The sequence below is a fragment of the Pseudomonas sp. Pseusp15 genome (assembly GCF_059492165.1).
Window position 1 is genome coordinate 4,346,605 of record NZ_CP168523.1, and the last position, 230,686, is coordinate 4,577,290.

Below are 230,686 nucleotides of genomic sequence, written 5' to 3' on the forward strand. Positions count from 1 at the left end.
CAGTGATGGGCGGGATTCTCTGCCTGTTGTTCGGTTCGATTGCCGCGGTGGGCATGAACACCATGATCCGCCACAAGATCGACCTGGGCGAAGCACGCAACCTGGTGATTGTCTCGGTGACGCTGGTGTTCGGAATTGGCGGCATGCTGGTCGGCACCGGTACCGGCCAGAACGATTTCGGCCTCAAAGGCATCGCGCTGTGCGCGGTGGTGGCGATTGCACTGAACCTGTTGCTGCCGGGCAATGACAGCTGGAAGCACAAGAAGGCGGATGAGCCGCTGTTGTAAGCAGGCGACTCAATCCCCTGTGGCGAGGGAGCTTGCTCCCGCTTGACCGGGCTGGCGCACCAGTGCGCAGCACTCACAAAATCTTCATTGACTACAAAGATTTTGGGGCCGCTTCGCGACCCAGCGGGCGCAAGCTCCCTCGCCACAACCAGCCCGCCTTCACTTCAATGTATGTTCCTACAAAGCCAATGGCGCCCTTTCGCACAAGGCGCTCAGCGCCCGCGCCCACTGTGGCTCATCGTTGAGGCAAGGCACCAGCACCAACTCCTCCCCTCCCGCCTCGCGGAATTGCTCCTTCCCGCGATCACCGATCTCTTCCAGCGTCTCGATGCAATCGGCAACGAACGCCGGGCACATCACCAGGACTTTCTTCACGCCGCTTTTGGCCAACTCGTCGAGGCGAGCTTCAGTGTAGGGTTCTATCCACTTGGCCCGGCCCAGACGCGACTGAAACGATACCGACCACTTGCCGTCCGGTATGCCCACACGTTTGGCAAACTCTGCGGCCGTGCGCAGGCACTGACCGCGGTAACAGGTCGCGACCACTTCCGGTGGCGCACCGGCGCAGCAATCGCCGCCACCCTCGAAGCTGTGCCCCGGATTAAGCTTTTTCAGGTGACGTTCCGGCAAACCGTGGAAGCTCAGCAGCAGATGATCGAAATCCTGTTGCAGATAAGGCCTGACACTGGCCACCAACGCATCGAGGTATTCCGGCTGATCGTAAAACGGCTGAAGAACCGAGAACTGCACGTCGAGTTTTTTATCGCGCACCACGCGCTTGGCTTCTTCGATCACCGTGGTCACAGTGCTGTCGGCGAATTGCGGATAGAGCGGTGCCAGGGTCACTTTCTTATGCCCCTGGGCAGCCAGCCGCACCAGCGCGGACTCAATGGACGGCTCGCCGTACCGCATCGCCAGCTCAACAGGCCCGTGAGTCCACTGCCGGGTCATGGCCTGTTGCAGGCGACGGCTGAGCACCACCAGCGGCGAGCCCTCCTCCCACCAGATCGACGCGTAAGCGTGAGCCGATTGTTCCGGGCGCTTGATCAGAATCAGCGACACCAGCAAACGCCGCACCGGCCAAGGCAGGTCGATCACATACGGGTCCATCAGAAATTGATTGAGGTAACTGCGCACATCCGCCACCGAGGTGGAGGCAGGTGAACCCAGGTTGACCAGAAGCAATGCGTGATCGGTCATGCAACGTCCTATTTCAGAGGCGGCCGGACAGATCGTCCAATGCCGCGCGCAAATCAGTGAACCGGAAAGTGAAACCCGCTTCCAGCAAGCGAGCCGGCATCGCCTTCTGCCCCCCCAGCAACAACAATGACAACTCGCCCAGTCCGACCTTCAAGACGAGAGTCGGCATCGGCATGAACGCGGGACGATGCAACACGTCACCCAACGTTTTGGCGAATTCGCGATTGCGCACCGGTTTGGGCGCGCAGGCATTATAGGGACCGCTGGCCCCATTGCGATGCAGAAGAAAATCAATCAGGGCGATTTGATCTTCGATATGAATCCACGACATCCACTGCCGACCGCTGCCGATCGGCCCGCCCAGCCCCAGTTTGAACGGCAACAACAGCCGCGACAAAAAGCCGCCCTCGGCGGACAACACCAACCCGGTGCGGATGAGAACCACGCGGATGCCCAAGGCGTCGGCACGTTGCGCGGTTTCTTCCCAGGCGATGCACAACTGGCTGGCGAAATCATCGATGACCGGTGGCGATTGCTCGGTCAACTCCCGCTCGCCGCCGTCGCCGTACCAACCAATCGCTGAGCCGGAGATCAGCACCTGCGGTTTCTGCTCACGACTTTCGAGCCAGGCCAACAGGGTTTCGGTCAGGGTGATCCGGCTGCTCCACAACAGCGCTTTGCGTTTGTGGGTCCAGAGCCGATCGGCGATCGGCGCCCCCGCAAGGTTGACAATTGCATCCACCGGTTCTGGCCCAAAATCCTCAAGCCGTGCGATTCCCCGTACCTGAGTGCCGCAGATTTTGGCGACTTTAGCGGGCGTGCGACTCCAGACCGTGAGGTGATGTCCCTGACTCAACCAGTGTCGGCAGAGCTGACGTCCTATCAAACCAGTACCGCCGGTCAGCAATATGTGCATGACATCTTCCTCGCGTGGCGTTTTACCCGGATCACTAGTCTATTTTTATAAGCAGGGATCTTTGGTATCGGGCAGGTTCTGTGTTTAACAATAGGCCAAGCTCTCAGAACGAGAACGCTAAAAGTTATACCAAAAAACAATATTGTACAGGTTTGAACCACGGCGTAGTCTGTACAGAAAGGCAAACGAGGCCCCTATGACTGTACCTATCGCAATCATCGGCACCGGCATCGCCGGACTCTCAGCCGCCCAGGCCCTTACGGAGGCCGGGCATGTCGTTCATCTGTTCGATAAAAGCCGCGGCAGTGGCGGACGCATGTCAAGCAAGCGCAGCGATGCGGGTGCTCTGGACATGGGCGCGCAATATTTCACTGCCCGCGACCGTCGCTTCGTTACCGAAGTCCAGCGCTGGCAAGCCAACGGTTGGGTCGCCGTGTGGACACCGCAGCTCTATACCTACCACGGCGGCCAACTCAGCCCCTCGCCGGACGAACAGACACGCTGGGTCGGCACGCCGCGCATGAGCGCCATCACCCGTGCCCTGCTCGGTGACCTGGAAGTGCAGTTCAGCTGCCGGATCACCGAGGTCTATCGCGGTGAAGAGCACTGGCATCTGCAAGACGCCGAAGGCTTCACCCACGGGCCGTTCAGTCATGTGGTGATTGCCACACCAGCCCCTCAGGCGACCGCGCTGCTGCCCTCCGCGCCGAAACTCGCCGGGGCCGCCGCCGGGGTAAAAATGGAGCCGACCTGGGCGGTCGCCCTGGCTTTCGACACACCATTGGATACCCCGATCGAAGGCTGCTTCGTGCAGGACAGCCCCCTCGACTGGCTGGCGCGCAACCGTAGCAAACCGGGACGCGACAACACCCTCGACACGTGGGTGCTGCACGCCACCAGCGCCTGGAGCCGGCAACATATCGATCTGTCCAAGGAAGCGGTGATCGAGCAATTGCATGGTGCCTTTGCCGAACTGCTGCACGACGCCATGCCTGCACCGACTTTCAGCCTCGCTCACCGCTGGCTTTACGCCCGTCCGGCCAGCAGCCATGAGTGGGGTGCCCTGGCTGATGCTGATCTGGGCTTGTATGTATGCGGTGACTGGTGCCTGTCCGGCCGTGTCGAAGGCGCCTGGCTCAGTGGCCAGGAAGCGGCCCGCCGTCTGCACGAACACCTGCAGTGAACCGCCTCGATTCGAGCACATTGCTGCTGTCGACACGGACAGCAGCCCTGAAAAAACCTATACAAAAAAATTGACTTGTACACCTTTGAATCTATGCTGAACGAATGTTGTACAGATTTAACAATCCGTACAGGTCTGGATTCGAGGTGCCCCGATGCCTGCACAATCAACGACCCCACCCAAAATCGCCATCAGCGCCTGCCTGATGGGGGCCGAGGTGCGCTACAACGGCGGGCACAAGACGTCACGGCTGTGCAGCCACATCCTTTCCGATTATTTCGATTTCGTCCCGGTGTGCCCGGAAGTTGCCATCGGCCTGGGTATCCCTCGCGAACCGATCCGCCTGGTCGGCAACCCTGAACATCCGCAGGCGGTCGGCACGGTCAACCCTGAAAACAACGTCACCCGGCCGCTGGCCGAATATGCTCGGAAAATGGCTTTGGAACTGGGCGACATCTGCGGCTATATCTTCATGCAGAAATCCCCTTCGTGCGGTCTGGAGCGGGTCAAGGTCTACCACGCCAACGGCGCGCCGGTGGACGGCGGTAGCCGTGGCATTTACGCCCGGACCTTCTGCGCGCTGCATCCCGATTTGCCGGTGGAGGAAGAAGGCCGGCTCAACGATCCGGTGCTGCGGGAAAACTTCCTTACCCGCGTATTCGCCTACAGCGCCTGGCAGCAGTTGCTGCAAACCGGCCTGACCCGGCGCGGCCTCACGGATTTTCACTCGCGCTACAAATACCTGTTAATGGCCCACAACCCGGTGCAATACAAAACCCTGGGAAACCTGCTCGGCAACATGGGCCGGACCGCCCCTGAAGTCATCGGCCCGCGCTATTTCAGCGAGCTGATGGCGGCCTTGAAAAAATGCGCCACGCGCCGCACCCACACCAACGTCCTGCAACACCTCAGCGGCTATCTCAAACAGGCCATCAGCACTGAAGACAAACAGGAAGTGCAGCATGTGATCAGCCAGTATCGTCACGGCATCGTGCCGCTGGTGGTACCGCTGACGTTGCTCAAACACTACTTTCGCCAGCACCCGGATCCATACATTGCGCAACAGGTTTACCTGCAACCGCACCCGGAAAACCTCAGCCTGCGAAACGCAATCTAATGAAAACCCCACCGGACACCAGCGCCAGCGAAGACCTCGGCACCGACTTCAAAAAGGCCCTGGACGCAGGCTGGCTGCCCATCCGTGAAGTGGCCCGGCAGACCGGGGTCAACGCCGTCACCTTGCGCGCCTGGGAACGGCGCTATGGGCTGATCGTGCCTCAGCGCACTCCCAAGGGGCATCGGCTGTTCTGTGCCGAACACGTTCAACGCATCCTGACGATCCTCACCTGGCTCAATCGCGGCGTGGCGGTCGGTCAGGTCAAGCAACTGCTCGACACGCCTCAGGTACTTGCCGAGCCCGTCGGAAACGATTGGCTGGTGTTGCGCCAGACACTGCTACAAGCCGTTACCCAACTGGCCGAACGCACCCTCGATGACACCGTGAACCAGGCGATGGCGCTGTATCCGCCACGCACCTTGTGTGAACACCTGTTGATGCCGTGGCTGGCGGAACTGGAACAACGCTGGCAAGGCCAGTTCGGCGCGCAGATGGAGCGGGTGTTTGTCTATTCCTGGTTGCGCAGCAAATTCGGCGCGAGGATTTACCACAACAACCGCCAGTTACGTACCGCTCCGCTGTTGCTGATCAATCAATCGGACCTGCCTCTGGAACCTCATCTATGGCTCACCGCCTGGCTGATCAGCAGCACCGATTGCCCGGTGGAAGTTTTCGACTGGCCACTCCCGGCCGGCGAACTGACGCTGGCGGTCGATCACCTGCAAGCCCGCGGCGTCCTGCTGTATTCCAGCAAAGCCATGAATCTTGCAAAATTGTCGAAACTTTTGAATGGCGTCAGTTGCCCAAAAATGATCGCCGGACCAACGGTGTGCATCCACCACGCCGATTTGTCCGCAAAAAACACCGCCATTGCTGATTTGATCCTGGCCGATAACCCGTTATCGGCCCATCTGGACCTGATACAGCGCGGGCTCATTTAATGGCGTTTTTTTGATGAATCGTACGGATACGACCATGCAATTGATCTGGCTGCGCAGCGACCTGCGTCTACACGACAACACCGCCCTCTCGGCCGCCGCAGCCCGTGGCCCGTGTGTGGCGGTGTATTTGCCGAGCCCGCAGCAGTGGCTTGCGCACGACGACGCGCCGTGCAAAGTGGACTTCTGGTTGCGCAACCTCGCCGAATTACGACGCGCGCTGGACGCCCTGAACATCCCGCTACTGATTCGCCAGGCGTCCCGCTGGGATGAAGCGCCCAAGGTTCTGCTCGAACTGTGCCAGCAGCTGAAGATCGACGCGGTGCACGTCAACGAGGAATACGGCATTCATGAGACCCGCCGTGATGCGGCGGTGGCCCAAGCGCTGAAAGCCCGGGGTATCGACTTTTACAGCCACCTCGATCAGCTGCTGTTCAAGCCAGGCACCGTGCTCACCAGAACCGGAACCTACTTCCAGGTCTTCAGCCAGTTTCGCAAGGTCTGCTACGAACGCCTGCACGCTTCATTGCCCGGATTGGTCGCTGCACCCGCCCTTCAGGCTCCATTGGATATCAGCAGCGACGAACCGCCCTCCCGTGTCGAGGGTTTCGATTCTCCCAACGACAGCTTGCGTGCCCTCTGGCCAGCCGGTGAAACCGAAGCCCGGCGCCGCCTCGACACCTTTGTCGACGCCCAGATCGACTATTACCACAGCGAACGCGACTTCCCGGCAAAGCCCGGCACCAGCCAGCTCTCGGCCTATCTCACCGCCGGGGTGATTTCCCCTCGTCAGTGCCTGCACGCCGCGTTGCGAAGCAATCAGGGCGAGTTCGAAAGCGGCAAGGTCGGCGCCATCACCTGGATCAACGAGCTGCTGTGGCGCGAGTTCTACAAACACATATTGGTGGGCTACCCCCGTGTATCCCGGCACCGCGCCTTCCGGCCGGAAACCGAAGCCCTGGTCTGGCGTGACGCCCCGCAAGAACTCAAGGCCTGGCAGCAAGGCCGCACTGGCCTGCCGATCATCGATGCCGCCATGCGCCAATTGCTGGAAACCGGCTGGATGCACAACCGTCTGCGCATGGTGGTGGCGATGTTCCTGACCAAGAACCTGTTGATCGACTGGCGTGAGGGCGAGCGCTTCTTCATGCGGCACCTGATTGATGGCGACCTGGCGGCGAACAATGGTGGCTGGCAGTGGAGTTCGTCCACCGGCACTGATTCGGCGCCCTACTTCCGGATTTTCAACCCGCTGAGCCAGTCGGAAAAGTTCGATGCACAAGGGGTGTTCATCAAGCACTGGTTGCCGGAGCTCAACGAAATGAACAATAAAGACCTGCACAATCTGGCCAATCTCGGCGGATTGTTCGGTGTGAGGGGCTACCCGTCGCCTATCGTCAATCTGAGTGCTTCCCGTGAACGGGCCCTGGCGGCGTTCAAGAACCTGCCATCACGACAGGGTTTATCGCCACCGTCATTAAATTGATACCGCGGCGTTGCGTCATGAACACGGAATTGAGCCAGGGAAATATTGGGTAAATAAGGGGATTGGGATGAGTCGTACACCTCCAAGGCGATACTGGTTGACCGGCGCCAGCAACGGTATTGGTGCTGTGCTGGCTGAAGAAATACTGAAAACCGGGGCTCATCTGGCGGCCAGCTCCCGCTCGGTGGCATCACTGATATCCCTGTCTGAGCGCTATCCCGGTCAAGTGCTGGTGGTCGCGGGCGATTTGACCAACAGCCAAAGGGTGCGTGAAATCGGTGAGCAGATTGCGCAGGAATGGGGCTCTCTGGACACCATGATCCTTAACGCAGGCACCTGCGAATACGTCGACGCCAATCAGCTCGATTCGTCAATCATCGAGCACATCATGCGTACCAACTTGCTTGCCAGCAGTTATTGCATCGCAGCCGCCCGGCCTTTGCTGCAGGCGGGCACTGCGCCGCATCTGGTGGGCATTGCCAGTTCGGTGACCTGGTTACCCCTGCCGTGGGCCGAATCCTATGGCGATTCAAAGGCCGGGTTGCGTCATCTATTCGAGTCATTGCGCATCGACATGACGCCGGAAAACATCGAAATGACCGTGGTCAGCCCAGGGCTTATCGATACGCCTCTGAACGACGGCGCCCCGATACATCTCGACTGGTCGGCAGGCCAAGCCGCGCGATACCTCCTCGACATGATCAAGAATCGTCCACTGGAATGCTCCTTGCCGGAGCTGCTCATGCCTGTTCTTTGGCCCCTGCCGCAACAACCCGACCGGGCGGGACTGGCAATCGACGAACAAGCGCGAAACAAGCCGCCGATCGAGGATCTGCCGTGAAGCCTGAGCGTCTGTCAGGCCTTTTACACAGCGTGGCCCCACTGCCTTACACTGCGCGCCATGAAAACCATTCCCCACACGCAAGTCGCCGAGCCTGCGGTCACCTGCTCGACCTGCGCAGCCTGCTGCTGCCAGCTTGAAGTGATGCTGATCACTGACACCGGCGTGCCCGAACGTTTTATCGATACCGATGATTGGGGTGGTGAAGTCATGCTGCGACTGGATGACGGCTGGTGCGCCGCACTGGATCGCAACAGCATGATGTGCACCATCTATGAAAAGCGTCCGCTGATCTGCCGGGAGTTCGAAATGGGCGCACCGGAATGCATCACCGAACGCCAGGGGATTGCGACGGCGTATCGGTGAGATCGAAGTCACCCGATGCCATGTGAGAGCCCCCGCCACAGGTAGCTCCCACATCTAAAACACTGCAGGCTTACAACGGCATCGTGTAATGCAATGCGTAGCTTTCTACACCGTCGTTCGGATTACTGATCCCGGCATTGGAGTAGTGGGTGGCGCGAATCCCGACTTCATGTCCGCCGGCAAAGCGCAGACCAAACCCGAAACGGTCTTCGAACTGAAAGGCACTGCCGAGCTTGTTATCTTCGTATTCGGTGTTGGCAAACACCGCGATACCGATACCCGCTTCGACGTAGGGCTTGATGGTCTGACCGGCAAACTCGTACACCAGTACCGGCGAGAACGACAAACTGTGATTGCTCGCCGTTTTGTCGCCTTCCCAGTAGGTGTAAGCGCCGCTCCAGTAGCCGGTCAAGCGGCCAACATCACTCTGCAACCAGCTCTTGTCCCAATCGAACTGCATGCCCAGTCGGTAGGTCATGGTCGAATCGCTGGTCTGGCCGACCCCGAACTCCACCCCTGCCGCCTGCGCGGTAAAACTGTGCCCCATCAATGCGGTCGCAATCGCGGCCAAACAGAATAGTCGCTTCATTAGAAACATCCTTTTCCGAACAATTTAGTATGATTTTTATGCTGCAAAACAAACAAAGCTATAGAAGTCACCGTTTAATCAGAAGCTCACCCCAATTATTCGTTTGCTACGCGTCTCTACTTTTCGAAGCTTCGCACAACCCCAGACATATTCCACAGGATCGGCAAGATATTTCTGAAATGTTCTGGGTCCGCACTCGACCAGAACTGTGCGGGGCGAGCAGGCCCCTCGGCCAGCAATTCACGCTCGGCCAGCAGACGCTGGAGCTGCCGCGCCACAGCGGCACCCGTATCGATCAAGCTGATGCTTTGCGGGAGCATCTGCCTTAGCAGTGGCTTTAAAAAGGGATAATGGGTACAGCCCAGAATGATCGTATCTGCACCTGCAGCCAGCAGCGGCTCGACATACCCTTGCAGCAACTGACGCAATGTCTCGCTGTGCAGATCGCCATTTTCAATCAGCTCCACCAGCCCGGGGCACGGCTGAGTAATCACCCGTACATCGGTGGCGAAACGATCGAGCAAGGCAGCAAACTTGGCACTCTGCAAAGTACCGGTGGTGGCGAGCACGCCGACCACACCGCTGCGCGTCGCCGCAGCGGCCGGTTTGACCGCAGGCTCCATGCCGACGATAGGCCACTCGGGGTAATCGCGCCGCAAGTCCGCAACGCCGGCCACCGTCGCGGTGTTGCAAGCCAGCACCAGCGCCTTGGCGCCTTGCTGCTGAAAGAACTGCGCCATGACACTGCAACGCTGGCGGATGAATGCCGGGGTTTTCTCGCCGTAGGGAATATTCCCGCAATCGCCGAAGTACAACAGAGACTCGTTGGGCAGCAGCTGCTGGATCTCGGCCAGCACGGAGAGTCCACCGACGCCGGAATCGAACACAGCAATCGGCGCTTCACGCATGGCGCGACCCGCAGACGCTGCAGCCCGGATCACGCTTGACCCGCAATTCACGGAAGCGTGAGCCCAAGGCATCGATCAATAACAGGCGCCCCACCAGCGGCTCGCCGAACCCCACCAGCAGTTTCAGCGCTTCCAGTGCCTGGAGGCTGCCGACCAACCCGACCAAAGGACCGACGACGCCCGCCTCGCTGCAGGTCAACTCGGCCTCGCTGCCGTGCCCGTATAAACAGTGGTAGCACGGGCTCTCTGGACGACGCGGGTCGAACACCGACAATTGCCCTTCCAGACGAATCGCCGCACCGCTGACCAGCGGCTTGCGCGCGGCCACACACGCAGCGTTGACCGCCTCGCGGGTGGAAAAATTGTCGGAACAGTCCAGCACCAGATCCACCGCAGCAACAGCGGCGGCCAGCGAATCCTCGTCCAATGCAGTGCGATGGGCGATCAGCTGAATCTCTGGATTGATCGCGGTCAGGCGACGGATCGCCGAATCGACCTTGCTCAGGCCGACGCTGTCGGTGTCATGAACGATCTGGCGTTGCAGATTGGTCAGGTCGACCGTGTCGAAGTCCGCCAGATGCAACTCACCGACACCGGCCGCGGCCAGGTACAGCGCAACCGGCGAACCTAGGCCACCGAGACCGATAATCAGCACACGGCTTTCCTTGAGCCGTAACTGGCCGTCGATGTCGACGTGTTGCAGCAGAATCTGCCGGCTGTATCGCAGCAATTCCTGATCATTCAGCACGGCAAGCGCCCCAGACTGATGCGTTGGTGACCGCCCAGATCGGTGCGGCTATGGACTTCTTCAAAGCCGCGGGTCAGCAGCAAATCGCACACTGCGCAGGCTTGATCGTAACCGTGTTCGAGCATCAACCAGCCACCCGCTTCAAGATAATCCGGTGCCTGGGCGACGATCAGACGCAAATCGTCGAGCCCATCGACACCCGCCACCAAGGCACTGGCCGGCTCAAAGCGTACGTCGCCCTCTACCAGATGCGGATCGGTCGAAGCTATGTAGGGCGGATTGCTGATGATCAGTTGAAAACGCTGGCCTTCCAGGGCACTGAACCAATGACTGCTCAACACCGTGGCATTGCTCAGGTTCAAGCGCTGACGATTGCGCTCGGCCAGGGCCACGGCTTCCAGCACGCGATCCACGGCGGTGACCTTCCAGGCCGGACGCTCGCTGGCCAGCGCCAAGGCGATGGCACCACTGCCGGTGCCCAGATCGAGCACCTTGGCTGGGGTGGCCGGCAACAGTTCCAACGCCGCTTCCACCAGCAATTCAGTGTCGGGACGCGGAATCAGCGTGTGGGGCGCGACTTCCAGGTCGAGCTTCCAGAAGCCTTGCTGACCCAGAATATAGGCCACTGGCTCACCGCTGCGGCGGCGCTGCAAATACTCGGCAAACTTCAGTGCCGCTTCGCTCGGGACGATACGCTCAGGCCAGGTGTGCAGAAAGCTGCGGGACTTGCCCAAGGCCGCCGCCAACAGCAATTCGGCATCCAGACGCGCGGTGGGCGAATCAGGCAAATCGGCGGCGCGCAGCAAGCTGGCAATGATCGTCATTTACTCACCTATCGCTGCCAATTGATCGGCCTGGTACTCGGCCAGCAACGGTTCGATCACCGCATCCACGCCGCCCGCAAGAATTTCGTCGAGCGAATACAGCGTCAGGTTGACCCGATGGTCGGTGACCCGGCCCTGGGCGAAGTTGTAGGTACGGATCCGCTCGGAGCGGTCACCGGAACCGACCAGCAATTTACGCTCGCTGGCGATGGCATTGGCCGCGGCACTGGTCTGCTGGTCGTTGAGCTTGGCCGACAGCCAGGACATCGCCCGGGCGCGGTTCTTGTGCTGGGAACGTTCTTCCTGGCACTCGACGACAATACCGGACGGCAAGTGCGTGATACGAATCGCCGAGTCGGTCTTGTTGACGTGCTGACCACCGGCACCGGAGGAGCGATAGGTGTCGACCCGCAGATCCGCCGGGTTGATCTCAATGGCTTCCTGCTCATCCGGCTCGGGCAATACCGCCACGGTGCAGGCCGAGGTGTGGATACGACCTTGGGATTCAGTGGCCGGAACCCGCTGCACACGGTGCGCACCGGATTCGAACTTCAGTTTGCCGTAGACGTTCTCGCCTTCGACACGGGCGATAACTTCTTTATAGCCACCGTGTTCGCCTTCGTTCTCCGAGAGAATCTCTACCCGCCAGCCACGCCGCTCGGCGTAACGCGAATACATGCGGAACAGGTCGCCGGAGAAAATCGCCGCTTCGTCACCGCCGGTGCCCGCGCGGATTTCCAGGAACACGTTACGACCGTCGTTCGGATCCTTGGGCAGCAGCATGCGTTGCAGGCTGGCTTCGAGCTCGATCAATCGTTCCTTGGCTTCGCGGACTTCTTCCACGGCCATTTCACGCATGTCCGGGTCGCTGTCCTTGAGCAGTGCCTGTGCGCCTTCGAGGTCGCCCTGCACTTTAAGCAGCTGTTTATAGGTGTCGACGATCGGCTCGACCTCCGCGTATTCCTTGGAATAGGTGCGGAATTTGTTCTGATCGGAAATGACTTCGCCATCGCCAAGCAGGGCGGTCAATTCCTCGAAACGGTCCTGGAGGATGTCCAGCTTATTGAGCAGTGACGCTTTCATTGCGGTTTCTTATCCGAAAAGCTATCCGATGAGCCCTCACCGAGGGCAAAGAGTTCCTGGGCCATGGCCAGCGCATCGAGGCGGCCTTCGGCAGAGAGCTTTTTCAATTGCACGCTCGGGGCATGCAAGAGTTTGTTGGTCAGGCCACGGGCCAGTTGCACCAGCACGTCCTCGGCACTGCTGCCGTTGGCGAGCATACGCTGGGCCTTCTGCAATTCTTCGTCGCGCAGGCGCTCGCTTTGTTGACGATAAGCCTTGAGCACATCCACCGCCGCCAGTTCGCGCAGGCGAACCATGAAATCTTCGGCACCGACCGACACCATCTCTTCGGCCGCCTGAGCGGCGCCCTGACGGCTCTTGAGGTTTTCGGCGACCACTTCGTGGAGATCGTCGACGCTATACAGATAAACGTCATCCAACTCGCCGACTTCCGGCTCGATATCCCGAGGGACTGCGATATCCACCATGAAAATCGGCTTGTGCTTACGCAATTTCAAGGCGCTTTCCACCGCGCCTTTACCGAGAATAGGCAACTGGCTGGCGGTGGAGCTGATGACGATGTCGCTGCGCACCAGTTCTGTCGGGATGTCCGAGAGCAACACCGCATGGGCGCCAAACTGCTCGGCCAGGGTGCTTGCGCGCTCCAGGGTGCGGTTGGCGACCACGATTCGCTTCACGCCCAGCTCATGCAGATGGCGGGCGACCAGGGTGATGGTCTCGCCGGCGCCGATCAACAAGGCCTGGCTGCGTTGCAAATCACTGAAAATCTGTTTCGCCAGGCTGACCGCGGCAAACGCCACGGACACCGGGTTTTCACCGATGGCGGTGTCGGTTCGCACCTGTTTGGCCGCATTGAACGTGGCCTGGAACAAACGCCCGAGTAGCGGACCAATGGTGCCCGCCTCGCGAGCCACGGCGTAGGCCGATTTCATCTGGCCGAGAATCTGTGGTTCACCCAACACCAGCGAATCGAGCCCGGAGGCGACCCGCATCATGTGGCGAACTGCCGCATCATCTTCATGCACATAAGCGCTCGCACGCAGCTCATCGAGGCTCAAATGATGATAATCGGCCAGCCAGCGCAGCACGATGTCAGCCGAAAGGTGATCCTGTTCTATATACAGTTCACTGCGATTGCAGGTGGAGAGGATCGCAGCTTCGCGGCTGTCGGTGAGTCGGCAGAGCTGCTGCAAGGCCTCAACCAGCTGCTCAGGGGTAAAGGCCACGCGCTCGCGGACGTCTACTGAAGCAGTCTTGTGGTTAATACCGAGTGCAAGGAAGGCCATTCAAGGTCGCTGATGGTGACGTGAAGCCGACAATTGTCCTACTTCGACAGAGCCAGAACAACCACTCGATATCTATCGTCCCGGTTGACGCTGCCGAAGCTGCGATCCGTTCTCGTTTACACCGGCACCGGGCCTGCCGGGATTGCGTATGCGGGTAAATTGGCCGGGCGGTTATGTTTGGCCGAAGGCTTGTGTCATGATGATCCGACCGCAGGTTAGTCGTCCTCTTCCTATATGAATAGATCTTCCGCGTTGCTCCTCGCTTTTGTCTTCCTCAGCGGCTGCCAGGCCTTGGCACCCGTTTCGTCGGACGGTACGCCGCCGGTCGAAGACAGCACTCCGGCGCCTGAAAAGCCCAAGGTTTACAGCTCGTTCAGCGAAGAAACTGTCTTCAGCCTGTTGAGCGCCGAACTGGCTGGCCAGCGCAATCGTTACGACATTGCCCTGGACAACTACGTGACCCAGGCTATCAATACCCAGGATCCGGGCATCTCCGAGCGGGCATTTCGCATTGCCGAATACCTGGGCGCCGATCAAGCGGCCCTCGACACTTCGCTGATCTGGGCAAAAAACGCCCCGAACGATCTCGAGGCGCAACGGGCGGCGGCCGTGCAACTCGCCCGTGCCGGGCGTTACGACGACTCCATGGCTTATATGGAAAAAGTCCTGCAAGGCAAAGGCGACACTCATTTCGACTTCCTCGCCCTGTCTGCGGCCGATACCGACCAGGAAACCCGCAACGGCCTGATGAAAGGTTTTGACCGTTTGTTGCAGCGCCACCCGCACAACAACCAGCTGATTTTCGGCAAGGCCTTGCTGTTGCAACAGGATGGCGACGCCAAAGGCGCGCTGACCCTGCTCGAAGACAACCCGCCGGAAGAAGGCGAAATAGCGCCGATTCTGCTGCGCGCGCGCCTGCTGCAAGGGCTCAACCGTGGCGGTGAAGCCTTGCCGTTACTGCAAAAAAGCATCAAGAAATACCCGGACGACAAACGCCTGCGCCTGACCTACGCGCGCACGCTGGTCGAACAGGACCGCATGGACGACGCCAAGGTCGAGTTCTCGAGCCTGGTGCAGCAATACCCGGAAGACGACGAACTGCGTTATTCGTTGGCTCTGGTCTGCCTGGAAGCCAAGGCCTGGAACGAGGCAAAAGGTTATCTGGAAGACTTGATCGCCAGGGAAAGCCACGTCGACTCGGCGCATCTGAACCTTGGGCGTATCGCGGAAGAGCGTAACGACCCCCAGGGCGCGCTGATCGAGTACGCCCAGGTCAGGCCGGGCAACGATTACCTGCCAGCGCAATTGCGTCAGGCCGATATTCTGATGAACAACGGCAGGACCGCCGAAGCCCAAAGCCGTCTGGCGGCCCAGCGCGACGAGCAACCCGATTATGCGATCCAGTTGTACCTGATCGAAGTCGAAGCCTTGTCGGCCAACAAACAGGGCGACAAGGCCTGGAACGTCTTGCAGCAAGCCCTGCAGAAATTCCCGGATGATTTGAATCTTCTGTATACCCGAGCCATGCAGGCGGAAAAACGTAATGACCTGGCGCAGATGGAAAAAGACCTGCGACTGATCATCAAACGTGACCCGGACAATGCGATGGCGTTGAATGCCCTCGGCTACACCCTGTCCGACCGCACCACGCGTTACGCCGAAGCCAAGGCCCTGATCGAACAGGCGCACCAGTTGAACCCGGAAGACCCGGCCGTTCTCGACAGCCTCGGCTGGGTGAATTTCCGCCTGGGCAACCTCGATGAGGCCGAGCGCTATTTGCGCCAGGCACTGGAGCGCTTCCCTGATCAGGAAGTTGCCGCTCATCTGGGCGAAGTCCTGTGGGCCAATGGCAAACAACGCGAAGCCAAACAAGTCTGGAGCAAGTTCCTCAAGGAGCAGCCCGACAGTCCTACCCTGCGCAGTACCATCAAGCGCCTGACCGGATCAGAGACTCTTTAAAATTATGTTTTTGCGCCACATTATCGTTTTCAGCTTCATCGCCCTGCTCGCCGGTTGCGCGGGCTTCAGCGCCCGTGAATCGGTCGGGGGACACGGTAACCTGGCCCAATGGCGCGAGCACAAACAACAACTGAGCAGCCTCGACGGCTGGCAGATCAACGGCAAGATCGGTATCCGCGCGCCAAAAGATTCGGGCAGCGGCACCCTGTTCTGGCTGCAACGCCAGGATTACTACGACATCCGCCTCTCCGGCCCGCTGGGTCGCGGCGCGGCCCGCTTGACCGGGCGCCCCGGCAAAGTCTCGCTGGAAGTGGCCAATCAGGGCCGTTATGACGCGTCGACTCCGGAAGCCCTGGTCGAAGAGCAACTGGGCTGGAAATTACCGGTGTCCCATCTGGCGTGGTGGGTTCGCGGTCTCCCGGCCCCGGACAGCAAAAGTCGTCTGACCCTGGACGTCGACAGCCGCCTGGCCAATCTCGAACAGGATGGCTGGCAGGTCGAGTACCTCAGTTATGCCGAGCAAAACGGCTATTGGCTGCCCGAGCGGATCAAACTGCACGGCACCGACCTTGATGTCACGCTGGTGATCAAGGACTGGCAACCGCGCAAACTGGGGCAGTGAAGATGACTGCCCCACGCCTGACTCTGCCCTCGCCCGCCAAACTCAACTTGATGCTGCATATCCTCGGCCGCCGTGAAGACGGTTACCACGAGTTGCAGACGATTTTTCAGTTTCTCGATTACGGCGATGAAATCACCTTCGCCGTTCGCGACGATGGCGTGATTCGGTTGCACACCGAATTCGCCGACGTCCCTCACGACAGTAACCTGATTGTCAAAGCCGCGAAAAAACTCCAGGAGCAATCCGGTTGTTCGCTGGGCATCGACATCTGGATCGAAAAAATCCTGCCCATGGGCGGTGGAATCGGTGGCGGCAGTTCGAATGCGGCGACCACGTTGCTGGGCCTCAATCATCTTTGGCAACTGGGCTGGGATGACGACAGGCTGGCCGCGCTGGGTCTGACACTTGGCGCCGACGTCCCGGTTTTCGTGCGTGGCCACGCGGCTTTCGCCGAGGGCGTGGGGGAGAAACTCACGCCTGTAGAACCCGAGGAACCGTGGTATCTGGTGCTTGTGCCGCAAGTATCTGTAAGTACAGCAGAAATTTTTTCAGATCCGCTGTTGACACGTAACACTCCTCCCATTAAAGTGCGCCCCGTTCCCAAGGGAAACAGTCGAAATGACTGCTTACCGGTGGTAGCAAGACGTTATCCAGAGGTACGTAACGCCTTGAATTTGCTAGGTAAATTTACCGAAGCAAAACTCACCGGAACTGGAAGTTGTGTGTTTGGGGGCTTCCCAAGCAAAGCTGAAGCTGATAAAGTCTCGGCCCTTCTTACAGAGACCCTTACAGGGTTTGTAGCAAAAGGAAGCAACGTTTCGATGTTGCATCGCAAGCTGCAAAGTCTGCTCTAAAAGGAATCGGGTACTGGGTACTCGTAGCAACAGATACAGGGGCGTCGCCAAGCGGTAAGGCAGCAGGTTTTGATCCTGCCATGCGTTGGTTCGAATCCAGCCGCCCCTGCCATTTTCCTATACTCATCCAGGTTACCCTCAGCCTTCAGGTACTGCGCGTGTCCAAGATGATGGTCTTTACGGGGAACGCTAACCCCGATCTGGCTCGGCGTGTCGTACGTCAGCTGCATATCCCTCTCGGTGACATCTCTGTCGGTAAGTTTTCCGACGGCGAAATTACAGCCGAGATCAATGAAAACGTCCGCGGTAAGGATGTCTTCATTATTCAGCCGACTTGCGCTCCGACCAACGATAACCTGATGGAACTGGTAGTGATGGCTGATGCCTTCCGCCGCTCCTCGGCTACTCGTATCACTGCTGTTATTCCTTACTTTGGTTATGCCCGTCAGGATCGCCGTCCGCGTTCCGCACGTGTGGCTATCAGCGCGAAAGTCGTTGCTGACATGCTTACCGTAGTCGGCATCGACCGTGTTCTCACGGTTGATCTGCATGCTGACCAAATCCAGGGTTTCTTCGATATTCCGGTAGATAACATCTACGGCTCCCCGGTACTGGTGGATGACATTGAAGATCAGCGCTTCGAAAACCTGATGATCGTGTCCCCGGACATTGGCGGCGTCGTGCGTGCACGGGCTGTTGCCAAATCCCTGGGCGTGGATCTCGGGATCATCGACAAACGCCGTGAGAAAGCCAATCACTCTGAAGTGATGCATATCATCGGTGATGTCGAAGGGCGTACCTGTATTCTGGTCGATGACATGGTCGATACCGCCGGCACTCTGTGTCACGCGGCCAAGGCCTTGAAAGAGCATGGCGCTGCCAAGGTTTTCGCCTACTGCACGCACCCTGTGCTGTCGGGTCGGGCGATCGAAAACATTGAAAATTCCGTGCTGGACGAGCTGGTGGTGACGAACACCATCCCGCTGTCCGCTGCAGCACAAGCCTGTGCGCGTATCCGCCAACTGGATATCGCACCGGTAGTTGCCGAGGCGGTCCGCCGCATCAGCAATGAAGAATCGATCAGCGCGATGTTCCGTTAAGGGCCCTGCCCTTTTCATTACATCCTGTTGACGAAAAGCGCCCCGCCCCGGCATTCATGTCGGGGCGGGGCTTTTTTGCCCATATCGCCTTTAGCGCTGGTCGCAAACGCTGGGGCGAATGTGGTTATTTTGGAGATACAACATGAACGATTTTACTCTGAATGCTGAAGTGCGTTCCGACCTGGGGAAAGGTGCGAGCCGCCGCCTGCGTCGTCTCGCAAGCCTGGTTCCAGCTGTAGTTTACGGTGGCGAAAAAGCCCCTGAATCCATCAGCATGCTGGCTAAAGAAGTTGCCAAACTGCTCGAAAACGAAGCGGCTTACAGCCACATCATCGAGCTGAACGTTGGCGGCACCAAGCAAAACGTAATCATCAAGGCTCTGCAGCGTCACCCGGCCAAAGGCCACGTGATGCACGCTGACTTCGTACGCGTAGTTGCTGGCCAAAAGCTGACCGCTATCGTTCCAGTGCACTTCATCAACGAAGCTGCTCCGGTGAAGAAAGGCGGCGAGATTTCGCACGTTGTTGCTGAAATCGAAGTGTCCTGCCTGCCGAAAGACCTGCCTGAATTCATCGAAGTTGACCTGGCTAACGCCGAAGTCGGCTCGATCATTCACCTGTCCGACATCAGCGCTCCTAAAGGCGTTGAATTTGTTGCTCTGGCTCACGGTAACGACCTGGCTGTTGCCAACGTTCACGCTCCACGTGTTGCTCCAGAAGCTGCAGAAGGCGCTGCAGAGTAATTTCACTCTGTACGCCGGAGTGACCGGAAACATCGCGGACTAGAGCGTAGCGAGAAAGCGGGCGAGAACGCGGAGTTTACATAATGGTAAATGAGCACTTGTCGTCCACTTTCGCCGCACTCCCTGATGGCGGCGATGTTATCCACCACTTCAAGGAAGGGCCCCTATCGTGACTGCCATCAAACTGATCGTTGGCCTGGGAAATCCAGGCGCTGAATACGAACAGACCCGGCATAACGCAGGGGCCCTTTTTGTTGAGCGCATCGCGCAGGCACAGGGTGTCAACCTTGTGGCCGATCGCAAATATTTCGGCCTGACCGGGCGCTATTCGCACCAGGGTCAGGATGTTCGTCTACTGATTCCCACCACCTACATGAACCGCAGCGGCCAGGCCGTAGCGGCACTTGCCGGCTTCTTTCGCATAAAGCCGGAAGAGATTCTGGTGGCGCATGACGAACTCGACCTGCCTCCGGGCGTTGCCAAGCTCAAACAGGGCGGCGGCCATGGCGGTCATAACGGGTTGCGCGACATCATTGCGCAACTGGGCAATCAGAATACCTTTCACCGCCTGCGGCTTGGCATTGGCCACCCGGGCGTTGCCAGTATGGTTTCAAACTTCGTCCTGGGTCGTGCGCCACGCGCCGAACAGGAAAAACTCGATGCCAGCATCGACTTTGCCCTCGGCGTGCTGCCGGATATCCTCGCCGGGGAATGGAACCGCGCGATGAAAAACCTGCACAGCCAGAAGGCCTGACTCTTACCCGAGGGGAAACACCATGGGATTCAATTGCGGCATCGTCGGCCTGCCTAACGTCGGCAAGTCCACCCTGTTCAACGCCCTGACCAAGTCCGGGATCGCGGCCGAGAACTTCCCCTTCTGCACCATCGAGCCCAACAGCGGTATCGTGCCGATGCCGGATCCGCGCCTGGAAGCCTTGGCGGCCATCGTCAAGCCCAAGCGTATCCTGCCGACCACCATGGAATTCGTCGACATCGCAGGCCTGGTGGCCGGCGCCTCGAAAGGTGAAGGCCTGGGCAACAAGTTCCTCGCCAACATCCGCGAGACCGATGCCATTGCCCACGTGGTCCGCTGCTTCGAAGACGAGAACGTGATTCACGTCTCCAACAGCGTCGACCCGAAACGCGACATCGAAATCATCGACCTGGAACTGATCTTCGCCGACCTCGACAGCTGCGAGAAGCAACTGCAGAAAGTCGCTCGTAACGCCAAGGGCGGTGACAAGGACGCAGTGGTCCAGAAAGGCCTGCTGGAGCAGCTGATCGCCCACTTCACCCTGGGCAAGCCTGCGCGCAGCCTGATGAAAAACATGAGCACCGATGAGAAGCAGGTGATTCGCGGTTTCCACCTGCTGACCACCAAGCCAGTCATGTACATCGCCAACGTCGCTGAAGACGGTTTCGAGAACAACCCGCTACTGGACGTGGTCAAGGCCATCGCCGAAGAAGAAGGCGCCGTGGTGGTTCCGGTCTGCAACAAGATCGAAGCCGAAATCGCCGAACTGGAAGACGGCGAAGAGAAAGACATGTTCCTCGAAGCCCTGGGCCTCGAAGAGCCTGGCCTGAACCGCGTAATCCGCGCCGGCTACGAAATGCTGCACCTGCAGACCTACTTCACCGCCGGTGTCGAAGAAGTCCGCGCCTGGACCGTCCGCGTCGGTGCTACCGCACCGCAAGCCGCCGGCGTGATCCACACCGACTTCGAAAAAGGCTTCATCCGCGCCGAAGTCATCGCCTACGACGACTTCATCCAGTACAAGGGCGAAGCCGGCACCAAAGAAGCCGGTAAATGGCGTCTGGAAGGCAAGGACTACATCGTTAAAGACGGCGACGTGATGCACTTCCGTTTCAACGTGTAGCGTTGTTGGCATCGAAGAAGCCGCGTTGATTCGCGGCTTTTTTTTGGGCGTTATATCGACCTGCTATGCGCGACTAGAACAGATAGCCCATGTAGATTGCGGCGCCTCCACCGGCCTGCACACCAGCGTTCATGCCGGCCATGACCACCGCCCCCTTGGCCGACTGCAGCAACTGCCGGTTGACCGTGGAGGAGGCAATGGGAACAAATGTCCCTGGCGCCGCCTGACACCCTGCTGAACTATTACGGAGTCCCGTTTCTTCCATGCAGGAGGTAGCCAGGTCGACGACTCAACCGTTCGTAATAGGCACTTACAGCAGGAAAGTCTGGATGATCGAGCGGTGTTTCAAACCATCGGTTAACCGACAGGCCTATCGGTATGTCTGCGAGAGAAAAACCGTCTTCACTGATGTAGGCTCCTGTTGATTCGAGTTGTCGATTCAGGATCTCCATGTGCCTTGACCACAGGCTGCAAGCGGCTGCCAAGGCTCTGCTGTCCTGATGGTCAGGCGAATGCCTGACCAACGACATGAAGGCATACGTCCACGATCTGTTGAGGTCCGACGCTTGCCAGTCTATCCATTGGTCCACCCGCGCTCTTGCTCTCGGTTGGACCGGGTAAAAATGACCTCCGTTATAGCGAGACGCCAAATACCGAATGATCGAGTTTGACTCCCAGAGCACGAAGTCGTCGTCCAGGATCACCGGCACCGTTGCGTTGGGGTTCAGCGAAATGAATTTGGGCGTGCGCGTCGACTTGAAACCAGCCCCCCAATCCTCTCGCTCAAAGGGGATTTCGATCTCGGCGCATGCCCAAAGCACCTTTCGTACATTGATCGACGATGCCTTACCCAATATGCGCAACATTTCATGTCCTTATCGTTCAGAGTGGTTGGTCAGGGGCTTTCGATAACCCGCTCGGATCTTTTTCTAGTGCGCCTGGCGCGATGCACAGGGGCCGCTCTCAAATCCGGGTGACGCAGGTTTACCGCGCCGCGCCAACCGCAAACAGCCCAGTTCAGCGCCGCCCTTCTACGGCCATGCGCACGGCCAGCTCGCGAGGACCGTCCCCGTCCCCATCAGCCAGCGTTGCACGATCTGCCACACGGGCCTGCTGGCGAGAAATGTCACGATGGCGCCAGCCATGACGGCAATCAGCGCGTTGACGCTCACGCTAATGACGATCTGCGTAAAACCAAGCACGATGGATTGCGCCAGCATGCTGCCGTGGTCGGCATGTTGGACTTGACCGCTTGCCAGGCAAGGTAGAGCAGATAGCGCGCGCAGCCGAGTCGTAGCGCGTCATACGCATAGGGAACCGCCAAGACCAAGGCTGCGATAGTAGGGTGGTCAAAGGGGGAACGTTAGATACAGATTGACTGACAAAACGTCATACAGCGGTCGCAGCACTGGGTATCCGCTCCCTTGGAATACGTTCGACTTCAACGTGAGCAATGGCTTGCCCCAATAGCGCATCCAAACACTCTGACGCAGTCAGCCGCGTGCATTATGGATGAGGGCTTTCGGTCAGGAACCGACTGTTGTGACAGGCCAAACAACACCCTGTCGCGGCAGCGGGGGGCTTGGGCCTTGTCGCGCTACAGTTCTGCTGCGAAGGTCTTGGCTTTCTTCGGCGTGACACCGTACCGTTGCTTGTAGACCTTGATGAAGTGGGAGGTATTTTCATATCCCACCTCCGCAGCCGCGTCGGTGACGGAATAATTTTTAGCCGTCAACAGCTGATGCGCGATGTCGACTTTTTTTTCGATGATCCAGCGGTTCGGGGTGGTGTTGTAGCTGCGCCTGAAGTCGCGGATAAAGGTCGAAACGCTGCGCCCCGTCAGCAGGGCATAGTCTTCGATCTTCAACTTGTGCGAATAGTACTGCTCCATAAAGTCGGTGATGAGACGACGCTTACGGTTGCCGCCGCAGGACAGCTCGCGCAGGAAACGCAAGGACTTGTCCTGAATGGCGATCAGGTGCAGCAGTTCGAGCAGTTTCAACTCCAGCAGCGCGTCGGAGCCCTCCGCGCCCTTGTAGACATAGTCCAGCGAATCGATATAGCGCTGAATCTGTTCGTTGGCGTGCAGGGTATAAGTGCCGTGCACGTTTTTCTGCAGGCCGTCCGTGTGCGACTGGCCTGTACCGGCCGCACGAGACAGGTATTTGGCGATCAGCTTGTCGTCGAGAAATAGCAACACCGCCTCGAAGATATCACTGCCAGTGACGTAGTCCGATACCGTGTAAACGCCCTTGGAGAGGAAAATCAAATGATTCTCGTCGACAACATGGGACATGGCGTCATAGTCGCGAATAATCTGCTTGCCCTGCTTGATGTAGACGATCAACGGCGTGGCGATATAGATCGCCTTGTTTTCCAGGTTCGTTTCAAGCGTTTTATGGAGGATGGACGAGCTACCGTCAGCAAGAATAGGCTTTACATTGCGCATTGAGTAAAGCGCTGCCGGTACTACTTCGAGTGTCATTGCTATGGCTTCTCAATAAATTAGCCGCCCCATTTGGACGTTACAGCATCACATTTCGCTGAAGTAACCGCTGACCGGCTTACTGCTCAGATGCTCGACGATGACGCTCCACTGACCGCTCGAGATCATCTGCTCGACGTGGGCACCGTGCATTTCACGCGAGTCCCAAGCCTCCACCAGCGTGAACGCGAGTGGATCTTCCACGTGGTTGAGAATCTTGACCGTTTGGCAACCGTCCACCTTCGGCAGATTGATCTTCACGTCGCTCATGATGTTCTTGAAGGATTGCAGCTTTTCTTCTTTCACATTGAAGCTGATGACCAGATTGACGGACATACTACTTCTCCATTTTGATTTAACGAAAGCAACGACTATAGAGAGAGTTGAAAAATCAAAATGATTGAAAATAGTTAAAAATGCGCGTTTCCAGTCACTCTTGCGTTTTTCTTGCCGCTCTAGCGCCTATCCGCATACGGCAAGATTGGCTCCACCGGCAGCGGCAGGTTGCCTAGCCAGGGGTCGAAGGTGTAGCGCAAGTACAGCAAGGCGCGGCTTGGGGCGTAGCCTTCGCTGTGTTGCCAGGTGATGCCGGTCCCCAGCACCAGGTTCTCGGAAAGACGCCGTTCTAACAGGCCCTGGATGCGGAAGTTGACGCCGTTGCTGCTACTCCCACTCTTGGTCAAGGATGGGCTGTCCACCATGGTCCGGTTCGACTGCGCCAGAATATCTTGCAGGTCGGCCTCACCATTGTCTTTGGGGTAAAGGTCCGTGCCGTCGATTTTTGCGAACGACCAGCCCACCGCGCTTTCGAGCAGGACCGACCAGTCAGCGTTGCGCCAGGCATAGTTCACCGGCACGCTGACCGAATAGTATTGCTGCGGACTGTAGTAACCGCCCTGGCCCAGGGTCGATTCGCTGAGGTCCTTGTCGTACCCCATGTACATCAGCGTCAGACCGGTGCGCAGGCGCTCGTCGGCGCGTTCCACCAGGCGATAATAGTAGCCGCCCATGGCCATGCGCCGCTGGTTGCTTTCAGTGTTCTCACCCAGCAGCCAATGGTTGCTCAGGCTCGCCCATACACCGTCATTGCCGCCTGTGTCATGGCTCAGGCCGAGGGTGAAACCGTTGGCCGTGACACCGCCCCAGTGGGTACCGGTGACCGGATCGACCGCACCGGCGTAGGACACCAGCGAATTGGTCAACGGTCGCCGCGATGCCGTCAGGCGATAACCCACGTCATTCCAGTCACCGCTGTAGGTTCCCCCGCCCACCCAGTTCGACACCGTGAACTCCTGCGGCGTATGACCAAGGTCAAAAGCCCAACGGTCATCATGCCAGCCCACGCCCAGCAGCGTGCCGCGCACGCTTTGTGAACCGCCGGCACATCCCCCCTGCACCACCGCGCACAAGCCGAACTGGTCGGTACTGGAGAAACGGCTGACATCCAGGTTGATCTCTTCGGCCTGGACGAAACCCTGCCCCTGCGCCACGGGTGCGTCGATGCGCAGGACGGTGGTCTGGGTGGTCAGGTCCGAGATGCCCGATGCGCTGTTGTCGGTGCGCCAGGCAATGTCGTGGTAGAGGTTCACCGTCGGGTTCTGCTGCTGGTACAGCTCGTCGACGTCGCTGCGGATGCTGCGCTGCAGCCAGTCATCGCTGTCCCTGGCACGACTCGCCCGGGTCATGGCGCGGTTGTCACGCGGTTCGACCTGTTGCGGTTCGATCATCCCGGCTGCGCCCATGCTGCGCGCGTAATGATCCAGCGCGAGCTGCGGTGCCTGCCAAGACAACAGGCGCGCCGCGTCCCGATGCACCAGCGGATCACTTTGCGGGGTCTTGAGCAACTCCTCGAACAGCGCGTTGGCACGTGCCTTGTCACCCAGCCTCGCCCAGGCATTGGCCAGGCGGCGCTGGAACGATGCCTGGGCCGGTACTGGCATGGTCACTGCCATCAGGCTGGCCTTGGCCGCGTTCGGACGACCGCGTTCGATCAGCACTTCGCCCAGGCCCAGTTGCGCTTCGGCATTTTTCGGCTCGCTGGCCAGCAGCTTGCGGTAGCGACTCTCGGCCCGTACCAGATCGCCACGCTGCCGGGCCCAGTCAGCCAGGGTCAGGTAGTCGTCAGGGGTCGGCGCTTCCATCAGCAGCAATTCTGCCTCGGCCTCACGTCCTTCATCATGCAGTGTCCGAGCCTTGGTGAGCAGTTGGCGACGCTGCAGGCTGGCCCACAGCGCGTTCATGTTGTCGTTCCAGACGGCGCGGGGGATCTGTCGCAGGCTGTCCATGGCTTCGCCGTCACGCCCACCATTGGCCAGGAACAGGCCGTGGGCATAGCGCGCCTCGGTGTCCTGGCCCTGGCGTTGCAGCAGCAGGTTGAAGTTTTGATGGGCCTCGGCCTCAATGCCCAGTTCCCGCTGGGCATTGGCCAGGCGGTACACCAGCCAGGGATTGTCCGGGTCCAGTACTCGGGCCTCGTTCAAGATCGTCGCCACCAGGGGCCAATCGCCGCGTCGAGCGGCGCCATCGGCCTGGGTATTGAGGCGCTCCAGCGTCAGGCCCCGGCGCACGCTCTGGAACCCCTCGCGTTCCTTGGGCGCCAGGCTGTCGAGGTAGCGCTCGGCCTTCTCCGGTGATTGCGATTGGAACAGGCGGACCATGGCACGCACCACACTCGCGTTGTTCGGATCAAGCTTGCGCGCTTGCACCAACAAGGCTTCGGCGGTGATGTCATCGGATTCGCCCCGGGCAACATAGGACAGGCCGATCAGCGGCGCAGGATCCTTCGGCTGGGTTTTGCGCGCCTGCTGATAGAATTTTTTCGCGACGGGGTAGTCCTTGCGCTCCAGCGATTCATCGGCCTTTTGCAACAACATCCACTGGTAGTTAATGGTCTTGAGGTCCTGCCACTTGGTCATCCAGTCGGTGTCCTGCTCGATGGCCGAGGCACGGACAAACGCGTTGTATGCCGCTTCGTGCCGGTTCTGGCGCATCAGCGAAATCCCCAGGGAACCAAGCAGGTTGGAGTCTTGCGGATAACGCTTGAGCGCCCGGCGCAACTGAGCTTCGGCACCGACGTTGTCGCCGGCCTCGATCAATGCCTTGCCTTTGACACCCGCTTGCCAGGCCGGATCAGCCAGGTATTGCTCCTGTTCTTGCAACTGCCGGGTCGCGTCGGCGCGAAAGCTGGTGTAGGGGTAGAACGCCAGGAACGTCCGCCAAGCCTGCGCGGTTTCGGGCCCTATCGGCTGTTTAAGCAAATAATTGTATTCGCGTTCAGCGGCGTTGTTGCTGGTGCCAGGATCGCGGGCCAATTGATGCAAGACGTCCAGCGCCTCAGCGTCGCGTTTCTCGGCAAACAGCAGGCCAGCCAGGGTCTGGCGCAACGAGGCATTGCCGGGGTACTGCTGATCCAACTCGCGCAGTTGCTCGATCACGCGCGGGCGCTGCCCCTTGATGCCGCTGCGCACGCTCAGGTATTCCAGGGTGATGGCAAAGTCCGGCATGTCATCGCCGAACAATTGCCGATAGGCCTGGGCGGCGTCTTCAGAACGGCCGGCGGTGACCAGCAAATGCGCTTCTTGCAAAGCCTTCTGGCCCTCGGCACTGTGCATTTTCAGCAAGCTCTCGGCTTGACGCAGCAGCGCCGTGCCAGGCACCTGCTGGCGCAGTTGGGCAACCAGGCGCTCGGCTTGCGAGCGATTCTGTTGCAGCAGCGCCTGGCGGACCTCGATGACTTTCACCTGTGGATCGTCCGGAGCGATCAGTTCCAGGCGTGCCAGCGAGTCACGCACCAGGTCTTCGCGATGCAGCGCCTCTCCCACGCGGATCTGCTCCAACAGCCATTGCTGCTGGTCGGGCGGACTGAAAGGCTGAGCCAGGGCGACGCCGTAAATGCTGCTCAACAACAGCCCAAAACCGTTTACTTTGCGCATGCAGCCGTCCAATCTGGCACGAGGCGTCCATCCTTATCGAAGCGATAACGTTGTTGGTCCCAGCCTTGGCCGAACAGCGCCAACGACTGGTTGTAGTAGTCATCTGCCAACGCTGGCTGTTGTTGCAAGCGTTGGCGCTGGGCCGCAAGGGCAGCCGCACTGTCCGGACTGGCGGCCAGCATGGGCAGCAATGCGGCGCTGAAGCCGACCGGGCCAGTGCCCTTGTCGAGGCCGGTGGCGCTGTCGACGACTTCCGGCACATAGCCCCGGCGCGCGGTCAGATTGACCATGGGCCTGAAATGTTCGATCAGTGCGAAGCGACCCGGTGCGTCCTTGGCCAGCATGCCCGTCCAGAGGTAGACGCGGATGGCGTCATAGCTGCCGACACTGCCCTTCTGGCTGTCGACGACCCACCCCTGCCCGGCTTCCCAGCGTTGCCAGTCGGACGCCAGGCCCTTGGGCGAGCTTTCGATCAACAGGCGCCGGGCGTTGCTGGCCAACTCCTGCCAGACCGATGCCTCCTGGCCGAAGCGCGCCAGCAATTGCGGCGGCAGATAGCTGGCATTCAGGCGCCATTGCCCGGCGCTGTCGAACCCGACATCGCCGGGCAACAACATCACGCCCAGGCCTGGCAGCTTGCGCAAGCTTTGCGCGGCGCTGCGCCAGAGCAGGTTGCGGCCCAAGACCTGGTAAGCCGGTCGATGCCACAGGCGCCCGGCTTCGAGCAGGCTATAGGCGATGAACAAGTCGGCATCGGTGGCGTTGTTGCCATCGAGGACCTGCCAGCGCCCTTCTTTGTCGCGCCCCCACAACCATGCCGGAAGTTGCCGGTCAAAGTTCCCGCCCGCCAGGTTGTCCTGGGTCCAGCGCAGTATCTTGGCGAAGCTTTCAGGGTCGTTGCCCACCAGGGCAAAAAACAGCCCGTAGCTCTGTCCTTCAGACGTGGAGATCAACGCCTCCGAGGAGCGGTCGATGACCCGTCCGTCCGGGCTGAGCATGGCCTGACGATAATTCTCCCAGGCCGGCCAGGCGCATTGGGCAGCCCCGGCAAAGCCGGGCATGGCAAAGATTGCGGTCAGCACCCGCGCGACGACAGCTTTCACCCGGTCACTCCTGGCCAGCCAGACGACGACGGGCAGCCCAACGCAGGGCGCGCCACAGCAGGAAGGCCGTCAGCAGAACGCTGGTGAAGGCCAGGCCCGCCAACAGGACCGGGTGCTCGGACAACTGGTACCAAAGCAGCAGCCACCACGGAAGGCGACCGACGAAGTACTGCTGGCCCACCCAACTGCTGCCAACGCCGCTGCTGCGGATCAGCGTCACGGAGCCGGCCACGGCGTCCATTTTGCCGCTGTCGCCCAAGGTGTCGCGCAGCAGTTGGTAATCGGCCTCATCGCTGGCCAGTAGGGCCACAATGCTGCGCTGTTCATGATGGGGCGATTGCAGGCCGACGATGGCAGCGATCGGTGCCTGGGCGCTGACTTCGACGCGGTTGGTCCCCTGGTCGCGCTCATCGCTGAGCTGGCCGGCCCGGGGTGACTTGCCATTGTGCTCACTGGCAGGTTTCAACAGCCAGTCACGAGTCTGGTCCAGCACCAGATTGGCATCGGCCCCATTGCCCACTCCCGGCGCCATGGCGCCGAATACGAGCAGGTCGACATCCGCCTTCGCGTCGTCCCAATTGTCCGAGAGGCGCAGGCCGAACGCCGGCAGCCCAGTGCGCGCGGAGATGGCGGCGATGGTCTCGAACAAGGTGCTCAGTTGTACAGGAAGGCTGCGAGCCGGGACCATCACCAGGGTTTCCGACAGGTCGGCCATGCGGCTGTACGGAAAACCGCTGCGGGCAAAGACGCGCAGGTCGGGCATGGCGATGTAGTGATGGTAGCCGGTCAGGTCGATCGTCGATTCTTCATCGATCACCGCTTGGTTGTTCACCGGCAGCGACGTCTGGCAACGATCGCGCTGGGCGCTGCCGAAGGTGCTGGCGAAGTTGAAGTCGAAACGCAAGGTGTTGCGATCGCCAATCTTCAACCCAGGCACCAGCAGCTTTTCGTTGAGGTCAGCCGATTCGCTGGACAACACCGCCAGGCGCAACTCCTCCAGACGGCTGCCGGCCTTGCCTTGCAGTGCCAGGCTGGTGATGAACTGGTTGTTCAGGCTGACGGCCAGGCGCGATTCGTCGTTGACCGACGGTGGCGTGTAACGGAACCGGGTTTGCAGTGCAATTCCCTGGCTGCGCCAGACGAACAGGTCGGGCGGCAGATTCACGTCCACGGTGATCGGCCGTGGCTGCAGGCCATTCGCCTGAAGCTGCTCGGGGTATTTGATCAGCTCGGCGAAGCGCACCGCACGGTCCGTACGCACCCAATTCGGCGCGTCATAAGGCACCCGGGGCTTGAGCTGCCGGACCTGGTTGACGGTTACACGCGAACCACGGAACAGGTCCCCGCCCAAGGCCAGGGCACGGGCGGCCACAGCCAGGTCATCGTCGTTGCGGCCCAATACCAGCAACACCTTGCTGTAAGGGTCCTGGGGGTTGTCGATCATTTGCACCACAGGCGCATCCACGGCCGGGTACGTGTCCATGTCGGCCAGGAAGGACGGGCGGTGATCGTTGGTCGCGAAGACAATGGCCGACGGGGCGCGATTCTGCCCGTCGGCGGGCGGCAACTGGTCGAACAGCACAGGGAACTGTGCACCACGCCAACCGGCCTGGCTGCCGAAGTAGGATGCCAGGATACCGGCAGCACGTTGCTCGCCCAGCGTCGGCGCGTCGGCGAAGACCAGGTTGACAACCGGCTTGCCCTGGCCCCGGATGTCGAAGAAAGGCATCGGGAAATAGGCCAGGTCGTTCTTGAGCGTCAGAGGCTGCTCCTGCACCTGGATCTGACTGCTACGCCCAACGTTCAACCATAACGTGCTGTTGGCCGGATCTTCGCAGGTATCGGTGTAATGGCCGACGAACTCCAGGCGCACGCGGTTGAAATCGGAAACCAGGCGCGGATCCAACGCCACCGACTGGGTGACCTTCCTGCCCAACTGGTCTTTCTCGATCGGTACAACGCTCATCAGCACGTCGTTGAGATACACACGCAAGTGCGAGGTCTGGGGCAACAGCGAAGGCGACGGTGTGTATTCCAGCTGCAATTTTGCATCGCTGGCGATGCGGTCGCGGCGCAGGCTGAATTCGATCTGGTCACTGTTACGGATACCCAGCAACAGGTTGTCGGCAGGACGCCCCAGCTGTTCAAAGCTATAGGCGGTGCTCCAGCCCGGTAGGCTGCTGACCGCAGCTGGCATGTCAGGTGTTGGCTCGGTGACTGCCTGGGCGCAATCCATGGTCAGGAGCGCCAGACTGGCAACAAGGTGTTTGCTGAAGAAGCCGCTCATAGTGCGCTCACTGATCGGGAATCGGAAAAAGGGGAAGCCGCTGGCATACGCGGCAGGAAACTGAACACCCCGCGCAACAGGTGCAGCGGCGGGCGGGCGATGCGACGGACCCAGGCAGGCAGGTATTCGTAAAGGCGGTAATAGCCGATGCCGCCAAGCTTGAGGATGTCGACGAAGCTGTGCAGCGGACGATCCGGGGCAAAGTTCTCGCCCCAGTTGAGCCAGGCGTCGGCACGGGCGAAGGTGCACTGCACAAAATCGATCTTCTGCTGCGTACTGAGGGCGGTGAAACTGATACCGACGAAATTCTTGTGGCTGCGGCTGATGTGGCCCGGGAACAGGAACTCGCGATCGCCGCGCTGCATCATCAGCGAGATACGCCCGCCCAACGGCAGCGACAACGAAGCGTCGAGCTGGATGCCCACGCCACCGTCCGAATAGTCCTGCAATGTGCCGGGGTAAGAATGACCACTCTCCAGGCGCACCGCAGCGGGCAACTTGGCGTGCACTCGGTGGGTCTGGCGAACCTGGCGCACTTCAGCGGCCACCGCCACGGCGGCTCCGATGATCAGCAGGTTGTAGATGACCCAGAGAATGCTCACCCACACGGTGGCGATCTCGTTGTCGGGTCCGCAGACCAGACGCCAGGCGGCAAAGCCCAGGCCCGCAACGTTCAACAACGCCAGCAGCAAGTACGGCTGGGCGATTTTCCAGTCGAACTGGTTGCGTTCCATCAGGCCGCCCTTGGCGGTCACGTTGAACTTGCCCTTGCTGGGGTTCAACAGTGCCACCGTGGTGGGGCGTGCGATGTACCAGGCCAGCACGGTCTCGTACACCTCGCCCCAGAACGTCTGGCGATAGGCGCCCTGCATTCGCGAGTTGGTCAGGCTGGCGTGGATCATGTGCGGCAGCACGTACAGCAGGATCATCAGCGCCGGCGCGTAGATGATGTAGGCATGCAGGAACAGAAAAGCCAGCGGCGCCGTGAGGAACACCAAGCGCGGCAGACCGGCCAGGAAATGCATCATCGCGTTGGCGTAGCAGATGCGCTGGAAGAAGGTCAGGCCCTTTCCGAGCAAGGGGTTATCGGTGCGGAAGATCTGCGCCATGCCTCGGGCCCAGCGAATGCGCTGGCCGACATGCGCCGACAGGCTCTCGGTGGCCAGGCCCGCCGCCTGAGGGATCTTGATATAGGCCGAGTTCCAGCCGTTGCGGTGCAAGCGCAGCGCTGTGTGGGCGTCCTCGGTCACGGTCTCGACGGCAAAGCCGCCGATCTCGATCACCGCCGCGCGGCGCAGCACCGCGCACGAGCCACAAAAGAACGCGGCGTTCCACATGTCATTGCCGTCCTGGACCATCCCGTAGAACAGATCGCCTTCGTTGGGGCGCTCGCGGAACACATTGAGGTTGCGCTCGAAGGGGTCTGGCGACAGGAAGTGATGCGGGGTCTGCACCAGCGCCAGTTTCGGATCACGCAAGAAACCGCCAGTGGTCATTTGCAGGAATGAGCGCACGGGCACATGGTCGCAGTCGAAAATGGCGATCAGCTCGCTGTCGAGCAACGTCAGCGCGTGGTTGAGGTTACCGGCCTTGGCGTGACGATTGTCGTTGCGGGTGATGTAGCCGACACCGACTTGCGCGACGAACTGGCGGAAACTCTCGCGCTTGCCGTCGTCGAGAATGTAGATGTTCAGTTTGTCGGCCGGCCAGTCGATTCCCATGGCCGCATACACCGTGCCCCGCACGATGGACAGATCTTCGTTGTAGGTCGGGATCAACAAGTCGACGCTGGGCCACAGCCGCGTGTCGCGTGGCAGCGGCGCCGGCTTGCGGCCCAAAGGCCAGCAGGTCTGGATGTAACCGAGGATCAACACCACCCACGAATAGGTTTCGGCCACCAGCAGGATCAATCCGCACGCTAGGTCCAGCGGCTGGTTCCAATTCAGGGTGGAGGTGTAGCGCCACCACAGGTAACGGCACGAGACGATGACCGACAAGACCACCATCAGCAATGTCGTAAAACGCCCCGGCACCCGTCGCACAAGCATGGCCAGGCCCCACAACAACAGGACTAAGACCAATTGGGCGAGGTAGCCGAAAGGCTCGGTGATGCACAACAACATCAACATGAAGGCGACGGCCCCAAGGGCCACGTTGATCAGCCGCTGGTTGCGACGGTCCAGCCCCTTCCACCAATGGCTGCCCTGGCGAATCTGCTGGTTGGTCCAGGCGCGCCGGGGTGCGCTTTCCAGCGCCTCCCCCATCCACGCCCCCAGGCGCAGATATCGCCTCCCGAGGGCCTTGAGCCAATCGGGGGACGCCAGTCTCCTGGCCCGCCGCGGTACCGGGCGAACCAGCAGCAGCCAGAGACTTTGCACGGCATAACGCAGCGGGTCGCCCAGCCTCGGTGACCGATGGGCCAGTTGCGGATACCAGCGCTTTGGCTGATCGAGCACATAGCGCCAGCTCGGCGACTCCAGACGAAAGAACATCCACGCCAAGGCGTTCAATGTCGCCAGCAGCAGCGCAACCGGCAAGCCACTGTCATAGCGCCGATACAAGCGGGCAAACGGGAAAATTCGGGCAATCATACGGCCTCCAGGCGTCGAGCCAGGCACCAGGTGGCCAGGCTCAACACGTCCTGGGCCGCCAGGCTGGCCTGGGCATAAGCCCCCACCGGCTTCTTGAAGGCCAGGGCTTCGTGCATGGCTTCATCCCGATGCACGTTGAGTGGCAACAGCCGGTCGCCATATTGTTTGCGCCAGATCAGTTGCAGGTCGCGCTGCAATTGACTGACCGGGTCGAAGCGGTTGATCAGCAGATACTCGCTAGGGTCTTCTTCCTGCTGCAACAGCACATGGCAGGCGGCATCCGCCTCGACAACCTGCAGGCGCAACGCACAAGGCCCGACACGGGAATGACCGGGCAGGCGCAGCGGTACATCGAACAGAATCCAGTCAAAGCGCTCGGCGAGACTGGCCTGTCGGTGAAGCCACAGCTCCGGCGTCTTGCGCAGGTTTTGCTCGACCTGCTCCTGCTCGGCCAGTTTCAGGCGGCCATAAGGCAGCACGTCCAATCCCGGCTGCACGGTCCAGGCCTGGGTGTACCAATCCTCCCCGTCGATCATGGCGCGCGCCCAGCCGCTGCGCTCGCTGACCCGGACATTGAAATGCAGGCGAAGCAGGTTCTGCGGACACATGTCGACCAGCAGTACGCGCTCGCCAAGACGATGCAATGCATGGGCAATGGCCGCCACCAACGCGCTGGTGCCAACGCCCCCGCGCAGACCTCGCAGGCTCAGAGCTGTCACGACAGCGCCTCCTGCTCAGACTTTCGTGTCGGTACCAGGACCGCCGTTCGCAGGCGCTCCACCTCTCCCAGCAGTGGCCAGCGATGCAGGGCCTTCTGCAATTCGATCTGCGCCGAAATGTCCACGTAGTCCAGTTCGGGCAGCTCGATCTCCAGTTTCAAACGGGCGATGTCGTCGGCACGATCCGCACGCGACTGCGCCCTGGCTTTCACTTGAAGCGCTGTGGGTAGGGCAGCCATCCACCTTTCTCCTTGATTCGTACGTAAGGTTTTCCGGCGTAGTCGACGACCACGGTGCCAGCGTTCTCGGAAACTGCCGCCGTCTGCGGCAGGTTGCTCAGCAGGGCCGGCCAGTCGGGACCCTGGCCATCGCCCTGGGGCTGGGCGGTGTAGAGACGGCTGATAATTTCCGACAGGGCCAGGAAACTGCTCGGCTCGGCGATGTGCAGTGGAGCGGAATTGGCGTTGCGCCCCATGCCCACCAACTTGATACCGACCGGCACGTGGGTGATGGACCGGCTTGGGATCTCGCGCATGCCGGAGATCTGCATGCGATCGCCATGCAGCGCCGCACCATGCTCCGGTACGATCACCACGACCACCCGCCGGCCAGTCGACTCCAGTTGCTTGATGAAGCCACTGAGGTCATCGATCAGCCCCTGGGCACGCGGTTTGTAATCGGCGCTCTTGGTGCCGCCATCGGGGGTCAGCGCACGGTTGCCGTCATGCAGCGTGGTGGTGTTGTAGAACAGTGCCACGCGCTCGTTCGTCCCGGCTTCACGGTGCTTCCACCAAGTGTCCAGGACCTGCGAATCGCGCAGGATCGGCGAACCGTCGAAGCCCACCAATGCACGGGGCAGTTTGCTGGTATTCACAGCAGGCCCCGGCAACGAGCCCTGGGCACGGACTTCGTCAAGAAAACCTTCGAACTGGCCGGTGTGGTTGAGCATCACTTCGCTGGCAAAGCCCAGCTTGCTCAGGTCGGCCATCAACATGCACTGCGGTGGCGCAGTGCCGTAGAGCTGCATGTGGGGGACCTGCCCGCAGCTAGCGCGCAACAAACGGATGGCAGCCGGGCCACTGTAGGCGGTGGCCGAGTTGAAGCTGTCGAAAATCACGTCCATTTGCTGAAAGAGTGCGTTATCGCGCAGGCCCACGGCTTCCAGATCATCCCAGGCCATGGAGCAGATATTGATCAGCAACAGGTCGAACGGCTGCGCGGCAGAGGTCGACGGCATGAACTCCACCTGACGCCCGGCTTCGGTGCTGTAGAACTTCTGCAGGTACGCCTCAAGCGTCGCGCTGTCCGGCTCGGCGGAGCTCGCTGCCGCCACGGGGGCGTCGCTGGTCGACGTTGCGGCCGGTTCGCTGCGCGCATGCAGGGCCAGCACATTGGCGCTGGCCAGCCAGGCCAGCCCTAGCACACTCAGGGTAGTCAGGCGCAGCCAGTGACGGGCAAAGGCATAGATCACCACCAGTACGGCCAGCAGTGCACACAGGTTCCAGTCGATGAAACGGCCAGCCAACTCGACCACGTAGGCACCGCTGAAATTCAGCACCCCTGGCTGATCGAGCAGGCGGCTGAAGGGGGGCAGCCAGGTGTCCTGGTAAAACAGCGCAACGCCCACCGGGATTGCAATGAACGTGCGCAGGTAACGCAGATAACGGTACGGCAACGGCAGCAGCAAGGCAGCCGCGAACACCAGGTTGGGCCATACCTGCAGGTTCAGGTAGCCCGCCCACAGCAGTGCAAACTTGAGGATGAAGTACAGGTTCCACGCCCCCAGGCCCGGCCAGACGGGCACTGGCGTTGGATAAGCGACTTCAGACCGATTCATGGGGCTCACTCCGGGTTGGGGCGCGGCGCCGCACCCCACCGGATTTCAGGTAACGCGGGGGCAAGAAGCCCTGCACAACATCGAGAAGATGGCGCCCCACCCTGGCCAGCACCAGGATCAGCGCCAGGGTCAACAGGCTGCTAAGGCCGATTACCTGAAGCAGTTCGGAATAACTCATGGACAATGCCCCGCAATGGCAAGCGTGATGCGTTCAGGAGAATAAGCGCCACACTCGGCGACGTCGGCAGCGCCAGCGGCCCCGCGTTCTTCTACCGGAGGGAGCCTGGAAGGCAGCGACGCCTGCGCAAGGAAAGCCTCGCGCGGCAAGGCGTCGACGCCGGAGAGAATCTGGATGTCGCTGAACAGATCGCGCCAGGCCAGCCGGCAGATATTCTCCAATGCCGGCTCCAGCCCATCCGCGCGACAGGCAAACAGGAACAGATAAAAAGCCCCATCGACCACGCAGGCGACATCACCGAAACGACGCAGGTCGATCTGATTGAGGTACTGCTCGATCTCCAGGCCACCGCGCGGTGTCAGCCTGAGCATCTGGTGGCTGATTTCACCGGAGGCACCGCCATAGACGCGTTCCACCGTGCTGATGAATTCGCGCGGCAACAACAGACCGCGCTCGGCAGGTGGACGCAGGCGTTTGAACAGCGACTGGAGGTCGGTGGTACGACTGTGACGCCAGGTCTGGCCCTGGGCGCTGTCGATAATGCTGAAGAAGTACGCCAGCGTAGTGCCATAAGGCACCGTCATGTTGGCCCCACAGGACACCAGCAGACGCTCGTCCCGGTAACGCAGGCAGGGCTCCATTTCACGTACGATGATTTTCAGCGCGCTACCGCAGCGCTTGCGCAAGGCATGGATCTGACGGGCCAATTCCTCGACCTGCAAGTTGCTGTCGATGGCGACGATGATGCTGGCGGCGCGGGCGCGGCTCGCTTGTTGGAGCAAGTCCTCGCGGTTCTCGAACAGCCTCCACTGATCCGACAACGGCGGTGCGCCTTCGAGCACGGCACGCTGGGTCAGGTAGATGCGCTGATCGTCGGTGTGGGTGAGTTGCGCGCCGCTCTGCTCATTGGCCGACAGCGCAAAACCGTCCACGCGCAACTCCAGCTCGAACGCCTGCCCACTGCACACGCCCAGCTCGCTGTGCCAATAGTGCAGTTGGTAATGAATACCGCCGTCACGGCGATAGAGCTGGGCAAGCCCTGAAATGGTCTCGTTGAGCCGCAACAGACGCTCATGCAATTGAGGCGCCTGGCCGTGACCGATCATCAGCAAAGTGCATTGGCGTCGCCCCAACCATTGCCCCAGGGCCTGGCAACAGTGCCGCAGCCCTGGCGCGACTTCGCTCTGCCAGGCGCTGGTGGGCAGCATCAGCACAATGGCACTGCCGGCCACCGGCGCTGCACGGGTCAGCTCGCCGACCAGCGACTTGAGGGCCCGGCCGACGTCGGCTTCGTTGATGTCGAACAGCTTCAGCTCGCCGGGGCCGGCATAGGCCGCCATCTTCTGGGCGACGTCCCGACTTGAATGCCCGCAACACACCAGCATCGCTCGCGCATCGGCCGGCATCGCTGCCAGGCACTGGGCTGCCAGCGTCGCCGCATCGCGCGCCTGATCCACAGCCACCCAATAAAAACCGCCCTCGCGCAACAATATCTGCTCATCACGCAGATCGCGGATGGCTAAGGTGACCTGACTCAAATGCAACTCCCTTTCCCTTTGAACCGGATACAACACGAGCGTGATCGGCCCCTCGACGCCTGCTCGCGAGGGACTTTTTCTAATGACGTACACAAGCGCCCCGAGCCAGGCTCAGGGGGAGACTGTTAAGTCAGCGAAATTGGCTGGGCCGAACCCTGAAACTCGGGGCTGGAAGCTTTAAATGCGGGATAGTGCCGTTGGAAGAAAATGAGAAATCACTTTTCCGCCGTTCATCACCGATCATTCACCGATCACCCTTCCGGACGCTCCTGCGCCCGGAAATGGCGCGCAATTATCATGACGCCGGGCGAGAAGTGTCAATAACCCGTTAACGGTAGGCAAAAACCATTTCAGATGAACGGTAATCGCCATTTTATTGGCACCCCGCACTTGAGGAACGAGGCCGGACCCGCAGCCTCGTTGCCCGACGGGGCTTTGTGGCTAGGCCCTCTTGACCTTGAAACGCCCCAACACCCGCTGCATCAGCGATACCCGCTCCGAAAGGTCGCGGGCCGCCAGCGCACATTCCTGCGAGCTGGAATGGTTCTTCTGGGTGACTTCATCGATCTGCTCAAGCCCGACGCTGGCCTGTTGCAAACCTGACGCCTGCTCGCTGGAAGCCTGGTAGATCAGCGACACCAGGCTGGACACCGCGCTGGTGCCATTGACAATGTTCTTGAGCGACTCGGCTGTCCGGCCTGCGATGATCATGCCGCGCTGGGTCTTGTTCGAGGAGTCGGCGATCAGGGCGGCAGCAAGCTGCTGGCGTGATCCACACCGACTTAGAGAAAGGCTTCATCCGCGCCGAAGTCATCGCCTACAACGACTTCATCCAGTTCAAGGGTGAAGCCGGTGCCAAAGAAGCTGCTAAATGGCGTCTGGAAGGCAAGGAATACATCGTCAAGGATGGCGACGTGATGCACTTCCGCTTCAACGTGTAAAGAGGAACCGTGGTTTTCCACGGACCTCGATAGACACAAAATCCCCGTAATCACTCGCTGATACGGGGATTTTGCATATTGGGACACCCCCCCTCCTCCATCCGTAGCCTGTCCGGTAACGCGGGAACGCTGCCCAGTTATGCAAGAATAGTTTTATTGGCAATCACTACAGGGATGAAGAGCATGCCATTTCCTTTCGAGTGTCTCCTGGTTTTGCTTGATGGCATTGCCATCAGGTCCCAGATCATCGCCGGAGAACACCTGGAAAAACATACCTCAGGCTTGCCGCTTCAGGTCGCCAGCGTTTTCGTGCAGTGGGCACACAGGAATTTCAACAAGTGAGCCTGGTTACAACCAAAGACGCCTCTTTCGCCTATCAGGCGGTGTACCGCTATCTGGTCGAGCTGATCGAAACCGCCAATTCGGAACGTGAACAGAAATTGCCGTCCTTGCGGCAACTGGCCCGGCGCCTGAATGTGTCGGTGTCGACGACCAAGTACGCCTATTCGCTTCTCGAAGACGAGGGACGGATCTATGCCAAACCCAAGTTCGGTTATTTCACCAAGGCGATGCCGGCCCCCTTATTGAACGAGGGCTCGCCCAATCTGCTGGACAGCGTATTCTCCAACGCGCGCCAGCCGGGGATGCTGGCCCTTAGCAGCGACGCGCCGGCGATGTTGTTGTCGCTGGAAAACCCGTTGTTGATGATGGAGCGCGAACTGGCCCGGCAATACCCGCGCTCCCATGCGCCACTCTATCAGCCGTTCGGCGAGCCCGAGTTACGCGGCGCCCTGGCCGACCGCTACACCCGTTCCACTCACAGCTACTGGCAGGCCGAGCACGTGTTTATCGGCTCGGACCTGCGCAGTGTGCTGGAATTGTCCCTCAGCGCCTTGAATCTGGGGGGCACTGTGGCGCTGGTGGAGTCGCCTTGCTCATGGGCGATCCTGCGTCAGTTGCAGGCAGCAAAGATTCGCGTGATCGAAGTCCCGCTCGGCGAGGATGGACGCTTCGATCTGTCCACGCTCAGTGAGTTGCTCAGGCGTGAGCCGATTCGGCTGGCGGTGCTGTCGTCGACCGTGAATATTCCCCAAGGCAAGCTGATGCCGGCGCAGGATAAACAGCAAATCTGTCGCTGGCTGGCGGAGCGGGATGTCTGGCTGTTCGAAAACGACAGCTATGGCGAGTTCTATTTCTCTCCCAAACCCGCGCGCTATCGCGATTTTGCCGATCCGGAAAAGCTGCTGGTGTTCTCAACCTTCGACAAGATCATCGGCTCGGAAGCGCCCTATGGTTATGTACTGTGTCGCCGACACGGGCCTCAGTTGCATCGGCAATTTCTGGAACGGGCATTTCGTCTGTCGCCGATCCGTCAGAAAGCGATCGCCAAACTCTTCAGCTCCAAACGCATCGACCAGCATCTAATGGTGCTGCGGGCCATGCTGCTGGACCGGATGAAACGGATGGAGGCCTTGCTGGAGGCGCACGGCGATGGCCAGTTACGGGTTGTCGCCCCGCAAGGCGGAGCGACCTTCTGGCTCGAGGCCAGACACTCGGTGGACATGCGGCGGGTGTTCGAGCGCTTGCTGGCCCAGCGCATCGTTATCGCCCCCGGGGAAATATTCAGCCAGCAGGGGGCCTGGCGGCATCACGTGCGCCTGAGCTACACCCTCGACTGGAGCAAGGATATTCCCCTGGCCCTGAAGAAACTGGCCCAGGCTATCAGCGAAGAACCATAGCTATGCCTAGAGCCCATAGCAATGCCGCGATTCAGGGAAGCGGCCATCGCGCACCTCTTCGGCAAAACGCTCACAAGCGCCGCGAATCACCGCGCCGACATCAGCGTACTGCTTGACGAAGCGCGGCACCTGTTCACCGCCCAGACCCAGCACGTCCTCGGTCACCAGCACCTGGCCGTCACAGGCCGGTGAGGCGCCAATGCCGATGGTGGGCATTTTCGAATCCAGGGTAATTTGCCGGGCCACGCCTTCGGCCACCCCCTCGAGCAGCAGACTGAAGGCACCGGCTTCGAGGTTGGCCCGAGCGTCCTCGGCAATCATCGCACCGGCTTCGGCGGTCAGGCCCTGGGCCTTGAACCCTCCCATGACATTGACGAACTGCGGCATCAGCCCGACGTGGGCCATGACCGGAATACCGCGTGCCACCAGAAACTCGACGGTACCCGCCAAGGCCTTGTTGGCTTCCAGCTTGACGGCATCGCAACCGGTGCGCGCCAGGACCTGCGCGCAATTGCGAAAGGCCTGTTCGTTAGATTCCTGATAGCTGCCGAAAGGCATGTCGGCGATGACGCAAGACAGGCGCGTGCTGTCGACCACGGCCCGGGTGTGTCCGATGATTTCTTCGAGCTGCATACTCAGCGTCGAGGCCCGACCATAGCCGACCATAGCAGTAGAGTCACCGACCAGAATGAAATCGACGATTGGGTCTATCAACCTGGCAATAGAGCTGGAGTACGCCGTAAGGGATACGATTTTCTGTTGGCCCTTCATCGCGACCAGTTGCGGAACCGTCAATCGTTTAGTACGGGTATGAGCGCTCATAAGTGTCTTCCTGTGATGATTGAAAACCCCGGGGATGGGGCGTCTGTCACTACAACCAGTCTTTCTCCCATTCACGCCAGGTTTCATGGTCCTGGCGGATTCTGTCGGCGCTCGGGTGCACCAGGAATACGGCACCCGGCGAGCTGTTGAGGTCGATGGTCGGCGTTTTTGGGCGACCTTCGGTAAAACGAAAGCGCGCGTTGTAAAAGCTCGGCAGAGCCTCCAGGCGCTTGCGTACATCGAGTTGGGCGAAGACGCCGCTATGGCGGGCGATCAGGTTTAGTCCGCGGGCGTGCTGCTGCAAGCGATAGCGCTTGGGAAACGATGCCAGTCGGGCCGGCTCCAGATAGCTGGTGCAGGTCAGCGCGACCTGGTCGTTGCCAGTCGCCGCTTGCAGCGCCGGTGGGTTGGCCAGCCCGGAAAGACGGGCACCGGTTTCCAGCAGGCGCGGGCCGCGAGTCGTGAGGATCACTTCGGTATGGGCCGGACCGTGGGTGATGGCCAAGGCATCGAGCACGCCTTCGACGTAATCGATCAGCCCATCAAGCTCCGGCGCATCGGCGGGCAGCAGGTCTTCACGGTCATAGATCTTGCGACCGTCGGCGCTCAACGTCTTGGTGCATTTCCAGACATCAGTGATCCAGTGCTCGCCCTGATGACTGACACTGTTGATAACGTACTCGTCGCCTTCCAGGTATTCCTGCAACAACAGCGCCTGGTTGCTGCGCATCATCAGGTTAGTAGCGCCGAGAATGCAGTCGATGGCCGCATGCAGTTGAGCGGCATCGTGACAGATGAACACATTATCGGAGCCCGCACTGTCCAGTGGCTTGACCACCACCGTCGATTCGCCACGAGCCTGGAACCAGGCCAGAGCCTCTGCGCTGGAGGCGGTACGCAGTTGCGCAGCCACCGGCAATCCGGCAGCAGCGACCTGTTCGGCCATCAGTGATTTGTCACGACGGGCGGCAGAGTATTCGGGATCATTACCGGGCAGGCCGAGACGGGCGGCCAGCAAATCCGCCAATTCGACACCGAATTCGCTGCCGGTCAACACCGCCGCTGGCGCTTGGGCCGCGAGCTTTTCCAGCAACGGTTCAAGGCCTTCCTCATGCACGCCGTAGTGCACGCGGAACAGTGTCTGCGGGCAACTCGCGGCAAAGGCCGGTGGCATGTCGTTGCGTGAACGCACATGCAGCAGTGGGCGATGCTCCGCCAAAGCCTGGGCCAGCAGAGCGCCGGTGGAATAGGCGTCGACCAGAATCAGCGGCGCCAAAGTGGAGTCAGTGCAAGGGTTGGTCATAACGGTTCACCGTGTAATGCAACATCTGGAACAATTCGGACGAGGTAATACCCGGTCCGATCGAAGAAAGACCGCAGCTCTGGGGCAGCGGCAGGCCACCGACATTGCCCCAACGCAAGGCACCGTGGTCGTCAATGCGGGTCGTGGCGCGGCCAGGGTTGTCGGGGTGCAGGCAGTAGGGAATGTCGAGCCGCCCACGGGCGAAAGCCTGGAGTAACGCGACGCCAATATCGGTGTGCAGGTCCAGCGTGCTTTCCACCAGTTGCCGTGCCTCGAACAACACTTCCTGGCGATAGCCTTCACTGACCGGGTCGATCTCCAGTGCGTCGCCCGCGGCGGCTTCGGCCGCCATTGCCAGGGCTTCGAGGTTGTCCGCGACCGATGGAATCTGCCGGGATTCGGCAACGGTCTTGACGATCAATCGCTCGCAGCCGGCAGCCTGGGTCAGGCGCGCACTGTCATAGATCAGGCGGCGAGCACCATGACCGGTGGAGGGAAAGACCCCCATGTAGGAATACACCACGACATGCCAATGGACGCCGTCCAGATAGTCGGCAGCCAGTTCGCGCAGGGCCTGCAAAGCTCCGAAATCCTGGGCCATGGACGTGCCTTGGGCGTAGCTTAACGAGACGCTGCGAATGCCCTGCTGGCGAAAGAACAAAGCCTCGAGCAAGGTCATCGCGATCAGCATTGACGGCGGGCACAGCTGACCCAGCAAACAACCGCCGAAGCTCTCGATATGACCATGGGCAGTGGCATCGGTCAGCAACTGACAACTTTGCGCCCAAGCCTCGACTGCCCGCGCCAGTGGCAAACGGCTGTAAGGCATGCAGTAGGACACCGGGCCGCCTTCGGTGGCGTCGAGTCCGAGGGCCGCCAACCGCTTGAAAACATGCTGCGGTTGGGCGGTGCCATGGCGGACCTGGATCGGGAACGACGGGCCGTAGAGCCCATCGAGCATGCCACGCACCGCTTCCAGCGGATGGCTGATGATCGGGAAACCGTTCAGTGGGCTGTCGCTGTTCAGGCACTGCAGCGCGCTCTGGTAATCACCGACCCGGGTGTAGCTGTCCAGGGTGATGGTTCCGATGGTGGCGCAGGGCAACCCGGCCACTGCGGCCAACCCGGCGCGCATCGGCGCCAGTCCGCCGAAGCCCATGCGTGGTTGCACCACCAGTTCGCGCCGTTCCCGGGCCTGCTCGATGAAGCGCTGGAAATGACCTCCTGTCATGTCCATCACTTAGCGCCCCGACACCAGTTCAACCACGTTTTCACCCGTGGCCGGGTCGAAACGGGTTATCCGGCCCTTATGCGGATCACCGGCGCGAACCCGGGCAATCAGGCTGCTGTCGCTATCGAAATCGATCTGTTGATGGGCGTACAGACTACGTAGCGCCGGCAACGGCAAGCCGCTGACCTGGTTCAGCCACAGGCTCAGAGCGCTGTCCTGGCGACTACCGGCCAGGACGCCGTGAAGGTCCTCCAGATCTGCCAGGCGCTCAGGGTGACAGGTCGTGATGAAGCTCGACAGCTCGCGGCCACGCTCGACGAAGGGCGCGAACTGCAGACAAGTCAGTTGTATCTCGTCGAGCCCGAACGCCTCGCTGGCGAAACGGTTCGCCAGCGCCCGACGAGCGTCCTTGCCTTCGGCCCCGGCGTAGGCCGACAGTGCCAGGTCGATCAGGCGCTGGGGCATTTCCTTTTTGCGCATCAAGCCCTGGGCCAGCTCCAGGTATTCGCTGATACCGTCATGGTAGTGACGACCCTGTACGTACTGCGCCTTGAGCCCGCGAAAGTGCGCCATCAGCATGGGGTTCGCGCAGTCTGATTCGGTGAAACTGAACGCCAGTTCTTCGAAGCGGAAATCGAGAAACTCGGTAATCAACTCCCAGTGGTCTTCCACCCGGTAGCTCACCAGGTCGTAGATGCTGATGAAGTCCGGGTCGGCGCTTTCGCTGCCGCTGGCCACCCTACGTTCAGCCCGCTGTTCGTCGAAGCCCTCACCGAACAGTTCGACGAAATACACCTGGGCCACACCATCAAGGGCCTGGAGCAGGCCGCGAAATCCCTGGCGCCGACACTCGTCGACGTTCAGCCCCAAACGTTGGGCCAGGCGCATGATCCAAGTGAAGTAATGCTTCTGTTCCTTGCGCGAATCACCCGTGACCACCGCGTCGACACCGCCTTGCCACCAGGCCGCACGCCCGTAGAAGTCGGCGACCGCCAGGTTGCAACTGTTACAGAACGTCGGGCGGCCGTCGCCAGCGGTACGATGGCCGTTCATCAGCACATCGAAGCGGTTCATCGCGCGCACCTGCCCAGGGAATGGCAAGTGACGTTCGAACGGGCGAATCTGCTGGTGATCGACCACCAGCATCTCGACCCGAGGATCGTCATACAGGTGCAGGGCCCGATAGACCCGGTCGATGTTCGCCATGACCGCATCCGGGACCCCGGCGTGACGCATATTGGCAATGCGCAAGAAGAAGGTGCGGCCATGCAGTACGTTCAGGTGCAGTTGCACGGCGCGGATCAGCGATACGGTGTAGGAACTGTCCTTGCCGCCTCCATAGGCCACCATCAGCTTGTAGTCCGCGAGCCCGTCAACACCGCCAGCGGCATCGACCAACCGTTCCCCCAGGGTGGCGACGGCACGTCGGTCCACCGCACTGAGGTAGCGATTCAACTCGCCGAGCAAGGGGGCGTCGGCCATTTCAGAGGTAATGGCAATGTTCATATCGGTTCGGCCTGGAAGTGAAAGTTCTTGATCGCGTGCTGGATGTCGCTCTCGATATCCATTTCGCTCGCGTCGGTGAAAATGAAGCGACCGCTGTGCAGGGCGTCGTAGCTGCCGCCGGCTTCAAGGATCTGTCCGGGCCGGGGCAGCAGTTCTCGCCAGAGCGAGTTCAGGTGCGGGCGCAGCGTTTGCGCCTCGATTACCCGGCATGGCAGTTGTGCCGGTTTGGGGACGACCAGCCAGCCACCGCTGGGATCCGCCTGGATCGTCGGCAAGGGCACGCGCTCACCGGCCAGGCCTTTGAGCCAATGCTCATAGAGGTTCACACCGAAGACTTTGTTGATCAGATGTGGCACTTCGGCGCCGCCCACCCGGGCTCCCACTTCAAGGAACACTAGCGAGCCATCCGCCTCGACGAATATCTCCAGGTGAAAGGCGCTGTTGCGCAGGTCCAATGCCCGCAGGCAGGACTCGCTGAAGACTTCGATCCGGGTGCGCAACTCCGAAGACTGGAGGATCACTGAACCCAGCGGTTTGGCGTTGGCGAAATCCAGGCAGCTGTTGATATAGCGCGACACCACCTGGAAAGGCACCCCGGCGCTGTCATCGGTGAAACCGTCGATGTGATAAGTCTGGCCCTGGATGAAGGCCTCGACTTCATAGCGCCCCAGGTCCACTTCGCTGAGTATCACGCGCAGGGCCTGAGCGTCCTCGACCTTGGCGACGCCGATGCTGGCGGCGCCATCCACCGGTTTGACGATCACTGGATAGCCGACAGCATCGGCGAACTCCAGCGCCTGTTTCACGTCATTGCAGCGAATGAACGGTGGCACCGCCAGGCCGTGTTCCTGGAGGACTTCTTTCATTCGTGCCTTGTCGCGGTAAACCGCCACCTGCTCCAGGCCGTGACCAGGAATGTTCAGGGTCTGTCGTACCCACGCCGCGATCTCCAGAGTGAACTCCGACAGCGCGATCAATTGGTCCACGGGACCGACGCGATCGATGATTTCCTGAACGCCTGCCAACAACTGAGGGTACTGATTGACGTCATCGACCTGTACCAGATGGGCGATGTGCTCCCGGGGGGCCAGTACGCCCTCGGCGCCAAGGCCGTCGACCACATAGCTGATCCGATGTCGCTGATGATCGAAGAACTCTTCGTAGCGGGTCAGTTCATTGTCCCAGCGACTTGGGTCCTGGAAACGCGGCCAGCGATTGACGATAACGATATGCATCGATTCGATCCTGTGAAAAAAAGAGGGCTGGACTCAGGTCCAGCACGGTGCCGTGCCGGTACCCAGGACGAGCGCAGGTTTCGAGCGCTCAAGGGTGTTCAGGTAGTTTTCGAAGTTCTCGATGGCGTCGGGGCCGATGAACACCTCGTTGAAACCGGCGGCCAGCAGCTCCTGGCGAACCGCCCGCGTGTGGTCTTCCGAGGTGGTCAACTTGCCACCGATGACACAATTCAGATCCGGGTGCTGTTGACGCACCTGACGAATCAGCTCCAGCCCCTGGAAATGTCCATGGCCGTTGACGCTGCTGACCACCAACAATTGCGTGCGCCGCAGCTCAAGGGTGGCGAGAACCACCTCCACCGGGGTGCAACTGCCGAGGTTCTTGACGTTGAAACCGTGCTCCGCCAACCACAGCTGCAGATAAACCAGATTCCACATGTGCGAATCCGATTCGACGGTTGCAATCAGGCAGTCTTGCGATCCTTTCATTGCGTTGCCTCCATGGCTGAGGGGGGAAAGTCCAGGGCGGTGCGAAAGCGCCGGGTAGTCAGGTTGAACAGCAAGGCGCCGGGGATGGCGAGCAGCAGCGCGAGGGCCAGGATCAATGTCTGGACTCCGTACTCATGGCCGATACTGGCGGTCAGCAGGCCGCCCAATGGGTAGGACAGCAGGTTGACCAGGTAGAACGGGCCCATCACCTTGCCCAAGTGGTCGGCGGCAATCGCCTTGATACGCTGAGTCCGATTGAACACGTTGAACAAGGCACAGCCGGCCATCGCCAGGAGAAAACTGATGGCATAGAGCGCTACACCGCTGGCCGCGCCCATACAGATCAGGCCCAGGCAGAGCAAGGCAAAACCCCATGTACCGAGGCGGTAGATCGACATCCGCGCCAACAGCCGCGGCACCAGAATGAAATTGAGCAAGCCCAGTGCACCGGCCCCGGCGTTCATCAGGCCGAACACCCCGTCGGCGGCACCGAACACGCCACTGATGACAAAGGCATTGGCACTCAGAACGCAGGCAAAGGCCAGGTTGATGGTGAAATTGAGCAGCGCCAGGGATAAGACCGGCGGATTGTTCAATAACAGACTCCAGCCCAGGACCAGGTCCTTGCGGATGCTCTTCGGCGGGCTGGCCGACTGGGTATTGGGCAGGCCTTTCCAACACACACCCGCCGCGGCGAATGCCAGCGCCGCCAGCCCCAGAAGCAGGCGCTTGTCGGCGTACATCGCCAGCAGTGCCGCCAGCGCCGGGCCCAGCGCCATGGCCAGCAGCTCCATGTTCTGCACCAGGGACTGGCAGTGGGCCAGGCGTTCGGGGCCAGCGATCAGCGGTACGCTCTTTTCCACCGCCATACGCACCGGCGCCATCAGCAGCGAGAGCACGATGCCGTTGCCGATCAAGGCCCAGACCGTAAGCATTGGCGCATACCAGCAGACCCCGGCAGTCAACCCCAGGCTCACCGCTCGCGCGATATTGGTGTGGCGAAACAGCAGACGCCCACCGAAGCGGTCCGCCAGCAGTCCGGCAAACGGATAGGCCAGCAGTGCCGGTAGCCACTCCAGAGCGAACGCCACTCCGGAGTAACGGACATTGCCGGTGAGCTGGAAGATCATCAACGGTACTGCGAACAGCACCGTTTGTTCCGCCAACAGCGCGAACAGCAGGCCGGCACCGAAACGCCGCAACCGGGCTGTGTCATGCATGCTGGCTTTCCAGTTCGGCCTCGAGCTTGCGCAGGCGTGGCAACACATGGCGACAGAAACCGCGCATTTCGTCACGAGTCGGCCAGCCGGAAAAGATGAACTCGCTGACCCCTACTTTCTTGTATTCCAGCAGATATTCGGCCACTTCCTGATAGCTGCCGACCACGCACAGCGCCGGGCCGCCACGGTAGGCCACGGCACCGGACCAGAGCATTGGCGACAGCCAGTCATGTTCAGCCTTGTCGGCCAGACGGAACGAAGTCTTGACGGCTTCGGAGTCGCAACGCCCGACGAACTGACGAACCCATTCGCGATGCTGCTCATCCGGGTTTTCCATCATGCTTTCAACGGCCGACAGGGCTTGCGCACGGGTTTCCCGAGCCAGCACATGCATGCGAATCCCCACCGAACAACCCGCCTCGAGCACTGCCCGGCTGGCCTCGGCGATACCCTGCGGCGTGTCGCCGTAGCGTAACCAGCAATCGCTGTGTTTCACGGCGATCTGCTGGGCGATTTCCGAAGCGCCACTCAAATAGATGTGTGGACGTTCGTTGTCCTTGAAAGGCAGTCCCAATTGCGCTTGCTCGATACGGTAATGAGCGCCGTGATGGGTCAGGGGCGTTTCGCCTTTCCAGAAACGATGCAAAATCTCGAGGAATTCGCTGGTGCGTTCATAACGTCCATCGTGGGCCACGAAGTCGCCATAAAAGGCTTGTTCATCGGGGGAAATACCGGCGACCAGGTTCAATGCAATACGCTTGTCGGACATCCACGACACGGTATTGACGATCTGCGTGAACAACGTCGGCGGCAGCAGGCCGGGGCGATACGCCAGGATGAATTTGACTCGGCTGGTCTCTCGGACCAGGGCGCCGATCATTGGCAGCGGGTCAGGCATGTGGTAGCTGATACCCATCAGCAACGAGTCGATCCCCAACTCATCGGCTTCCTGAGCGAAGTCGACAATACCGGCAAAGTCCAGGGCACCAGTGTTGTATTTCTCGGAAGCCTTTTGTTGACCGCTGTCGAGCGGTGAGCACCAGTGGATACGCAACGCGGGCATGGTTTTTCTCCAGAGCAGCGCCTGCCGCCGCCTGAAAGCGGGGCAGCGCAAAAGTGACGGTGGGTCAGAACAGGAAGCTGGTACCGACGGTGCGGTCGAACAGCGCAACATCGCGGATGCGACGTTTGCCGCAGATAAACTTCAGCAGTCGCTCGATCCCCAGCCCGCCGCCGGCGCTCGGATGAAGCAGGCCGCGCTTGGCGACTTGGAGGTAATTGGCGAAGGGCGCAAGGTCCATCGACAACTCTTCCATGCGGTAGATGATCTGTTCGTACTCGAACTCTCGTTCGGCACCCGACAGGGCTTCGCCATAGCTGTCGGGATAGATCAGGTCGTAGTTGTTGTACTGGCCGCGCTTGCCGGGTGTTTCGCGATCATAGAATTCCCGGCGGTAGTTGGTGACGAAGAACGGCGTGTGGGCCTTGGCCGACATGATCTTCTCGAAGTCGTCGCCATACTCGGCGCGCAACTCGTCCGAGCTGTATATCGGAAAGTGCGTCTCGTAGTGCGGCAGCTGGCGATTGAGGTGGGCCAGCTGGGCCGAGCAGTGTTGCCTGACCTCGGCGAAGGTGTGCTTGATCAAGCCTTCGATCAGCGCCATGACCTGGTGCATGTTGCCGCCACGTATTTCGAAGTCGAACTGGGAGAATTCCAGCAAGTGGTTCTCCGAATCCTTGATCTCGGCTTTTTCCAGACGAATGTTCGGCGCCACGATAAAGATCTTGTCATGACCTCTGGCGGTCAATGCCAGCTGTTTATGGAAGATCATGCTGGCGGTCAGTTTCAGGCGCCGCGTTTCGTATTGGAGTTCAGCGGGGTAGACCGCATGGTTCAAGGGGTCAGTGATGGGCGACATGAGAATGGGCATCAGCTGCTTGAAGTCGCGCTCCAGCAAATATTGTTGCAATGCCTGCAACACGCGACCGCGGATAATCGCGATCGCTTCAACGTCCGGGTGATTAAAATCGTCGAAATTACGCTGAATTTCTTCCATGTTGCGCTCAATATCCAGGGTTAGGAAGTGCCCGATTATTGGTTAAACACGCAAAAACTCAATGTACAGATTTGCCCTAAAAAGCAACCCAGATGCATTGTCTGGTTGTCCCGCCCGGTAATTGGATGGACCATTACCGGCTATGTACCTGATGGCTTCATTCGAACGACACTGCCTGTTCAAGGGCGTGGTTTCGAATGCTGTTTCAGTCGCGAGTTTTCATGAGTTCCTGTTTAGAGTCCCTTTATGACGGCCCACATTGATCCACAACCCGGTCGCTTTTCCCGGTCTGACTACAAGACCCTGGGCCTGGCGGCGCTGGGTGGTGCGCTGGAAATCTACGACTTCATCATCTTTGTGTTCTTCGCCCTGACCCTCAGCCAGTTGTTCTTTCCGCCAGAGATGCCTGAGTGGCTGCGCTTGCTGCAAAGTTTCGGAATTTTCGTCACCGGCTATCTGGCCCGTCCGCTGGGCGGCATCCTGATGGCGCATTTCGCAGACCGGGTGGGGCGCAAGCGGGTGTTCAGCCTGAGCATCCTGATGATGGCTTTGCCCTGCCTGTTGATCGGAATCATGCCGACCTACGAACAGATCGGTTACTGGGCGCCCTTGACGCTGCTTCTGTTGCGGGTGCTGCAAGGCGCCGCTGTGGGCGGCGAAGTGCCTAGCGCCTGGGTGTTCGTGGCCGAGCATGCACCGGTCAGGCGTCGTGGCTATGCCCTGGGTGTGCTGCAGGCCGGATTAACATTTGGCTATCTGCTGGGGGCACTGACCGCAACCCTCCTGGCGCGGCTCTATAGCCCCGCCGAGATACTCGACTTCGCCTGGCGCCTCCCCTTCCTGCTGGGTGGTGTATTCGGGGTGATCGGGGTCTGGCTGCGGCGCTGGCTGAGTGAAACCCCGGTGTTCATGGCCTTGCAGGCGCGACGTGAGTTGGATGCGGAGTTTCCATTACGGACAGTATTGCGCGATCACCGCAAATCCATCCTGCCGGCGATGCTTTTGACCTGTGTGTTGACATCGGCGGTGGTGGTGCTGGTGGTGATCACCCCGACTGTCATGCAGAAAAGCTTCGGCATGAGCGCCAGCCATACGTTCGCGCTGAGCAGCCTGGGCATTGTGTTCCTGAATATCGGCTGTGTACTGGCTGGATTACTGGTGGACCGGATCGGCGCCTGGCGCGCGGTGCTGGTTTATAGCCTGCTGCTGCCGGTGGGGACCGCGGTGCTTTACGCCAGCCTGATCAGTGGCGGCTACTGGATCAGCGTGGCCTATGCGCTGGCCGGCCTGACCTGCGGCGTAGTGGGTGCGGTGCCCTCGGTAATGGTGGGGTTGTTTCCGACCCGGATCCGGGTGTCCGGTATCTCCTTTACCTACAATATTGCCTACGCACTCTGGGCCAGTACCACACCGCTTCTGCTGATCGGACTGATGCCGTGGAGCCCCTGGGTCTGCGTAGGCTATTGCGTGGTCATGGGGGCCGTCGGGGCACTCATGGCGTTGTTCTTCGTCTTTCGCTCCTCGTCGGTGGCTGACGTTTCGGTGGTTCCAGGCGCCTGAGCCTGACCTTTTCGCGCCGCCGGTCGCGGCGCTTGCCCCTGAATACCAAAGGACGGCAATTGGCATGAGCTGCGTCAACGATTTGCATGATCTATCGGCGGTGCAACTGTTGGTGTTGTTCGCCAGCAAGGAACTGTCACCGCTGGAATACTACGACCATTTGCTGGCCCACATCGAGCGCTGGGAACCCCATCTGAATGCCTTGTACGCCTTTGACCCGCAACGGGTCCGGGAACAGGCAGCTGCCGCCAGCGAGCGCTGGAGCCGGGGCCAACCCCGTGGTCTGCTCGATGGTTTACCCGTGACACTCAAGGAGTTGATAGCGACGCAAGGCGACTGCATTCCCCTGGGCTGCGCCGCGACCGAGCTGATCCCGGCCACAGCCGACGCACCACCGGCGGCGCGGATGCGTGAGGCCGGAGCGATAATCCTGGGCAAGACAACGGTTCCGGACTACGGGATGTTGTCGTCGGGGCTGTCGAGTTTCCACGGCGTGACACGCAATCCCTGGAACCTGGCGAACAATCCCGGAGGCTCCAGTGCCGGCGCGGCGGCGGCAGCAGCGGCCGGCTATGGGCCGCTGCATGTCGGCACCGACATCGGCGGGTCGGTCCGTTTGCCCGCAGCCTGGTGCGCCCTGGTGGGATTCAAGCCGACACTCGGGCGCATCCCCATCGACCCCTATTACACCGGCCGTTGTGCCGGCCCCATGACCCGCAGCATGGATGACTGTGCGCTGATGATGCGCTACCTGTCCCGCCCCGATGCGCGGGATGCTACCAGCCTGCTACCGGAACAAGGCGATTGGGCCCTGGGACAGTTGTCGGTCCAAGGGCTGAAAATCGGTCTGATGCTCGATCCCGGCTGTGGCATTCAACCAGACGAACAGGTGTGCTCGGCGGTTCGGGAAGCGGCTCGCCTATTCGAAAGCAGGGGCGCCCAGGTACGTCAGATCAAGCCACTGATGGACCGCGCCGTGCTCCAGGGCCTGGATCAATTCTGGCAGGCGCGACAGTGGAGTCAGTTGCAGGCCCTGAGCCCCGAGCGGTTCGATCAGGTCTTGCCCTACATTCGCGACTGGGCGGCAGCGGCCGAGAACCTGAGCGCCGTGCAGGCGGTTGAGGGGTTCAACCAGACGTTCGAAATCCGGCGCCGGGCAGCCGAGGTCTTTCATAATGTCGACCTGGTGTTGTCGCCGACCAACCAGGTCAGTGCCTTTGCGGCTGAATGGGCCTCGCCCACCAATGACCCGCGCCTGCCGTTCGAGCACATCGTCTTCACTGTGCCGTGGAACATGGGCGAGCAGCCAGCCCTGTCAATCAACTGCGGCTTTACCGACCAAGGCATGCCGATCGGCCTGCAGATGATCGCTCCGCGCTTCGCAGACCAGTGGTTGCTTCGGCTCGGCAAGACCTATGAAAACTGGCGCGGCACGATTCGCCACTGGCCCAGCCCGCCGTCTCGCCTGTGGGAGCGTGGCTTGCCCGCGAAGAACGATAACGCGTAATCGCTGAAACACCGCGGTGCATTCTTCGCGGGCAAGCCTCGCTCCCACAGGATTTTTGTCGCTCAAATTTCTTCACTGACAGCATTAGCGACGTGCGCCTGATTTGTTCCTCTAGAGACTTATCGAAATGGATTTTCGTGTACTTCTGATGGCCGGCATTGCCGTCGGCAGCCCTTTGATTGTAACGGCGGATGAAACGCCGACCACTCAAGCCCAGGCCCCGGGTTTTGTCGACGGCAGCCATTTGGGGCTGAACTTGCGCCATTACTATGCCAACCAACACACCCGACGTTCTACCTATCTGGGGATCAAGAAAGAAGATGGCCTGGAGCGGACCCGCATCCGTGAAACCTGGGTGCAAACCGCGATGCTCAACTACAGCTCCGGATATACCCAAGGGGCGGTCGGCTTCGGGCTGGACGCTTCATTGTTCAGCGCCATCAACCTGGAGCGCGGACATGGGCGTGTCGCCAATGGTGGCGATCGGGTGCTGGTGGACAGCGATGGCGATGCGCTACCGACCTGGAGTCGTTTGGGTGTCGGTGATCTGCGGCTGCGTTTTTCCAGCACAGAAATCAAGGCCGGTCGCTTGCTCACCGACAACCCGATTCTGCGTTACAAGGACAATCGCGCCCTGCCCTCGAGCTTTCAGGGCGTAGGCCTGTTCAGCAACGAACTCGATTGGCTGTCATTGCAGGCCGGCAGCTTCGAACGGGCGATTCCACGTACCGGTACCGGCAGCGAAAAACTCACCACCACCTTCGGTAACCGGGCGTATTCGGGGTCGCGTATTTCCTACCTCGGAGGAATGGCCAAAACCCCTTACGGTCTGGACGTCAGCCTCTACACCTCACGCTTCGAGGACATGTGGCAGCAGACCTATCTGGGATTGACCCAGTTGAGCGGGGATCGGCGCGAGATTGCGCTCAAGACTGCACTGAATTACTACCACACCGAGGATCAGGGCGAGCAGCGCCTGGGCTACATCGACAATGACGCCTTCAGCCTGGCGTTCACCGCATCGCACCGGGCCCACAGCCTGACTCTGGCCTGGCAGCAGGTGTTTGGCGACGAGTATTTCGATTACGTCTGGGAGTCCACGGGCAATTACATGGCCAACTCGTTGTACTCGGACTACAACGGCCCGAACGAGAAGTCCTGGCAACTGCGCTACGACCTGGATCTGGCGTCTTTAGGGATACCGGGCCTGACGACCAGTCTGTGGCACGCAAAAGGCTGGGACATCGACGGCACCCATTACAGCGGCGACCGTAACGGGCGCAATACCGGTTACAACGTGCGGGGTCTGGACAATGCCAAACACGATGAAAACGGTTTAATGGTGGCGTACGTGGTGCAATCCGGAGCACTGAAAAACGCGGTGTTTCGCACCATTGTCTACAACCATCGGGCCACGGGCGGGCAGATCGACGGTAGCTACGACGAGGTCCGCCTGGTGGCGAATCTGCCGATGTGGATTTTTTGAGGCGGGCTTTTTGGGCCGAACAGAATCATCGGCCCCACTTGCGAAACACTGTGGAAGCTTAGCGAGCTCGCCGGTCCCCACAGTGGAGGGATGTTGGTTCAGACTTTTTTGGTTCTTGGCAGAAAGATCGCCAACACCCCAAACAGCGGCAAGAACGAACACAGGAAGTACACATACTCGATGCCGCGAATATCCGCCAAATGCCCGAGTAGCGCCGCACCAATTCCGCCAAAGCCAAACATCAGGCCGAAGAACACTCCGGCAATCATCCCGACATTTCCCGGCACCAGTTCTTGCGCATACACCACGATGGCCGAGAACGCCGAGGCCAGAATGAAACCGATCACCACACTCAACACACTGGTCCAGAACAGGTCCACATGGGGCAGCAGTAGCGTGAACGGCGCCACACCGAGGATCGAGAACCAGATCACTGCCTTGCGCCCGATCCTGTCGCCGATCGGCCCGCCGAAGAAGGTCCCCGCCGCTACCGCACCGAGAAACAGGAACAGATGCAGCTGCGAACTGGCCACCGACAGGTCAAATTTCTCGATCAGGTAGAACGTGAAGTAACTGGTGAGACTGGCCATGTAGAAATACTTGGAGAACACCAGCAACCCCAGTACCACCAACGCACTGATCACCCGGCCTTTTGATAAACCGTGCGTCGCTGCCTGACCTTGTTTGAGTTTGAACAGGTTCAAGTGATTGGCGTACCAGCGGCTGATCCGGTACAGCACGAACAACGCAAACAGTGCGAACACGCCGAACCAGGCCACATTGCCCTGACCATAGGGAATGATGATCGCCGCCGCCAACAACGGCCCGAAGGCCGAGCCCGCATTACCGCCGACCTGAAACGTCGATTGCGCCAGGCCGAAGCGCCCGCCCGAGGCCAGTCGCGCGACGCGTGAAGCTTCCGGGTGAAAAGTCGACGAGCCGATGCCGATCAACCCTGCTGCCAGCAAAATCATCGGAAAGTTGCCGACTACCGACATCATCAAAATGCCGATCAATGTGCAGACAGTGCCGGCCGGCAACAGCCAGGGCTTGGGATGGCGATCCGTGTGGTAACCCACCCACGGCTGCAACAACGAGGCCGTCAATTGAAAGGTCAGGGTAATCAGGCCGACTTGGGTGAAGGTCAGGCCATAGTTGGCCTTGAGCATCGGATAGATCGAGGGCAGCACCGCCTGAATCAGATCGTTGATCAAGTGCGCCAGCGCCACCGCGCCGATGATGCGCATGACCAGCGGACTGCTTTGTGAAGGAGCGGGCGTCGATGTCGCGGCGGACTGAGCGTTGCTGATGGCCATGAGAGTTTCCGTACTGCGGATGGGTGCGCACAGGCAGGTCGGTCAATGTGCCATTTTTCGGTGCAGTCGCGCCATCCCCTTAGCTTGCTAACGACCTCAAAAAAGGTGATAGCGCAAAGCCATGGTCTGAATCTTGCCTTGCTTATCCGCTTCAACGCGGCCCCTTACAAAGGGGACCGAGAATGGGAAGTTTCGCTACAGAGTCGGCCTACAGAGCGGACCAAGGTGAACTTTCGAGGCCTTTTAGAAGGACATCAGTCGCGGTCGCCATGGCCTCGACGCACGCCAATGGTGCGTGGTGTCCAGAGGAGTCATGGGGCATGCAGGCTTTTTTATCACCGGGGATCGGGCTGCTGGGGCGTTTCGGCTTCGCGCGCAAATTTCAGCTGCTGTTTCTGCTGTTTATCCTGCCGCTGGCAGGCAGCTTGTGGATGATCGGCCAGGACTATCGTGACAAGTTGAGCCTGATCGCCGGCGAACGCGCCGGGGTCCGGCAATTGATTGCCCTGGATGCGCTCGACAACTTGCTCGCCGCCCAGCGTGACCGCGCCGCGCGCTGGCGCGCCACCGAAACCAATCGCCAGCCGACACCTGCAACTATCGCGGCGATGGCAGCGTTCGACACGGTTCAGCCGGCCGTGGCCCAAGCGATCACAGACTTGGGCAATGCCCTGAAAACCGAAGGCGCCGAGGGCGAGACCCTCACCCGCTATCAAGCCTTGCAAAGCGCCCTCACTGGCCTGGATTCGAAAAGCCTGAGCAGCGTTGGATGGTGGCCGGACGGCTATGATCGCTTCACCAATGCCTTGAGCGCCCTGCAAGCCTTGCGCGAACAAATCGCCATGGACAATCGCCTGACCCTCGCGCCATGGCTGGAAACTTATCTGCTGACGCAGATCTCCACTCAACACGCACCGGACCTGATCGAACGGGTCGGTCGCCTCGCCGCGGTTGGTCAAGCTTCGGTGGTGTCCGGGCAGTTCACTCTGCAAAGCCGCCTGCAATTGCGCGACTTGCGCAGCCGCATCGGCGATGCTCGGGAACAGCTGGTGAAAACTGGTAGCCTGCTGGAAGCCCGCTTGCCCAGCGCCCTGCAAACCTGGGCCGGGCAGTACCATGACAGCCTCAAGCAGCTGGATGCCGGCTTGAAAGTGCTGGACGACGGCGTCTTCGGTGGCAGCATCAACCTCAAGCCCGAAGACTTCGAACGCAGTCTCGACGCCCTCCTCGGTAACCTTGCCTCGCTGCGCCAGCAATCGTTGGTTTCTCTGGATCAACGGCTGGATTATTACCACGGCTCGGCCATCCGCCAGTTCATCCTGGTGGCGACAATTTTTGGCTGCCTGCTGCTGGCCGCGCTGTACCTGTTCATCTGTCTACAGGCCTCGATCCGTCGCAGCGCCAGCGGCATCACACTGCTGGCCGAAGCACTGCGCGACGGAAACCTGAGCCTGCAAGTGCCGGTACATGGCCGCGACGAACTGGCGGCGATCAGCACCTCGCTTAACGTCGCGGTGGTACAACTGCGCAACAGTTTGCTGGGGGTCGATCACGAAACCCTGCAGTTAAGCAACGCGGTGCGCACCCTCAACGATCACTCCAGGGGTGCCCTTGGCGAAGTCGAAGCCCAGCAGTTGCAGATCAGCCAGATCGCCGCAGCGGCCACGCAATTGGCCGCGACCTCCCAAGGGGTCGCCCAGAGTTGCGAACAGGCGTCTGGCAGCGCTCAGCATACCCAGCGCATCGCCGCCGATAGCAGCCGTGACAGCCAGCGTACGACAGCGAGTATTCAGCAACTCAATCAGCGGTTGAATGACACGGCGGCGGCACTGGGTCGGGTCAGCGAGCAAGGGCAGCAGATTCAATTGGTGGTCGATACCATTCGCGGCGTGGCCGAGCAGACCAACCTGCTGGCCCTCAACGCCGCCATCGAGGCCGCACGGGCTGGCGAGCAAGGTCGCGGCTTTGCCGTGGTGGCCGATGAAGTGCGCAGCCTGTCGCAACGCACCCAGTCCTCCACCGCGCAGATCGCCGGCACCGTCGACAGCCTGCGCAGCACCGTGAACGAAGCGGTAAGCCTGATGGAAGCCGCCTGCGACCAGGCGCAATCGGATGCGCAAGCCGTCACCGGTCTCGGCGAACGCCTGGGGGAAATCGCCAGCGCGGTGCAAAGCGTCACCGACACCCTGGCGCAAATCGCCACCGCCGTCGAAGAGCAAGCGAGCACCGCCGATGAAGTCAGCGGCAACATCCAGCAAGTCGATCAGGCGGCGGTACGCTTGCTCGAAGGTGCGCGGGCGGTGAACCTCGCCGCGGACACCTTGAGCCAGGGTAGCAAGGCCTTGAGTGCGAATACCGGGAGATTTCAGCTCGGTTGATGCCCTCCCCTGACCCGTTTTTTCGGGTCAGCGGGATAAGCGGTTGAAAGTGTGGAGAAATATTTTAGATTTACGCTTGACGCATCGTCGTTCCAGGTGAATAATGCGCGCCACTTGGCTACATAGCTCAGTTGGTTAGAGCATAGCATTCATAATGCTGGGGTCCGGGGTTCAAGTCCCTGTGTAGCCACCAAGTACTAAAAACGGCTTACCGAAAGGTAGGCCGTTTTTTTATGCCTCGAGAAAAGTGGCGGGCGCCCCCTGATTTGCGTAGCACTCCTTCGACCGATAAAGTCCCTGGACCTTTTATCCCATGGACGGAGTGCCTCGCGTGTTCTCAGCCTTCCACTTGAACCGCTATCGCCTGTCAGCCTTTTCGCTGATCGCCACCGCTTTAACCCTCGCCGCGTGTAACGCCCCGCCCTCTTCGCCTTCGATCTCGACCTTGCCGGCCGCGCCGGAAATCACCTCTGGTTATCGCACCGACCTGCAGACGCGGCACGCCTCCAGGCACATGGCCGCGGCCGCCAACCCGTTGGCGGCCGAAGCCGGACGGGAGATGCTACGCGAGGGTGGCTCGGCGATTGATGCGGCCATTGCCATGCAGGCGGTGTTGACGCTGGTCGAGCCGCAATCGTCGGGTATCGGCGGTGGTGCGTTGATTGTGCTGTGGGATGGCAAGGCCGTACGCACCTACGACGGTCGCGAAACCGCACCGGCTGGCGCCACCGAGAAACTGTTCCTGCAAGCCGACGGCAAACCGATGCCTTTCACTCAGGCGCAGATCGGCGGGCGCTCGGTGGGTACACCGGGCGTGTTGCGGGCGCTGGAGCTGGCCCATCAAAAGCACGGTCGCCTGCCGTGGGCGAGGCTGTTCGAGCCCGCCATCAAACTCGCCGAGCAAGGTTTCGCCATCTCGCCACGACTGCATCAGTTGATCGCGGCCGACGCGTTTATCCAGCGCTCACCGGACATGGCCGCCTACTTTCTGACTGCCGATGGTCACCCGAAAGCCGTCGGTACACAGCTGAAAAACCCGGCACTCGCCGCAGTGTTCAAGCGCATCGCCAAGGAAGGTCCCGACGCGCTGTACACAGGGCCGATCGCAAAAGAGATCGTCGCCAAGGTTCAGGGCCATACCAACCCCGGCAGCCTGTCGCTGAGCGATCTCCAGGGCTACAAGGCCAAGGAACGCGCGCCGCTGTGCACCGACTACAAACGCTGGAAAGTGTGCGGCATGCCGCCGCCGTCATCGGGCGGAATCGCCGTGGCGCAAATCCTCGGCACCTTGCAGGCCCTGGAAACCCGCGACCCACGCTTTGCCCTGGCACCACTCAAACCGGTCAAGACCAGCAAACCAGCGGGCATAGAGCCAGCCCCTGAAGCCGTGCACCTGATCGCCGAAGCCGAACGCCTGGCTTATGCCGATCGTGCGCAGTACGTTGCCGACACCGACTTCGTACCCGTACCGGTCAAAGGGCTGGTCGACCCGACTTACCTGGCCAGCCGCGCCGCCTTGATAGGTGATCGCAGCATGGGCCAGGCCAAACCCGGCACCCCGCCGGGCATTCAGGTCGCCTACGCGCCGGACCGCTCGCCGCTGCGCATCTCCACCTCGCAGGTGGTGGCAGTCGATGACGAGGGCGATGCCGTGTCCATGACCACCACCGTGGAAGCGGCATTCGGCTCACACTTGATGGTCCAGGGTTTTCTGCTCAACAACCAGATGACCGACTTTTCGTTCATCCCCGAAGAGCAAGGGCAAAAAGTCGCCAACCGCGTCGAACCCGGCAAACGCCCGCGCTCGTCCATGGCACCAACGCTGATCTTCGACCGCCAGAGCGGCGAGTTCCTGGCCACCGTCGGCTCCCCTGGCGGCTCGCAGATCATCGAGTACGTGGCCAAATCCACCATTGGCCTGCTCGACTGGAACCTCGACCCACAGGCCGCCATTAACCTGCCCAATTTCGGCAGCCGCAACGGCCCGACCGAACTGGAACAGAATCAGTTCAGCCCGGCACTGATTCAGGCACTGAAGGACAAAGGGCACAGCGTGGGCGAGATCGACATGACCAGCGGGACGCAGGCGATTGTTCGGGTCAAGGATGCGCAGGGGAAAGCCGCGTTGGCCGGCGGGGCCGATCCACGGCGTGAGGGGGAAGCGTTGGGGGATTGAGTCTTACGCAGGAATGAGGAAAGGCTTACCGGGAGGTAGGCCTTTTTGAGGACTACCCGCGCCGGATAGATAGCATCAAGTCGATAATTGGTTGGCAAACTGCCCGACTGCGTTCACCACTTTCTGCGCACCGTCCTGGATCTCGACGATCACCGTGCCCGCCTCCGCCGCCAGCGCCAGACCTTGTTCAGCCTGCAGTTTGCCGTCAGTCATGAGCGCCACGGCGTTGCGCGCCATGTCCTGGTTCTGACGCACGACGCCGACAATTTCATCGGTCGCCTGACTGGTGCGCGAGGCTAATTGCCGGACTTCGTCCGCCACCACGGCAAACCCACGTCCCTGTTCACCGGCACGAGCCGCTTCGATGGCCGCGTTGAGCGCCAGCAGGTTGGTCTGCTCGGCGATGCCGCTGATGGTTTTGACGATGGTGCCGATCACCAGCGATTGCTCGTTCAGTGCTTCGATACCTTCGCCAGCGGTTTGCATGTGTTTGGCCAGGTCACGCATCACGTCTACAGCTTGGGTCACCACGGCAGTTCCGCGCTGTGCACTCTGGTCGGTTTGCTGAGAAGTGCTGTAGGCAATGTTGGCCGCCTCGGCGACAGCCTGCTCCTGATTGACCTGATCGGTAATCACCGTGGCGAACTTCACCACTTTGTAGAGTTTGTTGTTGGCATCGAGCACCGGGTTGTAGGAAGCCTCCAGCCAGACCACGCGACCGTGGCTATCGACACGCTTGAAACGATCAGCGACGAACTCGCCAGCGTTCAGACGGCGCCAGAAGTTCTGATACTCAGCGCTGTTGTATTCCTCTGGCTCACAGAAGATGCGGTGATGTTTACCCTGGATCTGCGCCAGACTGTAACCCATGCCACTGAGGAAACGCTCGTTGGCCATCAGCACGTTGCCATTGAGGTCGAACTCGATCACTGCCGTCGAACGCACCAGCGCGCCAATCAGGTTTTCATGCTCACGGGACGCCTCGATGGTACGGGTCAGGTCGCTGGAGTAAATCGAGAAGTTCTTGATACGGCCGTCCGAGGAGCGCACCGGCTGCATGATCGAACGCAACCAGGCTTCGGCACCGTTGCCGCGTAGCAAACGGACCGCGCCGGCAAAGTGCTCGCCACGGGTCAGCGCGGCCTTGAAACGGTTATGGAATTCATCCGATTTCACATGGACCGGAACAAGGTCTTCGATGTGCCGGCCGATCAGATCATTGCTTTTGTAGAGCATCTCACTGACGAAGTTTTGGTTGACCGATTGAATTCGCCCATCGGAGTCAAGAGTCAGGACCAGCATCTCGCTTTCCAGACTCTCCTTGACTTGCAGAAGGCTGGAGAGTTCTTCGCGAAGAGCCGACAGCTCCTGCTTCAAGCGTTTATTGAACATGGGAAGCACCGATGGACAGAGATAAAAAGCGGCTTACAGCCTAGCCATCGGCTTTGCAGGTATTTTCTGAAGAGTGTTGCAGGGTTGTCCTACAAAAATAGTCGCGGCACAAACAGCCTCATGCCGCGCCAGCCACCGAACAGCCCCCGACTCGCGGCATTCGCGCACCGAAATACACCGCGCTGCTGATGCCCACGGCCCCCATCACCGCGCAGAAGATCACACAAATCCACGGACTCCATGGCATCAGACCGATCAACAGCAGCGGTGTGACACTCGCCCAGGCGGCGTAGGCAATGTTGTAGGTGAAGGAAATCCACCGTGCGCAGCGGCAGTTCGACAGCGGCCTCGCGCTGGGCCTGCATCGCCATGAACACCGGGGTTTCGCTGAGCCAGCGGCGCAGCCAGACACCGATCACGCCAAACACACCGCCCAGCAGAAACGGGTAACGCCAGGCGTAATCGAGGATTTGCGCCGAGGTGAACGCCTGAGCCAGAAAAGTCGCCGTCAAGGCGCCGATCAGGTAACCGAAGGTCAGCCCCGCTTGCAGGAAACCGAGGGCATAACCGCGATGTCCGACCGGCGCGTGCTCAGCGACGAACACCCAGGCACTCGGCACCTCACCACCCACCGCCGCGCCTTGCAGGACCTTCAGGGCCAACAGCAACAGTGGTGCGAAATAGCCGATCTGGGCGTAGGTCGGCATGATCCCGATCAGCAAGCACGGCAACGCCATCATCAGAATGCTCAGGCTGAACACCTTCTTGCGTCCCAACCGGTCAGCGAAATGCGCCATCAGGATCCCGCCCAACGGACGCGCGAGGTAGCCCGTGACGAAGATCCCGAAGCTTTGCAGCAGACGCAGCCACTCGGGCATTTCCGGCGGGAAGAACAGCTGGCTGAGGGTCAGCGCGAAGAATACGAAAATAATGAAGTCGTAGATTTCCAGCGCACCGCCCAAGGCTGCAAGCCCCAGGGTCTTGTAGTCCGAGCAAGTGAAGGGCGCCGGGCGCGCATTGATGTTGGCAGTCATGTAAAAGAACTCTGGCAGGCAAAAAACCAAGGCGCCCACGGTCTACGCAAATGCGCTTGTGGACAACCCGTTAGACCATAGTCCCAAACGCCCCAAACAGCGTCCCCGCAACGGGCCGATTGATTTACTGTTGGCACCGACCGGATGGGCCATTGCGCCCTGAACCCCACAATAAACATAAAAACGAGGTACTCCCGTGGCCGCTGATATCGAAGATAGCCGCTATGCGCGCTTTGCCCTGCATTGTTCAAACTTTGCCGAACGCTGGTTTCCCGACTCCTGGGTATTCGCCGCGCTGGCAGTGATCATCGTCGCTGTGGCGACCATAGCCATGGGCGCCAAACCCACCGACGCCGCCATGGCCTTCGGTGACGGTTTCTGGAGCCTGATTCCGTTCACCATGCAGATGGCATTCGTGGTGATCGGCGGTTACGTGGTCGCCAGTTCGCCACCGGCGGTGAAACTGATCGACCGCCTGGCACGGGTCCCGAAAAACGGCCGTTCCGCCGTGGCCTGGGTGGCGCTGATTTCCATGGTCGCGTCGTTGCTGAACTGGGGGCTGTCACTGGTATTCGGCGGACTGCTGGTACGTGCCCTCGCCCGCCGTACCGATCTGAAAATGGATTACCGAGCCGCCGGTGCCGCCGCCTATCTTGGTCTGGGCGCGGTCTGGGCCTTGGGTCTGTCGTCGTCCGCGGCACAATTGCAAGCCAACCCCGCCAGTTTGCCGCCATCGATTCTGTCGATCACGGGCGTCATTCCCTTCACTCAAACGATCTTTCTCTGGCAGTCGGGTGTGCTGTTGCTGGCACTGACCGTGGTCTCACTAATCGTTGCCTACGCCACCGCGCCCGGCCCCGCGACAGCCCGTGACGCCAAAGCCTGCGGTATCGATCCGGGTTTCAGTCTGCCGGCGCCAGCACCGCGTACCCGCCCTGGTGAATGGCTGGAATACAGCCCGCTGCTGACGATTCTGCTGGCATTGCTGGCGGCCGGATGGCTGTTCCATGAGTTTGCGACCAAACCGGCGATCAGCGCGATTTCCGGACTGAACACCTACAACTTCCTGTTCCTGATGCTCGGCGCGCTGCTGCACTGGCGCCCGCGCAGCTTCCTCGATGCGGTGGCCCGTGCGGTGCCGACCACCACCGGCGTGCTGATCCAGTTCCCGCTGTACGGCTCGATCGCCGCCCTGATGACGGTGGTCAAGGGCACCGACGGACAATCATTGGCCCACCACATCTCGACCTTTTTCGTACAAATTGCATCCCACGACACCTACGCCCTGTTGATGGGCGTGTACTCGGCTATCCTCGGTTTCTTCATCCCGTCCGGTGGTGGCAAATGGATCATTGAAGCGCCGTATGTCATGCAAGTGGCCAACGACCTGAACTATCACCTGGGCTGGGCCGTGCAGATCTACAACGCCGCCGAAGCCCTGCCGAACCTGATCAACCCGTTCTACATGCTGCCGCTACTGGGCGTGCTCGGGTTAAAGGCCCGGGATCTGATCGGGTTTTCGTTCGTGCAGCTGCTGGTGCACACGCCACTGGTGCTGTTTCTGCTGTGGGCGCTAGGGACGACGCTTACGTATATGGCGCCGGTGATGCCTTGACGCCGACCTTCAATCCACCACCAATCCAGTGTGGAAGCGGGCTGCTTCCACACTGGCGACTTATTGTTTTCACAAACGTAACCCCTCTGTCACACCTCGCTGCTAGCGTCCCGCCGAAACATATTGAAATAACTTAGCAAGACGGAACTCGCCATGAACGATGAAGAAAACCGCAACGACGCCTCTTCCCCGCAAACAGATACGCCCACCGACACCAGTCGCCGCCGCTTCCTGGGTGGCGTGGCGGTACTCGGTGTCGGCGCGACCCTCAGCGCTTGTGGCAGTCATGGCGATGAGTCGGGTAAACCGCTCGAACGCCTGCTTTCACCTGTCGAATTGGACAAAGCCCTACGCGACCAGGTGAAAACCGTAGTGGTGATCTACGCCGAGAACCGTAGTTTCAATAACCTGTTCGGCGACTTCCCTGGCGTCGAGAAACCGCTCTCGGGCCTCAAGCCCGTCGAATATCAGCAGCGCGATCGCGATGGCAGCCTGTTGCAGACCCTGCCGCCAGTCTGGGGCGGCGTGCTGCAGATCGGCCCGCAAACCCTCGATGGCGTGACTTACCCCAGCGCAACCCAGTTCCAGGAACACCTGCCTAACGCGCCCTTTGCCCTCAAAGGTCCGAACGCAGAAGACTTGCCGTTCGGCCTGGTGACGCGCGACCTGTGGCATGCGTTCTATCAGAACCAGATGCAGATCAACGGTGGCAAAAATGACGGCTTTGTCGCCTGGACCGACTCCGGTGGCCTGCCCATGGGGCATTACGCCCAGAGTCGATATTCCCTGCGGTTGTGGGACGTTGCCCAAGAATTTGTGCTCTGCGATAACTTTTTCCAGGGGGCTTTCGGCGGCTCGTTTCTCAACCATCAATACCTGATCAGCGCCACCGCGCCGTTCTATCCGGACGCCGTCAACTCGGTGGCCAAGACACAAATCGCCACGCTGCAAAGCGATGATCCGGCCGATCCACGCCTCAAGCCCCTGGAACAATCCCCAGCCAGCGCCATGACCGGCCCACCCCAATTCGGCCCCAGCGCGCTGACGCCGGACGGCTATGGGGTCAACACGCTCGCTCCGCCGTACTGGCCGACCTGGATTCGCGACCCGGAGCGTCCTGCGTACGCCAAACCAGACCTGCCGAACGTCATGGTCCCCCAGACCCACGAGCACATAGGCGACAAGCTCTCGAAGAAAAACATCGACTGGGCCTGGTATGCCGGAGGTTGGCAGGCGACGCTGGATCAGTACAAGGACTCTGGCGGTATTCCGAAAATCCCGAACTTCCAGTACCACCACCAACCGTTCAACTACTTCAAGCAGCAGGGGCCGGAAAACCCGCTGGAGCGCGGTAAACGTCTACGGGATGCGGGGTTGGGCGATGAATCGAATACCAACAAGTTCTTTGCCGATGCCGAGGCGGGCAAGCTGCCGGCGGTGAGTTTCTATAAACCCCAGGGCAACCTGAACATGCACGCCGGTTACGCCGATGTAGCGTCCGGCGACCGGCACATCGTCCGCGCCCTGAAAGTGCTGCGGGAAAGCCCGCAGTGGAAAAACATGGTGGTCGTGGTCACTGTCGATGAGAACGGCGGTTGGTGGGATCACGTCGCACCGCCCAAGGGCGACCGCTGGGGACCGGGCTCGCGGGTACCGACGCTGGTAGTTTCGCCGTTTGCGCGCAAGGGCATGGTGGATCACACGGTCTATGACACTGGCTCGATTCTGCGGTTGATCACCCGGGTGTTTCAGCTTGAAAAGCTCGATGGCCTCAGGCAGCGGGACGATGCAATGATTGCCCGTGGCCAGAAACCCATGGGCGATTTGAGCAATACACTGCACTTTGCCTGATGAAAAAGGGGCTCTGACTGGCGCTCTTTTCACTTGTGTACTAGACCGTTCGACACAACTAGTTCCAGTATGTACCCGCCCCACCTCCGAGGGCTCACGCTGAAAAGGATCTGAGCATGTTCAAACTCGCAGGATTCACCCTCGCCGCGCTCACCCTGAGCGCCGCCGCTCACGCCGATGTCGATCTGAATCTGGGCAGTACCGAGCGCGTTACCCGGCTGTTCGCCTACCCCAACAACTGTAATGTCATCTGCTTCCGCAACTGGACACTGGAGCAGACCGTCGAGCATTACCTGACCCAAAGCGTACAGCGCGATGGCTACAAGACCGCAAAAGTGCTGGTCAAAACCGAAAACAAGCAGCTCCACGCCCATATCAGCGGTGTGCCCAAAGGCTATGACAAGCCACTGACCGCACTGCTCAATGCTGGGGATTTGGCCTACAACGGTGCCAACAAGCTGAGTGCCGATGGCAAATGGACCTATAACTGGTACCTGTTCCTGCCGCTGGGCATGGCGCTGGAAAACCGCAAAAGCGTCGAACTGCTGCACTTCCCGCCAGATTATTCCCTGACCCAGGCCCAGGACTATCTGGAGTCCAAGACCACCGACCGCTGGGCCGCGCTGCTGACCGCCAACAACATTCCCGCCGACCAGACGCCGGCCTATCAGACCATCATCGACATCGCGCCGATTGCCGCACCGTCCACCGCCGGCAAGGATCTGGAAGGCGTCTACAACTACTTCACGGACTACCAGACCACCATGGTCAAGGAAGTCAGCCAGAATGCCAAAGGTGCAGCATTGCCAATGGTCGCCTTTGGCTCACCGGTGCGTAACTGGATCAAGCAACAATACGGGCAGACCGTAGAAATATTGGGCCTGGCAACCATCAGCCCGAGCAAGGGGGTGACGGTACCCGTACTGGGTTCCAACCACCCGAGCTACATCTGGTACGCCGCCGACCCCGAAGCCTATAGCGGCGACGATGCGCAGGCCAAGGCCGACGCCGCGGGGCTGAAAGTCATGGGGCAGGATTTGAGTGCCGCGTGCTGGCAGGCCGGAATGGGCAGCAAACCGGGCACTGACCCTACCGCTCAGCTGAAAAGCTGCACTCAGACCTGGCAAGTGACCCAGAAAGAAAAAACCTGCGAACTGTTCTACACCTCGATTCGCAACCTGACGCCTGAGCAAGCGGTGGCCAAATGCTCGACAGCGCCGGTCAAATCCGAGCTGAAACAGCTGCAGACCCCGGCCCTTATGACCTCCGCATCTGCCCCACACTTGTAAAACGAAGGAAGTCTTTCCCGCGTGAGCCATGGCTGACGCGGGAAAGAGCTTTTCTCGACTGTCATATCTGACAGTAGACCGGTTATCTCATTTGCGAGAGGCTTGTGTCGTATCCACGTGCTGCAGAGCTGACAGGATGTCAGCAGACGGAGGTCGTAGCACCCAACTGACAAGGATTGTTATGAGACGCCATGCCGAACAAGGACTACCACCGCCGTCATCAAATGGCATCTATCCGTTTGTAGAGTTGCCCCTTCGCCTTGGATTCCCCTCCAAAGACGACTTTGAAATCATCCATAACGCTCAGGGCTCGGCAATGGCGGTCGCGGCACTGCGCGAGTTCCCCCGCATCAGCCGAATCTGCCGTGTTTCCGGACATCTATTGCCCTATCGCTGCCGACACACCCGGCAGTTGGCGCCGGGAATCCATGTCTACGATCCGTGCTTCAGTGGTCTGCTGAGTCACTCCTGCGACCCCAACGTCTTTCTCGATATGAGCGAGCTGTGGTTATGGGCGCTCAAAGACATCAAAAAGGGTGACCGACTGACGATGGATTTCGCCGCGACAGAAGACAAGCTGCTGCGGCAGTTCGCCTGCCGCTGCGGTTGTCCTTGCTGCCGTGGCTGGATCATCGGCTACGACGAGTCACCGAATGCCAATGGTGAACAGTTCTTTCAACACTGGCGTCGGCGAAGTCTCGGCTGAAAGGCTTTTACAACGCCTCGACCGGGCGCAAACGGTACTGCGGCGGCAACTGCTCGAAACCACTGATGGTGGCGTTCAGGCTCTTCCAGCGACCGTCCTTGATGCCATAGATGCAGCCGTGGATCGACAGGCTCTGCCCGCGGTGCCAGGCATTTTGCACAATGCTGGTGTGACCGACGTTGGCCACCTGCTGGATCACATTGAGCTCACAGAGGCGGTCGACCCGCTCTTCTTCGGTGGGCAACTTGGCCAGTTCGTCGCGTTTTTCATAGTAGAGATCACGAATCGAGCGCAACCAGCCGTCGATCAGGCCCAACTGACGATCCTGCATCGAGGCGCGTACACCGCCGCAGCCGTAGTGGCCGGTCACCAGGATGTGTTTGACCTTGAGTACATCCACCGCATACTGAATCACCGACAGGCAGTTGAGGTCGGTGTGCAGCACCACGTTGGCCACGTTGCGGTGCACGAACAGATCACCCGGCAGCATGCCGACGATTTCGTTGGCTGGCACGCGTGCGTCTGAACAGCCGATCCACAGGTATTCTGGGGTTTGCTGACGGGCTAGCTTGGCAAAAAAATCAGGATCTTCGCGGGTGATCGCATCAGCCCAGCGTTCGTTGTTATCAATCAGATCTTGTAAGTCGTTCATGCAATGAAGCCTCGAGAATGATGCACTGCTTTGACAGACAACCGCCCGTCGGGGTCACGCACGAGATGCAGATCCCCCTGATGTCCTGATGTATGTAGCGGCTAGCCGGCGCTCCCTGCCCGCGGGAATTCTCGGCAGTCCAGTGGGTCAATTGTAGTAGGGCCTACAGTATGAGGAATAGCCATGACTGATTCACGACGTCCGTTCGATAAGGAGCCACCCGAGCCCATCGACGACGATGAAGACCGCATGGGCTCGGTGCATGAGCTGGATTTCGACGAGGAAGAGCCCGGCACCAGAATCGGTGACCTGATCCCCGAACGCGAACTTGCGCAGAAGATTCCCGACCAGCACGCCCGTAAAGCCGGTATGACCGGCGCGACCAATGACAATGACGTCACCGACGATGATTTGAGCCCGGAAACCCTGATCCGTGAAGACGGCGCACGGGATGCCCACGAAGCGGGTGAAGACGGCCAGGCGGATTGGGATCTGAGCATTGTCGACGGGGACGACATCGGCGGGGGCGATGGGCTGGATGAAGCGGAACTGGCCCGGCAGGATCCATTGGACGGCAAGCCTTGATCGTTGACGTCCGTGCAGACGCCTTCGCGGGCGAAGCTTGCCCGCGAAGCCTTTAGAAACGATCAATCAACCAAGGTGCAGGCCATCACCACGGCATCTTCTCGCCCGCCAACCGCCGGGTAGTAATCCCGCCGACGTCCGATCTCGTTAAACCCATACCGCTCATACAACCTAAACGCCGCCCGGTTGCTGTCGCGCACTTCCAGGAAGCATTCCCGCGCCTCAGCCTTGTAGGCAATCGACATCAAATGCTCCAGCAGCGTCAAGCCCAGGCCGCGGCCCTGATTTTCCGGTTTGACGGTGATGTTCAGCAGATGCGCCTCATCAAGGATGATCTGCACTACGCCATGACCGACCTGCTGCTGCCCTTCGAACATCAGCCAGATCTGGTACTTGCCCAGGCCATCGAGAAAAATCCCGCGGGTCCAGGGATGGCTGTAGGCTGCGTATTCGATTTTCAGTACAGCGTCCAGGTCCGCCTCGGTCATCGGGCGGAACGATACAGCGTCACTCATTCGATTCTTTCCAACGCGCCATCAGCCGACGCATGGCTTGCCAGACATCAGCCTTACGCTGTGGCTCTTCCATTAATAACTCCAGGCCCGGCAAGGCCCAGACCGACCCCAGGCCTTCGACCTGAAGTTCACGGTTGAAGGATTCGGCGTTGGCCTCACCGGCAAAACGCACCGCCGGCAGGCCGATCAGCCACAGACAGACGCACGGTGCGTCTTCCAGGCGGGCCGACAGAAAACCTTGTACGAAATCCCGAGCCGCTTCCGGCCCTTGGTCCATTGTGCCGCGAGCCAGCAGCGGCCAGCGCACCGGCTCGCCGACGATCTGCGGGCTGTCCGGCAGGCCGGCGGCGCGCAGCATGTCTTTGAGCAACAGATAAGCGGGGTCGCGGGTCTGGAAAGTTTCGCCTGTGGGTAACTCCACCAGCAACAGGCAGCGACCGGCTCGCAGCAATTGCAGAGCGAAACGCGGCGGCGGCACTGGCGCAGGCTTGGCGACGAGCGGTACCTCTTCGCTCTCTTGCGTCGCTTTGCTTGCTGGTTTTCCAGCCGATGGCGTCGGCCGTGGCACCTCGATTTTCACCCGCTCGGCCGGTTTGGCCGCGGGTTCCACGGGCGTCTGCGCCACCGGAGCAGGTGCAACCGGGGCGACGACCGCTGGCTCGGGCATCTCCAGCAGTTCGGGCCGCGATGGCGCAGCAAAGGGCAATTCGGTGCGCGGCAGCCAGTTGACCACCTGCATGGCGGTCAAATAAGCGCGGCGACGGGACTCGATAAGCAAAGGTCGGCCACTTGTGGATAACTAAAGTGCGGTGATTCTACCGCCCTTCGCTCAAGATCGCCCACGCTTGATCGATAGACTTCACCGATAGAAGAAGCGACAGCCCATCCCCAGAGTGAATCGACACGGCTGCGATGAAGTACAATCGCGGCTTTTAATTGCCAACCAGCCGGCCATTCCGATGATCGAACCCAAGCGCGTCTTGCGCGCCCTCGCTGAACACTGGGCACTTCTGGAGCCACTGTGCGAGCACTTCGACCAAGGCACCCTGAGCCTCAACGAACTGCGTTCACAGTTGGCCGCCCAGCAACTGGACAGCACACCGCAGAACATCACCAGCCTGCTGGACGTGTGGATTCGCCTCGACATTCTGGTTCCCGTGGCGAAAAGCCCGAACCGTTTCGAGCTCAACGCGCAGATCCATGACTTCCTCGCTTACCTGCGCCGTGAGCACCGTCTGGGCCTGTGCCTGGAAATCGAAGCCTATCTGCGCCACCTCGAACGCCTGGCCGGTTACATCCAGGACGCCTTCGACATTCGCGACGGCAACGATCTGGCGCGCCAGTTGCGCCTGCTCGACATGCGCGTGCGGGACGTGCTGAAGAAACTCGCCAACGACGAACAGGCCTTGGTGGCCGTCGCCGAACGGGCCAAGACCAGCGACCGGCAGATTCCGCTGCGTCAGCGTTATGCTGAAGTGCTGGCGACCTGGGACGAATACGTCGAACCGATGATTCAGCTGGTGAATGCCGACGGCGCCTTCGAACAAGGCGTGCGCAAGGTTGAGAACGTGTTGTTGCGCATGCTCACCGAACAGCAGCGCCTCGGCCATCTGGTCGACGACGACATGCTGCTGCGCACCCACGCGCGCATCCTCGAAATGCAGACCAGCGCCCAGTTGACCCTGCGTCACGCCCGCGAGCTGCTGCTGCCGCTGCGCGAAGAAGCGCGCCGGCATAACGCTGTGACCCGTGGCGCAGCCCTGGCGTTGTCGGCCATTCGTCGTAAAGGCATCGATGCGGTGCCGCAAGCCGCGATGCCGCTGTTCACCCGCCCGCAAAGCACCTTCCTCGGCAGTGCCAGCCAAGTCGAAGCCTATGTCTACGCCCTGGCCCGTTTCGAGCCGAAACCGGCGCGTTTCCCCAAGGCCCACAAGACCCAGAAAGGCGAAGCCCCGCGCGCGCCACGCACGGTTCGGGAAATGCTCGAACGTTGTGAAGATGCCCTGCCGATGCCGGACCTGATGAGCTGGCTGCTGGAGCAGGAGCCGGACGGCGCCACCGACGAATTGCTCTATTGGTTCTCGCGCCTGTCGCGGGAAAAACGCTTCAAGCGCGAGCGTCTGGAACGCCGCGATTACCATACTCACGAGCATCAGGTCAGCCTGCGCTCCTTCGCCCTGCTCTCGGCCCGCGACACCGCCGCCGAGGATTCTGCGAGCACCCCACATGCATCTTGATCTAAACGAACTGTCCCAGCTGGCGCCGATCTTTCGCGAGCTGTTCAAGGGCTACCACGTCAGCCGCCGCGACCCGGAGCTGTACGCCCAACTGTCGAACTTCCAGGACCAGTACCGCACCCTGTTCAAGGCGTTGGGTTTTGAACTGGTGTGCGACACCCGTGGTTTCTACTACTTCGTGCCGGACCTGGCCGCGGCAGCGGTAAACAAGACGGCGCAACGTCTGGCGCTGTTCACCTTCATCCTCGTCGAACACCTGGCCGACCAGGGCCGCGACCCGATCGCCGTGCTCGACGGTGGCAGCCTCGGTCGCGATGAATTGCCATCGTTGCTGGAAAAGTACCGCGACCTGTTTATCCAGGCCGAAGTGCAGACCGTCGAAGAACTCGAAGAAAAAATCATGCGCCGCATGACCCAGCTCGGATTCGCCGGCGAAGAAAACGGTGTCTACCGTTTCCTGCCGCCGATGCACCGCTTCCTCGATGTCTGCCTGTCGGTCCAGCAAGACCGCGACCTGGCCGCCAGCCTGCACAGCGTGCTGCCGTTGCCGGCGCCGGTGCTGATCGACGAAGACAGCGATGAAAAACTGCTGCAGACCGACGACCCGCTCGATCTCACCGAGTTTGAAGAAGAGAGCGAAGAAGACGCCTTGGCCCGCGCCATTGCCGAAGAACAGGAGACCGACGCATGAGCAAGGAACGCTACGGCATTCGCCGCTTTGCCCTTTTGAACACCGCCGGCTACAGCCTCGGCCTGTTCCCGCTGGAAGAACCGCTGTCGGTCTACGGCGCGAACAACCTCGGCAAATCCGCCTCGATCAACGCCTTGCAGTTCCCGATCCTGGCGCGCATGTCGGACATGAGTTTCGGCAAGTACAGCCTGGAACAATCGCGGCGTTTCTACTTCGCCTCGGACACCAGTTACATCCTCGTCGAAGTCTCCCTGCCCCACGGCCCGCACGTGATTGGCGTGGTCGGTCGCGGCCCGGGTGGTGGTTTCGGTCATCAGTTCTTTGCCTACGCCGGCAAACTCGACCTGGCTCATTATCAGAAAGACGACACCTGCCTGCGGCAGAAAGAGCTGTTCACCAATCTTGAGCGCGAAGGCCTGAAAGCCTACGAACTCAAGCCGGATGAACTGCGTCGTTTGCTGGTGGGCGGCCACACCTCGATTCCGCTCGACCTGACGCTGATCCCGCTGCGCTCCACCAGTGAGCAGAGCCTGAAGACCTTCCGCGCCCTGTTCATCAACCTGCTGCACATGCGTGAAATCACCGCGGCCAAGCTCAAGCAGCTGTTCCTCGATGCCTTCGAACACAGCCTGCGTTCCGGCAGTGTCGATTACATCGCCGCGTGCGAAGAAGCGTTCCGCGATGTCCGCCGCATGGAGCAGGACTACAACTCGCTGGTCGCGGCCGGTCCCTTGGTCGAAGCCTTGGCCAACGGCGTGAAACAGCGGGATATCCTGCGCGGCAAACTGCATCGCCTGTCGCCGCTGCTCGATTCCCTGCTCGGCACCTGGTCGGACTACGCCAGTGCTCGCAAGGAAGAACTGACGATTCAGGCCGAGCACTACCGCAACGAGCAGGACGCTCTGCAAAACGATCAGCGTGGCGGCACTCAAGAGCTGATGCGCCTGGAGCGGGAAATCACCGGCATCCAGCGCTGGCTCGGCGAATTGTCGGTGCTCAAGCATCGCTTCGCCCTGGTCGATGACGTCAAAGTCCTCGAACAGCAATTGCTCGCCGCCAAGGACGCGCACGATGAACTGGCCGGTGCGCTGGCCCAGTCGCGGCAGTTTTCGGCCGAAGACCTGGAAGAGCGTCTGCGGGATCTGGAAAAACGCCTGAAATCGGTGAAGCAACAACTCGATCACGCTGACAACAACAGCTATGCCCGTCTGCGCGAAGAGTTCTCGCAGCAGGACGTCGAGCGCCTGATGCGGCTGTTCAACAGCGCGCTGTTCAGCCTGCCGTTGGGCGAACACGGCATTGCGCTGGATGAGGACGGTGAATGGGTCAAATCCATGGAGCTGATCCTCGATGGCTTCAAAGGCGAGCGCTTCGAAGTGCCGGGCCTGTCCATCGACCTGTCGCACATCGAGCCGCCGGCCCTGCAAGCCTTGGCCGACCGTGCGGCACTGCGCGATCAGAAAGAGCGTCTGGACAAAGAACTCAAGCAACTGAAAACCCAGCAAGCCGTAGCGGCCGACCGTGCGGCCAGCAAGACCCAGACCGAAGCGCTGTACCAGCAAGTGCTGGATGCGCAGAAAGCCCTGGAAGACTTCCGCCGCGCGCAAACCCTGAGCGCCGAAGAAGGCGACAAGCTTGAGCAATTGGCGCAGATGGAAGCCGCTCAGGACGAGTTGAAACGCTCCAGCGATGCCTTCACCGAACGCGTCCAGCAACTGTCGGCCAAGCTGCAACTGGTTGGCCGGCAGATCGGTGACATGGAAGCCAAGCAACGCACCCTCGACGACGCCCTGCGCCGCCGTCAGCTGTTGCCGGCCGACCTGCCGTTCGGCACGCCGTTCATGGACCCGGTCGACGACTCCATGGACAACCTGCTGCCATTGCTCAATGACTATCAGGACAGCTGGCAAGGCCTGCTGCGGGCCGACGGGCAGATCGACGCGCTCTACGCGCAGGTTCGCCTCAAGGGCGTGGCCAAGTTCGACAGCGAAGACGATATGGAACGTCGCCTGCAACTGCTGATCAACGCGTACGCACACCGCACCGATGAAGCCCTGACCCTCGGCAAGGCGCGTCGCGCGGCGGTTACCGACATCGCCCGGACCCTGCGCAACATCCGCAGCGACTACGACAGCCTCGAACATCAACTGGCGCTGTTCAACCGCGAGATCAACAAACGTCAGGTCTCCAACCTGCAGAGTTTCCGTATCGTGCTCGCGCCGAACAAGGAAGCGCTCAAGCACATTGACCAGATCATCCACAGCGCCGGTCAGTACGAAGAAGGCGAAACCCTCTCCGTCTTCGACTTGAGCCAAAGCGCCGAGCAGGACAACAAGAACGAAGAAGCCAAGGAATACCTGGCACGGCTGGTGGCAGCGAACCACAACCAGCTCGGTCTCAAGGATCTGTTCGAGCTGGCGTTCGAGATCACCAAGGTCAATGGCCAACCGGTGATCCACACCGACATCGACGGCGCGGCGTCCAACGGCACCACCATGACCATCAAGGCGCTGACCAACATGTACTTGTTGCTGCACTTGATGGACCGCGACCAGGCCGGTCGCGTGCGCCTGCCGTACTACCTCGACGAGGCAGCGGACATCGACGAGAAGAACCAGGCAGCGCTGTTGGAAACCAGCTTGCAACTGGGCTTCGTGCCGATCCTGGCGAGTGTGAAGCCGCAAGTCTGCGCCAGCGTCGCCATCGACCTGGAAGGCGGCAGCGGCCCGAACGGTATCTACATCGACGAGGCGGACTGGAAGTTCATCCGTCGTCACGATGAAGTGAAAGCAACCGTTAACATCCAGGCGGACGAACCGGAGCTGGATGCGGTCTGACGCCTGAATCGAAGCCAATGAAAAGGCCGCGATCCAATATGGATCGCGGCCTTTTTATTTATGGGTACATTCTTGAAACCTTCAGTCAGTTCCAAGGCCCCTTCGCGGACAAGCCCGCAATGAACGATAACGCTGTCTTACGTGATCGGCGCCGGGTTGAACAAGGTGATGTCGTTATGCAGCTTGTGCTGCTCCGCCCACGTCTGTTTCTTGCCGCTGGCCACGTCCAGGTAGTAGTGGAACAACTCCCAGCCGAGGTCTTCGATCGACGCCCGCCCGGTGGCAATCCGCCCGGCATCGATGTCGATCAGGTCCGGCCAGCGCTGCGCCAGTTCTGTGCGAGTCGAGACCTTCACCACTGGCGCCATCGCCAATCCATAAGGCGTACCACGCCCGGTGGTGAACACATGCAGGTTCATCCCCGCCGCCAACTGCAACGTCCCGCAGACAAAATCACTGGCCGGGGTCGCGCAGAAAATCAGCCCTTTGCGCTTGAACCGTTCCCCAGGGCCAAGCACCCCGTTGATCGCACTGCTGCCGGACTTGACGATCGAGCCCAAGGACTTCTCGACAATGTTCGACAACCCGCCCTTCTTGTTCCCCGGCGTGGTGTTGGCGCTGCGATCCGCTTCGCCCTTGGCCAGGTAACGGTCGTACCAGTCCATTTCCCGCACCAGTTCCTGAGCGACTTCTTCAGTTTCCGCCCGGGACGTCAGCAGGTAAATCGCATCGCGCACTTCGGTGACTTCGGAAAACATCACCGTCGCACCGGCCCGCAGTAACAGGTCCGAGGCATAGCCCAGGGCCGGGTTGGCGGTGATCCCGGAGAACGCATCGCTGCCGCCGCACTGCATGCCGAGGATCAGCTCGGACGCAGGCACGGTTTCCCGGCGGCGTTGATCGAGCTTCTTCAAACGGGTTTCGGCCAGCGCCATGATCTGCTCGATCATCTCGGTGAAACCGTGACTGGAATCCTGCAAGCGATACAACCACGGCTCGCTCAAATCCACCGAGCTATCGTTCTCATGCATCACCTGCCCGGCCTGCAATTTCTCGCAGCCCAGGCTGATTACCAGCGCCTCGCCCCCCAGGTTCGGGTTGCGCGCCAGGTTGCGCACGGTGCGGATCGGGATGTACGCGTCGGTGGCGGTGATCGCCACGCCGCAGCCGTAACTGTGGGTCAGCGCCACCACGTCATCGACGTTCGGGTACTTGGGCAGCAACTCGTCCTTGATGCGTTTTACCGCGTGATCCAGCACGCCGGTGACGCACTGCACGGTGGTGGTGATGCCGAGAATGTTGCGCGTGCCGACGGTGCCGTCGGCGTTGCGATAGCCCTCGAAGGTGAAGCCTTCCAGCGGTGCCTGCGCGGCCGGCACTTCGGTGGACAGCGGCAAGCTGTCCAGCGGTGGCGCGGTGGGCATGCGCAGTTGATCTTCCTTGACCCAACTGCCGCGAGGAATCGGCTGCAACGCGTAGCCGATCGTCTGGCCGTATCGAATCACCTGGCCGCCCGCGGGAATGTCCTCGAGGGTGACCTTGTGGCTCTGCGGCACGAAATCCACGGTGACCAGGCCATCGGGGAATTGGGTGCCGGCCGGCACGCCCTGATCGTTGACCACGATCACCACATTGTCCCGCTCGTGCAGGCGGATGTAGCGCGGCGAGTCGGAATGTTCAATCAACTGCATGACGCCGCTCCTCAGGAATGCGCTTCAGATAACTTGTTGTTCGTTTCAGGACCGCTGACTGGCGGCTCTTTGAGTACCACACGTTTGATCGGGCCAACGATCACCAGGTAGCTGAATACCGCGACCAGCGCGTTGCAACCGACGAACACCAGCGCCCATTTGAAGGAGCCGGTGGAGCTGATGATGTAGCCAATGACAATCGGCGTGGTGATCGACGCAATGTTGCCGAACATGTTGAACAGGCCACCACTCAAACCGGCGATCTGTTTCGGCGAGGTATCGGACACCACCGCCCAGCCCAATGCGCCCACACCTTTGCCGAAGAAGGCCAGGGCCATGAAGCCGACCACCATCCATTCGATATCGACATAGTTGCAAGCCACGATGCTGCTGGAAACCAGCAGACCGGCGATGATCGGCGCCTTGCGGGCGAAGGTCAGCGAGTGGCCCTTGCGCAGCAGATAGTCAGAAATCACTCCGCCGAGCACGCCACCGATAAACCCGCAGATTGCCGGCAACGAGGCAATGAAACCGGCCTTGAGGATGGTCATGCCGCGTTCTTGCACCAGGTACACCGGGAACCAGGTCAGGAAGAAGTAGGTGATGCCGTTGATGCAGTACTGGCCCAGGTACACGCCGAGCATCATGCGGTTGGTCAGCAACTGGCGGATGTAGTCCCACTTCGGACCGTCGACCTTTTTACCTTTACCTTTGTCCTGGTCCATGTCGACCATGCCGCCGTTGTCGGCGATGTGCTTGAACTCGGCGTCGTTGATCATCGGGTGCTGGCGCGGACTGTGGATAACTTTCAGCCAGATCCCCGAGAAGATGATGCCGATCACGCCCATGACGATGAACACGTGCTGCCAGCCGAAGCTGTAGACGATCCAGCCCATCAGCGGCGCAAACAGTACGGTGGCGAAGTATTGCGCCGAGTTGAAGATCGCCGAGGCGGTGCCGCGTTCTGCGGTCGGGAACCACGCTGCTACGATGCGTGCGTTGCCGGGGAAGGATGGCGCTTCGGCCAGGCCCACCAGAAAGCGCAGCATGAACAGCGCGACGACGGCGGTGGATAGCCCGAACTCACCGACATAGCCTTGCAGTACGGTGAACAGCGACCAGGTGAAGATACTCAGGGCATAGACTTTTTTCGAACCGAACCGGTCCAGCAGCCAGCCACCGGGAATTTGCCCGGCCACGTAGGCCCAACCGAATGCAGAGAAAATATAACCGAGGGTGACCGCGTCGATGCCGAGGTCTTTTTGCAGGCTGGAGCCGGCGATCGCGATGGTCGCCCGGTCGGCGTAGTTGATCGTGGTCACCAGAAACAGCATGAGCAAAATCAAATAGCGGACGTGAGTCGGCTTGGTCGATTGCATTGTAGATGTACTCCCACTGATTATTTTTATGCGGGTAATAACGATTTATTTGTAAGCGCCGGCTTTTATGGGAGCCGGCGCCTACAGGTATTGCGGCGTATCAGGAACCGATGTAGGCAGTTTTTACGACCGTGTAGAACTCTTGCGCATAGCGACCTTGCTCACGTGAACCATAGGATGAACCTTTACGCCCACCGAACGGAACGTGGTAATCCACACCGGCGGTCGGCAGGTTGACCATCACCATCCCGGCCTGGGAATGGCGCTTGAAGTGGTTGGCGTACTTCAGCGACGTAGTGGCGATACCCGCCGACAGGCCGAACTCGGTGTCGTTGGCCATTTCCAGTGCAGCGTCGTAATCCGCTACGCGAACGATGTTGGCCACCGGGCCGAAGATCTCTTCGCGGCTGATGCGCATCGCAGCTTCGCTGTCGGCAAACAGCGTCGGGGCGAGGAAGTAACCCTCGGTGTCGCACGTCACCAGACCACCGCCGCTGACCAGACGCGCACCTTCGGACTGGCCGATGTCGATGTACTTCAGGTCCTGTTCCAACTGCGCTTGCGAGACCACAGGGCCGATGTCGGTGCCGGACTTCAACGCATGACCGACCTTGATCGACTTCATGCGCTCAGCCATGGCTTCGACGAATTTGTCGTGAATCCCGGCGGTGACGATGAGACGGCTCGACGCGGTGCAACGCTGGCCGGTGGAGTAGAACGCGCTCTGCACCGACAGTTCGACCGCTTGCTTGAGGTCGGCATCGTCGAGAATGATCTGCGGGTTCTTGCCGCCCATCTCCAGCTGCACCTTGGCCTGGCGCGACACGCAATTGACCGCGATCTGCCGGCCCACGCCGACCGAACCGGTGAAGCTGATGCCATCGACTTTCGGGCTGTTGACCAGCGCCTCGCCGACTACTCGCCCGCTGCCCATCACCAGGTTGAACACGCCGGCCGGGAAACCGGCGCGGGAGATGATTTCCGCCAGAGCCCAGGCACAGCCCGGCACCAGATCGGCAGGTTTCAGCACCACGCAGTTGCCGTAAGCCAAAGCCGGAGCGATTTTCCACGCCGGGATCGCGATCGGAAAGTTCCATGGCGTGATCAGGCCGACCACGCCCAGCGCTTCGCGAGTGACTTCGACATTGACGCCCGGACGCACCGACGGCACGTAGTCACCGGACAGACGCAGGCATTCACCGGCGAAGAACTTGAAGATGTTGCCGGCGCGGGTCACTTCGCCGATGGCTTCGGGCAGGGTCTTGCCCTCTTCCCGGGCCAGCAACGTGCCGAGTTCTTCGCGACGGGCGAGGATCTCGCTGCCGACTTTATCCAGCGCATCGTGCCGAGCCTGAATACCGGAAGTGGACCATGCCGGAAACGCAGCGCGAGCGGCGTCGATGGCGGCGTGGACCTGCGCCAGATCAGCCTTGGCATAGTCGCCGAGGGTATCGCTCAGCTCGGACGGGTTGATGTTGGCGCAGTAATCACTGCCCGTCACCCATTCACCGTTGATGTAGTTATCAAAACGCTTTGCATCTGCCACAACAAATCTCCTCACGCAAAAAGCCGCTGATCGCTCAGCGGCCCTGGTTTTATCGAGTGTTACTGCGCGCCCTGCTTGTCGATCAGCGCGGCGAGCATTTCGTACTCTTCGCCCGTCAGATCGGTCAGCGGTGCACGCACCGGGCCTGCGTCATAGCCGGCAATTTTTGCCCCGGCCTTGACGATGCTCACCGCGTAACCGGCCTTGCGGTTGCGGATATCCAGGTACGGCAGGAAGAAGTCATCAATGATCTTGCCGACGGTGGCGTGATCTTCGCGAGCAATGGCGTGGTAGAAATCCATCGCGGTTTTCGGGATGAAGTTGAACACCGCCGAGGAATAAACCGGTACGCCCAAAGCCTTGTAGGCCGCGGCGTAGACTTCAGCAGTCGGCAAGCCGCCCAAGTAGCTGAAACGATCGCCGAGGCGGCGACGGATCGACACCATCAGCTCGATATCGCCCAGGCCATCCTTGTAGCCGATCAGGTTCGGGCAGCGCTCGGCCAGTCGTTCCAGCAGCGGCGCGGTCAGGCGGCAGACGTTGCGGTTGTAGACCACCACACCGATTTTTACCGATTTGCACACGGCTTCAACGTGCGCGGCAACGCCGTCCTGGCTGGCTTCGGTCAGGTAGTGCGGCAGCAGCAACAGGCCTTTGGCGCCCAGGCGCTCGGCTTCCTGAGCGTACTCGATAGCCTGGCGGGTCGAACCACCGACACCGGCGAGGATTGGCACGCTGCTGGCGCAGGTGTCGACCGCAGTCTTGATGATTTCCGAATATTCGCTGGCCGCCAGAGAGAAGAACTCACCGGTACCGCCTGCGGCGAACAACGCCGAGGCGCCGTATGGGGCCAGCCACTCGAGACGCTTGATGTAGCCCGCGCGATGGAAGTCGCCCTGGGCATTGAAGTCGGTGACCGGGAACGACAGCAAGCCGGAAGAGAGGATGGACTTCAGTTCTTGTGGATTCATTATTCGAACACCCTGGTAGCAACGTTGTGTGAGAAAACCGTTCAGCCTTCGCCGAAGTTGTAGGTCATCGTACAACTTAAAATACAACCGTCAACTGCATTTCATCGCTGGGTGGGTATTTTTGTCAGACAACATTGTTGTTTAAAGGGGTGAAAGCGGCGCCTTTCAAGCTCAGAAGAGAGATACGTTGTCGGAAGAGTACCCTCGGGAATTTTTCACTCAACGCCCCGGAATCATTGCCTGCGCGCAGTGTTGAACCTTGAAATGCCTGGTCATGATCGGGTTCGGCAGATCACCGATGCGCCCGGTAAAGTGCGACGACTGCCGCGAAGGATCGCGGCAGATCTTTCAAGGAGAGCGATTCAACATGACTTTTGCTATTGCACACCTTCCGCAGTTCCCGGAGCACTCAGCCGATCGGGCAACCATCCAGCTATCGACCCTAAGTGTAGACTTGATCGTCCGCGTGCCGGACCCGAACGATATTCCGCCGAACTGGGATGTCTACCCGATCCTCGGCACAAATACGGAAGAGCCTGACTGGGAGGGCCTCGCAGAGCCTACCGGCGTCTGGGACGACGCCTGCGACGACATGGTAAAACTGACGGGAATTGAACTGCGAATTCCCAAAACAGAACTGGAAAAGTACCTGAACACAGAAGTGCAATTGCGCTACAAACTCGCGGACGAGTCGAGTCTGGAGCCGTGTTCTGAGCCCCTGATACTGTTTATCGAAGCCTGACCCTCATCGTGCCTGATCGTTTACCGGTCAGGCGCTTTTTTGAGTAGAACGATTTCCTGCCACGCACCGTTCAACCTTGCGCCTGCGCCTCTTCATGCGCCTGGCGCAGCCGCTCACGGCTATTGGTCAGGTGCAAGCGCATCGCCGCCCGCGCCGCATCGGAATCCTGCCGGGCAATCGCATCGTAAATCTCTTCGTGTTCACGGCTCAGGCGACTCATGTAGTGCTGCTGGTCGTCATGGGCCAGGCGCGCGGAGTTGAGGCGTGTGCGCGGAATGATGCTGGTGCCAAGGTGGGTCATGATGTCAGTGAAGTAGCGGTTGCCGGTGGCCAGGGCGATTTGCAGGTGGAACTGGAAGTCCGACGCCACGGCATCGCCGGCGTGGGCGGCACTTTCGTTGAGGGCGTCCAGCGCCTCACGCATCGCCGCTAACTGCTCCGGGCTGCGACGTTGCGCGGCAAGGCCGGCGGACTCCACTTCCAGGCTGATGCGCAGTTCCAGAATCGCCAATACGTCGCGCAAGGTCACCACGGTCGCCGGGTCGATGCGAAAACCGCTCGGGCTCGGGGTGTCGAGCACGAAGGTGCCGATGCCGTGACGGGTTTCCACTTGCCCTGCGGCCTGCAAACGGGAGATCGCTTCACGCACCACGGTGCGGCTGACGCCATGGGCATTCATGATCGCCGACTCGGTGGGCAATTTGTCGCCACGCTTGAGCTGACCGTCGCGGATCTGCTCGGACAACACCGTCACCAATTCCTGTGCGAGGCTGCGGCGCTTGCGAGGGAGGCGAGGTGCGTCGATCGGGTTTTCCATGGTGAACGTCTGTCTCGAAAAAACGGCTGAAACCGCATCATAGCGCATGCGGGTTGTACGATCACCGTTGACCTGTGGGAGCGTGGCATGCCACGCTCCCACAGGTTCAGGCGGTCACGGCCTGGTCCACCAGGTGACCATTCTCGATGCGCACATGCCGTGGATGGAAACGTTTCAGGCTGCTGCGATGGCCGACGCTGACAATGCTCAGCCCCGGCAATTCATCGATCAACGCCTGATACAACGACGCTTCATCCTCTTCGTCCATCGCCGAGGTGGCTTCGTCCATGTACAGCCATTGCGGCGCATACAGCAGCGCACGGGCGAAGGCCAGACGTTGCTGCTCACCCGGCGAAAGCATGCGCTGCCAGTGATTGGCTTCATCCAGACGTGAAACCAGGTGCGGCAAGCGGCTGGTTTCCAGCACGTGGACGTAGCGCTCGTGCGGGTAGGTGTCGCCCGGTTGTGGATAACTCAACGCCTCACGCAGGCTGCCAATCGGCAGATAGGGTTTTTGCGGCAGGAACAGATAACGCGCCGTCGGCAGGCGAATGCTGCCGTGGCCGGCTGGCCAAAGGTGCCCCATCGCTCGCAGCAAGGTCGACTTGCCGCTGCCGGAACGACCGCTGAGCATGACGCGCTCGCCCTCCTCCACGGTCATGTCGGCATTGGTCAGCAAATGACGACCGTCAGCGAGGTCAAGACCAAGGTTATGCACCCGTAGTGCCGAACCCTGATTCTGCACGTCGATGGCCGGCGCGCGCTCTTCGTTGTCGGTCATGGCCTGACGGAAACTCAGCAGACGATCACAGGTGGCGCGCCACTCGGCAAGGTCCTGGTACGCGCTGATGAACCAGCTGAAGTTCTCCTGCACATTGCCGAACGCGGAGTTGATTTGCATCAGCTCACCAAGTTCGATCTTGCCGGCGAAGTAACGCGGCGCAGCGACCATGAATGGAAAGATGATTGCAATCTGGGCATAACCGGCGGTGAAGAAAGTCAGGCGCTTGGACACTTTCATGATGTCCCAGAAGTTGTGCCAAACCAGGCCGAAGCGACTGCTCAGACGACGGTTCTCGTTGGGTTCGCCGTTGTACAGCGCAATGCTCTCCGCATTTTCGCGGACCCGCACCATGGAGAAACGCAAGTCGGCTTCGAAACGTTGCTGGTTGTTGTTGAGGCTGATCAAGCGACGACCGATCACATGCGTCAGCCAGCTGCCGACGGCGGCGTAAACCAGTGCGCACCAGAACATGTAGCCGGGGATCGTGAAGCCAAACACTTCGATGCTGCCCGACACGCCCCACAAAATGATCGAAAACGACACCAGGCTGACGATGTTCCGTATCAGCCCAAGGCCCAGGCCCAAGGTGTTGGTGGTGAACTTATTGAGGTCTTCGGAAATCCGCTGGTCCGGGTTATCGGTGTAACCGCCCTGCTCCAGCTGATAGTAATTCTTGCTGCCTAGCCAGCGGGCGAAGTGCTTTTCGGTGAGCCAGGCTCGCCAGCGAATGGTCAGCATCTGAGTCAGATAAAGCCGATACACCGCGCCAAGAATCGCCACGGCGGCGATGCCGCAGAAATACAGAATCAGCTGCCAGAAGGCTGCTTCGTCCTTCTTTTGCAGGGCGTTATAGAAGTCTTTGTACCAACTGTTGATCCACACCGAAATCGCCACGCTGAACAATGACAGCGCGATCACAGCGATCAACAGCGTCCAGGCCTTGCCCTTCTCTTCGCTGCGCCAGTAAGGCGTGGTCATCGCCCACACTTTGCGAAAAAACTGCCCGCGCACAGCATCGTTGACCGCGGAATATTCAGCGTTCTGATTCATGGATAAGGCTCGATAAAGAAAAGAACACACAAGAACCGATCATAGATGATCGGCTCGTGTGATCGCGAGAGCTGGCGATAACCGTTCAGCGCTCGTTCAGCGACGGACCGGACGCTTCTGCAGTTTGCGCTGCAGCGTGCGGCGGTGCATGCCCAGGGCACGGGCGGTGGCGGAGATGTTGCCTTCGTGCTCGGTCAGGACGCGCTGGATGTGCTCCCACTGGAGACGGTCCACGGACATCGGGTTTTCCGGCACCAGGCTGTCGAGGTCGGCGTGCTCGGAGAGCAGCGCGGCCAGCACGTCATCGGCATCCGCCGGTTTACACAGGTAATTGCAGGCGCCGCGCTTGATTGCCTCGACGGCGGTGGCAATGCTCGAGTAACCGGTGAGGATCACCACGCGCATCTCCGGGTCGAGTTCGAGCAGCTTGGGCAGCAACACCAGGCCTGAATCGCCGTCCATTTTCAGGTCCAGCGCGGCGTAATCAGGGATATCGGCCTGGGCGATGGTCAGGCCCTCTTCGGCGGAACCTGCGGTGCTGACGCGAAAACCACGGCGGGCCATGGCGCGGGCCATCACGCGGGTGAAGGTTGCATCGTCGTCTACCAGCAGCAAATGCGGCAGTTCTTCGCCTTCAACTTGGATCTCGTCACTCATGTTCGTCTCCTCGGGCGACACGGGGCAGGCGCAGCTCGGTGAGCGTGCCGCCTTCCTCATGACTGTAGAGTTTCACTGAGCCGCCGGCGCGTGTCACGCTGGCCTTGCTCAAAAACAGGCCCAGGCCGAAACCTTTGCCCTTGGTGGTAAAAAACGGTTTGCCGATCTGCTCGGCGATAGCCAGCGGTACACCGGCACCATGGTCGCGAATGCTGATGGTCAAGTCTTCGACGGTCCAGTCCAGGGTCACTTGCAAGCCTTCAGGGCAGGCATCGGCGGCGTTGTTCAGCAGGTTCAACAGCGCTTGAGTCAAATCCGGCGGCGGCGCCATGCGCGGCACCGTGCCCTGGCCCAGACGCTGGAAGCGATAACTGGCCTCAGGACGCATCAGGTGCCAGCGGTTGAGCGCTTCGTCGAGCCAGTCGGTGACATCCTGCATCTCCACCGCCATACGACGGTTGGCCTCGGCGGCGCGCACCAGTTGCTGCAAGGTTTCCTTGCACAACTTGACCTGATCCTGCAAAACCTTCAAATCGTCCTGCAACATCGGGTCGGGGTGATCCTGCTGCATCTCTTTGAGCAACACGCTCATGGTCGCCAGCGGCGTGCCCAGTTCATGGGCGGCACCGGCAGCCTGAGTCGCGACGGCCAGCAATTGCTGATCGCGCAGGCCTTCCTCGCGACGGATCGCACGCAGCTCTTCCTGCCGACGCAGCTCTTCAGCCATGCGTGCAGCAAAGAAGGTGATGACGGCGGCGGCCAAGGCAAAACTCAACCACATGCCGTAGATCTGCAGGTTTTCCCGGGCGATGGGGAAGGTTTCCAGCGGGTAGAACCGCGCCAGCAGCAACGTATACAGCGCCAGGGCGATACCCGACAGAATCACCGAATAGCGCCACGGCAGCGTCACGGCGGCGATGGTCAGCGGCACCAGGTAATAAGAGACGAACGGGTTGGTCGAACCACCGGAAAAATACAACAAGGCGCTGTGGATAAACAGGTCGCAGGCCAGTTGCAGGGCGTATTCAAGCTCGGTAACCGGCCACGAAGTGCGCAGGCGCACGGCGGTGAACACACACAACAGCGTCGAACAGCCCAGGGTCATCGCCAGCGGCACCCACGGCAACGGCAGCAGCTGGAGCCAGTAGGCCAGGCCTACGGAGCCGGCCTGGGCGGCGAGCACCAGAATCCGGATGAAAGTCAGCCGCCAGAGGTTCTGGCGAGTGGCGGAAGTCAATTGTACGGGGGCGAGCATGAGCTCTCCTGATGAGCGCTCCAGGCGGATCGCACGGAGTATAACCAAGCCGCGGGCCTGAGAGGCGAAAGTGCGGCAAACGACCACAGTTGCGGCTCATGGATTTATAAGTGAATGCTTCGCCGATGAGCCCCTGTGGCGAGGGAGCTTGCTCACGTCGGCCTGCGAAGCGGACCCCAACCATTCAACCGGGTGAAACTGGCAAACCACGCATACCGACTTTGCGACTGCTTCGCAGCCGAGCGGGAGCAAGCTCCCTCGCCACAAAAGCCCGGCACCGGTTGAGACTGTATAGAAGTTGTAACTGTGCGAAACGGACCATCGAAGCTAGAGTCTGATGGTTTCACGCAGGTTCGGACCCTAACCCCTGCGCATCGTCCAAGGAGCTTTTCATGCACACATTGCGCCGCAGCGCCGCCCTTCTTGCCCTAAGCGTTGGCACCGCCGCCAGCCTCCCGGCCCTGGCCGTCGACGAGTTGCATTACAACCAGATCTCCCTGCGCGCCGAAGTCAGCCAGGAAGTGGCCCGCGACCTGATGATCGTGACCCTCTACACCGAAGAACAAAACACCGACCCGGCCAAACTCGCCGCCGACGTCAGCACTACCATGAACAAGGCGCTGGCCCAGGCCAAACAGGTCAACGACATCACCCTGCGCCAAGGCAGCCGCAACAGCTACCCGATCTACGACACCAAAGGCCAGAAAATCACCGGCTGGCGCGAACGCGCCGAACTGCGCCTGGAAAGCTCGGACTTCGCCGCCCTGTCCAAACTCACCGGCGAATTGCTCACCGACCTGAAAATGGGCGGCATGGACTTCGCCATCGCAACGCCAACCCGCAAAGCCAGCGAAGACGCCCTGCTCAAAGAAGCTGTGACCGCCTTCAAGGCCCGCGCCCAACTGGCCACCGACGCCCTGGGCGGCAAGAGCTACAAAATCGTCAACCTGAACCTCAACAGCAACGGCTATCCACAACCGTACATGCGCGGGCCGATGATGATGAAAGCCGCCGGTATGGATTCGGCACCGGTGACGCCAGAAGTTGAAGCCGGCACCAGCCAGGTCAGCATGACAGCGGATGGGGCGATTGAAGTGTTGATGCCTTGATGCGATAACCCGGACACGAAAACGGCAGGGCGGTGTACACGCGAGTAAACAGGCCGCCTCAGCTGCTTTTGATTTTGCATTTGCGAAAGCCCAGGAGCTAAGAGAAACTCCCTGCCTTTCCAGACTCGATAAGGACGCGAGCATTGAAGTTTGAAAGGGATCAATTTTCCGGCAACCATGGAATTGTCTTCAACGTATCGCGCTTCACCCTGTCAGCCGGTGAACGGGGTAGCCTCAGAACACTGCATTTTGGTGAAGCGAAAGCCGCCCACTATGAAGTGAGCAATCTGGTGGTAGAGCTCTATGACAAAATGCTCGCCAAGGATTTGCCTTGCCAAATGATGGTCGGGATCTCCAAACCCCTGACCCGGCAACAGGGGGATTTACTCAATGCTCAACGAACAAGTATCGCCAACCTCACCAGTGGTGTTTTCGGGGCAGCGGCAGGTAAATTCATGCCCGGTGCGGCCATCCCGGTGGGATGGGCAGTCCGCGAGTTCACGCTGAGCAAATTGCCGACTTATCACGCCGGCGATGTCATCGTCAGCCTGGATGCACAGGTCAGCGGTGGCATAGGCCCTCAGCACTCAGGATCGTCCATGATCATCAAGACTCAAGGCGGGTGAGATCATGAACGAATATGGCCTGTACGCCGTGGCTTATGCAGTATTCCTGCTGTTGTTCTTCTATCTGAAATCCTATGGCCTCAGAAAATGGCTGGGCATCACCCTGTTCGCTCTGGGGTTTTCGAGTATTTTTATGCTGCCGCCTTTCATCGCCGGCTTCGATCTGGGCATCGTTTCAACCAATGCTATCGCCCTCGGGGCTGCGCTGTTTTTTAGTCGGGCCCGGTATACGGCGTGAGCCACGCGCTCATTCAAGCAACGTGAAACGGATTAACTTCACCCACAACGCCCGCCTGACACCGCTTTGCGTAGGAGCTGCCGAAGGCTGCGATCTTTTGACGTTGATTTTTAAGATCAAAAGATCACAGCCTTCGGCAGCTCCTACAGTCCGCCATCAACGCAAAGACCGGCAGACTATGCCCGGATAGAGGGGTCCCCCTCAAAAAACGATATTTCCGCCCTCCCCGCCAACAACGCTACTCTCAGGAAAATATCGCTGCTCAAATCCCGGGGACTCCATGGAAAGAACCACCGTCAAACCACTTCTGCTCGCACTCGCCCTCGCCACAACCGCATCACTCGCACAAACCGCCCAAGCCGCCACCACCCTGGTCTACTGCTCCGAAGCCAGCCCTGCCGGATTCGACCCCAGCCAATACACCAGCGGCACCGACTTCGACGCCTCCGCCGAAACCGTCTTCAACCGCCTCACCCAATTCAAACGCGGCGGCACCGAAATCGAACCCGGCCTGGCAACAAAATGGGACGTATCCGAGGACGGCCTCACCTACACCTTCCACCTGCGCGACAGCGTGAAATTCCACACCACCGACTACTTCACCCCCACCCGCGACTTCAACGCCGACGACGTGCTGTTCACCTTCCAGCGCCTGCTCGACCCGGACAACGCCTTCCGCAAGGCCTACCCCGCCGAGTCGCCGTACTTCACCGACATGGGCCTGAACACCACGATCAAAAGCATCGACAAGATCGACGACCACACCGTGCGCTTCAGCCTGAACAACGTCGACGCCGCATTCGTGCAAAACCTCGCCATGAGCTTCGCCTCGGTGCAGTCCGCCGAATATGCCGCCCAACTATTAAAGGAAGGCAAAGCCGCCGACCTCAATCAGAAACCGGTCGGCACCGGCCCGTTCGTGTTCAAGCGCTATCAGAAGGACTCGCAAATCCGCTACGCCGCCAACAAGGCCTACTGGAAACCCGAGGACGTGAAACTCGACAACCTGATTTTCTCGATCACCCCGGACGCCGCCGTGCGCTTGCAAAAACTCAAGGCCGGCGAGTGCCAGGTCAGCGGCTACCCACGCCCGGCAGACATCGAAGTGATGGAGCAAGACCCGAATCTGAGGGTGCTCAAGCAAGCCGGTTTCAACCTCGGCTTCCTTGCCTACAACGTGACCCACCCACCGCTGGACCAGCTCAAGGTGCGTCAGGCGCTGGACATGGCCATCGACAAGCCGGCGATCATCAAGGCTGTCTACCAGAGTGCCGGGCAACTGGCGCAAAACGCCTTGCCACCGGCGCAATGGTCGTATGACCCGAGCATCAAGGACGCCCCGCACGACCCGACCAAAGCCCGCGCGCTACTGAAAGAAGCGGGAGTTGCTCCCGGCACCACAATTAATCTGTGGGCCATGACCGTGCAGCGCGCCTCCAACCCCAATGCGCGGATGTCGGCACAGATGATCCAGCAGGATTGGGAGAAAGTCGGGATCAAGGCCAACATCGTCAGCTATGAATGGGGCGAATACATCAAGCGCGCCAAGAATGGTGAGCATGACGCAATGATCTACGGCTGGACCGGCGACAACGGTGACCCGGATAACTGGCTCGGCGTGCTCTACAGCTGCGCTGCGGTGAAAGGTAGCAACTACGCCAAATGGTGTGACCCGGTCTACGACAAACTGGTGCAGCAAGCCAAGGTGTCCACGGACAAACAACAGCGGGTCAAACTGTACCAACAGGCCCAGCAAATCCTTAAACAACAAGTACCTATCACACCCATTGCCAACTCGACGGTGTTCCAGCCACTGCGCAAGGAAGTCACCGACTTCAAGATCAGTCCGTTTGGCCTCACACCGTTCTATGGCGTGGGTATAAATAAGTAACACCAGGCTCCAACCGGGTGCGTCAACCGCCCCGGTCGCCCCTTATCGGTGCACGACTTGCACCGTAAAAAACCTGCACAAACGGTCAAATACATCAGTTTTTACACATATGCGACATTAAGGTACGTTCGTGCCACTCTTTAGGACTTGTGGCCATTCCGGATCTTGCATTGGGTACGGCCCCTGCATAAGTATCCGCAGGTCGACTCACGAGGTCGTCCTCTAATCCAAAAATGACAACAAATCATGAGGCCACCATGCTTAAACACGCGGTCATTCCGTTTTTAGTCGGCGCAAGCCTGTTAGCCAGTGCACCTTTCGCCCAAGCGGCGTCTAACCTGGTGTTCTGCTCCGAAGGAAGCCCGGCCGGTTTCGACCCAGGTCAGTACACCACCGGAACCGACTTCGACGCCTCTGCAGAAACCATGTTCAACCGCCTGACCCAGTTCGAGCGCGGCGGCACCGCCGTGATTCCTGGCCTGGCGACCAAGTGGGACATTTCCAGTGACGGCCTGACTTACACTTTCCACCTGCGTGAAGGCGTCAAGTTCCACACCACCCCGTATTTCAAGCCGACGCGTGAGTTCAACGCCGACGACGTGCTGTTCACCTTCAATCGCATGATTAACAAGGATGACCCGTTCCGTAAGGCGTACCCGACCGAATTCCCGTACTTCACCGACATGGGGATGGATACCAACATCACCAAGATCGATAAAGTCGACGACCACACCGTCAAGTTCACCCTCAAAGACGTAGACGCCGCGTTCATCCAGAACATGGCCATGAGCTTCGCCTCGATCCAGTCCGCCGAGTACGCTGCCCAGCTGCTCAAGGAAGGCAAGGCTGCCGACATTAACCAGAAACCGATCGGCACCGGCCCGTTCGTGTTCAAGAGCTACCAGAAAGACTCCAACATCCGCTACACCGGGAACAAGGACTACTGGAAGCCTGATGACGTGAAGATCGACAACCTGATCTTCGCCATCACCACCGACCCGTCGGTACGCATCCAGAAGCTGAAGAAGAACGAGTGCCAGATCACTCTGTTCCCGCGTCCAGCCGACCTGAAGGCGCTCAAAGAAGATAAAACTTTGAAGATGCCTGAGCAGGCTGGTTTCAACCTGGGCTACATCGCCTACAACGTGATGGACAAGGTCAAGGGCAGCAACGAACCGAACCCGCTGGCCGACCTGCGAGTTCGTCAGGCGCTGGACATGGCCGTCAACAAGCCGCAGATCATCGACTCGGTTTATCAGGGCGCAGGCCAACTGGCCGTCAACGCCATGCCGCCGACCCAATGGTCCTACGACACCACCATCAAGGATGCCAAGTACGATCCTGAGAAAGCCAAGCAGCTGCTCAAGGAAGCCGGCGTCAAGGAAGGCACCGAAATCGTTCTGTGGGCGATGCCGGTACAGCGTCCGTACAACCCGAACGCCAAGCTGATGGCTGAAATGCTGCAGTCCGACTGGAAGAAGATCGGCCTGAACGTGAAGATCACCAGCTACGAATGGGGCGAGTACATCAAGCGCTCCAAAGGCGGCGAGAACCAGGCTATGATCATCGGCTGGAGCGGCGACAATGGTGATCCGGACAACTGGCTCAACGTGCTGTTCGGCTGCGACTCGCTGAGTGGCAACAACTTCTCCAAATGGTGCGACAAGAAATTCGACGGCCTCGTCAAGGAAGCCAAACGCACCACCGATCAGGCCAAGCGCACCGAACTGTACAAACAGGCGCAACACGTCCTCAAAGATGCTGTTCCAATGACACCTATCGCTCACTCGACGGTGTTCCAACCCATGCGCGCCAACGTGCAGGACTTCAAGATCAGCCCATTTGGCTTGAACTCCTTCTACGGCGTCAGCGTCAGCAAATAAGAAAAGGCAGCGGCGACGTTTTCAGTGTCGCCGCTGCTTTTTTCTGCCGAGAAGTTAGGAATTTGCCTACATCCAAATCCGCTGTCTGACGCAGCCAGGGGTTAGGACGCGTTGCCTTTTCCTACGAGTCTTTAGGACTCAGCGCATTTACTGCCAGACCCACGGCACCTACCGTCGGGTTCTGACCAGTGACTGTGTGGGCTATCGGTTTGCTGCCCGTATTGGTTTGAGCTCAATGCCGCCACAACGTCCCCGGACGGGATCGCGGCGCATTGAATAACACTACAAAAAGAGGGAGCGTCATGCGCCATTCCTTGGTTTTATCCGCATTGCTGGGCACCGGCCTGCTGGCCGCCACTTCCATCAGCCAGGCCGCCAATAACAGCCTGGTGTTCTGCTCCGAAGGCAGCCCCGCCGGTTTCGACACCGCGCAGTACACCACTGCGACCGATAACGACGCCGCCGAGCCGCTGTACAACCGTTTGGCAGAGTTTGAAAAAGGCGCCACCAATGTCGTGCCAGGCCTGGCAACCCGCTGGGATATTTCCGAGGACGGCCTCAAATACACGTTTCATCTGCGTGAAGGGGTGAAGTTTCACACGACCAAATACTTCACGCCGACTCGCGATTTCAACGCCGACGACGTGCTGTTCACGTTTAATCGCATGCTCGATCCGCAGCACCCGTTCCGTAAGGCTTATCCGACCGAGTTCCCGTATTTCAACGGGATGAGCCTGAACAAGAATATTGCCAAGGTCGAAAAGACCGGGCCGCTGACCGTGGTGATGACGCTCAACAACGTCGACGCCGCGTTCATCCAGAACATCGCCATGAGCTTCGCCGCCATCCTTTCGGCCGAATACGCCGACCAGTTGCTGGCGGCCGGCAAGCCGAGCGAGATCAACCAGAAGCCGATCGGCACCGGGCCGTTCGTGTTCAAGAGCTACCAGAAAGACTCCAACATCCGTTACAGCGGCAACAAGCAGTACTGGGACCCGAGCCGGGTCAAGCTCGACAACCTGATTTTCGCCATCAATACCGACGCCTCGGTGCGCGTGCAAAAGCTCAAGGCCAATGAATGCCAGATCACCCTGCACCCGCGCCCCGCCGACGTAACCGCACTGAAGAATGATCCGAAACTGCAGCTGATCGAGAAACCCGGCTTCAACCTTGGTTACATCGCCTATAACGTCCGGCACAAACCTTTCGACCAGCTCGAAGTGCGCCAGGCGCTGGACATGGCGGTGAACAAGCAAGGCATTCTCAACGCCGTCTATCAAGGCGCCGGTCAACTGGCGGTCAATGCCATGCCACCGACCCAGTGGTCCTATGACGACACCATAAAAGACGCCACCTACAACCCGGAAAGAGCCAAGGAACTGCTCAAGGCCGCCGGCGTGAAGGAAGGCACCGAAATCACCCTCTGGGCCATGCCGGTCCAGCGTCCGTACAACCCCAACGCCAAGCTGATGGCCGAAATGCTCCAGGCGGACTGGGCGAAGATCGGCCTCAAGGTCAAGATCGTCAGCTACGAATGGGGCGAGTACATCAAGCGCACCAAGAACGGCGAGCACGACATCAGCCTGATCGGCTGGACCGGTGACAACGGCGACCCGGACAACTGGCTCGGTACGCTGTACAGCTGCGACGCCATTGGCGGCAATAACTACTCCATGTGGTGTGATCCGACCTACGACAAGCTGATCAAGCAGGCCAAGGTCGTCACCGATCGCGACCAGCGCACCGTGCTCTACAAACAGGCGCAGCAGTACCTCAAGCAGCAGGTGCCGATCACGCCGGTCGCCCACTCGACGGTCAACCAGCCGTTGAGCGCCAAAGTCGAAGGATTCAAGGTCAGCCCCTTCGGTCGCAACGTGTTCTCGGGCGTCAGTATCGACCAATAACCAATTAGCCAGAAACGCTGGGGGGCGGATTCCGCCCTCACGCAAGCGTATTGCCGTAATTCGTCAAATCGGCCTGCAGCAAACGTTTGCGAAGCCTGAATGAGTTCTAAACCAAATAGCCGGATCACCAAAAAAGACCGGCATTAAAAAAAGAAAGAAAGGAGCTTCACACATGAAACTGAGCAGCACCGCGTTATTGGCCTTGGCCATCAGCAGCGTGACCGCCACGGCTTACGCAGAATCCCAGAGCCAGGCGTTCACCCCGGTTACCGTGAATGAGAAAAGTGCTCAGAGTGAAGCCACTGGCTTCGTCGAAGGGCAGTCGATCACCGGTAGCACGCGTAACTGGTATGCCAACGAGCAACTGAAACGTGGCGGCACGTTCAGCTACAAGAAAGACGGTGTATCAACCCCGACTGATCGTCGTATCAACTGGGTTCAGGGCACCATCCTCAAGTACAACTCCGGCTTCACTCAAGGCACCGTAGGTTTCAGCACCGAAGTGGCGGCCTACAACGCCATCGCGCTGGATCGTGATCGCAAGGATCTGGCGTCCAACAACGGCGGCGCACCGGGAACCCGTCCTGGCGCGGGCAACAACCGTACCCTGACCGAAGAAGGTGGCGACGCCGTCGGCCAGTGGAGCAAACTGGGCCTGGCCAACGTCAAGGCCCGTGTCTCCAACACTACCCTGACCGCTGGCCGCATGAACTTCAGCAGCCCGATGGTCGATGTCATCGGTAACCGTGCGCTGCCTTCGAGCTTCGAAGGTGTGGCCATCCACAGCGAAGAGCTGAACAACCTGGCTTTCGACCTGGCCACCTTCGATCGCAACTCTCCGCGTACCGAAGAAAGCCAGCGTAAATTCCGCACCGAATACGCCAACGGCATCGTTGAAACCGATCACATCTACACCGGCGGTATCACCTACACCCCATTCGCCAGCCTGACCACCAGCCTCTGGGCGACCCAAGCCGAAGACATCTGGAACCAGTACTACTTCGGCGCCAGTCATGTGCTGGGCGACAGCCAGGTCCTGAGCCTGACCACCGGCCTGAACTACTACAAAACCCAGGAAGAAGGTAAAGCCCTCATAGGCAAAATCGACAACGACACCTACTCCCTGTCGTTCGGCCTGACCCACCAGGCCCACAGCCTGACCTTCTCCTACCAGGAAGTGAACGGTAACGAGTACTTCGACTACCTGCACGAAACCAACGGCATCTACCTGGCCAACTCCCTGCTGTCGGACTTCAACGGCCCGAACGAGAAGTCCTTCCAGATTGCCTACGGTCTGAACATGGCCGAATACGGCGTGCCAGGTCTGAAGTTCAACATCTACCAGGCACGTGGCTGGGGCATCGACGGTACTCACTACACCGGCAATGAAGGCGTAGCAGGCAAGGGTTACGACGGTATCCAGGCCCAGGATGGCGAAACCCATTACGAATACGGTATCGGTGCGACCTACGCCCTGCAGAGCGGCCCGCTGAAGGCCACCACTGTTCGCGCAACCTACACCGCGCACCGTGCCAGCGAAAACCAGGCGGATGGCAGCATCAACGAGTTCCGTCTCGTGACCACCATCCCGTTCAACATTTTGTAAAACGCACGCCGGCGGCTGACTCATGACGAGTCGGCCGTTCGGTTTTTTCCTGTTCAACCGATTGCAGAGGGTTCTTGATGAAAATGCTTCCCCTACGAGCGGCCATCGCTGCCGCATTGCTGAGTGTCGCTGTTGGCGTCTCGGCCAAACCCTTGGTGGTCTGTACCGAAGCCAGCCCGGAAGGCTTCGATATGGCCCAGTACACGACTGCAGTCACAGCCGACGCAGTGGCCGAAACCATCTTCAATCGCCTGGCGGACTTCAAGCCCGGCACCACTGAAGTGATTCCGGCGCTGGCCGAATCCTGGGACATCAGTGAAGACGGCCTGACCTACACGTTCCACCTGCGCAAAGGCGTCAAGTTTCACACCACCGATTACTTCAAGCCGACCCGCGACATGAACGCCGACGACGTGGTCTGGAGCTTCCAGCGTCAGCTGGACCCGAATCATCCATGGCACAAGCTGTCGAGCGTGGGCTTCCCGTACTTTGAGAGCATGGGCTTCAAGGAACTGCTCAAAAGCGTAGAGAAAGTCGACGACAACACGGTCAAGTTCACCCTGACCCGCCGCGAAGCGCCGTTCCTGGCCGACATTGCCATGGCCTTCTCCTCGATCTACTCCGCCGAGTACGCCGATCAACTGCTCAAGGCCAACAAGACCGGCGACCTGAACAACAAACCGGTCGGCACCGGCCCCTTCATCTTCCAGCGTTACGCCAAGGACGCTCAGGTCCGCTTCAAGGCCAACCCGGACTACTTCCGTGGCAAGCCACCGGCTGACGCGCTGGTCCTGGCGATCGCCACCGACAACAACGTGCGCCTGCAAAAACTCAAGGCCAACGAGTGCCAGATCGCGCTGTATCCGAAACCGGATGACATCCCTAGCATCAAGAAAGACACCAACCTGAAGGTTGATGAACTGAACGCGATGACCGTCTCCTATGTCGCCATGAACACCTCCCACAAGTACATGAGCGACGTGCGGGTGCGCAAAGCCATCGACATCGCGTTCGACAAAGAGGCTTATGTCAACGCGCTGTTCGGCAAAGGCAATGCGACGGTGGCGGTCAACCCGTACCCGGACACCCTGCTGGGCTACAACCATAAACTGACCAACCCGCCTCGCGACCTCGACAAGGCTCGTGCCCTGCTCAAGGAAGCCGGGGTACCGGAGGGCACCGTGTTCACCCTGTTCACCCGTAACGGCGGCGGCCCGACCAACCCTAATCCGATGCTCGGCGCACAAATGATGCAGGCAGATCTGGCCAAGGTCGGCATCAAGGTCGATATTCGTGTCATGGAATGGGGCGAGATGCTCAAGCGCGCGAAGAACGGCGAACACGATATGGTGTCCGCCGGTTGGGCAGGCGATAACGGCGACCCGGATAACTTCCTGACGCCTATGCTCAGTTGTGAGGCCGCCAAGAACGGCGAAAACTACGCTCGCTGGTGCAATGAAAAGTTCCAGGCGCTGATCGACGAAGCACGGGCCAAAGTGAACCCGGCTGAACGCACGGCGCTCTACGAACAGGCCCAGGACGTTTTCAATCAGGACCAGCCATGGATCAGCATGGCGCACACCCGCATGTTCACTGCAATGCGCACCAACGTAGAGGGTTATCACATTAGCCCCCTCACCACTAACAACTTCGCCACCACCCAGGTGAAGTAGATAAGAAACGCCCGGCATCGCTGACCCCAGCGATACCGGGCATGCCTAACCGGCTGATGAGGTACCACACAAGATGTTTAGTTTTATTGCCCGCCGATTGGGGTTACTGATCCCCACGTTCTTCGGCATCACCTTGTTGACTTTCGCGTTGATCCGCATGATTCCTGGCGACCCCGTGGAAGTGATGATGGGCGAACGTCGGGTCGACCCCGAAATGCATGCTCAGGCAATGGAACGCCTAGGTCTGAACAAACCGCTGTATGCCCAATACCTGGATTACATTGGCAAACTGGCCCACGGCGATCTCGGCGAATCCCTGCGTACCCGTGAAAGCGTCTGGACCGAGTTCAGCTCTCTATTCCCCGCGACCCTGGAACTGGCCTCGGCCGCCATGTTGTTCGCCGGCATCCTGGGCCTTCTGGCCGGGGTGATCGCGGCACTCAAGCGAGGGTCCCTGTTCGACCATGGGGTAATGGGTGTCTCCCTGGCGGGATACTCGATGCCGATCTTCTGGTGGGGCCTGATCCTGATCATGTTCTTCTCGGTGAGCCTGGGCTGGACCCCGGTATCCGGGCGGATCGACCTGCTCTACGACATCGAGCCACGCACCGGCTTCATGCTCATCGATACGTTGCTGGCCGATGACGTCGGAGCGTTCTTCGATGCCCTGCATCACCTGATCCTGCCAGCCATCGTGCTCGGCACCATCCCGCTGGCGGTGATTGCGCGGATGACCCGTTCGTCGATGCTCGAAGTGCTGCGTGAAGACTACATCCGCACCGCCCGCGCCAAAGGCCTGTCGCCATCGCGCGTGGTATTCGTGCACGGTCTGCGCAATGCGCTGATTCCGGTACTGACGGTGGTCGGCCTGCAAGTCGGCACGCTGCTGGCCGGCGCGGTCCTGACCGAAACCATCTTCTCCTGGCCCGGCATCGGCAAATGGCTGATCGAAGCCATTGGCGCACGGGACTATCCCGTGGTGCAGAACGGCATCCTGTTAATCGCCTGCCTGGTGATTCTGGTCAACTTCGTAGTGGACATCCTCTACGGCTTTGCCAACCCACGCATCCGTCATCAGCGCTGAGATCAATGACCATGACCACTCTCACTACACCGGTAGCAGTCGATCAAAGCCTGCTGTATCCGTCGCCCTACAAAGAATTCTGGCATGCGTTTTCCAGGAACAAAGGGGCCGTCGCCGGCCTGTTGTTCATGCTGCTGGTGATTTTCTGCGCGATCTTCGCCCCATGGGTCGCACCGCATAACCCGAGCGAACAGTACCGCGACTTCCTGCTGACCCCGCCCTCCTGGCTGGAAAGCGGGCATATCCAGTTCCTGCTGGGTACCGATGAACTCGGTCGTGACCTGCTGTCGCGTTTGATTCACGGCTCGCGCCTGTCCCTGCTGATCGGCTTGTCATCGGTGGTGATGTCGCTGATTCCAGGCATCCTGATGGGACTGTTCGCCGGGTTCTTCCCGCGCGTGCTCGGCCCGACCATCATGCGTCTGATGGACATCATGCTGGCCCTGCCGTCCCTGCTGCTGGCGGTGGCAATTGTCGCCATCCTCGGCCCTGGCCTGATCAACACCATTATTGCCATCGCCGTGGTTTCGTTGCCGTCCTATGTTCGTCTGACCCGCGCCGCGGTGATGGGCGAATTGAACCGCGACTACGTGACCGCCGCGCGCCTGGCCGGTGCCGGTCTGCCTCGCCTGATGTTCGTCACCGTGCTGCCCAACTGCATGGCGCCGCTGATTGTTCAGGCCACCTTGAGTTTCTCCTCGGCGATTCTCGATGCCGCGGCACTGGGCTTCCTCGGCCTTGGCGTACAACCGCCAACCCCTGAGTGGGGCACCATGCTGGCTTCGGCTCGCGACTACATCGAACGCGCCTGGTGGGTGGTGAGCTTGCCTGGTTTGACCATTTTGCTCAGCGTGCTGGCAATCAACTTGATGGGCGACGGCCTGCGCGATGCGCTGGACCCGAAACTCAAGAACGCCGCCTGAGGAGATTCAAATGTCACTGTTAGAAATCAAGAATCTCAACGTTCGCTTCGGCGACGCCAACGCCGTTCCGGTGGTCGATGGTCTCGACATATCCGTGGAAAAGGGCGAAGTGCTGGCCATCGTTGGCGAGTCGGGTTCCGGCAAATCCGTGACCATGATGGCGCTGATGGGCCTGATCGAGCATCCGGGGATCGTCACCGCCGACGCCCTGAATTTCGACGGCAAGAACATGCTCGCGCTCAGCAACCGTCAGCGTCGACAGATCGTCGGCAAAGACCTGGCCATGGTCTTCCAGGACCCGATGACCGCGCTGAACCCGAGCTACACCGTGGGCTTCCAGATCGAAGAAGTGCTGCGCCTGCACCTGAAAATGTCCAGGAAGGACGCTCGCAAGCGCGCCATCGAACTGCTGGAAAAAGTGGAAATCCCCGGCGCCGCCAGCCGTATGGATGCCTACCCGCATCAACTCTCCGGCGGCATGAGCCAGCGTGTTGCAATCGCCATGGCGATTGCCGGCGAACCAAAACTGCTGATCGCCGACGAACCGACCACGGCACTCGACGTAACGATTCAGGCGCAGATCATGGACCTGCTGCTGGCCCTGCAGAAAGAGCAGAACATGGGCCTGGTGCTGATTACTCACGACCTCGCGGTCGTGGCCGAAACCGCCCAGCGCGTGTGCGTGATGTACGCCGGCCAAGCGGTTGAAGTCGGTCAGGTGCCACAACTGTTCGACATTCCGGCGCACCCGTACAGCGAAGCGCTGCTCAAGGCCATTCCAGAACACAGCCTGGGTGCTGCGCGCCTGTCGACGCTACCGGGCATCGTTCCCGGTCGTTACGACCGTCCGCAAGGTTGCCTGCTGTCGCCGCGCTGCCCGTACGTGCAAGACAATTGCCGCACCCAGCGTCCGGCCCTTGACCAGAAAAGCAACAGCCTCGCCCGCTGCTTCTACCCGTTGAACCAGGAGGTGGCGTAATGGCCGTCGTACTTACCGCCCGCAACCTGACCCGTCACTACGAAGTGTCCCGTGGCCTGTTCAAGGGCCATGCGACCGTGCGCGCCCTCAACGGTGTGTCGTTCGAACTGGAAGCCGGCAAGACCCTCGCTGTCGTGGGTGAGTCCGGTTGCGGCAAATCCACCCTGGCCCGTGCCCTGACGTTGATCGAAGAGCCATCCTCCGGCTCGTTGAAAATCGCCGGGCAGGAAGTCGCCGGCGCCGACAAGGCTCAGCGCAAGCAACTGCGCAAAGATGTGCAGATGGTGTTCCAGAGCCCGTACGCGTCGTTGAATCCACGGCAGAAAATCGGTGATCAACTGGCTGAACCGCTATTGATCAACACCAACCTTTCCGCCGCCGAACGTCGCGAGAAAGTCCAGGCGATGATGAAGCAGGTGGGCTTGCGTCCCGAGCACTACCAGCGCTATCCGCACATGTTCTCCGGCGGTCAGCGCCAGCGGATCGCCCTGGCCCGCGCGATGATGTTGCAGCCGAAAGTGCTGGTGGCGGACGAACCGACCTCGGCGCTGGACGTGTCGATTCAGGCGCAGGTACTCAACCTGTTCATGGATTTGCAGCAAGAGTTCAACACCGCCTACGTGTTCATCTCCCACAACCTGGCGGTGGTACGCCACGTTGCCGATCACGTGATGGTGATGTACCTCGGCCGTCCGGTGGAAATGGGGCCGAAAGAGGACATCTACACCCGTCCCCTGCACCCGTACACCCAGGCGTTGTTGTCGGCGACGCCGACCATTCACCCGGATCCGGACAAGCCGAAAATCAAGATCGTCGGCGAACTGCCAAACCCGCTGAACCCGCCGTCCGGCTGCGCCTTCCACAAGCGTTGCCCGTACGCGACCGAGCGCTGTGCCATCGAAGAGCCGCTCCTGCGCCTGCTCGACACCCGCCAGGTAGCTTGCCACTACGCCGAGCAATTCCTCGACGGCGCGGCATAAAAAAACGCGCCCCGGATGCCGGGGCGCGCTTTTGCTGAGTTAACCAAACCCCTTCTGCCTCGATTGCGCATCAGTCAGGCAGACGGGGTTTTCTTTTGCCTGTCATTCAGGCTCAAGTGTCGTCTTCGTTGCTGTCTGGGTCGTCGGTCGAGTCGTCATCGTTCGAGCTACCCGATTCCGATGCGGCGAGCATCAGCTCGCTGTGCACGCCTTGCCCGCTCCAGGCCTGTTCATCATGATTCGTGCACTCCGCCCACGCCGCTGACGTGCCGAGGGATAGCATCACCAAAACCTTCAGCAGCAACACTATGCGTTGAATAATGCTCATAGCCGATTCCATCCTTTCTTGGGTGAAGCATGGGTGCCGGAATGGCGCAGAGAGAAATTTAGCGCGATTCTCCAGATAGGACGCTAACGAAGGTCGGGAAATGCCGTGAGAAGGGAGATTGGTTTCGAATAATGCCTATAACCAGATCAACTAAGTGATGCGGGCTCGCCGAGCACGGAAGGAAGAACCCTGTCGCACCCGGACAACCGAGTCGCTTCAGTGCGGTACACAGCCTAGACAATAAAAAGCCCCGAGACTCGCGCATCGGGGCTTTGGGGTTTGCAACTCAGCGCTTAGTGATGCTCACGCGTCGCACGGAATTTCACGTCCGGCCAGCGTTCTTCCATCAGTGCCAGGTTGACCCGGGTCGGGGCCAGGTAGGTCAGGTGACCGCCGCCGTCGAGGGCGAGGTTTTCCACAGCCTTGTTGGTGAATTCCTCAAGCTTCTTCTTGTCGCCGGACTCGATCCAGCGCGCGGAATACACGGTGATCGGCTCGTAGGAGCACTCGACCTTGTATTCCTCTTTCAAACGGCTGGCGACCACATCGAACTGCAGCACACCGACGGCGCCGAGAATGATGTCGTTGCTGCGCTCGGGGAAGAACACCTGGGTGGCGCCTTCTTCGGCCAGTTGCTGCAAGCCTTGACGCAGTTGCTTGGATTTCAGTGGATCGCGCAGGCGTACGCGACGGAACAGTTCCGGGGCGAAGTGCGGGATGCCGGTGAAACCCAGGGTTTCGCCTTCGGTGAAGGTATCGCCGATCTGGATGGTGCCGTGGTTGTGCAGGCCGATGATGTCGCCGGCGAACGCTTCTTCCAGTTGCTCACGCTCGGACGAGAAGAAGGTCAGCGCGTCGCCGATCCGCACGTCCTTGCCGGTGCGCACATGGCGCATCTTCATGCCTTTTTCGTACTTGCCGGAGCAAATGCGCATGAAGGCGATGCGGTCGCGGTGTTTGGGGTCCATGTTCGCCTGGATCTTGAACACGAAACCACTGAACTTCTCTTCCACCGGCTCGACGGTGCGCTCGTTGGCGACACGGGCCAGTGGTTGCGGTGCCCAGTCGACCACAGCGTCGAGCACGTGATCGACACCGAAGTTGCCCAGCGCGGTACCAAAGAACACCGGGGTCAGTTGGCCGTCGAGGAATTCCTGTTGATTGAATTCGTGGCAGGCGCCCTGCACCAGTTCCAGCTGCTCGATGAAACGCTCGTACTCGTCACCCAAGTGCGCGCGCGCTTCATCGGAATCGAGCTTCTCGATGATTTTGGTTTCGGTGCGCTCATGACCGTGGCCGGCGGTGTAGACGATGATGTAGTCGTCGGCGAGGTGATAAACACCCTTGAAGTCGCGGTAGCAACCGATCGGCCAGGTGATCGGCGCGGCCTTGATCTTCAGGACCGCTTCGATTTCGTCGAGCAGTTCGATCGGGTCGCGGATGTCACGGTCGAGTTTGTTGATGAAGCTGACGATCGGCGTGTCACGCAGACGGCAGACGTCCATCAGGGCGATGGTCCGTGGTTCTACACCCTTACCGCCGTCGAGGACCATCAATGCCGAGTCCACCGCAGTCAGGGTGCGGTAAGTATCTTCGGAGAAGTCTTCGTGGCCCGGGGTGTCGAGCAGGTTGATCATGTGGTCGCGATACGGGAACTGCATGACCGACGTGGTAATGGAAATACCCCGTTGTTTTTCCATTTCCATCCAGTCGGAGGTGGCATGGCGGTCGGACTTGCGAGATTTCACCGTGCCGGCAACCGCAATCGCCTTGCCCATCAGCAAGAGCTTCTCGGTGATGGTGGTCTTACCGGCATCGGGGTGGGAAATAATGGCGAAAGTGCGGCGTTTCGCGACTTCGGCGGCCTGTTTGGTCATGGGAAATCGCCTGGCGGTGATTCAAAAAAGGGCGGCGAGTATAGCTTAAAAAGTGATCTACGGACCACCACACACAGGAGCTGCCGATGGCCGTAATCAGCGCGGGCAGCTCCTTCTTGGTGGCTAAATGCTGCTGATTATGGAACCTTTTAAAAGCTGGAGACGTCCACTCCCCTGTTACGACCCATCGTCAGGGGCTGAAAAATCAGCAAGTTAGCCTGACGAGGCTGCGCTTATGGCTCGATTTCATGCGGTTTTATCAGCATGTAGAGCTGCTTCTCGCGAACGTTGTTTTCCCGGCAGCCAGGAATGGCATGCCACACGGGACTGCGTTCGCCGACTGAAAAAAGGAGTCTGCCTGTGGCTATTCGCTATGGCAAAGGGCTGACAGGAGGTGCGGTTGTCGTCGCTCTTCTGGCCCTGCTGGTCCACTGGATTGGCATCAACACGATCGAACAGTACCGCGACGATTTGTTGTTTTACCTGCAAGCTCATCTGATTCTTGTCCTCGCTTCCATGCTGGCCGCCCTTGTTGTGGGCATACCCGCCGGTATCTTCCTCAGTCGCCCGACCATGGTTGGACGCGCCGAACGCTTCATGCAGATCTTCAACATCGGCAATACCGTGCCGCCGCTCGCCGTACTGGCCATCGCCCTGGGCATCCTCGGCATCGGCAGCGGTCCGGCAATCTTCGCTCTGTTCCTGGCTTCGCTGTTGCCGATCGTGCGCAACACCTATGAAGGGCTGAAAAACGTTCAGGGTTCGCTCAAGGAAGCCGCCGTCGGCATCGGCATGACCCCGACTCAGGTGCTGTGCCGGGTCGAACTGCCGAACGCCGTGCCGATCATCATCGGTGGCGTGCGTGTGGCGCTGGCGATCAACGTCGGGACTGCGCCGCTGGCGTTCCTGATAGGCGCCAACAGCCTGGGCAGCCTGATTTTCCCCGGCATCGCCCTGAACAATCAGCCGCAACTGCTGCTCGGCGCGGCCTGCACCGCCCTGCTGGCCTTGCTGCTCGACGGACTGGTGACACTCGCCAGCCGCCTCTGGCTCGAACGCGGCCTGCGCCCGTCTTAAGCCTCGGCAAAGGAATTCTCATGAAGACATCAAGCTTTTTACTAGGCTGCGTTCTGCTGTTCGCAGGAATCGCCCAAGCCGCTGAAAAACCCGTGATCCGCATTGGCGCCCGGGTGTTCACCGAACAAACCCTGCTGGCGGAAATCACCTCCCAATACCTGCGCACCAAGGGTTACGACACCCAGGTGACCGGCGGCCTGGGCAGCAATCTGGCCCGCAGTGCTCACGAAAGCGGCCAACTGGACATGCTCTGGGAATACACCGGCGTCTCGCTGGTGGCTTACAACCATGTCACTGAAAAACTCGACAGCGCGCAGTCCTACGCCCGGGTGAAAGAACTCGACGAGAAAAAAGGCCTGGTCTGGCTGACTCCGTCGAAATTCAGCAACACCTACGCCCTGGCCCTGCCGGAAAAAACCGCGAAGGCTTACCCGCAGATCAACACCATCAGCCAGTTGAACGAGGTGTTGCAAGCCGAGGCGAAGACTAATCACCTCGTCGCTTTGGACACCGAATTCGCCAACCGTTCCGACGGCCTGGGCGGCATGGTTGATCTCTACGGCATGAACCTGACCCGCAACAACATTCGCCAGATGGATGCCGGGCTGGTCTACACCGCCTTGCGCAATGGCCAGGTGTTCGCCGGCCTGGTCTACACCACCGACGGTCGCTTGAACGCCTTCAAACTCAAGTTGCTCGACGACGACAAGCATTACTTCCCCGATTACACCGCCGCGCCGGTGGTGCGCCAGGCCTACCTCGATGCCCACCCGAAACTCGCCGAAGAGCTCAAGCCACTGGCCGAACTGTTCGACGACACCACCATGCGCCAGCTCAACGCACGGGTCGATGTCGATCACGAAAGCCCTTCATCCGTTGCCGCCGATTTCCTGCGCCAGCATCCACTGCTGTCTGTTCAATAAGGCAGAGGAGAAAAAGACATGGAATTTCTCAACGCCTTTTCCCATCTCGATTGGCCGCTAGTGCTGCACCTGACCTGGCAGCACATCACCCTGGTTGGCATCGCGGTAACGCTGGCGATTCTGGTCGGCGTGCCGCTGGGCATCCTGATGACCCGCTTCCCGACATTGGCCGGCCCGTTGCAAGCCAGCGCCACGGTTTTGCTGACCGTGCCGTCGATTGCGCTATTCGGCCTGCTGTTGCCGTTCTATTCCAGGTTCGGCCAGGGCCTGGGCCCGATGCCGGCAATCACCGCCGTGTTTCTCTATTCGCTGCTGCCGATCATGCGTAACACCTACCTGGCGCTGACCGGCGTGGAACCCGGCATTCGCGAAGCCGCCCGGGGTATCGGCATGACCTTCGGTCAGCGCCTGCGCATGGTCGAACTGCCGATTGCCGTGCCGGTGATCCTCGCCGGTGTCCGCACCGCCGTAGTGATGAACATCGGCGTGATGACCATCGCCGCCACCATCGGCGCCGGTGGCCTCGGTGTACTCATCCTCGCTTCCATCAGCCGCAGCGACATGTCGATGCTGATCGTCGGCGCGGTGCTGGTCAGTCTCCTGGCCATCTTCGCCGACCTGCTTCTGCAATGGCTGCAACGCACGCTGACTCCAAAAGGACTGCTCAAATGATCGAACTTCAAAACCTCAGCAAGACCTTCCAAAGCAACGGCAAAGATGTGAAAGCCGTGGACTCGGTGAGTCTGACCGTCAATGAAGGCGAGATCTGCGTGTTCCTCGGGCCATCGGGCTGCGGCAAGAGCACCACGCTGAAAATGATCAACCGGTTGATCAAACCGACTTCGGGCAAGATCCTGATCAACGGCGAAGACACCACCGACCTCGACGAAGTGACCCTGCGCCGCAACATCGGTTATGTGATCCAGCAGATCGGTCTGTTCCCGAACATGACTATCGAGGAAAACATCACCATCGTTCCGCGCCTGCTCGGCTGGGACAAACAGAAATGCCACGACCGCGCCCGCGAGTTGATGAGCATGATCAAGCTTGAACCCAAGCAATACCTGACTCGCTACCCCCGTGAATTGTCCGGCGGCCAACAACAGCGGATCGGTGTGATTCGAGCACTGGCGGCGGATGCGCCGCTGTTGTTGATGGACGAACCGTTCGGCGCGGTCGACCCGATCAACCGCGAAATGATCCAGAACGAGTTCTTCGAGATGCAACGGGCGCTGAACAAGACCGTGATCATGGTCAGCCATGACATCGACGAAGCCATCAAGCTCGGTGACAAAATCGCGATTTTCCGCGCCGGCAAGCTGTTGCAGATCGACCACCCGGACACCTTGCTCGCGCATCCGGCGGACGATTTTGTCAGCAACTTCGTCGGCCAGGACAGCACGCTCAAACGCTTGCTGCTGGTGAAGGCTGAAGATGCGGCGGACAACGCGCCGTCGGTGAGCCCGGAAACCCCGGTGGCCGAAGCCCTGGAATTGATGGACGAACTGGACCGGCGCTACGTAGTGGTGACCTGTGCCGAGAACAAGGCCTTGGGCTACGTGCGCCGTCGCGACCTGCATCGCCAGACAGGCACCTGCGCGCAATACCTGCGCGAGTTCAACGCCACCGCGGCGTACGACGAGCATTTGCGCATCCTGCTGTCGCGCATGTACGAGTTCAACCGCTCGTGGCTGCCGGTGATGGACGCCGAGCGGGTGTTTCTCGGTGAGGTGACTCAGGAATCGATTGCCGAATACCTGAGCTCCGGTAAGTCCCGTGGGGGCAAGACCAGCATTGTTTCGCCAGCGGAAACTGCGTTGACCTGACTTGTATGAGGCTCTAGTGCTTTTGTGGCGAGGGAGCTTGCTCCCGTCCGGCCGCGAAGCAGTCGTGAAGTCAGCCGATGCGATCCTTCTGAAGAACCGCATTGCCTGATTTTGGGGGCGCTACGCGCCCCAGCGGGAGCAAGCTCCCTCGCCACAAAAGCCAACCAAGCTCCCTTCTAAAATCCTTGTCTTGGGAACATCACACTGTCACGCAGGTCGGTTACATCAGTAGCTGTCAGGGACCGCACGACGGAAGCGTGCAAAAACGCGACATTTTTTGTTGATCTCAAGCCCCTCACGCCCTAAAGTTCGCGCCGAACGTCCATGCTGGAAACGATCCATCCGGCTCAAGTACTGACGACGAGACAGCAAGGCCAAGGGAATCTGCATTTCCCATGGCCTTTTTGCTTTCGGCGACATGCCTTGGGAAGTAGGCGAACCAAAGTGGGGATACGGAGGGCGTTCATTTGCACCCATTGATAATTTCAGTTTGCCAGTAGGAGTTCCCAGCATGTCGATCAACGTCGAAGACTATTTCGCGCGCGAAACCTTCCAGAAAATGAAGGCCTTCGCCGACAAACAAGAAACCCCGTTCGTGGTGATCGACACCGCGATGATCGCCCAGGCCTATGACGACCTGCGTGCCGGTTTCGAATTTGCCAAGGTCTACTACGCGGTCAAGGCCAACCCGGCCGTGGAAATCATCGACCTGCTCAAAGAGAAAGGCTCGAGCTTCGACATCGCCTCGATCTATGAGCTGGACAAAGTGCTGAGCCGTGGCGTCAGCGCCGACCAGATCAGCTACGGCAACACCATCAAGAAATCCAAAGACATTCGCTACTTCTACGACAAGGGCGTGCGCCTGTACGCGACCGACTCCGAAGCCGACCTGCGCAACATCGCCAAGGCAGCTCCGGGCTCGAAAGTCTACGTGCGTATCCTGACTGAAGGCTCGACCACTGCCGACTGGCCTTTGTCGCGCAAATTCGGCTGCCAGACCGACATGGCCATGGACCTGCTGATCCTGGCTCGTGACCTGGGCCTGGTGCCATACGGCATCTCGTTCCACGTCGGTTCGCAGCAGCGCGACATCAGCGTCTGGGACGCGGCAATCGCCAAGGTCAAAGTGATCTTCGAACGCCTGAAAGAAGAAGACGGCATCCACCTGAAGCTGATCAACATGGGTGGCGGCTTCCCGGCCAACTACATCACCCGCACCAACAGCCTGGAGACCTACGCTGAAGAAATCATCCGCTTCCTGAAGGAAGACTTCGGCGACGACCTGCCGGAAATCATCCTGGAGCCGGGCCGTTCGCTGATCGCCAACGCCGGCATTCTGGTCAGCGAAGTGGTGCTGGTGGCGCGTAAATCCCGTACCGCTGTAGAGCGTTGGGTGTACACGGATGTGGGCAAGTTCTCCGGCCTGATCGAAACCATGGACGAAGCCATCAAGTTCCCGATCTGGACCGAGAAGAAAGGCGAGATGGAAGAAGTGGTCATCGCCGGCCCGACCTGCGACAGCGCTGACATCATGTACGAAAACTACAAGTACGGTTTGCCGCTGAACCTGGCGATCGGTGATCGTTTGTACTGGCTGTCGACCGGTGCGTACACCACCAGCTACAGCGCCGTCGAGTTCAATGGCTTCCCGCCGCTGAAATCGTTCTACGTGTAAGCACTGCACGCAGAAATCAAAAAGCCCATGACGTGTCATGGGCTTTTTTGTGCCTGCGCTGATCGCTCCCACACGGGGGCGTGGGAACGATCTATCCTGGCGTCAGCTCTCGAGCACGCTGTTGATACTCGGTAGCCAGCCCATGAATTCTTGGATCGGTCGACGTCAATAGCGCCTTGTTCGCCACCCGCAAGAAATTCAAATTCCCGCCGTCCAAGGCCTTGCGTAACCAGACCAACGCCTCGTCGACCTTGCCTTCATCCGCCAACATCGCCGCATAACTGAACTGACCGCGAAAATCCCCTCCTTCAGCCGAGCGTCGATACCAGTCACGGGCAGCGTGCGGATCTGCCGGGCAATCGCGCCCCTCTTCCAGGTATCGCCCCAGCAGGTTCATCGACTTTGCGTGGCCCAATTCAGCGGCATGCCGATAGAGATTCAGCGCTTGCGCCTGATCCTCGACCACCCCGCGCCCGGTAGCCAGCAGATTGGCGTAGTTGTACATCGCCCAATCCAGTCCTGCCTCGGCGGCGAGGCGATAATGCCCCGCGGCGCTCGTGGCGTTGGCGGTGCACCCCCAGCCATGTTCATGGCAACGACCAAGCATGTTGCGCGCCATCAAGTGCCCGCGCTGAGCCGCAATCTCGAACCAGCGCAGCGCCAGCGGCTGATCCCGCTCGATACCCCGCCCGTCCAGCAAAATCTGTCCCAGCAAGGCCTGGGCATCCAGCACACCTTCACGGGCGGCGATCAGAATCGCCTGGGCTGCGCGCGCCGGGCTTTCCTCCAGCATGGCCTTGAGGCGATCACCGTCGAGGACTTCCTCGCGGCGCAATTGATAACTCATACCTCGACCCAGCGACGCAACAGGTTGTGGTAAGTACCGGTCAGGCGGATCAATGAAGGATGGTCGGGCATGTCCTGGGTCAGTTGCTGAATCGCCCCGTCCATCTCGAACAGCAAAGCGCGCTGGTTGTCTTCACGCACCAGGCTTTGCGTCCAGAAAAACGATGCGTAGCGGGTTCCACGCGTGACGGCGTTGACCTTGTGCAGGCTGGTGCCGGGATACAGGACCATATCGCCGGCCGGCAATTTCACGCGCTGAGTGCCGAAGGTGTCCTGGATTTCCAGTTCGCCGCCGTCGTAATCCTCCGGGTCACTGAAGAACAGCGTCGCCGACAGGTCGGTGCGCACCCGCTCGATGCTGCCCTTGGGCTGACGCACGGCATTGTCGATATGGAAGTCGAAACTGCCACCGGCGGTGTAACAGTTCAACAACGGAGGGAAGACCTTGTGCGGTAATGCCGCTGACATGAACTGCGGATTTTTCCACAACCGCTCGAGCATCGCCGCACCGATTTCCTTGGTCAACGGATGTCCTTCAGGCAATTGCAGATTGTGCTTGGCCTTCGCCGACTGATAACCGGCGGTAATTTTGCCATCGGCCCAATCCGCCTGCGCCAGGGCCTCGCGAATGCGCTGCACTTCTTCTTTCGCGAACACGCCGGGAATGTGCAACAACATGGAAAGACACCTGAAAGCAAAGGGACGTTAATGGTATTGATTCTTATTACTTATGTAAAACCCAAGAGACGAATGAAACCGCAAAAACCGTAAAGGCAAATTGTAAAGAATGTAAATTCGTTGCGAATAGCAACGTTTCGCAATTGATACAGATACGTATTTACTCTACATTCCGCGACCTCAAATCCTTGGGGAGGGGAATTCACATGTCACGCCAACAACCACAATCAACGGTCAGTTCACCGCGTTTGCTCGCGTCTGCAATTGGCGTGGCGATCACCGCCGGCTCTGCGGGCCACATGGTTTTCGCGGCCGAGAAGACCGACGAAAAAGCACCCGGCAATGCGATATCCCTGGACGCGACCAGCGTTGTAGGCGAGCAGGATGACACCTCCTACAAGACCGATACCTCGGCCTCCAAGAAGTACACCGCGCCACTGCGCGAGACGCCGAAAAGCGTCACCGTGATCCCGCAACAAGTGATTCGCGACACCGGCGCCACCAGCCTGGTCGACGCCCTGCGCACCACCCCGGGTATCACCTTTGGTGCCGGCGAGGGCGGCAACCCGGCCGGTGATCGTCCGATCATTCGCGGCTTCAACGCCGAAAGCGATGTGTTCATCGACGGCATGCGCGACGTGGCGTCCCAGAGCCGCGAGATCTTCAACGTTGAATCGATCGAAGTCAGCAAGGGCCCGGGATCAGCCTTCACCGGCGCCGGATCCACCGGTGGCAGCCTGAACCTGGTGAGCAAGACCGCCAAGCTGGGCAATGCCTACAACGGCGGCTTCACCTGGGGTTCGGACCAGACCAAGCGCACCACCCTCGACCTGAACCAGCAAATGACCGACACCTCGGCGTTCCGGCTGAACCTGATGAAGCACGAAGCCAACGTCGCCGGGCGTGATGCCGTGGACGTCAGTCGCTGGGGCGTGGCACCGTCCTTCGCCTTCGGCCTGGGCACCGACACCCGCTTGACCGTCGGCTACTACCACGTCGAAACCGACGACATGCCCGACTACGGCATCCCGTTGACCCTGAGCCCCAACCGCAGCAAGTACAACGTCGACAAGCCGGCCAACGTCAACCGCGACAACTTCTACGGCCTCACCGGCCGCGACTATCGCCAGACCAGTAACGACAGCGGCACGATCAAGCTCGAGCACGATCTGAACGATAGCCTGACCGTGTCGAACAGCTTTCGCATGTCCCGTTCAACCCTGGACTACATCGTCACCAACCCTGACGACAGCAAGGGCAACGTGGCCAACGGCAGTGTCTACCGTGGCGCGAAGAGCCGTAACTCGACGTCCAGCGGCTGGATCAACCAGACCGACCTGAGTGCCAAATTCAACACCGGCGCCATCGAGCACAGCCTGGTGACCGGTCTGGAGTTTTCCTATCAGGACACCCACAACCGCCCGTACCTCCTGACCTCCAGCGCCAACGGCACCCGGTGCAACCGTGCCCTGTTCAACTCCGGCGACTGCACCAGCCTGTACAACCCGACACCTGGGGATAACTGGAACGGCACGATCACCGACAGCAACGCCTTCACCGACACCGACACCAAGACCGCCGCGGCCTACGTGTTCGACACCCTGAAGTTCAACGAGCAATGGTCCCTGAACCTGGGCCTGCGTTATGACAACTACCAGGTCGAATCCAGCGGTTTCGCCAACGCCAGCAGCACGGCTCCAGCGGGCAGTTTCTCCCGTCAGAACACCAGCGACCTGGTGAACTACCAGATCGGCGTGGTCTACAACCCACTGCCAAACGGCAGCATCTATGCCGCCTACTCGACGTCCAGCAACCCGGCCGGCGAAACCAGCGGCAACGGTGGCCTGGAACTGGCGGCGAACAACAGCAGTCTGGACCCGGAAAAGAACCGCAACTACGAGGTCGGCACCAAGTGGGACTTCTTCGGTGACGACCTGTCGCTGACCGCCGCACTGTTCCGCACCGAGAAAACCAACGCGCGTATCAACGATCCGGACGGCGGCACCACCCAAGTGCTGGACGGCGAACAGCAGGTCAATGGCCTGGAACTGACCTACACCGGCAAGCTGACCCGTAACTGGCGAGTCTTCGGCGGCTACACCTACATGGACAGCGAAGTGGTCAAAACCACCCTCGCCGCCGATGAAGGCAACCACATGCCAAGCACCCCACGGAACAACTTCACGTTCTGGTCGACCTACGACCTGGTGCCGGACAAGTTGACCGTCGGTGCCGGTGCGACCTTCGTCGATTCCCAGTTCGGCAACGTCGCCAACTCGGTGGAGATCCCGTCCTACTGGCGTTACGACGCGATGGCCAGCTACCGCCTGACCAAGAACGTCGACCTGCAACTCAATGTACAAAACCTGGCCGACAAGCGTTACTTCGACCAGGTATTCCAGACGCACTACGCCCACGTGGCGCCGGGCCGCACTGCTCTGCTGAGTGCCAACTTCCACTTCTGATAACAGAAGCGTGAAGACCAAAGCGCTCAGGCAAAAGCCCCGTTCATCAAAGTGAACGGGGCTTTTGCGTGTAAAAAAGAATGCTTCTCGACAACTCACGGCATAATGCGCGCCGTGATGATGACTTTTGAACGAACAAGGCGAGCGACGTGTTGAAGAAATCCCTGTTCCAGTTGCACTGGTTTTTCGGCATCAGCGCCGGACTGGTCCTGGCCCTGATGGGCATTACCGGGGCGGCAGTATCGTTTCAGGATGAAATCCTGCGAACGCTGAACCCCTCCGTGCTGCACGTCGAGAAGCAGATCGCCGGCGTGCTGCCACCGGCCGAACTGGTGGAGAAAATCGAAAGCGCTTCGGGCAAGATCGTCTCTATGCTCTGGGTCGAGACCGACAGCGGCAATGCTGCGCGGGTGATCTTCACGGCGCCGCCCGGCGAACGTCGCGGGCAGATGCGTTATTTCGACCCGTACACCGCCGAGTTCATGGGCGACGTCACCGGCCAGGACTTCTTCGACCTGATGCTGCAGTTGCACCGCTTCCTCGCCATGGGTGATACCGGCCGGCAGATCACCGGCGCCTGCACGCTGATTCTGGTGTTCTTCTGCCTGTCCGGCCTGTACCTGCGCTGGCCGCGCCAGTGGAAAAGCTGGCGCGCCTGGCTGACGCTGGACTGGAAGAAAAAGGGTCGCAGCTTCAATTGGGACCTGCACTCGGTGGCCGGTACCTGGTGCCTAGTGTTCTACCTTTTGGCGGCACTGACCGGGTTGTCCTGGTCGTACGAGTGGTACAACAAAGGTCTGACCAGGCTGCTGTCCGACTCGCCGCAAAACGAGCGGGTTCGCAGTGGTCGCGGCCCTGCGCCAAGCGGCCCGGCCCCCACCGCCGATTACGCCGCCATGTGGAGCAGCATCTACAGCGCCGCCGGCCCTGGTCTTTCGTCCTACAACGTTCGGATGCCGCCAGTGGCCGGGCAACCGGCAACCGTGTTCTACCTGCTGAAGGATTCACCCCACGACCAGGCACGGAACCAGATCACCCTCGATCCGGTGACCGGCGCCGTCAGCCGTCATGACCGTTACAGCGACAAGAGCCTCAAGGCGCAGTTGCTGACCAGTATTTATGCACTGCACGTCGGCAGTTATTTCGGGCTGGTCGGGCGGATCATCCTGACCATCACCGCGCTGAGCATGCCGCTGTTTTTCGTCACGGGCTGGTTGCTGTACCTGGACCGCCGACGCAAGAAACGTCAGATCAAGGATGCCCGTAAAGGCCTTGAGCAACCGGGTAGCGACGCACCGGCATGGCTGATCGGCTTCGCCAGCCAGAGCGGGTTTGCCGAGCAGCTCGCCTGGCAGACTGCCGGGCAATTGCAGGCCGCCGGATTACCGGTGAAGGTTCAACCGCTGGCCGATGTCAGCGAACAGGACCTGCAAAATTCCAGCAACGCACTGTTTGTGGTCAGCACCTTCGGCGACGGAGAAGCGCCGGACAGCGCCCGCGGTTTCGAACGCAAAGTGCTGGGGCGTGCACCGAGTCTTAAAAGCCTGAACTATGCCGTGCTCGGCCTCGGTGACCGCCAGTATCAACACTTTTGCGGCTTCGCCCGTCGCTTGCACACCTGGCTGGGCGAGCACGGCGGCAAGACTTTGTTCGCCCCGGTTGAAGTCGACGGTGGCGACCCTTACGCCCTGCGTCACTGGCAACAGCAACTCGGCCTGCTGACGGGTCAGGCACCGATCGACACCTGGCAAGCACCCAGCTACGACAACTGGACCCTGACCCGCCGTGAGCTGATGAACCCGGACAGCAGCGGTGCTCCCGTGTATTTGCTGGGCCTCACAGCCCCCAGTACCAGCAGTTGGCTGGCCGGTGATCTGGTGGAAGTGCTGCCGCGCAATGGTGCGTGGGCGATCGAGCATTTCCTCGAGGGCCTGGGAATTGACGGTCGGGCCACGGTTGAACTCGATGGCCTGGCGCAGTCTCTGGAACAAGCCCTGGCCAGCCGCCAACTGCCCGAAAACCGCGCTCATCTGGTCGGCCTGCACGCGCAAGCGCTGGTGAACGCGCTGGTGCCACTGGCCCTGCGTGAATACTCCATCGCCTCGATCGCCGCCGACGGCGTGCTGGAATTGATCGTGCGTCAGGAATTGCACCCCGATGGCAGCCTGGGCATCGGCTCCGGCTGGTTGACCGAACACGTGCCTGTGGGCAGTCACGTCAGCCTGCGGGTACGGCGCAACAGTGGTTTCCATCTGCCAAACGAACCGGTGCCGATGATTCTGCTGGGCAACGGCACCGGGTTGGCCGGGCTGCGCAGCTTGCTCAAGGCACGGATTGCCGACGGGCAGCAGCGTCACTGGCTGCTGTTTGGCGAGCGTAATCGCGAACACGATTTTCTGTGCCGTGCCGAGCTGGAAGAATGGTTGATCAACGGTGATCTGGCGCGTCTGGACCTGGCGTTTTCCCGCGATCAGGCCGAGAAATTTTATGTACAGGATCGCCTGCGCGAATCTGCCGGTGAGCTGAAGAAATGGCTGGCCGATGACGCCGTGATTTACATCTGCGGCAGTTTGCAGGGGATGGCGTCAGGGGTGGACCAAGTGCTTAACGACGTGCTGGGTGCGGATGAAGTCGAGCGCCTGATCGAACAGGGCCGCTACCGCCGCGACGTTTACTGAGAGCATGAAGAAATTAATCCTGACGTTACGTTAAGAACATAGCGTCAGGATTAGCCGAATCACTAAAAACAAAACTCAAGGAGCCTTTAAAGGATCGTTGTTTATCACTCGTTTTTTAGTGTTCAAATATAGATCGAGATTTTTAATTTCACGTGGAGCAGGGCATTGAGCTTTAGAACAGTCGAACTCGCGGCACATCTTGTCACAATCATAAGACTTTACATTTCCCAGCTCATCAACAATGCAGGTGTCGCTGGTTCCACTCCGAAAAGCACCGTCACGATCATTATCTCTCCCGAACAAAATGCAATAAGCATCACCTGGCATACCGCCCCAGCAGAGATAACCACCGACTAATGCCCATTCTCCATTACATATACCTGCATTGGTTTCATTAGTATTTTTGCATGCAGTAAGAAAAATCGTACAAAAGATCAAGGATACAACGATCTTCCATGACAATCTTTGTTGCCCATTAAACAGCCTCATCATTAGCGCCTCGGTTGGTTTTAGATTTCAGTCTAAATAAAACCAACCAAATAACACCTGTTAGAAATAACAGTAAATTATATTCATTGGCTATAATCCGACAGGGTTCTTAGCCTGCAACTCTCACCCCGCTTGGACCGGTTGCAACTTCTGCTCGAATACCGACACCCCATCCAAATCCCGCAACACCACACTCATGTCCCCGGTCTGCCCGTCAATATTCACCTCGCCAAAAAACTGAAACCCGGCAAACGGCGAGGTGTTCTGCGCCGCTGGCGCCTTCTGGAACACCACCTCGGGGCCGAAGGTTTTATCCAGCGCATTCGGCCCGAAGCTCCCCGCATTCAGCGGCCCCGCGACAAATTCCCAGAACGGCTCGAAGTTCTGGAACGCCGCGCGATCAGGATGGTAATGGTGCGCCGCGCAATAATGCACATCCGCCGTCAGCCAAACGAAATTGCGCACCTGCTGCGCTCGCAGAAAGCCCAGTAATTCAGCGATCTCCAGTTCACGGCCCTGAGCCGGGCCTGGATCACCGTTGGCCACCGCCTCCCAACGCGCCACACCGGGGCTGACTTCGCCGTCCGGGACGCCGAGGCCGATGGGCATGTCGGCGGCGATGACTTTCCATTGAGCCTGGGAGCCTTTCAATTCACGTTTGAGCCAGTCCAATTGTTCGCGACCGAGAAACGGCTTGGCGGCACCGAGGTTGTCGTCGTTGGCACCTCGGTAGCTGCGCATGTCGAGCACGAACACATCGAGCATCGGCCCGTAACTCAGCTTGCGATAAATCCGCCCGCCACCGTCGGCGCTCTGCAAACGCATCGGCGCATATTCCAGCCAGGCCTGCCGTGCGCGGCCCACCAGGCTGTGGATATCTTTGCTCTTGTAGCGATCATCCAGTTGCTTGCCCGGCGACCAGTTGTTCACCACTTCGTGGTCGTCCCACTGCCAGATCTGCGGCACTTCGGCGTTGAAGCGACGGACGTTTTCGTCCATCAGGTTATAGCGGTAATTGCCGCGATACTCGTCGAGGGTTTCGGCGACTTTGCTCTTGGCTTCGCTGGTGATGTTGCGCCACACCCGGCCGCTTTCGGTGGTCAGTTGCGCCGGCACCGGGCCGTCGGCGTAGATGGTGTCACCGCTGTGGATAAAAAAGTCCGGCAGGCGCAGACGCATGGCTTCGTAGATGCGCATGCCGCCGATGTCCGGGTTGATGCCGAAGCCTTGGCCAACCGTGTCGCCACTCCAGACGAAACGAATATTCCGCCGAGCGCTGGGCACACTGCGCAGATGGCCGAACCACGGTTCGCTGGCGACACCGCTCTGGGCGTCTTCGAACGTCACGCGGTAGAAAATTGCCTGATCGGCAGGCAGGCCGGTGAGTTCGACCCGAGCGGTGAAATCGGTGCCGGCATCGGCCAATGGCGAGACGAATCGACGAGGGTTGCTGAACAGGCTGCGCGTGTCCCATTCCACCACCATCCGCGCCGCACGATCGCTACGGCTCCAGATCATCGCCCGGTCGCCCAACAGGTCGCCGGACTGCACACCATCGGTGAGTTGCGGCCGATCCTTGACCGATGCAATCACCGCCGGCGCCAGCCCGGGCAGCAACAGCCCGGCTCCGACAGCTTGTATGACACGACGGCGGCCGAGGTCGAATTCGCTCATGGTGCTCTCCCTGAAAAAGGAAAACTAAAGCATGGCCGCATGAATCAGGTATGACACAAAAAAGATCGCACCCTCCAGCAGCTCCAGGCTCGATGTACGCCGCCATATCGCGGTCGAACACTGTTCTGGCCGGAAGCTGCCAAAGGCTGCGATCTTTGGCTGTTAAGCGTTAGCCGGCTCCAGCGCCAGTTCCACTGTTTCCGGTCGCTTGAGCACCGAATACACCACCGCCGTCAGCAGACTCCCGGCCACGATCGCCAGCAGATACAACAGCGCATGGTTGATCGCATTCGGAATCAGCATCACAAACAATCCACCGTGCGGCGCCATGAGTTTGCAGCCGAAGTACATCGACAACGCGCCGGTCAGCGCACCGCCGGCGATGCTCGCCGGAATCACCCGCAGCGGGTCTTTGGCCGCGAACGGAATCGCCCCTTCGGAGATAAAGCACAGCCCCAGCACCAGCGCCGCTTTACCGGCCTCGCGTTCCGTCTGGGCGAACTTGCGCCGGGCAATCAACGTGGCGATGCCCAGGCCAATCGGCGGCACCATGCCGGCGGCCATGGTCGCGGCCATCGGTGCATAACTCTGCGATGCCAGCAGCCCCACCGAAAACGCGTAAGCCGCCTTGTTGATCGGCCCACCAAGGTCGACGCACATCATGCCGCCCAGCAGCACACCGAGCAGAATTGCGTTGGTGGTGCCCATGCTGTCGAGGAAATGGGTAAGCCCCGCAAGCATCCCGGCCACCGGCTTGCCAACCACGTAGATCATCACCAGACCGGTAAACAGGCTCGCCAGCAACGGAATGATCAGGATCGGCTTCAGCGCCTCAAGACTTTGCGGCAAGCGCGCATAACGGTTGATCGCCTGGGCCGCATAGCCGGCGATGAAACCAGCAATGATCCCGCCGATGAAACCGGCACCGAGCGTGCTCGCCAGCAAACCACCGATCATCCCCGGCGCCAGGCCCGGACGGTCAGCGATCGAGTAGGCGATATAACCCGCCAGCAGCGGCACCATCAGTTTGAACGCGCTCTCGCCGCCGATCTGCATCAGCGCCGCTGCGAGCGTGCCTTGCTCCTTGAACGCGGTGATGCCGAACACGAAGGACAAGGCAATCATCAGACCGCCCGCCACCACCATCGGCAACATGTACGAGACACCGGTCAGCAGGTGTTTGTAGATACCGGTCTTCTCTTGCTTGGCCGGACCTTTGGCGCCGGTCGCAGCGCTTTCCTGCTTGCCTTCGGCCAGGGCTTTGTTCAGCGTCGCTTCGGCCTGTTTCAGGGCGATGCCTGTGCCGCAGCGGTAGATTTTCTTGCCGGCGAAACGCTCGGTGGCAACTTCGATGTCTGCCGCCAGCAGCACCACGTCGGCATTGGCAATCGCCTCTGCACCAAGCGGATTGCGTGCGCCGACCGAGCCCTGGGTTTCCACTTGCAGGTCGTAACCCAGACGCTTGGCCGCTTGCTGCAAGGCTTCGGCGGCCATGAAGGTGTGGGCGACACCGGTCGGGCACGCGGTGACGGCCACCAGGCGTGGCGCCTGTTTAGCAACCGCGGCAGGTTCAGCGGTGGCTGCGGGCGCGACGTAAACCTCGGCTTCCTCTACCCCACGGCGCAGCACCGCTTCGACATCTTGCAGAGCCTGGGCCGGGGTGCTCTGGAACACCCGTTTGCCGATAAACCGTGACATATCCACCGGTGCGCTGGTGACCAGCAACACCCACTCGGCGGCCTCGATGATCGCCGCCGACAATTGACGTTCCGGATGGGCTGCATCCACGACTTCGACACTGGTGCTCCAGCCCTGACGCTGGGCCGCTGCATCGAGCAGACGAGCACACAGCACACTGGTGACCATGCCGTTCGGGCAGGCCGTAACAATGGCTAATTTCATTGCAAACCCTCTTATTGTTCTGTCAGGGGGCGCACGCGCACGCCCTGTTCGAGCTGCGCCAGTTGCGCGGCGTCGCCGATGCCAAAACCGATCTGGGTGACGGCCATGGCTGCAATCGCAGTGGCGGTGCGCAAGGTCTGTTCAGGCGTATCGGCACTGAGCAAGCCGTGCAACATGCCCGCCAGCAACGAATCCCCCGCACCGACGGTACTGACCACGCTGACCTTGGGCGGTGTGGCATGCATCGCCGAGCCGACACTGAACCAGTTCACCCCGTCGGCACCGTGGGAAATCACCACGTGCTCGATGCCATGAGCGTGCAAACGGCTCGCGGCCTCGGCTTGGGCGCCCACGGAAACCACTTCGCAATCCAGTGCTTCAGCCAGCTCTTCGGTGTTTGGCTTGATCAGCCACGGGCCAGCCGACAGGCCGGCGCGCAAGGCTTCACCGCTGGTGTCGAGCGCAACGTTCAAGCCGCGTTTTTTCAAGCGCAGGATCAACTCCCGCAACCATTGAGCACTCACGCCACGTGGCAAACTGCCGGCCACCACGACGGCGTCATGCCCTGGTGCAATCTGGTCGAGCCGATCAAGCAAAGCCTGCTGCGCCGCTTCACTGACCCGCGGCCCCGGGCCGTTGATATCGGTGATGCGCCCATCGTTTTCCGCCAGTTTGATATTGCTGCGGGTCTCGCCGGGGACGCGGATAAACGCGTCGGTGAAGCCGCGTTTGGCGAACAGGGTTTCGAAAGCCTGAAGGTTGTCTTCCCCGAGAAATCCGCTGACGGTCAGCTGATGCCCGAGGTCGGCCAGCACCTGTGCCACGTTCACCCCTTTGCCGGCGGCGTGGGTGTGCATTTCGTCGCTGCGATTGACCTGACCGGGCACAAGCATCGGCAATTGAACGGTAAGGTCCAGCGCCGGGTTGAGGGTCAGGGTTAAGATCTTGGCCATTACAGCGCCTCCACTAATGCGCGGACTTCGTTCGCGCTGCCCACGGCCAGGGCCTGTTGGGCAAGGGTTTGAGTCTGGGTCAGGCTGAGTTCGCGAATGCGCGCCTTGACCTCGGCAATGCTGCGGCCCGACACGCTCAACTCATCCACACCCAGGCCCACCAGCACCGGCACCGCCAGCGGATCGGCCGCCAGTTCACCGCACACGCCGACCCACTTGCCATGAGCATGAGCCGCACGCACGGTGATGTCGATCAGTTGCAGCACCGCCGGGTGCAAGCCGTCAGCCTGGGCCGACAAAGTGGGATGACCACGGTCGATGGCTAGGGTGTACTGCGTCAGGTCGTTGGTGCCGACGCTGAAGAAGTCCACTTCCTTGGCCAATACCGGCGCCAGCAAGGCGGCCGACGGCACTTCGATCATGATCCCCAGTTGCAGATCGGCGACCGGGATTTCCAGACGCAGACGTTCGGTCATGTCCCGAGCCTGGCGCCACTCATCGACGCTGCCGACCATCGGGAACATGATCCGCAAGGGACGGTTATCCGCCGCACGCAGCAAGGCGCGCAATTGCGCTTCCATGACCTGCGGACGTTGCAGGGTCAGGCGAATGCCACGCACACCGAGGAACGGGTTCTCTTCTTTGGCGATCGGCCAGTACGGCAGCGGTTTGTCGCCACCGACGTCGAGGGTGCGCACCACCAGCGGTCGCCCGGCCAGGCCATCGAGTACGCGACGGTATTCGACTTCCTGGGTGGCCTCGTCCGGTGCTTGTGAATGAGCCATGAAAATCAGTTCGGTGCGCAACAGGCCAATGCCTTCGGCGCCCTGCTCCACCGCGCTGGTGACGCCAGCGCTTTCACCGATATTGGCGAACACTTCCACGGGGTGGCCGTCGGTGGTCAGCGCCGGTTGATGGCGTTGTTCGGCGGCGGCTTTGAGGCGCAGTTCGCGGGTGTCGCGCTCTTCGGTGGCGCGCTGCAAGGTCGCGGCATCGGCGTCCACGTGCAGGCGGCCGCGTTGGCCATCGATCAACAGCGGCGTGCCCGGTTTCAGCAGCAACACGGCGGCGCCGGCGCCCACCAGTGCCGGAATACCCAGGGCCCGGGCGACAATCGCACTGTGGGCCGTGGCACCACCGCGAGCGGTGAGAATGCCGGCGACGCGCATCGGATCAAGACGCGCCACATCCGACGGGCCGACTTCGTCCATCACCAGAATGTACGGTTGCGCAGGCTCCGCAGGCGTTTCGACGCCACACAAATGCGCCAGCACCCGACGGCCAATGTCGCGCAAGTCGGCGGCACGTTCGGCGAGCAACGCGTCCTGCAGCGCTTCCTGTTGTTTGGCGGCGGCTTCGATCACCGTCATCCACGCCGCTTCGGCGCTTTCACCTTGCTTGAGGCGGGTTTCGACTTCGTCGGTCAATTCCGGGTCGTCGAGCATTTCCTGATGGGTGATGAAAATCTCGCGAATCGCTTTGGCCTTGCTGCGCTCGATCAGGCCTTCGATGTCACGACGCACATCGGCCAGCGCTTGCTTGAGACGCTCGCGCTCGATGGCCGCGGACTCACCGCGCAGCGGGTAATCGATGACTTGCAGCACTTGAATATGCGCCGGGCCGATGGCGATCCCCGGTGCCGCGGCAATCGCCTGAATCAGGCTGCCGGACGCTGGCGCGAGCAGTGTTTCGGCGACCTCCACCTCCACGAGCACTTCGCGCTGCTGGCTTACCACGGGCAGCGGCTCGACTTCTTCACCGAGGCCTTCTTCGATGGCCGCCAACAAGGCCGGCAAGGCGTCGGCAGCGATGACCGGTTCGGCGATGAGTTCCAGCACCTGGCCGCGACGGGCGCCAAGGCTGAGCAGTTTGCTCAAACTCTTCACCGACACCGCGCTGTCGTGACCATCGACGATGCGTATACGGATCTCGCCTTCAAAACTTTTCGCCAGTTGCGCGAGGATCTTCGCCGGGCGCGCATGCAAACCGTGGGCGTTGGCCAGGGCAATGCGTGCGCTCGGCCAGTCCGCCGGCACTTCACCGCCAAGGACTTCCAGCACCGCGCGGCTACTGGTGGCACGGCCCAATTCATGGCCGCGACCTTCAATCAGCAACGCGCAAAGACGTTCGAGCAGCGCCTGATGGGCTTCACCGAGGCTGGCCAGGCAGAACAGCCCGCTCAGCGGCTGACCGAGGTAGCGGATGGGTTTGTCCGGGGTAACGAACGCCAGGCCGGGACGCTTCACCGTTTGTTCGCTGTGCAGCCACCACAGGCCATCGCCCAGCGGCAGCGCTTCGACCTGCTGCAAGACGCCGGCAAAACCGTTGCTCACGCAATCGGCCTGACGCAGCAAACGGGCACCGCGCCAAACCAGCTCTTCGAAGTCATCGGCGGACACACCGAGGCCGATCATCTGTGCGTCCAGTGCCAGCTCTTGTGGCGCGCCTTGCAGCAGCTTCAGCAAGGCTTCGGCGGAACTGGCGCGGCGCAGGGCCTGGCCGAGGTCGGTTTCACCGAGGGCACGGGTCAGCAGTTGCAGCAGGCGCAGGTGTTCATCGGATTTGGCGGCGATACCGATGGCCAGATAAACGATCTGGCCATTGCCCCAGTCCACTCCGTCAGGAAACTGCATCAGCCGCACGCCAGTGGCGAATACCTGATCGCGGGTTTCGGGAGTGCCATGGGGGATGGCAATACCTTGGCCGAGAAAGGTCGAGCCCTGGGCTTCCCGGGCCTGCAAGCCTGCGAGGTAACCGTCGGCCACCAGGCCATCGGTCACGAGTCGGTCAGCGAGCAATTGCAAGGCGGTGGCTTTATCCACAGCCGACTGGCCCATGGATATCTGCTCTATGGTGAGCTCGAGCATGCTTTCTCCTTTTTGGCGCCGTGTGACGCCAGGTATTGTTTTGATTGATTCAGCTTAGGCGTTTTGAGAACACCTTTTCAGACGCAGTTTTGGCGGTTTCGCGGCAGAACCGGCCAAAGCGACCTATAACGTAGAAAATACGCCTGCTGAAACGTTTAATCTAGAATCTTAGGCACGTTACTCGATAATGTCTCATCCTTGAAGTCCAATTATCGGATGTGCTGCGACAATGGTCGCCTGCCTCAATCGGGTAGGATTGGCGAAAATGTCGGGGCACGCTCTAAAAACAAGGAATACCGGGTTGAAACTCAGTGATATTGCACAATTGGCTGGTGTCTCCGTGACCACCGCCAGTTACGTCATCAATGGCAAGGCCGAACAGCAACGCATCAGCAGCGCCACTGTCGAGCGCGTGCGGGCAGTGGTCGAACAACATGGCTTCACGCCCAACCCGCAGGCCGCCGGGCTGCGCAGTCGGCACACCCGCACCCTGGGCTTCATTCTGCCGGACCTGGAAAACCCCAGTTACGCGCGAATCGCCAAACTGCTGGAACAAGGCGCCCGGGCGCGCGGCTATCAGCTGCTGATCGCCAGCTCCGACGATGCGCCGGACAGCGAACGGCAATTGCTGCAACTGTTCCGTGCCCGCCGCTGCGATGCGCTGATCGTCGCCAGTTGCCTGCCGGCCGGTGACGACAGTTATCGCCAGTTGCAGGCCAAAGGCATTCCGATCATCGCCATCGACCGGGTGATGGAGCCCGAGCATTTCTGCTCGGTGATCAGCGATGATCGCGAAGCCAGCCTGCACCTGACCCGCAGCCTGCTGACCCCGCTGCCAAAACAGATCGCGCTGCTCGGTGCACGCCCCGAATTGAGTATCAGCCAGGAGCGGGCAGCGGGCTTCAAGGAAGCGCTGAACGGTTTCAAAGGCGAGGCGCTGATCGAGCACGGCGAGTCGTTCAGCCGTGAGTGCGGCAAACAACTGATGGAAGAATTGATCCAACGCCTGGGCCATTTGCCGGATGCGCTGGTGACCACCTCCTACGTGCTGCTTCAGGGCGTGTTCGATGCCTTGCACGATTTCCCGCTGAAAAGCCGCCCGCTGCGCCTGGGCACCTTTGGTGATACGCAGTTGCTGGACTTCCTGCCGCTGCCGGTCAACGCCATGGCCCAGCAGCATCAACTGATCGCCGATAAAGCCCTGGAACTGGCAGTGACCGCCATCGAACAGGCCGATTACCAGCCCGGCGTGCAGGCCATCGCGCGGACGTTCAAGCAGCGTATTCTTCAGGACTGAACCGTGGAACTGATCGACACCCACACTCACCTGGACTTTCCGGACTTCGACCCGGATCGTCAGGCGCTGCTGGCCGAGAGCCGCGCCCTCGGCGTGCGGCAGATGGTGGTGCTGGGGGTGTATCAGGCCAATTGGCAGCGGGTCTGGGAGCTGGTGCAAAGCGATCCCGATCTGCACGCGGCGTTTGGTTTGCACCCGGTGTATCTGGATGACCATCGCCCTGAAGATTTGACCGAACTCGGTGACTGGCTGACGCGGTTAGCGGGCCATCGCCAGCTATGCGCGGTGGGCGAGATCGGTCTGGATTACTTCATCGAAACTCTGGATCGTGCACGTCAGCAAACGCTGTTCGACGCCCAACTGCAACTGGCGGCGGACTTCAATCTTCCAGCATTGATTCATGTGCGACGCAGCCACGCAGCGGTGATCGCCACACTCAAACGGTTTCGCTTGAAACGGGCGGGGATCATTCATGCCTTCGCCGGCAGCCAGGAAGAGGCTCGCGAATACATCAAGCTCGGTTTCAAACTCGGCCTCGGCGGCGCCGCGACCTGGCCACAAGCCTTGCGCATGCACCGGGTGATTGCCGGTTTGCCCCTTGAATCGGTGGTACTGGAAACCGACTCACCGGACATGGCCCCCGCCATGTTCCCCGGCCAACGCAACAGCCCGGCCCATTTGCCGGCGATCTGTGAGGCACTGGCCACCCTCATGACGATCAGCCCCGAACAACTGGCCGCTGCCAGCACGGCCAACGCCTGTGAGCTGTTCAACTGGTAATCCGTTGATTCCCACATTTGATCTGCTTCGTGGCATCAAACCCGGAACGCACTGATCAACTGCTTGAGCTCCACCACCTGCGCCGACAGCGCTCGGCTCGCATTCTCGGTCTGGTGCGCGCCTTCGGCGGTGCGCTCGCCGGCGCGGTTGATCTCGACGATGTTCTGGTCGATGTCGTGGGCCACAGCGGTCTGCTGCTCTACCGCAGCGGCAATCTGCTGGTTCTGGTCGACGATCATGCCGACGGCGCCGAGGATGTTTTCCAGCGCCTGCTGGACCTTTTCCGACTGCCCGACGGTGCCATTGGCCATCTGATGGCTGGTGCCCATTGCCTTGACCGCCGCACCGACACCACTGTGCAACTTGGCGATCATCTGCTCGATTTCTTCGGTCGATTGCTGGGTGCGCTTGGCCAGGGTCCGCACCTCATCCGCCACCACCGCAAAACCCCGGCCCTGCTCGCCCGCGCGGGCGGCTTCAATGGCGGCGTTGAGGGCCAGCAGGTTGGTCTGTTCGGCAATGCTTTTGATCACCTCCAGCACACGACTGATGGACTGACTGTCGCTGGCCAGTTGATTGATCACCCGCACCGACTGATCGATTTCGCTGGCCAGTGCAGCGATGCTGCCCTGCTGGGACTCCACCAATCCGCGACCGCTGATGGTCTCGTCATTGACGCTGTGGGCACTGCTGACGGCCGCAGAGGCACTGCGCGCCACCTCCTGGGAAGTGGCCGACATCTGGTTCATCGCGGTGGCGACCTGTTCGATCTGCGTACGCTGCCCCGCTACCGCCTGGTTGCTCTGGGCGGACACGCTTTCGACCTGCCCGGCCTGGCGCTCGACCTCGCTGACGGTCTGCCCCACTCGCTCGATCAGGTCATGGATTTTCTTCACGGTACCGGTGAACACCTCACCCAACTCGCCCAGCTCGTCGCGGCTGTTGGCGCTGAAGGTCACGGTCATGTCACCGGCCGCCACCTTGTCCATCACCGCGCCCAGACGCTTGAGGGTGGTGCGAGTCGAAGCGTAGAACCCGCCATAGAGGTAAAAAATCAACACAAACACCAGCGCCAGCGCCACCGCCTGCAACACCATGTGGGTACGGTGCTGCTCCAGCCGCTGCTGCAACTGGGTGCCGAGAAACTTCAGGGTGGCTTCGTTGAGTTGATAGGTCTGGTCCATCAGGCCCGTGATCTGATCGAAAAAGGCCTGCCACGGCGCATCGAGGGTGTCGGCCATCACCACCTGTTCTTCGAACAGTTCACTGGCCTTTTTCAGGGAGGCCTTGCTGCTTTCTGCCTGAGCCGCCAGGGTTTCGTGAGCGGCTTTACTGGAACCCAGTGCGTCCTTCAACTTCAGGCCGTATTCGGCCTGAAGTTTCTCGATCTGCGCCAGCAACTCATCGAATCGGGTACTCGAGGCCGAATTGAGAAAACCCTGCCCCAGCGAGTAAGACCCCATCGCCCGGCCCTCGCCGAGTGTCTGGGTGACGGCCGGCGTGACGTTGGTAATGAGTTCGCTCAGCTGACGCATGTCGCTCTGGCTGTCGCGGCTCAGGCCGGCCTGACTGGCGATGATCTGGCTGAAAATCTGCGCGTTACCGAGCAACTTGCCGATCAGCGCACTTTTGCTTTGCAGGGAGTTTTCTGCTTGCTGGGCCTTGAACGCGGCGATCATTTCATCGCGTTTGCCATCGAAAAACGTGATTTGCTCCGGGTCAGTGGTCATCGCCGCCAGCCCCTGCAAACGGCTCAGGACGCTTTGCTCCAGGGCACTTATCGTCGATTCGACATGACTGGCCTTGCCAGACTGGCCCAGAGTGACGTTGATCTGTACCAGGTTGTTCAGGGTCTCCAGGTCCCGACGCAGGCTCAGGCCGCTGCCCAACAGGTCGAGGCTCTGCAACTCGATCCGGGTGCCCTGGAATTCGCGATAGGAGTCGCGCACCAGATAGAAGTTGGTCACCAGCATCGGTACGAGGAACAGCACGCTGATCAGACTGAACTTCATGCCGAAGCTCAGGCGGTTCATCAGCGCGACGGCGGGATAGAGCAAGCTCTTCACTGTGAAGTCTCCCTTTGATTTCTTATTTTTATTGGCAGGCGCGCAGAGACAGCAGATAGCCACTATTGGCGCTGCCTCTGTATAGCCTAAATCGGAGGGAGGTTTTGTAACTTAAGGTTAACGACAGGTCGCCGTTGTTGGAGCGGATGAGCCCCTGTGGCGAGGGAGCTTGCTCCCGTTCGGCTGCGAAGCAGTCGTAAATCCAGACAAGTCGGTCTGTCTGGACGGGCGCCGGGGGGCCAGGGGCCGCTTCGCGACCCAACGGGAGCAAGCTCCCTCGCCACAATGAAGTTCGCTTCAGATGTGTTTGGATTACGACAAAACAGTCCACAACGCAAAACCGGCATACCAAAGCACTGCCGCGCGCAGCAGCAGTTCCCAGATCCGGTCCAGGCTGTTGATGCCGTCCGGGCCGACCACCGGCGCCGGAATTTCACCGGCAACCAGTCCGACCTTCTCGATCAGTTGGGCGGCGCTGATGTTCCAGTTCAGCAGCTCATGCAGCATCACCCGGCTGACCGCGACAAAGTTGCCGACCAGCGCGAAGCTCGCCGCCAGCAACCGCACCGGCACCCAATCGAACGCGTGGCGCAGTTGTGTCGCGCGCTCGACCACGGCCGGGTTCTGCCCATGCTCTTCGGCCAGCGCCAGCAGCCGATAGCTCAGGGCCGCAACCGGGCCCAGCAGGAAGTACCAGAAGATCACCGCGAAAAAGCTCTGATAGGCCTCCCACAACAGATGCCCCTGCACCCGTTCCAGCAGTTGCTCGCCACTGTCGGCGCAGATATCCAGGTCGCGTTTGGCCACATGGGCGGCAGCCTGCAGGTCTTCCCGGCGCCAGGCATCGCGAAACGGCCCCAGGCCGGCCAGCAGATCGCCACGCCCCAGACTGTAAATCACCACCAACAGGTGCACGGGCAACGCCAGCAAGCCATAGGCCACCGGGTCCAGCACCACCAACAGCAACCCCAGCAGCGCCACCGGCAACAACACCAGCACCACCAGTATCAGCCACGGACGGTTGGTCATGCGTGGGCTCACTTCAAGCTTGTTCAGCTCACGCACCCAACCCGCATCACGTTGAACCCGATGGCGCAGGGCCGAGAATTTCTCGATCCAGACCGCTAACAGCAGCACCAGAAAACTCATTGTTGCTCCTCTTCTTCCTGAGCGGCTTTTGCCAGGTCCGCACGATAGCGCGCCCAGTCAAACGCCGGTCCCGGATCAGTCTTGCGCCCGGGTGCAATGTCGCTATGCCCACAGATACGTTGCGCGGTGATGCCCGTGAAGGCGCTTTGCAGCTGTCGGGTCAGAGTCGTCAACGCCTGATACTGCGCATCGGTAAACGGTAGATCATCCGTGCCTTCAAGCTCGATGCCCACGGAAAAATCGTTACAGGTTTCCCGTCCCTCAAAACACGAAACGCCGGCGTGCCAGGCGCGCTCAAGACAAGAGACAAACTGAGTGACGGTGCCGTCACGTTCAATCAGAAAGTGCGCAGACACCCGCAGGTCGGCGATCCCTGCAAAGTAGGGATGTTCCGTGACATCCAGACGATTCTGGAAAAATTCCTGCACCTTGCCGGTCAGAAACTGCGCGGGCGGCAGACTGATGTTGTGGATCACCAGCAGGGAAATCTCGCCCTCGGGGCGCGCATTGAAGTTGGGCGAAGGGCATAAACGCACACCCTGACACCAACCACTCGCGGGGTCCAACTGCATACAGGCTCCTTCAACGACGACTGTGTTGGCGCCCAGTATGCCGCGATAGACCCTCGGCGCGCGATCACTTGCCGCGATTGAGACGCCGCAGGTTGCCCAGCACCGATTCCAGCGCCCGATCGAACAGCAAGGTGTCGTCCAGCGTGCGCACCGCGCCACGCCGAAACTCCAGGGCCAGGCCGGTACGGTTGCGCTCCAGCACTTTCATTCCGGTACGGTCGACAAAGATGTACTTGCCGGTGGATTCAATAATTGCCGTCAATTTACAACGCAGGGTGTTTTCCTCGTCTTCCTGAAACTCGACCCAGCCCCCCGGGCGCAGTTGATCGACTTGCAGTAGCGCGGCATCATCCTCCGGCAAACGCACCGAGGCCGTTTCGACCGGGCCTTCGTCAGCAGTGCGAAGCACGATTTCCTCCTGCACTTCGACCATTATCGGCCCCTCGACAGGCGTGCTGTTCTGGCTCGGACGTTCAAACAGTTGAACGTGCAGGGCTTCCAGCTCGCTGAAAAACTCGCTGGTAGCAAACGGGTCGAATGCCGAGCTGTTCAGCCCATCGCGCAATGACTTGAGCAACCCTGGCACCAGCGCCAACAAGCGCAGGCTCGCATCGGGTTCGTCGTGGCGCTGCACGCTCCAGATCAACTGCTCCATGGTCTGCACATCGGCGTGCCATTCGGCGGACTGATCACCGTGCTTGAGGCCGGTCAGCAACAGCACTTTGCTCCAGGCCTCCTGAACAAACACCACCACGCTGTGCGGCAAAACCTTGCCCACCAACACCTGATTCAACGCCTGCTCGACGCGCTGACGGGCCAGTTCGGTCCTGGCGCGGCCTTCTTCGGCGTCTCGGGTGCGCTGCTCCAGCAATTCACTGCGACGACGCTCGTCATGGGTGAAGGCGAGGAAATCCGCCAGCAGTTCGGAAAAGATCGCCGGGTCATCGACAAAGTCGTTCAACAAGCGCTGCACCACCTGCTCAATGCGCAGGTACAGACTGTCGCGCTGATGGTCATCGCACTCGCCCCTGCCCATGGCCGCCGCGGCGATTTCGTTGAGCAAGCGCCGGGCGGGATGGCTGCTGCGGCTGAAAAAACTCTTGTCGAGCACTGCGACTTTCAGCATCGGAATCTGCAAGCGCCCAATCAGCGCCTTGAGGGAGTCCGGCAGGTTGCGGTCATCGAGAATGCATTCGAAGAGCATGGCGATCAGGTTGATCACGTCTTCATCAGCCACCCCGACCACCCGCGACCTGCCACTTTTGACGCTGACCCGGGTCAGCAGCAGTTCGAGCTGGTTACGCAGGTCGAAGTCGTCCTGAACCGCCAGCGCCGGCACATATTGCTGCAAGTGCGAGAGCAGTCGCAGCAGGTCGCGGGTGGAAATGGGCTGGGTCTGGGCACTGACCTCCAGGGTCGGCGCAACGCTGCCGCGCACATGGAGCAGCAACTCCTGCAAGGCGGCGAAAACTTCCTGCACCCCCTCGTCAATCTGTGGATTGCTGCTGCGACTCCCTGCCTCGACAGGGTCGGCGTGAGCACTGGCAGCCGCTCGATCAGTGGCACGCCGCGCCGGGGCAGGCTTGAGGTCCGGCAGCACACCGGTGGCGATCAGCAATTGATTGGCTTCGGCGTAGAGCTGATCGGCGTTGCTGAGCACATAGCGCTCAAACAGCTTGAGGATGATCAGCTTGACCTTGATCTCCATCCCCAGGTTGCGACCCGCCTGCAGGAAATACTCGCAGAGCAGCGTCGGCCCCAGGGGGTTGTGCTGTTCGACCAGTTTCTTGCCCAACAGGGTGCTCAGTCGGGCGGTGAGTTGGTCGAGGGCGAAGCCATCGCGGTTCAGCACTTTGCCGACCATGATCTCCACCGCCACATTACGCTCCATGTCGTCATGGGATAGCGACGCCGAGGTATCGAAAGCCAATGCCCGGGGCAAGGCAGCCTGTGAGGTGTCGCACTGCGTGAGTCTGAGGAAAGCCTCGAGGAACTGCTCGAGAAAACCGCGCTCGATACTTTTGCGCTTGAGGCGCAAATCGCGCATGGCTTCGAAGAAAATGTTTTGCTCGACATCGTTTCGGGCCCGGTCGGCCATTTCGAACAAGGTGTCGTCGGCGTTATCGAACAGCTCCTGCAAACCCTGCTTGAGCTGTTGGGCAGCTTTGTCGCGAACCTGAAGCAGAATCACAGGCAGGCGGGCGAGCAGCGAATGAGTCGCCTGATCGGTAGTCGCCTTGTGCAAAGGCACTACATTCCCGTCGTTGTGCATCCAAGCCTCCTGAAACGGTGATTCTTCGGTTCGGTAAGAAAGATCGAGCACGCCGGCCACACAGCCGGCGTTCAGCGGAGAACATTGCACACCCGCTGTCATTCAATAATCGGGAATCCAAAGGTACGTCAAAGCTATGACGTCAAATGCAAGGCAGAATTATCTGCAAAAGACCTCTCTTGTGCCAGCAGACTCTGCGCTCCCAAAGAAACAGACGTTTATGAAAGACCCTTGCTTAGAGTCAATTGCTCACGCGAATCGACCAAATGCAGGTTCGTGAACGACGGGACGGTTGTTGATGCCTTGGGTTGCCTCGCGCCATGGCCCTATAATCGGGCCACTTTGTTTGTGGAGCCCGTTATGCCGAATCTACGTCTCGCCGATTTGACCGCCGAAATCGAAGCCAACGTGCGCCGTGCGTTGCTCGAGGACATCGGCAGCGGCGACATCACCGCGCAACTGATCCCGGCCGAACGTCTGGCCAAAGCCACCATCATCACCCGCGACGCGGCCGTCATCAGCGGCACTGCATGGGTCGATGCCGTGTTTCGGCAGCTGGATCCGCGGGTCGCCGTGCACTGGCAGGTGAGCGATGGCGAGCGGGTGAAAACCAATCAGGCGCTGTTCCACCTCGAAGGCCCGGCACGCTCGCTGCTCACCGGCGAACGCAGCGCGCTGAACTTCCTGCAGCTGCTTTCGGGCGTGGCTACGCGCGCGCAGTACCTGGCGGATTTCGTCGCCCAGACCCAAGTGAAGTTGCTCGATACCCGCAAAACCCTGCCGGGGCTGCGTCTGGCCCAGAAATACGCCGTGACCTGCGGCGGTTGCTACAACCACCGCATCGGCCTGTATGACGCCTTCCTGATCAAGGAAAACCATATCGCCGCCTGCGGTGGCATCCCTGAGGCTATTGCTGCCGCGCACAAGATCGCTCCGGGCAAACCGGTGGAGATCGAAGTGGAGAACCTGACGGAGCTCAAAGAAGCCCTGGCGGCGGGGGCCGACATCATCATGCTCGATGAACTGAGCCTGGATGACATGCGTGAAGCCGTGCGCCTGAATGCCGGCAAGGCAAAACTGGAGGCCAGTGGCGGCATCAACGAAAGTACGTTGCTGCCGATTGCGCAAACCGGGGTGGATTACATTTCGATTGGTGCGATGACCAAGGATGTGAAGGCGGTGGATCTGTCGATGCGACTGAGCCTCTGAGTTCTTCGCATAAAGAAAAACGCCAGCCCCGATGAGGCTGGCGTTTTTGTATCAGACCACCAGATTGTTCATCTCGCAGTACTCTTCCCACTCGACACCCAATACCTCGGCCGCTTCCTTGTGCAGCGCCAGGCGCGCAGCCTCGAACTCTTCCGGGGTTGAGGTGTACTTGAGCGTCAGCTCCCACGGCTGCAAGCCCTGGGCTTCTGCCTCATCCTCGAACGCCCACTGGATCTGGTCCTTCTGATCGTCGGCAGGCAAGTCCTTGATCTCTTCCAGTAACTGGGGTGCATCCAGTACGTACTTTTTCAGGGCTTCTTCGTGTCTGGCTTCTTGGGTCAATTCTTTAACGGTCATGGCGTTCTCGCTGATCTGGGGAATGGAAGATAGATCTGGATCATCAAGGATCTCTCTGACGCAAAAAAACCGTTTGAAGCCCGGTTTGTCTGGCCTTCAGAACCATTCGGGATCATCTGAAAACTGCTGGGCGATGCTCATGCAGGCAACGAATATAGGACGTTTTGCCGACGATTTACACGGCTCTTTACATCTATCCCGCAAAAAGCTGTGTGCAAGAGATGCTGGAGACCTCGGGGAACATAAATTCAAATCCCAAGTCATAGCGATGTGCCATATCGGCACTTCACAAGGAACCCCAGTGATGCGCAGTTTTTCGAAGCTTTCGTCTACCCGTCTTGCCGCTGCTACCCTGCTGCTCGGCAGCCTGACATTGGCCAGTGCAGCTCAAGCGGCTGTCGAAGTCGCCTCTGACCCTTCGCTGTACTCCGACAAAATCTCTGCCCTCCACAATTCATACGGCAAGGACACGCTCGTCAGAACCAGTGTCAGCATCGATGATCTGGAAAACCTGCAAAAAACCGTGAAGGCCAATGCCAGCGATCTCGAAAGCCAGAAGCGCACTATCAGCGAACAGGCCCGTCAGATCGAAGAACTCAAACGCAACAGTGGTTCCAGCACCAGCTCCAGCAGCAAGGAGATTGATGATCTCAAGCGCACGGTCAATGAACAGGAACGCGACCTGAACACTCTCACCAAACAAGTGGAAGAGCTCAAGCGCAACAGCGGTTCCAGCTCCAGCTCGAACAACAGCGAGATCTCCAGTCTTAAACGGGAAATCAGCGATCAGGATCGCGCGATGGATCAGCTCAAGCGCACCGTCGAGGAGCTGAGCAGAAAGGTGAAGTAAGCGGGGAAAATGGTGCCCGAGACAGGAATCGAACCTGCGACCTTCGCGTTACGAGTGCGCTGCTCTACCGGCTGAGCTACACGGGCTGTGGGCTAAACCTAGCACCGGTCTCGAGGTCCGGCAACTTGTGGCGAGGGAGCAAGCTCCCTCGCCACACCAAATTCCACGCTCAGCTTTTTCCTGCACACAGCAAAACGCCCCGAACCAGTCGGGGCGTTTTGCTGTTCAACGGTCAGGCGCGGGGGTAATTAAACACCCGAAGCCTTGGCCGCTGCTACGTCTTTGATGGACAGCTTGATACGGCCGCGGTTGTCCACGTCCAGTACCAGAACTTCCACTTCCTGGCCTTCTTTCAGGATGTCGGTCACTTTCTCTACACGAGCATCGCTCAGCATCGAGATGTGAACCAGACCGTCCTTGCCCGGCAGGATGTTGACGAATGCGCCGAAGTCGACGATGCGCTCAACCTTACCGACGTAGATCTTGCCGATTTCAGCTTCAGCGGTGATGCCCAGAACGCGCTGGCGTGCAGCTTCAGCCGCTTCCTTGGTTTCGCCGAAGATCTTGATCGAGCCGTCGTCTTCGATGTCGATCGAAGCCTTGGTCTCTTCACAGATCGCACGAATGGTCGCGCCGCCTTTACCGATGACATCACGGATTTTGTCGGTGTCGATTTTCATCGCGATCATGGTCGGAGCGTTTTCCGACAGTTCGGTACGCGACTGGCCAATGATCTGGTTCATCTGACCGAGGATGTTCAGGCGCGCTTCCAGGGCTTGGCCCAGAGCGATTTCCATGATTTCTTCGGTGATGCCCTTGATCTTGATGTCCATCTGCAGCGCGGTAACACCTTTGGCGGTACCGGCTACTTTGAAGTCCATGTCGCCCAGGTGGTCTTCGTCACCCAGGATGTCAGTCAGGACGGCGAATTTCTCGCCTTCTTTAACCAGACCCATGGCGATACCGGCAACCGGTGCCTTCATCGGTACACCAGCGTCCATCAGAGCCAGGGAAGCGCCGCAGACCGAAGCCATGGAGCTCGAACCGTTGGACTCGGTGATTTCCGACACGACACGGATGGTGTACGGGAACACGTCGGCAGCAGGCAGCATGGCCTGAACCGAACGACGAGCCAGACGGCCGTGACCGATTTCACGACGACCAGCGCCACCCATGCGACCACACTCGCCCACCGAGAACGGAGGGAAGTTGTAGTGCAGCATGAACGGGTCTTTTTTCTCGCCTTCCAGGGTGTCCAGCAGCTGTGCGTCACGGGCGGTGCCCAGTGTCGCGACGACCAGAGCCTGGGTTTCGCCACGGGTGAACAGTGCCGAACCGTGGGTCTTCGGCAGAACACCCACTTCGATGTTCAGCGGACGTACGGTGCGGGTGTCGCGGCCGTCGATACGTGGCTTGCCGTTAACGATGTTTTCGCGAACGGTGCGGTATTCGATTTCGCCGAAAGCAGCTTTGACGTCAGCAGCGGAAGGCTGGCCTTCTTCACCGGACAGCTTGGCAACCACTTGGTCTTTCAGTTCGCCCAGGCGAGCGTAACGGTCGGCCTTGATGGTGATGGTGTAAGCCTGGGAGATCGCTTCGCCGAACTCGGCACGGATAGCACCCAGCAGAGCAGTGGCTTCTGGCTGAGGAGCCCAGGCCCAGGTCGGCTTGGCAGCTTCAGCGGCCAGTTCTTTAACGGCGTTGATCACCACCTGGAACTCGTCGTGAGCAAACAGTACTGCGCCCAGCATCTGGTCTTCGGTCAGCTCTTTGGCTTCCGATTCAACCATCAACACGGCTTCCGAAGTACCGGCAACGACCATGTCCAGGCTCGAAGCTTTCAGTTGTTCGTAAGTCGGGTTCAGCAGGTAACCGGTGCTTTCGTGGAATGCAACGCGGGCAGCGCCGATCGGGCCATCGAAAGGAATGCCGGAGATAGCCAGCGCAGCCGAGGTACCGATCATCGCTGCGATGTCCGGATCGGTCTTCTTGCTGGTGGAAACGACGGTGCAGACAACCTGCACTTCGTTCATGAAACCTTCAGGGAACAGCGGACGGATCGGACGGTCGATCAGTCGGGAAGTCAGGGTTTCTTTCTCGGAAGGACGGCCTTCACGCTTGAAGAAACCGCCAGGGATCTTACCGGCGGCGTAAGTCTTTTCCTGGTAGTGAACAGACAGAGGGAAGAAGCCCTTGCCTGGATCAGCTTGTTTGGCACCGACTACGGTCACCAATACGCTGACGTCGTCGTCAACGGTGACCAATACTGCGCCGGAGGCCTGACGGGCGATACGGCCAGTCTCGAGGGTAACGGTCGACTGACCGAACTGGAATTTTTTGATTACCGGGTTCACGGTGTCCTACCTTCTTTGTGGCTCTTGGGGGAACTGGTTTCTTGCGAAATTCGTGGGCAACGCCGGGAATCGGCCCGACTGTCATTGTCCAGGGTAAAACTATTGTCCAGATAAAACTTGAGGCTGGGAGCCTGCCATGTACCTGCGGGAAACCCGCTGGCACACAGCAAACAACCAACCTCTAGCGCAATCGCTTATTAGCGACGCAGACCCAGGCGAGCGATCAGAGCGCTGTAACGGCTCACGTCCTTGCCTTTCAGGTAGTCCAGCAGCTTACGACGCTGGTTAACCATGCGGATCAGACCACGACGGGAGTGGTGATCTTTACCGTTGGCCTTGAAGTGACCTTGCAGTTTGTTGATGTTGGCGGTCAGCAGTGCAACTTGCACCTCTGGCGAACCAGTGTCACCAACAGCTTGCTGGTAGTCAGCTACGATTTGAGCTTTTTCTTGAACGTCGAGAGCCATGAGGCAATCCTTTTATCAGGAAACTGTTTCAGAAAAACAGTTTCAACAGGCCAGGGACAAATCCCTGTATCTAAAAATGAGTAGTGACCGTGCCTGTTAACAGCCACCCTCGTTCGGTCATTCTGACCGAATCAGTCGACGTGGCGCGATGCGCCCGTCTTCGCTCACTTCACCGATACCGATGAAGCGACCATTGTGATCCTGTACCCGTACCATGCCAAATTTCGGTGCATCCGGGGCACGTACCGGCTGGCCGTTGAGCCAGTAGAACGCGCTCGCTTCCGAGAACTGCAACAGTGGCCAATCCAGCAGGCCGCTGTCCGATGGCATCAGGAAGCGGTCGACCGCTTCGTTGCCGCCTTCGGCATGTACCGCTTCCAGCTCTTCCAGAGTGACGGTCTGTGCAAGTGTGAAAGGCCCGGCCTGGGTACGTCGCAATTCAGCCACGTAAGCGCCACAACCGAGTTGCTCACCGATATCCTCCACCAGGGTACGGATATAGGTGCCTTTGCTGCAATCCACCGCAAGCCGCGCAGTATCACCCTCAAAGGCCAGTAATTCCAAGCGCGCAATAGTAACAGAACGCGGTTCGCGCTCCACTACTTCACCTGCACGGGCCAGCTTGTACAGCGGCTGCCCATCGCGCTTGAGTGCCGAGTACATCGGCGGTATCTGACTGATTTGCCCACGAAATTTCGGCAACACAGCTTCGATATCGGCACGACCAACGGTCACCGGACGTTCCAGCAAAACCTCACCTTCGGCATCCGCCGTGGTGGTGGTCTTGCCCAGTTGCGCCAGGGTTTCATAACCTTTGTCGGAATCGAGCAGGTATTGCGAGAACTTGGTGGCCTCGCCGAAGCACAACGGCAACACGCCAGTGGCCAGCGGATCGAGACTGCCGGTGTGCCCGGCCTTCTCGGCATTGAGCAACCAGCGGACCTTCTGCAACGCCGCGTTGGAAGTGAACCCCAACGGCTTGTCGAGCAGGATGATACCGCTGACGTTACGACGGATACGTTTGACCTGAGCCACCGATTACTCCTTGGCGTCTTCGGGTTCAGCCGCAACCGGGTGCTGACTGTCTTCAGCCACCGCGCGTTCGATCAGGGCCGACAGGTGCGCACCACGCACGACACTTTCGTCGTAATGGAAGTGCAACTGTGGAACGCTGCGCAATTTCATCTCGCGAGCCAACTGCATGCGCAGGAAACCGGCGGCGGAGTTGAGCACCTTGATGCTTTGCGCGATGTCGTCGCGGCTGTCCTGCCCCATCACGGTGATGAAGATCTTGGCGTGACCGACGTCACGGCTGACTTCAACAGCGGTAATAGTGACCAGCCCGACGCGCGGGTCTTTGACTTCACGACGGATCAGCTGTGCCAGCTCACGCTGCATCTGATCGCCGATACGTTGGGTACGGCTATATTCTTTTGCCATGTCTTGTTACCTGTTACTGCCCCACGGTGAAACCCGAAGGGTCTGAAAGCGGCAAACGCCCGGCCTGACAAAAGCCAGACCGGGCGTTGCGTTTAGAGTCCGACTGATGCGCCGCGCAATTGCATGCGGCTGGCCATCACGGCTCTTGAAGTGCGCGAGTTAGAGGCTGCGAGCAACCTGAACCTTCTCGAAGACTTCGATCTTGTCACCGACTTTGACGTCGTTGTAGCTCTTCACGCCGATACCGCATTCCATGCCGGCACGTACTTCGGAAGCGTCATCCTTGAAGCGGCGCAGGGATTCCAGCTCGCCTTCGAAGATAACGATGTCTTCACGCAGTACACGGATTGGACGGTTACGGTGAACAACACCTTCGATAACCATGCAACCGGCGATCGCGCCAAACTTCGGCGAACGGAACACGTCACGCACTTCAGCGGTACCCAGGATGTTCTCGCGAACATCGCTGCCCAGCATACCGGTAAGGGCTTTCTTGACGTCTTCGATGATGTCGTAGATCACGTTGTAGTAACGCATATCCAGACCTTCCTGCTCGACGATCTTGCGAGCGCCGGCATCGGCACGCACGTTGAAGCCGAACAGTACAGCGTTGGAGGCCAGTGCCAGGTTGGCGTCGGATTCGGTGATACCACCGACACCGCCACCGACCACACGCACTTGCACTTCGTCGTTACCCAGGCCATTCAAGGCACCGTTCAACGCTTCCAGCGAACCACGGACGTCGGATTTGAGGACGATGTTGAGCGTCTTCTTCTCTTCCTGACCCATGTTCTCGAAGATGTTTTCAAGCTTGCCGGCGTGAGCACGGGCCAGTTTGACTTCGCGGAACTTGCCTTGACGGAACAGAGCCACTTCACGGGCTTTCTTCTCGTCAGCAACTACGCTCATCTCGTCGCCAGCGTCCGGAGTACCGTCCAGGCCGAGGATCTCGACAGGGATGGAAGGACCGGCTTCCTTGATTGGCTTGCCGTTCTCGTCGAGCATGGCGCGAACGCGGCCATAGTTCGAACCGACCAGCACCATGTCGCCCTGGCGCAGGGTACCGTCTTGAACCAGAACGGTTGCAACCGGGCCACGACCTTTGTCGAGACGCGATTCAACCACAACACCACGACCAGGGGCCGATGGGGTTGCTTTCAGTTCCAGAACTTCAGCTTGCAGCAGAACAGCTTCGAGCAACTCGTCCACGCCGGTACCGACTTTCGCCGAAACCGAAACGAACGGGGTGTCGCCGCCCCACTCTTCCGAAGTCACGCCGTGAACCGACAATTCGCTACGGATGCGATCAAGATCGGCGCCCGGCTTGTCGATTTTGTTCACTGCGACAACCAGAGGTACGCCAGCCGCCTGAGCGTGCTGAACAGCTTCAACGGTCTGCGGCATTACGCCGTCGTCCGCTGCAACCACCAGGATCACGATGTCGGTCGCCTTGGCACCACGGGCACGCATGGCGGTAAACGCGGCGTGACCAGGGGTGTCGAGGAAGGTGACCATGCCGCGTTCGGTTTCAACGTGGTACGCACCGATGTGCTGGGTGATACCACCGGCTTCGCCAGCAGCTACCTTGGCACGACGGATGTAGTCGAGCAGCGAGGTCTTACCGTGGTCAACGTGACCCATTACGGTCACAACCGGTGCACGGGAGAACGTCTCACCTTCAAACTTCAGGGACTCGGCCAGGGAATCTTCCAGGGCAGTGTCGCTGACCAGGGTCACTTTGTGGCCCAGCTCTTCGGCAACCAGTTGGGCAGTTTCCTGATCCAGTACCTGGTTGATGGTCGCTGGGGTACCCAGTTTGAACATGAACTTGATGATTTCAGCAGCCTTGACCGACATCTGCTGGGCAAGATCGCCAACAGTGATGGTCTCGCCGATCTTCACTTCGCGCACAACAGGGCCGGTTGGGCTCTGGAAACCGTGGGCGTTGCGTTTCTTCAGCTTGGCCTTGCCGCGACCACCACGACGGAAGCCATCGCTTTCTTCGTCGGTAGTACGTGGGGCAACGCGTGGAGCAGGCGCTTTTTCCTTGACCGAAGCACGATGCGGAGCGTTTTTGCGCTCACCATCGCCACTGCCACGACGATTGCTATCGTCGGCACGTGGTTTGTCCGGACGACGCTGTTCGTCGCGTTTGCGAGTGTCGGCTGCAGGTGCGGCGGCCACGACCGGGGCGCTTTCACGCACAGGTTCGGCAACTGCTACAGGCGCTGCGACAGCTTCGACAGGAGCGGTTTGCGCAGCAGCAGGCTGGCGACGCGCTTCTTCTTCGGCGCGACGCTTGGCTTCTTCTTCAGCCTTCTGACGTGCAGCATTTTCTACTGCGCGACGTTCTTCCAGTTCGCGCTTGCGCTCGGCTTCGATTTCTTCCGGGCTGCGCTGCACGAAGACTTTCTTCTTGCGTACTTCAACGCTGATGCTTTTGCTGCCAGCAACACGCAGGGTGCTGGTGGTTTTACGCTGCAGCGTGATCTTGCGTGGTTCTTCCACTTTCGCCTTGTGGCTGCTTTTCAAGTGAGTCAGCAAAGATTGCTTCTCACTGTCAGTCACATGTTCTTCGGCGGCGGTGTGCGGCAGACCTGCCTCACGCATCTGCTGCAACAGGCGCTCTACCGGTGTTTTGACCTCATCGGCCAGTTGTTTCACCGTGACTTGCGTCATGCACTTCTCTCCTCAGGCCGCGCCTAATTACTCGAACCAGTGGGCTCGGGCGGCCATGATCAACTTGCCGGCACGATCATCGTCAATGCCGTCGATGTCGAGCAGGTCGTCAATAGACTGCTCGGCCAGGTCTTCGCGGGTAATTACGCCGCGCACCGCCAGTTCCATCGCCAAATCCTTGTCCATGCCCTCAAGCGAGAGCAGGTCTTCGGCCGGATGGGCGTCTGCCAGCTTTTCCTCAGTAGCGATGGCTTTGGTCAACAAACGATCCTTGGCGCGAGCGCGAAGCTCGTTGACGGTTTCTTCGTCAAAGCCGTCGATGTTGAGCATTTCTTCCAACGGTACGTAGGCAATCTCTTCCAGGCTGGTGAAACCTTCATCTACCAGCACCTGTGCCAGATCTTCGTCGACTTCCAGCTCGTCGATGAAGTTGCGCAGGATGTCGCCGGTTTCTGCTTGTTGCTTAGCCTGGATGTCCGATTCGGTCATCACGTTCAGGGTCCAGCCAGTCAACTGGCTAGCCAGACGCACGTTCTGACCACCGCGACCGATGGCCTGAGCCAGATTGTCTGCGCCAACGGCGATGTCCATTGCATGGGCATCTTCGTCAACGATAATTGCCGCCACTTCAGCCGGCGACATTGCATTGATCACGAACTGAGCAGGGTTATCGTCCCACAGGACGATGTCCACACGCTCACCGCCCAACTCGCCGGACACTGCCTGGACGCGCGAACCGCGCATACCGATGCAAGCGCCTTGCGGATCGATGCGTTTGTCTTTGGAGCGGACCGCGATCTTGGCACGCGAACCCGGGTCACGGGATGCAGCCATTACTTCGATCAGGCCTTCAGCGATTTCCGGCACTTCGATGCGGAACAACTCGATCAGCATTTCCGGCGCGGTACGCGACAGGATCAGCTGCGGGCCGCGGTTCTCGGTGCGGATTTCCTTGAGCAGCGCACGCAGACGCACGCCAACCCGGAAGGTTTCGCGAGAGATGATGTCTTCACGGGCCAGCAACGCTTCTGCGTTATTGCCCAGGTCGACGATCACGTTGTCGCGGGTGACTTTCTTCACGGTGCCGGAGATGATTTCCCCCAGACGCTCGCGATAGGCATCAACGACTTGAGCACGCTCGGCTTCGCGAACTTTCTGCACGATGACTTGCTTGGCAGTCTGTGCAGCAATGCGGCCGAACTCGATGGATTCGATTTTTTCTTCGACAACGTCACCGACCTTGGCGCCAGGATGCGTTTGCGCAACCTTGCTTGGCCAGGTTTCGATAGCCGGATCGTCCAGGTCTGCTTCTTCGACGACCGTCCAGCGACGGAATGTCTCATAAGCACCGGTGTGGCGATTGATTTCCACACGCAGATCGACTTCGTCCTCGAAACGTTTTTTGGTAGCAGTGGCCAGAGCCAGCTCCAGCGCTTCAAAAATTACGTTTGCCGGTACGCCCTTTTCATTGGATACCGACTCAACAACCAGCAGTACTTCTTTGCTCATCGTACGCCTCGCCTTTCGCAAGCCATTGGATCCGCGGGATCCGCGTCTCAGTCAAAACTGGGAATAATGTTGGCCTTGTCGATCATATCGATCGGCAACAGGAACTCATGGTCTTCAACCTGCACCACGACGTCCTGCTCTTCTACACCGCGCAGAAGGCCCTGAAAGTTGCGTCGACCTTCAAAAGGCGAGCGCAGCTTGATCTTCACTTGTTCACCGGCAAATTTTGCAAACTGCTCAAGAGTGAACAGTGGGCGTTCCATGCCAGGCGAGGAAACTTCAAGGGTGTATTCAACGGAGATTGGATCTTCAACATCCAGCACACCGCTGATCTGGCGACTGACGATGGCACAATCGTCCACCAGCACGCCGCCTTCTTTATCGATATAAACGCGCAACATTGAGTGGCGACCTTGAGCCGAAAACTCAATACCCCAGCATTCATAGCCTAGGGCCACGACCACCGGGGCCAGCAAGGCCTGCAACTCTTCTAGCTTGCTCGACACCTGAACCCCCTCGTGCATGTATGTGCATGCTATGCAAAATAAAAAAATGGGCGAAACGCCCATCCTTGAAACGCCGCCGAATAGCGGCGCTGAAAGTGTCCAGCTAACAAAAAGCCCCTGAAAAGGGGCTCCTTAAACTGGTTGCGGGGGCCGGATTTGAACCGACGACCTTCGGGTTATGAGCCCGACGAGCTACCAGACTGCTCCACCCCGCGACAAAGCTGGGGCGGAAGTATACGACCGATCCCTGACAGGGTCAATGTAACCTTCCACCTACAAGAAAGCCCGCAACAGCGGGCTCTCCTGATAATTGGTACCGAGAAGGGGACTCGAACCCCTACACCCTATGGGCACAACCACCTCAAGGTTGCGTGTCTACCAATTCCACCACCTCGGCAATACTACGTTTGAAACTCTTCTTACTTCTGCTCTTGAGCTGGAGGCACGTCAGTCGCTGGAGTAGCCGACTTTTGCTCTTGAAGCACCGGGACATCATCAGAAGCCGGTTTTTGCTTTGGAACTTCCAACACTGCTGGGTTTGGCAAACCTACTTGAGTCAGCTGGTGAGCTTTCTCTTTAGCAAAGTAACCTAACCCCAAGCTGGTCATGAAGAAACCGGCGGCAAGTATAGCAGTAAACTTACTAAGAAAGGTAGAGGTACCTTGGCTTCCGAACACAGTATTTGAAGCACCTGCTCCGAAAGATGCACCAGCGTCCGCACCTTTACCCTGCTGCAGCAATACCAGAGCAACTACGCCCAACGCACCCAGCAGATGAAAAACGACTACGACTGTTTCCAGCATTTTTTCAGTTTCCCGCGGCGCGACAAATCGCACCGAACTCATCTGCATTCAGGGAAGCCCCACCAATGAGCCCCCCATCGATATCCGGCATGCCGAACAGTTCGGCCGCATTGGCCGCCTTCACGCTGCCGCCGTATAGAAGCCGCACACCTTGTGCGACTTCAGAATTCTCTGCCGCCAACTGGGCGCGAATGGCTGCATGCACATCCTGCGCCTGTTGCGGCGAAGCAGTCAGCCCGGTACCAATGGCCCAGACCGGCTCGTAAGCGATTACTGCCTTTGCAAAAGCACCAACACCCAGCTCCTCGATGATGCTGCCCAGCTGACGCCCGACAACCTCAAGAGTTTTTCCAGCTTCGCGCTGCTCGAGGGTTTCCCCTACACACAACACCGGAATCAAGCCACATGCCTGTGCTGCCGCAAATTTGCGATTCAGCGTCCCGTCGAGCTCGCCCATTATCTGGCGGCGCTCAGAGTGCCCGACAAGCACCAGGGAACAACCTGCATCCACCAACTGACTCGGTGAAATTTCACCTGTCAACGCACCCTGCCCGGATTCAATCGCAGAGTTCTGCGCGCCGACCGAAATCGACTTCCCTTGCAAACCATCAATCACTTGATTGATATACAAGCAAGGCGGGAACACCGCGACATCAACACCGCTCGGCAAGGCCAGATGACGAAGGCCGTCGATCAGCTCAGCGACGCTGGCGCGGGTACCGTGCATCTTCCAGTTACCAGCTACCATAGGGCGACGCATGCTGTACCTCGTCGGTCAAAGTGGGCGCAGATGTTACCCAACACAATCATGGCTGGCAAGCCGAAATCAGGCAGAAACTTCAGTTACCAGTTTTGCCAGCTCTTCGGCGTAATCGCGAACCTGCGTTTCGTCCTCGCCTTCGACCATGACACGCACCAGCGGCTCCGTCCCGGACTTGCGCAACAACACGCGCCCGCGGCCCGCCATCGCTTGAGTTACACGATCACTGGCCTCCTTGACGGTCGGATGCTCGAGCGGGCTCACACCACCGCCAAACCGCACATTGATCAACACCTGAGGGCACTTGCGCAACGCCTGACGCGACTGAGCCAGGCCTTCTGCGCGCCGTTTCAGCGCCATCAAGACCTGCAACGCAGCAATGATCGCATCCCCGGTAGTGGTGTGACTGAAGCAGACAATGTGCCCCGAGTTTTCACCGCCCACCAGCCAATCGCGCTCCAGCAACTCGGAGATGACGTAACGGTCACCAACGTTGGCCCGCACAAAAGGAATCGCCAGATCCGCCAGGGCCAACTCCAGCCCCAGATTACTCATCAGCGTACCGACCACACCGCCCTGCAACTTGCCACGTTCTTGCAGATCGCGAGCGATGATGAACAGCAGCTCGTCACCATCGACGACAGCACCGGTGTGATCAACCATCTGTACCCGATCACCGTCACCGTCGAAGGCAATACCCAAATCGGCGCGCTCGGCCAGTACGGCGGCTTGCAGCGGCGCCATATGGGTCGAACCGCAATTATCATTGATGTTCAGGCCGTTAGGATGGGCAGAAAGCACAACGACATCAGCCCCCAACTCACGGAACACGCTAGGCGCCACTTTATAAGTCGCGCCGTGAGCACAATCGAGCACGATTTTCAGGCCGGCAAAACTGGTGCCGGTAGGAACGCTACTCTTGCAGAATTCGATATAACGGCCCGAGGCATCGTTGATTCGCGACACTTTGCCGATCTCGCTCGACTCAACCACAGTCATCGGGGTGTCTAGCAGCTCTTCGATCATCAGCTCGACTTCATCCGGGAGCTTGGTGCCCTTACCAGAGAAAAACTTGATACCGTTGTCGTCATGAGGGTTATGCGAAGCGCTGATCACGATGCCGGCTTCGGCGTGAAAGGTCCGCGTCAAATAGGCGATGGCCGGAGTCGGCATTGGCCCCAACAGCATCACATCAGCACCGGCCGAGGTCAGCCCAGCCTCAAGCGCCGACTCGAACATGTAACCGGAGATACGGGTGTCCTTGCCCACGAGCACCTTGCAGGCGCCCATGCTGCGAAATGCCATGCCTGCCGCCCAGCCAAGCTTGAGCATGAAATCAGGAGTGATAGGGTATTGACCGACCCGACCACGAATGCCGTCGGTGCCAAAGTATTTCTTACTCATAAGTACTCCATCTTTCTTATTCAGCTGATTCTACGGCGGCAATCATCCGCACCACGTCGACCGTTTCCGCTACATCATGGACGCGCAATATACGCGCACCTTTGACCGAAGCCAGCGCCGCAAGTGCCAGACCACCATGCAGACGCTCTCCCACAGGTCGATTCAAGGCCTGGCCGATCATGCTCTTTCGCGAAACACCGACCAACAGAGGCCGCCCCAAAGCATGCAGGGCCTCCATATGCTTAAACAAACTTAGATTGTGCTGCAGGGTTTTCGCGAAGCCGAAGCCCGGATCAAGAATGATCCGCTCAGCAGGGATACCTACCGAGGCACACTGAACCATGCGCTCGGCAAGAAACTCGCCGACCTCTTTCGTAACATCCTGGTACTGAGGGTTGTCCTGCATGTCGCCCGGCTCGCCGAGCATATGCATCAGGCACACCGGCAAACCGGTGGCCGCCGCTGCATCCAGAGCACCATCTCGACGCAACGAGCGTACGTCATTGATCAACCCCGCCCCCAGCCTTGCGGTTTCACGCATGACGGCAGGCGTGGAGGTATCGACCGAGATAATCACATCCAGTTCGCGACTGATGCGCTCAACGATAGGCGCTACGCGCTCTAGCTCTTCAAGCGGCGAAACGGCCCTGGCACCGGGCCGGGTCGATTCACCACCGACGTCGATCAGCGTCGCACCGGCCACCACCATCGCCTCGGCGTGGCGCAGGGCCGCGTCCAGCTGGCTGTATCGGCCGCCATCGGAAAAGGAATCGGGAGTGACATTGAGAATGCCCATGACATGCGTCTGGGCCAAATCAAGAACCCGGTTGCCGCAAGACAACCGGGTCGAGGACTGAACAGAAGTCATTTCAAACCTTAAACGTCAGCAGCCGGGCCGCCGATAGGTGTTTCCGGACGCCCATCCTGCACCACCGGAGGTGTGCCGGAAGTGTCGTTGCCGCCAGACCAGTCGCGAGGTTCGCGAGGCGTACGACCCGCCATGATGTCATCGATCTGATCGGCATCGATCGTCTCGTACTTCATCAAGGCATCCGCCATCGCATCAAGCTTGTCACGGTTATCCGTGAGGATCTGCTTGGCCGTGCCGTAGCACTGGTCAATGATGCTGCGCACTTCGGAGTCGATCAGCTTGGCCGTCTCGCCAGAGAAACTGGCATGCTGACCACCGCCGCCACGACCGAGGAACACTTCGCCCTCTTCTTCGGCGTACATCAATGGACCGAGTTTTTCCGACAACCCCCACTTGGTCACCATGTTTCGTGCTATCTGGCTGGCACGCATGATGTCGTTGGACGCACCGGTGGTGACGCCATCGAAGCCCAGGGTCATCTCTTCAGCGATACGACCGCCGTACAGCGAGCAGATCTGGCTGATCAGTGCACGCTTGGACAGGCTGTAGCGATCTTCTTCCGGCAGGAACATGGTCACACCAAGTGCGCGACCGCGCGGAATGATCGACACTTTGTAGACCGGGTCATGCTCTGGCACGACGCGACCGACGATAGCGTGGCCTGCTTCGTGATAAGCAGTGTTCTGCTTTTCTTTCTCGGACATGACCATGGATTTGCGCTCGGCACCCATCATGATCTTGTCTTTGGCCAGTTCGAACTCTTTCATCTCGACGATGCGCTTGCCGGCACGAGCCGCAAACAACGAAGCCTCGTTCACTAGGTTGGCTAGGTCGGCACCGGAGAAACCAGGAGTACCACGAGCGATCACGGCCGGAGCGACGTCGTCACCCATCGGCACTTTGCGCATGTGGACTTTGAGAATCTGCTCGCGACCACGGATGTCCGGCAGGCCAACCACGACCTGACGGTCGAAGCGGCCCGGACGCAGCAACGCAGGGTCCAGTACGTCCGGACGGTTGGTCGCGGCGATGACGATGATGCCGTCATTCATTTCGAAGCCGTCCATCTCTACCAGCAACTGGTTGAGGGTCTGCTCGCGCTCATCGTGACCACCACCCATGCCGGCACCACGGTGGCGACCGACGGCGTCGATTTCATCGATGAAGATGATGCATGGCGCATGCTTCTTCGCCTGCTCGAACATGTCACGGACACGGCTGGCACCGACGCCGACGAACATTTCGACGAAATCGGAACCGGAAATAGTAAAGAACGGTACTTTGGCTTCGCCGGCAATCGCCTTGGCCAGCAAGGTTTTACCTGTACCCGGAGGACCAACCATCAGCACGCCGCGAGGAATGCGACCGCCCAGGCGCTGGAACTTGCCCGGATCACGCAGGAACTCGACCAGCTCGCCGACTTCTTCCTTGGCTTCGTCACAACCTGCAACGTCAGCCAGGGTGGTTTTCACCTGATCTTCGGAGAGCAGGCGCGCCTTGCTCTTGCCGAAACTCATCGGCCCACCCTTGCCACCGGCACCGCCCTGCATCTGCCGCATGAAGAACATGAAGACGGCGATGATCACCAGGATCGGGAAGCTTGCGACCAGGAGTTGAGTCCAGATACTTTGCTGCTCAGGTTGCTTGCCTTCGACCACAACGTGGTTATCCACGAGGTCGCCGATCAGACCGTTGTCCTGGATTGCCGGACGGATGGTCTTGAAGCTGTCGCCATCGTTGCGCTTGCCTGTAATCACGTAGCCATCAACCGCTACGCGCTCGACCTTGCCATCCTTGACCTGCTGGATGAAGTCGGAATAGTTGAGGGTCTGCGGCTCGTTAGGGCTGGAGAAGTTGTTCATCACCGTCACCAGGACAGCTGCGATGATCAACCACAGGATCAGATTCTTTGCCATATCGTTCAATTAACTACCCTCTGAAGCAAGCTCCGCTAATGGCGCGCGCTTCGCATGATATTCACCGGCCTAACTTACTACATTACCTACGGCTCTGGCAGGCGCCGTCTGTAACCCTTTGTGAAACACTTTCTACACAATATTCGCTAATGCACGCGGGGCGAAATATGAAAAACCTATCACCCCGCCAAAAAACCTCGTTTTACTCACTACGCCCGCGGTAACCCCAAGCCAACATGTATTGCTCGCGGGAACTGTCACGGGAAGAGTCTGGCTTGATCATCTGGATCTTGTCGAATTTCCGACGAGCATCCTTCAGGTAAACATCAAACCCTTCGCCCTGAAAAATCTTGATCACAAAATTACCACCCGGCTTGAGTATCCGTTCCGCCAAATCAAGCGCCAGCTCGCAAAGAAACATGGCTTTTGGCATGTCCACTTCAGGCGTACCACTCATATTGGGGGCCATATCGGAAATCACAAGGTCCACCTGCGAATTACCCACAGCTTCAAGGATCCGCGTGAGCACTTCGTCCTCGGTGAAGTCCCCCTGAATGAAAGTCACGTCCGGAATGCTGTCCATTTCCAGAATGTCCGAGGCGATCAGTCGCCCCTGACCACCAATCAGACGACTAGTCACCTGCGACCATCCGCCGGGCGCCGCACCCAGGTCGACAACACTCATGCCGGGACGGATCAGCTTGTATTTCTCCTGGACCTCCAGAAGTTTGTAACTCGCACGCGAGCGGTAGCCATCCTTTTGCGCCTGCTTCACATAGGGATCGTTGACATGTCTTTTCAGCCAACCAAGGCTTGTCTTGGAACGCGCCATTGGGCACCTCGATGATAAGGGTCGTGATTAATTGGGCGGATCCACGAGCCCTCGGGTAAAATGGCCGCCATTTTACAGAATCCAGACGAAAGGGTCAGATTATGCCGCTCACTCAAGAGCAGAAGAAACAGTACAAGTCCATTGGCCACCATCTGAAACCAGTTTTGATTGTGGCTGACAACGGCTTGACTGAAGGTGTGTTAGCCGAACTTGAACGCGCTTTGGCGGATCACGAGCTGATCAAAATCAAGCTCAACATCCTCGATCGCGAATCGCGCCTGGCAGCCATTGCAGAACTCTGCAAGGCCGGCAAAGCCGATCTGGTTCAGGTCATCGGCAAGATGGCACTGATTTATCGCAAGAACTTCAGCGTCAACAAGCAGTTGTCGAACGTCCATCGCTTCAAGTGATGGCAAGGGTCAAGGGTGTGCTTCGCGCACCCTGACACTCCATCCAGGCACCGGCTGCATCACCAGCACCAGCCCGGAAAACCCCAGGACAAGATAGCTGAACAACTGCCAATGCAGCGCCTGCGGCCAACCGAAGCGTACTGCGAAATACATCGCGCACCCATACAGCGCCATCAGCAGCAGTTGCCCGCGAATATCCCGCCATAGACTGGCAAGACCCTCGGCCTGTACCAGCACCAAAGCCTGAAAAATCACACTCGCTGTGGCGAATCCCACCATCAGCGTATTCAGCGCACCTGCAATTTCGTCGATCAGCAGCGGCGCCAGGCCTATTTGCCCCAGCACCGGCAGCAGACCGATGTGCAACAACCACAAGCCGCCAACCCAGAGCATCTGGGTCAGCTGCCAAAGCATGGCACCCGCACGTAGCGGGCGCCTTCTTTCAGATGTGGCGAACTTCGACAATCTCATACTCGATAACGCCACCCGGCGTTTTGACCGCCACCACATCACCCTCTTCCTTGGCGATCAAGGCACGGGCGATCGGCGAACCGACGGAGATCTTGCCGAGCTTGATGTCTGCTTCATCCTCACCAACGATCTGGTAAGTCACGCTTTCATCGGTCTCGACATTGGCGATTTCGACGGTGGTGCCGAAAATCACCTTGCCGGTGTGCTCGATGGTCGTTACGTCGATGACCACAGCGTTTTGCATGCGGCCTTCAATGTCACGAATCCGCGCCTCGACCATCCCCTGCTGCTCGCGAGCAGCGTGGTATTCGGCGTTTTCCTTCAAGTCACCCAACTCGCGGGCCGTACCGATGTCCTGACTGAGTTTCGGACGAACGACCTTGGTCAGATGAGCGTGTTCTTCTTCCAGGGCTTTAGCGCCCTTGACGGTCATTGGGTATTTGATCATGCCTTCAATCCTGCGTGTAGATCCTGCAAGCGGCGCACGGTCTTCTCAGGACCGAACTTCAGCGCTTCGCAGATAGCTTCGCCAGCAGCAATAGTAGTGGTGCAGTAGATCTTGTGCTGCAAGGCATTACGACGAATGGAGTAGGAATCAGCGATCGACTGACGACCTTCGGTGGTGTTGATGATCAGAGTGACTTCGTCATTCTTGATCATGTCGACCACGTGCGGACGACCCTCGGTCACCTTGTTCACACGACGCACTTTCAGGCCTGCAGCTTCGATCAGCTTGGCAGTACCGGCAGTGGCGACCACTTCGAAGCCCAAGTTGATCAGATCACGGGCCACGCCTGCAACCAGCGGCTTGTCATCGTCGCGCACGCTGATGAACGCGGTACCACCGGTTGGCAGCACTTCACTGGCGCCCATCTGAGCCTTGGCAAAGGCTTCGCCGAAGGTGTCGCCCACGCCCATCACTTCACCGGTGGACTTCATCTCTGGGCCCAGGATCGGGTCCACGCCAGGGAATTTGGCGAATGGGAACACCGCCTCTTTCACGCTGTAGAAGTTCGGAATGATTTCTTTGGTGAAGCCGATTTCCTTCAGGGTTTTACCGGCCATCACGCGAGCCGCGACCATCGCCAGGGACACACCGATGCACTTGGAGACGAACGGTACGGTACGGGATGCGCGCGGGTTGACTTCGATGACGTAGATGTCTTCGCCTTGCAGCGCCAACTGAACGTTCATCAGGCCGACCACGCCCAGTTCCAGGGCCATTTTCTTGACCTGTTCGCGCATCTCGTCCTGGATATGTGCAGGCAGCGAATACGGCGGCAGGGAGCACGCGGAGTCACCGGAGTGAACGCCGGCCTGCTCAATGTGCTGCATGATCGCGCCGATCACCACGTCGGTGCCGTCGCAGACCGCATCCACGTCCATTTCGATCGCGCAGTTGAGGAAGTGGTCCAGCAGCACCGGGCTGTCGTTGGACACTTGAACCGCTTCACGCAGGTAGCGCTTGAGTTCTTCCTCTTCGTAAACGATTTCCATCGCACGCCCGCCCAGTACGTAGGACGGACGAACCACCAGCGGGTAACCGATTTTGGCGGCAGCACGAATCGCTTCATCTTCGCTGCGCACGGTGGCGTTAGGCGGCTGACGCAGGTTCAGACGCTCAACCATCTGCTGGAAGCGCTCACGGTCTTCGGCGCGGTCGATGGCGTCAGGACTGGTGCCGATGATCGGCACGCCGGCGGCTTCCAGGGCACGGGCCAGTTTCAGCGGGGTCTGACCGCCGTACTGAACGATCACGCCTTTTGGCTTCTCGACGCGGACGATTTCCAGCACGTCTTCCAGGGTCACTGGTTCGAAGTACAGACGATCGGAGGTGTCGTAGTCGGTGGAAACGGTTTCCGGGTTGCAGTTGACCATGATGGTCTCGTACCCGTCATCGCGCAGGGCCAGTGCTGCGTGTACGCAGCAATAGTCGAACTCGATGCCCTGGCCGATGCGGTTTGGACCGCCACCCAGGATCATGATCTTGTCACGGCCCGACGGCGCAGCTTCGCACTCTTCCTCGTAAGTCGAGTACAGGTACGCGGTGTCGGTGGCGAACTCGGCGGCGCAGGTGTCGACGCGCTTGTAGACCGGGAACACTTCCAGCTTGTGACGATGGGTACGCAGGTTTTTCTCGGTGACGCCCAGCAGCTTGGCCAGACGCTGATCGGAGAAGCCTTTACGCTTGAGGCGGAACATCAGGTCGCGGTCGATAGCGGACAGACCCAGGGTCTTGACCTTCTCTTCTTCCTTGATCAGATCTTCGATCTGCACCAGGAACCACGGGTCGATCATGTTCATGCCGAAGATGTCTTCGACCGACAGGCCCGCGCGGAACGCGTCAGCCACGTACCAGATACGCTCGGCACCCGGCACGGTCAGTTCGCGCTTGAGGATGCTCATGCTTTCCGGGTTGCTCAGGTCGAGCTTCTCGTCCAGGCCGCAAACACCCACTTCCAGACCGCGCAGAGCTTTCTGCAGGGATTCCTGGAAGGTCCGGCCGATGGCCATGACCTCACCGACCGACTTCATTTGAGTGGTCAGGCGTGCGTCGGCTTTCGGGAATTTCTCGAAGGCAAAGCGTGGCAGTTTGGTGACGACGTAGTCGATGGACGGCTCGAAGGACGCCGGGGTCTTGCCGCCGGTGATGTCGTTCGACAGTTCGTCGAGGGTGTAACCGACGGCCAGTTTCGCCGCGACCTTGGCGATCGGGAAACCGGTGGCTTTCGATGCCAGGGCCGAGGAACGGGATACCCGCGGGTTCATCTCGATGACCACCATGCGACCAGTGTTCGGGCAGATGCCGAACTGGACGTTGGAGCCGCCGGTTTCCACGCCGATCTCGCGCAGTACCGCCAGAGAGGCGTTACGCAGGATCTGGTATTCCTTGTCGGTCAGGGTCTGTGCGGGTGCAACCGTGATCGAGTCACCGGTGTGCACGCCCATCGGGTCGAAGTTTTCGATGGAGCAGACGATGATGCAGTTGTCCTTTTTATCGCGGACAACTTCCATCTCGTATTCTTTCCAGCCGATCAGCGATTCGTCAATCAGCAGCTCTTTGGTCGGCGACAGATCCAGACCGCGGGCGCAGATTTCTTCGAACTCTTCACGGTTGTAAGCGATACCGCCACCGGTGCCGCCCATGGTGAAGGACGGACGAATGATGCACGGGAAGCCCAGACGATCGAGAACCGCATTGGCCTCTTCCATGCTATGGGCGATACCCGAACGCGGGCAGTCCAGACCGATGGATTTCATCGCCTTATCAAAGCGCGAACGGTCTTCAGCCTTGTCGATGGTGTCAGCGTTGGCGCCGATCATCTCTACGCCGAACTTCTCCAGAACGCCTTCGCGCTCCAGGTCCAGGGCGCAGTTCAGGGCGGTCTGGCCACCCATGGTCGGCAGCAGCGCGTCCGGACGCTCTTTCTCGATGATCTTGGCAACGGTCTGCCACTTGATCGGTTCGATGTAGGTGGCGTCGGCCATGGCCGGGTCGGTCATGATGGTCGCCGGGTTGGAGTTCACCAGGATGACGCGGTAACCCTCCTCGCGCAGGGCTTTACAGGCCTGGGCGCCGGAGTAGTCGAATTCGCAGGCCTGGCCGATCACGATCGGGCCAGCGCCGAGAATCAGGATGCTTTTAATGTCTGTACGTTTTGGCATGGGTTGTCACTCAAATCCGCAGGTCAGTCGGCAAGCCGTCTTGTTCAATCTCTGAAGCCTTGAGGGGGCCGCCGGTTTCGGGACCGCCCCCAGGCTTCGCTACATCAGGGCGAGCGATCAGCGTCGCTTGGCCATTTCGTTGATGAAGCGATCAAACAGTGGCGCTACGTCGTTCGGGCCAGGGCTGGCTTCAGGGTGACCCTGGAAGCTGAAGGCGCTCTTGTCGGTACGCTCGATACCTTGCAGGGTGCCGTCGAACAGCGATTTGTGGATCGCCCGAACGTTGCCTGGCAGGGTCGCTTCGTCTACCGCAAAACCGTGGTTCTGGCTGGTGATCATCACCACACCGCTGTCCAGATCCTGAACCGGGTGGTTGGCACCGTGGTGGCCGTGGCCCATTTTCAGGGTCTTGGCGCCGGAGGCCAGAGCCAGCAGTTGGTGGCCGAGGCAGATACCGAATACCGGGATCTCGGTTTCCAGCACGTCTTTAATGGCCTGGATCGCGTAGTCGCATGGCTCAGGGTCACCCGGGCCGTTGGACAGGAACACGCCGTCCGGCTTCAGAGCCAGAACGTCAGCCGCGGGCGTTTGAGCTGGCACCACGGTCACGCGGCAACCGCGCTCGACCAGCATGCGCAGGATGTTCAGCTTGACGCCGTAGTCGTAGGCAACCACGTGGTATGGCAGATCGGAAGCGTCGATGGTCGCGTGGCTATCGGTCTTCAAGTCCCAGACAGTCGAGCGCCACTCGTACTTCTCTTTGGTGCTGACGACTTTCGCCAGGTCCATGCCCTTGAGACCAGGAAAACCCTGGGCAGCGGCGATGGCGGCTTCTTCGGAAATGTTGTCACCGGCCATGATGCAGCCGTTCTGCGCGCCTTTCTCACGCAGGATGCGTGTCAGGCGGCGAGTGTCGATACCGGCGATAGCCACGACATTATTGGCTTTCAGGTAGTCGGACAGAGACATCGTGTTGCGCCAGTTGCTCGCAACCAGTGGCAGGTCACGGATGACCAGGCCAGCGGACCAGACGCGATCGGACTCGGCGTCTTCCGGCGTAGTACCAGTGTTGCCGATGTGCGGGTAAGTCAGGGTAACGATCTGTTGGGCGTAGGAAGGATCGGTAAGGATTTCCTGATAGCCGGTCATTGCGGTGTTGAACACCACCTCACCAACGGTTTGTCCGTCGGCTCCAATGGCTTCGCCGCGAAAAATGCTGCCATCAGCAAGGGCGAGTATGGCTGGCTTAGTCAAGAAGACCTCCCGTAAATAAAGCCTGAAAGGGCGATCGCAGGTTGTAAAAAAGCGGAGTGACGTATGGACACGTCACCCCGCTTCTTCATCGAATTATTCTGCGCGCTTTTAGTGGACACACTAAAGCTGTAGCTTACAGAAAAAGGCATTTTTGGTCTACCGCCAATGAGCCCTAAAGGCCGGAGAATGCGACAGGACGTCGCTTGGCGGTTTAAAACCGGGCTCAAAGGCTATGTTTGAACCCGGTTTCGGCTGCATCTTAACGCAGGTCGAGCACGTCTTGCATGTCGTAGAGGCCTGGCTCACGACCGTCCAGCCACAAAGCTGCACGTACCGCGCCCTTGGCGAAGGTCATGCGACTGGATGCCTTGTGCGTGATTTCCAGTCGCTCGCCCTCGCAGGCGAACAGCACCGTATGATCACCGACCACATCACCACCGCGAACAGTGGCAAAGCCGATCGTTTCACGCTCACGCGCACCGGTGTGACCTTCACGTCCATAGACCGCAACCTTCTGCAGATCACGATCCAGCGCATTGGCGATTACTTCACCCATGCGCAGCGCCGTGCCCGAAGGCGCATCGATCTTGTGCCGATGGTGAGCCTCGATGATTTCGATATCCGCATCATCACCCAGCACGCGCGCAGCCATGTCGAGCAGCTTCAGCGACAGGTTTACACCGACGCTGAAATTGGCCGCGAACACGATAGGAATATCCTTGCCCGCCTCGGCCAGCAACTGCTTCTGCGCGGCGTCCAATCCTGTCGTGCCGATCACCATGGCCTTGCCCGCCTTACGGCAGAAAGCCAGGTTTTTCAGCATGACTTCCGGGAGCGTGAAGTCGATCAGCACGTCGAACTCATCAGCCACCGAATCCAGACTACCGGACAGCGGCACACCAATACGCCCCAACGAGGCCAGCTCACCGGCATCCACGCCAATCAGCGTACTGCCGGGACGCACGATGGCGGCGGTCAGACCGGTCAGCGGCGCGCGCTGCTGCACCGCCTCGACCAGGATCTTGCCCATGCGGCCGGCGGCACCCATCACAGCTATACGTCGCATGCTCACTCCTTACAAATCGCCGAAGAAGCGCTTCACGCCTTCGAACCAACCAGTGGTTTTCGGCGAATGACTGTTGTCGTCCGCCAGGGAGCTGCGGAACTCTTCCAGCAATTCGCGCTGGCGACGACCCAGGTTGACCGGGGTTTCGACCGCCACACGACACATCAGGTCGCCAGCGCCGCCGCCACGAACCGGCGCAACGCCTTTGCCGCGAACACGGAACTGCTTGCCGGTCTGAGTCCCCTCAGGGATCTTCAGCTTGACCCGACCATCAAGGGTCGGAATCTCCAGCTCGCCGCCCAACGCTGCGTCGACGAAGCTGATCGGCACTTCGCAGAACAGGTGCTTGCCATCACGCTGGAAGATCGCGTGCTCACGCACATTGATCACCACGTACAGATCGCCGGTCGGACCACCCTGCGCGCCTGCTTCGCCTTCGCCGGACAGACGAATACGGTCACCGGTATCGACACCGGCCGGCACTTTGACGGAAAGCGTCTTGTACTCTTCGACACGACCTTCGCCGTGGCAGGAATCGCACGGATCGGAAATGATCTTGCCCTGGCCATGGCAACGCGGGCAGGTCTGCTGCACCGAGAAGAAGCCTTGCTGCATGCGTACCTGACCGATACCGCCACACGTCGGGCAGGTGACCGGCGAGGAGCCTTTCTTGGCGCCCGAGCCATCACACGGCTTGCAGTTGACCAGTGTCGGAACACGGATATTCACGGTTGTGCCGCGCACCGCTTCTTCCAGGTTCAACTCCAGCGTGTAACGCAGGTCGCTGCCACGCTGCGCGCCGCCACGGGAGCCGCCGCGACCGCCACCGAAGAAGTCACTGAAGACATCGCCAAAGATATCGGAGAAGTTCTGGCCACCAAAACCGGCACCGCCGCCACCCATGCTCGGGTCGACACCGGCATGACCGTATTGGTCATAGGCCGCGCGCTTGCTGGAATCGGACAGCACTTCGTAGGCCTCGTTGGCCTCCTTGAACATATCTTCCGACGCTTTGTCATCGGGATTACGGTCCGGGTGGTGCTTCATCGCCAGGCGGCGGTAGGCCTTTTTCAGGTCTGCTTCGCTTGAGCCACGCTCAACACCCAATACTTCGTAATAGTCACGCTTTGCCATAAGTCTTTGCACTCTTAAGGACGTTCGACAAACCTCTCCTGAGCCTCGTCAAACTCGTTGAGCCCCAATACAGGCCCGGACCCAACTCACGTCAATTCAACGATCCTGGTCTTTGATTCGATGCGGCACTTTCGGCGCGGAAAGCAGGAGCATCCCCGGCCATGCCACCAACACGCGAGCGTTGTCGCATGCTGTAAAAATTCGCTAACTCCAGACACGCCAACGCGGGAGCAAGCTCCCGCGCGGCGACATCCTACCAGTCACCGCCTGAAGGCAGTCAACCGGGCGACCAACAACTTACTTGTGGTCTTTAACTTCTTCGAACTCAGCGTCGACGACGTCGTCAGCTTTTTCAGCCGCTTCGCCTTTCGGTGCCGCGCCTTCAGCTGGCTGAGCCTGCTCGGCATACATTTTCTGAGCCACTGGCGCGGAGACCTTGGACAGCTCTTCAACCTTGGCTTCGATCGCAGCCTTGTCGTCGCCTTTAACAGCGGCTTCCAGGGCAACGACTGCCGCTTCGATTGCAGTCTTCTCTTCAGCGCTCACCTTGTCGCCAGCATCAGCGACCATTTTGCGAGTCGAGTGAACCAGCGCGTCGCCCTGGTTGCGAGCGCTCGCCAGCTCTTCAAACTTGCGGTCTTCTTCAGCATTCAGTTCAGCGTCGCGAACCATCTGCTGAATTTCGTCCTCGGACAGACCGGAGTTGGCCTTGATCACGATCGACTGAGTCTTGCCGGTAGCCTTGTCTTTGGCGCCTACGTGCAGAATGCCGTTGGCGTCGATGTCGAAGGTCACTTCGATTTGTGGCACGCCACGTGGAGCCGGTGGAATCTCGGCCAGGTCGAACTTGCCCAGGGACTTGTTCTGTGCGGCTTGCTTACGCTCACCTTGCAGCACGTGAATGGTCACGGCGCTCTGGTTGTCGTCAGCAGTCGAGAACACTTGCGATTTCTTGGTAGGAATCGTGGTGTTTTTCTCGATCAGCGCAGTCATCACGCCACCCATGGTTTCGATACCCAGGGTCAGCGGGCTGACGTCGAGCAGCAGAACGTCTTTCACGTCGCCGGCCAATACAGCGCCCTGGATCGCAGCACCCATGGCAACAGCTTCGTCCGGGTTAACGTCTTTACGAGCTTCTTTACCGAAGAAGTCGGAAACAGCTTTCTGCACCATCGGCATACGGGTCTGACCACCGACCAGAATCACGTCGTCGATCTTGCTGACATCGATACCGGCGTCTTTCATCGCGATGCGGCAAGGTTCGATGGTGCGCTGAACCAGGTCTTCCACCAGCGCTTCGAGCTTGGCGCGGGAGATTTTCACGTTCAAGTGCTTAGGACCGGTAGCGTCTGCAGTGATGTACGGCAGGTTCACGTCGGTCGACTGGCTCGAGGACAGTTCGATCTTGGCTTTCTCGGCAGCTTCTTTCAGGCGTTGCATGGCCAGCGGATCACCCTTGAGGTTCATGCCGCTTTCTTTCTTGAATTCGTCGACGAGGTAGTCGATCAGGCGAATGTCAAAGTCTTCACCGCCCAGGAAGGTGTCGCCGTTGGTGGCCAACACTTCGAACTGGTGCTCGCCATCGACTTCAGCGATCTCGATAACGGAAACGTCGAAAGTACCGCCACCCAGGTCGTAAACGATCACAGTGTGATCGCCCTTGGCCTTGTCCATACCGTAGGCCAGTGCGGCTGCGGTTGGTTCGTTGATGATGCGTTTTACGTCCAGGCCCGCGATGCGGCCGGCGTCTTTGGTGGCTTGACGCTGGCTGTCGTTGAAGTAGGCCGGAACGGTGATCACCGCTTCGGTCACAGGCTCGCCGAGGTAGTCTTCGGCGGTCTTCTTCATTTTCTTCAGAATTTCAGCCGAGATTTGTGGCGGCGCCATTTTCTGGCCGTTCACTTCAACCCAGGCGTCGCTGTTGTCAGCCTTGACGATCTTGTAAGGGACCATCTGGATGTCTTTCTGTACGACTTCTTCGTCGAAACGACGACCGATCAGACGCTTCACCGCGTACAGGGTGTTATGCGGATTGGTCACTGCCTGACGCTTGGCCGACTGGCCAACCAGGATTTCGCCATCGTTGGCATAAGCGATGATCGACGGCGTGGTACGCGCGCCTTCAGCGTTTTCAATAACTTTGGCCTTGCCGTTTTCCAGCACGGAGACGCAGGAGTTGGTAGTCCCCAGGTCGATACCGATAATTTTGCCCATGTTCACTCTCCCGAAACTTTGGATTTGGATGCCGCAGTAGTGGTGGCTGACTGCGGTAGCACTTAAACGCTTGACTTCTAAATGGGGGCCTTGCGGCTAATTTCAAGCCTGCTCGTCAATCGAAGGCGAAACCGGTGCAGGCGCCTTGCTGACCACGACCATGGCCGGGCGCAGCAGGCGACCGTGGAGCTGATAGCCCTTCTGAAACACCTTGAGCACGCTGTTTGGCTCGACGTCGGCGCTTTCCTGCATGGCCATCGCCTGATGATGCGAGGCATTGAAAGGTTCGCCTTCAGGATCGATGGCTTCCAGGTGATAGCGCTTCAGGGTGTCCTGGAACATTTTCAGGGTCAGCTCGATCCCTTCGCGCATCGAACGAATGTTTTCGTCGTCAGGGCTGGACAGCTCCAGGCCGCGCTCCAGGCTGTCAATGATCGGCAGCAGGTCGCCTGCGAATTTTTCCAGGGCGAACTTGTGAGCCTTTTCAACGTCCTGATCGGCACGACGGCGGACGTTCTGCAGATCGGCGGCTACACGCAAAGCCTGATCCTGCGCACCAGCCAATTGCTCTTCGAGCACTTGTACACGAGCCGCCAGGTCTTCACCCGAAGCCTCGGGGGTCTGGTTGGCGTCTAGATTTTGCGTATCCACTGTCTGTTCGTCAGCCATAGATTTCTCCTTCCAATATCGTCCGCGAGCTCAACTCACGCTTCTGCCCCGGTATATGGGGTCGCAAAATTCAGCTTCAAGGGCTATCCGATGATTAACCCTACAAAAAACAACTGCTTTGTCATTCCCAGGCGCGCTAAGGATTTCTTTCAATCAAGCAAATCGACCTAAGCGGGGGCATTGTCAGCCAGAAACAAAACACTGTATAAATAACCAGACCTAAAGCCTGGGAGCGGCCTTCATGCTGGTGCACCTGTCCGTACACAACTACGCCATCGTTGAACATCTCGATCTCGAACTCGATCGCGGGATGAGCGTGATCACAGGGGAAACCGGCGCCGGCAAGTCGATCATGCTCGACGCCCTCGGCCTGACCCTGGGTGATCGCGCCGACAGCGGCGTAGTCCGCCCGGGGGCCGACAAGGCCGACATCCTGGCCACCTTCGACCTGATCGACATCCCTGAAGCCAGCGCCTGGCTGGCCGAACGCGACCTCGAGAACGACGGCCCGTGCATTCTGCGCCGCGTGATCACTGCTGAAGGGCGTTCGCGCGGCTATATCAATGGCACCCCCTGCCCTCTCGGCGACCTGAAGGCCCTGGGCGAGTTGCTGATCGATATCCACAGCCAGCACGAACACCAATCCCTGCTCAAAACCGATACCCATCGCCGCCTGCTCGACGAGTACGCCGGCGCCACGGACCTTGCCCGTCAGGTGCAACTGGCCGCCCAACGCTGGCGCCAGACCCGTCAGGAGCTGGAACGCCTCTCCAACTCCGGCGACGAACAGCGCGCTCGTCATCAGTTGCTCAGCTATCAACTCGAAGAACTGGAAAACCTCGGCCTCGGCGAAAGCGAGCTGGAGCAACTGGAGCAGGAACACAAGAACCTGACCAACGCCGAAACCTTGCTGGGCATTTGTCGGCAAGTGGTCGAACAATGCAGCGAAAGTGATTCCGGCAATGTATTGAACGCACTGACCGCCAGCCTCAATCGCCTATCGAGCGTGAACAATTCGATCGGCGCCCTGGGTGAAGCCAGCAACCTGCTGACCAGCGCGCAGATTCAGGTTGAAGAAGCGGTGGGCGAATTGAACCGTTTTCTCGACAATTTCGACGCAGACCCGGCACGCCTTCAATACCTGGAAGAGCGCCTCGATGCGATCTACACCCTGGCTCGCAAACACCGCATCCAGCCGACCGAGGTCGCCGAGATGCAACAGAAGCTACTCGACGAAATCGAAACCCTGAATGCCAACGATGAATCCATCGAACGCCTGGGCGATGAGCTGGCCTCCTACGCCCGTCATTATCAGGAGAAGGCTCGGGAATTGAGCGACCTGCGCCATCAAGCATCGAGCAGCCTGGCCAGCGCCGTGGAGCAGGAAATCCAGCGCCTGGGCATGCCCGGCGGCCGCTTCACCATCGAACTGCGCCCCAACAGCAGCGATGAACTGCTGCCCAACGGGCTAGAACAAGTGGAACTGCTGGTGAGCGCCAACCCAGGGCAACCGCTGAAAGCCCTGGCAAAAGTGGCATCGGGGGGCGAGCTGTCGCGTATAAGCCTGGCGATTCAGGTGATCACCGCACAGACCTCCCGCGTACCGACGCTGGTGTTCGACGAAGTGGACGTAGGTATTGGCGGCCCGACCGCCGAGATTGTCGGCCAGTTGCTGCGACGCCTCGGGGAGCGCGGGCAGGTTCTGACCGTGACGCACTTGCCGCAAGTGGCGGCGCAGGGGCATCAACATCTATTTGTGCACAAGGTCCGCGGTGAAGATGCCACGCACACAGCCGTCTCCAAGCTGAGCAAGAATGATCGTGTCGAAGAAGTGGCACGGATGCTCGGCGGTATCGACCTCACCAAGGAGTCCCTGGCTCACGCGAAGAAAATGGTTGTTACCGCGAAAATCTAAGAAGGGCAGAAAGCACGAAGGCGACCCTGAGGTCGCCTTCGTTCGTTTCGCGAACCTGAAGTTCGCGCGACATGCTTACTTTTTCTTGCGCACGTACAGTACAAGATTGTGATCGACCATCTCGAAGCCATACTTGTCGACGATTGCTTTCTGCAGCCGCTCGATTTCTTCGTCGAAGAATTCGATCACTTCACTGGTCTCGACGTTGACCATATGGTCGTGATGCTTGCCGTCGTCCAGTTCGAAGACCGCATGGCCTCCGTCGAAGTTGTGCCGCACCACAAGGCCAGCTGCCTCGAACTGGGTCAGAACACGGTAAACCGTGGCCAGACCGACGTCCTCACCAGCCTCCATCAGTGCTTTGTAGACGTCCTCGGCACTCATGTGGCGTTGCTCGGCGGAATCGAGCATTTGCAGAATTTTGACCCGTGGAAGGGTCACTTTGAGGCCGGCTTTGCGTAGTTCGCTATTTTCAACCATGGTCAGCTTTCTCGCGATGCTGCTTCGCAGCTTCTCTTAATGCGGGTATGATCGGCGTTTACGTTGTCCCAGCCAAGATAGTGGAAGTCGCCCACCGATGCAAAACACCAAGCTCTTGCTAACCAGTTTCACCTTTGTGGGACTGCTCGCACTCGCCGGTTGTTCATTCCCCGGGGTTTACAAAATCGACATCCAGCAGGGCAATGTCGTCACGCAGGACATGATAGACCAGTTGCGCCCGGGAATGACCCGTCGGCAAGTACGGTTTATCATGGGCAACCCTCTGTTGACCGACACGTTCCATGCCGATCGCTGGGATTACCTGTATAGCCTGCAACCCGGTGGCGGTGAACGCCAACAGGAACGCATTAGCGTTATCTTCAACCCAAATGACCAACTTGTCAGCCTCTCTGGCGATTTCATGCCAGGCGTGAGCCGCGACGAGGCCATTCTCGGCAAGGACAGCGGCACTACCGTGACCGCGCCGGCAGGAAACGCCGAGAAGCCGAAGCCAGAAAAACCGGTCAAGCCAGGCTCGCTGCTGGACCAGATCCAGAAGGACGTGGACAACGTAGAAACTGTCCCGGTCCCGACTCCAGAACCGCTGGAAACCTCGCCGCAATAATTTGCGACGCAATAAAAACCCCGGCATGTCCGGGTTTTTTATTGTCTGGCGTTTAATCGAATCACTGATTCCGGGCTTTGGCCTCGGCCGCCTTGGCTGCACGCAACCGCCGAACTTCTTTTGGGTCGGCGAGCAACGGCCGGTAAACCTCGATGCGATCCCCTTCCTGAACCTGGCGAGTGGCCGGATCAGCGATCACTTTGCCAAAGATCCCGACCGGACAACTGCCCAGATCCAGCTCCGGGAATTCGCCATTCAGGCCCGATTTGAACAACGCATCCCGCACCGTCGCGCCCACCGGCACCGTTACGCTCAGCAGCACCTGACGATCAACGGCGGCATACACCACCTCGACCTTGATCACGGCCTCAACCATGCATTTGCTTCGCGCGCTGGCAGAACGCGTCCATCAACGTATTCGCCGCCTGATTAAACAAAGGCCCCAACGTCGCACGCACCAGCGGCCCCGAGTAGTCGAACGACAGGTCCAGACTGATCTTGCAGGCCTTCTCGCCCAACGGTTTGAACACCCAAACGCCGTGCAACTGGCTGAACGGACCTTCCTCGAGGTTCATTTCGATCGAACGCCCGGGCACCAGGGTATTACGCGTTACGAAATGCTGACTAAGCCCGCCCTTGGCCACACCGACGCTGGCGCGCATGAACTCGGGAGAGCTTTCCAGAATTTCGGTCGATGAGCACCACGGCAGGAATTCCGGATAGCGGGCCACGTCGTTGACCAGGTCGTAAAGCGCTTGCGCCGGATACGGCAGCAGGGCCGAACGTTGAATGTGTGTCGTCATGTCAGCGTTACTTCCACAGCTGGGCGGCAAACACTACAAGAATGCCGATGGGCGCCACATAGCGCATCAAAAACAGGGACAGGGCGAACAGTACTGGGCTGCGGATCGACAACTCGTCGCGCACCGCTTCACGCCCCATCACCCAGCCCGCAAACACCACGAAACACAAACCACCGAGTGGCAGCATGATCCGCGAGGTGAAGAAGTCGATCACACCAAAGAAGTCCAGGCCTCCGGCCGCCCCCCATTGGTAGAGATGGAACATCCCGCCTTCGTTCACGAAAAACTTGGCTTCCTTCCAGATATTGAAAGAAAACACGGTACCCAGGCCGACGAACCAGCAGGTGAATGCCAGCCAGAAGGTGACCCAGGCGCGGCTGATTTTCGTGCGTTCAACCAGGTAAGCCACCATCGGCTCAAGCAGGGAAATCGCCGAACTCCAGGCCGCAATCGCCACCAGTACGAAGAACACTACGCCCATCAACTGGCCGAACGCTACGTTACCGAAGGCGAATGGCAGGCTGACGAACATCAGGCCTGGGCCTTCGCTCGGGTTCAGGCCGGCAGCGAACACAATCGGAAACAATGCCAGACCGGCCAACAGCGAAACGAAGGTGTCGAGCAACGCCACACCGACGACGGTTCCGGAAATCGACGAGTGCTTCGGCATGTAGGCGCCGTAGATCATGATCGAGCCGACACCCACGCTCAGGGAGAAGAACGCGTGCCCCATGGCCGGCAACAAGCCATCAAGCACCTTGTCCGGATGGAAGTCGAACATGAAATGCACGCCCTCCATGAAGTGGCCGGTGGTCATGCTGTAACCCAGCAGGACAATCACCATCACGAACAGCAACGGCATCATGATCCGCAGGCTGCGCTCCAGCCCGGCGACCACACCCTTGGCGATCACCACTGCCGACAACAGCATGAAAATCGTGTGCCAAAGTGTCAGGCGCCATGGGTCAGCGATCACATTACCGAAGTATGCGCCGACCTGATCAGCCGTCACGCCCCGAAAGTCGCCACGGCCCATGTCGATGATGTAATCCAGCGACCAACCGCCAACCACACTATAGAAAGACAGAATCAGCAACGCCGTGATCATCCCGGCAAAGGCGCCCCAGGACCACTTCGCCGAATGCCCCGCTTCCAGCGCCAGGACCTTCAAGGCATTGGCCGGGCTCTGCCGCGCGCGCCGGCCGATCAGGGTTTCGGCCAGCATGACGGGCATACCGATCAGCGCGATGCAGGCCAGGAACATCAGCACGAAGGCCCCACCGCCATAGACGCCAACCATATAAGGGAATTTCCAGATACTCCCCAAACCCACGGCCGAACCGGTCGCGGCGAGTATGAAGACCCAGCGGCTAGCCCAACTGCCGTGGACAGAAACCTTGTCTGTCGACATCGTTATCACGCCCAAGCGTTCAAAAAAGAGGCCGCATTGTCCGGGATTCAATCAACCTGCTCAAGCACGTAGCGTCACCGTAGCCGACTCGCGCGCAACTCCCTATAATGCCGCCCCTATGGCTAAACAGAAGAAACACCCAACAGGGACCATCGCGCAAAATAAAAAGGCGCGACACGATTACTTCATCGAACATCGGTTCGAGGCTGGTCTGGTCCTGGCCGGCTGGGAAGTAAAAAGTCTGCGGGCAAGCAAGCTGCAACTGGTTGACAGTTACGTACTGCTCAAAGATGGCGAAGCCTGGCTGCTCGGCAGCCACATTACGCCTCTGACGACGGCCAGCACCCACGTTATCGCTGATCCGACCCGCACCCGAAAATTGCTGCTCAATCGGCGCGAGCTGGAGAAGCTGGCCGCTGCCGTGCAGCAAAAAGGTTACGCCTGCGTATGCCTGTCCTGGTACTGGAGCAAGCACATGGTCAAGTGCGAGATCGCTCTGGGCAAGGGCAAGAAGGAATACGACAAGCGTGATACCGAACGCGAACGCGATGCCGGCCGTGAATTGCAGCGTGCGGTGCGGAACAAGGGCAAGGAAGATTAATTTTCCTGCCTGATCGCGGCTTTTGTGGCGAGGGAGCTTGCTCCCGCTCGGCTGCGAAGCAGTCGTAAACAATCCGCCCACAATGCTGGCCGGGGGGCCGCTTCGCGCCCCAGCGGGAGCAAGCTCCCTCGCCACACACTACATCCCCTTGCGTCGCTCCGCCCGAGCCATGCGCTGCACTTCCTGACGCACCTCTTCCAGCACTTCCTGCACATACAAAATGTGCCGACTGGACACTTCTCGTGCCTCTTCCGCCCGCCCCTCAATAATCGCCTGGTACAACTCCCGGTGCTGCGCAATCAGCATGTCACGGGTTTCGACGCGCTGTTTGTACATGCCGCCAATGTTGGTCACCACGTTGCGCTTGAGCAGATCGAACAGCCCGCGAATGGTGTGCAGCAACACTGCGTTATGACTGGCCTCGGCGATAGCCAAGTGGAAATTCGCATCCGCCGCGCCCTCTTCCGCCCGACTCACTTCATCGTGGCGCGAATAGCAGTCCTGCAATTCGTCAAACGCCGCCGTCAGCCGCTCACGATCCACCTCGGTGGCGCGCAGTGCCGCGTAGTAAGCGCAGGACGCTTCCAGGGTATGGCGAAACTCCAGCAAATCGCGCTGGGCCTCGGGGTTGCTCTCCAGCAGGTGCAGCAGTGGATCGCTGAACGTCGAGCCCAGGGATTCCACCACATAGTTGCCGCCGCCCTGACGACTGACCAGCAGCCCTTTGGCCACCAGTTTCTGAATCGCCTCACGCAACGAAGGGCGTGACACGCCGAACTGCTCGGCCAACGCACGCTCTGCCGGCAGGCGTTCGCCAGCCTTCAAGGTGCCCTCGAGAATCATCCCCTCGAGTTGCTCGACAATATCGTCAGACAAACGGCGTTGCCGAATCTGATCAAACCCCATCACTCAATTCTCCACGATCCCGGCGGCTCGCCGGGCTCTCTATTCTGGCCTATCGGCGCTGCGCCAGCACCTACCAGACGACGCTTGATCGAACAGATCAGATGCGTTCTGCACCGCTCATTCGACAAAAGTTTTAGGGCGGCAAATTGACACACCGCCTCCAAGGCTTTTACCCTAGCCAACAGCGATTGTAAATTGGTCTTACCAATTATCCAAGAACGCTGACCAGTGCCTGACCAACAACAATTAGGGGCCACCCCATATGCAAACCTGGCAACAGCTCTACAGCCCGCTCGGCAGTCTCGGCGTGTCCGCACTCGCGGCCGTCATTCCCATCGTATTTTTCTTCCTGGCTTTGGCCGTGTTCCGCCTCAAAGGCCATGTGGCCGGCAGCATCACCCTGGCGCTGTCCATTGCCGTGGCAATCTTCGCTTTCCAGATGCCGGTCGATATGGCTTTCGCCGCCGCCGGATATGGCTTCGCCTACGGGCTGTGGCCGATTGCGTGGATCATCGTGGCAGCGGTGTTCCTCTACAAACTGACGGTCAAGAGTGGCCAGTTCGAAGTGATCCGCAGCTCGGTGCTGTCGATCACCGATGACCAGCGCCTGCAAGTGCTGCTGATCGGCTTCTGCTTCGGCGCGTTCCTGGAAGGTGCCGCCGGTTTCGGCGCACCGGTAGCGATTACCGCCGCACTGCTGGTAGGGCTGGGCTTCAACCCGCTGTACGCCGCCGGCCTGTGCCTGATCGCCAACACCGCGCCTGTGGCCTTCGGCGCCTTGGGGATTCCGATCATCGTCGCCGGGCAAGTCACCGGCATCGACGCCTTCAAGATCGGCGCCATGACCGGTCGCCAACTGCCGTTGCTGTCGCTGTTCGTGCCGTTCTGGCTGGTGTTCATGATGGACGGCCTGCGCGGCGTTCGGGAAACCTGGCCAGCTGCGCTGGTGGCCGGCTTGAGTTTTGCCGTCACCCAATACTTCACCTCGAACTTCATTGGCCCGGAACTGCCGGACATCACCTCGGCGCTGGTCAGCCTGATTTCCCTGACGCTGTTCCTGAAAATCTGGCAGCCAAAACGCGCTGCAGGCGCGCACATCGTCGGCGCAGTCTCGGCTTCCGTAGTGGCCAGCACCGGTGGTTTCGGCCAACCGCGCACCACCGTGGCTTCGCCCTACAGCCTGGGAGAAATTTTCAAAGCCTGGTCGCCGTTCCTGATCCTCACCGTATTGGTCACCATCTGGACGCTGAAACCGTTCAAGGCGATGTTTGCCGCCGGCGGCTCGATGTATGGCTGGGTGTTCAACTTCGCGATCCCGCACCTGGATCAAATGGTGATCAAGGTCGCGCCGATCGTAACCAACCCGACAGCGATTCCGGCAGTGTTCAAACTCGATCCGGTTTCCGCGACCGGCACGGCGATTTTCTTCTCCGCGCTGATCTCGATGCTGGTGCTCAAGATCAACATTAAAACTGGTCTGACCACTTTAAAAGAGACGTTCTACGAACTGCGCTGGCCGATTTTGTCCATCGGCATGGTGCTGGCGTTCGCCTTCGTCACCAACTACTCGGGCATGTCGTCGACCATGGCTCTGGTATTGGCTGCCACCGGTGCGGCGTTCCCATTCTTCTCGCCATTCCTCGGCTGGCTCGGCGTGTTCCTGACCGGCTCCGATACCTCATCCAACGCGCTGTTCAGTTCGCTGCAAGCGACCACCGCGCACCAGATCGGCGTCAACGACACCCTGTTGGTGGCGGCGAACACCAGCGGCGGGGTGACCGGCAAAATGATCTCGCCGCAATCGATCGCCGTGGCCTGCGCCGCGACCGGGCTGGTGGGTAAAGAATCGGATCTGTTCCGCTTCACCCTCAAGCACAGCCTATTCTTTGCAACGATCGTCGGCCTGATCACCTTGGCTCAGGCTTACTGGTTCACCGGCATGCTGGTGCACTAAGCACTACACGCCACACGGAAAAAACCGACGCTGGGTTACGCCCCGGCGTCAGCTATTCACAACCGGGTCTGCAAGGCTGCTGAAAGCTTCTCCTTCTATATTCAGCAGCCTCAGCGGACGGATAACCGGGACCACCCGGAGACACGCCTGATGAGCGAGCTTTTTTACAACGCTGTGCCGAACGCAACCCGCGTCGCCCCGCCACTGCCTGAACCTCGGCAATACCCCAGCGAAAAACCGTCACGGGTGTACCTGTTCGGGACCTGCGTGGTGGATCTGTTCTACCCCGAAGCCGGGATGGACGCGATCCACCTGCTGGAACGCGAGGGCATTCGTGTCGAATACCCGCAAGGGCAAAGCTGCTGCGGGCAACCGGCCTACACCTCGGGTTACACCGAACAGGCCCGGACCGTGGCGCGCTCGCAACTGGCGTTGTTTGCCGGGGATTATCCGGTGGTGGTGCCGTCGGGTTCTTGCGCGGGCATGTTGCGCGAACACTATGCCGACCTGTTCAAGGACGAGCCGCAAACGCTGAAACAGGTTCAGGCCCTCGCGGCACGGACTTACGAGCTTGCCGAGTTCTTGCTGTTTGTCTGCAAGGTGCAGCTCAAGGACAGCGGCGAACCGGTGAAAGTGGCGTTGCACACGTCGTGCTCGGCACGCCGTGAAATGAACACCCACCTGCATGGCCGTGAGTTGTTGGCGCAGCTGAGCAACGTGGAGCGAGTCGACCACAGCCACGAAAGTGAATGCTGTGGCTTTGGTGGGACTTTCAGCGTCCGTATGCCGGATATTTCCGGTGCGATGGTGGCTGACAAGACCCGTGCGTTGAAGGAATCCGGCGCGCACAAGGTACTCAGTGCCGATTGCGGTTGCCTGATGAACATCAACGGCTCGCTGGAGAAACAACAGGAAGCGTTGCGCGGTCAGCATCTGGCCAGCTTCCTTTGGCAGCGTACCGGAGGTGCCCGATGAGCAGCTCCACGATTATTCCTACGGTCGCCGTAGATGAAGATTTTCGCAGCCGGGCTCACAAGGCTTTGGCTGACACGCAATTGCGAAACAACTTTCGCAGCGCGATGGATTCACTGATGAACAAACGGGCAGCGTCCTTCAGCGATGCCCATGAAAGAGAACATTTGCGAGCGCTGGGCAATGCGGTCCGCGCCCGTGCATTATCCAAGCTGCCCGACCTGCTCGAGCAGCTTGAACAGAACCTGACCCGCAACGGTGTGACAGTGCACTGGGCGGAAACGGTAGACGAAGCCAATGGCATCGTCTTGTCGATCATCCGCGCTCACGAGGCGCGGCAAGTGATCAAGGGCAAATCGATGGTCAGCGAAGAGATGGAGATGAACCATGTCCTCGAAGCTCAAGGCATTGAATGCCTGGAGTCGGACATGGGTGAATACATCGTCCAGCTCGACCACGAGAAGCCTTCACACATCATTATGCCGGCGATCCACAAGAATGCCGGTCAGGTCGCGTCCTTGTTCCACGACAAACTTGGCGTGGAGTACACCAAGGACGTTGACCAACTCATTCAGATCGGTCGAAAAGTCTTGCGGCAGAAATTCTTCGAAGCCGACATCGGCGTCTCCGGCGTCAACTTCGCAGTGGCCGAAACCGGCACCTTGCTGCTGGTGGAAAACGAAGGCAACGGGCGGATGACCACCACGGTGCCGCCGGTGCACATCGCCGTAACCGGCATCGAAAAAGTCGTGGAAAACCTGCGCGACGTAGTGCCGCTGTTGTCGCTGCTGACCCGCTCGGCCCTGGGCATCCCGATCACCACCTACGTCAACATGATCTCCGGCCCGCGCAAGGAACATGAACTCGACGGCCCACAGGAAGTGCACTTGGTGCTGCTCGACAACGGTCGCAGCCAGGCATTTGCCGACAGCGAATTGCGCCAGACCCTGAACTGCATCCGCTGCGGCGCCTGTATGAATCATTGCCCGGTCTACACCCGAATCGGCGGTCATGCCTACGGCGAGGTTTACCCTGGGCCTATCGGAAAAATCATCACCCCGCACATGGTCGGCCTGGCGAAAGTCCCCGACCACCCGAGTGCCTCGTCGTTATGCGGCGCCTGCGGTGAGGTCTGCCCGGTAAAAATTCCGATCCCCGCATTGCTGCGTCGCCTGCGGGAAGAAAACGTCAAAGCGCCGGACAGCCCACATCAAGTGATGCGCGGTCAGGGCAGCAAGTATTCGCGCAAAGAACGATTTATCTGGAACGCCTGGGCCAGGCTCAACAGTTCGCCAACGCTTTATCGCCTGTTCGGCTTCCTCGCCACTCGCCTGCGAGCGCTGACACCGAGCAACGTCGGCCCATGGACCCAGAACCACAGCGCACCGAAACCCGCGGCCCGCTCACTGCATGACATGGCCCGCGAGCATCTGGCCAAACAAGGGGACCGTTGATGAGCGCCAAGCAAAATATCCTCGCCAAGTTGCGCAACAGTCTGACGGGCACCACGCCGGTGGCTGACAACTTCGATGTCGAACTGGTGACCGAGCCCTACACCTACACGCCGGAACAACGCATTTCGCAACTGCGCAAACTGATGGAAGCGGTGCACACCGAAATCCATCTGACGTCCAAAGAAGGCTGGCCCGAACTGCTGGCGCAACTGCTGCAGACTCGCCAGCTGCCGAGCCTGCTGATTGCGCCGACGACGCCCCACGGGCAACGCATCACCGAGCATTGGGCGAAAAATCCTGGCCTGCCAGCGCTCAAAGCCTACAACCGCCCGGTCGAGGAATGGAAAGCCGAGTTGTTCAACGACACCCCGGCCAGCCTGACTACCACCCTCGGCGCGATCGCCGCGACCGGTAGCCTGATTCTCTGGCCGACGCGGGAAGAACCGCGCTTGATGAGCCTGGTGCCGCCAGTGCATTTTGCCCTGCTCAAGGCCAGTGAAATCCGCGACAACTTCTATCAGGTACAGCAGGAATTCGAATGGGCCCAAGGCATGCCGACCAACGCCTTGCTGGTGTCCGGCCCGTCGAAGACTGCCGACATCGAGCAAGTGCTGGCTTACGGTGCCCACGGCCCGAAAGACCTGGTGGTGTTGATCCTGGAGGACCAATGAGTCTACCGGCGGCTTTTCTGCGCGATGCGCAGCAACTGATTCCTGAAACACGACGTTTCGACGACCCGCTATCAACCCTGGCCTTCGGCACCGACGCCAGTTTCTACCGGCTGATTCCAAAACTGGTGATCCGCGTCGAGTCCGAAGACGAAGTAGTGGCGCTGCTCAAACTGGCGCAACGGGACCACGTCCCGGTGACCTTCCGCGCCGCTGGCACCAGCCTGTCCGGCCAGGCCATCAGCGATTCAGTGCTGATTGTGCTGGGGGATAACTGGAACGGTCGCGAGATCCGTGGCCAGGGCACGCAAATCCGCCTGCAACCGGGCGTGATCGGCGCCCAGGCCAATGCGTGGCTGGCACCGTTCGGACGCAAGATCGGTCCGGATCCGGCGTCGATCAATGCCTGCAAAATCGGCGGCATCGTCGCCAACAATGCCAGCGGCATGTGCTGCGGCACAGCGCAAAATACCTATCACACCCTGGCCGGGATTCGTCTGGTGTTGGCCGATGGCAGCCGACTCGATACCGAAGACGCCAGCAGTGTTGCGGCGTTCCGAAAGAGCCACGCCGAATTGCTGGAGCGTCTGGCGACACTGGGCCGCGAGACCCGCGCCAATGCCGAACTGGCTGCGAAAATTCGCCACAAATACCGTCTGAAAAATACCACCGGGCTGTCACTCAATGCCCTGGTGGATTTCGACGAGCCTGTGGATATCTTGAGCCACTTGCTGGTGGGTTCCGAAGGCACGCTGGGGTTCATCAGCGCGGTGACCTACGACACGGTGATCGATCACCCGAACAAGGCATCGGCGCTGATTGTGTTCCCGGACGTGGAAACCTGCTGCAACGCGGTTTCCGTCCTGAAAAGCCAACCAGTGTCGGCCGTGGAACTGCTGGACCGTCGCAGCCTGCGCTCAGTGCAGGACAAGCCCGGCATGCCGGCTTTCGTACAACAACTGTCGCCTAATGCCTGCGCTCTGTTGATCGAATCCCGCGCGGCCTCCTCCACTTTGCTGCAGGAACAACTGGCGCAGATCATGGCGTCGCTGACCGACTTCCCAGTGGAAAAACAAGTCGACTTCACCGAAGACCCGGTGGAAAACGCCCGGCTCTGGGCGATCCGCAAGGACACCTTCCCCGCCGTCGGCGCGGTGCGCAAAACCGGCACCACGGTGATCATCGAAGACGTGACCTTCCCGGTGGAACAACTGGCCATCGGCGTGAATCGCCTGATCGAGCTGTTCGACAAACATCACTACGACGAAGCGATCCTTTTCGGACACGCCCTGGAAGGCAATCTGCACTTCGTCTTCACCCAAGGCTTCAACAGCGCGGAAGAAGTCGCACGCTACCAGGCGTTCATGGACGACGTGGCGCAGTTGGTGGCCGTGGAGTTCGGCGGCTCGCTGAAGGCCGAACACGGCACCGGTCGCAACATGGCGCCCTTCGTCGAACTGGAATGGGGCAGCGACGCCTACCAGTTGATGTGGCAGCTCAAACGCCTGCTCGACCCCAACGGCATTCTCAACCCGGACGTGGTGCTCAGCGACGATCCACAGATTCACCTCAAGCACTTGAAACCGTTGCCGGCCGCCGACGAGATTGTGGATAAGTGCATCGAATGCGGTTTCTGCGAACCGGTGTGCCCGTCGAAAGGCCTGACCTTGAGCCCACGCCAGCGCATCGTGATCTGGCGTGACATCCAGGCGAAGAAACGCGCCGGCATAGACACCGCCGAACTGGAGCAAGCCTACGAATACCAGGGCATCGATACCTGCGCCGCCACAGGCCTGTGTGCACAACGTTGCCCTGTAGGCATCAACACCGGCGAGCTGGTGAAAAAGCTCCGTGGCCGTAACGCGACCCATACGAAAACCGCCAACTGGATTGAAGGCAATTTCGCCACTGCGTTACAAGGCGCGCGCTTCACCCTGCATGTCGCCAACGGTGCGCGGATGCTGTTGGGGGCGCCACGCTTGGCGAAGCTTTCGGCAACATTGACCCGCTTGTCCAAAGGCCAGGTCCCGCAATGGACCAACGCCATGCCACAGCCGGAAAAGGCCATTCGCTTCAGCCCGAGCGTATCGGACGAACGCCCTCGGGTGGTGTATCTCGCGGCCTGCGTGTCGCGGGTCATGGGCCCGGCGGCGGGTGATAAAGAGCAAATGTCGCTGTACGACAAAACCCGTGGCCTGCTGGAAAAGGCCGGTTACCAGGTAGTCTTTCCAGACAATCAGGACAACCTCTGCTGCGGCCAGCCATTCGCGTCCAAGGGCTATGCCGAACAGGCCGAACACAAACGTCAGGAGCTGATCGGCGCACTGCTGCACGCCAGCCGCGGCGGGCTCGACCCGATCTACTGCGACACCAGCCCCTGCACGCTGCGGCTGGTTCAGGACCTCGGCGACGTACGACTGGACCTGTACGACCCGGTGCGTTTCATCCGTACGCATTTGATGGACCGACTGGACTTCACCCCGCAGGAAGCACCGATCGCGGTGCACGTCACGTGCAGCACGCAGCATCTAGGCGAGAGCCAGGCGTTGATCGATCTGGCGCGCAAATGCAGTAAAAACGTGGTCATTCCGGAAGGCATTCACTGCTGTGGTTTTGCTGGCGACAAAGGCTTCACCACGCCGGAATTGAACGCCCATTCGTTACGCACGCTGAAGGACGCGGTACAGCAATGCAGCGAAGGGATTTCCACCAGCCGCACCTGTGAGATTGGTCTGACACAACACGGTGGAATTGACTACCACGGGCTGGTCTATCTGGTGGATCGGGTGACCCAGGCCAGAGCGGTCTGACACCGAAGCACAAAAAGAAGGGGCAATAACGCATAATGCAAAAACCCGTTCCCACAGGGATTGTGCGTTAGGCGTCATTGCCCCTTTTTCGCACCCTCCTCCCGGAAAATCTTTCACTCCCTCGCAAGCGAAAACAGAACCCTTGCACGCCGTCACAGTCCATTTGTTAAGCCCCAATCAGCGTGGCCCAATCCCCACCCCCGTTCCAGGAGATACCCATGAAGCGTTCCGCCCTGGCTGGACTGCTCCTCACTGCAACAATGCTGGCCTCCTCCGCATACGCCTCAAACGATAGCGATCAATGCGTAATGAAGCTCCAGGAGGTCAACAGCAAGCTGTCCAGCGCAGCCACGCTGGACGCCGCCACCAAAGGTGTCGTCGTCACCAAAGCCGAACAAGCCAAGGCCGCCCACGCCTCCAACAACGACAGAGAGTGTGTTTCCCTGGCGCAGCAAGCGCTTCAGGACATTCAAAGCCACATGAATAGCCATTAGGGCCGGGCCAGATAACATGCAGGTAAGGACAGAAGGTCGACTCGCCGCGCGTATTGGCGTACACTTCGCTTACCTGCTGGTTACACACAGCAGGTTCGGGGCCGCTTTGGATTCGACGCCGGTTGCGAAACTTTAGGTGCATGCCGACTTGGTAACAGAAGTCGTAAATCCACTGTTGCAACTACTTATAGTTGCCAATGACGAAACCTACGGCCAGGAATTCTCTCTCGCTGCGTAAGCAGCCTTAGATCCTGAGCTTCTGGTACCTTCGGGTCCAGCAATCATCAGGGGATGTCTGTAAACCCAAAGTGATTGTCATATAGAACAGAATCGCCGTGCAGTACGTTGTGGACGAAGCGGCTAAAACTTACACAACTCGCCCAAAGCACCCTGCCCGTCGGGTCGCTGAGGGTTAACTTAATAGACACGGCTACGCATGTAGTACCGACAGCGGAGTACTGGCGGACGGGGGTTCAATTCCCCCCGGCTCCACCACTTCAACATCTAAAGACGTCCACGGACGTCTTTTTTTGTGCCTGAAATCCAGCAAAATCAAGGGTCTCAGCGCTACTGGGTTTCACAGAGGGTTTTTTAGTTCCAGCCGTCTGGGTATTCCAAATGGTATTCCCAGCCTTCCGGTGCTAATTTTGGGAATACCAAAAGGTGACATGGAGTACTTCTCATGTGCGCTCAAACCACCCGCCTGTCAGATCGTCAGCTCAAGGCTGTCAAACCAAAAGACAAGGACTACGTCCTCACCGATGGTAACGGGCTTCAGTTGCGAGTCAGGGTCAATCGCTCGATGCAGTGGAATTTCAACTACAGGCATCCCGTAACGAAGAACCGAATCAACATGGCACTCGGCACTTATCCCGAGCTGTCTCTGGCGCAAGCCAGGAAGAAAACGGTTGAGGCCAGAGAGCTGCTGGCACAAGGCATCGACCCCAAAGCTCAACGCAATGAGCTTAAGCAAGCCAGACTCGCCGAGACCGAACACACATTCGAGAACGTGGCCACCGCCTGGTTTGAGTTGAAGAAAGACTCTGTCACACCGGCGTACGCCGAAGACATCTGGCGGTCGCTCACGCTGCATGTTTTACCAAGCCTGAAAACAACGCCTCTCTCGCAAATCACCGCTCCAATAGTCATCAAGCTCCTTCGCCCAATCGAAGCCAAAGGCAGTCTCGAGACAGTGAAGCGGTTGAGCCAACGGCTCAACGAGATCATGACTTACGGGGTGAACTCCGGGTTGATTTTCGCTAACCCTCTCAGTGGCATTCGAGCGGTATTCAAGAAGCCCAAGAAAGAAAACATGGCCGCGCTACGACCCGAAGAGCTTTCCGAGCTCATGGTGGAAATCGCGAACGCCAGCATCAAACGGATCACCCGCTGTCTGATCGAATGGCAACTGCACACCATGACCCGCCCTGCCGAAGCGGCTACCACCCGATGGGCAGACATCGACTTTGACAAACGCATCTGGACCATCCCTCCGGAGCGCATGAAAAAGCGTCGTCCGCACACCATCCCGCTGACTGAACAGGCGCTCGGGCTGCTGGAGACACTCAAGCCCCATAGCGGCCACAGGGAGTACGTGTTCCCGGCAGATAGAAACCCGCGCACCCACGCCAACAGTCAGACTGCCAACATGGCGTTGAAACGCATGGGCTTCCAGGACCGCTTGGTCAGCCACGGCATGCGCTCCATGGCCAGTACCATCCTGAATGAGCATGGGTGGGATCCGGAGCTGATAGAAGTCGCGCTGGCGCATGTGGACAAAGATGAAGTCCGAAGTGCCTACAACCGGGCGGACTACATCGAACGCCGGCGTCCGATGATGGCTTGGTGGAGTGATCATATCCAGAAAGCTGCCACCGGAAGTCTCCTGGTAACCGCGATCAATGAAGCGAGAGACCGGAGGGTCGTTTCCCTACGCTAAAACATTTTGGCCGCTGGCCGTCGCCTGACAATGAGCAATTGGTGGGTCAGCTAGTCAGCCCAGAAACCAGAAGGCATTGACTGAAATTGGATAATCGCGATGGCGACAGCGGCGACACTGGCGACAACCCATGTATTTCAGGCATGCAGCGTGGCGACAAAAATGGCGACTGTCGCCATTACCGGTCTTGCTCCTAGCCTCTTCCGGATAAGCCCCTGCGCCCGGGTTATGGCAAAGGGGGTCCACCGCTGCTGGGTCACCATGACACATCAGGTGGCTACACATCGTGATTTTTCACGCTTGGACCAGTCCGATCGGATGCAGTTTTACCTTATGTTCAAGGGCTATGTTGGCTGGTTACATTGCACCGCTGCCAAGTATCATCAGGGGCTTACTTGCGCTTGTGTAACCCGCCGCGGCCAATGGAACTGAATACATGCTGCCCGATATTGATTTCGCTTCAATACGCCTCCACCGGAAGACCCAGGCGAATGCCTTCGAGGAGCTATGTTGTCAACTCGCTAGCGATGAGACATTTCTACCTGCTTGCGACAGTTTCAATCGAAAAGGCGCTGGGGCAGACGGCGGTGTAGAGTGCTTCGCGACCCTAGCCGACGGGTCTGAGATTGGGTGGCAGGTTAAGTATTACTGGGACATGCCAAACGCTCTCAAGTCGCTCGATGACTCACTAGACAGAGCACTTGCCAAGCACCCGAGTATGTCGCGGTTTATCGCGTGCATTCCTTTTGATCCGTCCGACTCTCGGAAAGTTGATGTAACCACCGCGCTGAGCCGGTGGGATACCTGGAAGAGTGATCGTATTGCCAAGGCTGCAGCAACAGGCCGAACGATCGAGATTGATCGTTGGGATGCCTATGAGCTCAAAAAGCGACTCACCGCATCGTCCCCTTCGTCTGCGGGCCGGATAGCATACTGGTTCGACCAAACCCTTCTAACCAACGAGTGGTTCCGCAATAGCTTCGAGCGGACTCGTGTTGAGCTAGGTAAACGCTATAGCCCCGAAAGCCACATCGACCTGCCCATTCGGCGGGTGATTGAGGCCACTGCATTGGATTCCCGGATCTTCGCAGAACTCGCTTTGTTCGGTGAGGCCATTGGACACAAACTGGCGCTGACCCGCCAGAACTGCTTGGCAGCGGTTACTTCTTGCAATGACGTCGTAAAGATATTGATTCAGGCCGCCCACGGACGTAATGAGCCGATCCCGACTGTCGAACTTCGAGCGGCTGTGGAGTCGGCTTGGCATGCTGTCACTTCCTGGTATAGCGATCAGAGGAATGCGGTCCCTCCAGACCAAAGCAATCCAGAAGCGGACGCCATTTCGAACCTCTTGTCAGTCATCCATAAAGTGGCGCGCGAACTGAAGGAGCCGTACTGGGACCATGTGGGCACTCGCGCTCTACTTGTAACTGGAGAGGCTGGTTCGGGCAAGTCACACCTATTGGCTGATGCCTGTGATCACGCAATCCGCGAAGGGCAGCCAGCTGTAATGGTCCTCGGCAGCAAGTTACCGGATGCTGAACCTTGGGAGGCGATCCTGAAGGATCTTGGCCTCCCAAGGGGGTTATTAGCTGACACTTTCCTAGGCGCGCTCAATTCGGCTGGTGAAGCCGCAGGGGTGCGCGCCTTGTTGGTGATTGATGCTCTCAACGAAAAAAACGGCCTGGCAATCTGGCCTGAGCGCTTGGCCGGGCTCATGCACGACGTCAGTCGTTTCGAGTGGGTTAGCTTAGTTCTATCTTGTCGCTCGACCTATGAGCATATGATCATCCCTGAGGTGCTGGACGAGAAACATCTTCCGCGAATCGAGCATGAGGGTTTCTCAGATCGCCACGCTCGTGAGTATCTGAAGAAACGCAAGATCAGTTTGGCTGAGGAGCCAAATTCTATTGAGGAATTTGGGATACCGTTGTTTCTGCGAATTTGCTGTGATGCGCTTCAACTCGAAGACCGAGCCATTCTGGCGAAAAGCCTTGGGGGTGTCACAGCCATATTCAAGCTGTATACCGGCGCCGTCGTAAGAAGCGTCAACAAGCAGATCGGCATGAACCCACAGCGTCGGCTTATCGAGAAAGCTATTAACGCCCTGGCGCAGGAGATGGCTGATACAGGGCGTGAAGAGATCGTCACCAGCCGAGCCTACGAGATCATCTCCAAGTTTTTTTCTTCAACGATCTCTGCCGGGCAAGATCCACTCTTCCAACTTCAAAACGAAGGCTTACTTACCGTGCGGTTATCGGGAGATGAGGATGGAGAGGAGGAATATCTCTTCACCTTTCAACGCATGAGTGACCATGCAATTGCCAACAGCCTTCTCAGTCGCAGTGTCCCCGACAGCGACGTAATGGAAGCCTTTACCACAGACACGCCGCTTCGACGGGCTATAGATTCGGATTCACCAATTTTGCCTGGTTTGCTCGAAGCGCTCGCCGTACAGCTCCCTGAAAAATTCGGGGTTGAGCTGAACGACATGCCAAATTTGGAGACGCTATGGGGGTTATCTCAAGCCTTCGAGATGAGCCTGTTGGCTCGAAGCGAAGATAGTTTTTCCGAGCGAACTTGGGCGCTGGTTGAGGAGATCGGCGGGGCTCCGTTGCGGTATGGCACCCTTATTGCGCTATCGACCGATCCCGGGAGAGATCACAACGCGGAGTTTTTAGATAAGGAACTTCGCGCTTTGCCTATGCCTCAGCGGGATGCTATCTGGTCGAGGTATTTGGCGACAGATGGCAACCAGCCCGAGCGCCTCATCGAATGGGTGCGTGACGCTGATCAGCATGCGATCCGTTCAGAACGGGCGAAATTAGTTGGCATTCAGCTTTGCTGGTTCATGACAGCCTCAAATCGGCTCGTGCGAGATACAGCTACTAAGGCTCTGGTGGTGCTTCTCAGCTCTCGGACTGAATTAGCTAGAGGTCTGTGGGCGCTGTTTAAAGATCTCGACGATGCCTATGTCACCGAGCGTCTAGTCTCCGCAATCTATGGTGCAGCCATGCAGGGGCAATGGGCTGATGATGAACTCTTTGCCGTGGTTAAAGACCTTCATGCTGACCTTTTTTCGAGTGTCGCCTTTCCTCCCAATGTCCTAATTCGCGATCACGCGCGTGGCCTCGTTCAATACGCCCAGAGCAGGAGCTCCTTACCCTCAAGCTTCGAGGCCCATTTGGCTGACCCTCCATATGGTGGCAGCTGGCCCATTGAGTATGTCACTGAAGAACAGATGGAATCCTATACGCGGACCTATCGAGGGAGCGGAAGACATCGGGATGAGATAGCGGCCTCTAGTGTGTTCGACGGTGACTTTGCACGTTATCAAATTGATTACGTGGCCGGTGACTGGAGCGCGGGAGCCAAGGGCTCAGGGTCTATTCCTACGTCACAAGATCTTGCTTGTCGCTGGCTGAAGAGCTTTCGTGCCACAGCATCGCCGGAGATGCTAGAGGCTTACCAGGTATTCGTAGTTGCGATGTCCAAGGCCGACGATGCTGATAGCTACATTGCCAAGCGCGAAATCGCTAAACAGGCAAAGGCGGCGTTCCGAGCAGCCATTGGCGAAGTTCCTTACGCCCAATGGAGTGCAGAAGCTTCAGCCTGGCATAGGGATGGCATGTACCAGCGGCTTGGCAATCGAATTGATGGACCCGCTCAGTTTAATCTCGCTTGGGCGCGCCGCTGGGTATGCAAACGCGCCCATGATCTCGGATGGTCAGAAGAGCTGCATGGGGATTTTGATGCATCTATTACGAACGATCGGAACACTCATGCGGTCGAGCGAATCGGCAAGAAATACCAATGGATAGCACTTTATGAGCTCTGCGCAAGGATGGCTGACAACCTCGAGGCTATGCCAGGTAACCGAGAGCCAGGTGACATCTCGCGCCTCCGTAACATTGATCCGTCCTTGCTGCTGTCACGGACCGAAGATGATGGTTGGCGGCGCTTTGAAGAGCCTTGCTACTGGACTCCGCCGGGGCTGGATCTGGGACCTGTTACGGTAGACCAGGCGTTAGATTGGCTTAGCGCTAATCAGGATGTGTTTGATGGGGAAGAAAACATCGAGGTATCTAACCCCGCCGATGGCAAACAGTGGCTGGTGCTCAACGGGTTTGAAACCTGGCGCGGAGGGAGTAAGGCTTTAGAGCGTGAGACTTGGCGTCGGATCGCCTCCTTTGTGGTCAGAAAGGACGATCTAAAAAAAGCCTTGGCATTGGTGGAGCGCGTTCATTTCCTGGGGAGCGACGACATTCCTTCGGCTCGTACTGGCGGATTCCATACATACTTGGGCGCGCATCCTTGGGCGTGGCGAGCTGATGACGACGAATACGAACCCGACGATGAGTGGGTCAGAGCTTGGCGGCCCTACGGTGTAATGAAGAGGGCAGTCAGTATTTGCCCAACTACTGCCAGGTACAGAGCAGAGTCCTCGGGCTACGACGCCTCGCTTGACCAGAACATTGAGCTTAACCTTCCTGCCGGATGGCTAATGGATAGCCTCAACTTGCGCTTAACCGATGGTGCGACGATCACATACGTTGATGCAGACGGAATAGTCCGCTTCATGGACCCCTCAGTCGCCATGCTAGGGCGGAGTGCTGCGCTGATAGACCGCGAAGCTTTCCTATCTTTCTTGGAGCACGAGAAATTGGTTGTAGTCTGGGCGATAGCTGGCGAGAAAAATGTCTATGGTGAGGGTCATGCAGGTGGGTTTGGCGGACGGTGGTCGTTCACCCGACTCTTTCATTCCAAAGGCTCCGAAATTGTGGCTTTAGAGCGCTATCAAACGTTCGACGCACCTGATGCTGAACAACTTTCCGAGCTTCGAGCTGCAGAAAGCATCTCCGATTAGCATGAAAAATAATGTCCCTTCTAGTCAGGTAAACCGGGCGTCTGGCGATCACTGTAAACAGGTATGCATTTGCGAACCGGGTTGGCGTTGATGCCGTTTCGCAAGGCAATGTTTGCAACCAGCACTCTTGAACGAGCAGGGCTGTAAGTGCTTGGGGGGTAGGTGCTTCGTTGGCATATGGCGATCCTGATGATAAGGGCCCGGAAAGGAGAACGCTCATTCGATCCATTCGCCACCAGTCTCATTGCTCCAGCAGGTAGCGTGGCGAAAAAAATGACGACTGTCGACATTGCCGGTCTTGCTCTTAGGGTTTTCCAGCCAAGCCCCTGCGCACGGGAAGGCTCCGCATTCCCATGCGCAGGGGCTCACATTAAAAAGACGACGAACGGCTAATCGGCCATCCAATACCACCCACGACCAAGGTCTTCCAGTACTGCTGGTTGGCGCAATCGCCTGCGCATATCTCGGTTGACCCAGCCATAAGCGGACGATAGAAAGAAGCTTCAAAGCGCTGCCGTTGGCAGCTCCCAGGTGACCCGAACCTTCAACGTCACGCCGTTCACGCGGTGGTTCAGCCCAAAGTGCGATTCGCGCCCGGAGGCTCGCACAGTTACTCGCCAGAGTGATGGACGCTTACTCGACATTCTCGCCCACTGCGGCAACCACTTAACTCTGCGGTCCTGCAGCAGCCAATCTGCTCGGCCAATGTTTTGCGCCAACCGTTCGCCCGTCTCTTTCTCCTAGAAAGAGACGGGCGCTCCTACCACTGCTGCAGCCCAAATCATACAAGGCTTTGCGGCATTCCCCCTCGTGACAATCGGCGTGACAAACACCGAATGCTCACTCGCCACAGCGATGCCGATGATGGTGCCGCAGCCCATGAAATGGACTGCACCTGACTGACAGTCAGGCATGCCCCGGTCATCGCTTCACTGCCTTCACCCGACTCAGGATCTCGCGGTGCCGGTTTCGTCAGCCAGTGCAGCCTCCACCCGCCCACCGCTATCGGTGTTCAGGAGGCCAGATCATGAGATGCCCACGCTCCCGGTCGTAAGGAGCCGTCAGTCCCGCGTAAGTGGACAACCCTCACAGGTCGCAGGGGCCTTGATCCCTGATAACACTCAACAACCGTGGCGGGATGAGTGAGGACGACGTCGATAGTCTCAGGAGAAATGCGATGCAACTGTGCGAAGCGTTCGAGCCACCACAACCATTGCTGGAATACCAGCAGGCGCCACTGCCCTACCCGGTCGAAGCACTCGGGGATCTGTTGGGCCCTGCGGTCGAACGACTGGCCGAGGTGATCGGCGTGCCCTGCGCCATGGCTGCACAATCGGTGCTGGCCAGCGCTGCTCTGGTGAGCCAGGGCCATGCCAATGTCCAACTCGACGGCCGAACCTATCCGCTGTCCCTCTACCTACTGACGGTGGCGTCTTCGGGTGATCGCAAAAGCGCGGTGGATCACCTGGCACTGAAGGCGGCGCGCGACTGGGAACGACAGCAGTGGACCCTGTATGCGGAAAAGCTCAAAGCCTATCGCGCCGCTACCAGCATCATGGCCAAACCCAAAACCTCAAAGAAACCCTCGGAGGCGGAAGGCAGCGAAGTATCCGAGCCGGTACCGCCGAGATTGATCATTGCCGAGCCCACCATTGAGGCCCTGGTCAAAAGCCTGTGCCATGGCTTGCCCAGCATGGGCTTGTTCAATGATGAAGGTGGCCAGTTCTTGGGCAGCAGCACCATGAGCAAAGAGAACCTGCTCAAGGCGATCACCACCTTGTCGACACTGTGGGATGGCAGCCCTATCGACCGGGCACGCTCCATGGCCGGGGAAAGCCTGCGAGCCTATGATCGCCGCCTCAGCCTGCACCTGATGCTGCAGCCCTACCTGGCCAACCAGCTGTTCAAAGACCCGGTGATCAATGGCCAAGGCATCCTGGGCCGTTGTCTGATCAGTTGGCCCGAGCGCCTGGCCGGCCAGCGGCTCTACAAGGCGATCGACCTGAGCCGGGATCCCAGGATCCAGCACTACCAGCAACGGATCACCGCCCTGCTGCAACAGCCCTGGTCACTTCACCAGGATGGCTCACTCAATCCCGCCACGCTGGAGCTGACTCCCCGTGCCCGGCGGGCCTGGATTGATATTCACGACACCATCGAATGTCAGTCTGGCGAGTTCGGCGAGCTGGCCGGTATCCAGCCTGTCGCGGGCAAGGCCGCGGCGAATGTGCTGCGCATCGCGGGCGTGCTGGCCATGGTTGAAGAGGCCCGTGCGTTGGACGACACACACATCCAGCGCGCCTCCACGCTGATGGATTACTACCTGGCCGAGATTCAGCGCCTGACCGAACAGGTGCCGGTCAATGGTCGATGCGAAGAGGCGGATCGGCTGCTGCGCTGGCTGATGCAGAAAGGCTGGACCTACTTCACCATCCGCGACGTCAATCGCAACGGCCCTCGTTTTGCCCGCAAGAGCGCTGACCATACCGCCTCTTTATTGGTCGTGCTGATCACTCATCGCTGGCTGAGCAGTAGCGACGGAAAAACTTTCGAGGTCCGCCATGTTCCGCCTCAATGACGCGGTGCGCCGCTACCAAGCGCAACACCAACCGCAACCTGAATCGCGGCGTGTCGCCGCTTCTGTCGCTACCCTGTCGCCACGCGCCAGGCCAGAAACGACGCGGGTTGTCGCCACTGTCGCCGCTGTCGCCACACCACCTCTGGACCCTGCCAACATCGCCCTGCTGATCGAGCAACTGCGTGAGGAAGGGGCGCTGCTGCAACACCGGGACAACGCCCTCCTGATCCGCCCGACACACTGGCAGCAGCTGGACAGGCTCAGCCCCCACTGGAAAGCCTTGCTGCTCTTTCTGCAAACAAACGAAAACGGTGATGATGATGGCCTTGGTCGGTCGGCGTGAGGGTCGCAACTTTGGCTATGGCCGCCAGCTGAGCTACGCCGGCCCACAAGCACTCAAGGATCTGTTTGCCGGCGGCCACTTCGCCACGGTCAAAGCGCATAGTGATCGCTGGCAAGCGTTCGTGCGTTGGTGTCGGTCAGAGGACGGCCCCGGTTACAACGATGCGCGCCAGATCGATCGACGGACGCTGCAAGACTACGCCGCTTACCTGCGCCAGCAGATCCAGCAAGGTGAACTCTGCATCGCTACCGCGCAGAACCGCCTGAGCAGCGTCAACCGTACCCTCGCTGCGCTGCGCGGTGATCAGGACGTGAGGATCGCCAGTCCGAGCCAGGCGTTAGGACTGCGGCGCTCGAGCGTACGCACCCGCGCGCCGGATGGCCAAGACCTCCAACAGGTGCGGCGAGTACTTCAGGCGCTTGGCGAACGGCAACACGAGCGGGTGGCCGCGATTATCCTGTTGGCCCGAACAACCGGTATGCGCCTGCGCGAAGCGATCCTGGCTGACCTGCCACGCTTGCACCGCGAAGCGGAACACTTAGGCCGCATCAACATCCAGGACGGCACCAAAGGCGGCCGTTCAGGGGCATCAGCGCCACGATGGGTCATGGCCAATGAAACGGTGAAGACGGCCCTGCGGTCGGCTCGTCATGCAGCGCCGACCGGCAGCCGCAACCTGCTGGCCCGAGACGAAAGCTACGCCCTATTCCTGCAACAGACCGTGCTACCCGCCCGCGAAACGCTGCATGAACAGGGGCTTAAAGGTTTTCATGAACTGCGAGCGGCCTACGCCTGCGAGCGTTACGAACAGCTCACGGGCCATGCCGCACCCGTCAATGGCGGCCACTGCTATCGGCTTGACCGTGACCTTGATCGACAGGCGCGGCAACAGATCAGCCTTGAGCTCGGGCATAGCCGGATCGATGTGGTTTCGGCTTATATCGGAGGTCGAGCGTGAGCAAACCCTTTGATATGGCGCTGTTCCTGAGCGGCGTACTGACCAGTTCGAAGGTCACGCAGCAACGCCACCTACGGCAAGCCCGAATCATGCAAGCGGCGATTCAACAGCGATGGCAACGCGACAATCCCTGGACCTGGCAGCTCAAGCATGTGCGCTGGTTTTTCACCCAGCACCTGAAAGACCATTCCGACGCCAGCCGGTATTACTATCGCCTCACCACCCTATTGATCTGGAAACGATTAGGGAATGACCGAGAGATGCTGATCCAACGCTCGAATAGTGGATAGGCAACCCTCCAGGCTCACTTACCGCCTTCATCTATCTCAGCGTGGATATTCGCTTGCGGATAAACCTGCTCGAAAAACACCGCAGTAATGGCAAAAAACGGCCCATATCGGCTAGTCGTGACAGGCAATAATCGGCAAGAAGCGGGCGGTTTACCCTATAAATAGATCCGTCCCATTTTCACTCAAGCCAGTCCGAAATAGCGCTCGAAAAACACTGCCAACTTGCCGAGCACTGATTGCTTCTTGGCCGCATGCCCGTTGTTCTGCGAGAACCGCGATACGGGCGGCAGGATCTTGGTGATGGCAGTGCCATTAGTAGGGATACCGCCGTCACGGAAAGCATTATCAATAAACTCACGCGCCGCCTCGGCGTTGAGGTTTTCTTCCGTGATGATGCGCTCCAGTTCCTCGGTCTTTTTGGCCGCCATGAAGCTCTGCCACTGAGCGTCCACCTTGGCCGTGGTATTGACCGACTCCACGAACTGAACGATGAGATCCTTCTTGTTGCGTAGGCTGAGGCTGGAATTGATGGCGCGCTCGATAGTGGCGCGGATTTCCTTGTCGTCCCCCGTGCCCTTTTTCTTCAGGTACTGCTCGACCAGCAGCAGGATGTAATCGACGTTGATTTCCACCTGCTTGATGAGCTCGATCTCGAAAACCACGTCATCGTTGATCGACTCCTTCTCCGCCTCTGACGTAGCGCGAAACTCGGCATACAGATTCAGGTAAAGGCTTTGGTAGTCTTGGAACTGCCGCTCGCTGAGAATTTCATGCCCGGCAAAATCGTCGAAGGCCGTCAGAATGTTTTTCAGCCGCAGGATCGAACCGAAGAGCTTAATAAATGCCTTCTGCGCCGCTTCGCCGACGAGGGCCTGTCCCAGCGGGTACTTGTCGAGCAGCTCATCGACTCGGGCTTCGTATTCAGCGTAATACTCGGCGTAGGGTTTCAGCAGCACGATGCCCTTGGCGTCCTTGTTGCCGAACAGGGCTAGCGCATCGTTGGTTTCCTGCTCCAGATTGCGGAAGGAAACGATGTTGCCGTAGGTCTTGACCGAGTTGAGGATGCGGTTGGTGCGCGAATACGCCTGAATCAAACCGTGCGCTTTGAGGTTCTTGTCCACCCACAGTGTGTTCAGCGTGGTGGCGTCAAAACCAGTCAGGAACATGTTGACCACGATGACCAGATCCAGCTCACGCTTCTTCAGGCGCAGCGAGAGATCCTTGTAGTAGTTCTGGAACTTGTCCGCCGAGGTGTCGAAGCTGGTGGAGAACAGCGCGTTGTAATCCTTGATCGCTCCGTCCAGAAAATCCCGCGAGCTTTGATCCAGCCCCTCTGCCTCGAACTCCTCCTCGCCGAGCAGACCGTCTTCGTCGTCCTCGTTGGCAGCAAAACTGTAGATCAGCCCAACCTTGAGGCGCTGGGCCTCAGGCAGACCCTGATGCTGCGAGGAAAATTCAGCGTAGTAACGCTTGGCCGCATCAATCGAGGCACAGGCAAACAGCGAGTTGAACCCTGCCATTCGATTGCCGTCATGGCGATAGGTGCTGGCGCGCTTGGTCTTCTGATCAAAATGCTCGCGGATATAGCCGACGATCTGGCTGATACGTTCCGGCGCCAGCAAGGCACGCTCGGTATCGATGGCCGAGACCTGCTTGTCCTTGATCCGTGCCTGCATCTTGAGGGTATTGATGTAGTCGATACGAAACGGCAGTACGTTCTTGTCGTTGATGGCGTCGACGATGGTGTAGGTGTGCAGCTTGTCGCCAAAGGCCTGCTCGGTGGTGCGGCGCAATGGATTGCCGCCGGTTCCCGAGTTCTTCGCAAAGATCGGTGTGCCGGTGAAGCCAAACAGGTGGTAGCGCTTGAACACGCGGGTGATTTCGCTATGCATGTCGCCGAACTGGCTGCGGTGACACTCGTCGAAAATCACCACCACATGCGCGTCATACACCGGGTGCTTCTTGTTCTTTGCGACGAAGCGCGAGAGCTTCTGAATGGTGGTGATGATAATGCGCGCGTTCGGGTCTTCCAATTGTTTCTGCAGCACCGAGGTGGAGGCGTTGGAGTTGGCTGCGCCTTTCTCAAAACGCTCGTATTCACGCATGGTCTGGTAGTCAAGATCCTTGCGATCCACTACGAACAGCACCTTATCGATGTCCGGCAAACCACGGGCAAGTTGCGCGGCCTTGAAGCTGGTCAGCGTCTTACCAGATCCCGTTGTGTGCCAGATGTAACCGCCCGCCGCCAGCTTACCCAACTGTCTGTGGTTGGTTGAGGTGGCAATGCGCTGCAGGATGCCCTCGGCGGCCACGATCTGATAAGGGCGCATCACCAGCAGCTTGCGATCCACATCGAACACGCAGTACTTGGTGAGTACGTTCAGAAGCGAATGCTTGGCAAAGAAGGTTTTGGTAAAGCCCGTCAGTTCGGTGATGGGATGGTTGCGCGCATCGGCCCACCAACTGGTGAAGGCAAAGCTGTTGGAGGTTTTGCTCTTGCTGCGCTTGCCGGACTGCTCCTTCAGGTGCCCGTCGCGCACGGTGTTGCTGTAGTACTTGGTCAGCGTGCCATTGCTGATCACGAACAGCTGGACATACTCGAACAGACCTGAGCCTGCCCAGAAGCTGTCGCGCTGGTAGCGATTGATCTGATTGAAGGCCTCGCGAATGTCCACGCCACGGCGCTTGAGCTCGACATGCACCATCGGCAGGCCGTTGACCAGCACCGTCACATCGAAGCGCGAGGCATGCTTGCCACCACTCTCGCCGGCCGGTGTCTCGTACTGGTTGATCACCTGCAAGACGTTGTTATGGATATTGGCCTTGTCGATCAGGTAGATGTTCTTGATGCTACCGTCGTCGCGCTTCAAGACCTGAATGTGATCTTCCTGAAGACGTGCGGTTTTTTCCAGAATGCCGTCATTGCTGCCCGCAATGCAGGTCGCAAAGAAGCGCTGCCACTCGGCATCGGAAAACACGGTCTTGTTGAGCTGCTCCAGTCGGGCACGCAGGTTGGCGACAAGCTCGGCCTCCGAACTGATCGTCAGGTACTCATAGGCCTGCCGCTGCAGTTGCTCAATAAAGGCATTTTCCAGCGCCGCCTCGCTCTGGTAGCCGGTCTCGCGCGCACCCAGTGCATCCGGCAGAAACTCGGCAACCACCGTGCTCTCGTTGGAGAGTGCAATGGCCTCGTAGCGATAGGGCTTGATGTCTTCGCTCATGCGGCTTCCTTGAAGGTGAGCAAACGGTCGCGGTAATGCGCGTACTGCCGACGGCGGGCAGCGATCTCGGCGGGCAGGCCGACGGAGATGTCATTTACCAGCGCATCGAATTTTTCGAGTATAGCGACGATACGGGCTTGCTCTTCGAGCGAAGGGACAGGAATGGTCAGCTTGGCCAGGCTTTCTGCGGACAAGCGCTTGACCTTGGCACGGGCAACGAATTTGTTCTTCTCCGCATGAAACGCCGTGGTCTGGAAGTAATAGGACACGAAGCGCGGGTTCAGCGAGTGGCGAAAGGCAAAGCAGTCGTCATGAATCGCCACCTCACCACAGCCAAGCCATGCCACTGCCTTGCCCACATCCTCAACCGTCTCGCCCACGCCAGCGATTATCAAATCGCCTGGACTTGCAAAGCGTAAGGTAGATGGCATATCGGTGCGCACATGGTAAACCGTCGTCTCGGCGACGGTGCCATACTGCGTATAAATGTCACCATAGTGAATGCACTCGATTCCGGCATCCACATAGTCTGCTTTAGTAAACCGCCGCCCCCGGAAGAACTCTCCGACCTCGCCCATCGCGGCCCAGCGAATATCTTGATCGCTGAAAGCGAGCAAGGCGTCGCGGTAGTACTTGTACTGCCAGCGACGCGCCTCAAGCTCCGCCTCAAGCTCCGCCTCAAGCTCCGCCTCAAGCTCCGTGAAAGCATCCAGCACTTTCACGATTTCGCGCTGAATTTCGAGGGGCGGCACTGGAATCCGGATCTTCGCAAGGCTCGTTGCCGAAACGTCGATAACTTTCGTGCCCGTCGCATGTCTTTTCTTCTCGGCGAAGAAACGCGGTGTTTGCAAGTAGTAAGAGAGGTACTTCGAGTCTTCGCGGTGCTTCAGCACCGTGGCGTGACCACCAGTGACAATTTGCTCGTCGCCTAGCCACGCCACAGCCTTGCAGACGTCCTCGATATTCTCACTAGTATTTGTAATGACCAGATCGCCCGGATCGACCTTGGCAAGACTCCTCGCTTTTTCTACAGAGACAAACGACGTTGTTTCCGTCGTCCAAATGCCGTAATAGGTGTAAATCTGGCCGTAATGGATACACCCAACCCCTGACTCTACGAAGTCAGACTTCGGCATTCCGTTGCCTCTCACCAGTTCGCCTAAGTCACCGATGGCTCTTAATTCCACCCCTTCCGGGCAAAGCTCAGCAATCAACTCCTCAATCCGGCTCATGGCTTTTTCTTCCCGGTAATTTTCTTCTGCACTGTCTTCACGGTTTCCAGATAAGCCGCTTCCACCTCGCTCGGCTGCTCGGCCAACTGGGCACGGAATTTGGTGTATTCGGATTCGGCGTGAGCAATTGCCTGCTGGTGACTGACCTTACCGGCACCCTGCAGGGCTTTGCCGCCCATGGCCAGGATCAGTTGTTCTAGGTGTGCAAGCCAATCCTTCATGTAGGTCGGCTCATGGTTCATGGCGCGGAACTCGGCGGCATCGAAATAGGCCGAGACCAGGGTGTTCAGGCGTTTGAGTTCGTCGGCGTTGAGGTAATTCTTGGCGTTGGTGACTTCGGCCTTAGTGGGTTGTTTGCCACCGAAGGACAGCAGGCCCATGAAGGGTTTACCGGCATCGGCACGTTGTTTGACCACTTCTGCAGCAGTCTGGCCGTGGGCCGCGTAATGCAGCTTGTTCTGCACGGCTTTGAAGAACACCACGCTGGCTTCGGCCTTAGGGTCGTAATCCACGCTGGTGGAGTACAGGTCGAGCACCTGGCGGTAGAGCACCTTCTCGCTGGAGCGAATGTCGCGGATGCGATCCAGCAGTTCTTTCCAGTAGCTGCCGCCCCCCAGATTCTTCAGGCGCGCGTCATCCATGGTGAAGCCCTTGACCAGGTATTCGCGCAGGCGCTCGGTAGCCCAGATGCGAAAGCGCGTGCCCTGCTGCGACTTGACCCGGTAGCCGACCGAGATGATGACGTCGAGGTTATAGAAGTTGGTCGGCTTGGTAGAAAATTCGGAAATACCGATTTTTCTCATCACCTGTTCCGGCACCAGTTCGCCTTCCTCGAAAACGTTCTTGATGTGCTCGCTGATGGTCGACTTCGCCTTGCCAAACAGCTCCGCCATCTGCTCCTGGGTCAGCCAGACCGTATCGCCGTCAAGACGCACATCGATGGCGGTCGCATCGCCACGCTGGTAAAGAACGATCTCCCCTGCTGGCTGCTCACTCATGCCTGCTCTCCTTCCAGGTCTGCGACTATGGCGTCGATCTGCGTCCGCAATTCGGTTTGCCTTGCCACGATGCGGCTGATGTCGGCATTGAGTGCCCGTATGTCCACCGCTTCACTGGTGTCGGCTTGTTCGACGTAGCTGGAAACGGCGATGTTGTAGCCATTGGCGGCAATCTCGTCGTTCTCGACCAAGCGCGCGAAGTGATCGAGGCTTTTTCGGCCAGAGAATGCGTCGAGGATTTTCTGCTGGTACTGGGGCAACAGCTTGTTCTTGTTGCCGCTACGCACGAACAGGTCGGAGGCGTCGATGAACAGTGTGGCGTTGTCGCGCTTCGACTTTTTTAACACGACGATGCAAGTAGCGATGGTGGTGCCGAAGAACAGATCCGGCGGCAACTGAATGACGGCATCGACGTAGTTATTGTCGATAAGGTACTTGCGAATTTTGGCTTCCGCACCGCCGCGATAGAGCACGCCGGGGAACTCAACAATCGCGGCAGTGCCGTTGACCGCCAGCCAGCTCAGGATGTGCAGGGTGAAGGCCAGGTCAGCCTTGCTCTTGGGTGCAAGCACACCGGCCGGGGCGAAGCGCGGGTCGTTGATCAGCAGCGGGTTGGCATCGCCCTCCCATTTGATCGAGTACGGCGGATTGGAGACGATGGCCTCGAAGGGTTCGTCGTCCCAGTGCGCCGGATCGGTCAGCGTGTCGCCGTGGGCGATGCTGAACTTCTCGTAGTTCACGTTGTGCAAGAACATATTGATCCGGCACAGGTTGTAGGTCGTGAGGTTGATCTCCTGACCGTAGAAGCCCTGACGCACCTTGTTGTGCCCCAGCACCTTGGAAAAGCTGAGCAATAGCGAGCCGGAGCCGCAGGCTGGGTCATAGACCTTGTTGACCTCGGTCTTGCCCACCACGGTGATACGGGCCAGAAGCTCGGAGACCTCCTGCGGCGTATAGAACTCACCACCGGACTTGCCGGCGGTGGAGGCATACATCTGCATCAGGTATTCATAGGCGTCGCCGAACAAGTCGATGCTGTTATCAGCAAAGCTGCCCGAGCTGTTGCCTAGCGGCAGATCGCCGATGGCATCGAGCAGCTTCACCAGCTTTTCGTTGCGCCTGGCCACGGTAGGGCCGAGCTTGCTGCTGTTGACGTCGAGATCGTCGAACAATCCCTTGAGATCATCCTCGCTACCGGCACCTAAAGCAGAAGCCTCAATGTCCTTGAATACCCGGGATAAGGTTTCGTTGAGATTAGGGTCATGGCGGGCACGGCGCCGCACATTGGCGAACAGATGCGAAGGCAGGATGTAGAAACCTTTTTCCTGAACCGTCTCATAACGACCCACAATAGCGGAGGCATCTGCCAAATCGCTGTAGTCAAAGTCCGCACTGCCCGCGCGGCGCTCCTGCTCGTTGAGGTAGTTGGTCAGATTTTCCGAGATGAATCGGTAGAACAACATGCCGAGCACATAAGTCTTGAAGTCCCAGCCATCAACACTGCCGCGCAGGTCGTTGGCGATGCGCCAGATGGTTTTGTGCAGTTCGGCGCGTTCAAGCTCTCTGGTGTTGCTCATGGTCAGGTAGTCACTCTAAATTTTCGTGTCGCCGGATGACTGAAAGCATCACGGCTTGTATGCAATCGTTCGGTCAGCCTGCTCGATAACCAGGCGCCAGCACCGCCGTTTCCACTCCGTAGAGCAGCAGCGGGTCTTTCAGCCAAAGGCGGTATTCCGGATCACGTAGGCGGTGGTCCGGTGAGCAGTCGATGCTCCATTTACGCAGTACGTAGCCAGCCGTGGCTCCACGCAGCCTCAAACGCAACGCACCATCGCTCATGCCGTAGTCCATGGCAGTGATGTCTGGGTGCGGTTGATCCGGGTGAGGCACCAGCTCGACCTCCAATATCCGACTCCACTGGACATCCTGTTCTGGGCGCTCGTGTTCGGCGACGGGGGATTCCATCAGCAGCTTTGGCCGCTTGATACGGGTGATTACGAAGTCCCGAAATGCCTCGCGCTTGCGATCATAGCCACGTACGTGCCAGCGCAACCCCGTATCGATCAGGGCAAACGGAACAATTTCTCTCTGGGTCTTGCCGCTGGCCAGGGAGTAGTACTCCACTCGCAGAGGGCGGCGGTGGTAAATGGCGCGAGTCACCACACCCAGCGTATCCAAATCTGGCTGGGTAAGCCGTCTGGACGTTACGCAGGAAATACCCGGCGCGCTGCTTGCCGGCTCGCCATCGCCAAACCCCTCTGCCAGCCAGGCCAGTACCCGGTCAGCAGAGAAGGTGAAGATCGGTCGAAACTCTTTGCTCGGCGTATAGATTTTGCTACTACGGTCATATGCCAGGTTGTTGCCTGCCAACTCGCGATAGGTGGCGAGATCACGCGTGGCTGCAGCCGTTTGAATGCCGAAACGCTCAATCAAGTCGTGCCGACCAATCTCCCCAACGAATCGCAGGCGTAACTCCAGATAGGCCAAGCGGTCGCGTTGGGCTTGCGTTAGCTGCGATAGAGCTTCAGTGGTCATGATTGGGCTAGTCGTGATGAAAGCGAGAACAGCATAAATTGCGATCACAACACCCGCAATTAAAAATCATGAAAGCATCATTTACAGATCATTTTGATTCGTAATAGCCTAGTGCAATCTTCGAGCACCACGCTGCTCGACCCACCACCCAGGGAGGGATCGCAACATGTGGCTATTTACCGATTTCGGCTTCTTTTCGGTCGTGCAGAAAGACGGCAGCGATGACCTGACCATTCGCGGCCGTACACGTAAGGCGAAAACACGATGAGTGGCTTCCCAAAAGAATACGCCCTATGGGATGAGTTTCTGTCGGCCTGGCCGGCCTCCCGACTGGCCACCATGACGCTGGACGAATACAGCCAGGCCGGATCGAAGGACAGCTTCACCTACTGGATCGAATCGCGGCTCGATGAGCTAGGCAGCATCTGGGGCGGCTCGTCGTTCAAGTTCGGCGTGTTCTCGCGCAAAGACAGCGAAGACAAAAGCTCCGACGCCAAACTCTCCTATTCGGAAACACACGGCTGGTACTCATCGCTAGGCACATCGGCCGAAGCTGCCTTTGAAAAAGTCCGCAGCTTCGTGGCGCAGGTAGCGGACTGGGCCACCAAAGGAGATCTGGACGCCATCGATTCCTTCGATCATCTAGGCGAGGCCTTCAAGTGGAAGATCGCATTTCACTACCAGAACCGGCAGGCGCCCGTGATCGTAGCCATTTTCAAGCGCGCGCCACTGGCAGTATTCGTTGGCGGCACCTCCAGCCAGAGCATGGCAACGCTGCAGAAAGCGACGCTCGCCAAGCGCCCCGAAGACCTTGGCATTCTGGAGTTCGGGCATCAGGTATGGGAGGCCTGGAGCCAGAAAAAACTGGCAATCTGGAAGCTATCTCACGGGCTAAACGACTTTTCCGCCGAAGAGCGCAAGCAGTACCTTCTGGACGAACTGGGCGTGATGCACAGTGATACTGCCAAAGGCCAGGGCAAGGAGTTCCAGAGAACACCCATCGGAAGCCTGTTCTACTTGTGCCACGGTAATGAAAGCCTTCCTCTAGTCGGCCAGTTCATCTCTGACCCGGTCCCCTGCGCCAAAGGTGAAGGCTGGCTTCAACGCAGCTACAGAGTATTGAAGCGGAGCATCAAGCTCGGTGGCTACCAAGGCGGTCAGAAAGGTTGGGCGCCCAACTACCGATCCACCTTCAAGCAGGTACCTGCTAACGACCTACCGGAGTTCGAGACCACTTTGCTCAAGCCGTTCTTCGGCACAGATTTAGCCAAATTGGCTGCATTGGCTGGTGCCCCCATCGAAGATGTCAACAGCCCCTCCGCAACTCAGTCATTGCCCCCAACCTCTCAGGTACAGCATGTGGCCAGCAAACCCGTCGCAATCTGCTCCAACCGTATCTACTACGGGCCGCCTGGCACTGGAAAAACCTACACACTGATGCAGTTGCTAAAGCGCGATTATCAGGAGCAGGTAACCTTGATCAGCGCGGAGGAATGGCGCAGCCAGATTATTGCTGAAAAGATTGCAGCCCTGACCTGGTGGGAGGGTGCAGCAGCAGCGCTATATGACCTAGGAGGTAAAGCCAAAGTACCCGAACTGGCTGGACATCCATTCATTCTGGCCATCGCAGATGCTAAAGGGCGCACCAGCGGCATAAAGCAAACTCTCTGGGGCACCCTTCAACACCACACAGTCCTTGAGTCGACAACGGTCAACACGAAGCTTCGCCTTGGATCAGCCGTTTTTGAAAAGTCAGTGAGTTCGGTGTGGCAGTTTGCGGGAGATTGGCAAGAGGCGTGTTCGGATCTATTTGCACTTGTCGATAAGTTTAAGCAAGGCCCGGAGGGGAGCGATTCCGTTCAGCGCTACAGCTTCGTTACCTTCCACCAGTCCTACGGCTACGAAGAGTTTGTTGAGGGCTTGCGGCCGGTTTTGGCCGACGAAGCCAAAGAAGACGATGCCGAAGCAAGTCAAGTGGCCTACAGAATCAAGGACGGTGCCTTCAAGGAGCTCTGCCGCCGCGCACGTAACACACCGGACAAGCGCTTCGCGATGGTCATTGATGAGATCAACCGAGGCAATATCAGCAAGATTTTCGGTGAACTGATCACGCTGATTGAAGCCGACAAGCGCGACCAGCTTGATGGCAATCCACCTCCAACTGAGGTAATCCTTGCATACTCAGGAAGGCCATTTTCCGTTCCCGCCAACGTTGACATCATCGGCACAATGAACACGGCTGATCGCTCGCTGGCATTGCTAGATACGGCTCTTCGCCGCCGGTTCGACTTTATACCGCTGCTACCCGACACCCGCGCGGAGAAAGAGCCTGACGCCCCCCACAGCGCCCCCTTGGCTGGACTTCTGGTTCCCACCGACGCCGGCGACATTGACGTGCGCCTGATGCTGGAGCGTATCAATGACCGCATCGAAGCGCTTTACGACCGAGACCACTGCATCGGCCACGCGTATTTCACTCCACTGATCGACGTAACCGACGAGGCTGCTCGCTTCAGTAAACTGGCCGAAATATTCAAGAGCCGCATCATCCCCTTGCTGGAGGAATACTTCTTCGAGGATTGGCGCAAGATTCGGCTAGTGCTCGGCGACAACCAGAAACCTGATGCGGCCCAATTCATTACAGAAAGCGATTCGCACGAGCAGGATCTAAGCACCCTTTTCGGCAACGATCACGGTCTTGATAGCTATGCCACCAAGCGTCGTTACCAAGCGCAACCCTCGGCATATAACGAGCCTGCCGCCTATCTCGGCATTTACTAAGCCTCAACCTGACAGGTAAGGAAATGGCGGGCATAACGATCTTCGAGTTCGACACTCTGGCGGCTTTACCATCCAGCTCGCCCGATATAGTAGGGCTGCGCAAGGTCTCTGCCGAGGTTTTTGCCTGGCTGGAGGTCCAAGCATTACGCGGCACCGAAGCAGGTGAGGCGGCTTGGCTGCGCCTTACCCAACGGCACGGCCGAAAGGTCATTCAGGTGAAAAGCTTTGTTGGGGTGATTCGCTGCCCCAACGGTTTCCAGATTGAAGTTTTGCCCAAGTTAGGCAAAACGAATGGCGAAGAAGATGCACGGCATCTACTAATCGAGATGCTGCGTTGCCTAGGCTGTTTCCGCCACATTCAGACCAGCAGCGCCCAATTGCTCGCCCGCCGCATGCCGCTGCTGGAGGTGTTTATCGGCGAGTTCCTGCGGGCAGTGGATCACACCGTCAAGCGCGGCCTACGCAGCGATTACCTTGCACAACAAGACAACCTATTTGCCCTGCGCGGCAAGCTACACATGGCACAGCACCTGCGTCTCAACCTATGCCGCCGTGACCGGTTCTATACCGAGTTCGACGAGTTTTCCCTCAACCGACCGGAAAACCGCCTACTGCACGCAGCCCTCAGACGCGCATTGACATGGACTGCCTCACAGGCAAGCCAGCAATTGGCACGGGAGCTGTGTTTCGTGTTCGCCGATATTCCTACATCTGACCAGAGCAACACGGATTTTGCTCGGGTACGGCCAGATCGCGGCATGGCGCATTACGATGCAGCATTGGCCTGGGCGCGCCTGATCCTTCAGGACGAGTCACCGCTCACTGGCACGGGCCAACATCACGCACCGTCCCTGCTCTTCCCGATGGAGGCGGTCTTTGAAGCTTTTGTCGCCAAACACCTCGCCCGACAACTCAACTCAGGCTTCGACCTGCGCCTTCAAACACGCAACCTAAGGCTTGTCCGGCATAAGGAGCAGGACTGGTTTCAGCTCAAGCCTGACCTGCTGGTACAGGCTGCCAAAACCAACCACTTGGTACTCGACACCAAGTGGAAGCTGGTTGATGCAAAGAAAGCCAATAGCAAGGAAAAGTACGAACTAGATCAAAGCGACTTCTACCAGTTGCAAGCTTACGGCCAGAGCTATCTCGACGGATACGGCGATGTGATCCTGATCTATCCCAAGACAGAAACCTTCAGCCAGCCCCTGACAGTATTTGGCTTTCCCAAGTCACCTGGCCTGCGCTTGTGGGTACTACCTTTTTGCCTGCATACCAAGCAGATGCTCTTACCGCCTTGCGGCAGCCTCGCCCCGTTTTTCTCGCCAGCCACCTGAGCAATCGAAGTTCAAGCCACCAGGAGCCACCCCCAAGATCAGTCGCTATCTTGCCAGCTTGGTGCTTGGCCTCACGTCAGCAGCAAGCGTCGCCGACCCATCCAGTTGCTACAACATCGCAGAAGCGGATGCCAGAACCTACTACCTGGCTTTCGCCCACAATGACCCCGGCCGCTGCTATGCCATCCAAGATTCTGCTTTGCGCAGCCGCTGCCTGGCTGAGGTGCGGCAGATACAAGCGCTGTTGATTGACCTGGACGGCCTCGCTCGCGAAACAGAACGGGCAGAAAGAAAGATTTGCGCAAAGCTCAAGACCGACTATGTCAGCTAGATACACCAAACAGCGAAAGTGAAAAGCGCCTGCTGCGGAAAGTGATCTGTAAAGCGGAGGCCACAATTGGGATGCCCGCTAGGCCAAAGATATCCGCCACAATAGATTTTGCTTTCTGGGGATAGTGACTGTCCCAAAAGTGTCCCGTCCTCAATAACCTGAAACCACGCGCTCGCCTGCGGGCATGGTGACACCAACGCTAGCAGAAGCCTGCGCGAACGCAGAAGGATCGAAACTTGTTTAACTGGAACACCCTGAAAAGCTTCTTCAGTAGCTACAAAATTTATGTAGTCGCCGGAGCGGCAGTCATTACTTTTGTCTACCAGTTCAAAGACCTCTTCGACGAAAAAAATGACCCCACGATCTACGGCCGCTGGGAAAGCAAGTATGCGTACCCAGACTCGGCTGGCATGGTGAGTTTGCACGGCGTCACTGAGTTTCTGGAGGACGATTCCTACAGGTACACAGGCTTCATTACCCTAACCACTGGCCAACCGCCCCTCGACATGGTTTTCCGCGTCAACGCTGCCGGCACTTGGAAAGGTGACGAAGAAAGGATCATCACCAAGCTGACGGGAATGAACTCGTCCCTTGCGGAGGTACGAAAAGGAGAGCTCAAGCTGAACGGAAGCAAGCTTGCTCAATCGATGAAAGAGCCGCCACAGCTTGAAAGCGTCATACCAATGGGGAGCTCGGAGCGCTACAAAGTGCTGGAGCTAGAAGAAGATAAGATCAAGTTGCAGGTAGATAACCTGAAGGGTGAGCCTGTCGCCTTCGATATGCTCAAGACACCTGAACGCAACCCAGGAAAACTCCTGCCAATGGACTGAGCCTTACCGCCTCGGCCAAATGCTCAGGTGCCAAGTGAATATTAGGTTTGGTGGGGAAGCAGCGCTCTGGCCGCGGCGTTTCCCTGGACGAAAACACGGGGAACTTTGTTGGCAGACTTGGGTATATGACAATCCTTGTGGGTACCATTACTGTGCCTCATGGACGGTAGCAGCTCCAGTCGAAGCGCTCCCCTATCATCCTGACTTGGAGACCGTCTCCTTTACAATTGCAGAGTGTTTTATCTTGCCCTTTGTTGCTGTGACCGTCTGCGTAGTCGTCAGAACCTCAAGCTTGATCTCAAACTCGCGGCTGTAAAGCCTGCTCTGAAAGAGACGGGTCAGATGCTCAGCGAATTGCTCTGCCAGCTCACGACTGTCGAGATAAAGCGTCTTGTATGAGAGCCGGCCAGTGGGCGTCGAATACAAACCCTTCACGATGTCGTCGTCCCCATAGTGACCATCACGCAGGTTCGAAGGAACCAACCTGCTGGGCATCTCGACTCTTATCGTGGCGTACTCGACTACTGACTTGTTCTTGAAGTCTCCAGCATCACGTAGCTTTATGTGCTCCATGGCTAATAATCCTTTCTGGTTAGAAGCAGAGTGCCAGGGCGCTCTATGAATAGCTACTGGCCGGAAGAGCCATTATGACAAGCAGCTTTTGGCCGATCTCTACCTGCCACCATCGTCAGGTATGGGCATTCACGACCAGCCATGGTTACGAAGCGTGCTGGTCAGATCGAATGCAAACAGGTGGTCGAGTGGAGTACCGTATTCCAATTGGTATTCCAAAAAAAACTCAAATCAGTATAAGCACCTATAAATCAATAGCTTACTAAACGGATTCAAATTACCCCGGCCCAATCAAAGCCAACAAAGCCCGCCAAGTGCGGACTTTGTTGCATCTGGGGCTTTGGCATCCAAACACTTATAGGCCACCCTGCCTAGCGTTGCCCCCTCGAACGCCACGACAAACCCATAACCTCCGTCCAGAAACAATTCTGGCTGCCCCCTCTCGCCGTCCTAGGAAATTTCCCTCAAAACGTATCGCCTTCCATGAACTAGCGGACGCTACTCGTCGAGGATAGCCTTCAGGTGTCGCTGCAAATCAGCGATCGGCTTTGACAGGCTGAAAACCGGAAACTTCCACTCTTCCTGATAAAACGGCATGCTTGCGCGCATGCAGCTTTTTCATGGCGGCTGTGCGTGGGGCATCTTCGGATGCACCGGTTTCCTGCGTTTCCGGTCTGTCAACCCGCGTACAGCTGCCACCAATACTGTTTGACAGCAGGGTGTTGGCAGTTCCTCCAACCAACGCAGGAGCTCCACCATGAAGAAGATCACCCCCAACCCTCCAGAAACCGATACCCCGTCAGAACCCGAAACCCTCGACCTGACCCAACTCTCCCAAGCCACCCAACGCGCCATCAGCGCCCGCTTGCGCAACCCGAAACAGCCCGATCCCGTGAGCCATGTGTTCACCATCCTCCCCGACGTCGACACCCCCACCCTGCTCGGTCACGCCAGCGAAACCCTGGCCTCCTTGAATGTCATGACCACCGACCTGGCCGACCAGCTCGAAGGCTCGCATCGCAACGTGGCCTTGGCGATGCAACAACTGGCGGTGCTGGCCGAGATGTTGATCAATCGAGCGCTGGATAACCTCGATTCGCCCATGCCGGCGGTCGAGCCCGTCTGCCACTGAGTGATCGCGCTCGTTGATCGAATGGAGGTTTTGTCATGGATCGATATATGCCGATCACCGGCATCGACTGCACTATCGCGTCGCTGCTGATCGACACCGAAGCGCCGCTGGATGTGCTGCATGAAACGGCGGCTTACCGCATCCGCACGGCGACTCAATTGCTGGAGAGTTTCGCTGTAAGTGAAGGCGTTCACAGTGAGCTGGCGCGGGTGTTGGTGACTTCGTTGCGCGATGGTTGCGATTTGCTGGATGTGGTGGGGCGGCGGTTGCAGAGGCAGGTCTCTGCGTCTTAACGAATCCGGCACAGGACATCGTTGCCGCGCGCCCAACGCAGAAAGGCATCTGACGAGAATATCGCAGGTGCCTTTTTTGTGGATTCGATTCAATGCGCTGTCGATGCATGACGAGTATCGTGTTTCTCAACATTGCCTTTTGCTACGGAACAGATGATGAACAAAAGCGTTTTATACGCCTTGGGGGCTGCAGCGCTGTTTGGTGCCAGCACACCGCTTGCCAAGGTCCTGGGGCTGAACGTTTCCCCCGTCTTGCTCGCCGGTTTGCTTTACCTGGGAAGTGGCTTGGGTCTTACAGTCACCCGGCTGATCCGCGATCGCGGCTGGCTGCCTGTCGGTTTAACCATTTCAGAATGGCCATGGCTCATTGGTGCTATCGCGTTCGGCGGCGTGCTGGGGCCGGTGTCTTTAATGTTTGGCCTTACCCTCACATCAGCTACCACTGCTTCGCTGTTGCTAAACCTTGAGGCGGTGTTGACCGCCCTGCTTGCCTGGATGGTGTTCAAGGAGAACGCCGACCGGCGGATCGTCGCAGGAATGATCGCAATCGTTGCCGGTGGCGTGCTCTTGGGTTGGCCTCAGACTTCCGCAGGGATCCACGGCTGGGTTGGCCCGGTCGCCGTGGTGATTGCCTGTTTTTGTTGGGCCATCGATAACAACCTTACCCGGAAGGTTTCCGCATCGGATGCATTGTTCATCGCAGGCATCAAAGGATTGGTCGCCGGGGTCGTCAACTGCGCTTTGGGGATTGCTCTTGGCATGCATCTCCCTGAATTGTCTCTATTGGGGCCAACGCTACTGGTAGGCTTTTTGGGCTACGGCGTTAGCCTGGTGCTATTCGTTTTGGCTTTGCGGGGGCTTGGCACCGCGCGCACAGGTGCGTACTTCTCTACTGCACCGTTCCTGGGGGCCGCTATTTCGATCCTGTTGTTAGGCGAAGCGGTGACGTGGGTGTTTTGGGTGGCTGCCGGCCTGATGGGAGTTGGCGTCTGGATACACCTGACCGAAAGCCACTCTCACGAGCACCAACACGATCCGCAAACACATGACCATCCCCATATTCATGACGAGCACCATCAACATGAACATGCCTTTGAGTGGGACGGCACTGAACCTCATAGCCATTTACACGACCACGCTCCCATTAAACACAGTCATCCGCACTTTCCCGATATCCATCACAGGCACCAACACTGAGCGACTGAGACGGCGTGGCGGTTGCTCAGGGTCAACAGTAGTGGAAAAGGATTTCTCTGACAGATTAGAACCACGTCATCCTGGGAATTTTCCTGCAACCCGTAGCGACTGCCATGAACTGGTGAACAACATTTCTGAAAGATAGTCTTCACCCTTCGCTGCGACCCTGCGGATGGTTTTAAAAAGCCGAAATTACGTAAGGATCCCTAAACCAATGGAACGCCCTTATGAAAAAGATCACCCGAATCCCACTGAAAAATCCGGCCACTTCACAACCTGAAACCCTCGACCCGACCCAACAGCCCAAAACCACCGAACGCTCCGTCAGTGCCCGCCGGCGCAACCTGAACAGGAACATCTTCAGCGTCCGCCCCGACGTCGACATGCCCACCCTGCTCGCTCACGCCAGCGAAACCCTGGCGTCCCTCAACGTCATGACGCTGGACTTTGCCGACCGACTCGAAGGCCCACAGCGCAATGTGGCACTGGCGCTTCAGCAGTTGACGATGCTGACCGAGCTTTTGGTCAACCGAGCGAAGGATAACCTTGATCCGAACGCGTCGGTGGCCGCGGGAGAACCTCCCGTTCTTCACTGAGTGATCGCGCTCGTTGATCGAATGGAGTCTTTACCGCTCCCCCAACACAAAAAGGCACCTGACGAGAATATCGCAGGTGCCTTTTTGGGCTTTGAATGGGTAGAGATGTTCTGTATGCGTGACAATTGAAGCTGAATGTTACTTATACGAGACAATGCAGTGTCAGACGACTCAACACTAGGTTTCATAATCTGCAACTTACTGTCGACTCAATAGACGACAGAGTAGCCACGTTTTCGCCCAAGCGACTTACAGGACAGGGTTTTCAGAAATTTCCTGCAAGCCGTGACGACTCCGAGCTGATTGTGTAGCTCACGCTTCAAACCTACTCTGCCCAAACAAAACAGCGGTTCGTCCCCGACCAGTTGCTTGAGTTCACCCTTACGACCAGAATCCATCCATCGGATCACCTGCTGACAAGGAGGCCAACATGCAAAACATTAAGCTACCTAGCCGCCTTGTCGGCATTGGCTTGTACACCCCAGCAGAAGCTTCGCTTTACACCGGGATTTCAGCTACCGATATACGCCGCTGGTTATTCGGATACACCGCCCACGGTGTTCAGCATCCGGGGCTTTGGGACTCAGAGCTGTCTGATGTGAACGAGTGCGTTCTAGGTTTTCATGACTTACTGGAAATTCGTTTCGTTCATGCTTTTCGCCAACACGGCGTAAGCCTGCAAGCCATCCGTAGTGCCTCGCAGCAAGCAAAAGAGTTGTTTAACCAAGCGTACCCATTCACCTGCAAACGCTTTCAAACCGACGGACGAAGCATCTTCGCCACGGTGATGGGTGAAACAGGGGATGAGGCACTTCTGGACTTGATCAAGCGACAGTATGCATTCGAACAAGTCATCAAACCTTCGCTCTATGAAGGTATCGACTACACAGGATCAGGCTCGGCGCAGCGCTGGTATCCGGTCAAACGCAGCAAAGCCATCGTTCTCGACCCCTCTCGAAACTTTGGAAAACCTGTCCTGTCAGGTACGGGAATTGACACAGCAGCCATTTTTAGCGCCTACAGAGCTGAAGGCAGAGACGTCAAACGTGTAGCCCGCCTCTATGAAATACCTATCGCTGCAGTTGAGGCAGCGGTCAGTTTTGAGCAAAGGAATGCGGCTTGAAGTTCCTATTGGATAACAATCTTCCCCCTGCGTTGGCCCGAGCCTTGAACGAACTGACTAAAGCTGAGGGCCATTAGGTGCTGTCTTTAAGGGATAAATTTCCGCAAAGCACCGCTGATGTGGCATGGATATCAGTACTGAGAGAAGAAGGTGGATGGGCTGTCATCTCTCAAGACAAATTCACAAAAGGTGATATTGAAAAGAGAGCGTTCCGCGAGTGCGGACTGCCGGTCTTCTGTTTGGCCAAACATTGGGGAAACGAGTCCTATTGGAACAAAGCGCATAACCTGGTGCGATGGTGGCCGTCGATCATGAGTCAGGCACATCTGAATGGAGGTGGCGCTGCGTTCCGCGTACCGTGGAAATGTCCGGCGCACGGAAAATTTGATCAAATAAAAATATAAACCCCGGACCGTGACAGGGCTTCTTTTTCATTCAAACCTTTGGTGAAACTACGAACGACTGAAGCCTTCCATCCACATGAATTTTTCTTCACCCCACCGCCTCCCTCCAACCTGTACATTTCCCTCGCTCATTCAAGAAACTACGGTTTGCCCGCCCTCCCGCGGGCTTTTTTTTGCCTGCGATCTGGTTAGCGGTCGGTTCCAGTGACTGCTCCCACCATCATTTCAACCGATACAGATACGTAACCTGCGCCTCATGCGGCTGCAAACAAGGCCTCTGATAACACCGTCTGATCAAACCAAACCCGGCCGCTTCGGCCAGCCGCTGGCTCGCCACATTGGCCGATGCGATGGTCAGGTAAAACGTGAAACCGGGCATGCTTTTGATCAACGCTTCAAGCGCCGTGCGCATATAGCCTTTGCCCGTATACTCGGTATTGACCCAGTAGCCGACCACATACCGGTTACGGCGCCGGGGCTTCAAGCCAATACAGCCGATGATCGCGTGCGCGGTATCGTCGACGATAAACAGCCGCCGCTCACCGGTTTCGCTTTTGAATTCATCGACTGCCCGCGCGAGGAACGATCGGGCCTCGTCCTCGGTGGTGTAGGGTTTGGCCCAGGGCAGAAATTCGCAGTGGACTGTAAAACTGGCGTTCAGCGCATGCTGCAACGCTTTACACCATTCGGGGTCGGGGGCGCTCAATCTCAATGTGTGAGTGCCAACCGTCAGCGCAAGCTCCATTGCATCATCCTTAACTACCAACTCCATGACGTCAGACAATAACAGCGCCTGGAAGGACGCTGCTACTCAGATCGCCCCCCGTTAGTGCTGCCCCAACGTCACCCGTCACCTCTCGCTGGCCGTTCATGTTTCGTTAAGCATTCAACTCGTATGCTTGGGGTTCCCGGTCCCCTGCTCGGTTAGCCAGAAACTCATGTCACGCCCCGTCTCTTCACTGTTTCTACTCGCCGCTCTGCTGTTTTTCTTCGCCCTAAGCAATCACCAATTACAAGGTTCCACGGAGGCCCGGGTCGCCGGAATTGCCATGGAGATGCACCTGGATAACGACTGGGTGACCCCGCATTTGTTCGGCGAGCCATTTCTTGAGAAACCGCCCTTGAGCTTGTGGCTCGACGCCGGGGCGATTCGCGCATTCGGCGGTACGCCGTGGGCGGTGCGGCTCGCGTCGGCGTTTGCCGGGTTGTTCAGCGTGATGTTGCTGTATGCGATGCTGCGGCGGTTCGACCGGCCCAAGGTCATTGCCTGGACGGCGGGGATTTTGCTGGCGACCATGGCCAGTTACTGGAGCAACACGCGCAGCGTCGGCGAAGACGCGTTGCTGGCCTTCGGCGTGAGCATGGCGCTGCTGGCATTTTTTCAGGGGACACGGTATTCGACTGTCGGCAACGCCCTGCTTTTTGCATCAGGGATCGCCATCGCGACCTTGAGCAAAGGCGTACTGGGGCTGGCGATGCCGGGGGTGGTGATCTTCGCGTATCTGCTGACCGAAACCTTGATGGACAAGCGCCTGAAGCCCTCGGACTGGCTGCGCCCCGGCCTGTTGACACTGTTGGGATTGGTGCCGCTGATGATCTGGCTCGCGGTGCTGTATCAGCGCGATGGTGTGCATGCCGTGGGGGAAGTGTTGCTGACCAATAGCGTCGGGCGCTTCAGCGGCTCCTTCGTCGAGGCCGGCCATTACGAGCCGTTCTACTACTACCTGACCAAGCTGCCGGAGGCCTTCGCGCCCTGGAACATTCTGGTGTACCTGGGGCTGTGGCACTTTCGCAAAAGCCTGATGGCCAATCGTTACCTGTTGTTTTTCACGGTGTGGCTGCTGGCGCAGTTCGTCATGCTGACCCTGGCGTCGAGCAAACGCACGGTGTACATGATGTCCATAACGCCGGCGGCGGCGGTGATTGCCGCGGAATATGCGAGCGTGCTGTTCGAGCGGCTTCAAGCCTACTCCGGTGCGTCGACCTTGCCGGGGCTGATTGTCCGGCATCGTCGTGGTGTAGGTGTTGGCGTACTGGCCGTGGTGATCGGCAGCTACGTCGCTGCGGCTCAATGGGCATTGCCTCACGCTGATCGCAAACTGTCCTTCCTGCCGCTGACCGAACAGATTCAGGCATTTCAGGCCAGCGGGCAGCAGGTCGCGTTGTTTCAGGCCAACGAGCGGGTGGGCGGCGCCAGTGTGTTCTACACCCGGCGCGTACTCAAAGGCCTGGATACCGAGGCGCAATTGCATGAGTTTCTGAGCGCCTCACCGGCTAATGTGGCACTCATGTCTGGCGTAAATGAACCCGCCGCGCCCTTGAAGGTGATCAAGACAATGAAGGTGGGGCGTCAGGCTTACTACTTTGTGACCCTGTAAACGGCTCAGCGACGGGTACCGCAGCCTTCTGCAGCAACGGCAGTTCCAGCCGCGCCCGCCCATAGAACGCCAATGCCGTCAGCAAACACGTCAGCCACACGAAGATCCCGGACCAGAAGGTGTGGGACATGTAGTGCCAGCCTTGCAGGACTCGTGTCGTGCCATAGACGAAACCGAGCAGCAGCGAGCCGTACATCATCGCTTTAGCGTACCGCCAGCGGTAGCGGCGAGCCACGAAGTACAGTGCGAGCATGGTGAAGCCGCCCGACGCATGCCCACCCGGCCAGCAGCGACCGTCACCGGCCTCTTTCAGCAGGTCAAAATTCTGGTACCACTCCTTGTGCTCGATTTTCCCGGCGTACTGAGTGGTTTCAACCGGGCAATACACACTGGTGTGGCTCTTGAGGTAGTGGATAACGCCGGTGCTGATGGAAAACGCGAACACCACATACAGGAAGTCCCGGCGGTGTTTACTGGCGAACCGAAGCACAGGCGCGACTTTGATTTTTTCCAGGAAGGCGATGATCTTCGAATGTTTTTCAACCTTCAGTCGCGGCCAGAGAAATGACAGCACGGCGCCGATGATCGCAATCTCACCGGTCCAGTTCGGGATGATCCGCGCCCATTTATGGGTGATCTGCTCGAACAGACGGACATGCTCCAACGGAAACACCTGGGTAACCGGGTCATAAAAAAGATCGCTGAAAGCGATGTCGATTTTGGTCATGTCAAACATCAGGAACACCGCGACCGCGCAGGCCAGCGGAATACCAAAGTTCACCCAGTAAAAGCGGTAACGGGAAGAAGTCAGCATCGTACGTCCAGATCCAGAGGGATGAAGAAGAAGCTCATTCGGTGGTCACCGAATGCCAGTCAGAGGCTTCGATGGAACCAAGCATACGAGGTTCCTGAGGTTTTTCAGCGGAGATAAACAGAGAAGCGCCGTAGCCTAGAGTAGCAGTCGGCAGCTTGAGCTCTTTTTCGAGTTCCGCCATGCACTCACTGTGGGTCACCAGAATCAGGTTGCGCCCGGCCACTTTGTGCGCCAGGGCATCACGTAACATGCTGCCCCGGCAGTTGATCAGCCAGTCTTCGCCGACGCCGACCTTGTTGAACATATAACTGGAGGTCTGTGCCGCACGGATGACCGGACTGTTGTAGATATCGGCCTTGTTCAGGCCCAGATGTTCAAACTGTGCACCGACCCCCACTGCCACACTGCGCGAGCGATCTGTAATGCCATCATTGCCAATCAGACAGGGGGCGGTGGAGTGATCGCAACGCTCAACGTGACGCACCAGCACGATCATGTCGCCCTTGGCCCACCCCGCAGCCAGCGCACGGGCACCCGCCACATTGCCATGGGACAGATCGGGCACAGCCGCAGGTCGCAACAGCCACACGGTCAGCGGAATCACCAGCAGCAGTGAGGCCACGATGACCATTGCGTTTCGATAACGGGCCAAACGGCTCAGATCGATCGAGCGTTTTATCCCGAACAGACTCAGTCTCAATTCCACGTTCAGCCGCCTCGCCGGCATGCATCACAATCATACAAAACCGCAAGGGTAGCGAGTCTCGCGTTGGCTGCTGGTGAAACCCATGTGAAAAAAAGCTTAAGAACTGCGTAAAAATCTTGTTACAGAATCCATCCGACAAAATCCTTTCAGCTCCCGGGATTGCGGCCGATACATACCTGCTACACACCTTGCTGGCTCCCAAAAACAAAAATCTTCCAGCCAACCGACGATCGAAAGCGCAACGTTCCTGGAGGAATTTGATGAATAGCTGGTTCGGCAACATCAGCGTGAACCTGAAACTGGGCCTGGGATTCGGCCTGGTCCTGGCACTGACCTGCATCCTCGCCCTGACCGGCTGGACCAGCCTGGGCGGGTTGATTGACCGCAGCAACTGGATGAGCGACATCACTCAGCTCAATGCCGGCCTGACCAAGCTGCGCGTGGTTCGCCTGCAATACATGCTGACCAACGGCGACGAAACCGCCGCACAGAATGTGCAAACCACCCTGGACAGTTTTGTTGCTCAGCAAACCGCCCTGCTGGGCAGCTTCAAAAACCCTGAAAACGTCAAAATGCTCAAAGAGCAGGCCGCGACCATCGCCGCTTATCAGACGTCGCTGAACAAAATGCGCAGCGCCTACCGCGCCGGCAACAGCGCCCGCGACGCCATGGGCGCCAACGCCGAAACCGCCAGCAAGCTGATCGACGCAATCAACATCCGCGTACAGCAAATGCCCTTGAGCGATCAGCGCTTCGAACAGTTCCTGGCCATCACTGCCGCCAAGGAAGCGTTCATTCTTGCCCGCTATGAAGTGCGCGGCTACACCGCCAACACCAATGCCGAGACCGAGCAGAAAGCCGTTTCCCAACTGGATGCGGCCATCGCCAGCCTGAAGTCGCTGAACGCGCATTTCGCCGAGACCCAACAAGATGCGCTGCGTCAGTTGGAAACCGCCCTGAGCAACTACCGCAGTGCCTTGCAAGCCTATAAAGCCGCCAACACCGATGCGGTGCAGGCGCGTAAGGAAATGACCGATCAGGGCGCCGCCATCGTGACCCTGAGCGATAAGCTGTATCAATTCCAGCTCGACCGCCGTGATGCCGAAAGCGCCCAGGCCCGCACACTGCAATTGATCAGCACCTTGCTGGCGTTGCTGGTGGGCATCATCGCCGCCGTGGTCATCACCCGTCAGATCACCGGTCCGTTGCGCGATACCCTTAAAGTGGTCGAGCGTATCGCCGGTGGTGACTTGTCTCAGGACATCAAGGTCACCCGCCGCGACGAACTCGGCGTGTTGCAGCAAGGCATTGCGCGCATGGGCGTGACCCTGCGGGACTTGATCAGCGGCATCCGCGATGGCGTCACCCAGATCGCCAGCGCCGCCGAAGAGCTGTCGGCCGTGACCGAACAGACCAGCGCCGGTGTGAACAGCCAGAAAGTGGAAACCGATCAGGTCGCCACCGCCATGCACGAAATGACGGCCACCGTGCAGGAAGTCGCGCGCAACGCCGAAGAAGCCTCTCAGGCCGCAGCCGCCGCTGACGGTGAAGCTCGCGAAGGTGACAAAGTGGTCAACGAAGCCATCGCCCAGATCGAGCGCCTGGCCAGCGAAGTGGTGCGCTCCACTGAAGCGATGAGCGTACTGCAGCAGGAAAGCGACAAAATCGGCAGCGTCATGGATGTGATCAAAGCCGTGGCCGAACAGACCAACCTGCTGGCCCTCAACGCTGCCATCGAAGCGGCCCGTGCCGGTGAGGCTGGTCGTGGTTTTGCGGTGGTGGCTGACGAAGTTCGTGGCCTGGCCCAGCGCACGCAAAAATCCACCGAGGAAATCGAAGGCCTGGTGGCCGGCTTGCAGAACGGCACTCAACAAGTGGCGGCGGTGATGAACAACAGCCGTACCCTGACCGACAGCAGCGTGGCGCTGACTCGCAAGGCCGGCGTATCACTGGAAAACATCACCCGCACGGTGTCCAACATTCAGTCAATGAACCAGCAGATCGCTGCCGCCGCCGAGCAACAAAGCGCCGTGGCCGAAGAGATCAGCCGCAGCATCATCAACGTACGCGACGTGTCCGAACAGACCGCCACCGCCAGCGACGAAACCGCTGCGTCCAGTGTTGAACTGGCGCGGTTGGGCAATCAGTTGCAGATGATGGTGAGTCACTTCCGGGTGTGACATACACTTTGTGGTGAATGATCAATCGCCTTCGCGGGCAAGCCTGTAGCGCTCCAGTTTTTTAGACCAATCTGTGGAGCGAGGCTTGCCCGCGAAGGCTATCTAACGCTTAGACACTAATCGCATTGGTAAACACCAACCGATTGCCAAACGGGTCGGCCACGGTCATGTCCTGGCTACCCCATGGCATGGCTTGGATCTGTGGCCGAGCGAAAGAATATTCCTTGGCCAGCAATTGCTGCTGAAACGCCTCCAGTTCATCGGTCTCGATGCGCAGGGCCGAGCCCGGTGTCGCGTCGCCATGATGTTCGGAGAGGTGCAGCACGCACTCGCCACGGGAGATTTGCAGGTACAGCGGGAGGTTCGCCTCGAAGCGGTGCTGCCAATCAATCTTGAACCCCAGAAACTCGACGTAGAACTCCAAAGCCTTGGTTTCATCGAAAATCCGCAGGATCGGGGTGGTTTTGCCGAAACTCATGGGGTAACTCCCTGACTGAATGAGCCCAGTGTGGCTGGGCTGGATGTCAGCGCTTCGGCTTGGTGACGGCTTTCTTTAACTGCAATGTGCCACCATGAGACCTGGATCAAAAGATCGTCCGAACGCGGCCCGAACCTTCGGCAGCTTCTACGAAGGCGCGATCAATGAAACCCTCTACGCAAATCCCCCTCCCGCGCCAGAAATCGCCCTTCCCTTCTGCCGTTCGCCTGCCCGTCGCGATAACTCAAGGCACCATTGATCCATACCCCATCAATCCCTTGCGCCGCCCGTTGCGGATCGTTGAAGTCGGCCACATCGCGAATCGTCGCCGGATCGAACAACACCAGATCCGCCCAATACCCTTCACGAATCTCGCCACGTTCCTTCAAGCCAAAGCGTGCCGCCGACAACCCGGTCATCTTGTGCACGGCGGTGTGCAGCGGAAACAGGCCGACGTCGCGACTGAAATGTCCGAGCACTCGTGGGAATGCGCCCCACAAGCGTGGATGCGGAAACGGGTCTTCCGGCAAACCGTCGGAGCCGATCATCGACAGCGGATGCGCGAGGATGCTTCGTACATCGGCCTCGTCCATGCCGTAATACACCGCCCCCGCCGGTTGCAGTCGGCGGGCGGCTTCGAGCAGCGCAGTGCCCCACTCGGCAGCAATGTCCATCAGATCCCGCCCCCCCATTTCCGGGTGCGGCGTGGACCAGGTGATGGTGATGCGATGGGCGTCGGTGACTTGCTTGAGGTCCAGCGTCGAAGAACTCGCCGCGTAGGGATAACAATCGCAAGCCACCGGGTGGGTTTTCGCGGCGTGTTCGAGGGACGCCAGCAATTGCGGACTACGCCCCCAGTTACCGGCGCCGGCACATTTGAGGTGGGAAATGATCACCGGCGACTGTGCGTGGCGTCCGATGCGGAACGCCTCGTCCATGGCCTCCAGCACCGGTTCGAACTCACTGCGTAAATGGGTGGTGTAGACCGCGCCGAATGCCGTCAACTCTTCGGTCAACTGCATCACCTCATCAGTGGATGCCGAGAAGGCGCTGGCGTAGGCCAAGCCTGTGGATAAACCCAAGGCACCGGCCTCAAGGCTATCGCGCAGTTGCTCGCGCATCGCGCTGATTTCAGCGTCGGTCGCGGTGCGATACAGATCGTCCAGGTGATTGCTGCGCAACGCGGTGTGCCCCACCAGCGCAGCCACGTTCAGCGTGGTATTGGCCGCTTCGACGGCGGCGCGATAGTCGCTGAAGCGCGGATAAACAAACGCCGCGGCGGTACCGAGCAGGTTCATCGGGTCCGGCGGATCATCGCGCAAACTCACCGGCGACGCGCTGATCCCGCAGTTGCCGACAATCACCGTGGTCACACCCTGGCTGAGTTTGGGCAGCATCTGCGGCTGGCGAATCACCACCGTATCGTCGTGGGTATGCACATCGATGAAACCCGGCGCCAACACTCGGCCAGCGGCCTCGATTTCTTCGATGGCGCGAGCGTCGTGCAAATCGCCGATTCGCTCGATGCGGCCATTCAGAATCGCCACGTCAGCGGGGTAACCGGGGGTGTTGCTGCCATCGATAATCAGCGCATTGCGGATCAGCGTGTCGTACATCATGTCAGTCTCCCAGCGGCAAGTGATCGTCGCCGCCGCGGTAGTCGTCCAGGGCCAGTTTGATCCGCCGCAGACGTTCTTGATTGTCTTCAGGACTGGCCAGCGCCAGCTCGGTGGCGAGCACATCGATGGCCAACAACATGCCGTAGCGCGCCGCCGTGGGTTTGTAGATGAAGGAAGTCTCGGCGCTTTGCAGCGGCAACAGCACATCGGCCAATTGCGCCAGCGGCGAGTCGGCGCGGGTGATGGCGAGAATTCGTGCGCCGTAGCTGCGCGCCAGCTCCACCGCTTCGAGCAGTTCGGGCGTGATGCCGGTCAGCGAGCAGGCGATGACCGCGTGTTCGGCGCCAAGGCTGGCGGCGGTGACGCGCATCATCACCGGGTCGTGACACACCGCAATCGGGTAGCCGAGGCGCACCAGGCGCACTTGCAGTTCATCGCTGCACAGGGTCGAGCAGCCGCCCATGCCGAAGGCGTGAATCATCCGTGCCTTGCCCAACAGTTTCACCGCATCGGCGAAGCGCGACTCATCGAACGCTGCCAGGTGCTGGCGCAAAGTCGACTCGATATCGCCGACGATCTGCCCGTAGAACGCCGACTGTTCGGGCGTGCCCGCCGGGTCCAGAAAGCGGCTACCGACGCCACTGGCCTGGGCCAGTTGCAGGCGCAAATCCCGCAGGTCGCGGCAACCGACTGTACGGGCGAATCGCGACAGCGTGGCAGTGCTGACTTCCGCCCGCTGCGCCAGCTCATCGAGGCTGGCGGATGCGGCAAATCCTACATCGTCGAGCATCAGCCGAGCGATACGTCCTTCGCCGGCGCTGAAGGATTCCTGACGAGCGCGGATCTGATAGAGGATGTCCATGGCGGATGGCTCCGACTAAAGCAGGTGAGAAAGGCCAACGGTCAGGCCGAAGGCGACCACCGAGATCAGCGTCTCGAGCACTGTCCAGGTCTTGAAGGTCTGGGTGACGGTCATGTTGAAGTATTCCTTGATCAACCAGAAGCCGCCGTCGTTGACGTGGGAAAAGATAACCGACCCCGCCCCCGTCGCCAGCACCAACAGCTCCGGGTGGGGATAACCCAGACCAACGGCCACCGGCGCGACAATCCCTGACGCGGTGGTCATGGCCACGGTGGCAGAACCAGTGGCGATGCGCATCAACGCGGCGAACAGCCAACCCATCAACAGCGGCGACAACTGGAATTCATCGGCCAGGCTGACGATCTGATTGGTGACGCCAGCGTCCACCAGAATTCGGTTCAAGCCACCACCGGCACCGACCAGCAAGGTGATGCTGGCGGTCGGCGCCAGGCATTCATTGGTGAACTTGAGGATCGACTCGCGATTGAAGCCCTGGGCCAGGCCGAGGGTCCAGAAACTCAGCAAGGTCGCCAGCAGCAAGGCGATCACCGAGTTGCCGATGAACAGCAGGAACTGATTGAAACCGCTACCCGGCGTGGAGATCAGGTTGGCCCAGCCGCCGATCAACATCAGCACTACCGGCAACAGAATCGTGGCCATGGTGACACCAAAACCCGGCAGGCTATCGCGCGGTTCACGCTCCAGGAACTGGCGTTCCAGGGGGTTATCGGCCGGCAGTTGAATGCGCGGCACGATGAATTTGGCGTACAGGGGACCGGCGATAATCGCGGTCGGAATACCGATCAGAATCGCGTAGAGCAAGGTCTGCCCCACCGACGCCTGATAGACCTGCACCGCCAGCATCGCCGCCGGGTGCGGCGGTACCAGCGCGTGGACCACCGAAAGCCCCGCAACCATCGGCAAACCGACCATCAGAATGGACACGCCCACCCGCCGCGCCACGGTAAACGCGATCGGCACCAGCAAGACAAAACCGACCTCGAAGAACAGCGGCAGCCCTACAAGAAAGGCGATACACACCATCGCCCAGTGGGCATTTTTCTCGCCGAAACGGTCGATCAAGGTGCGCGCCACCTGCTCCGCACCGCCGGACTCGGCCATCATCTTGCCGAGCATCGTGCCCAGCGCCACCACCAGCGCAATGTGCCCCAACGTCTTGCCAACCCCGGCCTCATACGCCCCCACCACACCCGACGGCGGCATCCCTGCCAACAGCGCCAGGCCGATGGACACCAGGGTGATCACAATGAAGGGATTGATCCGGTAACGGGCGATCAGAACGATCAGCGCAATGATGGCGATGGCGGCGTAAACCAACAGCCAATAGCCGAAGGAAAGCGTCATGCGGTACTCCTCGAAAGGGTCACGTCGAATGGGTTGTGAAACTCATAAATCATTTCGACGGGCTACTTTCAAACGAAGTGAAAGTAATTTTCGTGGAGGGGTAAGGGATGTCGTGCAGAGGTATGGAAGGTCGCGGATTATGAAAATCAGATAGAGGGATTTTCATCACAGACACGGATCGTTCCCACGCTCTGCGTGGGAACGCAGCCCGTGACGCTCCGCGTCACATGCCGAAGCAGACGCAGAGCGTCCGGTGAGGCATTCCCACGCAGAGCGTGGGAACGATCATCACTCATCGATTTCAGTCGTGATGCTCGCTGGCGCGTTTGAGCAGTTTCTTGCAGCGATCGGACAAGTGCAGCACGCGTAGCTGCTTGCCAGCCTTGGTGTAGCGCTCGCGCAATGTCTTCAACGCGGCGATGGCCGAGTAATCAACGAAGCTCAAGTGGCGACAGTCGACAGTGACCACAGACGGATCATTGGCGGGATCGAACTGGTTGAGAAAAGGCGTCGTCGAGGCGAAGAACAACGTGCCGTGCAGGAGGTAGAGCTTGCTGCCGTCGGCTTCAACGTGACTGTCGGCATACAGCTCGCGAGCGTGTTGCCAGGCAAAGTTGAGCGCCGCAATGATGATCCCGCACAACACAGCGATGGCCAGATCGGTGAACACGGTAATCACCGTGACCGCGATGATCACCAAGACATCGTTCAGCGGCACCTTGTTCAGTACCCGCAATGAAGCCCAGGCGAACGTCTGCTGCGACACCACGAACATCACCCCAACCAATGCGGCCAGCGGAATGCGCTCGATCAGCGGCGAAAGGAACAGCACAAACAGCAGGATCATCCCCCCGGCCACCGCACCGGACAGCCGACCGCGACCGCCGGAGCTGAGGTTGATCACGGTTTGCCCGATCATCGCGCAGCCACCCATGCCGCCGAACACACCAGAAACCATGTTGGCAGCGCCCAAGGCCACGCACTCGCGATCCGGATAGCCGCGGCTCTCGGTGATCTCGTCGGTGAGGTTCAGGGTCAGTAGGGTTTCCAGCAAGCCGACCACCGCCATCAATATCGCGTAAGGGACGATGATGCGCAGGGTTTCCGGGCTCCAGGGGATGTCTGGCAGCGCAAAACCCGGCAAGCCACCGGCAATGTGCGCCATGTCGCCCAGGGTACGGGTCGGCAGGCCGAGCAGGTAAACCGCCAGCCCAACGCCCAGAATCGCCACCAGCGCCGGCGGCACGGCACGCGTCAGGCGCGGCATCAGGTAAACGATGGCCATCGTCAGCGCCACCAGCCCGATCATCATGTACAGCGGCGCCCCACTCAACCAGGCCTCACCGCTCTTGAAGTGCTCCAACTGGGCCAGCGCAATGACAATCGCCAGACCGTTGACGAAGCCGAGCATCACCGGATGCGGCACCATGCGCACCAGCTTGCCCAGCCTCAACAGACCAAACGCCAACATGATCAGCCCGCCCAGCAACACCGTCGCCAGCAAGTACTGGACACCGTGCTGCACCACCAGCGCGACGATCACCACCGCCATCGAGCCAGCGGCACCAGACACCATCCCCGGCCGTCCGCCGAAGAGCGCAGTCAGGGTGCAGATGATGAAAGCGCCGTAAAGCCCCATCAATGGATTGAGGTGGGCCACCAGCGCGAAAGCGATACATTCGGGGAGCAGGGCGAAAGAGGTGGTGAGTCCGGCCAGGACATCGGCGCGCAGACGTTTGGGCTTCATGGCTTACCTAAAAATACAGGCGGGAAAAGAGGGACGCGGATGTTACGGAATTGACGGCGGGCGGGCCAGTGAATGGGTGGCCTGCTCGCAATGAACGATCACGCGGTCTGCGAATCAGCCCCTGAAATCGGCAATCGCATAAGCCGCCAATTTGCCCTGGATGAAGTCCAGAAAGCACTGGATCCGTAGGGCCAGTTGCGAGTTGCGGTAGTACACCGCGTTGATGGGTTGGCGATAACCGCTGTTGAACTCCGCCAGCAGCACCTGCAAGCGACCGGCGCGGATGTCGTCGATGGTCATGAAGTGCGACAGGCAGGCAATGCCTTGACCGGCCAGCGCCAGGTGCCTGATCGTCTCGCCACTCGACGCACTGATCGACGCTTGAATCGGCCAGCGGTCACCATGGACATAGCGCAGTGGCCATTGGTTGAGACCTTCGTTATGGGTAAAACCCAGCAGCGTGTGCTCGCTCAAATCCTCGACAGCGCTCGGTACGCCGTGTTGTTCCAGGTACGCTGTGCTTGCGACGATGTGCAGCGGGCTGCAACCCAGGGAGCGCGCGTGCAGGGTCGAGTCGGCCAGCGTGCCGATGCGGATGGCGATGTCGGTGCTTTGTTCGAGCAGGTCGATGATCAAATCGTTGCTGTTGAGTTCGAGCTGGATGTCCGGGTAGAGACGGCGGAACTCATCGATGTACGGCACGATGGCGTGCAGCATGAACGGCGACGCGGCGTTGATCCGCAGTCGCCCGGACGGGGTTTGCTGGCGAGAGGACAGACGCTCTTCGAGCTCGTCCATCTGATCGAGAATCAGCTTGGCGTGCTCGAAGAAATATTTGCCCTCTTCGGTCAGGTCCATGCGCCGCGTGGTGCGATTGATCAGCGTGGTATCGAGCTTGGCCTCCAGCCGCGACAGCGTGCGGCTGACCGCCGACGGCGTTTGCCCGACTTGCTCAGCCGCAGCCGAAATCGACCCGCACTCAATCACGCAGACGAAAATCTGCAACTCATCGGATCTGGCTTTCACGTGTGTCCCTTATCGATAGTCCTGCACTGCTTCAGATATCGATAGTAGCCGAGCGTCATGCCTTAAGGCCAAACACCTCGGTCAAGTGCTGCTCATAACGCGCCACATCCGCTTCGATATTCGGGCGCTTCATCACATCGACGCACAAAAAGGTCGGCAGACCGGTCATGCCGAGGAAGGTATTGGCCTTGTGGAACGGCAGATACACCGCGTCCACGCCCTTGGCTTCGAAGAAGTCGGTCGAGTCGTCGAAGGCTTGCTGCGGGGCGTTCCAGGTCACCGACAGCATGTACTTTTTACCGTGCAACAAGCCGCCGCTGCCGTACTTCTGCGACGCGTCGGAGCGCGTGCGGCCGTCGCTGGCGTAGAGGCTGCCGTGGCCTGCAGTGAAGACTTCATCGACGTACTTCTTGACCGTCCAGGGCGCGCCCATCCACCAGCCGGGCATCTGATAAATGACCACATCGGCCCAGAGGAATTTGGCGACTTCCTCGGCGACGTCGTAGCCCTCGTCGATGAACGTGGTTTTCACATCCACACCACCGCGATCCAGCACGCTCAACGCTGCTTCGTGCAGCGTCGTGTTGTAGCGACCATCGGAGTGGGCAAATTTTTTGCCGCCATTGAGCAACAGGACTTTTTTCATGAGAAATCTCGCAAGGTTGGAATCGATGGCGGCAGCCTAACGATCAGCCTCGCGCGGAATAAGCGCTCCATCCGCAAAATTCATTTGACCTATACGCACGAATCAACAAGCGATTGTTGCCATAAACTTGCGCCGATTCTGAATGTTTAGGAGATTCTGATGAGCGAACTGCAAGGCTTCATCCTGCACGCCAAGACCCGCCCGGAAAAAGCCGAGGCCTTCGAAGCGTTCTTCCGTGCCTATGTCGAACCGAGTCGCGCCGAACCCGGTTGCATCGAGTACCACATGCTGCGCGACAAGCAGGACCCGACGCTGTTTATCTTCTACGAGATCTGGCAATCCCAGGCCCATCTGGACGTGCACTCGAACCTGCCCCATATGAAGCAGTTCCTCGACATGCGCATGGAATATCTGGAGCAGGATTTCGATATCCGCCCGATCGAGATGCTCAGCACATCGTCCGCTAGCCGCTGATCAGCAAGTGGCCGCCGAGCACGCCGAGGCCGATGAAGAACACGCGCTTGAACAACACGGCGCTGATCCGCTGGCGCAGCCATTGCCCCAGCAACATGCCGAGCACCGCCGGGATCAGCGCCAGCAGCGACGCGCTCAACTCGCCACCGCCGAGGGCGCCGCGCCATAACAGGCCGGCGGCCAACGCGAGAGTCGAGACAGTGAACGACAGGCCCAGCGCCTGCACCAGTTCATCCTTGTTCAAGCCCAGTGCTTGCAGATAAGGCACCGCCGGAATCACGAAGACACCGGTGGCCGAGGTGATGACGCCCGTCAGCACACCGCAGAGCGGACCGAGCCAACGCTCGGTGCGACCGCCGACGCGCAAGGTCGGCAGGAACAACCCGCTCAAGGCGTAGATCAACAGCGCCGCCCCCAGCCCCCGTACCACCCAATGTCCACCGGCCATGCCGATCCACACTGTGCCAGCACCAGTGCCGATGAAAATCGCCAGCAGCATCGGCCATAACCGGTTGAGCAACCCGCGCAAATGACCGCCGAAGGCCAGTTGCCAGACGTTGGTCAGCGTCGCGGGAATGATCAACAACGCCGCAGCCTGCGACGGTGCCATAGCCAGGCCGAGCAGGCCCATGGCAATGGTCGGCAGACCAAGGCCGATCACACCTTTGATCATCCCAGCCAGCAGGAAAGTGGCGACAATCAATAAGGACAGGGCCAAGCCCAGATGTTGATAGAACGCGGCAAGTGTATTCATGGGGCTATCGTGGGCCCTGAAGGGTGCCTTGAAAATCTGCCATATACTGAGGCTGCCTCTTGAATCGGTAGAGGCTAAAAACGATCCGGGATTCTGTATGCACTTCGACCTCACCGACCTGCGCCTCTACCTGAACATCCTCGACACCGGCAACATCACCGCCGGTGCCGCCCGCAGCCATTTGTCGCTGGCGGCGGCGAGTGCACGAATCCGCGCGATGGAAGCGTCACTGGGCATCGAGTTTCTGGAGCGAGGTCGCCGCGGTGTCAGCCCCACTCCGGCCGGCAAGGCACTGGCGCAGCACGCCCGAGTCCTGTTGCAACAGGCCGAGCGCATGCAGCAGGAGCTGGTCGAATACGCCAAAGGCGTCAAAGGCCAGGTGCGGTTGCTGTGCAATACCACTGCGATCACCGAGTACCTGCCGGAGTTGCTGGCGGACTTTCTGCGCGACCATCCGAACCTCGACATCGACCTGCAGGAGCTGCCCAGCACACGCATCACCCACGCCTTGCGCCAGGGCGCAGCAGACCTGGGGATCGTGTCCGACGCCGTGGATACCGACGGCCTGCAAACCCGCTATTTCCGCGACGATCCGCTGGTGCTGATCCTGCCGCGTGATCATCCCTTGGCCGACACCGGACCATTCAGCTTCAGCGCCACCTTGCACCACGATTACGTCGGCCTGAACGCCAACAGCGCCTTGGCCGTTTACCTGGAAGAACAGGCCCTGCACAGCGGCTTGCGGATGCAGGTCCGCATCCGCGCCGATGGTTTCGAGGGCGTGATGCGCATGGTCGCCCGGGGTGCCGGGCTGGCGATCGTGCCCTTGGCGGCGGTCGAACGCTGGCCGGCTGAAACGCCGTTCAAAAGCGTCGTACTGGAAGAGCCGTGGGCTCGCCGCAAACTGTTGCTGTGCGCCCGGGACTTCACCGTGTTGCCCCGTTATGCCCAGGCCTTGCTGAGCGCCTTGACTCTGCCCTGAGGGGCAGGTTTTTGCCCGCCGGAAAATCTTTGAGCGTTTGCGCGTTTCTGGACAGCTCGATGTCGAATACAGACAACTGAGCGGAGCATGGGCGCTATAGGGTGCGACTTCAGTTCTTCAGTACCACTTTCTATATTCCAAGGCCCGGAGTCCACATGACCGCACCGATTACCGTTCTTCGCGACACTCACCCGTTGCCCGTACTCGACGCCTGCAAATGGGAAAAGCTCGAAGGCGATCCGCACACCGTCAACCTCAACGCGTACACCAGCGAAGATGGCAGCAAGATCATGGGCACCTGGATCTGCACGCCGGGCAAGTGGTATGTGGAATACGTGAAGTGGGAATACTGCCACTTCCAGGAAGGCTACTGCATCATCACCCCGGAAGGCATGGCGCCGATCCACCTGCGCGCCGGTGATATCTTCGTCATCGAACCGGGGATGAAAGGCACATGGGAAGTGGTTGAAACCGTGCGCAAGTATTTCGTGTTTGCCTGATGCAAAAAACCGAGAGACCACCCGACGTGGTCTCTCGGTAAAAAGGCATGCATGAATCCTGTGGCGAGGGAGCTTGCTCCCTCGCCACAAACGCTTATTGGGGTTTGCGATAGCTGTTGATGATCGCCGAGAAGTCCTTGCCCCCTTCCCCACGCAGGCTCATCGCCTGATACAACTGCTGGGCCACCGCGCCGAGCACGACCGGTTGGTGCGCCTGACGTGCCGCCTCAGTGGCCAGCCCCAGATCCTTGAGCATCAGTTCAGCACCGAAACCGCCGGTATAACCGCGCGAGGCCGGCGCTGTTTCGACGATGCCCGGCCACGGGTTGTACATCTCCGAACTCCAGCAACGCCCGGTTGAACTGTTGATGACGCCCGCCAGCACGGTTGTGTCGATACCCAGGGCGCTGCCCAGCGCCATGGCTTCGCTGACACCAACCATGGAAATCCCCAGCAGCAGGTTGTTGCAGATCTTGGCGATTTGCCCGGTGCCGACTTCGCCGCAGTGGACGATGTTGCGGCCCATCTGCGCCAGCACCGGTTGCAGAGTGGCGAACAGTTCAGGCGTGGCGCCGACCATGAAGGTCAGCGTCCCGGCCGCTGCACCGCCAGTGCCACCGGAAACCGGGGCATCGGCCATGGCCACGTCCTGCTTTGCGGCCGCCGCGGCAACATCTCGCGCCGTCTGCGGATCGATGGTGCTGCAATCCACCGCTGGCACGCCTTTGGCGATTCCCGCCAGCACACCGTCTTCACCCAGCCAGACACTGCGCACATGGGCCGCTGCCGGCAACATGGTGATCACCAGTTGCGCGTCTTTCGACGCTGCCTTCGGTGAAGTGCTGATGGTGCCGCCGAGTTGAGCCAGTTCGGCCAGCACGGTTTGATTGAGGTCAAACAGGTTCAGCGAATGGCCGGCCTTGATCAGGTTGCGCGCCATCGGCGCGCCCATGTTGCCGAGACCGATAAAAGCGATTTTCATGTCCGGCTCCTTAGCGCAAGTGGATGGTGGTGTTCACACCGTGGTTGATGCTGTCGTCATCGAACCAACGTGCAGTGACGGTCTTGGTTTGAGTGTAGAACTGCACCACTTGCTTGCCATACGGACCGAGGTCGCCGAGCTTCGAACCACGGGAACCGGTGAAGCTGAAGAACGGTACCGGCACCGGGATCGGGATGTTGATGCCGACCTGGCCAACGTCGATTTCCGACTGGAATTTACGCGCCGCCGCACCGCTCTGGGTGAACAGACCCGTGCCGTTGCCGAACGGGTTGGCGTTGACCAAGGCGATGGCCTCATCGAGGGTATCGACCTCCAGCACCACCAGCACCGGGCCAAAGATTTCCTGGGTGTAGATCTGCATCTCAGGGGTTACGCCAGAGAACAGGGTCGGGCCGACAAAGTTGCCCTGTTCGTAGCCCGGAACAGTGATGTCGCGACCGTCCAGCTCCAGCTTGGCGCCTTCCTTGATCCCGCTTTCGATCAGCTCGAGAATCCGTGCCTTGGCCCGCTTGGAAATCACCGGACCAACATCGGTGCCTGGCTCGCTGCCGGCATTGACCTTGAGTTTCTGCGCCAGCGCCTTGAGATCCGGCAGCCATTGTTTGGCCGCGCCCACCAGCACCACCACCGAGGTGGCCATGCAGCGTTGCCCGGCCGCACCGAAACCGGCGCCGACCAGTGCATTGAGCGCTTGCTCGCGGTTGGCATCGGGCAGCACAACGGCGTGGTTCTTGGCCCCCATCATCGATTGCACGCGCTTGCCGTGTTTACCGGCCAGCTCGTAGACATGCGTGCCGACCGCGGTCGAACCGACGAACGAAACAGCCTTGATGTCCTTATGGGTGCAAAGCGCATCGACCACATCCTTGCCACCATGAACGACGTTGAGCACACCCGGCGGAATGCCGGCTTCAATCGCCAGCTCCACCAACAGCATGGTCGACATCGGATCCTGCTCGGAAGGCTTGAGCACGAAGGTGTTGCCGCAGGCGATGGCCATCGGGAACATCCACAGCGGAATCATCGCCGGGAAGTTGAACGGGGTAATGCCGGCGCAGACGCCGATCGGCTGACGCAGGGTGTAGGTGTCAACACCGCCTGCGACGTTCTCGGCGAACTCGCCCATTTGCAGGCTGCCAATGGAGCAGGCGTGCTCGACCACTTCCAGGCCACGGAAGATATCGCCCTCAGCGTCGGCGATGGTTTTACCCTGCTCATTGCTGAGCACTACGGCAATACGCTTGGAGTGCTCGCGAATCAGCGCCTGAAGCTTGAGCATGATGCGCATCCGCGCGCCGACTGGCGTCAGCTTCCAGGTCTGAAAGGCGCGATGAGCGGCGCTGATGGCGGCATCGACTTCAGCAGCGGTCGCAAAGGGGACTTTGGCCAGCACTTGCTGGGTCGCCGGATTGACGATGTCGTGCCATTCGGTGGTCTGGGATTCGACCCACTCGCCATCGATCAATAACTTGACCTTTTGTACGGTGGTTTCTAGCGATGCGTTCATGTCGGGTCTCCGGGACGTTGTTCTTATTTAGAGAGCTATCTTGGGAGCCAAGGCGAGAAAGTCGCCTTGAGATGAGGCGTGTGTCGCGATTTGGTTGTCGGACTGTTTTTGGAGTATAGATGTGCAAACTTCTAATAAGAACGCACATAAAAGCCGGTCCATCATGCAAAAAAACATCACATCTTTAGGCTCGTTGAACTGGGATGACCTCAAGTTTTTCCTTGAAGTTGCCCGTACTCGCAAGGCCAGCACTGCGGCCAAGCGTTTGGCGGTGGACTACACCACCGTGTCGCGACGCATCAGTTCGCTGGAGGCCTCGTTGGGTACGCTGTTGTTCGAGAAGTCCCGCACCAGCGGCTTCGTCCTGACCGCTGAAGGCCAGCGCCTGCTGGGTTACGCCGAATCGATCGAAAGCACTCTGCACATGGCTTGCGAGCAGGTCTCGGGCTCAGGCGTCGCGTTGTCCGGGCACGTGCGCATGGGCTGTACCGAAGGGTTCGGCAGCTTTTTCATCACCCCGCAGCTGAGCCATTTCGTCGACGCCTACCCGGCGATCTCGGTGGACATCCTGCCGCTGCCGCACTTCATCAGCCTGTCCAAGCGCGAGGCAGACATCGTCATTGCGCTGGAGCGGCCGGAACACGGCCCTTATGTCTGCTGCAAACTCTGTGACTATCGATTGCAGCTGTACGCGACCCAGGATTATTTGGACAAGCACCCACCGATCCGCCGCCCGGCAGATTTGAGCAAGCATCAATTCATCAGTTATGTGGACGATCTGGCGTTCAGCTCGGAGCTGCTGTACCTGGCGAATGTGCTGCCCGGTGCCAGTGCCAATCTGCGCAGCACCAGTGTGATCGCGCAGTTCGTGGCGGCGCAGCAAGGACGGTCACTGGCGATTCTGCCGTGCTTTTTGGCGGCTCAGGACCCGCGGTTGCTGCCGGTGTTACCGCAAGAGATCACCATCACCCGGCAGTTCTGGATGTACTGCCGGGAGGACCTGCGCAAGCTCAAGCGGATTACCTTGTTGTGGGATTACATCCGTACCGTCACCGAGCAGAATCATGCGCTGTTGATGGGGGAAAGTCGGGAGATGGTGTTCGCCGATTAATCGGCACTCACCACGATCGACACCCGGCGGTTCTCGGTGCGCCCGGCCGCGGTGGCGTTGGAGGCGACGGGCTTGCTGCTGCCCAGGCCGCGTAGCTGGATGTTTTGTTCTTTCATGCCGACAGCGGCCAATACCGCTTCAACGCTTTTCGCGCGACGCAGGGAAAGTTGTTCGTTATAGGATTCCTCGCCCGAGGCATCGGTATGGCCGTCAATCCTCACCCGCTCGATTCCCACGCCCAACAACGCCTTGCCAATGCGTTCGACGATCTGGGTACTGGCAGGGTTGAGGTGTTCGACATCGCTACCGAACAGCACTTTGCCGGACAGGCCGAAGGCCCAGCCCTCATCCGTCATCTCGAAACCTTGCTGCTTGAGTACAGCGATCTGCGCCGGGGTCAGTCCTTTCTGCGGTGTCGTCTGGCAACCGGTCAATGCCAGCAAGGTCATGAATAAGCTAATCGTAAAAAATCGCAGAGATCGCTGAGTGAATGTGAACACAAAAATTAGCTCCTGGTTTGAAGATGGACGACAGAGTGCTCCGACCCTGCCGTGTGGTGAGCGCCTCGGGAAAGGCGTTTGGCCTGATACATCGCGGTATCTGCAGCATTGAGCAGCGCACCGGGCGTAAGCCCATGATCCGGGTACACGGCGATGCCGATGCTGAGTGAAGTCAACACCTGGGTACCGCCCGGCAACAGGATTGGCGCGTCCATACTGGCAATGATTTTGTCGGCAATCCGTTCGGCGTCTTCTATCTTGTGCAGCGGCGTCAACAGCACGGCAAACTCATCGCCGCCCAGACGCGCAACCAGATCCTCTTCACGCAACTGCGCACGAACCCGGGTCGCCACGGCGATCAGCACCGCATCACCGGCAGCGTGACCGAAGTTGTCATTGATCTCCTTGAACCGGTCGCTGTCGAGAAACAGTACGGCCACTCCCTCATCCAGCTTGCCCGCATTGCGCAAGGCGCGCATCAGGCGGCCTTCGAAAAACGCCCGATTCGGCAACCCGGTAAGGCTGTCATGGCTGGCCTGGTGGGCCAGGGTTTCGTTTTCGCTTTGCAGATGGGTCTGCCAGGACTCGAGCTCGTCGAGCAAAGCATTGAAGTCGTTGCCCAGGTTGTCGAGTTCGGCAATGTCGGCGGGCGGTACGCGTCGGTCGAAGGCACGCTCGCTACGGGCGGCGTGAGCCACGGCAGCCAGGCTGCGCAACGGGCCGGTGATTCCTCGCAATTGCCGACGCGCCAGATAAAGCGCTACCCAGGCACTGACAGCGGTACACAAGACGATTCCCACCAGACCGCTGAGCAAAAAGCGCATCAGGCTGCCGCCGTGACCGATGAGCAAGATGCTGCCGATTTCCCGACCTTGATGAGTGATCGGCATGCTGATGGGTTTTTCCAGAATCGTTCGGGCGATCTGCATTTCAAGATCGGAAAGCCACCCCGTTTCCGGTCGTTGCCAACGTGCGAGCAACTCGCCTTGCTCGTCCATCACTTGTGCATCAGCCACTTCTTCAGTGGACGCGATCAATGCCAGCGCTTCGGTGGCGGCGGCCTTGTCGTTGAACACCACCGCGGCTTCCACGGTGTAGTTGATCGAACGGGCAATCAGATTCAGGTTGTGATCGGCATAGACCCGCAAAGCCAGAACACCCAGCAGGGTCAATGAAACACTGGCCATGGCCACGCCCACCAGGGCGACGATCAAATGCCCACGGCCGATAACCGATCCCAGGGTCGGACGTATGCGAGGTTTGAATAGATTCATGGCGCCGCCGGCTTGCGGCGCGACAGTTGCAGCACACTGGGATGAATGCGCACACCGCTGCGGGCGACCGAGTCGAGGTTGACCTCGAAGGACACCTGCTCATCACCGACCCGCAGACAGAACAGACTGCCGACAGTGCATTGATCGCCGCCTTCGCTGATGCTCACCACCGGGCGTCCCGTCAACGAGGCGAATAGCCGACTGCGTTCATCGCCGGTCAGCTTGCCGATGTACACCGCATCGCATTCACTGGCGATGACCGGATTATCGGCCAGCAACCGTCGTACAGTAACCGGTCGACCCGTGGCTTGTGTGGTGCCTTTGACCAGGTCGTCGGTGTATTCAGTGGGGCCGACCACGCACAGGCGCAGTTGTTGGGGCTCAACAGGCCATCGGGCATAACTGAGGATCCCGAGCACCACCTGAGTGACCGACCTGGCACGTTGGTCGGCTTTGCTCACGATAGTTTCCGACTCAGCACAGGCAACGCCCGTCAACAAACAGAGGAGGCCGGCAAGCAGCACTTGTTTGCAGCCAACGACGCGCCCTGTCGCCCAGACAGCCAACTTCATGCAAGAATTCTCTACGATCGCAACAAAATGATGCCGCAACGATAGCACAGCACCGAAACACCAGCGAGGCGACGCACCACGGCGCATCGGACAGATTCCGGCGGCTGGCACCGCCCCTCAATGGCTCGGCCAGGCACCCTCTTCCAGCTCCAGCATTAACCCGCTCAAGCGCTTGACCTTGCGCCGCACGGCCTCTTCGAATACGCCGGCTCGAGGCTCAATCAGGGTGAACCAGTCTTTGGCCCGGGTTATCCCGGTATAGATCAGTTCCTTGGTAAGCACAGGATTCAAAGCATCCGGCAGTATCAACGCCGTATGGGCAAATTCCGAGCCCTGGGATTTGTGCACGGTCATGGCATACACCGTGTCGACATCGTTGAGTCGGCTAGGCAGGACAAAGCGCACACCGCCCTGCCCATCATTACGCGGGAAGGCCACTCGCAGCACGTGCCGCCCGGCCTCCGGGCCTTCACGCTCCGGCAGCTTGAGGGCAATGCCAATGTCACCGTTCATCAAACCGAGGCCATAGTCGTTGCGGGTCATCAGCACGGGCCGACCTTCGTACCACTGATGGTCGCTGTCGATCAGCCGTGCCTTGAGCAGCGCGTCGGTCACGCGCTGATTCAAACCTTCCACGCCCCAAGGCCCTTTGCGTACGGCACACAACAGCTGGAAAGCGTCGAAAGCTTGTAGCACCACGCGAGCCCAATCAGCCCAGCATGGATCGTCGAGCGGGCGGTCGAGCGGTGGTCGCTGACTGCGCAAAAGACTCAGGTAATGCCGATAGCCTTGCGGCCCCCCGCCATGGCCCTCGAGCAACAAGCGCTCCAGCGCCCGGTCCTGCTCACCCTTTAGAGGCAGGGAAAATACGTCGTCATGACTTGCAGCGGCCAATAACTTGCGCGCGTCCTCGGGATGCTGTTGGTTAACCCAACGGGCCAACTGACCAATGCCGCTACCCTCGCCGAAGCGCCGTGAGTGGCGCAGCATCACGACTTGCTGGGCCAGTGGATGCGCGCCCTGGGTGTCTTCCCGCAAACCGCTGGCATCGAGGCGCTCACCGCTGACCGCCTCCAGCCACTGGCGGGTCTGCGGGCTGTACCAACCGGCTTCGGCATCACGACACAGATCGCCCAGTACGGCACCGGCCTCTACCGACGCCAGTTGGTCCTTGTCACCGAGCAGCACCAGACGGGCATGGGGCGGCAACGCATCGAGCAGGTTGGCCATCATTTCCAGGTCGATCATCGAGGCTTCGTCCACCACCAATACATCCAGCGGCAAGCGATTACCCGCGTGGTGACGGAAATGCCGGGTACCGGGACGACTGCCGAGCAAACGGTGCACGGTGGTCACATCCGACGGGATCTTCTCGCGCACCGTTTCAGGCACTTTCAGGGTTTGAACCTGCTGGCTGATGGACTCGGTCAATCGTGCGGCAGCTTTGCCGGTGGGTGCCGCGAGACGAATACGCAACGGTTTACCGGCCTCCACTGCGGGTGCCTGGAGCAATGCAAGCAAGCGCACAACCGTGGTGGTCTTGCCGGTTCCCGGGCCGCCGGTGACGATGCTGAATGCACTTCGGGTAGCCAGGGCACACGCGAGCTTCTGCCAGTCGATCACTTCATCAGACCTGGCTGGACCGAACAGAGCGGTCAGGCGTTGGGGCAAATCACCCGGCGTTGCTTCGTGTGCCGCCAGGCGCTGGCGCAGCGCGAGGTCGATGCGCCGTTCGTAAGCCCAGTAGCGGCGCAGGTACAGGCGCTTGCCCGACAGCACCAACGGCCGGTGTTGCGCAGCCTCACGCCCATCGACGGCCAGAGCCACCAGACGACTGGACGCCAGGACCTTGCACCAATGGGCACCGTCCAGCGCCTCAAGCAATTGCGACGGCAGCAACATCGCCCCGCTTTGCACATCACCCTCCGGCGGCAGCGACAGGGCAAAATCCGGCTCTTTCAGTGTTTCGAACAGATCCAGGCAGACATGACCGTGACCCAGTTGGTGACTGATCAACGCGGCGGCCAGCAGCACCAGCGGATCATCGTCGGGAGCGAGCTCGTGGAGAAACGCGACGAAGGCCTTGTCCAGCGCCCGCAGCCAGCCGCGTTCGACCCAGCGCGTGAGCAGCAGCAACAAGTCATCTGCGCGGCTCAACGGGGCCAGGTCCGCCAGACTTTCGGCCGCCAACGGCGTAGGCAGCAAATCGGCGAAAGTGCGACTCATAGCAATACTCCCTGTTCCCAGGCGGGTTCGGCCTTGGGCTCTGGCTTGCCTTGGAACAACCGGTCCAGGCGCTCGATCAGCTCCCGTGGCGGACGGGCAAAATACACACCCTGGCTGGCCGCTCGAGTACCGCGAAGAAACAGATACAACGCTCCACCGACATGCCGGTCGTAATCGTAATCGACCAGCCGAGCCTTAAGCTGGCGATGCAGGGCGAGCAGGTACAGTACGTATTGCAGGTCGTAACGGTTATCGAGAATCGACTGCTCCATGGCCTGCTCGGTATAGGCCGCGTCATCGACGCCCAGCCAGTTGGATTTGTAGT

General features: G+C 59.3%; 188 protein-coding genes, 5 tRNA genes, 1 other RNA gene and 8 pseudogenes (2 of these 202 running past the window's edge). 88 read left to right on the forward strand and 114 right to left on the reverse strand.

The window, feature by feature from the left end:
* Positions 1-287, forward strand: the 3' portion of a protein-coding gene (locus tag ACEN8R_RS19730) for a uracil-xanthine permease family protein (RefSeq protein ID WP_018929585.1). It extends 988 nt beyond the left edge of the window; 287 of the gene's 1,275 nt are visible here — the last part of the coding sequence; the start codon falls outside the window, past its left edge; it ends in the stop codon at positions 285-287.
* A gap of 177 nt (positions 288-464) precedes the next feature.
* On the opposite strand, the gene hemH is transcribed toward ACEN8R_RS19730, so the two are convergent.
* Positions 465-1,487 (reverse strand): ferrochelatase, encoded by a 1,023-nt coding sequence (hemH, locus tag ACEN8R_RS19735; RefSeq protein ID WP_495624269.1) that lies wholly within the window; start codon positions 1,485-1,487, stop codon positions 465-467.
* 13 nt (positions 1,488-1,500) lie between these two features.
* A complete protein-coding gene (locus ACEN8R_RS19740) occupies positions 1,501-2,403 on the reverse strand; it encodes a TIGR01777 family oxidoreductase (protein WP_026286681.1) in 903 nt (300 codons plus the stop codon).
* 196 nt (positions 2,404-2,599) lie between these two features.
* Here ACEN8R_RS19740 and ACEN8R_RS19745 point away from each other — a divergent pair, with 196 nt between their 5' ends.
* From ACEN8R_RS19745 to ACEN8R_RS19770, 6 genes are all read left to right on the forward strand, one after another.
* The gene (locus tag ACEN8R_RS19745) at positions 2,600-3,586 is read left to right on the forward strand and encodes an NAD(P)/FAD-dependent oxidoreductase (RefSeq protein WP_018929582.1); all 987 of its coding nucleotides are present in this window, start codon (positions 2,600-2,602) and stop codon (positions 3,584-3,586) included.
* A gap of 154 nt (positions 3,587-3,740) precedes the next feature.
* Positions 3,741-4,703, forward strand: coding sequence for a YbgA family protein (locus tag ACEN8R_RS19750; protein ID WP_018929581.1), 963 nt, complete (start codon positions 3,741-3,743; stop codon positions 4,701-4,703).
* The gene (locus ACEN8R_RS19755; protein ID WP_258613129.1) at positions 4,703-5,644 is read left to right on the forward strand and encodes a MerR family transcriptional regulator; all 942 of its coding nucleotides are present in this window, start codon (positions 4,703-4,705) and stop codon (positions 5,642-5,644) included. The genes ACEN8R_RS19750 and ACEN8R_RS19755 overlap by 1 nt, the downstream gene beginning before the upstream one ends.
* Positions 5,645-5,678: 34 nt before the next feature.
* Complete coding sequence (phrB, locus tag ACEN8R_RS19760; protein WP_495624270.1) at positions 5,679-7,127, forward strand: deoxyribodipyrimidine photo-lyase; 1,449 nt, start codon at positions 5,679-5,681, stop codon at positions 7,125-7,127.
* Between the two features lie 67 nt (positions 7,128-7,194).
* Positions 7,195-7,968: an SDR family NAD(P)-dependent oxidoreductase gene (locus ACEN8R_RS19765; RefSeq protein WP_026286680.1), complete on the forward strand. Its 774-nt coding sequence runs from the start codon at positions 7,195-7,197 to the stop codon at positions 7,966-7,968.
* Positions 7,969-8,028: 60 nt separating this feature from the next.
* Positions 8,029-8,334, forward strand: coding sequence for a YkgJ family cysteine cluster protein (locus ACEN8R_RS19770; protein ID WP_018929577.1), 306 nt, complete (start codon positions 8,029-8,031; stop codon positions 8,332-8,334).
* 70 nt (positions 8,335-8,404) lie between these two features.
* Here ACEN8R_RS19770 and ACEN8R_RS19775 read toward each other — a convergent pair whose 3' ends face one another.
* From ACEN8R_RS19775 to hemA, 6 genes are all read right to left on the reverse strand, one after another.
* Complete coding sequence (locus ACEN8R_RS19775) at positions 8,405-8,923, reverse strand: acyloxyacyl hydrolase (protein WP_018929576.1); 519 nt, start codon at positions 8,921-8,923, stop codon at positions 8,405-8,407.
* A gap of 116 nt (positions 8,924-9,039) precedes the next feature.
* On the reverse strand, positions 9,040-9,831 hold the full coding sequence (gene murI, locus ACEN8R_RS19780) for a glutamate racemase (protein ID WP_018929575.1): 792 nt from the start codon (positions 9,829-9,831) through the stop codon (positions 9,040-9,042).
* Positions 9,824-10,579, reverse strand: a complete 756-nt coding sequence (locus tag ACEN8R_RS19785) for a molybdopterin-synthase adenylyltransferase MoeB (protein ID WP_018929574.1) — start codon at positions 10,577-10,579, stop codon at positions 9,824-9,826. Before ACEN8R_RS19785 ends, murI begins: the two co-directional genes overlap by 8 nt.
* Positions 10,573-11,403: a peptide chain release factor N(5)-glutamine methyltransferase gene (gene prmC / locus ACEN8R_RS19790; RefSeq protein WP_018929573.1), complete on the reverse strand. Its 831-nt coding sequence runs from the start codon at positions 11,401-11,403 to the stop codon at positions 10,573-10,575. Before prmC ends, ACEN8R_RS19785 begins: the two co-directional genes overlap by 7 nt.
* Entirely contained in the window at positions 11,404-12,486 is a 1,083-nt protein-coding gene (gene prfA / locus ACEN8R_RS19795; protein WP_007939759.1) for a peptide chain release factor 1, read from the reverse strand. It lies immediately after the preceding gene.
* A complete protein-coding gene (gene hemA / locus ACEN8R_RS19800; protein ID WP_007939757.1) occupies positions 12,483-13,772 on the reverse strand; it encodes a glutamyl-tRNA reductase in 1,290 nt (429 codons plus the stop codon). Before hemA ends, prfA begins: the two co-directional genes overlap by 4 nt.
* Positions 13,773-14,006: 234 nt before the next feature.
* Here hemA and ACEN8R_RS19805 point away from each other — a divergent pair, with 234 nt between their 5' ends.
* From ACEN8R_RS19805 to ychF, 8 genes are all read left to right on the forward strand, one after another.
* Positions 14,007-15,731, forward strand: a complete 1,725-nt coding sequence (locus tag ACEN8R_RS19805; RefSeq protein ID WP_026286679.1) for a tetratricopeptide repeat protein — start codon at positions 14,007-14,009, stop codon at positions 15,729-15,731.
* Between the two features lie 4 nt (positions 15,732-15,735).
* A complete protein-coding gene (lolB, locus tag ACEN8R_RS19810; RefSeq protein ID WP_495624271.1) occupies positions 15,736-16,353 on the forward strand; it encodes a lipoprotein insertase outer membrane protein LolB in 618 nt (205 codons plus the stop codon).
* Between the two features lie 2 nt (positions 16,354-16,355).
* Complete coding sequence (ispE, locus tag ACEN8R_RS19815; protein WP_064616180.1) at positions 16,356-17,207, forward strand: 4-(cytidine 5'-diphospho)-2-C-methyl-D-erythritol kinase; 852 nt, start codon at positions 16,356-16,358, stop codon at positions 17,205-17,207.
* Positions 17,208-17,244: 37 nt separating this feature from the next.
* Positions 17,245-17,319 (forward strand) — tRNA-Gln (locus ACEN8R_RS19820).
* Positions 17,320-17,365: 46 nt separating this feature from the next.
* Positions 17,366-18,307: a ribose-phosphate pyrophosphokinase gene (locus ACEN8R_RS19825; protein WP_003171603.1), complete on the forward strand. Its 942-nt coding sequence runs from the start codon at positions 17,366-17,368 to the stop codon at positions 18,305-18,307.
* A 142-nt stretch (positions 18,308-18,449) separates the two neighbouring features.
* Positions 18,450-19,049 (forward strand): 50S ribosomal protein L25/general stress protein Ctc, encoded by a 600-nt coding sequence (locus ACEN8R_RS19830; protein ID WP_018929567.1) that lies wholly within the window; start codon positions 18,450-18,452, stop codon positions 19,047-19,049.
* 169 nt (positions 19,050-19,218) lie between these two features.
* A complete protein-coding gene (gene pth / locus ACEN8R_RS19835) occupies positions 19,219-19,803 on the forward strand; it encodes an aminoacyl-tRNA hydrolase (protein ID WP_008074178.1) in 585 nt (194 codons plus the stop codon).
* A 22-nt stretch (positions 19,804-19,825) separates the two neighbouring features.
* Positions 19,826-20,926: a redox-regulated ATPase YchF gene (gene ychF / locus ACEN8R_RS19840; RefSeq protein WP_018929566.1), complete on the forward strand. Its 1,101-nt coding sequence runs from the start codon at positions 19,826-19,828 to the stop codon at positions 20,924-20,926.
* A gap of 242 nt (positions 20,927-21,168) precedes the next feature.
* Here ychF and ACEN8R_RS19845 read toward each other — a convergent pair whose 3' ends face one another.
* The 14 genes and pseudogenes from ACEN8R_RS19845 to ACEN8R_RS19910 all read right to left on the reverse strand — a co-directional run.
* Positions 21,169-21,792, reverse strand: coding sequence for a glutathione S-transferase family protein (locus tag ACEN8R_RS19845; protein WP_086946018.1), 624 nt, complete (start codon positions 21,790-21,792; stop codon positions 21,169-21,171).
* A 151-nt stretch (positions 21,793-21,943) separates the two neighbouring features.
* Positions 21,944-22,265: pseudogene (locus tag ACEN8R_RS19850) on the reverse strand (LysE family translocator); the annotation flags it as partial.
* A gap of 258 nt (positions 22,266-22,523) precedes the next feature.
* Positions 22,524-23,411: a helix-turn-helix domain-containing protein gene (locus ACEN8R_RS19855; RefSeq protein ID WP_204125527.1), complete on the reverse strand. Its 888-nt coding sequence runs from the start codon at positions 23,409-23,411 to the stop codon at positions 22,524-22,526.
* A gap of 48 nt (positions 23,412-23,459) precedes the next feature.
* Positions 23,460-23,747 carry a putative quinol monooxygenase gene (locus ACEN8R_RS19860; RefSeq protein WP_495624272.1) on the reverse strand — a complete coding sequence of 96 codons (288 nt, stop codon included), beginning with the start codon at positions 23,745-23,747 and terminating at the stop codon, positions 23,460-23,462.
* A 119-nt stretch (positions 23,748-23,866) separates the two neighbouring features.
* Positions 23,867-27,343 carry a cellulose synthase complex outer membrane protein BcsC gene (bcsC, locus tag ACEN8R_RS19865; protein ID WP_495624273.1) on the reverse strand — a complete coding sequence of 1,159 codons (3,477 nt, stop codon included), beginning with the start codon at positions 27,341-27,343 and terminating at the stop codon, positions 23,867-23,869.
* Complete coding sequence (gene bcsZ / locus ACEN8R_RS19870) at positions 27,331-28,446, reverse strand: cellulose synthase complex periplasmic endoglucanase BcsZ (RefSeq protein WP_204125530.1); 1,116 nt, start codon at positions 28,444-28,446, stop codon at positions 27,331-27,333. Before bcsZ ends, bcsC begins: the two co-directional genes overlap by 13 nt.
* A gap of 4 nt (positions 28,447-28,450) precedes the next feature.
* Positions 28,451-30,733 (reverse strand): cellulose biosynthesis cyclic di-GMP-binding regulatory protein BcsB, encoded by a 2,283-nt coding sequence (gene bcsB, locus ACEN8R_RS19875; RefSeq protein ID WP_477747025.1) that lies wholly within the window; start codon positions 30,731-30,733, stop codon positions 28,451-28,453.
* A complete protein-coding gene (bcsA, locus tag ACEN8R_RS19880; RefSeq protein WP_495624274.1) occupies positions 30,730-33,324 on the reverse strand; it encodes a UDP-forming cellulose synthase catalytic subunit in 2,595 nt (864 codons plus the stop codon). Before bcsA ends, bcsB begins: the two co-directional genes overlap by 4 nt.
* Positions 33,321-34,043 (reverse strand): cellulose biosynthesis protein BcsQ, encoded by a 723-nt coding sequence (gene bcsQ, locus ACEN8R_RS19885; RefSeq protein WP_204125533.1) that lies wholly within the window; start codon positions 34,041-34,043, stop codon positions 33,321-33,323. The genes bcsA and bcsQ overlap by 4 nt, the downstream gene beginning before the upstream one ends.
* A complete protein-coding gene (bcsR, locus tag ACEN8R_RS19890) occupies positions 34,040-34,282 on the reverse strand; it encodes a cellulose biosynthesis protein BcsR (RefSeq protein WP_204125534.1) in 243 nt (80 codons plus the stop codon). Before bcsR ends, bcsQ begins: the two co-directional genes overlap by 4 nt.
* Complete coding sequence (bcsG, locus tag ACEN8R_RS19895) at positions 34,252-35,880, reverse strand: cellulose biosynthesis protein BcsG (protein WP_477744026.1); 1,629 nt, start codon at positions 35,878-35,880, stop codon at positions 34,252-34,254. The genes bcsR and bcsG overlap by 31 nt, the downstream gene beginning before the upstream one ends.
* Entirely contained in the window at positions 35,867-36,058 is a 192-nt protein-coding gene (gene bcsF / locus ACEN8R_RS19900) for a cellulose biosynthesis protein BcsF (RefSeq protein WP_495624275.1), read from the reverse strand. The genes bcsG and bcsF overlap by 14 nt, the downstream gene beginning before the upstream one ends.
* Positions 36,055-37,596 (reverse strand): cellulose biosynthesis protein BcsE, encoded by a 1,542-nt coding sequence (gene bcsE / locus ACEN8R_RS19905; RefSeq protein WP_204125537.1) that lies wholly within the window; start codon positions 37,594-37,596, stop codon positions 36,055-36,057. Before bcsE ends, bcsF begins: the two co-directional genes overlap by 4 nt.
* Positions 37,597-38,037: 441 nt before the next feature.
* Positions 38,038-38,358, reverse strand: a pseudogene (locus tag ACEN8R_RS19910) (methyl-accepting chemotaxis protein); the annotation flags it as partial.
* Here ACEN8R_RS19910 and ACEN8R_RS19915 point away from each other — a divergent pair.
* Both ACEN8R_RS19915 and ACEN8R_RS19920 read left to right on the forward strand, forming a co-directional pair.
* Positions 38,352-38,537 (forward strand): annotated as a pseudogene (locus ACEN8R_RS19915) (DUF933 domain-containing protein); the annotation flags it as partial. The pseudogenes ACEN8R_RS19910 and ACEN8R_RS19915 sit on opposite strands and share 7 nt — an antisense overlap.
* A 338-nt stretch (positions 38,538-38,875) precedes the next feature.
* A complete protein-coding gene (locus tag ACEN8R_RS19920; RefSeq protein WP_495624276.1) occupies positions 38,876-40,276 on the forward strand; it encodes an aminotransferase-like domain-containing protein in 1,401 nt (466 codons plus the stop codon).
* 6 nt (positions 40,277-40,282) lie between these two features.
* Here the strand turns inward: ACEN8R_RS19920 and panB are convergent, their stop codons facing one another.
* The 9 genes from panB to ACEN8R_RS19965 form a co-directional block, all read right to left on the reverse strand.
* Complete coding sequence (gene panB, locus ACEN8R_RS19925; protein WP_018929558.1) at positions 40,283-41,098, reverse strand: 3-methyl-2-oxobutanoate hydroxymethyltransferase; 816 nt, start codon at positions 41,096-41,098, stop codon at positions 40,283-40,285.
* A gap of 49 nt (positions 41,099-41,147) precedes the next feature.
* Positions 41,148-42,401 carry an ATP-grasp domain-containing protein gene (locus tag ACEN8R_RS19930; RefSeq protein ID WP_495624277.1) on the reverse strand — a complete coding sequence of 418 codons (1,254 nt, stop codon included), beginning with the start codon at positions 42,399-42,401 and terminating at the stop codon, positions 41,148-41,150.
* Positions 42,382-43,638, reverse strand: a complete 1,257-nt coding sequence (locus ACEN8R_RS19935; RefSeq protein WP_495624278.1) for a methylaspartate mutase — start codon at positions 43,636-43,638, stop codon at positions 42,382-42,384. Before ACEN8R_RS19935 ends, ACEN8R_RS19930 begins: the two co-directional genes overlap by 20 nt.
* Before the next feature lie 3 nt (positions 43,639-43,641).
* On the reverse strand, positions 43,642-45,138 hold the full coding sequence (locus tag ACEN8R_RS19940; RefSeq protein ID WP_138866790.1) for a hypothetical protein: 1,497 nt from the start codon (positions 45,136-45,138) through the stop codon (positions 43,642-43,644).
* On the reverse strand, positions 45,135-46,373 hold the full coding sequence (locus tag ACEN8R_RS19945; protein WP_018929554.1) for an ATP-grasp domain-containing protein: 1,239 nt from the start codon (positions 46,371-46,373) through the stop codon (positions 45,135-45,137). The genes ACEN8R_RS19940 and ACEN8R_RS19945 overlap by 4 nt, the downstream gene beginning before the upstream one ends.
* Before the next feature lie 33 nt (positions 46,374-46,406).
* Positions 46,407-46,862, reverse strand: a complete 456-nt coding sequence (locus ACEN8R_RS19950) for a cobalamin B12-binding domain-containing protein (protein WP_495624279.1) — start codon at positions 46,860-46,862, stop codon at positions 46,407-46,409.
* Positions 46,859-48,082 carry an MFS transporter gene (locus tag ACEN8R_RS19955; protein WP_495624280.1) on the reverse strand — a complete coding sequence of 408 codons (1,224 nt, stop codon included), beginning with the start codon at positions 48,080-48,082 and terminating at the stop codon, positions 46,859-46,861. Before ACEN8R_RS19955 ends, ACEN8R_RS19950 begins: the two co-directional genes overlap by 4 nt.
* Positions 48,075-49,145 (reverse strand): LLM class flavin-dependent oxidoreductase, encoded by a 1,071-nt coding sequence (locus ACEN8R_RS19960; RefSeq protein WP_018929551.1) that lies wholly within the window; start codon positions 49,143-49,145, stop codon positions 48,075-48,077. Before ACEN8R_RS19960 ends, ACEN8R_RS19955 begins: the two co-directional genes overlap by 8 nt.
* A 64-nt stretch (positions 49,146-49,209) precedes the next feature.
* Positions 49,210-50,139, reverse strand: a complete 930-nt coding sequence (locus tag ACEN8R_RS19965) for an asparagine synthetase A (RefSeq protein ID WP_018929550.1) — start codon at positions 50,137-50,139, stop codon at positions 49,210-49,212.
* Positions 50,140-50,385: 246 nt separating this feature from the next.
* Between ACEN8R_RS19965 and ACEN8R_RS19970 the strand changes: the two genes are divergently transcribed.
* The 3 genes from ACEN8R_RS19970 to ACEN8R_RS19980 all read left to right on the forward strand — a co-directional run bounded on the left by ACEN8R_RS19970 (position 50,386) and on the right by ACEN8R_RS19980 (position 54,692).
* Positions 50,386-51,699: an MFS transporter gene (locus ACEN8R_RS19970; protein ID WP_018929549.1), complete on the forward strand. Its 1,314-nt coding sequence runs from the start codon at positions 50,386-50,388 to the stop codon at positions 51,697-51,699.
* A 64-nt stretch (positions 51,700-51,763) separates the two neighbouring features.
* Positions 51,764-53,206 (forward strand): amidase, encoded by a 1,443-nt coding sequence (locus ACEN8R_RS19975; RefSeq protein WP_018929548.1) that lies wholly within the window; start codon positions 51,764-51,766, stop codon positions 53,204-53,206.
* 148 nt (positions 53,207-53,354) lie between these two features.
* Complete coding sequence (locus ACEN8R_RS19980; protein ID WP_432416847.1) at positions 53,355-54,692, forward strand: OprD family outer membrane porin; 1,338 nt, start codon at positions 53,355-53,357, stop codon at positions 54,690-54,692.
* 98 nt (positions 54,693-54,790) lie between these two features.
* Here the strand turns inward: ACEN8R_RS19980 and ACEN8R_RS19985 are convergent, their stop codons facing one another.
* Entirely contained in the window at positions 54,791-56,008 is a 1,218-nt protein-coding gene (locus ACEN8R_RS19985) for an MFS transporter (protein ID WP_018929546.1), read from the reverse strand.
* 320 nt (positions 56,009-56,328) lie between these two features.
* Here ACEN8R_RS19985 and ACEN8R_RS19990 point away from each other — a divergent pair, with 320 nt between their 5' ends.
* From ACEN8R_RS19990 to ggt, 3 genes are all read left to right on the forward strand, one after another.
* Complete coding sequence (locus ACEN8R_RS19990) at positions 56,329-58,386, forward strand: methyl-accepting chemotaxis protein (protein WP_495624281.1); 2,058 nt, start codon at positions 56,329-56,331, stop codon at positions 58,384-58,386.
* Positions 58,387-58,502: 116 nt separating this feature from the next.
* Positions 58,503-58,579, forward strand: a tRNA-Met gene (locus tag ACEN8R_RS19995).
* 138 nt (positions 58,580-58,717) lie between these two features.
* Positions 58,718-60,562, forward strand: a complete 1,845-nt coding sequence (gene ggt, locus ACEN8R_RS20000) for a gamma-glutamyltransferase (protein ID WP_258613120.1) — start codon at positions 58,718-58,720, stop codon at positions 60,560-60,562.
* Between the two features lie 75 nt (positions 60,563-60,637).
* Here the strand turns inward: ggt and ACEN8R_RS20005 are convergent, their stop codons facing one another.
* The 3 genes and pseudogenes from ACEN8R_RS20005 to ACEN8R_RS20015 form a co-directional block, all read right to left on the reverse strand.
* Complete coding sequence (locus ACEN8R_RS20005) at positions 60,638-61,198, reverse strand: methyl-accepting chemotaxis protein (protein ID WP_371929210.1); 561 nt, start codon at positions 61,196-61,198, stop codon at positions 60,638-60,640.
* Positions 61,178-61,954, reverse strand: a pseudogene (locus ACEN8R_RS20010) (PAS domain-containing protein); the annotation flags it as partial. The pseudogene ACEN8R_RS20010 and the gene ACEN8R_RS20005, both read right to left, overlap by 21 nt.
* 118 nt (positions 61,955-62,072) lie before the next feature.
* Positions 62,073-62,988, reverse strand: a pseudogene (locus ACEN8R_RS20015) (MFS transporter).
* A 196-nt stretch (positions 62,989-63,184) separates the two neighbouring features.
* On the opposite strand from ACEN8R_RS20015, the gene ACEN8R_RS20020 reads away from it, so the two are divergent.
* The 4 genes from ACEN8R_RS20020 (at position 63,185) to ACEN8R_RS20035 (ending at position 68,449) form a co-directional block, all read left to right on the forward strand.
* The gene (locus ACEN8R_RS20020) at positions 63,185-64,603 is read left to right on the forward strand and encodes a short-chain fatty acid transporter (protein WP_018929542.1); all 1,419 of its coding nucleotides are present in this window, start codon (positions 63,185-63,187) and stop codon (positions 64,601-64,603) included.
* Between the two features lie 153 nt (positions 64,604-64,756).
* Positions 64,757-66,454 (forward strand): acid phosphatase, encoded by a 1,698-nt coding sequence (locus tag ACEN8R_RS20025; RefSeq protein ID WP_495624282.1) that lies wholly within the window; start codon positions 64,757-64,759, stop codon positions 66,452-66,454.
* Positions 66,455-66,570: 116 nt separating this feature from the next.
* Positions 66,571-67,743 (forward strand): hypothetical protein, encoded by a 1,173-nt coding sequence (locus ACEN8R_RS20030; RefSeq protein WP_018929540.1) that lies wholly within the window; start codon positions 66,571-66,573, stop codon positions 67,741-67,743.
* A gap of 181 nt (positions 67,744-67,924) precedes the next feature.
* On the forward strand, positions 67,925-68,449 hold the full coding sequence (locus tag ACEN8R_RS20035; protein WP_026286676.1) for an SET domain-containing protein-lysine N-methyltransferase: 525 nt from the start codon (positions 67,925-67,927) through the stop codon (positions 68,447-68,449).
* Positions 68,450-68,456: 7 nt separating this feature from the next.
* On the opposite strand, the gene can is transcribed toward ACEN8R_RS20035, so the two are convergent.
* Positions 68,457-69,101, reverse strand: a complete 645-nt coding sequence (can, locus tag ACEN8R_RS20040) for a carbonate dehydratase (protein ID WP_007939732.1) — start codon at positions 69,099-69,101, stop codon at positions 68,457-68,459.
* A gap of 183 nt (positions 69,102-69,284) precedes the next feature.
* Between can and ACEN8R_RS20045 the strand changes: the two genes are divergently transcribed.
* Positions 69,285-69,686: a hypothetical protein gene (locus ACEN8R_RS20045; RefSeq protein WP_018929538.1), complete on the forward strand. Its 402-nt coding sequence runs from the start codon at positions 69,285-69,287 to the stop codon at positions 69,684-69,686.
* A gap of 62 nt (positions 69,687-69,748) precedes the next feature.
* Here ACEN8R_RS20045 and rimI read toward each other — a convergent pair whose 3' ends face one another.
* Entirely contained in the window at positions 69,749-70,201 is a 453-nt protein-coding gene (gene rimI, locus ACEN8R_RS20050) for a ribosomal protein S18-alanine N-acetyltransferase (RefSeq protein ID WP_018929537.1), read from the reverse strand.
* The gene (locus tag ACEN8R_RS20055) at positions 70,194-70,940 is read right to left on the reverse strand and encodes a hypothetical protein (protein WP_018929536.1); all 747 of its coding nucleotides are present in this window, start codon (positions 70,938-70,940) and stop codon (positions 70,194-70,196) included. The genes rimI and ACEN8R_RS20055 overlap by 8 nt, the downstream gene beginning before the upstream one ends.
* Before the next feature lie 220 nt (positions 70,941-71,160).
* Here ACEN8R_RS20055 and mksB point away from each other — a divergent pair, with 220 nt between their 5' ends.
* From mksB to mksF, 3 genes are read left to right on the forward strand one after another with little or no spacing between them, the layout of a single operon-like run.
* The gene (gene mksB, locus ACEN8R_RS20060) at positions 71,161-72,438 is read left to right on the forward strand and encodes an Mks condensin complex protein MksB (RefSeq protein WP_495624283.1); all 1,278 of its coding nucleotides are present in this window, start codon (positions 71,161-71,163) and stop codon (positions 72,436-72,438) included.
* Positions 72,428-73,129, forward strand: coding sequence for an Mks condensin complex protein MksE (mksE, locus tag ACEN8R_RS20065; RefSeq protein ID WP_018929534.1), 702 nt, complete (start codon positions 72,428-72,430; stop codon positions 73,127-73,129). Before mksB ends, mksE begins: the two co-directional genes overlap by 11 nt.
* Positions 73,126-75,966 (forward strand): Mks condensin complex protein MksF, encoded by a 2,841-nt coding sequence (mksF, locus tag ACEN8R_RS20070; protein ID WP_018929533.1) that lies wholly within the window; start codon positions 73,126-73,128, stop codon positions 75,964-75,966. Before mksE ends, mksF begins: the two co-directional genes overlap by 4 nt.
* Before the next feature lie 137 nt (positions 75,967-76,103).
* On the opposite strand, the gene garD is transcribed toward mksF, so the two are convergent.
* The 4 genes from garD to kdgD all read right to left on the reverse strand — a co-directional run bounded on the left by garD (position 76,104) and on the right by kdgD (position 81,553).
* A complete protein-coding gene (gene garD / locus ACEN8R_RS20075; RefSeq protein ID WP_495019944.1) occupies positions 76,104-77,657 on the reverse strand; it encodes a galactarate dehydratase in 1,554 nt (517 codons plus the stop codon).
* Positions 77,658-77,668: 11 nt separating this feature from the next.
* Entirely contained in the window at positions 77,669-79,036 is a 1,368-nt protein-coding gene (locus ACEN8R_RS20080; RefSeq protein ID WP_018929531.1) for an MFS transporter, read from the reverse strand.
* Between the two features lie 100 nt (positions 79,037-79,136).
* Positions 79,137-80,582, reverse strand: coding sequence for an aldehyde dehydrogenase family protein (locus tag ACEN8R_RS20085; protein ID WP_018929530.1), 1,446 nt, complete (start codon positions 80,580-80,582; stop codon positions 79,137-79,139).
* A 59-nt stretch (positions 80,583-80,641) separates the two neighbouring features.
* On the reverse strand, positions 80,642-81,553 hold the full coding sequence (kdgD, locus tag ACEN8R_RS20090) for a 5-dehydro-4-deoxyglucarate dehydratase (RefSeq protein ID WP_007939720.1): 912 nt from the start codon (positions 81,551-81,553) through the stop codon (positions 80,642-80,644).
* A gap of 367 nt (positions 81,554-81,920) precedes the next feature.
* Between kdgD and ACEN8R_RS20095 the strand changes: the two genes are divergently transcribed.
* Positions 81,921-82,295, forward strand: a complete 375-nt coding sequence (locus ACEN8R_RS20095; protein WP_495624284.1) for a hypothetical protein — start codon at positions 81,921-81,923, stop codon at positions 82,293-82,295.
* Between the two features lie 70 nt (positions 82,296-82,365).
* Here the strand turns inward: ACEN8R_RS20095 and ACEN8R_RS20100 are convergent, their stop codons facing one another.
* The 4 genes from ACEN8R_RS20100 to ACEN8R_RS20115 all read right to left on the reverse strand — a co-directional run bounded on the left by ACEN8R_RS20100 (position 82,366) and on the right by ACEN8R_RS20115 (position 86,858).
* Positions 82,366-83,112 (reverse strand): FadR/GntR family transcriptional regulator, encoded by a 747-nt coding sequence (locus tag ACEN8R_RS20100; protein ID WP_018929528.1) that lies wholly within the window; start codon positions 83,110-83,112, stop codon positions 82,366-82,368.
* Positions 83,113-83,218: 106 nt separating this feature from the next.
* Positions 83,219-84,946, reverse strand: a complete 1,728-nt coding sequence (locus ACEN8R_RS20105) for an ABC transporter ATP-binding protein/permease (RefSeq protein WP_018929527.1) — start codon at positions 84,944-84,946, stop codon at positions 83,219-83,221.
* A gap of 96 nt (positions 84,947-85,042) precedes the next feature.
* Positions 85,043-85,603 (reverse strand): response regulator transcription factor, encoded by a 561-nt coding sequence (locus ACEN8R_RS20110; RefSeq protein ID WP_018929526.1) that lies wholly within the window; start codon positions 85,601-85,603, stop codon positions 85,043-85,045.
* Complete coding sequence (locus ACEN8R_RS20115; RefSeq protein WP_018929525.1) at positions 85,596-86,858, reverse strand: ATP-binding protein; 1,263 nt, start codon at positions 86,856-86,858, stop codon at positions 85,596-85,598. The genes ACEN8R_RS20110 and ACEN8R_RS20115 overlap by 8 nt, the downstream gene beginning before the upstream one ends.
* 392 nt (positions 86,859-87,250) lie before the next feature.
* Between ACEN8R_RS20115 and ACEN8R_RS20120 the strand changes: the two genes are divergently transcribed.
* The 12 genes from ACEN8R_RS20120 to ACEN8R_RS20175 all read left to right on the forward strand — a co-directional run bounded on the left by ACEN8R_RS20120 (position 87,251) and on the right by ACEN8R_RS20175 (position 101,754).
* Positions 87,251-87,967, forward strand: coding sequence for an SIMPL domain-containing protein (locus ACEN8R_RS20120; RefSeq protein WP_495624285.1), 717 nt, complete (start codon positions 87,251-87,253; stop codon positions 87,965-87,967).
* A 143-nt stretch (positions 87,968-88,110) separates the two neighbouring features.
* Complete coding sequence (locus ACEN8R_RS20125; protein ID WP_019582420.1) at positions 88,111-88,593, forward strand: hypothetical protein; 483 nt, start codon at positions 88,111-88,113, stop codon at positions 88,591-88,593.
* A 4-nt stretch (positions 88,594-88,597) separates the two neighbouring features.
* A complete protein-coding gene (locus tag ACEN8R_RS20130) occupies positions 88,598-88,831 on the forward strand; it encodes a hypothetical protein (protein WP_018929522.1) in 234 nt (77 codons plus the stop codon).
* Between the two features lie 280 nt (positions 88,832-89,111).
* Positions 89,112-90,722: an ABC transporter substrate-binding protein gene (locus tag ACEN8R_RS20135; RefSeq protein WP_495624286.1), complete on the forward strand. Its 1,611-nt coding sequence runs from the start codon at positions 89,112-89,114 to the stop codon at positions 90,720-90,722.
* A 257-nt stretch (positions 90,723-90,979) separates the two neighbouring features.
* Positions 90,980-92,605: an ABC transporter substrate-binding protein gene (locus tag ACEN8R_RS20140; protein ID WP_018929520.1), complete on the forward strand. Its 1,626-nt coding sequence runs from the start codon at positions 90,980-90,982 to the stop codon at positions 92,603-92,605.
* Positions 92,606-92,907: 302 nt separating this feature from the next.
* Positions 92,908-94,509 carry an ABC transporter substrate-binding protein gene (locus tag ACEN8R_RS20145; protein ID WP_258613114.1) on the forward strand — a complete coding sequence of 534 codons (1,602 nt, stop codon included), beginning with the start codon at positions 92,908-92,910 and terminating at the stop codon, positions 94,507-94,509.
* A 172-nt stretch (positions 94,510-94,681) separates the two neighbouring features.
* Positions 94,682-96,115 carry an OprD family porin gene (locus ACEN8R_RS20150; RefSeq protein WP_018929518.1) on the forward strand — a complete coding sequence of 478 codons (1,434 nt, stop codon included), beginning with the start codon at positions 94,682-94,684 and terminating at the stop codon, positions 96,113-96,115.
* Positions 96,116-96,192: 77 nt separating this feature from the next.
* On the forward strand, positions 96,193-97,788 hold the full coding sequence (locus tag ACEN8R_RS20155) for an ABC transporter substrate-binding protein (protein WP_495624287.1): 1,596 nt from the start codon (positions 96,193-96,195) through the stop codon (positions 97,786-97,788).
* A 73-nt stretch (positions 97,789-97,861) separates the two neighbouring features.
* Positions 97,862-98,872 carry an ABC transporter permease subunit gene (locus ACEN8R_RS20160; protein WP_018929516.1) on the forward strand — a complete coding sequence of 337 codons (1,011 nt, stop codon included), beginning with the start codon at positions 97,862-97,864 and terminating at the stop codon, positions 98,870-98,872.
* Between the two features lie 11 nt (positions 98,873-98,883).
* A complete protein-coding gene (locus tag ACEN8R_RS20165; RefSeq protein ID WP_028939886.1) occupies positions 98,884-99,795 on the forward strand; it encodes an ABC transporter permease subunit in 912 nt (303 codons plus the stop codon).
* Between the two features lie 10 nt (positions 99,796-99,805).
* Entirely contained in the window at positions 99,806-100,774 is a 969-nt protein-coding gene (locus tag ACEN8R_RS20170; RefSeq protein ID WP_007941106.1) for an ABC transporter ATP-binding protein, read from the forward strand.
* Entirely contained in the window at positions 100,774-101,754 is a 981-nt protein-coding gene (locus tag ACEN8R_RS20175) for a peptide ABC transporter ATP-binding protein (protein WP_018929514.1), read from the forward strand. The genes ACEN8R_RS20170 and ACEN8R_RS20175 overlap by 1 nt, the downstream gene beginning before the upstream one ends.
* A gap of 112 nt (positions 101,755-101,866) precedes the next feature.
* Here ACEN8R_RS20175 and ACEN8R_RS20180 read toward each other — a convergent pair whose 3' ends face one another.
* Positions 101,867-102,082, reverse strand: a complete 216-nt coding sequence (locus ACEN8R_RS20180) for a hypothetical protein (protein ID WP_018929513.1) — start codon at positions 102,080-102,082, stop codon at positions 101,867-101,869.
* 293 nt (positions 102,083-102,375) lie between these two features.
* Positions 102,376-103,959: a peptide chain release factor 3 gene (locus tag ACEN8R_RS20185; protein ID WP_064616153.1), complete on the reverse strand. Its 1,584-nt coding sequence runs from the start codon at positions 103,957-103,959 to the stop codon at positions 102,376-102,378.
* A gap of 360 nt (positions 103,960-104,319) precedes the next feature.
* Between ACEN8R_RS20185 and ACEN8R_RS20190 the strand changes: the two genes are divergently transcribed.
* The 5 genes from ACEN8R_RS20190 to ACEN8R_RS20210 all read left to right on the forward strand — a co-directional run bounded on the left by ACEN8R_RS20190 (position 104,320) and on the right by ACEN8R_RS20210 (position 109,460).
* Entirely contained in the window at positions 104,320-105,036 is a 717-nt protein-coding gene (locus ACEN8R_RS20190) for an ABC transporter permease (protein ID WP_018929511.1), read from the forward strand.
* A gap of 20 nt (positions 105,037-105,056) precedes the next feature.
* A complete protein-coding gene (locus tag ACEN8R_RS20195; RefSeq protein WP_495624288.1) occupies positions 105,057-105,959 on the forward strand; it encodes a glycine betaine ABC transporter substrate-binding protein in 903 nt (300 codons plus the stop codon).
* 18 nt (positions 105,960-105,977) lie between these two features.
* Positions 105,978-106,631 (forward strand): ABC transporter permease, encoded by a 654-nt coding sequence (locus tag ACEN8R_RS20200; RefSeq protein WP_018929509.1) that lies wholly within the window; start codon positions 105,978-105,980, stop codon positions 106,629-106,631.
* Complete coding sequence (locus tag ACEN8R_RS20205) at positions 106,628-107,785, forward strand: osmoprotectant ABC transporter ATP-binding protein OsmV (protein WP_495019949.1); 1,158 nt, start codon at positions 106,628-106,630, stop codon at positions 107,783-107,785. Before ACEN8R_RS20200 ends, ACEN8R_RS20205 begins: the two co-directional genes overlap by 4 nt.
* Positions 107,786-108,296: 511 nt before the next feature.
* Entirely contained in the window at positions 108,297-109,460 is a 1,164-nt protein-coding gene (locus tag ACEN8R_RS20210) for a type III PLP-dependent enzyme (protein ID WP_018929507.1), read from the forward strand.
* Positions 109,461-109,551: 91 nt separating this feature from the next.
* Here the strand turns inward: ACEN8R_RS20210 and ACEN8R_RS20215 are convergent, their stop codons facing one another.
* Positions 109,552-110,307, reverse strand: coding sequence for a tetratricopeptide repeat protein (locus tag ACEN8R_RS20215; RefSeq protein WP_018929506.1), 756 nt, complete (start codon positions 110,305-110,307; stop codon positions 109,552-109,554).
* Positions 110,304-110,984 (reverse strand): Fe2+-dependent dioxygenase, encoded by a 681-nt coding sequence (locus tag ACEN8R_RS20220; RefSeq protein WP_018929505.1) that lies wholly within the window; start codon positions 110,982-110,984, stop codon positions 110,304-110,306. The genes ACEN8R_RS20215 and ACEN8R_RS20220 overlap by 4 nt, the downstream gene beginning before the upstream one ends.
* A 206-nt stretch (positions 110,985-111,190) precedes the next feature.
* Here ACEN8R_RS20220 and ACEN8R_RS20225 point away from each other — a divergent pair, with 206 nt between their 5' ends.
* Both ACEN8R_RS20225 and ACEN8R_RS20230 read left to right on the forward strand, forming a co-directional pair.
* The gene (locus ACEN8R_RS20225; protein WP_258613110.1) at positions 111,191-113,449 is read left to right on the forward strand and encodes a TonB-dependent receptor; all 2,259 of its coding nucleotides are present in this window, start codon (positions 111,191-111,193) and stop codon (positions 113,447-113,449) included.
* 149 nt (positions 113,450-113,598) lie between these two features.
* Positions 113,599-116,127, forward strand: coding sequence for a PepSY domain-containing protein (locus tag ACEN8R_RS20230; RefSeq protein ID WP_495624289.1), 2,529 nt, complete (start codon positions 113,599-113,601; stop codon positions 116,125-116,127).
* Positions 116,128-116,202: 75 nt separating this feature from the next.
* Here the strand turns inward: ACEN8R_RS20230 and ACEN8R_RS20235 are convergent, their stop codons facing one another.
* The 5 genes from ACEN8R_RS20235 to ptsP all read right to left on the reverse strand — a co-directional run bounded on the left by ACEN8R_RS20235 (position 116,203) and on the right by ptsP (position 124,012).
* A complete protein-coding gene (locus ACEN8R_RS20235; protein WP_155949117.1) occupies positions 116,203-116,616 on the reverse strand; it encodes a hypothetical protein in 414 nt (137 codons plus the stop codon).
* A gap of 123 nt (positions 116,617-116,739) precedes the next feature.
* Positions 116,740-118,290, reverse strand: a complete 1,551-nt coding sequence (locus ACEN8R_RS20240; RefSeq protein WP_495624290.1) for an alkaline phosphatase D family protein — start codon at positions 118,288-118,290, stop codon at positions 116,740-116,742.
* A 162-nt stretch (positions 118,291-118,452) separates the two neighbouring features.
* Positions 118,453-120,192 carry a PTS fructose-like transporter subunit IIB gene (locus tag ACEN8R_RS20245; protein ID WP_495624291.1) on the reverse strand — a complete coding sequence of 580 codons (1,740 nt, stop codon included), beginning with the start codon at positions 120,190-120,192 and terminating at the stop codon, positions 118,453-118,455.
* A gap of 11 nt (positions 120,193-120,203) precedes the next feature.
* Positions 120,204-121,145: a 1-phosphofructokinase gene (gene pfkB, locus ACEN8R_RS20250; RefSeq protein WP_018929500.1), complete on the reverse strand. Its 942-nt coding sequence runs from the start codon at positions 121,143-121,145 to the stop codon at positions 120,204-120,206.
* The gene (ptsP, locus tag ACEN8R_RS20255) at positions 121,145-124,012 is read right to left on the reverse strand and encodes a phosphoenolpyruvate--protein phosphotransferase (protein ID WP_019651088.1); all 2,868 of its coding nucleotides are present in this window, start codon (positions 124,010-124,012) and stop codon (positions 121,145-121,147) included. The genes pfkB and ptsP overlap by 1 nt, the downstream gene beginning before the upstream one ends.
* Before the next feature lie 301 nt (positions 124,013-124,313).
* Between ptsP and cra the strand changes: the two genes are divergently transcribed.
* Entirely contained in the window at positions 124,314-125,309 is a 996-nt protein-coding gene (cra, locus tag ACEN8R_RS20260; RefSeq protein ID WP_018929498.1) for a catabolite repressor/activator, read from the forward strand.
* 3 nt (positions 125,310-125,312) lie between these two features.
* Positions 125,313-126,089, forward strand: a complete 777-nt coding sequence (locus ACEN8R_RS20265; protein ID WP_495624292.1) for a TatD family hydrolase — start codon at positions 125,313-125,315, stop codon at positions 126,087-126,089.
* A gap of 35 nt (positions 126,090-126,124) precedes the next feature.
* On the opposite strand, the gene ACEN8R_RS20270 is transcribed toward ACEN8R_RS20265, so the two are convergent.
* From ACEN8R_RS20270 to ACEN8R_RS20290, 5 genes and pseudogenes are all read right to left on the reverse strand, one after another.
* Positions 126,125-127,054: a methyl-accepting chemotaxis protein gene (locus ACEN8R_RS20270; protein WP_495625021.1), complete on the reverse strand. Its 930-nt coding sequence runs from the start codon at positions 127,052-127,054 to the stop codon at positions 126,125-126,127.
* Positions 127,031-128,122 (reverse strand): annotated as a pseudogene (locus tag ACEN8R_RS20275) (methyl-accepting chemotaxis protein); the annotation flags it as partial. The gene ACEN8R_RS20270 and the pseudogene ACEN8R_RS20275, both read right to left, overlap by 24 nt.
* A 345-nt stretch (positions 128,123-128,467) precedes the next feature.
* Entirely contained in the window at positions 128,468-129,304 is an 837-nt protein-coding gene (gene ampE, locus ACEN8R_RS20280) for a regulatory signaling modulator protein AmpE (protein WP_086945991.1), read from the reverse strand.
* Positions 129,301-129,876 (reverse strand): 1,6-anhydro-N-acetylmuramyl-L-alanine amidase AmpD, encoded by a 576-nt coding sequence (gene ampD / locus ACEN8R_RS20285; RefSeq protein ID WP_018929494.1) that lies wholly within the window; start codon positions 129,874-129,876, stop codon positions 129,301-129,303. Before ampD ends, ampE begins: the two co-directional genes overlap by 4 nt.
* A 64-nt stretch (positions 129,877-129,940) precedes the next feature.
* On the reverse strand, positions 129,941-132,148 hold the full coding sequence (locus tag ACEN8R_RS20290; protein ID WP_495624293.1) for a DUF1631 domain-containing protein: 2,208 nt from the start codon (positions 132,146-132,148) through the stop codon (positions 129,941-129,943).
* Between the two features lie 360 nt (positions 132,149-132,508).
* On the opposite strand from ACEN8R_RS20290, the gene nadC reads away from it, so the two are divergent.
* Positions 132,509-133,357 (forward strand): carboxylating nicotinate-nucleotide diphosphorylase, encoded by an 849-nt coding sequence (gene nadC / locus ACEN8R_RS20295; RefSeq protein ID WP_495624294.1) that lies wholly within the window; start codon positions 132,509-132,511, stop codon positions 133,355-133,357.
* Positions 133,358-133,408: 51 nt separating this feature from the next.
* Here nadC and ACEN8R_RS20300 read toward each other — a convergent pair whose 3' ends face one another.
* Positions 133,409-133,714: a DUF6388 family protein gene (locus ACEN8R_RS20300; protein ID WP_018929491.1), complete on the reverse strand. Its 306-nt coding sequence runs from the start codon at positions 133,712-133,714 to the stop codon at positions 133,409-133,411.
* 304 nt (positions 133,715-134,018) lie between these two features.
* On the opposite strand from ACEN8R_RS20300, the gene ACEN8R_RS20305 reads away from it, so the two are divergent.
* On the forward strand, positions 134,019-134,564 hold the full coding sequence (locus ACEN8R_RS20305; protein ID WP_018929490.1) for a hypothetical protein: 546 nt from the start codon (positions 134,019-134,021) through the stop codon (positions 134,562-134,564).
* A gap of 10 nt (positions 134,565-134,574) precedes the next feature.
* Here ACEN8R_RS20305 and ACEN8R_RS20310 read toward each other — a convergent pair.
* From ACEN8R_RS20310 to rlmE, 16 genes are all read right to left on the reverse strand, one after another.
* A tRNA-Thr gene (locus tag ACEN8R_RS20310) sits at positions 134,575-134,650 on the reverse strand.
* A gap of 162 nt (positions 134,651-134,812) precedes the next feature.
* A complete protein-coding gene (pnp, locus tag ACEN8R_RS20315) occupies positions 134,813-136,918 on the reverse strand; it encodes a polyribonucleotide nucleotidyltransferase (protein WP_018929489.1) in 2,106 nt (701 codons plus the stop codon).
* 197 nt (positions 136,919-137,115) lie between these two features.
* A complete protein-coding gene (gene rpsO / locus ACEN8R_RS20320) occupies positions 137,116-137,385 on the reverse strand; it encodes a 30S ribosomal protein S15 (RefSeq protein WP_011332409.1) in 270 nt (89 codons plus the stop codon).
* 117 nt (positions 137,386-137,502) lie between these two features.
* A complete protein-coding gene (truB, locus tag ACEN8R_RS20325; protein ID WP_007933551.1) occupies positions 137,503-138,420 on the reverse strand; it encodes a tRNA pseudouridine(55) synthase TruB in 918 nt (305 codons plus the stop codon).
* 3 nt (positions 138,421-138,423) lie between these two features.
* Entirely contained in the window at positions 138,424-138,825 is a 402-nt protein-coding gene (gene rbfA / locus ACEN8R_RS20330) for a 30S ribosome-binding factor RbfA (protein ID WP_028939914.1), read from the reverse strand.
* A gap of 159 nt (positions 138,826-138,984) precedes the next feature.
* Positions 138,985-141,504 carry a translation initiation factor IF-2 gene (gene infB / locus ACEN8R_RS20335; RefSeq protein ID WP_019582451.1) on the reverse strand — a complete coding sequence of 840 codons (2,520 nt, stop codon included), beginning with the start codon at positions 141,502-141,504 and terminating at the stop codon, positions 138,985-138,987.
* A gap of 27 nt (positions 141,505-141,531) precedes the next feature.
* Positions 141,532-143,013 (reverse strand): transcription termination factor NusA, encoded by a 1,482-nt coding sequence (gene nusA / locus ACEN8R_RS20340; protein ID WP_007933547.1) that lies wholly within the window; start codon positions 143,011-143,013, stop codon positions 141,532-141,534.
* Positions 143,014-143,060: 47 nt separating this feature from the next.
* Positions 143,061-143,519: a ribosome maturation factor RimP gene (rimP, locus tag ACEN8R_RS20345; protein ID WP_007973115.1), complete on the reverse strand. Its 459-nt coding sequence runs from the start codon at positions 143,517-143,519 to the stop codon at positions 143,061-143,063.
* A 138-nt stretch (positions 143,520-143,657) separates the two neighbouring features.
* A tRNA-Met gene (locus ACEN8R_RS20350) sits at positions 143,658-143,734 on the reverse strand.
* A gap of 96 nt (positions 143,735-143,830) precedes the next feature.
* A tRNA-Leu gene (locus ACEN8R_RS20355) sits at positions 143,831-143,916 on the reverse strand.
* A 22-nt stretch (positions 143,917-143,938) separates the two neighbouring features.
* The gene (gene secG, locus ACEN8R_RS20360; protein WP_018929487.1) at positions 143,939-144,322 is read right to left on the reverse strand and encodes a preprotein translocase subunit SecG; all 384 of its coding nucleotides are present in this window, start codon (positions 144,320-144,322) and stop codon (positions 143,939-143,941) included.
* Between the two features lie 4 nt (positions 144,323-144,326).
* Positions 144,327-145,082 (reverse strand): triose-phosphate isomerase, encoded by a 756-nt coding sequence (gene tpiA, locus ACEN8R_RS20365; protein ID WP_007933541.1) that lies wholly within the window; start codon positions 145,080-145,082, stop codon positions 144,327-144,329.
* Between the two features lie 66 nt (positions 145,083-145,148).
* Positions 145,149-146,486: a phosphoglucosamine mutase gene (gene glmM, locus ACEN8R_RS20370; protein WP_495624295.1), complete on the reverse strand. Its 1,338-nt coding sequence runs from the start codon at positions 146,484-146,486 to the stop codon at positions 145,149-145,151.
* A 16-nt stretch (positions 146,487-146,502) separates the two neighbouring features.
* Positions 146,503-147,354: a dihydropteroate synthase gene (folP, locus tag ACEN8R_RS20375; RefSeq protein WP_026286672.1), complete on the reverse strand. Its 852-nt coding sequence runs from the start codon at positions 147,352-147,354 to the stop codon at positions 146,503-146,505.
* Positions 147,355-147,362: 8 nt separating this feature from the next.
* Positions 147,363-149,273 carry an ATP-dependent zinc metalloprotease FtsH gene (gene ftsH / locus ACEN8R_RS20380; protein ID WP_018929483.1) on the reverse strand — a complete coding sequence of 637 codons (1,911 nt, stop codon included), beginning with the start codon at positions 149,271-149,273 and terminating at the stop codon, positions 147,363-147,365.
* A gap of 202 nt (positions 149,274-149,475) precedes the next feature.
* Positions 149,476-150,105, reverse strand: coding sequence for a 23S rRNA (uridine(2552)-2'-O)-methyltransferase RlmE (rlmE, locus tag ACEN8R_RS20385; RefSeq protein WP_007933535.1), 630 nt, complete (start codon positions 150,103-150,105; stop codon positions 149,476-149,478).
* 101 nt (positions 150,106-150,206) lie between these two features.
* On the opposite strand from rlmE, the gene ACEN8R_RS20390 reads away from it, so the two are divergent.
* Entirely contained in the window at positions 150,207-150,515 is a 309-nt protein-coding gene (locus ACEN8R_RS20390; RefSeq protein ID WP_007900503.1) for a YhbY family RNA-binding protein, read from the forward strand.
* Between the two features lie 9 nt (positions 150,516-150,524).
* Here the strand turns inward: ACEN8R_RS20390 and ACEN8R_RS20395 are convergent, their stop codons facing one another.
* The 8 genes from ACEN8R_RS20395 to grpE form a co-directional block, all read right to left on the reverse strand.
* Entirely contained in the window at positions 150,525-150,929 is a 405-nt protein-coding gene (locus ACEN8R_RS20395; protein WP_007933533.1) for a hypothetical protein, read from the reverse strand.
* 28 nt (positions 150,930-150,957) lie between these two features.
* Complete coding sequence (greA, locus tag ACEN8R_RS20400) at positions 150,958-151,434, reverse strand: transcription elongation factor GreA (protein WP_018929481.1); 477 nt, start codon at positions 151,432-151,434, stop codon at positions 150,958-150,960.
* A complete protein-coding gene (carB, locus tag ACEN8R_RS20405) occupies positions 151,431-154,652 on the reverse strand; it encodes a carbamoyl-phosphate synthase large subunit (protein ID WP_018929480.1) in 3,222 nt (1,073 codons plus the stop codon). The genes greA and carB overlap by 4 nt, the downstream gene beginning before the upstream one ends.
* A 117-nt stretch (positions 154,653-154,769) precedes the next feature.
* Entirely contained in the window at positions 154,770-155,906 is a 1,137-nt protein-coding gene (gene carA / locus ACEN8R_RS20410) for a glutamine-hydrolyzing carbamoyl-phosphate synthase small subunit (protein ID WP_018929479.1), read from the reverse strand.
* 259 nt (positions 155,907-156,165) lie between these two features.
* A complete protein-coding gene (dapB, locus tag ACEN8R_RS20415; protein WP_026286671.1) occupies positions 156,166-156,972 on the reverse strand; it encodes a 4-hydroxy-tetrahydrodipicolinate reductase in 807 nt (268 codons plus the stop codon).
* A gap of 9 nt (positions 156,973-156,981) precedes the next feature.
* Positions 156,982-158,106 carry a molecular chaperone DnaJ gene (gene dnaJ / locus ACEN8R_RS20420; RefSeq protein ID WP_018929477.1) on the reverse strand — a complete coding sequence of 375 codons (1,125 nt, stop codon included), beginning with the start codon at positions 158,104-158,106 and terminating at the stop codon, positions 156,982-156,984.
* 297 nt (positions 158,107-158,403) lie between these two features.
* Positions 158,404-160,320: a molecular chaperone DnaK gene (gene dnaK, locus ACEN8R_RS20425; RefSeq protein WP_018929476.1), complete on the reverse strand. Its 1,917-nt coding sequence runs from the start codon at positions 160,318-160,320 to the stop codon at positions 158,404-158,406.
* 102 nt (positions 160,321-160,422) lie between these two features.
* Positions 160,423-160,989 carry a nucleotide exchange factor GrpE gene (gene grpE, locus ACEN8R_RS20430; RefSeq protein ID WP_018929475.1) on the reverse strand — a complete coding sequence of 189 codons (567 nt, stop codon included), beginning with the start codon at positions 160,987-160,989 and terminating at the stop codon, positions 160,423-160,425.
* A 241-nt stretch (positions 160,990-161,230) separates the two neighbouring features.
* Here grpE and recN point away from each other — a divergent pair, with 241 nt between their 5' ends.
* Positions 161,231-162,904: a DNA repair protein RecN gene (gene recN, locus ACEN8R_RS20435; protein WP_018929474.1), complete on the forward strand. Its 1,674-nt coding sequence runs from the start codon at positions 161,231-161,233 to the stop codon at positions 162,902-162,904.
* Positions 162,905-162,979: 75 nt separating this feature from the next.
* On the opposite strand, the gene fur is transcribed toward recN, so the two are convergent.
* On the reverse strand, positions 162,980-163,384 hold the full coding sequence (fur, locus tag ACEN8R_RS20440) for a ferric iron uptake transcriptional regulator (protein WP_003197684.1): 405 nt from the start codon (positions 163,382-163,384) through the stop codon (positions 162,980-162,982).
* Between the two features lie 97 nt (positions 163,385-163,481).
* Between fur and ACEN8R_RS20445 the strand changes: the two genes are divergently transcribed.
* Positions 163,482-164,009 carry an outer membrane protein assembly factor BamE gene (locus tag ACEN8R_RS20445; RefSeq protein ID WP_018929473.1) on the forward strand — a complete coding sequence of 176 codons (528 nt, stop codon included), beginning with the start codon at positions 163,482-163,484 and terminating at the stop codon, positions 164,007-164,009.
* 61 nt (positions 164,010-164,070) lie between these two features.
* Here the strand turns inward: ACEN8R_RS20445 and ACEN8R_RS20450 are convergent, their stop codons facing one another.
* Genes ACEN8R_RS20450 through ACEN8R_RS20460 form a run of 3 tightly spaced genes read right to left on the reverse strand, consistent with a single transcriptional unit; the run spans position 164,071 to position 166,223 of the window.
* Complete coding sequence (locus ACEN8R_RS20450; protein WP_111454482.1) at positions 164,071-164,385, reverse strand: RnfH family protein; 315 nt, start codon at positions 164,383-164,385, stop codon at positions 164,071-164,073.
* Positions 164,378-164,812: a type II toxin-antitoxin system RatA family toxin gene (locus tag ACEN8R_RS20455; protein ID WP_007933502.1), complete on the reverse strand. Its 435-nt coding sequence runs from the start codon at positions 164,810-164,812 to the stop codon at positions 164,378-164,380. The genes ACEN8R_RS20450 and ACEN8R_RS20455 overlap by 8 nt, the downstream gene beginning before the upstream one ends.
* Before the next feature lie 7 nt (positions 164,813-164,819).
* On the reverse strand, positions 164,820-166,223 hold the full coding sequence (locus ACEN8R_RS20460; RefSeq protein ID WP_026286670.1) for a sodium-dependent transporter: 1,404 nt from the start codon (positions 166,221-166,223) through the stop codon (positions 164,820-164,822).
* Between the two features lie 118 nt (positions 166,224-166,341).
* On the opposite strand from ACEN8R_RS20460, the gene smpB reads away from it, so the two are divergent.
* Entirely contained in the window at positions 166,342-166,824 is a 483-nt protein-coding gene (gene smpB / locus ACEN8R_RS20465) for an SsrA-binding protein SmpB (protein WP_018929470.1), read from the forward strand.
* Positions 166,825-166,962: 138 nt separating this feature from the next.
* On the opposite strand, the gene ACEN8R_RS20470 is transcribed toward smpB, so the two are convergent.
* The gene (locus ACEN8R_RS20470) at positions 166,963-167,730 is read right to left on the reverse strand and encodes an FCD domain-containing protein (protein ID WP_064616136.1); all 768 of its coding nucleotides are present in this window, start codon (positions 167,728-167,730) and stop codon (positions 166,963-166,965) included.
* A 262-nt stretch (positions 167,731-167,992) separates the two neighbouring features.
* On the opposite strand from ACEN8R_RS20470, the gene ACEN8R_RS20475 reads away from it, so the two are divergent.
* The 13 genes from ACEN8R_RS20475 (at position 167,993) to ACEN8R_RS20535 (ending at position 187,057) form a co-directional block, all read left to right on the forward strand.
* Positions 167,993-169,684 (forward strand): lactate permease LctP family transporter, encoded by a 1,692-nt coding sequence (locus tag ACEN8R_RS20475; RefSeq protein ID WP_495624296.1) that lies wholly within the window; start codon positions 167,993-167,995, stop codon positions 169,682-169,684.
* A 150-nt stretch (positions 169,685-169,834) separates the two neighbouring features.
* Positions 169,835-170,659: a (Fe-S)-binding protein gene (locus ACEN8R_RS20480; protein WP_018929467.1), complete on the forward strand. Its 825-nt coding sequence runs from the start codon at positions 169,835-169,837 to the stop codon at positions 170,657-170,659.
* Positions 170,656-172,110, forward strand: a complete 1,455-nt coding sequence (locus ACEN8R_RS20485; protein ID WP_495624297.1) for a LutB/LldF family L-lactate oxidation iron-sulfur protein — start codon at positions 170,656-170,658, stop codon at positions 172,108-172,110. Before ACEN8R_RS20480 ends, ACEN8R_RS20485 begins: the two co-directional genes overlap by 4 nt.
* A complete protein-coding gene (locus ACEN8R_RS20490) occupies positions 172,110-172,781 on the forward strand; it encodes a LutC/YkgG family protein (RefSeq protein WP_019582462.1) in 672 nt (223 codons plus the stop codon). Before ACEN8R_RS20485 ends, ACEN8R_RS20490 begins: the two co-directional genes overlap by 1 nt.
* A complete protein-coding gene (locus ACEN8R_RS20495) occupies positions 172,778-175,588 on the forward strand; it encodes an FAD-binding and (Fe-S)-binding domain-containing protein (RefSeq protein ID WP_495624298.1) in 2,811 nt (936 codons plus the stop codon). Before ACEN8R_RS20490 ends, ACEN8R_RS20495 begins: the two co-directional genes overlap by 4 nt.
* A 218-nt stretch (positions 175,589-175,806) precedes the next feature.
* On the forward strand, positions 175,807-176,082 hold the full coding sequence (locus ACEN8R_RS20500) for a PA2433 domain-containing protein (protein WP_018929463.1): 276 nt from the start codon (positions 175,807-175,809) through the stop codon (positions 176,080-176,082).
* 97 nt (positions 176,083-176,179) lie between these two features.
* Positions 176,180-176,577, forward strand: a transfer-messenger RNA (tmRNA) gene (ssrA, locus tag ACEN8R_RS20505).
* Positions 176,578-176,764: 187 nt separating this feature from the next.
* A complete protein-coding gene (locus ACEN8R_RS20510; RefSeq protein WP_495624299.1) occupies positions 176,765-178,021 on the forward strand; it encodes an integrase domain-containing protein in 1,257 nt (418 codons plus the stop codon).
* A gap of 436 nt (positions 178,022-178,457) precedes the next feature.
* A complete protein-coding gene (locus ACEN8R_RS20515) occupies positions 178,458-182,888 on the forward strand; it encodes an NACHT domain-containing protein (protein ID WP_495624300.1) in 4,431 nt (1,476 codons plus the stop codon).
* A 1,177-nt stretch (positions 182,889-184,065) separates the two neighbouring features.
* The gene (locus tag ACEN8R_RS20520; RefSeq protein ID WP_495624301.1) at positions 184,066-185,466 is read left to right on the forward strand and encodes a YfjI family protein; all 1,401 of its coding nucleotides are present in this window, start codon (positions 184,066-184,068) and stop codon (positions 185,464-185,466) included.
* Positions 185,450-185,809, forward strand: coding sequence for a hypothetical protein (locus ACEN8R_RS20525; protein WP_495624302.1), 360 nt, complete (start codon positions 185,450-185,452; stop codon positions 185,807-185,809). Before ACEN8R_RS20520 ends, ACEN8R_RS20525 begins: the two co-directional genes overlap by 17 nt.
* A complete protein-coding gene (locus tag ACEN8R_RS20530) occupies positions 185,787-186,767 on the forward strand; it encodes an integrase domain-containing protein (protein ID WP_495625022.1) in 981 nt (326 codons plus the stop codon). Before ACEN8R_RS20525 ends, ACEN8R_RS20530 begins: the two co-directional genes overlap by 23 nt.
* Complete coding sequence (locus ACEN8R_RS20535) at positions 186,764-187,057, forward strand: hypothetical protein (protein ID WP_495624303.1); 294 nt, start codon at positions 186,764-186,766, stop codon at positions 187,055-187,057. The genes ACEN8R_RS20530 and ACEN8R_RS20535 overlap by 4 nt, the downstream gene beginning before the upstream one ends.
* A gap of 182 nt (positions 187,058-187,239) precedes the next feature.
* Here the strand turns inward: ACEN8R_RS20535 and ACEN8R_RS20540 are convergent, their stop codons facing one another.
* From ACEN8R_RS20540 to ACEN8R_RS20560, 5 genes are all read right to left on the reverse strand, one after another.
* Positions 187,240-190,278 (reverse strand): type I restriction endonuclease subunit R, encoded by a 3,039-nt coding sequence (locus tag ACEN8R_RS20540; protein WP_495624304.1) that lies wholly within the window; start codon positions 190,276-190,278, stop codon positions 187,240-187,242.
* Positions 190,275-191,510 (reverse strand): restriction endonuclease subunit S, encoded by a 1,236-nt coding sequence (locus ACEN8R_RS20545; protein WP_495624305.1) that lies wholly within the window; start codon positions 191,508-191,510, stop codon positions 190,275-190,277. Before ACEN8R_RS20545 ends, ACEN8R_RS20540 begins: the two co-directional genes overlap by 4 nt.
* On the reverse strand, positions 191,507-192,508 hold the full coding sequence (locus tag ACEN8R_RS20550) for a virulence RhuM family protein (RefSeq protein WP_495624306.1): 1,002 nt from the start codon (positions 192,506-192,508) through the stop codon (positions 191,507-191,509). The genes ACEN8R_RS20545 and ACEN8R_RS20550 overlap by 4 nt, the downstream gene beginning before the upstream one ends.
* Complete coding sequence (locus ACEN8R_RS20555) at positions 192,505-194,085, reverse strand: type I restriction-modification system subunit M (protein ID WP_495624307.1); 1,581 nt, start codon at positions 194,083-194,085, stop codon at positions 192,505-192,507. The genes ACEN8R_RS20550 and ACEN8R_RS20555 overlap by 4 nt, the downstream gene beginning before the upstream one ends.
* 73 nt (positions 194,086-194,158) lie before the next feature.
* Complete coding sequence (locus ACEN8R_RS20560) at positions 194,159-195,043, reverse strand: helix-turn-helix transcriptional regulator (RefSeq protein WP_495624308.1); 885 nt, start codon at positions 195,041-195,043, stop codon at positions 194,159-194,161.
* A 264-nt stretch (positions 195,044-195,307) separates the two neighbouring features.
* On the opposite strand from ACEN8R_RS20560, the gene ACEN8R_RS20565 reads away from it, so the two are divergent.
* From ACEN8R_RS20565 to ACEN8R_RS20575, 3 genes are all read left to right on the forward strand, one after another.
* Positions 195,308-197,824, forward strand: coding sequence for an McrB family protein (locus ACEN8R_RS20565; protein WP_495624309.1), 2,517 nt, complete (start codon positions 195,308-195,310; stop codon positions 197,822-197,824).
* Between the two features lie 23 nt (positions 197,825-197,847).
* Positions 197,848-199,158 (forward strand): McrC family protein, encoded by a 1,311-nt coding sequence (locus tag ACEN8R_RS20570; protein WP_495624310.1) that lies wholly within the window; start codon positions 197,848-197,850, stop codon positions 199,156-199,158.
* Positions 199,159-199,725: 567 nt separating this feature from the next.
* A complete protein-coding gene (locus ACEN8R_RS20575; RefSeq protein ID WP_495624311.1) occupies positions 199,726-200,319 on the forward strand; it encodes a hypothetical protein in 594 nt (197 codons plus the stop codon).
* Positions 200,320-200,514: 195 nt separating this feature from the next.
* On the opposite strand, the gene ACEN8R_RS20580 is transcribed toward ACEN8R_RS20575, so the two are convergent.
* On the reverse strand, positions 200,515-200,892 hold the full coding sequence (locus tag ACEN8R_RS20580; RefSeq protein ID WP_495624312.1) for a hypothetical protein: 378 nt from the start codon (positions 200,890-200,892) through the stop codon (positions 200,515-200,517).
* Between the two features lie 757 nt (positions 200,893-201,649).
* Here ACEN8R_RS20580 and ACEN8R_RS20585 point away from each other — a divergent pair.
* The 6 genes and pseudogenes from ACEN8R_RS20585 (at position 201,650) to ACEN8R_RS20610 (ending at position 205,637) form a co-directional block, all read left to right on the forward strand.
* Positions 201,650-202,024 (forward strand): DUF6124 family protein, encoded by a 375-nt coding sequence (locus tag ACEN8R_RS20585; RefSeq protein WP_495624313.1) that lies wholly within the window; start codon positions 201,650-201,652, stop codon positions 202,022-202,024.
* 35 nt (positions 202,025-202,059) lie between these two features.
* A complete protein-coding gene (locus ACEN8R_RS20590) occupies positions 202,060-202,317 on the forward strand; it encodes a hypothetical protein (protein ID WP_018929441.1) in 258 nt (85 codons plus the stop codon).
* A 156-nt stretch (positions 202,318-202,473) separates the two neighbouring features.
* Entirely contained in the window at positions 202,474-203,514 is a 1,041-nt protein-coding gene (locus tag ACEN8R_RS20595) for a DMT family transporter (RefSeq protein ID WP_495624314.1), read from the forward strand.
* Between the two features lie 227 nt (positions 203,515-203,741).
* A complete protein-coding gene (locus ACEN8R_RS20600; RefSeq protein WP_018929439.1) occupies positions 203,742-204,110 on the forward strand; it encodes a DUF6124 family protein in 369 nt (122 codons plus the stop codon).
* Positions 204,111-204,540: 430 nt separating this feature from the next.
* Positions 204,541-205,233, forward strand: coding sequence for a DUF433 domain-containing protein (locus ACEN8R_RS20605; RefSeq protein ID WP_018929438.1), 693 nt, complete (start codon positions 204,541-204,543; stop codon positions 205,231-205,233).
* A pseudogene (locus ACEN8R_RS20610) lies at positions 205,230-205,637 on the forward strand (PIN-like domain-containing protein). Before ACEN8R_RS20605 ends, ACEN8R_RS20610 begins: the two are co-directional and overlap by 4 nt.
* A gap of 220 nt (positions 205,638-205,857) precedes the next feature.
* Here the strand turns inward: ACEN8R_RS20610 and ACEN8R_RS20615 are convergent.
* Positions 205,858-206,382 (reverse strand): GNAT family N-acetyltransferase, encoded by a 525-nt coding sequence (locus ACEN8R_RS20615; protein ID WP_495624315.1) that lies wholly within the window; start codon positions 206,380-206,382, stop codon positions 205,858-205,860.
* A gap of 193 nt (positions 206,383-206,575) precedes the next feature.
* On the opposite strand from ACEN8R_RS20615, the gene ACEN8R_RS20620 reads away from it, so the two are divergent.
* Positions 206,576-208,015 carry an ArnT family glycosyltransferase gene (locus ACEN8R_RS20620; RefSeq protein ID WP_495624316.1) on the forward strand — a complete coding sequence of 480 codons (1,440 nt, stop codon included), beginning with the start codon at positions 206,576-206,578 and terminating at the stop codon, positions 208,013-208,015.
* On the opposite strand, the gene ACEN8R_RS20625 is transcribed toward ACEN8R_RS20620, so the two are convergent.
* Together ACEN8R_RS20625 and pmrG are read right to left on the reverse strand one after the other, a co-directional pair.
* Complete coding sequence (locus tag ACEN8R_RS20625) at positions 207,966-208,829, reverse strand: phosphatase PAP2 family protein (RefSeq protein ID WP_495624317.1); 864 nt, start codon at positions 208,827-208,829, stop codon at positions 207,966-207,968. The two genes, ACEN8R_RS20620 and ACEN8R_RS20625, sit on opposite strands and share 50 nt — an antisense overlap.
* A 34-nt stretch (positions 208,830-208,863) precedes the next feature.
* Positions 208,864-209,535 carry a lipopolysaccharide core heptose(II)-phosphate phosphatase PmrG gene (pmrG, locus tag ACEN8R_RS20630; RefSeq protein ID WP_495624318.1) on the reverse strand — a complete coding sequence of 224 codons (672 nt, stop codon included), beginning with the start codon at positions 209,533-209,535 and terminating at the stop codon, positions 208,864-208,866.
* Positions 209,536-209,930: 395 nt separating this feature from the next.
* Here pmrG and ACEN8R_RS20635 point away from each other — a divergent pair.
* Positions 209,931-210,809, forward strand: a pseudogene (locus tag ACEN8R_RS20635) (methyl-accepting chemotaxis protein); the annotation flags it as partial.
* A gap of 201 nt (positions 210,810-211,010) precedes the next feature.
* The gene (locus ACEN8R_RS20640; protein ID WP_404942391.1) at positions 211,011-211,715 is read left to right on the forward strand and encodes a methyl-accepting chemotaxis protein; all 705 of its coding nucleotides are present in this window, start codon (positions 211,011-211,013) and stop codon (positions 211,713-211,715) included.
* A gap of 109 nt (positions 211,716-211,824) precedes the next feature.
* Here the strand turns inward: ACEN8R_RS20640 and ACEN8R_RS20645 are convergent, their stop codons facing one another.
* From ACEN8R_RS20645 to mdaB, 7 genes are all read right to left on the reverse strand, one after another.
* Positions 211,825-212,193 carry a glyoxalase superfamily protein gene (locus ACEN8R_RS20645; protein ID WP_349747082.1) on the reverse strand — a complete coding sequence of 123 codons (369 nt, stop codon included), beginning with the start codon at positions 212,191-212,193 and terminating at the stop codon, positions 211,825-211,827.
* Positions 212,194-212,354: 161 nt separating this feature from the next.
* Positions 212,355-213,812, reverse strand: a complete 1,458-nt coding sequence (locus ACEN8R_RS20650) for an N-acyl-D-amino-acid deacylase family protein (RefSeq protein ID WP_495624319.1) — start codon at positions 213,810-213,812, stop codon at positions 212,355-212,357.
* Between the two features lies 1 nt (position 213,813).
* Positions 213,814-214,674, reverse strand: coding sequence for a MurR/RpiR family transcriptional regulator (locus ACEN8R_RS20655; protein ID WP_019582627.1), 861 nt, complete (start codon positions 214,672-214,674; stop codon positions 213,814-213,816).
* Between the two features lie 15 nt (positions 214,675-214,689).
* A complete protein-coding gene (locus ACEN8R_RS20660) occupies positions 214,690-216,039 on the reverse strand; it encodes a GntT/GntP/DsdX family permease (protein WP_064616102.1) in 1,350 nt (449 codons plus the stop codon).
* Between the two features lie 301 nt (positions 216,040-216,340).
* Positions 216,341-217,786, reverse strand: coding sequence for a SulP family inorganic anion transporter (locus ACEN8R_RS20665; protein WP_086946398.1), 1,446 nt, complete (start codon positions 217,784-217,786; stop codon positions 216,341-216,343).
* Positions 217,787-217,900: 114 nt separating this feature from the next.
* Entirely contained in the window at positions 217,901-218,812 is a 912-nt protein-coding gene (locus ACEN8R_RS20670) for a LysR family transcriptional regulator (protein WP_018929425.1), read from the reverse strand.
* A 55-nt stretch (positions 218,813-218,867) separates the two neighbouring features.
* Entirely contained in the window at positions 218,868-219,458 is a 591-nt protein-coding gene (mdaB, locus tag ACEN8R_RS20675; protein WP_495624320.1) for an NADPH:quinone oxidoreductase MdaB, read from the reverse strand.
* 159 nt (positions 219,459-219,617) lie between these two features.
* Here mdaB and ACEN8R_RS20680 point away from each other — a divergent pair, with 159 nt between their 5' ends.
* Complete coding sequence (locus ACEN8R_RS20680; RefSeq protein ID WP_018929423.1) at positions 219,618-219,932, forward strand: putative quinol monooxygenase; 315 nt, start codon at positions 219,618-219,620, stop codon at positions 219,930-219,932.
* Here ACEN8R_RS20680 and ACEN8R_RS20685 read toward each other — a convergent pair.
* A complete protein-coding gene (locus ACEN8R_RS20685; protein ID WP_018929422.1) occupies positions 219,922-220,686 on the reverse strand; it encodes a sulfite exporter TauE/SafE family protein in 765 nt (254 codons plus the stop codon). The genes ACEN8R_RS20680 and ACEN8R_RS20685 overlap by 11 nt on opposite strands.
* Positions 220,687-220,783: 97 nt before the next feature.
* Here ACEN8R_RS20685 and ACEN8R_RS20690 point away from each other — a divergent pair, with 97 nt between their 5' ends.
* Both ACEN8R_RS20690 and ACEN8R_RS20695 read left to right on the forward strand, forming a co-directional pair.
* A complete protein-coding gene (locus ACEN8R_RS20690) occupies positions 220,784-221,668 on the forward strand; it encodes a LysR substrate-binding domain-containing protein (protein WP_495624321.1) in 885 nt (294 codons plus the stop codon).
* A 155-nt stretch (positions 221,669-221,823) separates the two neighbouring features.
* Positions 221,824-222,168 carry a cupin domain-containing protein gene (locus tag ACEN8R_RS20695; protein ID WP_007900627.1) on the forward strand — a complete coding sequence of 115 codons (345 nt, stop codon included), beginning with the start codon at positions 221,824-221,826 and terminating at the stop codon, positions 222,166-222,168.
* A gap of 94 nt (positions 222,169-222,262) precedes the next feature.
* Here ACEN8R_RS20695 and mmsB read toward each other — a convergent pair whose 3' ends face one another.
* Both mmsB and ACEN8R_RS20705 read right to left on the reverse strand, forming a co-directional pair.
* Positions 222,263-223,150 carry a 3-hydroxyisobutyrate dehydrogenase gene (gene mmsB, locus ACEN8R_RS20700; RefSeq protein WP_495624322.1) on the reverse strand — a complete coding sequence of 296 codons (888 nt, stop codon included), beginning with the start codon at positions 223,148-223,150 and terminating at the stop codon, positions 222,263-222,265.
* A gap of 10 nt (positions 223,151-223,160) precedes the next feature.
* Positions 223,161-224,678 (reverse strand): CoA-acylating methylmalonate-semialdehyde dehydrogenase, encoded by a 1,518-nt coding sequence (locus ACEN8R_RS20705; RefSeq protein WP_018929419.1) that lies wholly within the window; start codon positions 224,676-224,678, stop codon positions 223,161-223,163.
* A gap of 163 nt (positions 224,679-224,841) precedes the next feature.
* On the opposite strand from ACEN8R_RS20705, the gene ACEN8R_RS20710 reads away from it, so the two are divergent.
* On the forward strand, positions 224,842-225,789 hold the full coding sequence (locus ACEN8R_RS20710; RefSeq protein WP_258672309.1) for a LysR family transcriptional regulator: 948 nt from the start codon (positions 224,842-224,844) through the stop codon (positions 225,787-225,789).
* Here the strand turns inward: ACEN8R_RS20710 and yfiB are convergent.
* The 5 genes from yfiB to recB all read right to left on the reverse strand — a co-directional run.
* Entirely contained in the window at positions 225,786-226,289 is a 504-nt protein-coding gene (gene yfiB, locus ACEN8R_RS20715; RefSeq protein ID WP_026286667.1) for an outer membrane lipoprotein YfiB, read from the reverse strand. The genes ACEN8R_RS20710 and yfiB overlap by 4 nt on opposite strands.
* A 5-nt stretch (positions 226,290-226,294) precedes the next feature.
* A complete protein-coding gene (dgcN, locus tag ACEN8R_RS20720; RefSeq protein ID WP_495624323.1) occupies positions 226,295-227,563 on the reverse strand; it encodes a diguanylate cyclase DgcN/YfiN in 1,269 nt (422 codons plus the stop codon).
* Positions 227,560-228,135, reverse strand: coding sequence for a regulatory sequestration protein YfiR (yfiR, locus tag ACEN8R_RS20725; RefSeq protein WP_018929415.1), 576 nt, complete (start codon positions 228,133-228,135; stop codon positions 227,560-227,562). The genes dgcN and yfiR overlap by 4 nt, the downstream gene beginning before the upstream one ends.
* Before the next feature lie 117 nt (positions 228,136-228,252).
* Positions 228,253-230,361, reverse strand: a complete 2,109-nt coding sequence (gene recD, locus ACEN8R_RS20730; RefSeq protein ID WP_495624324.1) for an exodeoxyribonuclease V subunit alpha — start codon at positions 230,359-230,361, stop codon at positions 228,253-228,255.
* Positions 230,358-230,686, reverse strand: the 3' end of a protein-coding gene (recB, locus tag ACEN8R_RS20735) for an exodeoxyribonuclease V subunit beta (RefSeq protein WP_495624325.1). 3,361 nt of this gene lie beyond the right edge of the window; only the last 329 of its 3,690 coding nucleotides appear in the window; its start codon lies off the right edge, out of view; it ends in the stop codon at positions 230,358-230,360. The genes recD and recB overlap by 4 nt, the downstream gene beginning before the upstream one ends.

Coding starts and splice junctions, on each gene's coding strand:
- ACEN8R_RS20170 (WP_007941106.1), top strand. CDS start 99,806: ATGTCACTGTTAGAAATCAAGAATCTCAACGTTCGCTTCGGCGACGCC.
- ACEN8R_RS20210 (WP_018929507.1), top strand. CDS start 108,297: ATGTCGATCAACGTCGAAGACTATTTCGCGCGCGAAACCTTCCAGAAA.
- ACEN8R_RS19990 (WP_495624281.1), top strand. CDS start 56,329: ATGCAGGCTTTTTTATCACCGGGGATCGGGCTGCTGGGGCGTTTCGGC.
- ACEN8R_RS20645 (WP_349747082.1), bottom strand. CDS start 212,193: ATGAGTTTCGGCAAAACCACCCCGATCCTGCGGATTTTCGATGAAACC.
- ACEN8R_RS20135 (WP_495624286.1), top strand. CDS start 89,112: ATGGAAAGAACCACCGTCAAACCACTTCTGCTCGCACTCGCCCTCGCC.
- ACEN8R_RS20490 (WP_019582462.1), top strand. CDS start 172,110: ATGAGCGCCAAGCAAAATATCCTCGCCAAGTTGCGCAACAGTCTGACG.
- ACEN8R_RS20240 (WP_495624290.1), bottom strand. CDS start 118,290: ATGAGCGAATTCGACCTCGGCCGCCGTCGTGTCATACAAGCTGTCGGA.
- ACEN8R_RS20690 (WP_495624321.1), top strand. CDS start 220,784: ATGCACTTCGACCTCACCGACCTGCGCCTCTACCTGAACATCCTCGAC.
- ACEN8R_RS20520 (WP_495624301.1), top strand. CDS start 184,066: ATGCAACTGTGCGAAGCGTTCGAGCCACCACAACCATTGCTGGAATAC.
- ACEN8R_RS19950 (WP_495624279.1), bottom strand. CDS start 46,862: ATGAAAGGATCGCAAGACTGCCTGATTGCAACCGTCGAATCGGATTCG.
- ACEN8R_RS20205 (WP_495019949.1), top strand. CDS start 106,628: ATGATCGAACTTCAAAACCTCAGCAAGACCTTCCAAAGCAACGGCAAA.
- yfiR (WP_018929415.1), bottom strand. CDS start 228,135: ATGAAGTTGGCTGTCTGGGCGACAGGGCGCGTCGTTGGCTGCAAACAA.
- prfA (WP_007939759.1), bottom strand. CDS start 12,486: ATGAAAGCGTCACTGCTCAATAAGCTGGACATCCTCCAGGACCGTTTC.
- mksF (WP_018929533.1), top strand. CDS start 73,126: ATGAGCAAGGAACGCTACGGCATTCGCCGCTTTGCCCTTTTGAACACC.
- ACEN8R_RS20660 (WP_064616102.1), bottom strand. CDS start 216,039: ATGACGCTTTCCTTCGGCTATTGGCTGTTGGTTTACGCCGCCATCGCC.
- folP (WP_026286672.1), bottom strand. CDS start 147,354: ATGACTTCTGTTCAGTCCTCGACCCGGTTGTCTTGCGGCAACCGGGTT.
- ACEN8R_RS20570 (WP_495624310.1), top strand. CDS start 197,848: ATGGCGGGCATAACGATCTTCGAGTTCGACACTCTGGCGGCTTTACCA.
- ACEN8R_RS20525 (WP_495624302.1), top strand. CDS start 185,450: ATGTTCCGCCTCAATGACGCGGTGCGCCGCTACCAAGCGCAACACCAA.
- ACEN8R_RS20270 (WP_495625021.1), bottom strand. CDS start 127,054: ATGACCGTGACCTTCAGCGCCAACAGCCGCGACGAGCTGGGCGAGTTG.
- ACEN8R_RS20165 (WP_028939886.1), top strand. CDS start 98,884: ATGACCACTCTCACTACACCGGTAGCAGTCGATCAAAGCCTGCTGTAT.
- dnaJ (WP_018929477.1), bottom strand. CDS start 158,106: ATGGCAAAGCGTGACTATTACGAAGTATTGGGTGTTGAGCGTGGCTCA.
- ACEN8R_RS19765 (WP_026286680.1), top strand. CDS start 7,195: ATGAGTCGTACACCTCCAAGGCGATACTGGTTGACCGGCGCCAGCAAC.
- ispE (WP_064616180.1), top strand. CDS start 16,356: ATGACTGCCCCACGCCTGACTCTGCCCTCGCCCGCCAAACTCAACTTG.
- phrB (WP_495624270.1), top strand. CDS start 5,679: ATGCAATTGATCTGGCTGCGCAGCGACCTGCGTCTACACGACAACACC.
- ACEN8R_RS20155 (WP_495624287.1), top strand. CDS start 96,193: ATGAAAATGCTTCCCCTACGAGCGGCCATCGCTGCCGCATTGCTGAGT.
- hemA (WP_007939757.1), bottom strand. CDS start 13,772: ATGGCCTTCCTTGCACTCGGTATTAACCACAAGACTGCTTCAGTAGAC.
- nusA (WP_007933547.1), bottom strand. CDS start 143,013: ATGAGCAAAGAAGTACTGCTGGTTGTTGAGTCGGTATCCAATGAAAAG.
- ACEN8R_RS20150 (WP_018929518.1), top strand. CDS start 94,682: ATGAAACTGAGCAGCACCGCGTTATTGGCCTTGGCCATCAGCAGCGTG.
- greA (WP_018929481.1), bottom strand. CDS start 151,434: ATGATCAAATACCCAATGACCGTCAAGGGCGCTAAAGCCCTGGAAGAA.
- ACEN8R_RS20485 (WP_495624297.1), top strand. CDS start 170,656: ATGAGCAGCTCCACGATTATTCCTACGGTCGCCGTAGATGAAGATTTT.
- ACEN8R_RS20615 (WP_495624315.1), bottom strand. CDS start 206,382: ATGGAGCTTGCGCTGACGGTTGGCACTCACACATTGAGATTGAGCGCC.
- ACEN8R_RS20460 (WP_026286670.1), bottom strand. CDS start 166,223: ATGTCGACAGACAAGGTTTCTGTCCACGGCAGTTGGGCTAGCCGCTGG.
- murI (WP_018929575.1), bottom strand. CDS start 9,831: ATGCGTGAAGCGCCGATTGCTGTGTTCGATTCCGGCGTCGGTGGACTC.
- ACEN8R_RS20650 (WP_495624319.1), bottom strand. CDS start 213,812: ATGATGTACGACACGCTGATCCGCAATGCGCTGATTATCGATGGCAGC.
- grpE (WP_018929475.1), bottom strand. CDS start 160,989: ATGGCTGACGAACAGACAGTGGATACGCAAAATCTAGACGCCAACCAG.
- ACEN8R_RS20045 (WP_018929538.1), top strand. CDS start 69,285: ATGACTGATTCACGACGTCCGTTCGATAAGGAGCCACCCGAGCCCATC.
- dgcN (WP_495624323.1), bottom strand. CDS start 227,563: ATGAATCTATTCAAACCTCGCATACGTCCGACCCTGGGATCGGTTATC.
- ACEN8R_RS20025 (WP_495624282.1), top strand. CDS start 64,757: ATGAACGATGAAGAAAACCGCAACGACGCCTCTTCCCCGCAAACAGAT.
- ACEN8R_RS20195 (WP_495624288.1), top strand. CDS start 105,057: ATGAAGACATCAAGCTTTTTACTAGGCTGCGTTCTGCTGTTCGCAGGA.
- ACEN8R_RS20685 (WP_018929422.1), bottom strand. CDS start 220,686: ATGAATACACTTGCCGCGTTCTATCAACATCTGGGCTTGGCCCTGTCC.
- ACEN8R_RS19770 (WP_018929577.1), top strand. CDS start 8,029: ATGAAAACCATTCCCCACACGCAAGTCGCCGAGCCTGCGGTCACCTGC.
- lolB (WP_495624271.1), top strand. CDS start 15,736: ATGTTTTTGCGCCACATTATCGTTTTCAGCTTCATCGCCCTGCTCGCC.
- ACEN8R_RS20665 (WP_086946398.1), bottom strand. CDS start 217,786: ATGAAGCCCAAACGTCTGCGCGCCGATGTCCTGGCCGGACTCACCACC.
- ACEN8R_RS20500 (WP_018929463.1), top strand. CDS start 175,807: ATGAAGCGTTCCGCCCTGGCTGGACTGCTCCTCACTGCAACAATGCTG.
- ACEN8R_RS20160 (WP_018929516.1), top strand. CDS start 97,862: ATGTTTAGTTTTATTGCCCGCCGATTGGGGTTACTGATCCCCACGTTC.
- mmsB (WP_495624322.1), bottom strand. CDS start 223,150: ATGAAAATCGCTTTTATCGGTCTCGGCAACATGGGCGCGCCGATGGCG.
- ACEN8R_RS19855 (WP_204125527.1), bottom strand. CDS start 23,411: ATGACACTCGAAGTAGTACCGGCAGCGCTTTACTCAATGCGCAATGTA.
- bcsC (WP_495624273.1), bottom strand. CDS start 27,343: ATGCGCAAAGTAAACGGTTTTGGGCTGTTGTTGAGCAGCATTTACGGC.
- ACEN8R_RS20515 (WP_495624300.1), top strand. CDS start 178,458: ATGCTGCCCGATATTGATTTCGCTTCAATACGCCTCCACCGGAAGACC.
- ACEN8R_RS20705 (WP_018929419.1), bottom strand. CDS start 224,678: ATGAACGCATCGCTAGAAACCACCGTACAAAAGGTCAAGTTATTGATC.
- pfkB (WP_018929500.1), bottom strand. CDS start 121,145: ATGGCCAAGATCTTAACCCTGACCCTCAACCCGGCGCTGGACCTTACC.
- ACEN8R_RS20620 (WP_495624316.1), top strand. CDS start 206,576: ATGTCACGCCCCGTCTCTTCACTGTTTCTACTCGCCGCTCTGCTGTTT.
- ACEN8R_RS19750 (WP_018929581.1), top strand. CDS start 3,741: ATGCCTGCACAATCAACGACCCCACCCAAAATCGCCATCAGCGCCTGC.
- ACEN8R_RS19740 (WP_026286681.1), bottom strand. CDS start 2,403: ATGCACATATTGCTGACCGGCGGTACTGGTTTGATAGGACGTCAGCTC.
- secG (WP_018929487.1), bottom strand. CDS start 144,322: ATGCTGGAAACAGTCGTAGTCGTTTTTCATCTGCTGGGTGCGTTGGGC.
- bcsF (WP_495624275.1), bottom strand. CDS start 36,058: ATGAGTTATTCCGAACTGCTTCAGGTAATCGGCCTTAGCAGCCTGTTG.
- ACEN8R_RS20680 (WP_018929423.1), top strand. CDS start 219,618: ATGAGCGAACTGCAAGGCTTCATCCTGCACGCCAAGACCCGCCCGGAA.
- ACEN8R_RS20095 (WP_495624284.1), top strand. CDS start 81,921: ATGACTTTTGCTATTGCACACCTTCCGCAGTTCCCGGAGCACTCAGCC.
- ACEN8R_RS20510 (WP_495624299.1), top strand. CDS start 176,765: ATGTGCGCTCAAACCACCCGCCTGTCAGATCGTCAGCTCAAGGCTGTC.
- can (WP_007939732.1), bottom strand. CDS start 69,101: ATGAACGACTTACAAGATCTGATTGATAACAACGAACGCTGGGCTGAT.
- ACEN8R_RS20245 (WP_495624291.1), bottom strand. CDS start 120,192: ATGAAATTAGCCATTGTTACGGCCTGCCCGAACGGCATGGTCACCAGT.
- ACEN8R_RS20215 (WP_018929506.1), bottom strand. CDS start 110,307: ATGAGTTATCAATTGCGCCGCGAGGAAGTCCTCGACGGTGATCGCCTC.
- ACEN8R_RS20560 (WP_495624308.1), bottom strand. CDS start 195,043: ATGACCACTGAAGCTCTATCGCAGCTAACGCAAGCCCAACGCGACCGC.
- ACEN8R_RS20450 (WP_111454482.1), bottom strand. CDS start 164,385: ATGGTTGAGGCCGTGATCAAGGTCGAGGTGGTGTATGCCGCCGTTGAT.
- ACEN8R_RS19930 (WP_495624277.1), bottom strand. CDS start 42,401: ATGACCAACCCTTGCACTGACTCCACTTTGGCGCCGCTGATTCTGGTC.
- ACEN8R_RS20305 (WP_018929490.1), top strand. CDS start 134,019: ATGCGCAGTTTTTCGAAGCTTTCGTCTACCCGTCTTGCCGCTGCTACC.
- ACEN8R_RS20055 (WP_018929536.1), bottom strand. CDS start 70,940: ATGCAGGTGGTCAACTGGCTGCCGCGCACCGAATTGCCCTTTGCTGCG.
- ACEN8R_RS20290 (WP_495624293.1), bottom strand. CDS start 132,148: ATGCACAACGACGGGAATGTAGTGCCTTTGCACAAGGCGACTACCGAT.
- ptsP (WP_019651088.1), bottom strand. CDS start 124,012: ATGCTCGAGCTCACCATAGAGCAGATATCCATGGGCCAGTCGGCTGTG.
- kdgD (WP_007939720.1), bottom strand. CDS start 81,553: ATGAATCCACAAGAACTGAAGTCCATCCTCTCTTCCGGCTTGCTGTCG.
- rlmE (WP_007933535.1), bottom strand. CDS start 150,105: ATGGCGCGTTCCAAGACAAGCCTTGGTTGGCTGAAAAGACATGTCAAC.
- ACEN8R_RS19970 (WP_018929549.1), top strand. CDS start 50,386: ATGACGGCCCACATTGATCCACAACCCGGTCGCTTTTCCCGGTCTGAC.
- ACEN8R_RS20580 (WP_495624312.1), bottom strand. CDS start 200,892: ATGGAGCACATAAAGCTACGTGATGCTGGAGACTTCAAGAACAAGTCA.
- glmM (WP_495624295.1), bottom strand. CDS start 146,486: ATGAGTAAGAAATACTTTGGCACCGACGGCATTCGTGGTCGGGTCGGT.
- mksE (WP_018929534.1), top strand. CDS start 72,428: ATGCATCTTGATCTAAACGAACTGTCCCAGCTGGCGCCGATCTTTCGC.
- ACEN8R_RS19975 (WP_018929548.1), top strand. CDS start 51,764: ATGAGCTGCGTCAACGATTTGCATGATCTATCGGCGGTGCAACTGTTG.
- ychF (WP_018929566.1), top strand. CDS start 19,826: ATGGGATTCAATTGCGGCATCGTCGGCCTGCCTAACGTCGGCAAGTCC.
- ACEN8R_RS19845 (WP_086946018.1), bottom strand. CDS start 21,792: ATGTTGCGCATATTGGGTAAGGCATCGTCGATCAATGTACGAAAGGTG.
- infB (WP_019582451.1), bottom strand. CDS start 141,504: ATGACGCAAGTCACGGTGAAACAACTGGCCGATGAGGTCAAAACACCG.
- ACEN8R_RS20300 (WP_018929491.1), bottom strand. CDS start 133,714: ATGACCGTTAAAGAATTGACCCAAGAAGCCAGACACGAAGAAGCCCTG.
- hemH (WP_495624269.1), bottom strand. CDS start 1,487: ATGACCGATCACGCATTGCTTCTGGTCAACCTGGGTTCACCTGCCTCC.
- ACEN8R_RS20180 (WP_018929513.1), bottom strand. CDS start 102,082: ATGAGCATTATTCAACGCATAGTGTTGCTGCTGAAGGTTTTGGTGATG.
- ACEN8R_RS19860 (WP_495624272.1), bottom strand. CDS start 23,747: ATGTCCGTCAATCTGGTCATCAGCTTCAATGTGAAAGAAGAAAAGCTG.
- ACEN8R_RS20395 (WP_007933533.1), bottom strand. CDS start 150,929: ATGCTTTGGCAGCTGACCCAGATGCTCTGGGTTGGCGGCTTGTGGTTG.
- nadC (WP_495624294.1), top strand. CDS start 132,509: ATGCCGAATCTACGTCTCGCCGATTTGACCGCCGAAATCGAAGCCAAC.
- ACEN8R_RS20565 (WP_495624309.1), top strand. CDS start 195,308: ATGAGTGGCTTCCCAAAAGAATACGCCCTATGGGATGAGTTTCTGTCG.
- rpsO (WP_011332409.1), bottom strand. CDS start 137,385: ATGGCTCTCGACGTTCAAGAAAAAGCTCAAATCGTAGCTGACTACCAG.
- ACEN8R_RS19945 (WP_018929554.1), bottom strand. CDS start 46,373: ATGCATATCGTTATCGTCAATCGCTGGCCGCGTTTCCAGGACCCAAGT.
- ACEN8R_RS20470 (WP_064616136.1), bottom strand. CDS start 167,730: ATGGGGTTTGATCAGATTCGGCAACGCCGTTTGTCTGACGATATTGTC.
- ACEN8R_RS19965 (WP_018929550.1), bottom strand. CDS start 50,139: ATGGAAGAAATTCAGCGTAATTTCGACGATTTTAATCACCCGGACGTT.
- ACEN8R_RS19935 (WP_495624278.1), bottom strand. CDS start 43,638: ATGGACATGACAGGAGGTCATTTCCAGCGCTTCATCGAGCAGGCCCGG.
- ACEN8R_RS20550 (WP_495624306.1), bottom strand. CDS start 192,508: ATGAGTGAGCAGCCAGCAGGGGAGATCGTTCTTTACCAGCGTGGCGAT.
- rimI (WP_018929537.1), bottom strand. CDS start 70,201: ATGAGTGACGCTGTATCGTTCCGCCCGATGACCGAGGCGGACCTGGAC.
- ampE (WP_086945991.1), bottom strand. CDS start 129,304: ATGAGTTTTCTGGTGCTGCTGTTAGCGGTCTGGATCGAGAAATTCTCG.
- ACEN8R_RS20640 (WP_404942391.1), top strand. CDS start 211,011: ATGACGGCCACCGTGCAGGAAGTCGCGCGCAACGCCGAAGAAGCCTCT.
- recN (WP_018929474.1), top strand. CDS start 161,231: ATGCTGGTGCACCTGTCCGTACACAACTACGCCATCGTTGAACATCTC.
- ampD (WP_018929494.1), bottom strand. CDS start 129,876: ATGCAGTTGGACCCCGCGAGTGGTTGGTGTCAGGGTGTGCGTTTATGC.
- mksB (WP_495624283.1), top strand. CDS start 71,161: ATGATCGAACCCAAGCGCGTCTTGCGCGCCCTCGCTGAACACTGGGCA.
- ACEN8R_RS20035 (WP_026286676.1), top strand. CDS start 67,925: ATGAGACGCCATGCCGAACAAGGACTACCACCGCCGTCATCAAATGGC.
- ACEN8R_RS20235 (WP_155949117.1), bottom strand. CDS start 116,616: ATGAGGCTGTTTAATGGGCAACAAAGATTGTCATGGAAGATCGTTGTA.
- ACEN8R_RS20130 (WP_018929522.1), top strand. CDS start 88,598: ATGAACGAATATGGCCTGTACGCCGTGGCTTATGCAGTATTCCTGCTG.
- ACEN8R_RS19830 (WP_018929567.1), top strand. CDS start 18,450: ATGAACGATTTTACTCTGAATGCTGAAGTGCGTTCCGACCTGGGGAAA.
- ACEN8R_RS20120 (WP_495624285.1), top strand. CDS start 87,251: ATGCACACATTGCGCCGCAGCGCCGCCCTTCTTGCCCTAAGCGTTGGC.
- ACEN8R_RS19960 (WP_018929551.1), bottom strand. CDS start 49,145: ATGCCCGCGTTGCGTATCCACTGGTGCTCACCGCTCGACAGCGGTCAA.
- ACEN8R_RS20480 (WP_018929467.1), top strand. CDS start 169,835: ATGAGCGAGCTTTTTTACAACGCTGTGCCGAACGCAACCCGCGTCGCC.
- ACEN8R_RS20445 (WP_018929473.1), top strand. CDS start 163,482: ATGCAAAACACCAAGCTCTTGCTAACCAGTTTCACCTTTGTGGGACTG.
- ACEN8R_RS20110 (WP_018929526.1), bottom strand. CDS start 85,603: ATGAGTGACGAGATCCAAGTTGAAGGCGAAGAACTGCCGCATTTGCTG.
- bcsG (WP_477744026.1), bottom strand. CDS start 35,880: ATGAATCGGTCTGAAGTCGCTTATCCAACGCCAGTGCCCGTCTGGCCG.
- ACEN8R_RS20475 (WP_495624296.1), top strand. CDS start 167,993: ATGCAAACCTGGCAACAGCTCTACAGCCCGCTCGGCAGTCTCGGCGTG.
- ACEN8R_RS20175 (WP_018929514.1), top strand. CDS start 100,774: ATGGCCGTCGTACTTACCGCCCGCAACCTGACCCGTCACTACGAAGTG.
- ACEN8R_RS20555 (WP_495624307.1), bottom strand. CDS start 194,085: ATGAGCAACACCAGAGAGCTTGAACGCGCCGAACTGCACAAAACCATC.
- ACEN8R_RS20695 (WP_007900627.1), top strand. CDS start 221,824: ATGACCGCACCGATTACCGTTCTTCGCGACACTCACCCGTTGCCCGTA.
- ACEN8R_RS20600 (WP_018929439.1), top strand. CDS start 203,742: ATGAAAAAGATCACCCGAATCCCACTGAAAAATCCGGCCACTTCACAA.
- ACEN8R_RS20080 (WP_018929531.1), bottom strand. CDS start 79,036: ATGCAATCGACCAAGCCGACTCACGTCCGCTATTTGATTTTGCTCATG.
- ACEN8R_RS20495 (WP_495624298.1), top strand. CDS start 172,778: ATGAGTCTACCGGCGGCTTTTCTGCGCGATGCGCAGCAACTGATTCCT.
- ACEN8R_RS19985 (WP_018929546.1), bottom strand. CDS start 56,008: ATGGCCATCAGCAACGCTCAGTCCGCCGCGACATCGACGCCCGCTCCT.
- ACEN8R_RS20590 (WP_018929441.1), top strand. CDS start 202,060: ATGGATCGATATATGCCGATCACCGGCATCGACTGCACTATCGCGTCG.
- ACEN8R_RS20140 (WP_018929520.1), top strand. CDS start 90,980: ATGCTTAAACACGCGGTCATTCCGTTTTTAGTCGGCGCAAGCCTGTTA.
- ACEN8R_RS19775 (WP_018929576.1), bottom strand. CDS start 8,923: ATGAAGCGACTATTCTGTTTGGCCGCGATTGCGACCGCATTGATGGGG.
- bcsA (WP_495624274.1), bottom strand. CDS start 33,324: ATGATTGCCCGAATTTTCCCGTTTGCCCGCTTGTATCGGCGCTATGAC.
- ACEN8R_RS20530 (WP_495625022.1), top strand. CDS start 185,787: ATGGCCTTGGTCGGTCGGCGTGAGGGTCGCAACTTTGGCTATGGCCGC.
- ACEN8R_RS20145 (WP_258613114.1), top strand. CDS start 92,908: ATGCGCCATTCCTTGGTTTTATCCGCATTGCTGGGCACCGGCCTGCTG.
- ACEN8R_RS20545 (WP_495624305.1), bottom strand. CDS start 191,510: ATGAGCCGGATTGAGGAGTTGATTGCTGAGCTTTGCCCGGAAGGGGTG.
- ACEN8R_RS20115 (WP_018929525.1), bottom strand. CDS start 86,858: ATGCTCGCCCCCGTACAATTGACTTCCGCCACTCGCCAGAACCTCTGG.
- ACEN8R_RS20390 (WP_007900503.1), top strand. CDS start 150,207: ATGCCGCTCACTCAAGAGCAGAAGAAACAGTACAAGTCCATTGGCCAC.
- ACEN8R_RS20540 (WP_495624304.1), bottom strand. CDS start 190,278: ATGAGCGAAGACATCAAGCCCTATCGCTACGAGGCCATTGCACTCTCC.
- smpB (WP_018929470.1), top strand. CDS start 166,342: ATGGCTAAACAGAAGAAACACCCAACAGGGACCATCGCGCAAAATAAA.
- ACEN8R_RS19955 (WP_495624280.1), bottom strand. CDS start 48,082: ATGCATGACACAGCCCGGTTGCGGCGTTTCGGTGCCGGCCTGCTGTTC.
- ACEN8R_RS20105 (WP_018929527.1), bottom strand. CDS start 84,946: ATGAATCAGAACGCTGAATATTCCGCGGTCAACGATGCTGTGCGCGGG.
- tpiA (WP_007933541.1), bottom strand. CDS start 145,082: ATGCGTCGCCCTATGGTAGCTGGTAACTGGAAGATGCACGGTACCCGC.
- garD (WP_495019944.1), bottom strand. CDS start 77,657: ATGCAGTTGATTGAACATTCCGACTCGCCGCGCTACATCCGCCTGCAC.
- fur (WP_003197684.1), bottom strand. CDS start 163,384: ATGGTTGAAAATAGCGAACTACGCAAAGCCGGCCTCAAAGTGACCCTT.
- dnaK (WP_018929476.1), bottom strand. CDS start 160,320: ATGGGCAAAATTATCGGTATCGACCTGGGGACTACCAACTCCTGCGTC.
- ACEN8R_RS19745 (WP_018929582.1), top strand. CDS start 2,600: ATGACTGTACCTATCGCAATCATCGGCACCGGCATCGCCGGACTCTCA.
- ACEN8R_RS20595 (WP_495624314.1), top strand. CDS start 202,474: ATGAACAAAAGCGTTTTATACGCCTTGGGGGCTGCAGCGCTGTTTGGT.
- ACEN8R_RS19805 (WP_026286679.1), top strand. CDS start 14,007: ATGAATAGATCTTCCGCGTTGCTCCTCGCTTTTGTCTTCCTCAGCGGC.
- ACEN8R_RS20455 (WP_007933502.1), bottom strand. CDS start 164,812: ATGACGACACACATTCAACGTTCGGCCCTGCTGCCGTATCCGGCGCAA.
- ACEN8R_RS19940 (WP_138866790.1), bottom strand. CDS start 45,138: ATGAACATTGCCATTACCTCTGAAATGGCCGACGCCCCCTTGCTCGGC.
- ACEN8R_RS20605 (WP_018929438.1), top strand. CDS start 204,541: ATGCAAAACATTAAGCTACCTAGCCGCCTTGTCGGCATTGGCTTGTAC.
- panB (WP_018929558.1), bottom strand. CDS start 41,098: ATGAGCGCTCATACCCGTACTAAACGATTGACGGTTCCGCAACTGGTC.
- bcsB (WP_477747025.1), bottom strand. CDS start 30,733: ATGAGCGGCTTCTTCAGCAAACACCTTGTTGCCAGTCTGGCGCTCCTG.
- ftsH (WP_018929483.1), bottom strand. CDS start 149,273: ATGGCAAAGAATCTGATCCTGTGGTTGATCATCGCAGCTGTCCTGGTG.
- ACEN8R_RS20030 (WP_018929540.1), top strand. CDS start 66,571: ATGTTCAAACTCGCAGGATTCACCCTCGCCGCGCTCACCCTGAGCGCC.
- dapB (WP_026286671.1), bottom strand. CDS start 156,972: ATGCGACGTATAGCTGTGATGGGTGCCGCCGGCCGCATGGGCAAGATC.
- mdaB (WP_495624320.1), bottom strand. CDS start 219,458: ATGAAAAAAGTCCTGTTGCTCAATGGCGGCAAAAAATTTGCCCACTCC.
- ACEN8R_RS20710 (WP_258672309.1), top strand. CDS start 224,842: ATGCAAAAAAACATCACATCTTTAGGCTCGTTGAACTGGGATGACCTC.
- carB (WP_018929480.1), bottom strand. CDS start 154,652: ATGCCAAAACGTACAGACATTAAAAGCATCCTGATTCTCGGCGCTGGC.
- ACEN8R_RS20200 (WP_018929509.1), top strand. CDS start 105,978: ATGGAATTTCTCAACGCCTTTTCCCATCTCGATTGGCCGCTAGTGCTG.
- prmC (WP_018929573.1), bottom strand. CDS start 11,403: ATGACGATCATTGCCAGCTTGCTGCGCGCCGCCGATTTGCCTGATTCG.
- ACEN8R_RS20655 (WP_019582627.1), bottom strand. CDS start 214,674: ATGGACATCCTCTATCAGATCCGCGCTCGTCAGGAATCCTTCAGCGCC.
- ACEN8R_RS19755 (WP_258613129.1), top strand. CDS start 4,703: ATGAAAACCCCACCGGACACCAGCGCCAGCGAAGACCTCGGCACCGAC.
- ACEN8R_RS20585 (WP_495624313.1), top strand. CDS start 201,650: ATGAAGAAGATCACCCCCAACCCTCCAGAAACCGATACCCCGTCAGAA.
- ACEN8R_RS20625 (WP_495624317.1), bottom strand. CDS start 208,829: ATGCTGACTTCTTCCCGTTACCGCTTTTACTGGGTGAACTTTGGTATT.
- bcsR (WP_204125534.1), bottom strand. CDS start 34,282: ATGGCTGCCCTACCCACAGCGCTTCAAGTGAAAGCCAGGGCGCAGTCG.
- ACEN8R_RS20220 (WP_018929505.1), bottom strand. CDS start 110,984: ATGTTGTTGCACATTCCCGGCGTGTTCGCGAAAGAAGAAGTGCAGCGC.
- ACEN8R_RS19980 (WP_432416847.1), top strand. CDS start 53,355: ATGGCCGGCATTGCCGTCGGCAGCCCTTTGATTGTAACGGCGGATGAA.
- ACEN8R_RS20185 (WP_064616153.1), bottom strand. CDS start 103,959: ATGACCAAACAGGCCGCCGAAGTCGCGAAACGCCGCACTTTCGCCATT.
- ACEN8R_RS20100 (WP_018929528.1), bottom strand. CDS start 83,112: ATGGAAAACCCGATCGACGCACCTCGCCTCCCTCGCAAGCGCCGCAGC.
- ACEN8R_RS20225 (WP_258613110.1), top strand. CDS start 111,191: ATGTCACGCCAACAACCACAATCAACGGTCAGTTCACCGCGTTTGCTC.
- rbfA (WP_028939914.1), bottom strand. CDS start 138,825: ATGGCAAAAGAATATAGCCGTACCCAACGTATCGGCGATCAGATGCAG.
- recD (WP_495624324.1), bottom strand. CDS start 230,361: ATGAGTCGCACTTTCGCCGATTTGCTGCCTACGCCGTTGGCGGCCGAA.